This is a genomic window from Janthinobacterium agaricidamnosum, assembly GCF_003667705.1.
Classification (GTDB): Bacteria; Pseudomonadota; Gammaproteobacteria; order Burkholderiales; family Burkholderiaceae_D; genus Janthinobacterium.
The window spans coordinates 5,606,624-5,837,309 of record NZ_CP033019.1; the positions used below are offsets into that span (position 1 = coordinate 5,606,624).

General features: G+C 62.0%; 185 protein-coding genes, 6 tRNA genes, 3 rRNA genes and 1 pseudogene (1 of these 195 only partly in view). 74 read left to right on the plus strand and 121 right to left on the minus strand.

The window, feature by feature from the left end; genetic code table 11:
* The 7 genes from D9M09_RS25350 to D9M09_RS25380 all read left to right on the plus strand — a co-directional run.
* Window positions 1-12, plus strand: partial view of an ABC transporter ATP-binding protein gene (locus tag D9M09_RS25350; protein ID WP_121670654.1) — the final stretch only. 891 nt of this gene lie to the left of the window's left edge; only the last 12 of its 903 coding nucleotides appear in the window; its start codon lies off the left edge, out of view; its stop codon occupies window positions 10-12.
* On the plus strand, window positions 12-971 hold the full coding sequence (locus D9M09_RS25355; protein ID WP_070224751.1) for an MlaD family protein: 960 nt from the start codon (window positions 12-14) through the stop codon (window positions 969-971). The genes D9M09_RS25350 and D9M09_RS25355 overlap by 1 nt, the downstream gene beginning before the upstream one ends.
* A 12-nt stretch (window positions 972-983) precedes the next feature.
* On the plus strand, window positions 984-1,598 hold the full coding sequence (locus D9M09_RS25360; protein WP_070224752.1) for an ABC-type transport auxiliary lipoprotein family protein: 615 nt from the start codon (window positions 984-986) through the stop codon (window positions 1,596-1,598).
* Window positions 1,595-2,782 carry a VanZ family protein gene (locus D9M09_RS25365; protein WP_121670655.1) on the plus strand — a complete coding sequence of 396 codons (1,188 nt, stop codon included), beginning with the start codon at window positions 1,595-1,597 and terminating at the stop codon, window positions 2,780-2,782. The genes D9M09_RS25360 and D9M09_RS25365 overlap by 4 nt, the downstream gene beginning before the upstream one ends.
* 40 nt (window positions 2,783-2,822) lie before the next feature.
* A complete protein-coding gene (locus D9M09_RS25370; RefSeq protein ID WP_034781335.1) occupies window positions 2,823-3,140 on the plus strand; it encodes a (2Fe-2S) ferredoxin domain-containing protein in 318 nt (105 codons plus the stop codon).
* Between the two features lie 35 nt (window positions 3,141-3,175).
* Complete coding sequence (locus D9M09_RS25375; protein WP_121671242.1) at window positions 3,176-3,829, plus strand: alpha/beta hydrolase; 654 nt, start codon at window positions 3,176-3,178, stop codon at window positions 3,827-3,829.
* Between the two features lie 113 nt (window positions 3,830-3,942).
* Entirely contained in the window at window positions 3,943-5,088 is a 1,146-nt protein-coding gene (locus D9M09_RS25380) for a D-alanyl-D-alanine carboxypeptidase family protein (protein WP_121670656.1), read from the plus strand.
* Window positions 5,089-5,152: 64 nt separating this feature from the next.
* Here D9M09_RS25380 and D9M09_RS25385 read toward each other — a convergent pair whose 3' ends face one another.
* The 3 genes from D9M09_RS25385 to D9M09_RS25395 form a co-directional block, all read right to left on the minus strand.
* Window positions 5,153-6,547: a cytochrome c gene (locus tag D9M09_RS25385; RefSeq protein ID WP_121670657.1), complete on the minus strand. Its 1,395-nt coding sequence runs from the start codon at window positions 6,545-6,547 to the stop codon at window positions 5,153-5,155.
* 14 nt (window positions 6,548-6,561) lie between these two features.
* Complete coding sequence (locus D9M09_RS25390) at window positions 6,562-8,349, minus strand: GMC family oxidoreductase (protein WP_240453474.1); 1,788 nt, start codon at window positions 8,347-8,349, stop codon at window positions 6,562-6,564.
* A gap of 117 nt (window positions 8,350-8,466) precedes the next feature.
* Window positions 8,467-9,159, minus strand: coding sequence for a gluconate 2-dehydrogenase subunit 3 family protein (locus tag D9M09_RS25395; RefSeq protein ID WP_070291987.1), 693 nt, complete (start codon window positions 9,157-9,159; stop codon window positions 8,467-8,469).
* Between the two features lie 230 nt (window positions 9,160-9,389).
* Between D9M09_RS25395 and D9M09_RS25400 the strand changes: the two genes are divergently transcribed.
* Together D9M09_RS25400 and D9M09_RS25405 are read left to right on the plus strand one after the other, a co-directional pair.
* Complete coding sequence (locus D9M09_RS25400; RefSeq protein ID WP_205602303.1) at window positions 9,390-9,953, plus strand: TetR/AcrR family transcriptional regulator; 564 nt, start codon at window positions 9,390-9,392, stop codon at window positions 9,951-9,953.
* A 56-nt stretch (window positions 9,954-10,009) separates the two neighbouring features.
* Complete coding sequence (locus tag D9M09_RS25405) at window positions 10,010-10,936, plus strand: aldo/keto reductase (RefSeq protein ID WP_121670659.1); 927 nt, start codon at window positions 10,010-10,012, stop codon at window positions 10,934-10,936.
* 3 nt (window positions 10,937-10,939) lie between these two features.
* Here the strand turns inward: D9M09_RS25405 and pssA are convergent, their stop codons facing one another.
* Entirely contained in the window at window positions 10,940-11,680 is a 741-nt protein-coding gene (pssA, locus tag D9M09_RS25410) for a CDP-diacylglycerol--serine O-phosphatidyltransferase (protein WP_227742191.1), read from the minus strand.
* A 267-nt stretch (window positions 11,681-11,947) separates the two neighbouring features.
* Between pssA and D9M09_RS25415 the strand changes: the two genes are divergently transcribed.
* Together D9M09_RS25415 and D9M09_RS25420 are read left to right on the plus strand one after the other, a co-directional pair.
* On the plus strand, window positions 11,948-12,898 hold the full coding sequence (locus D9M09_RS25415; RefSeq protein WP_346428563.1) for a CAP domain-containing protein: 951 nt from the start codon (window positions 11,948-11,950) through the stop codon (window positions 12,896-12,898).
* Window positions 12,899-13,002: 104 nt separating this feature from the next.
* Window positions 13,003-13,638, plus strand: a complete 636-nt coding sequence (locus tag D9M09_RS25420; protein WP_070224760.1) for an Hpt domain-containing protein — start codon at window positions 13,003-13,005, stop codon at window positions 13,636-13,638.
* An 18-nt stretch (window positions 13,639-13,656) separates the two neighbouring features.
* Here D9M09_RS25420 and D9M09_RS25425 read toward each other — a convergent pair whose 3' ends face one another.
* On the minus strand, window positions 13,657-13,854 hold the full coding sequence (locus D9M09_RS25425) for a hypothetical protein (protein ID WP_070224761.1): 198 nt from the start codon (window positions 13,852-13,854) through the stop codon (window positions 13,657-13,659).
* Between the two features lie 179 nt (window positions 13,855-14,033).
* Between D9M09_RS25425 and D9M09_RS25430 the strand changes: the two genes are divergently transcribed.
* The gene (locus D9M09_RS25430) at window positions 14,034-15,731 is read left to right on the plus strand and encodes a M1 family metallopeptidase (RefSeq protein ID WP_121670660.1); all 1,698 of its coding nucleotides are present in this window, start codon (window positions 14,034-14,036) and stop codon (window positions 15,729-15,731) included.
* 92 nt (window positions 15,732-15,823) lie between these two features.
* On the opposite strand, the gene D9M09_RS25435 is transcribed toward D9M09_RS25430, so the two are convergent.
* From D9M09_RS25435 to rpmH, 6 genes are all read right to left on the minus strand, one after another.
* Complete coding sequence (locus tag D9M09_RS25435) at window positions 15,824-16,123, minus strand: hypothetical protein (RefSeq protein WP_070224763.1); 300 nt, start codon at window positions 16,121-16,123, stop codon at window positions 15,824-15,826.
* A 10-nt stretch (window positions 16,124-16,133) separates the two neighbouring features.
* A complete protein-coding gene (gene mnmE, locus D9M09_RS25440; RefSeq protein WP_070310263.1) occupies window positions 16,134-17,513 on the minus strand; it encodes a tRNA uridine-5-carboxymethylaminomethyl(34) synthesis GTPase MnmE in 1,380 nt (459 codons plus the stop codon).
* Between the two features lie 185 nt (window positions 17,514-17,698).
* Window positions 17,699-19,426 carry a membrane protein insertase YidC gene (gene yidC, locus D9M09_RS25445; protein ID WP_070291974.1) on the minus strand — a complete coding sequence of 576 codons (1,728 nt, stop codon included), beginning with the start codon at window positions 19,424-19,426 and terminating at the stop codon, window positions 17,699-17,701.
* Between the two features lie 11 nt (window positions 19,427-19,437).
* Entirely contained in the window at window positions 19,438-19,698 is a 261-nt protein-coding gene (gene yidD / locus D9M09_RS25450) for a membrane protein insertion efficiency factor YidD (protein ID WP_034754335.1), read from the minus strand.
* Window positions 19,695-20,132, minus strand: coding sequence for a ribonuclease P protein component (gene rnpA / locus D9M09_RS25455; RefSeq protein ID WP_071650299.1), 438 nt, complete (start codon window positions 20,130-20,132; stop codon window positions 19,695-19,697). The genes yidD and rnpA overlap by 4 nt, the downstream gene beginning before the upstream one ends.
* Window positions 20,133-20,155: 23 nt before the next feature.
* Window positions 20,156-20,290, minus strand: a complete 135-nt coding sequence (gene rpmH / locus D9M09_RS25460) for a 50S ribosomal protein L34 (RefSeq protein ID WP_010401996.1) — start codon at window positions 20,288-20,290, stop codon at window positions 20,156-20,158.
* Between the two features lie 624 nt (window positions 20,291-20,914).
* On the opposite strand from rpmH, the gene dnaA reads away from it, so the two are divergent.
* The 4 genes from dnaA (at window position 20,915) to D9M09_RS29265 (ending at window position 28,000) form a co-directional block, all read left to right on the plus strand.
* Window positions 20,915-22,309, plus strand: a complete 1,395-nt coding sequence (gene dnaA / locus D9M09_RS25465; RefSeq protein ID WP_070224767.1) for a chromosomal replication initiator protein DnaA — start codon at window positions 20,915-20,917, stop codon at window positions 22,307-22,309.
* Window positions 22,310-22,583: 274 nt separating this feature from the next.
* The gene (gene dnaN / locus D9M09_RS25470) at window positions 22,584-23,690 is read left to right on the plus strand and encodes a DNA polymerase III subunit beta (RefSeq protein ID WP_034754341.1); all 1,107 of its coding nucleotides are present in this window, start codon (window positions 22,584-22,586) and stop codon (window positions 23,688-23,690) included.
* 152 nt (window positions 23,691-23,842) lie between these two features.
* Window positions 23,843-26,341 carry a DNA topoisomerase (ATP-hydrolyzing) subunit B gene (gene gyrB / locus D9M09_RS25475; RefSeq protein WP_121670661.1) on the plus strand — a complete coding sequence of 833 codons (2,499 nt, stop codon included), beginning with the start codon at window positions 23,843-23,845 and terminating at the stop codon, window positions 26,339-26,341.
* Between the two features lie 153 nt (window positions 26,342-26,494).
* Complete coding sequence (locus D9M09_RS29265) at window positions 26,495-28,000, plus strand: restriction endonuclease PLD domain-containing protein (protein ID WP_162995792.1); 1,506 nt, start codon at window positions 26,495-26,497, stop codon at window positions 27,998-28,000.
* 13 nt (window positions 28,001-28,013) lie between these two features.
* Here D9M09_RS29265 and D9M09_RS25480 read toward each other — a convergent pair whose 3' ends face one another.
* The 4 genes from D9M09_RS25480 to D9M09_RS25495 form a co-directional block, all read right to left on the minus strand.
* A complete protein-coding gene (locus D9M09_RS25480; RefSeq protein ID WP_121670662.1) occupies window positions 28,014-29,495 on the minus strand; it encodes a TRM11 family SAM-dependent methyltransferase in 1,482 nt (493 codons plus the stop codon).
* A 9-nt stretch (window positions 29,496-29,504) separates the two neighbouring features.
* Window positions 29,505-30,680: a DNA methyltransferase gene (locus tag D9M09_RS25485; RefSeq protein WP_205602304.1), complete on the minus strand. Its 1,176-nt coding sequence runs from the start codon at window positions 30,678-30,680 to the stop codon at window positions 29,505-29,507.
* Window positions 30,680-30,904 (minus strand): hypothetical protein, encoded by a 225-nt coding sequence (locus D9M09_RS25490; RefSeq protein ID WP_121670663.1) that lies wholly within the window; start codon window positions 30,902-30,904, stop codon window positions 30,680-30,682. Before D9M09_RS25490 ends, D9M09_RS25485 begins: the two co-directional genes overlap by 1 nt.
* 263 nt (window positions 30,905-31,167) lie before the next feature.
* Window positions 31,168-31,929 carry a Fic family protein gene (locus D9M09_RS25495; protein ID WP_205602305.1) on the minus strand — a complete coding sequence of 254 codons (762 nt, stop codon included), beginning with the start codon at window positions 31,927-31,929 and terminating at the stop codon, window positions 31,168-31,170.
* Between the two features lie 505 nt (window positions 31,930-32,434).
* Between D9M09_RS25495 and D9M09_RS25500 the strand changes: the two genes are divergently transcribed.
* The gene (locus tag D9M09_RS25500; protein WP_162995793.1) at window positions 32,435-33,496 is read left to right on the plus strand and encodes a GGDEF domain-containing protein; all 1,062 of its coding nucleotides are present in this window, start codon (window positions 32,435-32,437) and stop codon (window positions 33,494-33,496) included.
* On the opposite strand, the gene D9M09_RS25505 is transcribed toward D9M09_RS25500, so the two are convergent.
* Window positions 33,475-33,843: a hypothetical protein gene (locus D9M09_RS25505; protein WP_121670665.1), complete on the minus strand. Its 369-nt coding sequence runs from the start codon at window positions 33,841-33,843 to the stop codon at window positions 33,475-33,477. The genes D9M09_RS25500 and D9M09_RS25505 overlap by 22 nt on opposite strands.
* A gap of 153 nt (window positions 33,844-33,996) precedes the next feature.
* On the opposite strand from D9M09_RS25505, the gene D9M09_RS25510 reads away from it, so the two are divergent.
* Complete coding sequence (locus D9M09_RS25510) at window positions 33,997-34,983, plus strand: hypothetical protein (RefSeq protein WP_070291954.1); 987 nt, start codon at window positions 33,997-33,999, stop codon at window positions 34,981-34,983.
* 162 nt (window positions 34,984-35,145) lie between these two features.
* A complete protein-coding gene (locus tag D9M09_RS25515) occupies window positions 35,146-36,288 on the plus strand; it encodes an AI-2E family transporter (protein WP_070224773.1) in 1,143 nt (380 codons plus the stop codon).
* A 10-nt stretch (window positions 36,289-36,298) separates the two neighbouring features.
* Here the strand turns inward: D9M09_RS25515 and D9M09_RS25520 are convergent, their stop codons facing one another.
* From D9M09_RS25520 to D9M09_RS25530, 3 genes are all read right to left on the minus strand, one after another.
* Window positions 36,299-38,029, minus strand: coding sequence for a methyl-accepting chemotaxis protein (locus tag D9M09_RS25520; protein ID WP_070310256.1), 1,731 nt, complete (start codon window positions 38,027-38,029; stop codon window positions 36,299-36,301).
* A gap of 511 nt (window positions 38,030-38,540) precedes the next feature.
* Window positions 38,541-40,160, minus strand: coding sequence for a toxin-antitoxin system YwqK family antitoxin (locus D9M09_RS25525; RefSeq protein ID WP_162995794.1), 1,620 nt, complete (start codon window positions 40,158-40,160; stop codon window positions 38,541-38,543).
* A gap of 39 nt (window positions 40,161-40,199) precedes the next feature.
* Entirely contained in the window at window positions 40,200-41,114 is a 915-nt protein-coding gene (locus D9M09_RS25530) for a DMT family transporter (protein WP_121670667.1), read from the minus strand.
* 102 nt (window positions 41,115-41,216) lie between these two features.
* Between D9M09_RS25530 and D9M09_RS25535 the strand changes: the two genes are divergently transcribed.
* From D9M09_RS25535 to D9M09_RS25545, 3 genes are all read left to right on the plus strand, one after another.
* Window positions 41,217-42,005 carry an AraC family transcriptional regulator gene (locus D9M09_RS25535; RefSeq protein WP_121670668.1) on the plus strand — a complete coding sequence of 263 codons (789 nt, stop codon included), beginning with the start codon at window positions 41,217-41,219 and terminating at the stop codon, window positions 42,003-42,005.
* A 116-nt stretch (window positions 42,006-42,121) separates the two neighbouring features.
* On the plus strand, window positions 42,122-42,721 hold the full coding sequence (locus D9M09_RS25540; protein WP_070224777.1) for a MarC family protein: 600 nt from the start codon (window positions 42,122-42,124) through the stop codon (window positions 42,719-42,721).
* Window positions 42,722-42,752: 31 nt separating this feature from the next.
* Window positions 42,753-43,298, plus strand: coding sequence for a DinB family protein (locus D9M09_RS25545; protein ID WP_121670669.1), 546 nt, complete (start codon window positions 42,753-42,755; stop codon window positions 43,296-43,298).
* On the opposite strand, the gene D9M09_RS25550 is transcribed toward D9M09_RS25545, so the two are convergent.
* Window positions 43,263-44,453 carry an MFS transporter gene (locus D9M09_RS25550; protein WP_121670670.1) on the minus strand — a complete coding sequence of 397 codons (1,191 nt, stop codon included), beginning with the start codon at window positions 44,451-44,453 and terminating at the stop codon, window positions 43,263-43,265. The genes D9M09_RS25545 and D9M09_RS25550 overlap by 36 nt on opposite strands.
* Window positions 44,450-45,631: a serine hydrolase domain-containing protein gene (locus D9M09_RS25555; RefSeq protein ID WP_205602306.1), complete on the minus strand. Its 1,182-nt coding sequence runs from the start codon at window positions 45,629-45,631 to the stop codon at window positions 44,450-44,452. Before D9M09_RS25555 ends, D9M09_RS25550 begins: the two co-directional genes overlap by 4 nt.
* Before the next feature lie 113 nt (window positions 45,632-45,744).
* On the opposite strand from D9M09_RS25555, the gene D9M09_RS25560 reads away from it, so the two are divergent.
* Complete coding sequence (locus D9M09_RS25560) at window positions 45,745-46,635, plus strand: LysR family transcriptional regulator (protein ID WP_121670671.1); 891 nt, start codon at window positions 45,745-45,747, stop codon at window positions 46,633-46,635.
* 207 nt (window positions 46,636-46,842) lie between these two features.
* Window positions 46,843-48,555, plus strand: coding sequence for a methyl-accepting chemotaxis protein (locus D9M09_RS25565; protein WP_121670672.1), 1,713 nt, complete (start codon window positions 46,843-46,845; stop codon window positions 48,553-48,555).
* Here the strand turns inward: D9M09_RS25565 and D9M09_RS29835 are convergent.
* Window positions 48,552-48,902, minus strand: coding sequence for a hypothetical protein (locus tag D9M09_RS29835; RefSeq protein ID WP_240453476.1), 351 nt, complete (start codon window positions 48,900-48,902; stop codon window positions 48,552-48,554). The genes D9M09_RS25565 and D9M09_RS29835 overlap by 4 nt on opposite strands.
* Here D9M09_RS29835 and D9M09_RS25570 point away from each other — a divergent pair.
* On the plus strand, window positions 48,870-52,094 hold the full coding sequence (locus D9M09_RS25570) for a DEAD/DEAH box helicase (RefSeq protein WP_240453477.1): 3,225 nt from the start codon (window positions 48,870-48,872) through the stop codon (window positions 52,092-52,094). The two genes, D9M09_RS29835 and D9M09_RS25570, sit on opposite strands and share 33 nt — an antisense overlap.
* Window positions 52,095-52,417: 323 nt before the next feature.
* On the opposite strand, the gene D9M09_RS25575 is transcribed toward D9M09_RS25570, so the two are convergent.
* The 3 genes from D9M09_RS25575 to D9M09_RS25585 form a co-directional block, all read right to left on the minus strand.
* The gene (locus D9M09_RS25575; protein ID WP_083289991.1) at window positions 52,418-53,377 is read right to left on the minus strand and encodes an IS110 family transposase; all 960 of its coding nucleotides are present in this window, start codon (window positions 53,375-53,377) and stop codon (window positions 52,418-52,420) included.
* Window positions 53,378-53,661: 284 nt separating this feature from the next.
* Window positions 53,662-55,062 (minus strand): heavy metal sensor histidine kinase, encoded by a 1,401-nt coding sequence (locus tag D9M09_RS25580; protein ID WP_121670674.1) that lies wholly within the window; start codon window positions 55,060-55,062, stop codon window positions 53,662-53,664.
* Window positions 55,059-55,769: a heavy metal response regulator transcription factor gene (locus tag D9M09_RS25585; protein WP_070224783.1), complete on the minus strand. Its 711-nt coding sequence runs from the start codon at window positions 55,767-55,769 to the stop codon at window positions 55,059-55,061. Before D9M09_RS25585 ends, D9M09_RS25580 begins: the two co-directional genes overlap by 4 nt.
* 138 nt (window positions 55,770-55,907) lie before the next feature.
* Here D9M09_RS25585 and D9M09_RS25590 point away from each other — a divergent pair, with 138 nt between their 5' ends.
* On the plus strand, window positions 55,908-56,402 hold the full coding sequence (locus D9M09_RS25590) for a GlcG/HbpS family heme-binding protein (RefSeq protein WP_070224784.1): 495 nt from the start codon (window positions 55,908-55,910) through the stop codon (window positions 56,400-56,402).
* An 11-nt stretch (window positions 56,403-56,413) separates the two neighbouring features.
* Window positions 56,414-56,821 (plus strand): hydroxyisourate hydrolase, encoded by a 408-nt coding sequence (gene uraH, locus D9M09_RS25595; protein WP_121670675.1) that lies wholly within the window; start codon window positions 56,414-56,416, stop codon window positions 56,819-56,821.
* Between the two features lie 3 nt (window positions 56,822-56,824).
* Here the strand turns inward: uraH and D9M09_RS25600 are convergent, their stop codons facing one another.
* The gene (locus D9M09_RS25600) at window positions 56,825-57,523 is read right to left on the minus strand and encodes a glutathione binding-like protein (protein WP_121670676.1); all 699 of its coding nucleotides are present in this window, start codon (window positions 57,521-57,523) and stop codon (window positions 56,825-56,827) included.
* A gap of 189 nt (window positions 57,524-57,712) precedes the next feature.
* Here D9M09_RS25600 and D9M09_RS25605 point away from each other — a divergent pair, with 189 nt between their 5' ends.
* Window positions 57,713-58,138, plus strand: a complete 426-nt coding sequence (locus D9M09_RS25605) for a hypothetical protein (protein WP_070224787.1) — start codon at window positions 57,713-57,715, stop codon at window positions 58,136-58,138.
* 4 nt (window positions 58,139-58,142) lie between these two features.
* Here the strand turns inward: D9M09_RS25605 and D9M09_RS25610 are convergent, their stop codons facing one another.
* Window positions 58,143-59,786, minus strand: a complete 1,644-nt coding sequence (locus D9M09_RS25610) for a methyl-accepting chemotaxis protein (RefSeq protein WP_070291931.1) — start codon at window positions 59,784-59,786, stop codon at window positions 58,143-58,145.
* Between the two features lie 325 nt (window positions 59,787-60,111).
* Between D9M09_RS25610 and D9M09_RS25615 the strand changes: the two genes are divergently transcribed.
* The gene (locus D9M09_RS25615) at window positions 60,112-60,477 is read left to right on the plus strand and encodes a hypothetical protein (RefSeq protein WP_070224789.1); all 366 of its coding nucleotides are present in this window, start codon (window positions 60,112-60,114) and stop codon (window positions 60,475-60,477) included.
* Between the two features lie 144 nt (window positions 60,478-60,621).
* Here the strand turns inward: D9M09_RS25615 and D9M09_RS25620 are convergent, their stop codons facing one another.
* A complete protein-coding gene (locus tag D9M09_RS25620; protein WP_070224790.1) occupies window positions 60,622-61,029 on the minus strand; it encodes a hypothetical protein in 408 nt (135 codons plus the stop codon).
* 193 nt (window positions 61,030-61,222) lie between these two features.
* On the opposite strand from D9M09_RS25620, the gene D9M09_RS25625 reads away from it, so the two are divergent.
* The gene (locus tag D9M09_RS25625) at window positions 61,223-62,041 is read left to right on the plus strand and encodes an AraC family transcriptional regulator (RefSeq protein WP_070292012.1); all 819 of its coding nucleotides are present in this window, start codon (window positions 61,223-61,225) and stop codon (window positions 62,039-62,041) included.
* Between the two features lie 45 nt (window positions 62,042-62,086).
* On the opposite strand, the gene folE is transcribed toward D9M09_RS25625, so the two are convergent.
* Window positions 62,087-62,653 carry a GTP cyclohydrolase I FolE gene (gene folE / locus D9M09_RS25630; protein WP_035822985.1) on the minus strand — a complete coding sequence of 189 codons (567 nt, stop codon included), beginning with the start codon at window positions 62,651-62,653 and terminating at the stop codon, window positions 62,087-62,089.
* 81 nt (window positions 62,654-62,734) lie between these two features.
* A complete protein-coding gene (nudC, locus tag D9M09_RS25635; protein WP_121670677.1) occupies window positions 62,735-63,568 on the minus strand; it encodes an NAD(+) diphosphatase in 834 nt (277 codons plus the stop codon).
* Between the two features lie 296 nt (window positions 63,569-63,864).
* Between nudC and D9M09_RS25640 the strand changes: the two genes are divergently transcribed.
* The 6 genes from D9M09_RS25640 (at window position 63,865) to D9M09_RS25665 (ending at window position 73,202) form a co-directional block, all read left to right on the plus strand.
* Window positions 63,865-66,195: a catecholate siderophore receptor Fiu gene (locus tag D9M09_RS25640; protein ID WP_070224792.1), complete on the plus strand. Its 2,331-nt coding sequence runs from the start codon at window positions 63,865-63,867 to the stop codon at window positions 66,193-66,195.
* A gap of 384 nt (window positions 66,196-66,579) precedes the next feature.
* On the plus strand, window positions 66,580-67,893 hold the full coding sequence (locus D9M09_RS25645) for a dicarboxylate/amino acid:cation symporter (RefSeq protein WP_070224793.1): 1,314 nt from the start codon (window positions 66,580-66,582) through the stop codon (window positions 67,891-67,893).
* A gap of 108 nt (window positions 67,894-68,001) precedes the next feature.
* Entirely contained in the window at window positions 68,002-68,994 is a 993-nt protein-coding gene (locus tag D9M09_RS25650) for a porin (protein WP_070291925.1), read from the plus strand.
* A 245-nt stretch (window positions 68,995-69,239) separates the two neighbouring features.
* Entirely contained in the window at window positions 69,240-71,147 is a 1,908-nt protein-coding gene (locus D9M09_RS25655) for a sensor histidine kinase (protein ID WP_121670678.1), read from the plus strand.
* Complete coding sequence (locus D9M09_RS25660) at window positions 71,140-72,483, plus strand: sigma-54-dependent transcriptional regulator (RefSeq protein ID WP_121670679.1); 1,344 nt, start codon at window positions 71,140-71,142, stop codon at window positions 72,481-72,483. The genes D9M09_RS25655 and D9M09_RS25660 overlap by 8 nt, the downstream gene beginning before the upstream one ends.
* A gap of 89 nt (window positions 72,484-72,572) precedes the next feature.
* Complete coding sequence (locus tag D9M09_RS25665; protein ID WP_121670680.1) at window positions 72,573-73,202, plus strand: hypothetical protein; 630 nt, start codon at window positions 72,573-72,575, stop codon at window positions 73,200-73,202.
* Here the strand turns inward: D9M09_RS25665 and D9M09_RS25670 are convergent.
* Entirely contained in the window at window positions 73,199-73,951 is a 753-nt protein-coding gene (locus D9M09_RS25670; RefSeq protein WP_121670681.1) for a metallophosphoesterase family protein, read from the minus strand. The two genes, D9M09_RS25665 and D9M09_RS25670, sit on opposite strands and share 4 nt — an antisense overlap.
* Window positions 73,948-74,514 (minus strand): GNAT family N-acetyltransferase, encoded by a 567-nt coding sequence (locus D9M09_RS25675; RefSeq protein WP_121670682.1) that lies wholly within the window; start codon window positions 74,512-74,514, stop codon window positions 73,948-73,950. The genes D9M09_RS25670 and D9M09_RS25675 overlap by 4 nt, the downstream gene beginning before the upstream one ends.
* Before the next feature lie 165 nt (window positions 74,515-74,679).
* Here D9M09_RS25675 and D9M09_RS25680 point away from each other — a divergent pair, with 165 nt between their 5' ends.
* Entirely contained in the window at window positions 74,680-75,528 is an 849-nt protein-coding gene (locus D9M09_RS25680) for a hypothetical protein (protein ID WP_083287363.1), read from the plus strand.
* Between the two features lie 6 nt (window positions 75,529-75,534).
* Here D9M09_RS25680 and D9M09_RS25685 read toward each other — a convergent pair whose 3' ends face one another.
* Together D9M09_RS25685 and D9M09_RS25690 are read right to left on the minus strand one after the other, a co-directional pair.
* Window positions 75,535-76,041: a GNAT family N-acetyltransferase gene (locus D9M09_RS25685; protein ID WP_162995795.1), complete on the minus strand. Its 507-nt coding sequence runs from the start codon at window positions 76,039-76,041 to the stop codon at window positions 75,535-75,537.
* Between the two features lie 141 nt (window positions 76,042-76,182).
* Window positions 76,183-76,962: an acetoin reductase gene (locus tag D9M09_RS25690; RefSeq protein WP_070291911.1), complete on the minus strand. Its 780-nt coding sequence runs from the start codon at window positions 76,960-76,962 to the stop codon at window positions 76,183-76,185.
* A gap of 288 nt (window positions 76,963-77,250) precedes the next feature.
* Here D9M09_RS25690 and D9M09_RS25695 point away from each other — a divergent pair, with 288 nt between their 5' ends.
* Window positions 77,251-77,667 carry a hypothetical protein gene (locus D9M09_RS25695; RefSeq protein WP_070291905.1) on the plus strand — a complete coding sequence of 139 codons (417 nt, stop codon included), beginning with the start codon at window positions 77,251-77,253 and terminating at the stop codon, window positions 77,665-77,667.
* On the opposite strand, the gene D9M09_RS25700 is transcribed toward D9M09_RS25695, so the two are convergent.
* Together D9M09_RS25700 and ssb are read right to left on the minus strand one after the other, a co-directional pair.
* Window positions 77,664-78,173 carry a DUF1203 domain-containing protein gene (locus tag D9M09_RS25700; protein WP_205602307.1) on the minus strand — a complete coding sequence of 170 codons (510 nt, stop codon included), beginning with the start codon at window positions 78,171-78,173 and terminating at the stop codon, window positions 77,664-77,666. The two genes, D9M09_RS25695 and D9M09_RS25700, sit on opposite strands and share 4 nt — an antisense overlap.
* A gap of 150 nt (window positions 78,174-78,323) precedes the next feature.
* Complete coding sequence (gene ssb, locus D9M09_RS25705) at window positions 78,324-78,839, minus strand: single-stranded DNA-binding protein (protein ID WP_034754418.1); 516 nt, start codon at window positions 78,837-78,839, stop codon at window positions 78,324-78,326.
* Between the two features lie 381 nt (window positions 78,840-79,220).
* Between ssb and uvrA the strand changes: the two genes are divergently transcribed.
* Window positions 79,221-82,070, plus strand: a complete 2,850-nt coding sequence (gene uvrA / locus D9M09_RS25710; RefSeq protein WP_121670684.1) for an excinuclease ABC subunit UvrA — start codon at window positions 79,221-79,223, stop codon at window positions 82,068-82,070.
* A gap of 67 nt (window positions 82,071-82,137) precedes the next feature.
* On the opposite strand, the gene D9M09_RS25715 is transcribed toward uvrA, so the two are convergent.
* Both D9M09_RS25715 and D9M09_RS25720 read right to left on the minus strand, forming a co-directional pair.
* Window positions 82,138-82,932 (minus strand): hypothetical protein, encoded by a 795-nt coding sequence (locus D9M09_RS25715; protein WP_162995796.1) that lies wholly within the window; start codon window positions 82,930-82,932, stop codon window positions 82,138-82,140.
* Entirely contained in the window at window positions 82,856-84,727 is a 1,872-nt protein-coding gene (locus tag D9M09_RS25720) for a phosphoenolpyruvate carboxykinase (GTP) (protein WP_121670686.1), read from the minus strand. Before D9M09_RS25720 ends, D9M09_RS25715 begins: the two co-directional genes overlap by 77 nt.
* A 357-nt stretch (window positions 84,728-85,084) precedes the next feature.
* On the opposite strand from D9M09_RS25720, the gene D9M09_RS25725 reads away from it, so the two are divergent.
* Window positions 85,085-86,098 (plus strand): D-2-hydroxyacid dehydrogenase family protein, encoded by a 1,014-nt coding sequence (locus D9M09_RS25725; RefSeq protein WP_070224807.1) that lies wholly within the window; start codon window positions 85,085-85,087, stop codon window positions 86,096-86,098.
* Here the strand turns inward: D9M09_RS25725 and D9M09_RS25730 are convergent.
* A complete protein-coding gene (locus D9M09_RS25730; RefSeq protein WP_121670687.1) occupies window positions 86,086-86,859 on the minus strand; it encodes an L-asparaginase in 774 nt (257 codons plus the stop codon). The two genes, D9M09_RS25725 and D9M09_RS25730, sit on opposite strands and share 13 nt — an antisense overlap.
* 178 nt (window positions 86,860-87,037) lie before the next feature.
* Here D9M09_RS25730 and D9M09_RS25735 point away from each other — a divergent pair, with 178 nt between their 5' ends.
* The 3 genes from D9M09_RS25735 (at window position 87,038) to D9M09_RS25745 (ending at window position 91,604) form a co-directional block, all read left to right on the plus strand.
* The gene (locus D9M09_RS25735; RefSeq protein WP_034781194.1) at window positions 87,038-87,523 is read left to right on the plus strand and encodes an asparaginase domain-containing protein; all 486 of its coding nucleotides are present in this window, start codon (window positions 87,038-87,040) and stop codon (window positions 87,521-87,523) included.
* 202 nt (window positions 87,524-87,725) lie between these two features.
* The gene (locus D9M09_RS29840) at window positions 87,726-88,403 is read left to right on the plus strand and encodes a PEP-CTERM sorting domain-containing protein (protein ID WP_070291889.1); all 678 of its coding nucleotides are present in this window, start codon (window positions 87,726-87,728) and stop codon (window positions 88,401-88,403) included.
* 477 nt (window positions 88,404-88,880) lie between these two features.
* A complete protein-coding gene (locus D9M09_RS25745) occupies window positions 88,881-91,604 on the plus strand; it encodes a TonB-dependent receptor (protein ID WP_070224810.1) in 2,724 nt (907 codons plus the stop codon).
* Window positions 91,605-91,738: 134 nt separating this feature from the next.
* On the opposite strand, the gene D9M09_RS25750 is transcribed toward D9M09_RS25745, so the two are convergent.
* Both D9M09_RS25750 and dinB read right to left on the minus strand, forming a co-directional pair.
* On the minus strand, window positions 91,739-92,635 hold the full coding sequence (locus D9M09_RS25750; RefSeq protein ID WP_034754435.1) for a recombination-associated protein RdgC: 897 nt from the start codon (window positions 92,633-92,635) through the stop codon (window positions 91,739-91,741).
* A 118-nt stretch (window positions 92,636-92,753) separates the two neighbouring features.
* Complete coding sequence (dinB, locus tag D9M09_RS25755) at window positions 92,754-93,908, minus strand: DNA polymerase IV (RefSeq protein ID WP_121670688.1); 1,155 nt, start codon at window positions 93,906-93,908, stop codon at window positions 92,754-92,756.
* Between the two features lie 162 nt (window positions 93,909-94,070).
* Here dinB and D9M09_RS25760 point away from each other — a divergent pair, with 162 nt between their 5' ends.
* The 8 genes from D9M09_RS25760 (at window position 94,071) to D9M09_RS25795 (ending at window position 99,300) form a co-directional block, all read left to right on the plus strand.
* Window positions 94,071-96,209: a S9 family peptidase gene (locus D9M09_RS25760; RefSeq protein ID WP_121670689.1), complete on the plus strand. Its 2,139-nt coding sequence runs from the start codon at window positions 94,071-94,073 to the stop codon at window positions 96,207-96,209.
* Between the two features lie 99 nt (window positions 96,210-96,308).
* Window positions 96,309-96,384: transfer RNA gene (locus tag D9M09_RS25765), tRNA-Val, on the plus strand.
* Between the two features lie 54 nt (window positions 96,385-96,438).
* A tRNA-Asp gene (locus tag D9M09_RS25770) sits at window positions 96,439-96,515 on the plus strand.
* Between the two features lie 217 nt (window positions 96,516-96,732).
* A tRNA-Val gene (locus D9M09_RS25775) sits at window positions 96,733-96,808 on the plus strand.
* Window positions 96,809-96,865: 57 nt separating this feature from the next.
* A tRNA-Asp gene (locus tag D9M09_RS25780) sits at window positions 96,866-96,942 on the plus strand.
* Between the two features lie 162 nt (window positions 96,943-97,104).
* The gene (locus tag D9M09_RS25785) at window positions 97,105-98,202 is read left to right on the plus strand and encodes a hypothetical protein (RefSeq protein ID WP_240453479.1); all 1,098 of its coding nucleotides are present in this window, start codon (window positions 97,105-97,107) and stop codon (window positions 98,200-98,202) included.
* Complete coding sequence (locus D9M09_RS25790) at window positions 98,193-98,819, plus strand: ABC transporter ATP-binding protein (protein WP_121670690.1); 627 nt, start codon at window positions 98,193-98,195, stop codon at window positions 98,817-98,819. Before D9M09_RS25785 ends, D9M09_RS25790 begins: the two co-directional genes overlap by 10 nt.
* Before the next feature lie 133 nt (window positions 98,820-98,952).
* The gene (locus D9M09_RS25795; protein WP_121670691.1) at window positions 98,953-99,300 is read left to right on the plus strand and encodes a CzcE family metal-binding protein; all 348 of its coding nucleotides are present in this window, start codon (window positions 98,953-98,955) and stop codon (window positions 99,298-99,300) included.
* A 68-nt stretch (window positions 99,301-99,368) separates the two neighbouring features.
* Here D9M09_RS25795 and ahpF read toward each other — a convergent pair whose 3' ends face one another.
* From ahpF to D9M09_RS25900, 22 genes and pseudogenes are all read right to left on the minus strand, one after another.
* Complete coding sequence (gene ahpF / locus D9M09_RS25800; RefSeq protein ID WP_070219446.1) at window positions 99,369-100,964, minus strand: alkyl hydroperoxide reductase subunit F; 1,596 nt, start codon at window positions 100,962-100,964, stop codon at window positions 99,369-99,371.
* A gap of 98 nt (window positions 100,965-101,062) precedes the next feature.
* Entirely contained in the window at window positions 101,063-101,626 is a 564-nt protein-coding gene (gene ahpC / locus D9M09_RS25805; RefSeq protein WP_070219447.1) for an alkyl hydroperoxide reductase subunit C, read from the minus strand.
* Window positions 101,627-101,820: 194 nt separating this feature from the next.
* Window positions 101,821-102,219 (minus strand): DUF3597 domain-containing protein, encoded by a 399-nt coding sequence (locus D9M09_RS25810; RefSeq protein WP_070219448.1) that lies wholly within the window; start codon window positions 102,217-102,219, stop codon window positions 101,821-101,823.
* Between the two features lie 168 nt (window positions 102,220-102,387).
* The gene (locus D9M09_RS25815) at window positions 102,388-105,231 is read right to left on the minus strand and encodes an EAL domain-containing protein (protein ID WP_240453480.1); all 2,844 of its coding nucleotides are present in this window, start codon (window positions 105,229-105,231) and stop codon (window positions 102,388-102,390) included.
* A 134-nt stretch (window positions 105,232-105,365) separates the two neighbouring features.
* On the minus strand, window positions 105,366-105,758 hold the full coding sequence (gene rbsD / locus D9M09_RS25820; protein ID WP_099666108.1) for a D-ribose pyranase: 393 nt from the start codon (window positions 105,756-105,758) through the stop codon (window positions 105,366-105,368).
* A gap of 13 nt (window positions 105,759-105,771) precedes the next feature.
* On the minus strand, window positions 105,772-106,680 hold the full coding sequence (gene rbsK / locus D9M09_RS25825; protein ID WP_070312231.1) for a ribokinase: 909 nt from the start codon (window positions 106,678-106,680) through the stop codon (window positions 105,772-105,774).
* Window positions 106,677-107,735 carry a LacI family DNA-binding transcriptional regulator gene (locus D9M09_RS25830; RefSeq protein WP_121670692.1) on the minus strand — a complete coding sequence of 353 codons (1,059 nt, stop codon included), beginning with the start codon at window positions 107,733-107,735 and terminating at the stop codon, window positions 106,677-106,679. The genes rbsK and D9M09_RS25830 overlap by 4 nt, the downstream gene beginning before the upstream one ends.
* Before the next feature lie 9 nt (window positions 107,736-107,744).
* Window positions 107,745-108,716, minus strand: coding sequence for an ABC transporter permease (locus tag D9M09_RS25835; RefSeq protein WP_070312235.1), 972 nt, complete (start codon window positions 108,714-108,716; stop codon window positions 107,745-107,747).
* Between the two features lie 18 nt (window positions 108,717-108,734).
* Window positions 108,735-110,288, minus strand: coding sequence for a sugar ABC transporter ATP-binding protein (locus tag D9M09_RS25840; protein WP_121670693.1), 1,554 nt, complete (start codon window positions 110,286-110,288; stop codon window positions 108,735-108,737).
* Between the two features lie 86 nt (window positions 110,289-110,374).
* Window positions 110,375-111,334: a sugar ABC transporter substrate-binding protein gene (locus tag D9M09_RS25845; protein ID WP_070219455.1), complete on the minus strand. Its 960-nt coding sequence runs from the start codon at window positions 111,332-111,334 to the stop codon at window positions 110,375-110,377.
* 208 nt (window positions 111,335-111,542) lie between these two features.
* Window positions 111,543-112,424 carry an EamA family transporter gene (locus tag D9M09_RS25850; RefSeq protein WP_070219456.1) on the minus strand — a complete coding sequence of 294 codons (882 nt, stop codon included), beginning with the start codon at window positions 112,422-112,424 and terminating at the stop codon, window positions 111,543-111,545.
* A gap of 160 nt (window positions 112,425-112,584) precedes the next feature.
* On the minus strand, window positions 112,585-113,682 hold the full coding sequence (locus tag D9M09_RS25855) for a zinc ribbon domain-containing protein (RefSeq protein ID WP_121670694.1): 1,098 nt from the start codon (window positions 113,680-113,682) through the stop codon (window positions 112,585-112,587).
* A gap of 8 nt (window positions 113,683-113,690) precedes the next feature.
* Window positions 113,691-114,797, minus strand: coding sequence for a zinc ribbon domain-containing protein (locus D9M09_RS25860; RefSeq protein WP_121670695.1), 1,107 nt, complete (start codon window positions 114,795-114,797; stop codon window positions 113,691-113,693).
* A 67-nt stretch (window positions 114,798-114,864) separates the two neighbouring features.
* Window positions 114,865-115,590: a hypothetical protein gene (locus D9M09_RS25865; protein ID WP_070219459.1), complete on the minus strand. Its 726-nt coding sequence runs from the start codon at window positions 115,588-115,590 to the stop codon at window positions 114,865-114,867.
* A 48-nt stretch (window positions 115,591-115,638) separates the two neighbouring features.
* The gene (locus D9M09_RS25870) at window positions 115,639-116,412 is read right to left on the minus strand and encodes a hypothetical protein (protein ID WP_240453481.1); all 774 of its coding nucleotides are present in this window, start codon (window positions 116,410-116,412) and stop codon (window positions 115,639-115,641) included.
* 168 nt (window positions 116,413-116,580) lie between these two features.
* Window positions 116,581-116,688 (minus strand): annotated as a pseudogene (locus D9M09_RS30120) (zinc-ribbon domain-containing protein); the annotation flags it as partial.
* 278 nt (window positions 116,689-116,966) lie between these two features.
* Window positions 116,967-119,228 carry a YgiQ family radical SAM protein gene (locus tag D9M09_RS25875; RefSeq protein ID WP_240453679.1) on the minus strand — a complete coding sequence of 754 codons (2,262 nt, stop codon included), beginning with the start codon at window positions 119,226-119,228 and terminating at the stop codon, window positions 116,967-116,969.
* 237 nt (window positions 119,229-119,465) lie between these two features.
* On the minus strand, window positions 119,466-119,744 hold the full coding sequence (locus tag D9M09_RS25880) for a DUF4404 family protein (RefSeq protein ID WP_099411273.1): 279 nt from the start codon (window positions 119,742-119,744) through the stop codon (window positions 119,466-119,468).
* An 11-nt stretch (window positions 119,745-119,755) separates the two neighbouring features.
* Window positions 119,756-119,968: a VF530 family DNA-binding protein gene (locus D9M09_RS25885; RefSeq protein WP_070219603.1), complete on the minus strand. Its 213-nt coding sequence runs from the start codon at window positions 119,966-119,968 to the stop codon at window positions 119,756-119,758.
* A gap of 109 nt (window positions 119,969-120,077) precedes the next feature.
* Complete coding sequence (locus tag D9M09_RS25890; RefSeq protein WP_121670698.1) at window positions 120,078-122,222, minus strand: M3 family metallopeptidase; 2,145 nt, start codon at window positions 122,220-122,222, stop codon at window positions 120,078-120,080.
* A gap of 227 nt (window positions 122,223-122,449) precedes the next feature.
* On the minus strand, window positions 122,450-124,606 hold the full coding sequence (locus tag D9M09_RS25895; RefSeq protein ID WP_240453483.1) for a M3 family metallopeptidase: 2,157 nt from the start codon (window positions 124,604-124,606) through the stop codon (window positions 122,450-122,452).
* A 154-nt stretch (window positions 124,607-124,760) separates the two neighbouring features.
* Window positions 124,761-124,979, minus strand: coding sequence for a SlyX family protein (locus tag D9M09_RS25900; protein WP_070290273.1), 219 nt, complete (start codon window positions 124,977-124,979; stop codon window positions 124,761-124,763).
* Window positions 124,980-125,137: 158 nt separating this feature from the next.
* Here D9M09_RS25900 and D9M09_RS25905 point away from each other — a divergent pair, with 158 nt between their 5' ends.
* On the plus strand, window positions 125,138-125,521 hold the full coding sequence (locus D9M09_RS25905) for a type II toxin-antitoxin system RelE/ParE family toxin (protein ID WP_240453484.1): 384 nt from the start codon (window positions 125,138-125,140) through the stop codon (window positions 125,519-125,521).
* Window positions 125,518-125,874 (plus strand): addiction module antidote protein, encoded by a 357-nt coding sequence (locus tag D9M09_RS25910; RefSeq protein WP_070219611.1) that lies wholly within the window; start codon window positions 125,518-125,520, stop codon window positions 125,872-125,874. The genes D9M09_RS25905 and D9M09_RS25910 overlap by 4 nt, the downstream gene beginning before the upstream one ends.
* A 7-nt stretch (window positions 125,875-125,881) precedes the next feature.
* Here the strand turns inward: D9M09_RS25910 and D9M09_RS25915 are convergent, their stop codons facing one another.
* On the minus strand, window positions 125,882-127,942 hold the full coding sequence (locus D9M09_RS25915; RefSeq protein WP_070219613.1) for a UvrD-helicase domain-containing protein: 2,061 nt from the start codon (window positions 127,940-127,942) through the stop codon (window positions 125,882-125,884).
* 209 nt (window positions 127,943-128,151) lie between these two features.
* On the opposite strand from D9M09_RS25915, the gene D9M09_RS25920 reads away from it, so the two are divergent.
* Window positions 128,152-128,637 carry an SRPBCC family protein gene (locus D9M09_RS25920; protein WP_070219615.1) on the plus strand — a complete coding sequence of 162 codons (486 nt, stop codon included), beginning with the start codon at window positions 128,152-128,154 and terminating at the stop codon, window positions 128,635-128,637.
* Window positions 128,638-128,646: 9 nt separating this feature from the next.
* Here D9M09_RS25920 and D9M09_RS25925 read toward each other — a convergent pair whose 3' ends face one another.
* On the minus strand, window positions 128,647-129,768 hold the full coding sequence (locus D9M09_RS25925; RefSeq protein ID WP_227742070.1) for an HD-GYP domain-containing protein: 1,122 nt from the start codon (window positions 129,766-129,768) through the stop codon (window positions 128,647-128,649).
* A 164-nt stretch (window positions 129,769-129,932) separates the two neighbouring features.
* Complete coding sequence (locus D9M09_RS25930) at window positions 129,933-131,381, minus strand: dihydrolipoyl dehydrogenase (RefSeq protein ID WP_121671250.1); 1,449 nt, start codon at window positions 131,379-131,381, stop codon at window positions 129,933-129,935.
* A gap of 129 nt (window positions 131,382-131,510) precedes the next feature.
* Between D9M09_RS25930 and D9M09_RS25935 the strand changes: the two genes are divergently transcribed.
* Window positions 131,511-132,401: an ArgP/LysG family DNA-binding transcriptional regulator gene (locus tag D9M09_RS25935; RefSeq protein ID WP_121670700.1), complete on the plus strand. Its 891-nt coding sequence runs from the start codon at window positions 131,511-131,513 to the stop codon at window positions 132,399-132,401.
* A gap of 1 nt (window position 132,402) precedes the next feature.
* Here the strand turns inward: D9M09_RS25935 and D9M09_RS25940 are convergent, their stop codons facing one another.
* Window positions 132,403-134,454 carry a primosomal protein N' gene (locus D9M09_RS25940; RefSeq protein WP_121670701.1) on the minus strand — a complete coding sequence of 684 codons (2,052 nt, stop codon included), beginning with the start codon at window positions 134,452-134,454 and terminating at the stop codon, window positions 132,403-132,405.
* 841 nt (window positions 134,455-135,295) lie between these two features.
* Window positions 135,296-136,381 carry a uroporphyrinogen decarboxylase gene (gene hemE, locus D9M09_RS25945; RefSeq protein ID WP_121670702.1) on the minus strand — a complete coding sequence of 362 codons (1,086 nt, stop codon included), beginning with the start codon at window positions 136,379-136,381 and terminating at the stop codon, window positions 135,296-135,298.
* Between the two features lie 198 nt (window positions 136,382-136,579).
* Between hemE and D9M09_RS25950 the strand changes: the two genes are divergently transcribed.
* The 5 genes from D9M09_RS25950 to D9M09_RS25970 all read left to right on the plus strand — a co-directional run bounded on the left by D9M09_RS25950 (window position 136,580) and on the right by D9M09_RS25970 (window position 145,858).
* On the plus strand, window positions 136,580-138,523 hold the full coding sequence (locus tag D9M09_RS25950; RefSeq protein WP_121670703.1) for a prolyl oligopeptidase family serine peptidase: 1,944 nt from the start codon (window positions 136,580-136,582) through the stop codon (window positions 138,521-138,523).
* Complete coding sequence (locus D9M09_RS25955; RefSeq protein ID WP_121670704.1) at window positions 138,520-142,701, plus strand: DEAD/DEAH box helicase; 4,182 nt, start codon at window positions 138,520-138,522, stop codon at window positions 142,699-142,701. Before D9M09_RS25950 ends, D9M09_RS25955 begins: the two co-directional genes overlap by 4 nt.
* A 69-nt stretch (window positions 142,702-142,770) precedes the next feature.
* Window positions 142,771-143,259, plus strand: coding sequence for a hypothetical protein (locus D9M09_RS25960; protein ID WP_121670705.1), 489 nt, complete (start codon window positions 142,771-142,773; stop codon window positions 143,257-143,259).
* Window positions 143,260-143,428: 169 nt separating this feature from the next.
* Complete coding sequence (locus tag D9M09_RS25965) at window positions 143,429-145,288, plus strand: DUF885 domain-containing protein (RefSeq protein WP_070312009.1); 1,860 nt, start codon at window positions 143,429-143,431, stop codon at window positions 145,286-145,288.
* Window positions 145,289-145,459: 171 nt separating this feature from the next.
* Window positions 145,460-145,858: a hypothetical protein gene (locus tag D9M09_RS25970; RefSeq protein WP_162995523.1), complete on the plus strand. Its 399-nt coding sequence runs from the start codon at window positions 145,460-145,462 to the stop codon at window positions 145,856-145,858.
* A gap of 84 nt (window positions 145,859-145,942) precedes the next feature.
* Here D9M09_RS25970 and tatC read toward each other — a convergent pair whose 3' ends face one another.
* From tatC to D9M09_RS26175, 41 genes are all read right to left on the minus strand, one after another.
* Window positions 145,943-146,698 (minus strand): twin-arginine translocase subunit TatC, encoded by a 756-nt coding sequence (gene tatC, locus D9M09_RS25975; RefSeq protein ID WP_035823092.1) that lies wholly within the window; start codon window positions 146,696-146,698, stop codon window positions 145,943-145,945.
* On the minus strand, window positions 146,695-147,228 hold the full coding sequence (gene tatB, locus D9M09_RS25980; RefSeq protein ID WP_121670707.1) for a Sec-independent protein translocase protein TatB: 534 nt from the start codon (window positions 147,226-147,228) through the stop codon (window positions 146,695-146,697). The genes tatC and tatB overlap by 4 nt, the downstream gene beginning before the upstream one ends.
* A 47-nt stretch (window positions 147,229-147,275) precedes the next feature.
* Window positions 147,276-147,512, minus strand: coding sequence for a Sec-independent protein translocase subunit TatA (gene tatA / locus D9M09_RS25985; RefSeq protein ID WP_046683197.1), 237 nt, complete (start codon window positions 147,510-147,512; stop codon window positions 147,276-147,278).
* An 80-nt stretch (window positions 147,513-147,592) separates the two neighbouring features.
* Window positions 147,593-147,964, minus strand: coding sequence for a histidine triad nucleotide-binding protein (locus D9M09_RS25990; RefSeq protein ID WP_121670708.1), 372 nt, complete (start codon window positions 147,962-147,964; stop codon window positions 147,593-147,595).
* A 15-nt stretch (window positions 147,965-147,979) separates the two neighbouring features.
* The gene (locus D9M09_RS25995; RefSeq protein ID WP_034753849.1) at window positions 147,980-148,351 is read right to left on the minus strand and encodes a phosphoribosyl-ATP diphosphatase; all 372 of its coding nucleotides are present in this window, start codon (window positions 148,349-148,351) and stop codon (window positions 147,980-147,982) included.
* Window positions 148,348-148,785 carry a phosphoribosyl-AMP cyclohydrolase gene (hisI, locus tag D9M09_RS26000; protein ID WP_070219635.1) on the minus strand — a complete coding sequence of 146 codons (438 nt, stop codon included), beginning with the start codon at window positions 148,783-148,785 and terminating at the stop codon, window positions 148,348-148,350. Before hisI ends, D9M09_RS25995 begins: the two co-directional genes overlap by 4 nt.
* A 26-nt stretch (window positions 148,786-148,811) precedes the next feature.
* Window positions 148,812-149,573 carry an imidazole glycerol phosphate synthase subunit HisF gene (hisF, locus tag D9M09_RS26005; RefSeq protein ID WP_070290307.1) on the minus strand — a complete coding sequence of 254 codons (762 nt, stop codon included), beginning with the start codon at window positions 149,571-149,573 and terminating at the stop codon, window positions 148,812-148,814.
* Between the two features lie 60 nt (window positions 149,574-149,633).
* Complete coding sequence (gene hisA / locus D9M09_RS26010; protein WP_070219639.1) at window positions 149,634-150,407, minus strand: 1-(5-phosphoribosyl)-5-[(5-phosphoribosylamino)methylideneamino]imidazole-4-carboxamide isomerase; 774 nt, start codon at window positions 150,405-150,407, stop codon at window positions 149,634-149,636.
* A 55-nt stretch (window positions 150,408-150,462) separates the two neighbouring features.
* A complete protein-coding gene (gene hisH / locus D9M09_RS26015) occupies window positions 150,463-151,101 on the minus strand; it encodes an imidazole glycerol phosphate synthase subunit HisH (RefSeq protein ID WP_121670709.1) in 639 nt (212 codons plus the stop codon).
* 38 nt (window positions 151,102-151,139) lie between these two features.
* Window positions 151,140-151,730 (minus strand): imidazoleglycerol-phosphate dehydratase HisB, encoded by a 591-nt coding sequence (gene hisB / locus D9M09_RS26020; protein WP_010402123.1) that lies wholly within the window; start codon window positions 151,728-151,730, stop codon window positions 151,140-151,142.
* A 19-nt stretch (window positions 151,731-151,749) separates the two neighbouring features.
* Complete coding sequence (gene hisC, locus D9M09_RS26025) at window positions 151,750-152,844, minus strand: histidinol-phosphate transaminase (RefSeq protein ID WP_121670710.1); 1,095 nt, start codon at window positions 152,842-152,844, stop codon at window positions 151,750-151,752.
* 33 nt (window positions 152,845-152,877) lie between these two features.
* Window positions 152,878-153,807, minus strand: a complete 930-nt coding sequence (locus D9M09_RS26030; RefSeq protein ID WP_121671251.1) for a DNA-methyltransferase — start codon at window positions 153,805-153,807, stop codon at window positions 152,878-152,880.
* A gap of 5 nt (window positions 153,808-153,812) precedes the next feature.
* A complete protein-coding gene (gene hisD, locus D9M09_RS26035; RefSeq protein ID WP_070219644.1) occupies window positions 153,813-155,138 on the minus strand; it encodes a histidinol dehydrogenase in 1,326 nt (441 codons plus the stop codon).
* Between the two features lie 26 nt (window positions 155,139-155,164).
* Window positions 155,165-155,833: an ATP phosphoribosyltransferase gene (gene hisG / locus D9M09_RS26040; protein ID WP_070219646.1), complete on the minus strand. Its 669-nt coding sequence runs from the start codon at window positions 155,831-155,833 to the stop codon at window positions 155,165-155,167.
* 12 nt (window positions 155,834-155,845) lie between these two features.
* Window positions 155,846-157,096 (minus strand): UDP-N-acetylglucosamine 1-carboxyvinyltransferase, encoded by a 1,251-nt coding sequence (gene murA / locus D9M09_RS26045; RefSeq protein ID WP_070290314.1) that lies wholly within the window; start codon window positions 157,094-157,096, stop codon window positions 155,846-155,848.
* 4 nt (window positions 157,097-157,100) lie between these two features.
* A complete protein-coding gene (locus D9M09_RS26050; RefSeq protein WP_034753824.1) occupies window positions 157,101-157,337 on the minus strand; it encodes a BolA family protein in 237 nt (78 codons plus the stop codon).
* A 46-nt stretch (window positions 157,338-157,383) separates the two neighbouring features.
* Complete coding sequence (locus tag D9M09_RS26055) at window positions 157,384-158,145, minus strand: ABC transporter permease (RefSeq protein WP_070290316.1); 762 nt, start codon at window positions 158,143-158,145, stop codon at window positions 157,384-157,386.
* On the minus strand, window positions 158,142-159,059 hold the full coding sequence (locus tag D9M09_RS26060) for an ABC transporter ATP-binding protein (RefSeq protein ID WP_070290317.1): 918 nt from the start codon (window positions 159,057-159,059) through the stop codon (window positions 158,142-158,144). Before D9M09_RS26060 ends, D9M09_RS26055 begins: the two co-directional genes overlap by 4 nt.
* Window positions 159,060-159,270: 211 nt before the next feature.
* Window positions 159,271-159,618, minus strand: a complete 348-nt coding sequence (locus D9M09_RS26065; RefSeq protein WP_034753819.1) for an STAS domain-containing protein — start codon at window positions 159,616-159,618, stop codon at window positions 159,271-159,273.
* Window positions 159,619-159,670: 52 nt separating this feature from the next.
* Window positions 159,671-160,306, minus strand: a complete 636-nt coding sequence (locus tag D9M09_RS26070) for an MlaC/ttg2D family ABC transporter substrate-binding protein (protein WP_070219656.1) — start codon at window positions 160,304-160,306, stop codon at window positions 159,671-159,673.
* Between the two features lie 72 nt (window positions 160,307-160,378).
* A complete protein-coding gene (locus tag D9M09_RS26075) occupies window positions 160,379-161,260 on the minus strand; it encodes an MlaA family lipoprotein (RefSeq protein ID WP_070219658.1) in 882 nt (293 codons plus the stop codon).
* A complete protein-coding gene (gene mlaD, locus D9M09_RS26080; protein WP_070219660.1) occupies window positions 161,257-161,727 on the minus strand; it encodes an outer membrane lipid asymmetry maintenance protein MlaD in 471 nt (156 codons plus the stop codon). The genes D9M09_RS26075 and mlaD overlap by 4 nt, the downstream gene beginning before the upstream one ends.
* 80 nt (window positions 161,728-161,807) lie before the next feature.
* The gene (mlaE, locus tag D9M09_RS26085; protein WP_070219663.1) at window positions 161,808-162,590 is read right to left on the minus strand and encodes a lipid asymmetry maintenance ABC transporter permease subunit MlaE; all 783 of its coding nucleotides are present in this window, start codon (window positions 162,588-162,590) and stop codon (window positions 161,808-161,810) included.
* Entirely contained in the window at window positions 162,587-163,396 is an 810-nt protein-coding gene (locus D9M09_RS26090; protein ID WP_070219703.1) for an ABC transporter ATP-binding protein, read from the minus strand. The genes mlaE and D9M09_RS26090 overlap by 4 nt, the downstream gene beginning before the upstream one ends.
* Before the next feature lie 259 nt (window positions 163,397-163,655).
* Complete coding sequence (locus tag D9M09_RS26095) at window positions 163,656-165,119, minus strand: glutamate synthase subunit beta (protein WP_070219665.1); 1,464 nt, start codon at window positions 165,117-165,119, stop codon at window positions 163,656-163,658.
* Between the two features lie 79 nt (window positions 165,120-165,198).
* Window positions 165,199-169,899, minus strand: coding sequence for a glutamate synthase-related protein (locus tag D9M09_RS26100; RefSeq protein WP_070313401.1), 4,701 nt, complete (start codon window positions 169,897-169,899; stop codon window positions 165,199-165,201).
* A gap of 194 nt (window positions 169,900-170,093) precedes the next feature.
* Entirely contained in the window at window positions 170,094-170,801 is a 708-nt protein-coding gene (locus D9M09_RS26105) for a transposase (protein WP_121670711.1), read from the minus strand.
* Window positions 170,802-171,101: 300 nt separating this feature from the next.
* Entirely contained in the window at window positions 171,102-171,782 is a 681-nt protein-coding gene (locus D9M09_RS26110) for a response regulator transcription factor (RefSeq protein WP_034753797.1), read from the minus strand.
* Between the two features lie 136 nt (window positions 171,783-171,918).
* Window positions 171,919-173,049 (minus strand): PAS domain-containing sensor histidine kinase, encoded by a 1,131-nt coding sequence (locus D9M09_RS26115; protein ID WP_121670712.1) that lies wholly within the window; start codon window positions 173,047-173,049, stop codon window positions 171,919-171,921.
* Window positions 173,050-173,098: 49 nt separating this feature from the next.
* A complete protein-coding gene (locus D9M09_RS26120; protein WP_070290329.1) occupies window positions 173,099-176,203 on the minus strand; it encodes a DEAD/DEAH box helicase in 3,105 nt (1,034 codons plus the stop codon).
* 209 nt (window positions 176,204-176,412) lie between these two features.
* Complete coding sequence (locus tag D9M09_RS26125) at window positions 176,413-176,901, minus strand: YbjN domain-containing protein (protein ID WP_227742071.1); 489 nt, start codon at window positions 176,899-176,901, stop codon at window positions 176,413-176,415.
* Window positions 176,902-176,931: 30 nt separating this feature from the next.
* Window positions 176,932-177,630, minus strand: coding sequence for a hypothetical protein (locus D9M09_RS26130; RefSeq protein WP_070290331.1), 699 nt, complete (start codon window positions 177,628-177,630; stop codon window positions 176,932-176,934).
* Between the two features lie 6 nt (window positions 177,631-177,636).
* Window positions 177,637-179,373 carry a putative porin gene (locus tag D9M09_RS26135; RefSeq protein ID WP_121670714.1) on the minus strand — a complete coding sequence of 579 codons (1,737 nt, stop codon included), beginning with the start codon at window positions 179,371-179,373 and terminating at the stop codon, window positions 177,637-177,639.
* 37 nt (window positions 179,374-179,410) lie between these two features.
* Complete coding sequence (locus D9M09_RS26140) at window positions 179,411-180,127, minus strand: energy transducer TonB family protein (protein ID WP_240453485.1); 717 nt, start codon at window positions 180,125-180,127, stop codon at window positions 179,411-179,413.
* 10 nt (window positions 180,128-180,137) lie between these two features.
* A complete protein-coding gene (locus tag D9M09_RS26145; RefSeq protein ID WP_034753784.1) occupies window positions 180,138-180,548 on the minus strand; it encodes an ExbD/TolR family protein in 411 nt (136 codons plus the stop codon).
* Window positions 180,549-180,561: 13 nt separating this feature from the next.
* The gene (locus tag D9M09_RS26150; RefSeq protein WP_121670715.1) at window positions 180,562-182,340 is read right to left on the minus strand and encodes a DUF2341 domain-containing protein; all 1,779 of its coding nucleotides are present in this window, start codon (window positions 182,338-182,340) and stop codon (window positions 180,562-180,564) included.
* A gap of 56 nt (window positions 182,341-182,396) precedes the next feature.
* On the minus strand, window positions 182,397-184,034 hold the full coding sequence (locus D9M09_RS26155) for a ShlB/FhaC/HecB family hemolysin secretion/activation protein (RefSeq protein WP_205602308.1): 1,638 nt from the start codon (window positions 184,032-184,034) through the stop codon (window positions 182,397-182,399).
* Window positions 184,035-184,175: 141 nt separating this feature from the next.
* On the minus strand, window positions 184,176-197,813 hold the full coding sequence (locus D9M09_RS26160; RefSeq protein WP_121670716.1) for a filamentous haemagglutinin family protein: 13,638 nt from the start codon (window positions 197,811-197,813) through the stop codon (window positions 184,176-184,178).
* Window positions 197,814-197,999: 186 nt separating this feature from the next.
* Window positions 198,000-198,947: a FecR family protein gene (locus tag D9M09_RS26165; RefSeq protein WP_121670717.1), complete on the minus strand. Its 948-nt coding sequence runs from the start codon at window positions 198,945-198,947 to the stop codon at window positions 198,000-198,002.
* Window positions 198,940-199,497: an RNA polymerase sigma factor gene (locus D9M09_RS26170; protein WP_121670718.1), complete on the minus strand. Its 558-nt coding sequence runs from the start codon at window positions 199,495-199,497 to the stop codon at window positions 198,940-198,942. The genes D9M09_RS26165 and D9M09_RS26170 overlap by 8 nt, the downstream gene beginning before the upstream one ends.
* 2 nt (window positions 199,498-199,499) lie before the next feature.
* Entirely contained in the window at window positions 199,500-200,162 is a 663-nt protein-coding gene (locus D9M09_RS26175) for a secretin and TonB N-terminal domain-containing protein (protein WP_162995797.1), read from the minus strand.
* 259 nt (window positions 200,163-200,421) lie between these two features.
* Here D9M09_RS26175 and D9M09_RS26180 point away from each other — a divergent pair, with 259 nt between their 5' ends.
* The 6 genes from D9M09_RS26180 to D9M09_RS29270 all read left to right on the plus strand — a co-directional run bounded on the left by D9M09_RS26180 (window position 200,422) and on the right by D9M09_RS29270 (window position 205,239).
* Window positions 200,422-200,787: a hypothetical protein gene (locus D9M09_RS26180; RefSeq protein WP_070290341.1), complete on the plus strand. Its 366-nt coding sequence runs from the start codon at window positions 200,422-200,424 to the stop codon at window positions 200,785-200,787.
* Window positions 200,788-200,881: 94 nt separating this feature from the next.
* A complete protein-coding gene (locus D9M09_RS26185; protein ID WP_121670720.1) occupies window positions 200,882-203,230 on the plus strand; it encodes a Tex family protein in 2,349 nt (782 codons plus the stop codon).
* 4 nt (window positions 203,231-203,234) lie between these two features.
* Window positions 203,235-203,705 (plus strand): GNAT family N-acetyltransferase, encoded by a 471-nt coding sequence (locus tag D9M09_RS26190; RefSeq protein WP_121670721.1) that lies wholly within the window; start codon window positions 203,235-203,237, stop codon window positions 203,703-203,705.
* A 105-nt stretch (window positions 203,706-203,810) separates the two neighbouring features.
* The gene (gene grxD / locus D9M09_RS26195) at window positions 203,811-204,122 is read left to right on the plus strand and encodes a Grx4 family monothiol glutaredoxin (RefSeq protein ID WP_034753766.1); all 312 of its coding nucleotides are present in this window, start codon (window positions 203,811-203,813) and stop codon (window positions 204,120-204,122) included.
* Window positions 204,115-204,714, plus strand: a complete 600-nt coding sequence (locus D9M09_RS26200) for a UbiX family flavin prenyltransferase (RefSeq protein WP_121670722.1) — start codon at window positions 204,115-204,117, stop codon at window positions 204,712-204,714. The genes grxD and D9M09_RS26200 overlap by 8 nt, the downstream gene beginning before the upstream one ends.
* Window positions 204,715-204,903: 189 nt before the next feature.
* A complete protein-coding gene (locus D9M09_RS29270; RefSeq protein ID WP_162995524.1) occupies window positions 204,904-205,239 on the plus strand; it encodes a hypothetical protein in 336 nt (111 codons plus the stop codon).
* A gap of 62 nt (window positions 205,240-205,301) precedes the next feature.
* Here D9M09_RS29270 and D9M09_RS26210 read toward each other — a convergent pair whose 3' ends face one another.
* Window positions 205,302-205,709 carry a hypothetical protein gene (locus D9M09_RS26210; protein ID WP_034753756.1) on the minus strand — a complete coding sequence of 136 codons (408 nt, stop codon included), beginning with the start codon at window positions 205,707-205,709 and terminating at the stop codon, window positions 205,302-205,304.
* Between the two features lie 714 nt (window positions 205,710-206,423).
* On the opposite strand from D9M09_RS26210, the gene D9M09_RS26215 reads away from it, so the two are divergent.
* The 6 genes from D9M09_RS26215 (at window position 206,424) to D9M09_RS26240 (ending at window position 213,095) form a co-directional block, all read left to right on the plus strand.
* Window positions 206,424-206,828, plus strand: coding sequence for a MerR family transcriptional regulator (locus D9M09_RS26215; protein WP_046683171.1), 405 nt, complete (start codon window positions 206,424-206,426; stop codon window positions 206,826-206,828).
* Between the two features lie 126 nt (window positions 206,829-206,954).
* Window positions 206,955-208,139, plus strand: coding sequence for an isovaleryl-CoA dehydrogenase (locus tag D9M09_RS26220; RefSeq protein ID WP_034753750.1), 1,185 nt, complete (start codon window positions 206,955-206,957; stop codon window positions 208,137-208,139).
* A 53-nt stretch (window positions 208,140-208,192) separates the two neighbouring features.
* On the plus strand, window positions 208,193-209,992 hold the full coding sequence (aceK, locus tag D9M09_RS26225; protein WP_121670723.1) for a bifunctional isocitrate dehydrogenase kinase/phosphatase: 1,800 nt from the start codon (window positions 208,193-208,195) through the stop codon (window positions 209,990-209,992).
* Complete coding sequence (locus tag D9M09_RS26230; RefSeq protein WP_070221734.1) at window positions 209,989-211,185, plus strand: acetyl-CoA C-acyltransferase; 1,197 nt, start codon at window positions 209,989-209,991, stop codon at window positions 211,183-211,185. The genes aceK and D9M09_RS26230 overlap by 4 nt, the downstream gene beginning before the upstream one ends.
* Window positions 211,186-211,258: 73 nt before the next feature.
* Window positions 211,259-211,927 carry an SDR family oxidoreductase gene (locus D9M09_RS26235; protein WP_070221733.1) on the plus strand — a complete coding sequence of 223 codons (669 nt, stop codon included), beginning with the start codon at window positions 211,259-211,261 and terminating at the stop codon, window positions 211,925-211,927.
* Between the two features lie 40 nt (window positions 211,928-211,967).
* Window positions 211,968-213,095, plus strand: coding sequence for an acyl-CoA dehydrogenase family protein (locus D9M09_RS26240; protein ID WP_070313416.1), 1,128 nt, complete (start codon window positions 211,968-211,970; stop codon window positions 213,093-213,095).
* Window positions 213,096-213,517: 422 nt separating this feature from the next.
* On the opposite strand, the gene D9M09_RS26245 is transcribed toward D9M09_RS26240, so the two are convergent.
* From D9M09_RS26245 to D9M09_RS26260, 4 genes are all read right to left on the minus strand, one after another.
* Window positions 213,518-214,411 carry a YihY/virulence factor BrkB family protein gene (locus D9M09_RS26245; protein ID WP_070221731.1) on the minus strand — a complete coding sequence of 298 codons (894 nt, stop codon included), beginning with the start codon at window positions 214,409-214,411 and terminating at the stop codon, window positions 213,518-213,520.
* Window positions 214,412-214,496: 85 nt separating this feature from the next.
* Complete coding sequence (locus D9M09_RS26250) at window positions 214,497-215,576, minus strand: S66 peptidase family protein (protein ID WP_121670724.1); 1,080 nt, start codon at window positions 215,574-215,576, stop codon at window positions 214,497-214,499.
* A gap of 88 nt (window positions 215,577-215,664) precedes the next feature.
* Complete coding sequence (locus D9M09_RS26255) at window positions 215,665-218,418, minus strand: TonB-dependent receptor (protein WP_240453486.1); 2,754 nt, start codon at window positions 218,416-218,418, stop codon at window positions 215,665-215,667.
* A gap of 217 nt (window positions 218,419-218,635) precedes the next feature.
* The gene (locus D9M09_RS26260) at window positions 218,636-220,438 is read right to left on the minus strand and encodes an ABC transporter substrate-binding protein (protein ID WP_121671253.1); all 1,803 of its coding nucleotides are present in this window, start codon (window positions 220,436-220,438) and stop codon (window positions 218,636-218,638) included.
* 219 nt (window positions 220,439-220,657) lie between these two features.
* On the opposite strand from D9M09_RS26260, the gene D9M09_RS26265 reads away from it, so the two are divergent.
* Both D9M09_RS26265 and dacB read left to right on the plus strand, forming a co-directional pair.
* The gene (locus tag D9M09_RS26265) at window positions 220,658-221,896 is read left to right on the plus strand and encodes a nucleoside recognition domain-containing protein (RefSeq protein WP_070221728.1); all 1,239 of its coding nucleotides are present in this window, start codon (window positions 220,658-220,660) and stop codon (window positions 221,894-221,896) included.
* Window positions 221,897-221,904: 8 nt separating this feature from the next.
* Entirely contained in the window at window positions 221,905-223,407 is a 1,503-nt protein-coding gene (gene dacB / locus D9M09_RS26270; RefSeq protein ID WP_121670726.1) for a D-alanyl-D-alanine carboxypeptidase/D-alanyl-D-alanine endopeptidase, read from the plus strand.
* A gap of 13 nt (window positions 223,408-223,420) precedes the next feature.
* On the opposite strand, the gene D9M09_RS26275 is transcribed toward dacB, so the two are convergent.
* From D9M09_RS26275 to D9M09_RS26305, 7 genes are all read right to left on the minus strand, one after another.
* On the minus strand, window positions 223,421-224,269 hold the full coding sequence (locus D9M09_RS26275; RefSeq protein WP_121670727.1) for a CPBP family intramembrane glutamic endopeptidase: 849 nt from the start codon (window positions 224,267-224,269) through the stop codon (window positions 223,421-223,423).
* Between the two features lie 22 nt (window positions 224,270-224,291).
* Window positions 224,292-224,765 carry a MarR family winged helix-turn-helix transcriptional regulator gene (locus D9M09_RS26280; protein ID WP_121670728.1) on the minus strand — a complete coding sequence of 158 codons (474 nt, stop codon included), beginning with the start codon at window positions 224,763-224,765 and terminating at the stop codon, window positions 224,292-224,294.
* Between the two features lie 172 nt (window positions 224,766-224,937).
* Window positions 224,938-225,050 (minus strand): 5S ribosomal RNA (gene rrf / locus D9M09_RS26285).
* 140 nt (window positions 225,051-225,190) lie between these two features.
* Window positions 225,191-228,066 (minus strand): 23S ribosomal RNA (locus D9M09_RS26290).
* A 250-nt stretch (window positions 228,067-228,316) separates the two neighbouring features.
* Window positions 228,317-228,392, minus strand: a tRNA-Ala gene (locus tag D9M09_RS26295).
* A 27-nt stretch (window positions 228,393-228,419) separates the two neighbouring features.
* Window positions 228,420-228,496 (minus strand) — tRNA-Ile (locus D9M09_RS26300).
* Window positions 228,497-228,596: 100 nt separating this feature from the next.
* Window positions 228,597-230,127: ribosomal RNA gene (locus D9M09_RS26305) — 16S ribosomal RNA — on the minus strand.
* The 16S, 23S and 5S rRNA genes sit together here with 2 tRNA genes alongside, the layout of an rRNA operon.
* Window positions 230,128-230,686 lie beyond the last annotated feature (559 nt).

The window sequence follows — 230,686 nt, forward strand, 5'->3', positions numbered from 1 at the left end:
GCGGAGAAGTAATGGAAAACAGATCACATGCCCTGATGACGGGATTTTTTACACTGACCTTGCTGGTGGCCGCCATCCTGTTCGGCGTCTGGTTCAACCGCGACCGCGTGGAAAGAGTCCCGTATTTGCTCGCCACCACCCTGTCCGTGCCGGGCCTGAACCCGCAGGCGACCGTGCGCTACCGGGGCCTGGAAGTGGGCAAGGTCGACGCCATCGACTTCGACACGCAAAAGGCGGGGCAAATCCTCGTGCACATCAGCGTGGCGCCCGATACCCCCGTCACGAATACCACCTTTGCCACCCTGGGCTACCAGGGCGTGACGGGCATCGCCTACATCCAGCTCGACGACGAGCACGTGGGCTCGACACTGCTGGGCACCAGCAAGGACAAGCCGTCGCTGATCCCCCTGCGCGCGGGCTTGCTCGACCAGCTGGAAAAACGGGGCAAGCGCATCCTCGACCAGGCCGAGCAGATCACCAATAAAGTGAATAATTTGCTCAGCCCCGACAACCAGGCGGCCATGCTGGGCGCCTTCACTGAAGTGGGCAAGGCGGCCAAGGCCTTTGGCGCCATCCCGCAGCAGCTGGAACCGACCCTGACGCAATTGCCGCAACTGACGGAACAGACGCGGCAAACCTTGACGGCCGTCAGCACGGCCAGCAAGAACGTGTCGGACCTGACGGCCACGTGGAAAAAGCTCGGCAGCGACATCCAGGCGCCCGGCGGCGTGCTCGACAAGGTCAATGGCACGGTCGACCGGGTCGGCAATTCCGTGGAAACGGTGGCCAATGGCGTGTCCCTGGAAGTCTTGCCGCAGGTAATCGAGCTGAGCGGCGAGGCGCGCTCCTCGATGCGCGCCCTGAAAACCACCATGAGCACGCTCAATGAACAGCCGCAGAGCATCTTGTTCGGCGCCCCAGACATCCCGCCCGGCCCGGGCGAGCCCGGTTTTTCGGCGCCCGGCAAATAAGGAGAACACCGCATGCCTATTCCTCGCCATCTCACCGCACTCATCGTCGCCGGCGCTTTTTTGCTGGGCGGCTGCGCCAGCCGCGGCCCCGTGCCCACGTTCTATGATTTCGGCCCGGCCGCACCGCAGGCAGCGGCACCGGCTGCCGCGCCAGCCGTGCCCGTGCTGGTGATCGCCGACGCCAACGGCCCTTCGTGGCTGGACAGCCAGCGCATGTATTACCGCTTGCTGTACGCCGATGCGCAGCAATCGCGGCCGTACGCCTACAACCGCTGGAACACGCCGCCGCTGCAACTGCTGAGCCAGCGCCTGAAAACGCGCGTGGCGCAAAGCGGCGTGAAAGTGCTGTCGACCACGGACGCGGCCGCCGGTATTCCCCTGCTGCGCATCGACGTCGATGATTTTTCGCAAGCGTTTGACACGCAGACGCAAAGCAGCGGCCATGTGTCGCTGCGCGCCTCGCTGTTCCGCGGCCACCGCCTGATCGACCAGAAAACCTTCAGCCGCAGCGGTCCGGCCGGCAGCGCCGATGCGCAAGGCGGCGCGCAGGCGCTGGCGGCGGCCTCGGACGCCATCGCCGCCGACCTGCTCACCTGGCTGGGCACGCTGAATATCCCGAAAGAATGACCGACCCCGCATCCCCCGCCAGCCCGGCGGCGCCGCTGCCGCCCGTCCGTTCCTCGCCCGTGTCGCGCGCGACCCTGCTCGCCTACGTCTTCCTGATCGTGTACGCCAGCTGGTTCCCGTTCACGGGCTGGCACAGCAATGGCCTGTCGCCGCTGACGTTCCTGGAAAACACCCGCATGCCCCGTTACTGGACGGGCTTTGACGTGGGCATCAACGTCGTCGGCTACATCCCGCTGGGCGCCTTGATCGTGTATTCGCTGTTTCCAAGAATCACGGGTTTCTTTGCCGTTATCGTCGCCAGCCTGTGCGGCATGTTGATTTCCGGCAGCATGGAAGCCGTGCAAACCTATCTGCCCAGCCGCGTATCGTCGAACCTGGATTTTTATACGAATGCGGCCGGCTGCTGCATCGGCTCCATCATCGGCGCCTTGACGGCGCGCAAGCTGCTCGACCATAGCCATTTGTACCGCTTGCGCCAGCGCTGGTTTGCCCAGCATGCCAGCCAGGGCCTGGTGCTGGTGGCCCTGTGGCCGCTGGCGCAGATCTATCCGCAAGGCTATCTGTTCGGCTTGGGCCAGCTGCTGCCCATCCTGTCGGACTGGCTGTCGCAGCTGACGGGCATCGACATCGATCTGGCCGCGTACCTGCGTCCCGACGTGATCTTAACGGTCGAGCAATATTGGCTTTCAGAAACTATCATCACGGCTTGCGGCATGACGGGCGCCGTGCTCACCTTGCTGTGCCTGCTGCGCCGCGCCGCGCCGCGCGCCATCCTGATGCTGACCCTGATCGCCGCCGCCCTGATCGTGCGCTCGATGGCCAGCGCGCTGCTGTTTTCGCCGCAAAACGCCTTCGTCTGGATCACGCCGGGCGCCCAGGGCGGCTTCTTGATCGGCCTGATCATGCTGGGCGGCCTGGCCTTCGCGCCGCACGTGGCGCAGCGCCGCATCGCGGCCGCCACCTTGCTGCTGAGCCTGGTGATGGTGAATACGACGCCGATCAATCCCTATTTCATGTCAACCTTGCAAGGCTGGGTACAAGGCAAGTTCCTGAACTTTAATGGCGCGGCGCAATTTCTCGCCTTGCTGTGGCCCTTCGTGGCCCTGTGGTTCCTGTGCCTGCCCTCGCACCGCCTGAACCGGCAGGACGATGTGCAGCGCCAGCGTCGCGAAGACCACCCATAAGCGCTATCATGGCGCATTGATGAATCAGCAGGAGCATAGTATGAGCGACGCACCGTATTTTGAACGCCACGTTTTTTTCTGCATGAACAAACGTGAAGACGGCCGCAACAGCTGCGGCGACCATGGCGCGGAAGCGGCGCAAAAGCATTGCAAGCGCCGCATCAAGGAACTCGACATGAATGGCGCGGGCAAGATCCGCATCAACCAGGCCGGCTGCATGGACCGCTGCGAGGAAGGCCCGCTGCTGGTCATCTACCCGGAAGCGACCTGGTACACCTATGTCGACACCAGCGATATCGATGAAATCATCGATACCCACCTGGTGGGCGGAAAAATAGTCGAGCGCCTGAAGATTTAATGCCAATTTAAGAGATAGCCACCAGTATGAGCATCATGAACAGAAACTCGGAAAAATTTACCCTCGCCGGCCATGCAGGCAGCATGGAAGGCTTGCTCGATTTCCCGGCAGACACTCCGCGCGGCATCGCCCTCGTTGCCCATCCGCACCCGCTGTACGGCGGCACGATGGATAACAAGGTCACGCAAACCCTGGCGCGCGCGTTTGTCGCCCTCGGTTACGTGGTGGCGCGCATCAACTTCCGCGGCGTGGGCGCTTCCGAAGGCGTACACGACCATGGCGCGGGCGAAACGGACGACATGCAGTTGCTGTATGAACACATGGTTGGCCTGTACCCGGGCTTGCCCGTGGCCTTGTCCGGCTTCTCGTTCGGCACCTACGTGCAATCGAAACTGCAGGAACGCCTGGCCGCCGCCGGCACGCCCGCCGAGCGCCTGGCGCTGATCGGCAGCGCGGCCGGCAAATGGGCCATGGCCGACATTCCGGCCGACACCATCTTGATCCACGGCGAACTGGACGACACGATTCCCCTGTCCGCCGTCTTCGACTGGGCCCGTCCACAAGACATTCCCGTGATCGTGATCCCCGGCGCCGACCACTTTTTCCACCGCAAGCTCAACCACATCAAGAACCTCGTGATTGCGCTGTGGCATGGTGACAAACCCTCAATCGCAGCAGATGATCATTGAAGTGTGGGCTTACTAGCGCCTCCACGGCTATAATTGATCCGTTTTTTCCACGCGGCCACGTACGCAGCAACTGCGTGGCCCTCAGCCTTCATCTTTTTCGCAGACCAGCCTCCATGAAAAAACTTTTAGCGGCACTGGCCTCCAGTGTACTTTTCCTATCCGCCGCCTACGCGCAAACCGTTCCAGCCCCAACCATCGCCGCCAAGTCCTGGCTGCTGCTTGACGCCACCAGTGGCCAGATCATTGCTTCGCAAGATCCGGACGCGCGCATCGAGCCGGCCTCGTTGACCAAGATCATGACGGCCTACCTGACGTTTGCCGCCATCCGCGAAAAGAAACTGGCGCTGGACCAGAAAGTGAACGTGTCCGTGCGCGCATGGAAAGTCGATTCGAGCAGCTCGAAGATGTTCATCGACCCGGCCACGCCCGTGTCGATCGACGACTTGCTGCACGGCCTGATGATTCAATCGGGTAACGACGCTGCCGTGGCACTGGCCGAAGCCGTCGCCGGCGATGAAGGCACCTTCGTCGTGCTGATGAACCGCGAAGCCCAGCGCATGGGTCTGAAAAACACGCGTTTTGCCAATCCGCATGGCTTGCCTAGCCCCGAGAACTATTCCACGGCGCAAGACTTGTCCGTGCTGGCCAAGCGCGTGATCGCCGACTATCCGGAATTCTACAAAATCGATTCCATCAAAAGTTTCACCTACAACAAGATCACCCAGCCTAACCGCAACCGCCTGCTGTGGCTGGACCCGACCGTCGACGGCATGAAGACGGGCCACACGGAAGCGGCCGGCTATTGCATGATCGCCTCGGCCCGCCGTCCGGGCGGCACCGGCGAGCGCCGTTTGATCTCCGTGGTGCTGGGCACCTCGTCCGACCAGGCCCGCACGCAGGAAAGCCAGAAGCTGCTGAACTGGGGCTTCCAGAACTTCGATACGGTCAAGCTGTACTCGAAAGGCCAGGCCGTCGCCACGCCGGAAGTGTGGAAGGGCTCGAAAGGCACCGTGAAAATCGGTTTCGCCCACGATGTGCTCGTCACCGTACCAAAAGGCACGGCGGCCAAGATGAAACCTGTGCTGGAGCGCAAGGACCCGCTGGTCGCGCCTTTGGCGGAAAACGCCCCTGTCGGCAAGCTGAAAATGATGGTCGACGACAAAGTCCTGCTGGAACTGCCGGTCGTGGCGCTGGAGCCGATCAACCAGGCAACGATCTTCGGCCGCGCCTGGGATTCGATGCGCCTGTGGATGAAATAAGCCCTTAGCATTCCCCATAAAAAATGCCCGCATCGCTGCGGGCATTTTTTTTCGTCCGTCGACGTTACTTCGCCGGCGCATCCTTCAGGTGCGGCTGGCGCGCCACGGGCGGGAAAGTGCCGTGGCGCCCTGCCGCAAACGTCGCTTCCGTCTGCGATGGTTCCACCGGCATGGACACCTTGCGCACCTTGGCCACCTGCGCCGCCGTCACGGGCGTGCCGCGGTTGCCCCAGCTGGTCTGAATAAATGTCACCACTTGCGCCGTCTGCTCGTCATTGAAAATGTCGGCATACGGCGCCATCGTCAGCGCCGACGGCGCCGTGCGCGTGGCCGGCACGGCACCGCCCGACAGCACGATATTGATGGCCGAGGTCGGATCGTTCGTCTGCAGCACGGCGTTACCGGCCAGCGCAGGGAAAGCCTTGTCGTAGCCCTTGCCGTCGGAACGGTGGCAACCGGCGCAGCGGTCCAGGTACAGCTGCGCGCCTTTCGAGTTGACGATGCCGCTGAACAATTGCTTGCCCAGCTTGTCGTCGGCCACGAAGGCGGGCGTGCTTGGCTTCGATGGCGGCAAAGACTTCAGGTATTTCGCCATCGCCGCCAGGTCGCCATCCGTCATGTGCTGCATGGAATGGGCCACCACGTCGTTCATGGCGCCAAACGAGGCCGTGTGGCTGTTGCGGCCCGTCTTCAGGAATTCGGCGATCTCGGCTGCGCTCCAGCGCGCCAGGCCGCCGCCATGTTCATTGCGCAGCGAAGGCACGGACCAGCCGTCGATCACGCCGCCACCGGCCAGGAAGGTCGTGTTGCCCTCGTCCGTCAGCGATTTTTCCTGCATGCCCACGCCGCGCGCCGTATGGCAGGCGCCGCAGTGGCCCAGGCCCTGCACCAGGTAGGCGCCGCGCAGCAATTGCGCGTCGCCCGTGGCCGGCGTTTTATACGGCTGCGGCGTGGGGGCAAACGCCCAGCGCCAGATGGTCAGCGGAAAGCGCATCGACAATGGCCACGGAATGTCGGCCGCCTTGTTCGGCGTCGGGTCCGCCTTCACGCCATGCATGAAGTAGGCGTACAGCGCCTGCATGTCCGCCTCGCTCAGGCGCGAATACGACGGATACGGCATGGCCGGATATACGGTATAGCCGTGCTTGGTCACGCCGGTGCGCATCAGCTTGTCGAAATCGGCAAAGCTCCAGTCGCCGATGCCGGCCTTCTTGTCGGGCGTGATGTTGGTGGAATACACCTTGCCGATCGGCGTTTCCATGCCCAGGCCGCCCGCGAACGGTTTGCCTTTCGTGCCGGCCGTGTGGCAGGCGATGCAGTCGCCCGCGCGGGCCAGGTATTCGCCCTGGCGTATCAGCTGGGCGTTCGGGACGGTGGCGGCCGTGGTGGCCGACAGGGCGGTGCCGGAGGCGAGCGCCAGCAGCAGCGCGCCCACGGTATGGGTGAATGTGTTGTTCATCTTCTTGTTCTTTATCAGGCGACCAGGGGACGGGGATCTTGCAGGTATTGCTCGCGGATGGCCTTGGCCGACCAGTAGGTCAGCGCGCAAGCGAGGCCCGTCGGGTTATAGCCGATACCGACCGGGAACACGCTGGAACCGACGGCAAACACGTTGTGCACGTCCCAGCTTTGCAGGTAGCGGTTGACGACGCTGGTCTTGCGGTCCGCGCCCATGGCCGTGCCGCCCGCCCAGTGCGTGGTCTGGTAATTGCGCAAGTCCAGGTGGTCGCCCACGCTCTTGACGGATACCTTGATCGATTCCGGATTCATGGCCTCGGCCACCTTCATCATCTTGTCGGTGACGAAACGGCTCATCTTGATGTCGTTTTCCTTCCAGTCGAAGGTAAAGCGCAGCAATTGCTGGCCATACTTGTCCGTGTAGGTCGGGTCGAGATCGACATAGCAGTCGCGGTAAGTCATGTTGGCGCCGTGGCAATCGAACGATACCGTGTTCAAATAGCTCTTCTTGACGGCCTTTTTCCAGGCAGCACCCCAGGCGGGCGTGCCGTCCGGCGTGGCGATGCCGGAAATGGGCTTGGAGCCGGCCGGGTTGCACCAGGCGGGCGAGCCGCCCACAAAGCCCAGCGGGCCATGGTCGAAATTGTCGCCATTCCAGTCATCGAGCGCGACACCGGTGCCGCCGGCGCCGATGAAGGGATTCGTGTTCGTGTCTTCCTTGAAGAAAGTCTGGATGGTCGACATCATCTGGTAGGCGATATTGCGCCCCACCACGCCTTCATTGCTGACGGGGTCGTACGGCTTTCCGATGCCCGACAGCAGGAACAGGTGCGCATTGTTGTAGGCAAACGCACTGGCGATGACCAGGTCGGCCGGCTGCTCGACGGCCTTGCCATCCGCATTGATGTAGGTCACGCCCGTGGCGCGTTTCTTGCTGCCGTCGAGGTTGATGCGCACGACGTTGCAATTGGCGCGCAATTCAAAGTTGGCCACCATACGCAGAGCCGGCATGATGTTGACGTTGGGCGAGGCCTTGGAATAGTTATAGCAGGCGTAGCCGGAGCAGAAGCCGCAGAAGTTGCACGGGCCCATCTGGCAGCCGTACGGATTCGTGTACGGGCCGGATGCGTTCGACGAGGCGTTGACGAAGGGGTGGTAGCCGACGGCCTTGGCCGCGCGGCGGAACAATTCTGCCGTGTACGGCACTTTTTGCGGCGCCAGCGCGTAATTGTCGGAGCGGTCGCCTTCGAACACATTGCCGTCGCCGACGACGATGCCGTTGACTTTATACGCCTGGCCCGAGGTGCCAAAGACTTTTTCGACGAAATCGAAGTGCGGCTCCAGTTCGGCATAGGTCACGCCAAAATCCTGGATCGTCATGCCTTCGGGAATGAATTTCTTGCCGTAGCGGCGTTCGTAGTGGCTGCGGATCTGCAGCTCTTCCGGCAGGACGCGCCAGTGCATGCCCGACCAGTGCAAACCCGCGCCGCCCACGCCGGTGCCCGGCTTGAAGGCGCCGATCTGGCGGTACGGCACAGCCACGCCCGTGATGCTGTGGCGGAAGGTGAACGTGCTCTTCGACATATCCTGGAACAGCTTGCTGCGCTGGATATAGGTCAGCTCGTCGAGGGTCTTCGGATAGGCGCCGTCGGGATAGGTGTCGCGGTACTCGCCGCGTTCCAGCGCGACCACGTTCAGGCCCGCTTCCGTCAATTCCTTGGCCATGATGGCGCCGGTCCAGCCGAAGCCCACAATCACGGCATCGACAGGCTTCATTTTTACATCGGGTTTGATATCACTCATGATGGTTTTTCTTTTTCTTTGATCGGGTACGAATAACTGAAAAGGTTCAGGGCAAGGCGCATTGCCGCAGGCAGTACGCTAGTACGACCAGGCAGTGCAACGCCGCCATGGACGTTTTCAGGCGATGGATACTGGAGGCAACGGGTATTTCTTGCCGTACTGCTCCACCCAGTCCATGTAGTCGGCGCGCGCGCCAGGAAAGCCCACCATCTTCCAGGCCAGCATGTCCTTGTTGCCGCCGTGTACGGGGTCGCAAAAATAGCCTTCGCGGGTGTTTTGCAGCAGCTGGTTGAAGAAGATTTTCGACGGCACTTCGCCGATGTCCAAGGTGCCCTTTTGCAATTGCGTGATGACGGCGTCGCGCTCGGCCGCGTTCAGCTGGACGAAAGGCTTGCCCGACTGTTTCTGCACGGCCGCATTCACGCCCGCCAGGGCGCTCTTGTACAGCTCGCGCGGCGCCATGTGGAACTGGTAGCCGAACTGTTCGATCGACGGCACGAACGGCCCCTGCATGTACCACAGCGCGCCATACGCGTAAGGCGTGTTCATCTGCGCATCGATGAATTCATGCGCGCCCGATTCCAGCGCGCCCGGCCCTTCGCCGTCGGCCGGGATCAGCCGGTCGACCAGCGCGCTCAATGTGGCCCACTCGGTGGCGTCGAAAAAGCGCGGTTTGTAGGCAGGCTGGTCTTTGGAGACGGCCATGGCCAGGCCGCCGCCGGCGCCGGCCAGCAAGGCCACGGCAGGCGCGGCGCCGACGGCCTTGCGCAAGAAGTGTCGCCGGTGGGGCGAAATCCCGATGATTTTCATAGGTTGTCCTCAGGCGGCATAAGCCGCCACAGTGATGGATGTGGGAGTCGGAAAGAAAATGCGGACACGCGCCGCTGAGATGGCAGATTTCACGTAAAGATGGCTGGAGTATCGCGGCGCGGTGCATCCGCCTGCCGGTTAATTGATCAAGATGATTGACAAGCGCTAGCTTTGCATTTACGGTGCGCATCGTACCATAATTAAAAGAAACATTCAGAGACAGGTGAGACGTGACTACAAAAGAGGCACCGGTGCGTGGCCGCCCGCGCAAGGCGGGCGTGGAAGATGCGGTACTGGAAGCGATCGTCATGCTGGTGCGCCAGCATGGACTGGAGGCGGTGACGATACAGATGGTGGCCGACGTGGCCGGCGTGGGGCGCCAGACAATCTACCGGCGCTGGCCGCGGCGCGAAGACATGCTGCTCGACGCGCTCGTCAAGCGCACGGCGGAAAAGCTGCAGCGCGCGCTCGACATGCCGGACGGCCAGGAAATCGAAGCGATCTGCGCGCGCATCTTCGACAACCTGAACGCCGACGGCCGCTTCACCTGCGACCTGCTGGTGCTGATCCACAATGATGCGGCGGCCCAGCTGCGCTTTCGCGAGCAGATCGTCGCGCCATGGATCACCCTGGTGGTGCAGCGCCTGGTCAACATCGGCGTGCGCGCCGACCTCGACCTGCGCCTGTTCGCCTTCATGCTGCAATCGGCGCTCGTGTACCAGATGCAACTGGGCGGCCAGCTCGACGATGCTCTGCAGGAGCGTTGCTGCCGCTTTATCCGCAGCATGCTGTAGATTAGCTGGCTATAATCGTGGCGAGTCCCATCACGTCACCACCAGAAAGCCAGCCCATGAGCCATGTATTTCCCGCCAGTCTGCAAGCGCCGCGCAGCCGTTTAAGCAGCAACGGTCCCGAACTGTCGCGCATCGTCGCCGGCATGTGGCGCATCGGCGAGTGGAATATGTCGGCGCAGCAGCGCCTGGCTTTCATCGAGCAATGCCTGGCGCTGGGCGTATCGAGTTTCGACCATGCCGATATCTATGGCGATTACAGCGCCGAAGGGCTGTTTGGCGAAGCGCTGGCCCTGCAGCCGGGCTTGCGCGACAAGATGGAGCTGGTCAGCAAGTGCGGCATCAAGCTGCTCTCGCCGCACCGTCCCGGCCACGCCATCCAGCACTACGACACGAGCGCGGCGCACATCACCAGCTCCGTGGAACACAGCTTGCGCCAGCTGCAAACGGACCGCCTGGACCTGCTGCTGATCCACCGTCCCGACCCGCTGATGGATTTCGACGAGATCGCCGGCGCGTTTACCCAATTGCAGAAAGATGGCAAGGTGCTGCACTTTGGCGTGTCGAACTTCAGCCGCCACCAGTTCGAATGCCTGCACCGGCGCTTCCCGCTGGTGACGAACCAAGTGGAATGCTCGCCGCTGCACGTGGCGCCCCTGTTCGACGAAACCTTCGACGGCTTGCAGGACGTGGGGGTGGCGCCGATGATCTGGTCGCCGCTGGCGGGCGGGCGCCTGTTCCAGGGCGGCGATGCGAATGTGGAGAATTTGCGCAATGTCATCAAGCAGATCGCCGACCAGCTGCAGCGGCCGTTTGCCAGCGTGGTGTTCGCGTGGATCATGCAATTGCCATGCCGCCCCCTGCCGCTGACGGGCACGGGCCGCATCGAAGCGGTGGGCGTGGCCGTGGAAGGCACGCAATTTTCGCTCAGCCGCAGCGACTGGTTCGCCATCCTGCGCGCCGCGCGCGGGCACGAGGTGGCTTAACGTTTAATCAATCTCGTCCGGGTCGTTGAATACTTGCGGTAGCGCAATGCCGCGCCAGCCCAGATGCCACGCCAGGTTGAGCAGCAGGGTGGCGGCGATGTAGACGGCGAAGAACAGGGCAAAGAAACTCGTCTTCAGCCACACCAGCAGGGCGATGGCAAGGATCAGCACCAGCAGCGCGGCCAGGCTTTTCTTTTGCTTGGAGCTGGGGAAACGCAAGGTCGACACCATCAGGCTGCCCACGCCGACGAGCAGCAGCATCAGCAGATAGCTGTGCAGCATGGAATCGATGGGCGCCGGCCAGGCTACCACCACCGCCGCCACGCAAGCGGCCCCGGCCGTGATCGGCATGCCGACGAAATACAGGGGATCGGTACGCCCCACGTTCACATTGAAGCGCGCCAGGCGCATGGCCCCGCAGGCGACAAAGAAAAAGCTGGCCATGCCGCCAAAGCGCAGCAGCAGCGGATCGTGCACGCCCATCTGCACGAAGCCGTAGCAATACAACAGGACGGCCGGGGCGCAGCCGAAATTCATCACGTCGGCGATCGAATCGAGCTGCACGCCGAACTGCGAACTGGTTCCCGTCAGCCGGGCCACGTAGCCGTCGAGCGCGTCGAACACGCCGGCGAGCACCAGCAGGGCCGCCGCCAGCCGGTAGGCATCCGCGTCGCCCACGGCGGCGTTGTCGACGGAAATGACGATGCTGGCAAAACCGCAGGCTATCGAAAGCAAAGTCACCATGCTGGGCAAGGCGTATTTGGCGCGCTGCAGGCGCGACTTGGGCAATGTGTTCAAATGTATGGGCAATCAAAAAAATCGGAAGTAAGGCAATGCAGCGGCAAACGCTGCGCTGCGCCCATTCTACCCTGCGCAGCGGCGGCACCGTCCCCGCACGAGCGCGACATATCTTTTCACGGATGCTCTACGCGTGATCAAAATACCTTAGAATCGTTTTACAGGACAGCACGCTGCCCCCACCGCTGCCCGCCTACCTCTACAGGAGTCGACTTGATTGCCTCGTCACTGCGTTGGAAATACTGGATACCTGCCCTGCTGAGCGCAGCCCTGCTGAGCGCCTGCGGCGGCGGCAGCGATAGCGGCAATACGCCGCTGAGCAACTCGACCCCGGCCGGGCAATTGACGCAGGAGCCGGGTGCTCCCGTTCTCAGCAACAATATTGCCACCGATGGCTTCAACTGGTTCAACTACCGGCGCAGCCAGATCGGCCTGTCGCCGCTGGTGCGCAATAGCCTGATCGACAGCGCGGCCCTCGGCCATTCCAGCTATCTCAATCTCAACAATACGGTGGCGCACGAACAGGTGCAGGGCAAGCCCGGCTTTACAGGCGTCACACTGGGCGACCGCCTGGCCAAGGCCGGCTACGTCGTCACCTCGCTGCAGGGTGAAGTGATCGCCGGCGCGAGCAACACGTCCGGCTTTTACCTGGCCGAAGAACTGGTCACGGCCATCTATCACCGCTTCGTCATTTTCGAGCCGCTGTTCAAGGAAGGCGGCGCGGGCGCGGCCGTCAGCAGCGCCGGCTATGCGTATTTCACCACCGACCTGGCCGGCAACCGCAGCTATGGCCCGGGGCTGGCGGCGGGACAGATCGTCACTTACCCCTACAGCGGACAGCAGAAAGTAGCCGTCAGTTTTTCCAGCAATAACGAATCGCCCGATCCCGTGCCGAACCAGGACGTGGTCGGCTACCCGATCAGCGTGCATGCCAATTACGGCACGCCCGTCAGCGTGACGGCGTTCAACGTGCGCCAGCGCGGCGCCGCCGCAGACCTGGCCGTGCGCCTGCTCACCAGCGGCAATGACGTGCATACACCGGTCTCGGCCGCATCCATCATCCCGCTGGCGGCCTTGAACGCGAACACCAGCTATGACGTGAGTTTCATCGGGAAAGTCAATGGTGCGGACGTCACGCAAAGCTGGTCATTCACGACGCGCTAGGCGGCAAGCTGGCGCCAAGCGGACGCAGTGCAGAGTACGACTGGATGTAAAATAGCAGTTCCTGCTTTACTGACATTGACAAGTTTTGGGGCGCTCTGCACAGCATGCTGAAACCACACGCCACTTGCGATGATGATGCCGCCGTTGCGGCATCCGACATGGTCCGCATTCTCGACGTTGAGAACGGACTGGGCCGCATCATGGGCGACCGCATCCTGTACCTGAAAATCCTGCGCCGCTTCCTGCACGACCACGGCACCACGCCGTGCCAGATCCGCGCCGAATTCGACACGGGCAACTACGTTTCCGCGCGCCTGAAAGCGCATACCCTGAAAGGCGCCGCCGGCATGATCGGGGCGCGCCATGTGCACAGCCTGTCGGAAACCCTGGAATCGGCACTGCGTGCGCAGGCGCCCGACCTGGCCCAGCAGATGCTGCAGCTGGAACTGGCGCAGGATCAATTGCTCGGCGCGGTCAGCAGCATGCTGGGCACGCCGGAGGCAAACCACACGGCGGCGCAGGACGTGGCGCCCGACCCGGCCGCGCCCGCCATCCAGCTGCTGCTGGCGCGCCTGGCCAGCCATCTGCGCGAAGGCGACGGCGCGGCCATCGACATCCTGGAAAACTCGGCCAGCCTGCTCGCGGCCAGCCTGGGCGTGAATGTGTACCAGGAAGTGGCCGCCGCCGCGCACGAGTTCGATTTCGAAGGCGCCCTGGCGGCGCTGCTGCGGCGCCGCTAGCGCACAGCGAGCTGCCGCTCAGCTGTTGAACTGCGCCTCTTCCGCATACGCCACGCAACAACTCTTGCAACAGAAGCGGCGCACGGCATCGAGCGGCTTGTCGCAGTACCAGCATGCACCTTTCGGCGGCAGCGCTGCGATCAATTGCGGCAGGGAAGGCAATGGCGGCGCCGCCATGCCCCTGCTTTCCACGACTTCCGGCTGTTCGCTGTCCATGGCGCTTCCTTTCCTAGCGGCACTTCAAGGCCGCTCAGCAAGATTACGTCAGCACAGTTTGAAGCCCATGACATTTCTCAACCGTGGCCACGCTTGCCCCATCGGCACCTTGAAATTTCCAAACGACAACGTTGTCACTTCACACTACAATCAGTGCTCCGTTCACTTGCGCGCACGCCATGAAACACATCCCCCTGCTGCTCTCCTGCCTGCTGCTCAGCGCCTGTGCCACGCGCGCGCCCACCGCCTACACCCTCAATTCGGGTGCCGAACGCACGCCGGAACAATTGGCGGTGGTATTCGAACATGCCGACCTGACCCTGCGCATCGATCCGGCCCGCCGCAGCATTGCCGGCGATGCGCGCCTGACCTTCCTGGCCACGCAGCCGATCTCGCGGTTCGCGCTGGACCTGGACCGCAACCTGCCCGTCGATGCCATCGAAGTCGACGGCAAGGCGCTGCGGCCGCAAGACTATGCCAACCCGGACGGCCGCCTGAGCATGACCTTGCCGGCCACCCTCGCGGCAGGCGCGCGCACCACCATCCGCATCGTCTACCACGGCGTGCCGCACGTCGCCGTGAAAGCGCCGTGGGATGGCGGCATGGTATGGTCGAGCACGGCCGATGGCGCGCCGTGGATCGCCAGCGCCGTGCAAGGCGAAGGCTGCGACCTGTTCTGGCCCTGCATCGACCACCCGATGGGCAAGGCCCGGCTGATCGACCAGCACATCCAGGTACCGGCGCCGCTGGTGGCGGCCGGCAACGGCATTGCGCTCGGCATGGATGAGACCGACGGCTGGCGCACCTGGCACTGGCGCGCCAAACACCCGAGCACCTATGGCATCGCCCTGAACGTGGCGCCCTACCGCAGCCTGCAGGGCGAGTATGCTAGCCGCTACGGCAACCGCATCCCCCTGCAATTCTGGTACTTGCCGGAAAGCGAGGCCAAGGCGGGCGCCCTGTTCGCGGAATTGCCGCCAATGCTGGACTTTTTTGAAAGCGTCATCGGCCCCTACCCGTTTGGCGATGAGAAAGTCGGCATCGCCGAAACCCCGCACAAGGGCATGGAACACCAGACCATCAATGCCTATGGCAACAAATTCGCCAAGACCAGCTATGGCTACGATGAATTGCTGCAGCATGAGTTTGCCCATGAATGGTTCGGCAACCAGCTCACCAACAGCAACTGGGACGATATGTGGCTGCACGAAGGCTTCGGCACGTTTATGCAGCCGCTGTACATGCAATATCTGCGAGGCGAGCAAGAGTATTTTGCTTCGTTGCAGCAAATGCGGGCCGGCATCGTCAACAAGGCGCCCATGGTTTCGGGCAAGCCGAGAAGCGAGGAAGAAGTCTACGACCAGAAAAAGGGCGGACCGGGCGGCGACCTGTATGTGAAAGGGGCGCTGGTGCTGCACACCTTGCGCGGCCTGATCGGCGACGAGGCCTTCTTCCGCGCCGTGCGCCTGCTCGTCTACGGCACGGAACAGCCGCTGCCGGGCCAGTTCCAGCCGCGCTACGGCAGCACGGCGGAATTCATGGCCATCGTCAACAAAGTCACGGGCAGCAATTACGACTGGTTCTTCCAGGTTTATCTGTACCAGGCGGCATTGCCGGAACTGTCCGCCGTGCGCGACGGCGACACCTTGCGCCTGCTATGGAAGACGCCTGCCGACATCGCCTTCCCGATGCCGGTGGAAGTGCGTATCGGCAAAGAAATCCATACCGTTCCCATGTCGCTGGGCTTCGGCGAACTGCCCCTGCCGGCCGGCGCCACATACACGCTCGACCCGCACTCGCGCGTGCTGCGCCAGGCTGAACATATCGAGGCCTTCCAGAAGTTCAAGGAAGAACAGGCGAAGGGGAGGAAGGGGTGACAAAACCTGGGGTCAGACCCCCTCGCACCTGAGCGATGACCTTTGTGTTAGCGGTGTTGAGGGTCTGACCCCGGCCTTTTCGCCGTTCGGACTTATTTCCGAAAGCTCCTGACCGCGTCATTGGCATTCTCGGCAATGACTTGTTGCAGCTTCGGCTGCTTCGCGTATTTCACGCGCAAGCGCTTCCACTGCCGCTGCGCCTGGCCGCACGAGCTGGCCACGGCTTGCGTGATCTCGCGCTGGCGCGCCTTGTCGTTGTCATCCCATTCGCCGGCGAAGTGCTCGCACATCTGCGCATTTTCGACGAATTTCGCCACGTCTTGCGGCAACTTTTCCTGCGCGCCAGCCAGAAGGGGCAGGCAGGCGAACATGACGACAAACAGCAGCTTCATCCGATTCTCCTTACTTGCCGATGCAGAAACGGCTGAAGATCACGCCCAGCAGATCGTCAGGCGAAAACTCGCCCGTGATGCTCGACAGCTGCACCTGCGCCAGGCGCAGCTCTTCGGCGAACAGGTCCAGCGACTGGTCGTCCTGCGCCGCGTGCGCGGCGGCGATATCGAGATGCTTGCCGGCCGATTTCAAGGCGATCAGATGGCGTTCGCGCGCCAGGTACAGCGATTCGCCCGTCTGCTGCCAGCCGGCGATGCGCAACAGTTCCGCGCGCAGCAGGTCGATGCCGATGTGCTCGTGCGCCGACAGATACACGTGGGTGGCGTCCGGCATGTTGTCGACGCCGGGCTTGTGGCCAGAGAGATCGATCTTGTTCCACACGCGCACCACGGGCACGCCTTCCGGGAAGGCGGCGACGATGGTTTCATCGGCCAGTGTCGGGCCATGATCTGCGTCAAGCAGGTGCAAAATCACGTCCGCCTTGCCAATTTCTCCCCAGGTGCGCTCGATGCCGATGCGCTCGACGGCATCAATGGTGTCGCCCGCGCTGCGGATGCCGGCCGTGTCGATGATGTTGAGCGGAATGCCTTCGATCTGGATGGTTTCGCTGACCTTGTCGCGCGTGGTGCCGGCGATCGGCGTGACGATGGCCACGTCGGCGCCCGCCAGCGCGTTCAACAGCGACGACTTGCCCACGTTCGGCTGGCCGGCCAGCACCACGTTCAGGCCTTCGCGCAGCAGCGCACCCTGCGCCGCCTGGGCAAACACTTTATTCAACGCTTCGATGACGGCTTTCAACTGGCCGCGCGCATTCGATTTTTCCAGAAAATCGATTTCCTCTTCCGGGAAGTCCAGGGTTGCCTCGACCAGCATCCTTAAACCCGTCACCTGTTCCACCAGCGCGTGGATGGTGTTCGAGAACGCGCCCGACAGCGATTGCGAGGCGGACTTGGCCGCCGCTTCCGTCGAGGCGTCGATCAGGTCCGCCACGGCTTCGGCTTGCGCCAGGTCCAGCTTGTCATTGAGAAAAGCGCGGCGCGTGAATTCGCCCGGTTCTGCCAGACGCAGGCCGCTGTCCTTGCCCGCTTCGAGCACGCGCGCCAGCAGCAGCTGCAGCACGATGGGGCCGCCGTGGCCCTGCAATTCCAGCACGTCTTCGCCCGTGTAGGAATGCGGGCCCTTGAAGTGGATGGCGATGCCCTGGTCGATGATGCTGCCATCGGCTTCCGTGAACGGCAGATAGGTGGCGTGGCGCGGTTTCAGCGTTTGCGCGCCGAACAGGGCCGTCATCAGCGGGGCGAGATTTTTGCCGGAGGCGCGTACCACGCCGATGCCGCCGCGCCCGGGAGCGGTGGCGATGGCGGCGATAGGGGAAGAGTCGAGTTTCATGGGGATATTGTAATAGGTACGGCAAGGGAAGGTGCAGCAACGTAGGTCGGCTTAGCGCGCAGCGCGTAAGCCGACGCAGCACACGCTGGCGATAGTGTCGGATTACGCGTGGCCTTGCCACGCTAATCCGACCTACAAGAATTAAAAAGCCCGCACTAGGCGGGCTTTTACTTCGCTAACCCTGCTTACACAGTGGACGGCGCGTATTTCTTGGTGATCACCCATTGCTGGCCGATCGACAGGACGTTGTTGACGACCCAGTAGAGTACCAGGCCCGACGGGAAGAAGAAGAACATCACCGAGAATGCCAACGGCATGAACAACATCATCTTCGCTTGCATCGGATCGGCCGGGGCCGGGTTCAGCTTGGTCGTGATGTACATCGAGATCGCGTACAGCACCGGCAGGATGCACCATGGGTCATGCTGGGCCAGGTCGGTGATCCAGCCGATCCATGGCGCGCCGCGGATTTCCACGGACGCGTTCAGCACCCAGTACAGGGCGATAAAGACGGGCATCTGGATCAGGATCGGCAGGCAGCCGCCCAGCGGATTGATCTTTTCCGTCTTGTACAGCTCCATCGTGGCCTGGTTCATCTTTTGCGGATCGCCTTTGTAGCGCTCGCGGATCGCCTGCATCTTCGGCGTGACCAGTTTCATCTTGGCCATGCTGCGGTAGCCAGCGGCCGACAGGGGGAAGAAGGCCAGCTTGATCAGGATCGTGAAGGCGATGATGGTCCAGCCCCAGTTACCGAGCACGCTGTGGATGTGTTCCATGACCCAGAAGATCGGCTTGGCGATGATGGTCAGCCAGCCGTAATCCTTGACCAGTTCCAGGCCAGGCGAAACGTTTTCCAGCAGGTGCGCGATTTGCGGACCCGAGTACAGCTTGCTGTCCATGCTGGCCGTGGCGCCTGGCGCCAGGGTAGGCAATGGCAGCACGTTGCCGATGGCGTACAGGTTGGTGCCGAGCTTTTTCGTGAAGATGTCGCGCTTGGCGTTTTCAGGCGGAACGAAAGCCGAGACGAAGAAGTGTTGCGAAATCGCAAACCAGCCGCCATTCGCCGTGGCCGGATGCAGGCCTTTCATGGCGTTGTCGTTGCCCTTCTTCTCGTCTTCCACGGCCGCTTTTTCGATTTTCTCGAACGTCAGCTTCTGGTACTTGTCTTGCGGCGTGTACAGGGTCGGACCCGTGAAGCTGCTGTTGAAGAACGAGTCGCCGACCGGCTTGTTGCCGTCATGCGTCAGTTGCAGATACAGCTGCGGCGTGACAGGGGCCGCGCCCACGTTGGCCACGTCGTGGCGCACGTCGATGACGTAGTCGCCGCGCTTGAACGTAAACGTCTTGGTCAGCTTGACGCCGCCTTCGACCGCTTCCATCACCAGTTGCACTTGCTTGCCGTCACCGAGGGTGCGCACGCCAGGCTGCACGGTGAAACCGCTCGCGTGGGTAGGGAAAGGACCGCCGACCAGGCCCGATTGCGCCAGGTAGGTGTGGTTCGCGCCTTCGTCGAACAGCACTTCGTTTTGCTTGCCTTCATCAGGCTGGCACCATTTGAACAGGCCGAAGCAGCCGCCGAACCAGCCCGGATTGCCCGCGCCCTTGAACTTCAGCAATTCCAGACGCTTGACCTGGCCGCCCAGGGTGTCGATATCGACCTTGATGACGTCGGTGGTGATGGTAATCACTTCGCGCTTGAACGCGGCGGGATCGGTCGCTTCGCCAGGCACGGCGGTCGCGCCGGCAGCAGGCAGGGCGGCCGTCTTGGCCGGGGTGACAGGCGCCTTGGCGGTTTGTTCCGTGTTCGCGGAGAACATCGACGGCTTGCCGTTCGAGATCATCCATTCGTTCCAGAGAATTACCAGCGAGACGGAAAACACGATCCACAGGATGGTACGTTTATTGATATCCATTAGGGTATTTGTCAGGAGTGGTTGCAACCGCAAGCGGTCGTTGAAGATTGTTTGCCATCGGCCGGCGGCACCGGGTCGACGCCCCCTTCATTCCAGGGGTGGCAACGGCACAGGCGCTTGGCAGCCAGCAGGCTGCCCTTGGCCGTACCGTGCACGCGCAGCGCTTCCATCGCGTAATGCGAACAGCTCGGATAGAAACGGCAATTCTGTCCCAGCATGGGGCTGATCAGCAACTGATAAGCACGCAGCAGGAACAGCAGCAGGGTTTTCATGGCGCGGATGGTGGTGGCGCAGCAACAGAACGGGCCTGGGCGGCGATTTGCGCCGCGAACAGGCGGCTCAATTCTTCACGCAGCTCGGCTTTGAGCTTGCTCGTGGTGGCCGGGCCATCCTTGCTGTTGACGGCGCGCGACAAACGCACCACGCAGTCGACCGGCGGCATCGCGCTGTTGCGAAACAGCTCGCGCGTGACGCGCTTGATCGTGTTGCGGGTCGCCGCGCGCGGCGCGAAACGCTTGGCCACAACGACGCCCAGCCGCGCATGCGGCAATTGATTGTGTCGGGTGTACAGCACAAAATGCGCTGTTTTTTGCGAAGGGCGCAAACGAAAAACGGATGAAAATTCATCCGTTTTAACGATACGCCGAAAGCGCGCGAAGTCGTGTGAACCTTCGCGTTGATTGCCGACTGGAGTACAGCTAGCCACGCGATCAGCTGTCAACGACAAGCCTAGACGGCCAGACGTTTGCGGCCCTTTGCGCGACGTGCGTTGAGCACATCACGGCCACCACGGGTAGCCATACGAGCGCGGAAGCCGTGCGTACGCTTGCGGCGAACGACGGAAGGTTGGTAAGTACGTTTCATGTTGGTCTCGCTAAAAACAAAAAAAATGCAAAATCGGGTCTGACGTCCCGTCAGTTTTTGGTGCCAATGACAATCGCGCACTTATGCCAAGGCACAAGCTGGCCAATCTCATCGCCCGCTTGAACGCGCACCAAATCGACTACGCGGAGCGATTTGCGGCCTCCGGTGCTCACTGTGCCTTCGCACAGTTGCGCGCCTCAGCCACAACTCATCACCGCTCGCTACGATTTGGTACTGCGTCGTTAATCCACGCTTAGTCCATATTGTCGTTCCAAATGAATAAACACGGAATACGGGCGGGGAACCCTGAATTATTCAGCATATGCCCCCCTCTTGTCAAGGATTGCCGTGATCGTCTGGAAATTTGCGCGCGGCTCCCCACCTGCGCCGCAGGCCGCGCCAGCACTGCCTGTGACGGGATAACCGGGGGATAAGTCGCTTCTTATACACATGGCGCCCCACCCCGCCACACAAAAATAAGCGTCGTGCCTGTGGATAACTTTGTCAGTCGGGAGTAGAATAGCGCGTTACGTGTGGCGAGCCCTCGCGCGACGCCGGCCTTGCAACACGGTGACCGCAGGGCAGAATCGATACGCCCTCCCACACCTTTTCACATAGACATACATGGATAATTTCTGGCAGGCCTGTTCCGCGCAGTTGGAACTGGAGCTGACACCGCAACAATTCAGTGCGTGGATCAAACCGCTTATCCCTCTCGATTACGAAGAGGGCAAGCTGCGCATTGCTGCGCCCAATCGCTTCAAGCTCGATTGGGTCAAGACCCAGTTCGCCAGCCGCATCACGGCGCTGGCCATACAGTATTTCGAAGCGCCGACGGAAGTGCAGTTCGTGCTCGATCCGCGCCTGGCCCTGCCGAAAAAGCCAGTCACCGCCAGCACCCCGGCCAGCGATCCGAATGGCGGCGCGCCCAGCGCCCGCCCGGCGGAGCCGCAGCCGAGCGTGCCGGAACTGAGCATCGGCGCCGCGCCGCGCCGCGAGCAGAGCCGCATCAACACCGACCTGACCTTCGACAGCTTCGTGACCGGTAAGGCCAACCAGCTGGCGCGCGCCGCCGCCATCCAGGTGGCGAACAATCCGGGCGTGTCGTATAACCCGCTGTTCTTCTACGGCGGCGTCGGCCTGGGTAAGACCCACTTGATCCATGCCATCGGCAACCAAGTAATGGCCGACAATCCGGGCGCGAAGATCCGCTACATCCACGCGGAACAGTACGTTCGCGACGTAGTGACCGCTTACCAGCGTAAGGGTTTCGACGATTTCAAGCACTACTATCACTCGCTCGACATGCTGCTGATCGATGATATCCAGTTCTTTGGCGGCAAGAGCCGCACGCAGGAAGAGTTTTTCTATGCGTTCGAGGCATTAATTGCTGCGAAGAAACAGATCATCATCACCTCGGATACGTATCCGAAAGAAATCACGGGCATGGACGACCGCCTGATTTCGCGCTTCGACTCGGGCCTGACGGTGGCCATCGAACCGCCGGAACTGGAAATGCGCGTGGCGATTCTGTTGAAAAAAGCCAAGCAGGAAGGCGTGACCTTCTCCGACGACGTGGCCTTCTTTGTCGCCAAGCACCTGCGCTCGAACGTGCGCGAACTCGAAGGCGCGCTGCGCAAAATTCTGGCGTACTCGCGTTTCCATGGCAAAGACATCACCATCGATATCGTCAAGGAAGCCTTGAAGGACTTGCTGTCGGTGCAGAACCGTCAGATTTCCGTGGAAAACATCCAGAAAACGGTGGCCGACTTCTTCAATATCAAGGTGGCCGACATGTATTCGAAGCGCCGCCCCGCGAATATCGCCCGGCCGCGCCAGATCGCCATGTACCTGGCCAAGGAATTGACACAGAAGAGCCTGCCGGAAATCGGCGAGCTGTTCGGCGGCCGCGACCACACCACGGTGCTGCATGCCGTGCGCAAGATCGCGCTGGACCGCACCAAGAATCCGGAATGCAACCATGAACTGCATGTACTGGAGCAAACATTGAAAGGCTAAGAACGCCTGACCAAACCTACTGAGCGTCGCGATTCGCGGCCTCCGATGCTCACTGTGCTAAAGCACAGCTCCGCGTCTCGGCCACGACTCACTGCCGCTCGCTACGGTTTTGTCAGGCGTTGCAAGCACGACTGGGCAAGACTGGCTCAAAACGTGCTTTACCCTTATCATCTGGGAGGGCACCGCAGCCGGTCTGTCGGGGCTCCCCATGGCAAGAATTGTTAAATTAATACGTTAAACGTCGTACTGTTCAACCTATACATTGAGGATAAATATGCAATTGGTCAAAACCACCCGAGATACCCTTCTCCGGCCACTGCAGATCGTGAGCGGTATTGTCGAGCGTCGGCACACTATGCCGATTCTGGCCAATATCCTCATCCGCAAAGACGGTGAAAATGTGTCCTTCCTGTCGACCGACACTGAAGTGCAGATCACCACGCACGCGGAAATCGGTTCCGGCGCGGACGTCACCGGTACCACCGTGGCCGCGCGCAAGCTGCTCGACATTTTGCGCGCCCTGCCCGAATCGGGCGACGTCACGATGACCCTGCTCAACAAGCGCCTGACCGTGCAAACGGGCAAATCGCGCTTCGCCCTGCAAACCCTGGCGGCGGAAGAGTTTCCGACCGTGCAGCAGGCGGAAAGCTACAACGCGTCCGTCACCCTGCCCCAGAAAACACTGAAGCACCTGTTCAACATGGTGCATTTCTCGATGGCGCAGCAAGACATCCGCTATTACCTGAACGGCTTGCTGCTGGTTCTGGATGGCAATAATGTCATCGCCGTGGCCACCGACGGCCACCGCCTGGCGTTTTGCCAGGTCGCCACCGAGCAGACGTTCGCGCGCCAGGAAGTCATTATTCCGCGCAAGACCATCATCGAACTGCAGCGCCTGCTGGAAGAGAACGATGAGCCGGTGCAGCTGGACATCGCCGCCAACCAGGTGAAACTGACCTTTGCCGACATCGAGCTGATCTCGAAGCTGGTGGAAGGCAAATTCCCCGACTACACGCGCGTGATTCCTAAAGGCTACAAGAACGACTTCACCATCGGCCGCGATGAACTGCTGCGCTCGCTGCAACGTGCCGCCATCATGACCAGCGACAAGTTCAAGGGCGTGCGCTGCATCATCACCCCGGGCAGCATGAAGATCAGCTCGACCAATGCGGACCAGGAAGAAGCCGTCGAAGAGCTGGAAATCGACTACGGCGGCGATTCCGTCGACATCGGCTTCAACGTGACGTATCTGCTGGACGTGCTGAACAACCTGAAATGCGAATACGTCAACATCGCGCTGGGCGACTCGAACTCGTCCGCCCTGATCTCCATCCCGGACAATGCCGACTTCAAGTATGTCGTCATGCCGATGCGGATCTAAAGACCACAGCAGTGACGTAGGTCGGATGAGCGCAGCGTCATCCGACATGCTGAGCGCCGTCTGTCGGGTTACGCCGTTCCGGCTAACCCGACCTGCGGTCATCAGCCAGCAGCCCCGAATCAATCAGCAATCGTTATTTGAGAAAGCAGTCCATGTCCGAGAATCCACAAGACACCCCGATCCAGGCCAAAACGGAAGAATACGGCGCCGCCTCCATCCAGATCCTGGAAGGCCTGGAAGCCGTACGCAAACGCCCGGGCATGTACATTGGCGACACCTCGGACGGCACCGGCTTGCACCATCTGGTATTCGAAGTGCTGGACAACTCCATCGATGAATCGCTGGCCGGCCACTGCACGGAAATCCACGTCACCATCCACAGCGACAATTCGATCTCGATCACCGACAATGGCCGCGGCGTGCCGACCGGCCTGAAAATGGACGACAAGCACGACCCGAAGCGTTCGGCGGCGGAAATCGTCATGACGGAACTGCACGCGGGCGGCAAGTTCGACCAGAACTCGTATAAAGTCTCGGGCGGTTTGCACGGCGTGGGCGTGTCCTGCGTAAATGGCCTGTCGAAATTACTGAAATTGACCATCCGCCGCGACGGCAAGGTCCATTACATGGAATTCGTGCGCGGCGTGCCGCAAGACCGCCAGATCGTCATGGTCGGCGACGTCGCCACCTCCCCGATCAAGGTCATCGGCGACACCGACAAACGCGGCACCGACGTGCACTTCTGGGCCGACGAAGAGATTTTCACGCACGTGGAATTCCACTACGAAATCCTGGCCAAGCGCATTCGCGAACTGTCCTTCCTGAACAATGGCGTCAACATCAAGTTGTCCGACCAGCGCACGGGCAAGGAAGAAATCTTCGCCTTCGAAGGCGGCACGCGCGGCTTCGTCGAATACATCAACAAGGCCAAATCGGTCTTGCACCCGACGATTTTCCAGGCTACGGGTGAGCGCCTGTCGGACCAGAATACGAACATCTCGGTCGACGTGTCGATGCAGTGGAACGATGCCTACAATGAACAGGTGCTGTGCTTCACGAATAACATCCCGCAACGCGACGGCGGCACCCACCTGACGGGCTTGCGCGCGGCCATGACGCGCGTGATCAACAAATACATCGATGAACACGAGTTCGCCAAGAAGGCGAAAGTGGAAATCAGCGGCGACGACATGCGCGAAGGCCTGACCTGCGTCCTGTCGGTGAAAGTGCCGGAACCGAAATTCTCGTCGCAGACGAAAGACAAGCTGGTATCGAGCGAAGTGCGCGGCCCGGTGGAAGAGATCGTCGCCAAGACCCTGGCCGATTACCTGCAAGAAAAACCGAACGACGCCAAGATCATTTGCGGCAAGATCGTCGAAGCGGCACGTGCCCGTGAAGCGGCCCGCAAGGCCCGCGACCTGACGCGCCGCAAAGGCATCATGGATGGCCTGGGCCTGTCGGCCAAGCTGGCCGACTGCCAGGAAAAAGACCCCGCCCTGTGCGAACTGTACATCGTCGAGGGTGACTCGGCAGGCGGCTCGGCAAAACAGGGGCGCGACCGCAAGTTCCAGGCGATTCTGCCGCTGCGCGGTAAAGTCTTGAACGTGGAAAAAGCCCGTTTCGAGAAAATGCTGTCGTCGGAGCAGATCACCACCCTGATCGCCACCCTCGGCACCTCGATCGGACCGGACGAATTCAACGTCGAGAAGCTGCGCTACCACCGCATCATCATCATGACCGATGCGGACGTCGACGGCGCCCACATCCGTACCCTGCTGCTGACCCTGTTCTACCGCCAGATGCCGCAACTGGTCGAGCGCGGCCACATCTACATCGCGCAACCGCCGCTGTACAAGGTGAAAGCAGGCCGCGACGAGCGCTATCTGAAAGATGACGCCGAGGAAGCGAGCTACATGATGACGGTGGCGCTGAACACGGCCGTGCTGGTGCCGCGCACAGGCGCGGAAGGCATTTCCGGCGACACCCTGACGGAACTGGTGCGCAAGTTCAACCTGTCGAACACCATCATGACGCGTCTGACGCGCGTCATCGACCGCGCCGCCCTGACGGCCATCATGACGGGCGTGCAACTGGACCTGTCGACCCTGGACCTGGCGGAAACCTCCGCCCTGGCCCTGCAGACGGCCATCAACGACAGCGCCGTGAAAGTGTATGTGCGTTCCGATGACTTGTCGGAAAAACACAAGCTGCACATTGAGCGCATGCACCACGGTAACGTCAAAGTGACGGCCATCGACGCCGACTTCGTGCAAGGCCCGGACTACGCCGTGCTGAGCAGCGGCGCCGCCACCTTCGAAGGCCTGATCGGCGAAGGCGCGTTTGTCCGCCGCGGCGAAGGCGAGCGCATGAAGGAAATCGCCGTGGTCGACTTCCACCAAGCCATGCAATGGCTGCGCGACGAAGCCGAACGCACGGTCTCGAAACAGCGCTACAAAGGTCTGGGCGAAATGAACCCGGATCAACTGTGGGAAACGACGATGGACCCGACCGTGCGCCGCCTGTTGAAAGTGCAGATCGAAGACGCCATTGCGGCGGACCAGATCTTCACGACGCTGATGGGAGATGATGTAGAGCCGCGCAGGGCGTTTATTGAGAACAATGCGCTGCGCGCTGGCAATATCGACGTTTAATCGGTATTGTTGATAGAGGAGGGCGACACAATGTGTCGCCTTTTTTAATTTAGTTGAAGATTGGCCGCAGCTTGCAATATGGATAAGAAAGAGGCAAACTCAACGGGTGTCTGACATATTGATGGCATGCAACTGAACCGTTGGAGAGGCAACTTGAGATATCTGGATACCGGGGGTCGCGACCCAAAGCAAACGCTCGCTTACTGGCTGAGTACTATACTGAATGATGAGATAACTGAACTAAGGCTGCAGTCCGGCTTCTTTTCGCTCAGCAGCATGGGAGTGTTCCTGCCAATTTTGCAACGATTCAAGCAAACGAATAGTCATACAGCTGTCTTGATCGGCTCAAATGACTGTAGCACGCTAAGAAATGATGTAGTAGAGCTTGCTGAGCTAATGGGAGTACCACGCACCGGTGCATCGTTGGGAGTGGTTAACTTCAGCGGTAGCGCATACTTTCACCCTAAAACATTTCACTTAACGCGTAACGATGGTTCCCAAGCTGCGTTTGTTGGATCAGCCAACCTGACTAGAGCGGGACTCATGTTGCATGTTGAGGCTGGGATAAGCCTGGACACACGAGATGGAGACGAGGCACACGAGCTCAATCGGATTGCTAACGCGATCGATAAATGGTTCGCGAATTCAAAACCCGGAATGACAGTAGTAAACTGCGCGAAGACAATAGCTGATCTATTTGATGCGGGAATTCTGGCTGATGTACGTCCGCCTAAACCGTCTATCTCACCAAGTCAAAAAAACAACATGGGTGCCATTGCTCAACCAAAGCTGGAATCCCTTTTCTCGTTACCAGCAGTGCCTGCGGTTGAGAAAGCGCAAGCGGCGGCCGCGCTACCTGTGGCGTTGCACCAAACATCTGCGGCAGTTCCTGCTGTGCCAGCCGTAACATCTGCTGCACAGGTCCCTAGCAGTTACGGCCCTAATGTAGGGGGAGGTAGTCAACCCGCAGCACAGGCAACTCTGGCAACACCGACAGTTCAACCGAATGTTGTACAACCATATGCGGTTTCGGTGCCAGTTAACGGATTTCCGCCATATTTACTATTCAAACCAAATCCAGCTAATAATAGCCCGACTATCGGAGCGGACGCTTTGACTGGAGCGCTTCTCCCTGGTAACGCTAAAGGTCTAATTATCCAGCTAAATAAGGACAGCGCACGGCATTTTCAAGGTGGTGGAGGTACCGCTAATATCAGCATTCCAGTAGTCACAGTTTCGACACTCCGATTCGGTCTGAATGGGAAGAATCATTCACCAGGATCCAAGTTCAATTTGCATATGAGGTATTTGGGCAATCCTTTGACGATCTCTGGTGGGGTGGCGCTAACTAGTGTTAAAGGATACGGATATACAGCCACTGAAACGGGAAACCAAGATATTAGAATGGTTGTGCCAGCCGCGTCCCGTGTACTCGGCCAAAAAGTAAGCACTGCTGGATACTTGATTCCTTCTAGCCAGGATCTTGCATTACTAGAATGGCCTACCCCAATAGACCCGCAATTTCGCTTGTCATTCCTCGATCCCCAATCCCCGTTAGCGAATCAAGTCAATACGGTGTTTGATAACGCGGTAGCCGCAGGTCAACTGGTTGGAAAAGGCGCTTGCTGGTTGCCGAACGGCTTATCACCTATCTGGTGAAATCCGTTCCGGACTATGCACGTAAAATAACAAGTGCTTCGGTAGTCGTTGCGTTATTTACATGTAAACCGTATCTTCGATAAGTCTGCAATGGAACTGTCTCAATATGGTTCCATCCGCAGGACGCTGCAATGCTAGCCAAGTGCCCGGGTGTATTGATATCGAATCGAGTTCCGTTGAGAGTTGTGTGATTTCCGCCAACGATCAGTCCAAATGGAGCATTTGGTTTCATTAATTTTCTAACTGCACTAAATGCTACAGACATTCCCGCAAAATAGCGGTAAAGAAGTCTAGGGACAACTTGGCGCCGAAAGCCATCGCTATCGCTAAGTGCATTTTGCAGGGTTATACAATATTGGAGTTCTTGATCCGGCAAATTGGCGGCGTTTTCCTCCAGTGACTTTAGCAACGAGCTCTTGCTCTCTCCGCGGATTTCTCTACTACCAACTAATCGGGATTCAAGAGGAAGGATTTCTGATGGAGGAATAAGTCCGAGCCATATTAAGCTGAGACGTTGTGTGTCAATGTACGGTAATGCTGTAGCATACGGAGGACTAGTCAAGGCCAAGTCGAAGGTTTGAGGCAACAATATTTCATTCCCGGAAGGAATTTTGCAGTCCACGTTTATTGCAACAGAATCGGAATTTATTAAGCCCAAAGTCTTCTGAGATTCCTTTAAACGAGCATACATAACCTCTACAGCGTTTTCGAACGCATCAAAAAAAGAAAGAATTGGAAGCTCCGAAATGCGGCGACGAATTCTCAGATCACTAGGCTCTTGTTGTGAATAGTCTCGCAATAAATTAGATCCAATTGCGAGCAAGATTGGAGAGCTAAGGCGTGCAGTCGTTTCGATGGATAAGCGAAGCGACTCTATAGCTAAAAGTTGCTCAACTGAAAACCAAGATCTAAGGTATTCAGTACGTTCATTTTCAGGCTCAATATTTGGACATAACTTTTTCGCTCGAAAGAGCGCATCTAGTGCCTCCCGTCGTAATTGTTCTGCGGGCACACCTAGTGCTCGTAGTTTTGCATTCGCTAAAAATACGGCAAGAGGATTAATATCAGTGCCTACTGATTTAATTCCGAGATGGGCACACTCGACCAACGAGGTCCCACTACCGCAGAAGGGGTCAAAGGCAATTTGCCCAGGTTCTGCTCGAAATATATTTAGCAGTGCTTTTGCAACTTGCGGATTAAATTTTCCTTTGTATTCATGCAAGCCATGGGCCGAATAGCGCGTTGCTTGGCGCTTAGTTTCAACTCCAGAGCTGCGCTCTAGTAAACTCTGCTCGGTATGCTTTATTTTCGTCTCAGACTCGATGCTCGAAAAATAAACCAATCTATTAGCCAGCTCAGGCTTGTTTGGATTATCAAGAATTATACCTTTTGCATTTTCATTTAGCGAAGCCGGTGACAGCAGACTTTCAATCTCGCGTTTTGCGAAGTCTCGCTCGTAAGGATAGTATTTGTATGGATGCCAGTTTAATTGCATTAATAATCTCTAATTTTTTTGAAAAACGAGCATTGACTCTGTTTTAATATTTGCATGTGATAAATTGAATGACTTGCGATTGGCTTTAATTTCACGCTCAAATCGGCTTACCAACGCCAGGTTAAATTCCTTGGCGATGCGCTCAATAATATCTCCGTTATCTATAATTTCACCGTGAATTTTCGACCGACCTACAACGAAGCAGATATATCCTTTACTAACGAGAACTGAGTTTATAAGAGAAAATGTAGTTCTCATCTGATCCACAAAAAAATCAGCAGTATGTGGATTTTTTTTAAAAAAATGTGCTCTCGCCCCGATTTCATGTTCCTTAACTGCCAACGGATCGAAACCCAGCCACCACATCCGGTACTTATGATAAAGCCAATACTCGTATGCATTTGGATATGGCGGAGAGGTAATTACCAATCCGATGGGCAGGTTAATTTGCTGCGGTGAAATTTGTAGAGTGTTACCTTCGATAATTTTTGTAGTAGTTAAGTCCCAATCGCGTTCGCTCAACGCTTTGAGAAGTTTAGCCGTCGCAGTCAAAAAATAAGAAAAAACATCCTCTCGGTTAACGTTCTTCTCTACAGCTGCGTACCGAGTATCGCTATCTTGGTTTGAGACACGTACTAAGATACTTGACAGAGCAAGTCGAAGTTGCGGCAACCAGGGGAGAAACTCTTCGCGCGCGATCGTCATAGCGATGCTCGATACGGCAAGTTGAATGTCAGCCTTAAACCAGTGATTAACGTTCGGAATGTCAGAGGACGGCGCAGTCTGGATTGAGCGAGCAATTCTCATGACATCTGTTACTGCTTGCTCAAAATTACATGGCAGAGCAGATGTTTTAACAGTTGCCAACAGGCAGGCTATAGGATTTAGATCAATTCCAACTGAAGCGTAACCTGCCCGTTGCGCTTCAACTAATGTTGTTCCTGACCCGCAGAAAGGGTCGAAGACGGCTGTACCGGACGGAATTTCCAAACTCTCAATAAATGCCCTCGGAATATCGCCAATGAACTTGGCTGGATAAGGATGGATACCCTCAATTGCAGGAGCCTTAGACCGCTGGCTGAAGCTCCAATCGACCTCTGCTAAGCGAGTGCTAGCAAAGGCTTGCGACACCTCAACGTGTGATTCGTCTTTACTATTTACATTATTCGGCCCAAGATCTCTCACTATTTTTCTCCGGATGAGTTGACAATTGGCGCGACAGCTAGTGGACCGTTCGACAGCATGGATGTATCACCGTAAACACCACGCCTGTCCACGAGATATTTCTCTGCGTTTTTCAAAAACCAATCCTTTAAAGTGAGGCCTTCGTAGGCGAGAGCTGCGTACAACCGACGTTTCGCCTCGGGCTCGATCTCAATAACGATACGTCCGCTGTTGCCTATGCTCATACGAAGTCCAGTATGTGATGTGATGTAATGTATGTTATGTTACATTAGGGCAGCATGTCCGCCAAGGAAAACGTCGAGAACTGTGAAGGATTCCACAGGAGACGGGGTCCACAGGAGACGCAGGAGACGGGATCAGGTCCGCCACTACGACACGATCTCAACCATCCCGATATCCAAACCTCTGCGCAATCTCAGCGCCAATGCATCATCGAGCAGCACGTCGCTGGGGTTCCAGAGTTTCTGGACAATATCGTTGTCGTTCATTAGCTTGTTTCCTGATTCAAAATGTTGATGTAAGCACCGTAGGCATACACGCGGTTACGTTTTTGGCCGGTCACTTCCTGCACCATACCCAGCGTACCTGCCATGGCATCGAGTGCCTTGCCCACCGTCGCGGCGGTCAAGCCGGTGGTCTTGCTCAGGGCGGCAATATTCAAGATGGGGTGCGCAAACAGCGCATCAAGAATTTGCCTGGCCGACCCCGCCAAGCGCCCCAGTTCCGCCAACCGTGCCTTGTCTTGCGCCAGCAACTGCGTCAGCGCCTGGGCCGTGCTGACGGCCTGATTGGCGGTGGCGGCGATGGCATCGGCAAAGAACAGCAGCCATGCTTCCCAGTTGCCGCTGATGCGTACTTGTTGCAGCAAGCTGTAGTAGGTTTCACGATGCTGTTTGAAAAACACGGAAAGATACAGCAGCGGCTCCTGCAAAATACGGGCGTCAACCAGTATCAGCAGTATCAGCATGCGGCCGAGGCGGCCATTGCCATCCAGGAAGGGATGGATGGTTTCAAATTGCACATGCGATAGTGCCGCCTTGATGATGGCGGCAGTCAGCTGCGGCACGTCGTTGATGAAGTTTTCCAGTGCAGCCCAGCAGTCAGCGAGCTGGTTGGCAGGCGGCGGCACGAACGTTGCCTCGTCGGCGCGATGGCCGCCTATCCACACCTGATTGCGGCGAAATTCGCCAGGGCTGCGCTGCACGCCCCTGCCCGACGTCATCAGCACTTGATGCACTTCCGTCAGCAATCGAAAACTGCTGGGCTGCCCTTGCCGTATCCGTTCCCCCTGAGTCCACGTTGCATAGATTCGCTGAAGTTAACATAAATGGAGGCCTTATTTTAACTTGGGGTGAAAAATGAAATAACGAAATCGTTATTTTAAGTTGACGCTATCAAGCCGCCTTCGGCCACAGCACTTCCCCAAAGGTTGGCGGCACTGGCTCCAACTTGCCGTCCACCATCGCGTCAAGACGCCGACGATGCTGGCGGCGATATCCTGATTGGTCTTGCTGCGCCAGGCGGTTTGCGGCATGGCCTCGGTATAGCTATGTTGATCGAGCAATAAGCGCACTTCCTTCATACTGTGGCGACACGAAGACACTGGCCGCCGTTTTCCTCGCCCATCTCCCCACTGCCCCCAAGAAACCAGTACACTAGTTCCTGAGCGCAACTAATTTTGTACGCGCGTCATGCCGCCTGCCATTGCCGGGAGGCGGCCCTGCCGCAAGGCGTGTTGTCTCTGGACAAATGCAATGTTCACTTCGCGCAGCCTGTCGCCTGCCTTCTATTACCTGTTCTTTTCAGGAGAACGGGAGCAGCAGCAGCGCTTTTTCAAGGAACTGCATTTCATTTCGATAGCCATCCTGACGTTTGGCCTGGCTTGCTGGCTGGTCACCTTCAGCCTGACCTTGTCGCGCGCGTCGCTCGATCATGCGCAGGCGGCGCTGGGCGTGACGGGCATGCTGGCCGGGCTGCTGCTGACCGTGTATGCGAAGTCCTTGCAGGCGATTATCACCAGCGGCACCATCAGCGTGCTGTTCATCGCTTTCGGCTTTCGCGTGCTGATGCTGGGCACGGAAGACCCCGCTTTCTGGGTATTGCCGCTGGGCGTGATGATCACGCTGACGACGGCGCCCATCTTCAGCGGCATCGCGTATTACCTGGGCGTGTCGCTGTGCGTGTGGGCCATCCTGGGGCTGGGGCAGTTTCCCGTGCATGCGGGGCAGGCCGACCAGCATTGGCCCGTGCTGGCCGTCACCATCAGCGTGATCATCGGCCTGGCGCTGAACATCTATTTTCTCGTCTTGCGCATCCATAACTACCGCGCCCAGCGCGAGCTGGCGACGATGGCCTACAAGGATGGCTTGACCGGACTCAATAACCGGCGCATGTTCACGCAAAGCGCGCGCGCCTTGCAGCGCACGGCGCGCACGCCCGCGTATTTCCTGATGATCGACATCGACGACTTCAAGCAGATCAATGACGTGCATGGCCATGACGTGGGAGACGAAGTGCTGAAAAGGATCGCCGAGGTGATCGCTGGGCTGTCGGGCGATCACCTGTGCGGCCGCCTGGGCGGCGAGGAATTTGCCGTCATCTACGTGGGCGAAAAGAACGCGGCCTGCGCCTTTGCCGCGCAGCTGGTCGATGCGGTCGAGGCGGCTTTCGTGCCGGAACGCAAGGTGTCCGTCAGCATCGGCATGGCGGAACTGATCAAGGAAGCGGACTTGTCGCACAGCTACCGGCGCGCCGATGAATCCTTGTACCAGGCCAAGAAAAACGGCAAGAACCGCTACGTGTTCAACGCCGCCTGAATACCGCCGTCCGGCGTCGCGTCGAGCAGCGCCAGCAAGGCTTGCGGCGCAATCTTCCATGGATCGCGCTGCTCGGGATCCACCTCGCACCAGCTGTCCTGCGCGCCGATCTTGAGGATGGTCAAGGGAATGTCCTTGCTCTCAAAGAAGGCCAGCATGCGGCGGATCAAACGGCTCACCTTGGCGTGGTCTTCCTGGTACAAAGAACAGGTATAGAAGCAGCCCTTCTCTCCCATGCGCAATTTCCTGGCCGCGCCGACACGCGATTGGAGCACGTACTTGTGCAAGAACTCGGTCACGACCTCATCGTCAACGGGAATACTGCAGGAAATGGTGATCTTGGCCATGGCAAGCGGGGCAGTGATTCAATAGACTAGCTTAGCAGAAAGCTTTTCATTCCTGAAATGCTAAGATCGCGGCGCGCGCATGCCGGCAAGCCGACCGGCCTGGCGTCTCGACAAGGATAGCCATTGAACACCCCAGGAAAATTCACTCTGCGCATGCTGTCACTGTGCGCCGCCCTGTGCCTGCCGCTTGTCAGCATGGCTCAAGCCGTTTCCGCCGAAGACGCCGCCTTCGTGGCCGCCACCGTGCCTGTCTCCGTGCCATCGCCGCCGCTCAGCCTGAACGAGCATCCACAAATTCGCGCCGGCGTCTTCAAGCTGCTCGGTTATGCGCGCGGCAACTACACGCAGGGCGATACCCTGATCGCGCTCCAGGTACTCGACAGCATGCGTTCGCTGCAAGACATCCAGCGCACCATGCTGCCCGACGGGCGTTCCGTGCTGGCGTCCATCAACCCCGACACACACGGCGCGCAGCGTGCCGCCATGCTGTTCGATCCGCAACGCAAGCTGTTGGCCCTGGGCCTCGTCAACGGTCATTGCCAGGCCGCCATCGGCGATGCCGTGCCCGCCTGCCTGCCGTCCACCCACGCCGTGCTGACGGTGTTTGTACCGCCGGGCGCGGAGGACGAGATGGCCGCGCCGCTGCTCGTGTGGGCGCGGCAACTGCCGCCCATGCTGGCGCAGGCTGCGCCGGAACAGCGGCAAAGTATTGCTGCGGTGGAATACATCACCACTCTTCCCGGCCAGCCCGGCTGGGAGCCGCGCGACGTGCCGCCCGGCTTTCCCCCCAGCTTGCTGCACCTGTTGCTGCCGGACGCGGAATTGAATAGCAGCGCCAGCGGCGGCAAGCTCATTGCACCGGCGGGCCTGGGCGGTTTGCCCATGCGCACGCCTGCGGAAGCGGCCGAGGCCGGTGACGAGCCCATGCCCGATGCCAGCATCACCCTGCGCAGCTATGCCGATTTCCACTGGGTGCTCAACACCTATGCCAAGCTGGCCAAAGGCGCGCAAGTGCAGGGCCATGACGACAAGGTCGTGTTCACGGGCAGCGATACGAGCGGCCGCTACACGATCACCCTGCGCGAACCGGGCAAGAAAGACAGCGTGCTCATCACCGTGGCCATCTGGCGGAAAAATTAAGGAAGGCGAACAGGGAAAGCATTGCCATTACGCACAAGAGCATGGCATTTTGGCATTTTGCGGTATGATTTCCGGCCGTGCGGCGCGGCCTCATCCCTGCCTTGCCCACCCTGCCCTTCAAGCCAGCCACGCTTGCGTCGCATCCTGCCCTAAGGAATTCATATGTTCGGTTTTAACTTGCGTGTTGCCAAGATGGTGTGGACGGCGTTCCTCATCGCCTTCCTGCTCTTTCTCACCTACAAGGTCTCGTCGACCCTGATCGTGGTGGTCTTTGCCATCTTCTTCAGCTACCTCGTGTATCCGCTGATCGGACTGCTGGAGCGCCATGGCCCGAAGCGCCTGCCGCGCACGGCCGCCATCGGCATCGTCTTCCTCGTGGTGATCTTGCTGGTGGCGGTGCTGGGGTCCATCTTCGGGTCGCGCATCGAGGAAGAAGCGATCAAGCTCAGCGATCAGCTGCCGACCTTGCTCAAGGGGAATAATTTTGCCGAACGCATCCCATTGCCCGAATTCATGGAGCCCTTGCGCGCGCGCCTGCTGTCCTTCATGCAGACGCAGCTGAGCAGCGGTACGGGACAAGCCATGCCGCTGGCGAAGGAACTGGGCTTGACCGTCATGCATGCGGCCAGCAACCTGATCTATCTGGTGCTGGTGCCCGTGCTGAGCTTTTTGCTGATCAAGGAAGGCCCGGACATGCGCGACGGCTTGCTGTCCCTGCTGAACCGCCCGAACAAGAAACTCTGGGGCGCCATCATCGATGACCTCGACATCCTGCTGTCGCGCTATGTACGCGCCCTGCTGCTGTTGTCGATCGCCACGTTTGTGTCTTACAGCATCGCCTTTTCCCTGATGGGCGTGCCGTACAGCCTGCTGCTGGCCGGCGCGGCCGCCTTGCTGGAATTCATCCCGTTTGCCGGTCCGCTGGCGGCGGCCGTCATCGCCGTGGTCGTGGCCGGTTTCAGCGGCTTCGAGCACGTGTTCTGGCTGATCGGCTTTATCGCCGCCTACCGTTTGTTCCAGGATTACGTGGTCAACCCGTATTTGATGAGCGAAGGCGTGGAAGTGAGCCCGCTGATGGTGATCGTCGGCTTGCTGGCCGGCGACCAGTTGGGTGGCGTGGTCGGCATCTTCCTGTCCGTGCCCGTGATGGCGGCCATCAAGATCGTCTTCGTGCGCGCGCGGGCAGCCTTGCAGGCGCGCCACGATGCACTGGAGAAAGCCGAACAGGCGGCAGAGGAAGCGCGCGCCCAGGCCTTGGCCGAGGCGGCGCTATTGCAGGAACAGGGCAGCAAGGTGGCCCTGTAAGCCCGCTAGATTAAAACTCTTCCCATTCGCCGCTGCTGTCTGCAGCGGGCTTGGCAGCACGTGGCTGGGCCGGAGCGGCTGCCGAGGCAGTACGGCTTGGCGTCAGGCGCAACGCCGGGCGTTTCAAGGCCGTGCTGGCGGCGGCCACGACAGGCTTGCGCAAGGCAGGCTTGGCCGCTGCCGGGCCGCTGTGGTTGGCGTCGAGTTTAAAAATGCTGACCATCTCGGCCAGCGCCGCAGCCTGCTCCTGCATGGATTCCGAAGCGGCTGCCGCTTCTTCCACCAGCGCCGCATTCTGTTGCGTCACGGTATCCATTTCCGCCACAGCTTGATTGATCTGGCCGATGCCCAGTTCCTGCTCGCGGCCGGCGGCGCTGATTTCGCCCATGATGTCCGTCACGCGGCGGATGCTGGACACGATCTCGTCCATCGTCGTGCCCGTCTGGCTGACCAGCGCGCTACCGGCGCCCACGTTTTGTACCGACGCTTCGATCAGCATCTTGATGTCCTTGGCGGCGGAAGCCGAGCGGTGCGCCAGGTTGCGCACTTCCGTGGCGACGACGGCAAAGCCACGGCCTTGCTCGCCGGCGCGGGCCGCTTCCACGGCCGCGTTCAGGGCCAGGATGTTGGTCTGGAAGGCAATGCCGTCGATCACGCCGATGATGTCGGCGATCTTTTTCGACGATTCGCTGATGGTGCCCATGGTGTCGACCACTTGCGCCACCAGTGCGCCGCCTTTCACCGCCACGTCCGAAGCGGAAACGGCCAGCTGGTTGGCCTGGCGCGCATTGTCGGAGTTCTGCTTGACGGTCGAGGTCAGCTCTTCCAGCGACGAGGCCGTTTCTTCCAGGCTCGACGCTTGCTGTTCCGTGCGGCTCGATAAGTCCAGATTGCCCGAGGCGATTTCATTGCTGGCCGTGGCGATGGCACCGCTGCCGTCGCGCACGCCGCGCACGGTGGTCGACAGGCGTTCCTGCATTTTCTGCAAGCCCGTCAGCAAGGCGCCCATCTCGTCGTGGCGCGTGATGACGATGTCGTTGGCCAGGTTGCCGTCGGAAATGGCGCCGAAATGGCGCAGGGCCTGGTCCAGCGGGCCAAAGATGGCGCGCAGCAGCAAGAAGCTGGAAATAATCGTCAGCAAGGCGCCCACGATCATGCCGCCGATGGCCATGGTCACCTGGGTACGGTAGCTGGACTGGCTTTCCGCATACATCTTGGCGGCCGAGCTGGCCTGGTATTGCGTCAAGGTTTCAGCGGCCTGGTCCAGGGTGCGGTACAGCGGCGTCAGCCCTTTCATCATCAAGCCGTCCGCTTGCGCGATGTTGCCTTCACGCAAAGCCTTGCTCATGGTCAGCACGCCATTGTTCATGTAATCGCTGCGCTTCTTGTCCATGTCGTCGGACAGGCGCTTTTCTTCCGCGCTCTGCGGCAAGGCCAGGTACACCTTCCACGACTTGTTGGATGCTTCCAGAAATTGTTCCGCGCGCGCCAGGGTATCCTTGGCATCGGGCGCGTCCGGGTGCACCATCACGCGGTCCATCGTGAACCGCGCGCGGCCCAGGGCAATTTGCGATTCGCCGATCGCTTGCGTCGAGGCCAGCTGATTGCTGTAGACCTCGTTGAGGCTGTTGTTGGCCGATTTCAGGCTGATGATGCTCATCACGCCCAGCAAGGCGATCAACACGCCCAGCACACTCATGGTAGCGATCAGACGCATTTTTATTGTTATATTCGACAGCATGCAGTTTTCCTTGGTAAGGGCGCGACCGTGCCACCGCCTGCCGGACGAGATAGCGGCAAACGCCAGATGGGCGGATCACGTGAATTGTTCAGGACAGGTCGATACGGCGTGTGCGGCGGCAGGGGGGAAGGCGGCCCGCGCATATCGTCAGGAGTGCAAGACAGGGCAACGAGGTCGAGGTTTCCTGTACTTTTAATTTCCTGACTGCAAGATACAGGGAAAGATTACCAGTAGCAACATCCGTCTGGAATTTTCACGCTTTGTAACAAGCGGATGATGTTTTTTGCGCAGAACTGGCATTCCGCTGACGTGCGCGGTCGCTTGGGAATGCCATTTATGCTAAGTAACCCCCAATAAATTATTGTGATTTCTGACTGCCATAACCGGCGCTCTGCGGCGTTGCTCACTGCTAGCAGTGCCCGCACTGCGTCGCAGCGAGTGCCTTGCATAGCATCCGGTTCTGTTCGTCATAAATTCACACTAATTTCCCGAGGATTACTTAGCCAACTAGTTAATACATGGTTTCTTCGATGAGCTGGCCATCGTCGCGGAAATACTGAAACCGGCCCGTTTTCCTGCCCATGTTGTAGGCACCGATCTGCTTCGGCTTTCCGTTCTGGAAATTCTCGATATTGACGCCATGCAGCACGCCCTTGTGCCAGTTGCGGTGAAATTGCGGCAGTTCGCCATCGGGATACAACAGGGTTTCCGCACCATCGCGCTTGCCGTCGGCAAACGTGCCTTGGTAGCGCCGCTTGCCGTCCGGATAAAAACTTTCCATCGTGCCATCGAGCACACCGAGGCGGTAATGTTCGACCAGTTCCAGCCGGCCATCGGCCGCATACTGCTCCAGCTTGCCATCGGGTTTGCCATTGAGCATGGTCAACACTTGCCAGCCGCCGTCCGGCGTCGATTTCTTCCATGGCCCCTGTTTGATGTCATCGACATAGTTGCCGCCACCGCCAGGTTCCACCCACTGTCCCTGCTTCTTGCCATTCAAATAACTACCCTGCCATTGCACCACGCCACCGGCACGGCGCTCGCTGGGGCCGTCCAGGCGGTCTTTCACGAAATGGTCGTAACCGGTGTAGCTGTGCATGTCCGCTGCGCGCCATTCCTCCACGCCCAGGCGCACGTCCCAGCGCCCCGTGCGCTGGCCCCGCTGCATCATGCCCGTGGTGGTCTCGTCGCCGCTTGCATACGTCCACGGCCCCTCGGCCTTGTCGTCGACAAAGGCGCCAGACGAGCGGATGGTATTGGGCTCTTCGTAATGCCATACGCCGGTGCGCTTGCCCTGCGCATACAGGCCGCGGGCAAACACGCTGCCCACGCAGCAATTGACGTCGTACTCGATGAATGGCCCGTCCTGGCTGCCGGCAAAGCGTTGCGGCTGCGTTTCCCATGTGATCCATTTGATGTGATAACTGGGCGCGCGGCCCCCTTCCCAGCCCTTTCCCAGCAGATACGTGACGGTCAGATAATGGCCATCCTTTTCCTGGTACGTCTTTTTATAGGCAAACGCGGGGGCGTCGGCTGGCTTGCCGGGCAATAATTCACCGTCGATATTGAAATAGCCGGCCAGCTTGCCATGCGCATGCTCGATGGCGTCAAACCCGGCCACGCCCGTGGGCGCGTAGGCGATGCTGTAGTCGATCAACTGCAAGGAGGCCAGCGCGGCGCGCACCTGCGCCTCGTCCATGGTTGTTGCGCCGCGCACGATGGCGTCCAGCGCGGGCTGCAAGGCCGGCACCTTGAACATCTTGCCGCCGCTGCGCTCGTAGCGGTAGGCATGCAAGCCGTAGGCTGCGCCACTGTTAGCACTGCGGCTGAGCACGAACGTGGTTTCACCCTCGCTGTCGAGATCCAGCTGGAACACGGCCTCGATGCTGGCCTGGCCGTACTTGTCCAGGTTCATGCGTTTTTCACTGATGCCGTTGCACTGGCAATAGTAGCCGTTGACCTCGCCATTTTCCCGCAGGAAGGCCAGCACCACGCCGCCGTCGCGGCGCTCGACCGCGCTGGCGAAGGCCATGGGCATACCCTCATAAAAACGCGGCGCGGCCTGCGCTGGCGCCATGGTGGCCCAGGCCAGCGCCATGGCCATCGTGCTCATCCAAAATGTGTACCGCATGTCAACTCCACTGCCGAAAGCCGCCATTATGCATGGCCATCAGGCAAGACCGGACACCCCAGGACGCCGGCCAAACAGCGGCCGCTGCACCGTCTGCGCCAGCAGCACGCCCAGCAGCGAGATGCCGCCGCCGACCAGGTGATAGAGATGCATGCTTTCATGCAGCCAGACGATGGCCAGCAAGGCCGTCAGCAGGGGCAGCAGATTGACGTAGATGCTGCAGCGGTTCGGTCCCAGCAATTTGACGCCCTCGATCCACAGGTAGGACAGCACGATGGATGAGCCGATGCCCGCATAGCCGATCAGGGGCAAGGTGGTGGCGTCCAGCCGGGCGCTGCCGGGCGGCAGCAACAGAAACAGCGGCAGCATGCACACCAGGGCCGCCAGCGCCTGGCAATAAATAGCTTGCCAGGCGGGAATGGACAGACGCCAGCGGCGCAGCAGCACGCCGTACAGGGCAAAGCTCAGGCAGGCCAGCAGCATCAGCGCATCGCCCGCATGCACGCCCTGCTGCAGCAAGGCCAGCACGTCGCCGCGCCCGACCAGGTACAGCAAGCCGCCAAACGACAGCACGCCGCCGGCCGCCATGCCGACCGTCAGGCGCTCGCCCAGCAGCAGCACGCTGAGCAGTGCCGTCATCAGCGGCGCCAGCGCCGTGACGATGGCCATGTTCGTCGCCGTCGTCGATTCGGCGGCGCGGTAGGACAGGCTCTGGAACAGCGCCATCGACATCAGGCCGCACAGGGCCAGCTGCCACCACTGGCGCCGCAGCGCATGACGGTTGCGCCACAGGGGACGGGCGATAAACGGCGTCATCACCAGCAAGACGAGCACCAGCCGATAAAACGTGATGGCCGTGGGGGCGATGCTGGACGCGGCCAGCTTCGAGACGACGACGTTGCCGGCCCACAGCAGCATGGCCAGAAAAGGATACAGATAGGCGCGCACAGGCATGCGTAGCTCCAGGAATAGTTGCGGGGAACCATCATGCCGCAGGCGCGCCGCGCCTTCTCGCGCTAAGATGTCCATACCTATCGCAAAACTGACGCTCTTTTTATGGATTGCACCTCCCCCGCCTTTCAGGAATTGCTGCCCGTCACGGCGCGCGCCATGGCGCTGGCCGTCGACTATGCGCATGGCCACGTGATTTCCGTACACCGCCACACGCATGCGCAATTGCTGTACGCCATCGAGGGCGTGATGACCATCGAGGCGCAGGGCGGGCGCTGGGTGGTGCCGCCCACGCGCGGCGTGTGGCTGCAACCCGGCATCGCGCACCAGGTGCGCATGAGCGGCGCCGTGAAAATGCGCACGGTGTTCGTCAACTGCGCCAATTCTCCATTGCTGCCTGGCCACAGTTGCGTGCTCGACATCAGCCCCCTGCTGCGGCAACTGATCGTGGCGGCCGTCGACATCGCGCCCGATTTTACGGAAGGCAGCCGCGACTGGCATCTGCTGCAATTGCTGTTGCACGAACTGGGCAGCCTGCCTGTGCTGCCCCTGTATCTGCCCTTGCCTGCGGACGCGCGCCTGCGCGGCTTCTGCGCGCGGCTGATGGAACAGCCGGGCGAACAGCTGACGGTGGCGCACTGGGCGCAGGAACTGGCGATCACCGAGCGCAGCCTGCACCGTTTGTTCCAGAAGCAGACGGGCATGCGCTTCGGCCAGTGGCGCCAGCAGGCGCGGCTGCTGCGGGCGCTGGAGCAATTGGCGCGCGGCGGCAAGGTCATCGACGTGGCCATGGACAATGGCTACACGAGCCAAAGCGCGTTTGCCGCCATGTTCAAAAAGCATTTCGGCACGACGCCGACGGCGTTTTACCAGGCAAAAGTCATCGCCGCGTAAAAAAAATGCTGCTATGCATCAATAATCATGGGCGATAAGCGCCGGGCTTGTTATCATCGCAAGCCTTATCGCACCGCGCCCATCCTGGCAGCGGTGTTGACCTCTATCACACCACCATGACACAGAATTTCTTCCAGACTTTTATCCTGCTTTTGCTCGTCACCGATCCATTCGGCAACGTTTCCCTGTTCGTCAACGCCCTGAAACGGGTACCGATCGAGCGGCGCTGGAAAGTCGTGGTGCGTGAATGCCTGATCGCCTTCGGCATCTTGCTGCTGTTTATGTTCTTCGGCCGCCATTTCCTGAACGCCTTGCAATTGTCGGAAGTGGCGCTGCGCATCGGCGGCGGCGTGATTTTGTTCCTGATCGCCATGCGCATGGTGTTTCCGCAGCCAAACGCGGGCAATAGCGACCACGAGATGGGCGGCGAGCCGTTCATCGTGCCGCTGGCCATCCCCGCGCTGGCCGGCCCGTCGGCCCTGGCCACCGTGCTGCTGTTTTCCTCGCATGAAGTCAATGAAGTGATCGCCCACGTGGCGGGCTTGACGGCCGTGGCCGTCGTCTGGCTGGCCGTCTTCCTGTGCGCCGAACGCTTGCAGCGGGCGCTCGGTCCAAGGGTCATGACGGCGTTCGAGCGCCTGATGGGCTTGATCCTGACGGCGATGGCCATTGAAATGCTGCTGGCCGGCATACGCGCGTTCCTGAAGTCCGTTTAACATAGAGCATTCATCCACTGGAGAAATCACCATGAGCCGTTGCGCCCACATTTGCCTGATGGCCGATTACAACCAGTGGATGAATGCCAAGGTCTACGCAGCGGCGGCCAGCCTGCCGCCCGGCGAGCTGGAGCGCGAGCGGGGCGCCTTTTTCGGCTCCCTGCTGGCCACTCTGAACCACGTGATGGTGGGCGATACCTTGTGGCTGCAGCGCTACGCGAAACATCCGGCCGGTTTCCCCCTGCTCGATCCCATCAGCGCCATCACGCCGCCCGCGTCGCTCACGCAACCGCTGTTCGCGGCCGACGATTTTGCCGCCATGCACGCGCACCGGCAATGGCTGGACCAGGTCATCATAGACTGGGCCGCGTCCATCCGCGAAGAAGACCTCGACCATTTGCTCGATTACCGCAACAGCAAGGGGCCGAACCGGCGCGAGTTTTTCAGCCTGCTCATGCATTTCTTTAACCACCAGACGCATCACCGGGGCCAGGCCAGCACCTTGCTGTCGCAAGCGGGCGTGGACATCGGCGACACGGATTTACTGTTTCGCATCCCCAACCATCTTGCCGACTGACGGCGGGCGGTACAGCCACGCTTTCACGGCAATCGCTGCCAGCGCCAGCCCGCCCAGCAACGCGCCGCAAGCCAGCGCCCCCGGCATGCCATAGGACTCGATGGCCATGCCGCCGGCCAGCGCGCCCAGCGTCACGCCCAGGTTGATGGCGGCGATATACACGCCGATGGCGAACGCGGGCGCCTCGCGCGCTTCGCTGCTGAGCCATACTTGCGTGACGATCAGCCCGCTCGTATGCGCGGCGCCCCAGAACAGCAGCAACACGGCCAGCGCCGCCCAGCCGATGCCCGTGCCGGCATGCCGGTACAACAGCCAGTACGCCAGCCCCAGCAGCACAGGCTGCAGCAAGACCGTGCGCAGCACATGCGTGCCCAGCTGGCGCCCCGCAAACAGATTGCCCGCCACGCCACCGATACCAAACACCACCAGCGCCAGCCCCGTCTGGCGCGCCGACAAGCCCGCTTCCTGCTGCAGATACGCGGCCGCATACGCATACACGGCAAACATGGCGGCAAACACCAGCACGGCGGCGGCGATCGTGAACCACAGCGCAGGTTTGCGCAGCACGGCCAGCTGGCGGCCATACGCCATCGGCGCCTCGCGCGGCGACTCGGGCAAGAACACATATAAGCCCAGCGCGGCCAGCGCATTGACGAGGGCGCACGCGAGAAACGATGCCTCGTAGCCAACTTGCGCAGCGATCCAGGTGGTCAGCGGGATGCCCAGCACCATGCCCATGCTGGTGCCCGTGAACGCATGCGCGCCGGCCCGCGCCGCATCGCGCGGCGGATACAGGGCGGCGGCGGCCACCATGGCCAGCGAGAAATACACGGGGTGGAACAGGGCCGGCACCACGCGCAGCGCCAGCAGCAGCCCGAAGCGCGGTGCATACGCCGAGGCCACGCTGGCCAGGGCAAACACGAGCAGCGAGACGATCAGCACGCTCTTGCGGCGCCACCGCGTGGCCAGCAGCACGAGGAAGGGGCCGCCCACGGCGATCACCAGCGCGAACAGGCTCACCAGCGAACCCGCCTGCGCGGCCGTCACCCCGTAACGCTGCATGATCATCGGCAAGATGCCGACCACGCCAAACTCGATGCAATACACGCCGAACAGACCCAGCGCGAGGAAGACGATGGGGTGCGGGCGCGTCATGGCATTTCCTTGGCGCCATACACTGCCTGGCACAGTTCCGTGACGAACGGTCCCGCCATGCCCTCCAATGCCGTATTCGTAAACGCCACCACGGACAGTTCCTGCGCCGGGTCGACAAACCACGAGTGGCCATACGTGCCGCCCATGCGCCACGTGCCCGCAGACTCCGGCGTGGCGGCGGCAAGCGGGTCCGTCAAGACCGTGAACCCCAGGCCGAAGCCGCGTCCCGGCCAGAACGGCAAGTCGAAACCGCCCGTCTGGTTTGCTCCCATCTGGCGCGCCAGCGCTGGCGGCAGCAGCGGCGCGCCGCCCAGTCGCAGGGTTTCCAGCAGGCGCATGAAATCGGGGGCGGAGCCGACCATGCCGGCGCCGCCGGACGGATACGCGTGCGCGTCGAGCGCCCTTGCTGGCGACAAGGTAAAGCCGGCCATGCCTTCGAGAAACGGCAGATGGTCTTCCCCCTCGTCCAGCAAACGGCGCGGCCGGGCTTCTTCCGCTGCGCGGTCCGCATACGCGACGGCCAGGCGCGCCGCGTCCGTGGCCATAAAACCCGTGTCGTGCATGGCCAGCGGCGCCGTCACCAGCTGTGCCACGGCCTGCGCCAGCGGCAAACCCGTCACCGCTTCGATCACGGCGCCCAGCACGTCGGTGGCGATCGAATACGCCCAGCGCGCACCCGGTGCAGACGCGAGCGGCACGGTAGCGAGGCGGCGCAGGTTGTCCTCCAAGGAAATGCGGGACGCGTCCATGCCGTCCGACACGCCCGCCCGTGCATACGCCCCGCCCGGCGGCTGGAAAAAGCCGTAGTCGAGCCCGGCCGTGTGCGTGAGCAAGTGGCGCACGGTCATCGCCGCCACGGCGCCGTCCGGCTGGCGCGGCGCAAAATACGGCAGCCAGCGCGCCACCGGGTCGTCCAGGCCCAGGCGGTTCTGCCCCACCAGCGCCAGCGCGGCCGTGGAGACGATGGGTTTGCTGACCGAGGCCAGGCGGAAGACGGCGTCTTCCTCCATGGGCGTGCCCGCTTCGCGGTCCAGGTGGCCGGCGGCGCGGCGATAGATTTCCTGGCCACACTGGCGCACCAGCACCACGGCGCCCACCAGGCGCTGCTGATGCAGCACGGCATCAAGCAAGGGGTCAATGCGGGCGGCCAAGGCCGCGGGAGAGAAGTTGTACATCATGGCTCAGCCTTTCAAATGATCAGGCTGCCAAGGTAAGCGAGACGCGATCAAAGAAAAACAGGCTATAGTTTCTGTCTGTGCGGACGTTGACATCCGCAATCAAAAGGAAAACCATGGATAATCTGGCGGGATTCACGGCCTTCGTGCAGGCGGCGGAAACGCGCAGTTTTGTCGCGGCGGGCCGGGTGCTCGGCATTTCCGCCTCGGCCGTGGGCAAGAGCATCGCGCGGCTGGAAGAGCGGCTCGGCGTGCGTCTGTTTCACCGCAGCACGCGCAGCATCGCGCTGACCAGCGAGGGTACCGTGTTTCTCGAGCGCTGCCGGCGCATCCTGGGCGAAATCGAAGCGGCCGAGCTGGAGTTATCGAACAGCAAGCGCGCGCCGCAAGGCCGGCTGCGCGTCAGCCTGCCGCAGGTGGGCAGCCTGCTCAATCCCGTGCTGGCGGCCTTTGCGCGTGCCTATCCGCAGGTGGAACTCGACCTCGATTTCAGCGACCGCCGGGTCGACGTCATCGAAGAGGGATATGACGCCGTCGTGCGCGCGGGAGAAAGCGCCGACAGCCGTTTGATGAGCCGCCAGCTGGGCCAGTTCCAGCTGCAACTGGTGGCCTCGCCAGCCTATCTGGCGCGCAACGGCACGCCCGCGCTGCCGGCCGACCTGGCCCGCCACACTTGTTTGCTGTACAAGTTTCCCAGCAGCGGCAAGGTCGAGGCGTGGCCCTTGCCCGAGTGGCATGCCCTGCACGCGGCCGGCTTGCCGACTGTGCTCAACTGCAACAATGTCGACACCCTGCTGCACTTTGCCGAAAGCGGCCTGGGCATCGCCGCCCTGCCCGACTTTGCCGCGCGCGCGGCGCTGACGGCGGGCCGCTTGCAGCCGGTGCTGGACGCGCACCGCCGGCACGATGGCGCCTTTCGCATCCTGTGGCCCAGCAGCCGCCACCTGACGCCGAAACTGCGCGCCTTCATCGACTTCCTCGCCATGCACGTGTTTCCGGAAAACTAAGCCCGCACCCGGCGCCGCGCTCGTTGTTTCCACACGACAACTTATTTAATTTGCTACCATTTTTTAAACTTTTCGCGGACTTGATACAAGTTTTTGTATTGCAGTGCGGAATTTTGAGGAACAATTACAGGCTGGCTGCCCTTACGTATAAACCCGTAGCCTTGGCCTGTCGACGTTTTCCCTCACTTCCGCAATACGAAAGCAATCATGTCACTTACACAATTCAAAATCGGCACCCGGCTCGGGATCGGATTTGCTGTCGTTCTCGGTCTGCTGGTGGCCGTCTTGCTCGTCGGCCTGTACTCCATGGGGCAACTGAGCGCACGCACGCACGACATCGTGGCCGATAAGAACGTCAAGATGGCGGCCGCCAATACCATGAGCGACAACGTGCGCAACATTACCCTGGCGATCACCAGCATTGTGGTGGCGCCGACGGAAGCGCTGGTGCAGGCGGAACTGGCCAAGATCGGCGAAGCACGCAAGAAATACGGCGCCGCCAAGGAAACCCTGCAAAAGAAAATTTCGACAGACAAGGAAACGGCGCTGATGGCTGAACTGGACGCGGCCCTGAAATCGGGCGCGCCGCTGAACAACAAGGTCATCGAGCTGCGCAATGCGGGCCAGACGGATGAAGCGATCGCCTTTTTGACGCAGCAGGCGGCGCCGAGCCTGAAACGCGTGCTGGGCGCGCTCGACAGCCTGGTCGCGTATGAAGGCGAGCAGGCGGCCCAGGCGGCAACGGACGCCGAAACGCTGAGCAACAGTGCGCGCGCTTCCATGATTACCTTGGGCAGCGTGGCCGTGCTGCTGGGCGCTTTTGTTGCCTGGATCATCACGCGCTCGATCACCCAGCCCATCAATGCGGCCGTGGCCGTGGCCGAAACCGTGGCCTCGGGCGACTTGTCGTCGCACATCGTCGTCAATTCCAGCGATGAAACGGGCCGCCTGCTGGGAGCCCTGAAAGCCATGAACACGAGCTTGCTGAGCGTGGTGGCGCAAGTGCGCAACGGTACGGATGCGATTTCCACGGCGTCGAGCGAAATTGCCGCAGGCAACCTCGACCTGTCGTCACGCACGGAAGAGCAAGCCAGTTCGCTGGAAGAAACGGCGTCGGCCATGGAAGAGCTGACCTCGACCGTGAAACAGAACGCGGACAATGCGCGCCAGGCGAACCAGTTGGCGAAAAGCGCGTCGGAAGTGGCCGTGCGCGGCGGCAGCATCGTCGCGCAAGTGGTCGACACCATGGGCTCGATCAATGACTCGTCGAAGAAAATCGTCGACATCATCGGCGTCATCGACGGCATCGCCTTCCAGACCAACATCCTGGCCTTGAACGCGGCAGTGGAAGCGGCGCGCGCGGGCGAACAAGGCCGTGGCTTCGCCGTCGTCGCCACCGAGGTACGCAATCTGGCGCACCGTTCGGCCTCGGCCGCCAAGGAGATCAAGGAACTGATCGCCGCTTCGGTCGCCAACGTGGACACGGGTTCGCGCCTCGTCAATGAAGCGGGCCAGACCATGGGCGACATCGTCGACAGCATCGTGCGCGTGACCGACATCATGGGCGAAATCACCTCCGCCACGCACGAGCAGACCATCGGCATCGAACAGATCAACATGGCCATTGCCCAGATGGATGAAGTGACGCAGCAAAACGCGGCCCTGGTGGAAGAAGCGGCGGCCGCCTCGCAAAGCATGCAAGAACAGGCGGGCGAACTGGCGCACGTGGTGGGCTTCTTTAAAACCGGCAACCATGTTGCCAGCGTCAGCAAGCTGACGCCTGTGCGCGCCACGCCGGCAGCGGCTGCGCCCGCCATCGCGCGCCCCGCAGCCAAGCCCGCACCCGTACGCCAGGCCGTCGCGGCCGCGCCGGCGCGCCGCAGCAATGCCGCCGCCGAAAGCGAATGGGAAGAGTTTTAAAACACCCGTGTTAATACCAGAGTTTTAACACCCGGCAACATCGCAACGGGGAAAGCCAGGCAGGAAGTTGCTGCCTGGCTTTTTTTCGTCCGCCAATACCACTTTTTTTGCGGCAAAGCCCGCGCAATAGACAAAAGTGCAAAACGTGCAGCACGCATACGCTTTACAATCCTCGCTCGCTTTACAAAATATTGGTCATCATGAATCAGGCAGAACAGCAGCGCCTCCTGGCTATCCTGGAGTATTGGCACAAGATCGAATTCTTTATCCCGTTTGACCTGAATCAAATCACGGACGTTGAAGACCAATCCACCGTGCGTCTCCTCCACCGCGAACAGCTGGCGCAAATGCCGCCGCAGTTCGCCACGCAGTGGCCAGTCCCTTCCGACCGCGAGATCGACGGCTTTTCACTGTTCCTCGGCGTGTTCGACAAGGCCGAAATCAACAAGGCTTGCCCGCCGGCCAACGGCCCGGAAAACATTGCCGAGACAGAAAAAACAGAGCTGCTGGGACGCTCGTGCTTTGCCCGCATTAACCTCAATGCGCTGGGCGAGCCGCAGTTCGATCCCGTCTCCGTGTCGACCTTGCCGTGGGCCCTGGGCCGCGCCCGCACGCCAGACTGGTCGGGCCTGAGCCTGGACGCCTTCAGCGACAGCCAGCTGGTGCTGCAGGACAGCCTGCGCAACTTTGCCGCCGCCCGCGCCCCGCAGCCAGTGACGGACGAGGCAGGCAATGTCTCGGCGCCCCTGTCCGGCATGGAAATCGCGGCCCTGGCCGACCTGCTGCGCGACTGGGCCGGCTTCCACCCGTCCGCCGGCCAGCCGCTGGCCGTGCTGGAATTGCGCACGCGCAAGAAACGCGCGGCCGTGACGGAAGGCGACCTGGTTGAGGCCAGCCAGAACCGCAGCCTGGACTTTGGCGACGCGGTGGAGCCATCGATCGATATCCTCAACAGTTTTTACCTCGATGACCTGGAACAGATCATCCGCGCCTTGCGTGGGGGCAAGTTGCCGGCGACGGTGGCCGCCTACCTGACGCCGCTGGCGCAGGACGAGCGCATCGACCTGTACAGCCCGGCCGGACGCCAGGCACTGGCCGCCATGCTCAATCCCGCGAACATGAGCCGGGGACACTGGCTGGAAGACGCCAGCTACGCCATGAGCCTGATGCAGCAGTTCGCCATCCATGGCGCGCGCACGGGCTTGAGCGAACGCGGCATCTTTTCCGTCAACGGCCCGCCCGGCACGGGCAAGACGACGTTATTGCGCGAATTGTTTGCCGACAACATCGTGCGCCGCGCCAGCGTGCTGTCCTGCCTGGACCGCGCCGGCGACGCCTTCATCGGCAAGGTGGCCGTGGCCTTCGAAGGCGTGCGCGACCCGATCACCATCGCCCGCTTGCGCCCGGAATTGACGGGCTTTGAAATGGTCGTCGCCTCGTCGAACAATGCGGCGGTGGAAAATATTTCCGGCGACCTCCCAAAACCGAAACAGCTGGGCAAGGAATGGGCGCGCACGCGTTACTTTGAAAGCGTGGCGCGCCGCGTGGTGGCCGATGGCAATGGCGCCAACCGTGCCCTGGACGAGACGGAAGCGCCATGGGGCTTGATGTCCTGCGCGCTGGGCAATAGCGCCAACCGCCGCCGCTTCGTCAGCAATTTTTATGACGATGACTGGGACAAGAGCACGGCGCGCAAGACGCCGAATGCACAGAATATCCGCCAGTGGCTGGCCAGCTACCAGGGCGTGAGCTTCGCCCAGGCCGCGCGCGAGTTCCGCGAAACGGAACATGTGGTGGAAAAGGCCCTGGCCGAGCACGCCCAATACGCGGCCCTGTGGCAAGCCGTGGGCACGTGCACGGAAGCCGATTTTATCCAGGCCAGCCAGCAGGCGTTGATTGAAGCCGAGCAAGAGATGGATGCAGCGAATGGCGCCCTGTCCGGCGCGCTGGCGCAGCAGGACACCCTGCTCGCCAGCAAGAAGGAATTGCTGGAAGAAGAGCGCCTGGTGGCGTTGACGCAACCGGGCTTTTTTGCCCGCCTGTTCCGCACGGCCCCGGCGCGCGCCTACAAGGACGCCGTCGTGGCCAACGCCGAAGCGCAGCGCCAGGCCGCGCGCGACGTGTCCGCCATCAAGCTGCTGCTCAAGGGCGAGCTGGAGCCGCGCTGCGAGCGGGCCCGCAACAGCCTGCACATTGCCCTGCGCACGGCGCAATCGCGCCAGCGCGAATGGGATGACAGCACGGAATTGCTGCGCCGCGCACGCCTGCGCTTTCCCACCATCATCGCGCCGGCCACCCTGGACGAACTGGACGGCGACGCCCTGCAGATAGGCGGCCTGTGGCATGAACCGGCGCTGGCGCGCCTGCGCTCGCGCCTGTTCGCCAAGGCCCTGGCCCTGCACGAAGCGTGGCTGGCGGAAGTGGCGAAGAAGGGCGGACCCGGCTTTGGCGGCAACTTGCTGGCCGTGTCGAAATTGCTGAAAAACAAGCGCGCGTATGACCAGTCGCACGTCGCCATGGTCTGGCACAGCCTGTTCATGGTGGTGCCTGTCGTGTCGACCACGTTCGCCTCGTTCGCGCGCCAGTTCCAGGGCATGAGTCCCGAATCGCTGGGCTGGCTGTTCATCGATGAAGCGGGCCAGGCCGTGCCGCAAGCGGCGCTGGGCAGCCTGTGGCGCGCCAAGCGCGCCGTCGTCGTGGGCGACCCGCTGCAGATCGAACCCGTGTTCACGGTGCCGGGCCGCCTCGTGCAGACCCTGTCCGCCCTGTCGCCGCATACGCAGGATGGCAGCTACGCGCCGACTTCCGTTTCCGTGCAGACCCTGGCCGACAAGGCCAACCGCTATGGCGCAACGGTCGGCACCGGCAGCGCGCAGCCCCTGTGGATCGGCAGCCCCCTGCGCGTGCACCGCCGCTGCGTCGAACCGATGTTTTCGCTGGCCAACAGCATCGCCTACGAAGACAAGATGGTGTATGGGCTGGCTGAACGCACGCCGCCGGCCGGCGCGCGGGGCCTGACGCGGGGACCGAGCCGCTGGATCGACGCCGTCGGCGCCGTCAGCTACAAGCAGGTGGTGCCCGTGCAGCTCGATTTCGTGCTGGAAGTGCTGTTGAAACTGTATCGCCGCGACGGCAAGCTGCCGGACATGTATGTGATTACGCCGTTCAAGGCCGTGCGCAACGAACTGCGTTCGCGCATCGTCGACATGGACTGGGACCGCCGCCTCGGCTACGGCAAGGCGCCGACGGCGCGCGAACTGCGCCAGTGGAGCAGTCAGATGGTCGGCACCGTGCATACCTTCCAGGGCAAGGAACAAAGCGTGGTCATGCTGGTCCTGGGCGCCGACGACAGCACGGCCGGCGCCGCGCAATGGGCGGCGGCCACGCCGAATTTGCTCAACGTGGCCCTGACGCGCGCGCAGCATTATGTGTACATCGTCGGCAACCCGCTGCTGTGGGGCCAGTTGCCGCATTTTGCACCGGCGTGCGCGCAATTGCCGCATACGGGCATGCATGAGTTTTTGGTGGAAATGGGCTGATTGGCAGGCGTAGGTCGGATTAGCGCCCCAGCGCGTAATCCGACAACATTGTTGGCCGCTCTTGTCGGATTACGCGCGGCTACGCCCCGCTAATCCGACCTACGTTGCTGCGCCGGGAAGACCAAGGTAAACGTCGTGGCGGCCGCGTCGGACGCCACACTCGCGCTGCCGCCGTATAACTGCACGATGGCCGTGACGCAGGCCATGCCCAGGCCTGCGGAAGCGGCCGAATCGCTATTGTCGGATTACGCGCGGCTACGCCCCGCTAATCCGACCTACTTTCCTGCACCGGGAAAACCAAGATGTAGATACTGTTATCCCCGTCAAGCGGCGTGCAAGGCCGGATCAAATATTTTTCCCGACCTGAGCACGCCGAATGCCACGTGCACCAGCTTGCGCATCATGGCGCCGATGATCAGCTTGGGCGCTTTGCCGGCGTCACGCAGACGCTGACCGAAGCGCTTGCCCCAAGGCGTCTTATGCACTGCCACCATGGCCGGCATGTACAGTGCCTTGCGCAGGAAGCTGTGGCCGACCTTCGACATGCGTGGCTTGCCACGCACGCTGGAACCCGACTCGTGCTGGCGCGGATCGAGGCCCGCAAACGCCACCGCCTGCTTGGCGCTGTCGAAGCGCTCAGGATTGGCGTAGTAGGACAGCAGCACGGGGATCGTGCGCTCGCCCAGGCCAGGGATGCTATCGAGCAATTCGCGCTTGCCGCGTAAATCCGGGTCGTCATCGATATGACGGCGGATCGCCAGGATCAGCGCTTTGATCTCGGCGTCGAGCCAGGCAATATGATCCTCGATACCCTGGCGTACTGCCGCGCGCGCCACTTCAAGCCGGTTGCTTTCCTGCTGGCGCATCGCTTGCAAGGCATCGAGGCGCAGCACCAGCGCGCGCAGCGATTGCTCGGCCGGCGATGGCGCCTGCCAGGGCTCTGGCTGGCGTTCATGGGCGAAGTCGGCGATCAGCTGTGCGTCGACCTTGTCGGTCTTGGTGCGCACCAGGCGTGAAGCGCTGAAGGCCTTGATCTGGGCCGGATTGATGACACTGACCACCATGCCAAGTCCAGCGAGATATTCGGCAACCCCTTCCCAATACGTGCCCGTCGCTTCCATGCACACCCTGGGGCTGCCGGCAGCATGCTTCAGCAGCCATGCGTGGAGCGCGGTGAATCCTTGACGGTTGTTCTCGACAACCTTGTTACGATGCTTGCCGTTGGGCAGGCGCAGCGCGCAGTCGAGCTTGGCCTTGGCAACGTCGATTCCTAAATTAAACATGCTGTGGTCCTCTTGCGATCTACCTTGCAAATGCGGGCTAACCGGCATGCCGGTGCCAAAGATACTGTCCGATCTTGACATGGAGGATGGGTAACTGGTGCGAGATCTACGGAGCTGGCTCGGGGCCTAAGGGCGGATACGGCATCCAGTTACCCGGTCTTGATATGCCTACCAAGATTTTGACAGCGGTCGATACCGTTCGCAATACCACGAACGGCATGAGGGGAATAATACAAGGTCGGATTAGCGCGCAAGCGCGTAATCCGACACCACCACCGTCAATATTACGCCGGGAAAACCAAGGTAAATGTCGTGGCGGCAGCGTCGGATGCGACCGTCGCGCTGCCGCCATGCAACTGCATGATGGCCGTGACGATGGCCAGCCCTAATCCTGTGGAGGCGGCCGAGTCGCTGCGGGCCGGGTCGGCGCGGTAGAAGCGCTCGAACAGGTGCGGCAAATGGCGCGCGGGGATGGCGGGGCCGAGGTTGCTTACGCTCAGTTCCACGCCCTCGTTGGTCGCGTGCGAACGCATTAAAATCGTGCTGCCGGGCGCCGCGTGGCGGATGGCGTTCGACAGCAAATTGCCGAGCGCGCGGCGCAGCAGTTGCGGCTCGGCCGTCACTGCGCCGCTGCCGTGGCAGGCCAGCGCCAGCTCGCGCTCTTCGGCCAGGCCTTCAAAGAAATCGGCCAGGCGCAAGAACTCGTCCTGCACGGGCAAGACTTGCTTGACGAGCACCATTTCATCCTGCTGCGCGCGCGCCAGAAACAGCATGCTGTCGATCATGCGCGACAGCCGTTCCAGCTCTTCCACATTCGACGATACCAGCTGTTCATACTCGTGCGCACTGCGCGGGCGGGCCAGCATGACCTGGCTTTGCCCCAGCAGATTGGTGACGGGCGTGCGAAATTCATGCGCCAGATCGGCGGAAAACTGCGACAGCCGCGCATAGCCTTCCTGCAGGCGCGCCAGCATGGCGTTCAAGGCCTGGATCAGGGGCAGCAGTTCCGTGGGCGCGCCGCGTGCCTCGAGCTGCTGCCCCAGCTTGCCCGGCCGCACGAGGGCCGCATGGGCGGCGATATTGCGCAGCGGCCGCAAGCCCCGCAGCAGCATCACGCTGGCCAGAATCGCCGCCACCAGCGCGCTGATGGCCACGGAGACGACGATCTGCCAGCGGTAGGCGGCGAACATGGCCGTGCGGTCGCCGTAGACCCGGGCGACGGCAATATCGGCCATCTGCGCCGGCTCGCCGATGCGCGCGCTGGCCGCCACGACCCGGGCCGGATAACCGTCGCGGCTGGTCCAGCTGACGATGTCGCTGGCCGTCACGGGCGCATCGACGGCCACGGGAACAGCATGCGCGACGTGCTCGCCGTTCGGATTGACATCGATCAAACGCGTGCCATCGGCGCGCACGATGCGCACCAGGGAATTCTCTTGGCCGCTCATGGTGTCGCGGAAATACTGGGGCCGCTCGCGGATGATATCGAGGGTGCCGGCATTGCCCAGCAATTGCTGAATCTGCCGCAGTTTTCCCAGCAACAAAATGTCGTCGCGGCGCTCGATTTCCGCCACAAAGGAACGGTACAGATGCATGCCCAGCCCGGCCGACACGAGCGCCACGATCAGCACGAAGACGAGCGTCACGCGCAGGGTCAGCGAGCGCCGCAGTTCCGCCAGCTTCATGCGGCGGCGCCATTGTCAGGCACCGTGGGCGCGCGCAATTCACAGACATAGCCCATGCCCCGCAAGGTGTGGATCAGCTTGGGTTCGAACGGATCGTCGAGCTTGCTGCGCAGGCGTCGGATGGCCGCGTCGATGACATTGGTGTCGCTCTCGAAATTGATGTCCCACACTTGCGAGGCGATGATGGAACGCGACAGCACCTCGCCCTGGCGCCGCGCCAATAAATGCAGCAAGCCGAATTCCTTGGCCGTCAGGGCGATGCGCTGGCCTTGCCGGCTGACCTTGCGTTTCATCACGTCGATTTCCATGTCGCCGATGCGAATGACGTCGTCTTCACGGGGCGGCCCGCGCCGCAGCAGGGTGCGGATGCGCGCCACCAGTTCGGCAAAGGCGAACGGTTTCACCAGATAATCGTCGGCGCCCAGCTCCAGCCCTTTCACGCGGTCCTGCACTTCGTCGCGCGCCGTGAGAAAAATCACGGGCACGTCCGCGCCACCCTCTTGCAGGCGCAGCGCGCGCAAGACTTGCCAGCCGTCCATGATGGGCAGCATCACGTCGAGCACGATGAGATCGGGTGACTCCGTACTTGCCATGTGCAAGCCATCGCGGCCATTGCGCGCCAGGCTCACCGTGAAGCCGGACTCGGCCAGCCCGCGCAGCAGATAGTCGCCCGTCTTCGGTTCGTCTTCGATTACCAGGATACGCATGGCCGCTTTCTAAGGAGAATATAAAACCATTCTACGCCGCGCACGGACCGCCGCGGATGATAAAAATGTCATGCGGCGATCATCTTCTCGTAGGGCAACACTGACCATACTGGCGCCACCTTATCAACGGACAGCCACATGAAAACCCTGTTACTCGGCAGTACCCTGCTGTACCTGCTGGCCAGCCCCGCCCACGCCCAGCTGCGCCAGGTCGATGATCTTTCTCTGGCAATGGCCAACAAGCTGGCGAATGCGGCCATCGCCGCGTGCCAGGCGCAAGGCCGGCATATTGTCGTCAGCGTACTCGACCGTGGCGGCAATGTCGTGACCGTGCAGCGCGCCGATGGCGTCGGGCCGCACAACACGGACGCCAGCCGGCGCAAGGCCTACACGGCCCTGTCGACGAAAAACGATACCCAGGCGCTGGCCGTGGCCGCGCGCGGCAATCCCGACATGGCCAATTTGACGACCGTGCCGGAACTGTTGCTGCTGGGCGGCGGCCTGCCCTTGCGCGCCAAGGGCGAAGTCGTCGGCGCCATCGGCGTCGCCGGTGGCGGTGGCGCCCTGCAAGACCGGGCCTGCGCCCATGCCGCCCTGGCCGCCATTCCTGAACTCGATTCCCCCACCCTGTGAAAGCAACAACGATGACCTATCTGAAAAAAATCACCGCCACCCTGGCCTTCGCCAGCCTGTCCAGCATGGCGCTGGCCGCCAATCCCTTGAGCGTGCACATCCTCGACCTGCAGAGCGGCCAGCCGACGGCCGGCGTGACGGTCACGCTGGAGCAGAAAAAAGGGGATGCCTGGCAACAATTGGGCAGCGCCGTGACGAATGCGCAGGGGCGCATCGCGGCCATGTATCCGGAAAATCAACCCATGCAGGCGGGCGACTACCGCATCGTGTTTAAAACCGGCGAGCACTATGCACGGCTGAAACAGGAAACCTTCTTCCCGGAAATCCCCGTGCAATTCCACGTGGAAAAGACCGAGCAGCACTATCACATTCCCTTGCTGCTCAGCCCTTTCGGCTTTTCCACCTACCGCGGAAACTGAAGCTTAGCCCAGCGTCTTCGCCGTCTGCCCGAACAGCACGCTTTTCGCGTCGCCGCTGACGGTGGGCTGCACATTGATTTCGGCTGCCCGCGCATACGCGCGCACGGTGGCGGGACGGGCGGCGATGGCCGCGAACCAGCGCGCCAGGTGCGGGAAGTCTTCCAGCTTCTGGCGCTGGCGTGCGTGCGGCACGATCCACGGGTAGATCGCCATGTCGGCGATGGAATACGTGTCGCCGGCCACGAATGCGCGGTCCGCCAGGCGCTTGTTCAGCACGCCGTATAGCCGGTTCGTTTCATTGACGTAGCGCGTGATGGCATAGTCGATCGGTTCGGGCGCATATTGCACGAAATGGTGGTTTTGCCCGGCCATGGGGCCAAGGCCGCCCATTTGCCAGAACAGCCACTGCATGACCTCGGCACGTCCCCGGACGTCGGCCGGCAGGAATTGCCCGCTTTTCTCGGCCAGGTATTGCAAAATCGCGCCCGACTCGAACAGCGACAGGGGCGCGCCGCCATCCGCCGGCGCCTGGTCGACGATGGCGGGAATGCGGTTGTTCGGTGCGATGGCAAGAAACTCGGGCTTGAACTGCTCGCCCTTGCCGATATGCACGGGAATGATGTTGTAGGGGATGCCCGCTTCTTCCAGGAACATCGTCACCTTGTGCCCGTTGGGCGTGGTCCAGTAATACAGGTCGATCATCGTGGTCTTTCCAGGTAGATGAGTAGGGGCAGGCGCACTTGGCAGAACTATTGTCGCGCCGCAACTGATATGCATGGATATAATGCCACGTAAGCGAAAAACAAGACGGCGCCCCGGCAGGGCAAGCATTCACTAGCGCCGTCACGCAGGCATCCCGACATTCCAGAGTACAAACAAAGAAAGCCGACCATGCGCAAACTCCTGATCGTCACGCTGTCCGTCCTGCTGTCAGGCTGTGTCCAGGACTTCGCCATCTACATGTTCGACGGCCAGGACCATTCCCTGACCGTGCGTCGCCAGCAACGTTATTTTTGGCAAGACACCGTGGAAGTGCAGCTGATGGCCACCAACCTGCCGCAATGCCAGCGCCTGCATACGCTGTCCACCGATGCGCCGGCCGACATCAAGGTCGAGCTGTTTGCGGCCGGCGATGGCCTGTGGAATATCCGCATGGGCAAGCAGCTGTGGCAGGCGGAAACGAATACCTGCAATGAGCTGACGGAAATGGAAAACGACCCGAAAGCCGACCTGGGCCAGCCGGTCGGGCAATTCGTGGTCGTCGATGACAAGCTGGAATTCGAGCCGGCGCCGCAAGCGGCGGCACCGGCTCAATAGGAACTTAGCGCGCCGCCAGGCTGCGCAGCGGCTTTTTCGCCACGGCGCGTGGCGCGGCCGAGCTTGCCGCCAGGCGCGGCGATGTTCCCGGTTCCTGCGCCGACAGTTTGAAGCGCGCCACCAGTTGCGCCAGCACGGCCGCCTGATCCTGCATGCTCGACGCCGCTGCCGCCGCTTCTTCCACCAGTGCCGCATTTTGCTGCGTCACGCTGTCCATCTCCGTGATCGCCTGGTTGACGTGGCCGATGCCCGTGCTTTGCTCATGCGAGGCGGCCGTGATGTCGGCCATGATGTCGGTCACGCGCGACACGCTGGCCACCACCTGATCCATGGTCGTGCCCGCCTGTGCGACGAGCGTGCTGCCGGCCGCGATGCTGTCGACGGAAGCGCCGATCAGTTCCTTGATTTCCTTCGCCGCGCCTGCGGATCGTTGCGCCAGATTGCGCACTTCCGACGCCACGACGGCGAAGCCGCGTCCCTGTTCGCCCGCGCGCGCCGCTTCCACGGCCGCGTTCAAGGCCAGGATATTCGTCTGGAAAGCGATGCCGTCAATGACGCCGATGATGTCGACAATCTTGCGCGACGAAGCGTTGATGGTGTCCATGGTACCGATCACTTGCGCCACCACGGCGCCGCCCTGGCGGGCCACGGCGGAAGCGGACTGCGCCAGTTCATTCGCCTGCACGGCATTGCCCGCGTTTTGCGTCACGGTCGAGGTCAACTCCTCCATCGAGGCCGCCGTTTCTTCCAGCGAACTGGCTTGCATTTCCGTGCGCGCCGACAAGTCCATATTGCCGCTGGCAATCTCGCTCGATGCCGTCGCGATCGTCTCGGCACTGTGGCGGATTTCGCTGATCGCGTCGACCAGGTTGGCCTGCATGGTTTTCATCGCGTACAGCACGCTGTGGCGGTCGCTGGCATGCGTGCGCACGACGCCGCTCAAATCGTTATTCGCGATCTTTTCCGCCACGTCGGCCGCATACTCGGGATCGCCGCCCAGCGCATGGCGCAGGCTGCGGTTGATCACGACGACGACGGCGGCCAGCAGGCCGCACACCAGCACCAGCACGCCCAGCGAGGTGAGCAGCGACTGGCGGAAGGCCGCGTCGATATCATCCATGTACACGCCCACCACCAGGGTCCAGGCCCACGGCTTGTAGGCCACCACGCGGCTCATCTTCGGTTCGGGCGTCTTCTGGCCCGGGCGGGGGAAGTAATAGTGGACGAAGCCCTTGCCCGCATCGCTCTTGCCGACGGCAACGATGTCGCGGTACAGATAGGTGCCGTTGGCATCTTTAAAATCCGACATGTTCTTGCCGTTGGTTTGCGGCGCGGCGGGATTCATCACCACGACGGCATCGAGATTGATGATGGACAAATAACCGGTCTCGCCGAAACGCATGCTCTTGATGACGGCGGTGGCCTGCTTTTGCGCTTCTTCCTGCGTCAAGGCACCGCTGGCGGCCAGGTCGCCGAACATCTTGACGGCGCCCAGGCCCAGGTCGGCGGCATTGCTCAGGTCGGCGCTGCGCTCTTCGATGCGGATCTTGCGAATTTCCAGGGCGTTGTAGACAAAAATAACGGTGATGCACAACAGGCTGCAAATCAGGGGAATCCATAACTTCTGCTGGAACGTCAATTTCTTCATGCTGTGTCTCCGACTCTCTATTGTGCGGCGATGGGGCGTGGCCCGCTTCCAGCTGGGCAAGCCCGGAATGCGGCGGCGACGGTGCTCTGGCGACACCGTTCAGACGTCTCCAGCATACGCTCGAACGACCGATATTTACAATGCCGGGAGGCAATGATTTTTGCCCGGTGTTGTTAATGCGTTGCGACAATTGATGAGAATTGAGGTTGCACTGCGATGTTGCATTGCAGTAAAAAAGGATGCGGATAGGCAGCGGCAAGGCACGCGTGGAGGGCGGGCGTGTGTCAAAATGCACGCCAGATCGATTGAATCACGAAAGCACAGCATGACCAAGAATGAAGCCATGAAACGCATCAACGACCGCCTGGGCAAACCCACGCTGACGGACAAGAACACGCATTTTGCCAGCGTCGCCAGCTATGGCACGGACGAAGGCTGGTGGCTGAAGATCCCCTTCCTGACGTTCAAGCAGGAATTGCACTTCATCCTCAACAACGAAAAGACGAAGAGCTTCCAGCACCTGAAGATCGGCGCCAACCAGATTCTCAGCCCGGGCATGAAGTTCCGCAGCACGGGCGGCGCGGCCGACGCCTTCATGTCGGCCTCGGCGCCGAAACGCCTGATCGACTTGCTCGACGGCGGCAGCAAGTACAACTTTACAAAACACTTCGTCAACGACTACCGCTACTAAAACACCTGACCAAACCTGCTGCGCGGCGCGCTTTGCGGCCTGCGATGCTCACCGGCTCGGCGCCCCCGTACAAAAGTACGGTTGCGCTTCTTGGCCACAAATCACTGCCGCTCGCTACGGTTTTGTCAGGTGCTCTTGGCGTTGTTAGTTTTCCCTTGGAGGCAGCCAGGCCCTGAGCAAATGTTGGGCGATGTCGAGCGCGTCATCGCGGCTGGTGCCAAAGTGTAAAGGGTAGCCCCAGAACTGGCCGAACATGACGGCAAAGGCCTTGCCGGCCAGGCGCTTGGCGGCGCTCGGTTCGACCAGCACCATGCCCTGGATATACGCACGCAGGGCAGCCTTGTGCCGTTTCATCCACAGCACGGCGCGCTTGCGCTCTTCCTGCGGATGGTCATGCCCATCCTCGTCCAGGCCTTCTTCGCTGAGAATCACAAACGCTTGCTGGCGCGCCAGCAAGTCCTCGAACTGGCTGAACAAGGCATCGTCGGGGCCGCTGGCGGCGTTGTCGCGGCGCATCCAGACGAGGGGGAAATCGGTGATATCGAGTTGCATGGGGGACTCCTTCAAGGGGGTTGCCGTTTCTCCTCACCTTCATCAGAACACGGGCGGCGGCGGTTGCCGTTGAAGCGGGGCTGCGGATAGCCATACGATACCGATGACGGCGCCCGACGTCATTGCATACAATAGCCACAATATTATTCAATCCAGCCAAAGTCATCCCATGCCCCATCCCCTCTTGCCCAGCATGCTGACGGCCCATCTGGGTCTGGACGACGATGCCTCCATCCTCGATTTCGACGTCGACGGCGTGCTGCGCCCCTTGCTGGCCGTGGGCCTGGCCAGCGTGCCAGAGGATGCGGAGCAGGCGCCGCACCAGCACCGCAAGGGGCAGCTGCTGTACGCCACGCGGGGCGTGATCCATTGCGAAGTAGAAAGTGGAGTGTGGATCGTGCCGCCCCAGTGCGCCGTGTGGATACCGGGCGGCCTGATGCATTCGGCGCAGGGCGTGGGCGAGGCCGAGTGCTACTGCCTGTTTATCGAGCCGGCCACGGCGCCGGCCTTGCCGGCCATCTGCTGCACCGTGGCTGTCTCGCCCCTGTTGCGCGAACTCATCACCAAGGCGGCCGGTTTTCCCACCCTGATCGCGCTGCAGGGCGCGCAGGAACGCCTGGTGGCCACCCTGCTCGACGAATTGGCGGTCGCGCCCGTGGAAGACTTGCATCTGCCAATGCCGCGCGATGCGCGTTTGCGCCGCCTGGCCGCCCTGCTGCTGGCGCAGCCAGCCGATAAAAGCACCCTGGCCGAGTGGGCCAGCCGCATCGGCATGAGCGAGCGCAGCATGACCCGGCTGTCGCTGGAGGAAATGGGCATGAGCGTGGGCGGCTGGCGCCGACAACTGCACGTGATCCTGGCCTTGCAACGGCTGGCGCAAGGCCACAGCGTGAAAGCGGTGGCGCTGGAACTCGGTTATGAAAATACCAGCGGTTTTGTCACCATGTTCCGCAAGGCCGTGGGCAAGCCGCCGGCCCGCTACCTGGCGGAACGGGAATCCGGGCGCGCATGAAAAAAGGCGGCATATGCCGCCTTCGTCCCGCATCGTCGCCGAAAATCAGACTTCGCGCGCCAGGGCCAGAAATTCCGTGCGCAGCGCCAGGTTCGGCTGCATCTCGCCCAGCATGGCCGAGGTGATGGTTTCTTCGCCCGGCGTGCGGATGCCGCGGCTTTCCATGCACAGGTGGCGGCAGCGTACGACCACGCCCACCGATTTCGGTTCCAGCACTTCCATCAGCGCATTGGCGATCTGCATCGTCATGCGTTCCTGCACTTGCAGGCGCTTGGAGAAGCAATCGACGAGGCGCGTCAGTTTCGACAGGCCGACGATCTTGCCGTTGGGCACGTAGCCGATGGTGGCCTTGCCGAAGAACGGCGCCAGATGGTGTTCGCAGTGGCTGTAGACGGGGATGCCGCGCACGACGATCAGCTCGTTGTACTGTTCCGCGCCATCTTCAAAGGCTTTCAGCAAGTCCACCGGGTCCTGGCCATAACCGGACGTCCAGTGCTTCCACGCCTTGGCCACGCGCGCCGGCGTTTCCAGCAAGCCAGGACGCTGCGGATCTTCACCAAAGCTGCTGATCAGCCGGCGCCAGTCGTTTTCGGAGAATTCTTCTTGAGACATGCTAAACCACCCTAAAATTTTCAATTGCCGCCAGTATATAGAAAATGCGGCAGGCTGCCTGAGCAGCCCCTGCTTTTCCCGCTACGCCGGCGGCCGGTGCGCGCTCACCAGCAGCGCGGAGATCGACACGCTCGAACTCGGTTCCGGCCACGCATCGCCGGGGCCGAACCAGCGCGCCTCGGCGATCTCGTTCTCGTCGAGGCGGACCTCGCCATCGAGATAATCGGCTGTAAACGCGATCATCAGCGAATGGGGAAACGGCCAGGACTGGCTCATGAAGTACTGCAAGTTATGCACGCGCAAGCCCACCTCTTCCATCACTTCGCGGTGCACGGCTTCCTCGATCGATTCGCCCGCTTCCAGGAAACCGGCCAGCGGGCTGAAGCGCTGCGATGGCGAATTTTTATGCATCGCCAGCAACACCTGGTCGCCCTTGCGGATGAGCACCATCATGGCGGGCGAAATGCGCGGGTACGCGAGCATGCCGCAGGCGGCGCACGTAAAGCAGCGTTCACCGCGCGTGCGCTGCATGGGCGTGGCGCACACGCCGCAATGGCGGTGCGTGCGCGCCCATTCGGCCAACTGCACGGCGCGGCTGGCCAGGCCCAGGAAGTCATCGTTGACGGCGTTGAACAGCGAACGCATGCCGTGATACGCCAAGCCGCTATCGGCGGGCAACAACTCCGCATCCGTCCAGACCGTCTGACAATAGCGGCCCTGCCACCAGCCCACGGGCTGGGCGCGGCTCAGGTCGATATCGAGCACTGCCACCTCGGCGGCAGTGGGCAGGGTCAGCCCGGGCATACGCAACAGCAGGCGCCCGCGGTGAAAGACGAATGTCAGCGTCTCGGTGGCGGCCGGGGCCGGTTCGGGCGTGTCGATCAGGGGGACGAAGGCAGGGGGAGTGTGCAGCATGTGCTGGGAAGAAATTTGTAAAGGTTGCTCATCATACTCCCGCTGCCAAACGCTTGCGCGCATAGCAGCGCCCGGACTGCAAAGCAAGCATTCATGAGCCATGCGCGTGTTTTTTTTGCGCTAAGTCCAATCCGTTGCGTAAACGATACTGATAACGATTCTCATTTACGAAATAGCGCCCAGTTATTACAATACCGCCTATTCCGTCTCCATCGCCAGCCACTTGCCCGCGTGCCCAAGCACTGCGGCGCAGAGCCAGCCAGGAACCACCACCCTGAACTTATCGAGAGAGCAAGATGGCAATCAAGAGCCGCAAACACGCCCCAACCCGTTTCAACCAGCACATCGGCGCCGCCCTGGCCGTGATGCTGCTGCCCGTCGCCGCCCAGGCGGCCGACCCGGCCGGCCAAAGTGCCCCGGCATCGCAGCAAACCCTGAACGAAATCAAGGTCGTGGGCTCGAAGGAAAATGATTTCAAGGCCGAAAAAGCCTCGTCGCCGAAATACACGGAAGATCTCGTCAACACGGCGCAAACCATCGTCGTGATCAAGAAGGAATTGATCGAACAGCAAGGCGCGCTGACCCTGACGGACGCGCTGCGCAACACGCCCGGCGTCGGTACCTTCTTCCTCGGCGAAAACGGCAACACGAACACGGGCGACGCCGTCTACATGCGCGGCTTCGATGCCTCGGGCAGCATCTATGTCGATGGCGTGCGCGACGTGGGCTCCATCTCGCGCGACGTCTTCAACATCGAACAGATCGATGTGCTGAAGGGCCCGGCGGGCACGGACAGCGGCCGCGGTTCGCCGACCGGTTCGATCAACCTGGTCAGCAAGACGGCCACCATGGAAAACAAGTTCAATTCGCTGCTGACGGCCGGCAGCGGCAAGCAGAAACGCGCCACGGCCGACTGGAACCGCATCATCGACGCCGATTCCGGCACGGCTTTCCGCCTGAACCTGATGACGCAGGACAGCGGCAATCCGGCGCGCGACGAAGTCAAGAACAAGCGCTGGGCCTTCGCGCCTACCGTCACCTTCGGCATCGGCAAGCCGACGCGCATCACGGCCAGCTACCTGCACGTAGATCAAAATAACGTGCCCGACGGCTTCGTACCCACCATCGGCCTGCCCGGCTACAGCACGCCGGACAGTATCACGCCGACGAACAAGGTCATCCGCACCTTCCTGAATAGCGCCGCCAAGGTCGATCCAAAGAATTTCTACGGTTCCACCGCGGACCACGACAAGGTCAAGGCCGACATGGGCACCTTGCGCATCGATCATGATTTCTTGCCCAACGTGCAGATTCAGAACACCACGCGCTACGGCAAGACCAAGCAGGATTACCTGTTGACGGCCTTCATGGGCAGCACCGCCAACCTGAAGACGCCGGTGGCCACCGATCCGTCGACCTGGACCCTGGCGCGCTCGCTGCGCACCGTCAAGGATCAGGAAAACACGATTCTGACCAACCAGACTGTGGTCAGCGCGCAATTCGATACGGGCGTGCTCAAGCACTCCGTGGTGGCCGGCGCCGAATTCACCAGCGAAAAGCAGACCAACTACAGCTATGTGCCTGCCAGCCTGGGCACCATGCCGGACGCCAATCTGTACCATCCGAACCCGCGCGACCCCGTCACCGGCTACCAGCCCGTGCGCAGCGGCGCCTACAGCCAAGGCGAAGTCAACACGCAAAGCGCCTATGTCTTCGACACCATCAAGTTCGGCGACAAATGGATCTTCAACGGCGGCGTGCGCTTCGACCATTTCAACACCAGCTATGACTCCGTCACCCTGCAGACGGCCGTCGCCGCAGGCCAGGTGCAAAAACTGCCGGTAGGCACGCCTATTCCTGTTCACATCACCCTGAACGACACCTTCGCCAACGGCAAGATCTCGGCCCTGTACAAGCCGACGCCGGACAGCAGCGTGTATGCGCTGTGGGCCACCTCGAAGGCGCCGCCGGGCACCAACTTCACGCTGAGCACGGGCGCCAGCAGCGCGCAAAATCCGATGTATGATCCGCAGGAAACCACCACCAAGGAAATCGGCACCAAATGGGATTTCCTGAAACAAAAACTGTCGCTGTCGGCCGCCGTCTACCAGACGGACGTGAAAAATGAAGTAGAGCAAGATCCCGTCGACCTGATCTACTATCAGAATGGCAAGAAACGCGTGCAGGGCGTCGAAATCGGCATGGTGGGCGAGATCATGCCGAACTGGCTGGTCAGCGCCGGCTACACGCGCATGAATACCAAGGTCGAGTCGGGCAAGGTCGTCACGGCCAGCGGCATCAATAACCTCAGCTACACACCGAAACAGGCGTTCACGGGCTGGACCTCGTACACCCTGCCCTTCGGCCTGAAGATCGGCGGCGGCGCGCGTTACGTGGGTGAAATGCTGCGCGGCACCGATGGCGCCGTCGGTACGCCGGCCCGCGTGGATGCCTACTGGGTCTTCGACGCCATGGCAACCTACACCGTCAACAAGAACCTCGACTTGCAGTTGAACGCCTACAATCTGGCCGACAAGACCTATGTGGCAGCCATCAACAAATCCGGCTTCCGCTACACGCCAGGCCAGCCCCGTTCGTTCAGCCTGACGGCGAATATCAAGTTCTAACATCTAGAGAACACGCATCGCGTCACATCAAGCCCCTCTTCGGAGGGGCTTTTTTATTGTCCTGATAATCTTGTCTTTTTGGCGCACCGCCGCCCTGCCGCGACTAGCGTATGAAAAGTCATACAGCGATGCGCTTGCGCGTCCAATATTTCGCGCAAACGTGCAAAGTTGCAACATCTAAGCAACAAAAAAGCTTCCTCAAATCAACAACTTAAGAAGTTAGGTTCCAAATTCCCATTTCAGGCATATCCTTTGCTATGTACAGGTTTTGCTGCAAATAATCGCTGGCACGCAAGGGCTTGTTTTTGAGAAATATTGACTCCAAGCTTGAGTTGCTCGCAATCAATAATCCGCTCACAGCGGCGTTTCACCGGAGGAGTCATAATGAAAAAGAAACGGCCATTAACCCTGTACATCCTGATTGCCATGATCCTCGGCATTGCCGTCGGTTATGGATGCCATTCCGCTTTCCCCGATGCGGACATGAGCAAGCAAATCGCTGGCAATATTTCCATAGTCACCGACGTCTTCCTGCGCCTGATCAAGATGATCATTGCGCTGCTGGTGTTCTCCACCCTGACGGTCGGCATCGCCCACATGGGCGACGGCAAGACAGCCGGCCGCATCGGCCTGAAAGCCATGTGCTGGTTCGTCGTCGCCTCGCTGGTCTCGCTGGCGCTGGGCATGGTGCTGTCGAACCTGATGCAGCTCGGTACCAACCTGGGCTTGCCATTGCCGGACGTACACGCTTCAACGAATCTGAAAACGGCCGCCTTCACCTTGAAAGATTTCTTCACGCACCTGGTGCCGAAATCGCCGATCGAGGCCATGGCCAACAATGAAATCCTGCAAGTGCTGGTGTTCTCGATCTTCTTCGGCGGCGCACTGGCCGGCCTGGGCGAATCGGGCAAGACCCTGACGGCCGTCGTCGACCAGCTGGCGCAAGTCATGCTGCGCATCACCGGCACCATCATGAACCTGGCCCCACTGGCCGTGTTCGCTGCAATGGCCTCCGTCATCACCACGCACGGCCTGGGCGTGCTGGTCACCTTTGCCAAGTTCATGGGCGGCTTCTACCTGGGCCTGATGTGCCTGTGGGCCCTGCTGATCGGCGCCGGCTTCGTCGTCATCGGCCCGCGCATCTTCAAGCTCGTCGGCCTGATCCGCGAACCGTTCCTGCTGGCATTCTCGACGGCCAGCTCGGAAGCGGCCTATCCAAAACTGCTGACGGCGCTCGACCAGTTCGGCGTGGACCGCAAGATTTCCAGCTTCGTGTTGCCGATGGGCTACTCCTTCAATCTGGACGGCTCGATGATGTACTGCACCTTCGCCGTGCTGTTCATCGCGCAAGCCTACGGTATCGACCTGTCGATCGGCACGCAGATCACCATGCTGCTGCTGCTGATGCTGACCTCGAAAGGCATGGCCGGCGTGCCGCGCGCCTCGCTGGTGGTGATTGCCGCGACCCTGAACCAGTTCAATATTCCGGAAGCGGGCCTGCTGCTGCTGATGGGCGTCGACCAGTTCCTCGACATGGGCCGTTCGGCCACCAACGCGGTCGGCAATGCCGTCGCCACGGCCGTCGTCGCCAAGTGGGAAGGTGGCCTGGCCACCGAGGAAGAAGCAGCCGCGGCCAACGCGGCCAACCAGAACACGGAAAGCCATTGGGGCGAAGCGGATCACGCTAGCAAAGCCTGATAGCGCCATGGCCCGCCACAAGCGGGCTATTTATTTGTTGTCCATGTTGAGTAACAAGCAGTCAGGTAGTGCGATCAGTAGTCATTCCAACTTATTAGAGAGATTTTCATGAAAAAAGTCCTGTTTACCCTGCTGACCCTCGGCGCAGCCTCCACCGGCGCCATGGCCCAATCGAGCGTGACCGTCTATGGCGTGGCTGACGCCGGCCTGGTGTTCGACAAGGATGCGGCCGGAGACCGCCTGAACCGCGTCGCTTCCGGCGTCGCCTCGGGCTCGCGCATCGGCTTCAAAGGCAAGGAAGACCTGGGCGGCGGCCTGGCCGCTACCTTCGTGCTGGAAAGCGGTTTCAATATCGATACCGGCACCTCGGGTCAGGGCGGCCTGCTGTTCGGCCGTCAGGCGTATGTCGGCCTGACCGGCAGCGCCGGCGCCGTCACCCTGGGCCGCCAGTACTCGCCGTACTACCTGGCCCTGCGCGACGTGGCCGATCCGTTTGTCATCGGCCTGGCCGGCACGGCGTCGAACCTGATGGTGACGAATATCCGCGTCGATAACATGGTGCAATACAGCACGCCGACCTGGAGCAAACTGTCGGCCGACCTGGCGTACGGCTTTGGCGAAGTGGCCGGCGACAACGCGAAAAACCGCAGCATGGGCGGCGCCGTGCATTACATCGATGGCCCGCTGAACGTGACCCTGACGCACCACCGCAAGGAAAATGCGCTGGCGACCCAGCAAACGCGCAACACCCTGCTGGCCACGCGCTACGACTTTGGCGTGCTGCAAGGCAACTTCGGCTACGCCGACAACCGTGCCCTCGACAACAGCAAGAGCAACGACATCCTCGTCGGCTTCAGCGCCCCGTTCGGCGCCACCAAGCTGGTCGCCTCGTACATCCGCCACAACGACAAGAGCAACCTGAACCGTGATGCCCAGCAGTGGGCCATCGGCGCGTTCTACTCCCTGTCCAAGCGCACCGACCTGTACACCGGCTATGGCCACATCAGCAACAAGAACGGCGCCACCTTCGTCGTCGGCAACGCCACCGACAATGGCACCGGCAACAGCGGTTTCAACCTCGGTATGCGTCATACGTTCTAAGGACGTCGGCCAAAATCTACTGCGCGGCGCGCTTTGCGGCCGGCGATGCTCACCGTACTAAAGTACGGTTGCGCTTCTCGGCCACAAATCACTGCCGCTCGCTACGATTTTGTCGGACGTCGAAAGGTCCGTGAAATAAATGCGTAAATGCGCAGGCCGCCGGATGCATGTCCGGCGGCTTTTTTTTATGTTGAGACACATCAAGATGCGATACTGTGGGTTCTTGCAAGTTGGCAGCTGATTTTATGAATAGCAGTAACAAACCCACCCTTTCCTGGCGCCAGCGCCTGTCGCAACGGTCGGGCCGCGAAACGCTGGCCTGGGGCGTGGTGCTGGCCGCCTGCCTGGCCACCGTCTGGCTCGTGTATTTCTGGACGGAACGCATCGCCATCGGCAAACTGCAGGCAAGCGGCGCGCAGCGCCTCGAAGTGTATGTGAGCAGCCTGGAAAACGCGCTGGAGAAATACGACTTCCTGCCCAAGACCCTGGAACTGAACCGCGACGTGATCCGCCTGCTGCAACACCCGGAAGACCCGGTGCTGGTCGACACCGTCAACCATTACCTCGAGCAGATGAATGCCCAGGCGAAATCCTCGACCATTTTCATCAGCAACCTCGACGGCAACACGCGGGCGGCCAGCAACTGGCAGGGGCCGGACAGCTTTATTGGCGACAACATCTCGTTCCGCCCCTACGCCCAGGATGCCTTGCGCGGCACGCCGGGCCGCTTTTATGGCGTGGGCACGACGCGGCTGGAGCCCGGTTACTTCTTTGCCCACGGCATCTACCAGAATGGCCACATGCTGGGCCTTGCGACGGTGAAGGTGAACCTGGAAACCCTGGAAAAACGCTGGGTACAGGGCGCCGACAAGGTCATGCTGGCCGACGAGCACGGCGTGATCTTCCTCAGTTCCATGGCGGACTGGAAGTACAAGACCCTGGCGCCGCTGTCGCCCGCCGTCGTCGAAGAACTCAACCGCACGCGCCAGTATTACTCGAAGCAGCTGGAAGCCATTCCCTTCGTTTCCGACCGCCAGCTGGGCAATGGCGCGCGCGTGATCAGCGTACGCGAACAGGAACATGCCGACACGCCACCGAAGACCAGCTCGAGCGTCATGACGCAGATCAAGCTCAAGTCGCCGCAAGGCTGGACCTTCATTTACCTGTCCGACCTGGCGCAGGCGAAAGCCAGTGCGCGCGCGGCGGCCGCCTTCTCGTGCGTGCTGCTGGGCTTTTTCATGCTGCTGTTCTTTTACCTGCGCCAGCGCCGCGCGGCCGTGGCGCAAAAACTGCGCGCCCGCGAAGACTTGCAGCATGCCTACGACAACCTGGAAGCCATGGTCGAGGAACGCACCTCGGAACTCAATGCCATGACGCAAAGCCTGAGCCAGGAAATCGAGGTGCGCAGCAAGGCCGAACAGAAACTCCACATCACGCAGAATGAACTTTTCCAAGCAGGCAAGATGGCCGTACTGGGACAGATGTCGGCCAGCATCACGCATGAACTGAACCAGCCGCTGACGGCGCTGCGCACCATGTCCGACAATGCCGTCATTCTGCTCGAGCGGGGGCGGCTCGACGATGCGCGGCGCAACTTGGCGAAGATCTCGCAAATTGCGGCCCGGATGGGAACCATTACGGGCCAATTGAAGATCTTTGCGCGCAAATCGACGACCAGCCTGACTTCCGTCTCGATCCCTACGGCGATCAGCAACGCCCTGTTCCTCGTCGAGCGCAGGCTGCAGGTGGAAAATGTGCGTTTTACTTTGCAACTGCCGCCCGAGGATATCTTCGCCATGTGCGAAAGCAACCGCCTGGAGCAGGTGCTGGTGAACCTGTACGCCAATGCGCTCGACGCCATGAACGGCAGCGAGGTGCGCAGCCTGCGCGTGGCCGTCGAGTGCACGCCCGAGCACGTGCTGATCCACGTGGCCGACACGGGGCCGGGCCTGTCGACGGAAGTGTATGAACACCTGTTCGAACCGTTCTTCACGACCAAACCGCAAGGCCTGGGACTGGGTCTGGGGCTGGCCATTTCCGAACAGATCACGCGCCAGTTCGGCGGCGTGCTGCGCGCCGAAAACGCCCCGGGCGGCGGCGCCATCTTCACCATCGAACTACAGATTGCAACGCAGGAGGAAAAACATGTTTGACGGCTTGAAGGTCTTGCTGGTCGAAGACGACCCCACCGTACGCGAAGGCAGCGAGCAGGCATTGCAACTGGCCGGCCTGGACGTGCTGGCCTTCCACTCGGCCGAACTGGCCTATAAACTGCTGACGCCCGATTTCCCCGGCATCGTCGTGAGCGACGTGCGCCTGCCCGGCATGAGCGGCCTGGAATTGCTGCAAGCGGTCAAGACGCTCGACGCCAACCTGCCCGTGATCCTCGTCACGGGCCACGGCGACATCACCATGGCCGTGCACGCCATGCGCACGGGCGCCTACGATTTCATCGAAAAACCGTATTCGTCCGACCAGCTGGTCGACGTCATCCTGCGCGCGCTGGAAACCCGGCGCCTGACCCTGGAAGTGCACAGCCTGCGCCGCCAGCTCGAGGACGGCGGCGGCATCGAAGCACGTTTATTGGGCAATTCCGTGGCGATGCGCGACATACGACGCCTGATACTCGACGTTGCAGACGAACCGGCCGACGTGCTGATCTATGGCGATACGGGCACGGGCAAGGAAATGGTGGCACGCTGCCTGCACGACTTCAGCCACCGCCGCAAGCACAACTTCGTCGCCGTCAACTGCGGTGCGATTCCTGAAAGCATATTCGAAAGCGAAGTCTTCGGCCACGAACCGGGCGCATTTACGGGCGCGGCCAAGCGGCAGGTGGGCAAGATCGAGCACGCGGACCAGGGCACGTTCTTCCTCGATGAAATCGAAAGCCTGCCCCTGTCCCTGCAAGTGAAATTGCTGCGCGTGCTGCAGGAACGCTATATCGAACGCCTGGGTTCGAACGTGCCCACACCCGTTGACGTGCGCGTCATCGCGGCGGCCAAGCTGGACCTGGAAGACTTGTCGCAGCAGCAGAAATTCCGCAGCGACCTGTATTACCGTTTGAATTTGATCGTGCTGCATCTGCCGCCGCTGCGCGAGCGGCGCGAGGATATTCCCATCCTGTTCGAGCACTTCGTGCTGGCCGCCGCCGCCCGCTACAACCGCGCCGCGCCCGTCGTCTCGAGCGCCCAGATGCGCAACCTGATGGCCCATTCCTGGCCCGGCAATGTGCGCGAATTGCGCAATATCGCCGACCGCTTCGTGCTGGGCATCGCCGGCGGCGCCTCGAGCCTGCTGGCGAGTGCCCAGCCCAGCCCGTTGTCGCTGGCGGAGCAAGTGAACGGCTTCGAACGCGCCCTGATCGAACAGGAACTGCGCGCATATGCGGGCAACGTCAGCGAAGTGAGCACGGTGCTCGGATTGCCGAAACAAACCTTGTATCACAAGATGCAGAAGTACAACCTGGTGGCGGAAGAATTCCGCTAGGCGTCTGGAGAGAGGCGAAGCGATTCAAAAAAGCAACAAAATATTGCCGAATGGTATATATTGTTTCTTTTTGATAATTTTTAAAGCCAATGAAAAAACCTGCTTTCCTCTTTTCCCTGTTGCTCTGCAGCGCCAGTTTTGCCCAGGATACCGCCACCACCGAAGCACCCGCCGCCGAAGCGGCCAGCGCGCCAGCGGCGCCGGCAACATCGGCCATCAGCCGCCTGCGCCTGTTCGGCCAGAATGGCGCCACGGCCTTCCTGTACCGCGACAGCAGCTGCATCCGCGGCATGTTCAGCGATGGCGTGGAAAAGGCCAGTGGCGGCATGAGTTCCGCCTTCGGTTCCCTGATTGGCAGTGTCAGCAATACCAGCCTGGGCATCCCGGAAACGGAAACGTCGAAAAACCTGTCGCGCAAGGATGGGATTTTCTCGAAAGCCTATTTCCGCGAATACGAAGTTCCAGCCGACAAGCCAAGCAGCCTGCGTATCGGCTTCCAGGACGTTTCGCCATTTTATGTGGTCAACGGCATCAACTATGAAACCGTCTCGCCCAGCTGCAGTGGCGACATCACCTTCACGCCGCGCGCGGGCGAAGATTACGAAGCGGCGTTCTCGTGGGAAGGCAAGCGCTGCAGCATCAGCATCAACCGGGTGATCGCCAAGGACGGCAAGACGGAACTGGTGCCTGTGCCCATCACGCGCGCCCCAAGCTGCTAAGCAACATCAGGCGGCCCGACGAATCCCGTGCGCAAGGGCGTGACCCAGTCGGGCCGGCCGTTGGCCAGCGCCAGCCGGGCCGCCGTTTCCCAGTCGTACGCGACGGCGTGAAAGTGCGCCGTCCAGGCGCCATCGGCGCCCTGTTCCGCGATGGCATAGCGCGCGTGCGGCGTGCCGTTTTCCATCACGTGCGGATAGCCGTGGTCGTCGTCGTAGGCCTGCAAGCCCACGCTGCCCGGATTGACGATCAGCCGTCCATCGGCCAGGCGCACCTGGCGCGGCATGTGCGTGTGGCCGCACAGGATCAAGGCCGCATCGGCCTCGCCGGCCCGTTCGGCCACCTCCTGCGGCGTGGCGGCGCGGCTGCCTTGCGGCGTGACGCTGTCGAGAAAATACACGAGATCGCTTGCCGGCGTGCCATGCACGAGCAGCACGTCTTTGCGCAGGCGCAAGGTGGCGGGCAGCGCCGCGATCCAGTCCAGTTGCTCGGGTAATAGTTGCGCGCGCGCAAAAGCGTCGGACACGCCCATGCGGGCCGGGTCGCCGAACAATTGGCGCTCGTGGTTGCCGCGGATGGTGGGCAAGCCGAGCCCCATCAGGCGCGCCGCCGTGGCGCGCGGCTGCAGATGGCCCGAGACGATATCGCCCAGATTGACGGTCACGTCCACGTCACGCCGGGCGATGTCGTCCAGCACGGCCTCCAGCGCATCGAGGTTGCCGTGGATATCGGAAATGGCGGCGATTCTCATGTTCCCTCCTGTGCGCCCCATTCTGCGCGCGTCAGACGATACAGGCAATGGGTGCGCAATGCGTGTCCTGGCGGCAGGGCCGGATGCTCGAAGGTAGCAGCATCGCGACGCATGCCCAGGCGCGCCATCAGGGTGCTCGAGCGCACGTTGGGCAAGGCCGTGAACGAGACGATCTCCGGCAGTTGCAAACGCTCGAAACCAACCTGCAGGGCGGCGTGCGCCGCTTCCTGCGCGTAACCTTGTCCCCAGTAATCGAACGCCAGACGCCAGCCGATTTCCACGCATGGCGAGCACGGCAATTGCGCGTCGGGGCTATGCAGCCCCGTCATGCCGATGAAGGCATTGTTTTCACGCAAGGTTACCGCCCATAAACCCCAGCCCCGCCCGGCGATCAATCCGCTGCAGCGCCGCGCCATGGCGTCGCTGGCGTTGCGCGACAGGGCCGTCGGGAAATATGCCGTCACGCGGGGATCGGCATTCAGCGCCGCGAACGGCGCCAAGTCGCTGTCGCGCCATTGGCGCAGCAGCAAACGCGGTGTCGCCAGCTCGATGATTGCTTGCATCGTTTTCCTCTCCTCTAACCAGGACTTACATGTGGTAGGACAAATCCGACGGTAATTTGCGCCGTGCGGCTACGTAATTCAAAAGTAACAATTGCTACCATTTCCTCATTGCACTGTTGCCCAAAACGTCGCGACAGTTTTCACTTTATTTTGAGGAGTTACCCCATGTCTGTCATGTCCGTGTCCACCCGCCTGTCCCCACCACGCCCGCACCACCTCGCCTTGCGCGGCGCCATGATGCTGGGCGTGCTGGGCATTGCCACGGCGGCCGCCACTGCACGGGCCGAGCCATCGCCCACGCTGGACCGTGTCAGCATCTCGGTGGGGGCGTTTTCCGCCGATCCGCGCATCAATATCGGCGCCGACACGCAATTTGGCCGCATCGACGCGCCCGAATCGAAGCAAAGCCATACGACCATCCCGCGCATCAAGGCGGACTTGCTGATCGGTGACCGCCATGGCCTGGCATTCGACTACTACCGCTACGACAAATCCTACACGCCAAGCCTGACGGGCGAGACCATCATCAATGGCCAGCCCGTCACGGGAACGGCCACGGCAAATGCCGATCTGAAGCTGGACCTGGCCAAGCTGGCCTATAAATGGTGGCTCGGCAGCGGCAACGACACCTTGGGCATCGGTCTGGGCGCCGCCTATTACCATGCCAACCTGAACGGCACGGCCACCGGCGTCGTCAATGGCGAAACGGCCACGGCGCGCGATTCCATCGGCGAGCACGCGTTTGCGCCGCTGCTGGAAGTGGGCTGGCGCCATGCCTTCACGCCGGATTTGCGCATGTATGCGGAAGCGTCGGGCATCAAGAAAAACGGCGGGCGCATCAACGGCCACATCTACGGCGGCAATATCGGCGTGGAGTGGTTCCCGTTCAAGAATATCGGTTTCGTGGCCGACTACGGCATCTCGAAAATCAAGCTGCACCGCGACAGCGAACGCGATGCCGACCTGAACATCCGCCTGACGGGACCGTCGGCATATGTGAAAGTACGCTTCTAAACCGGCTCAGGCCGCCGGTTTCAGCAAAGTCAGCTGGAACTGCGGCAAGTCCGGATCCTCGTACGCCTCGATCCTGGCAAACGGCAGGCGCGCAAATGCCTGCCGCCAGAACGCGCAGGCAGCGGCATCGGCGCGGAACGTCGCCACCAGCCACGTCTGCTCGCTGCCCAGCAGCACGCGGCGCACCACTTCCAGCGCCACGCCCCGGCGCCGGTACTTCTTCAAAATAAAGAAGTCGCTGAACTCCTGCACCGGCAGCTTGCCCGCCACGCCAGGCTCCGTGATGAAAAAGCCCGCCAGCGCACCATCGACCTCGATCCAGACGGCAGTATGCGCGGGCGCATGCACATACTCGGCCAGCCCGGCATCGCACACATCGTAGCGACCGTCGGCCAGCACGTCTTCACCGCTCCAGGCGGTATTCTCATAGCAGTACAGCTGGAACAGCCGCGCCAGCACCCCTTCTTCGCCGGGCGCAACGGCGCGTAATATCATGTTCTGTGCGACTGGCATGGTCCCGTCTTTCCGACGCCTGGCGTCGCTGAAAATAGCGAGTGTAGCACCACCCCCTGCTGCATTCCAGCGCTGCATTGCCACGCCAACAGGCGCGCTATCGGTGACAGCGCGGCCTGTTTTTTCTGCGCGGTCAATACCTCAACGGTACACGAGACCACCATCGATCAGCGGCGCCTGGCCCGTCATGTAATCGGCGTCAGGCCCTGCCAGGAAGGAAACGAGTCCCGCCACGTCATCGGGCGTCTCGGCGCGTCCCAGCGCGATGCCGTCCACAAATTTTTTATACGTCGCACCCAGCTCGGCGCCTGTCACTTCGGCCATGCGCTTGTCGATCTCGACCCACATGTCCGTGCCGACGACGCCAGGACAATACGCGTTGACGGTGATGCCGTCGGCCGCCAGTTCCTTGGCCGCCGCCTGCGTCAGCGCGCGCACGGCAAACTTGGTGGCGCAATACACGCCCAGCAGAGCAAAGCCGTCATGCCCGGCGATGGAGCAGGCATTGATGATCTTGCCCTTCTGCTTGCGCTTCTTGAAGGTCTTGGCGGCCGCCTGGATGCCCCAGAGCGTCCCTTGCACATTGATGCGCATGATGCGGTCGACCTCTTCCGGCGTGACGTCGAGCAGCGGCTGCACTTGCGCGATGCCGGCATTGTTGACGATGATGTCGAAGCCGCCCAGTTCCTGCTCGGCAAACGCCACCGCCGCGCTCACCTGATCGAGCTGCGACACGTCGGCAATGAAGGTGATGGCGCGGCGCCCCAGCGCGCGCACTTCGGCGGCGGCCGCGTCCAGTTTTTCCTGGTGCAGGTCGACCAGCGCGATATCGGCGCCATCCTTGGCCAGGCGCAAGGCGATGGCCTTGCCGATACCTTGCGCGGCACCCGTGACCAGCGCGACTTTTCCGGAAATACCCATTCTGCGTTCCTTTCAATACAGGGAAGAAGAGCTGCAAAACCGGTCCGGCGCAGCGGCGCCCGCAGCCAGTTCCGCATCGAAGAGACGCTTCAGCCTACCCGAAAATCGTATTTCGCCGCATCTTGAAACGTGCGCGGCCAGAAAAACTACATAGGTCAAGAAAGGTGAAAAAACCGTCCTCGAACTGGCCATACGCGCGCTGCCGTACAGGCGCATGGCAACCGCTGGCGTAACATGGACGGCATCGCCACCGTCTGCTTATTCATCCACGTTCAAAGGAAATGCCATATGCTGCGTCGTCACCTGTCCCTTTGCCCCGGCCTGCTGCTGGCGGCCCTCGTGTTTGCCACGCCCGCCTGGAGCGCCGACCCTGTCCACAAGGAAACAGTGGAATTGACGGCAGGCAAAGCCGCGCGCAGCGTGAAAGGCAAGATCAAGGGCTACGCCACGGCCGAATATACGCTGACAGGCAAGGCCGGCCAGACCCTCAGCGTCAAGCTGAAAACCAATCAGGCGTCGAATTACTTCAACATCCGCCAGGCCGGCCAGGAGGAAGCCCTGTTCATCGGCTCGACCAGCGGCAACAGTTACCAGGCGAAACTGCCAGCCGATGGCGAGTACACGGTGCAGGTGTATTTGATGCGCAACGCGGCGCGCAGGAATGCGGTAGCCAGCTACAGTCTGGAGATGGGCTTGCGCGATTAGGCAAGGGAGTCCGCGCGGTCGATGCGGGCCGCATAACAGCCCCGCTTGGCATTGTGGACGTGGATATAACTGACGTCCGCATTGCCGAATAGTCGTGCAATGACGGCCTCGATGGCGGTGCCTTCCACCACATCGGCATCGAGCATCATGCCGTCGGCGCAATAGGCACGCAGCGACAACAAACGCCGCCGCATCGATTCCGGTACTTGATTGATGGCATCGTACACTTGCGTGGCGCCCTCGCGGACAAAAATGGCGTGGCAAGCCCGGTAAGGCGTCATGGCGGGCTGGCACACATGGTTCAACAACAGCACGGTCTCGCCCAGCGGGGCGTCCTCCAGCGTTATACGGTCAGGAAATCCGGGGTATTGGTCGACCACGTAGCGCCGCATGCCGAGCGCCGCCAGCTCGGCATCGGATAGGAAAAAAAAGGGCAGAAAGGGCTCGGGCGACAGCCCCGTAATGCGAAAATCCATGCTGTTCTCCGGCGTCGTCAAAAACACCATCAGACCAGCATCGGGACAGCGCCGCCATCCGCTTCTTGCGATCGAATGTCAGCATGCGCCCCCGCATCGCCGTCTACAGCCCGTGCCCATAAAAAAAGCCTGCTTCACGGATGAAGCAGGCTCTTTATCGACAGTGTCTGACGCCAGGCGTCAGAACGGAATGTCGTCATCCATATCCGAGAAGTTCGGCGCTGGCTTCGGTGCCGGGCGTGGCGCCGGTGCCGGAGCTGGACGCGGGGCTGGCGCCTGGCGCGGGGCCGGGGCGTCGTAACCGCCGCCACCGCCACCACCGTAGCTGTCATCGCCACCGCCGGCGTCGCCGCCCATGCCGGAACGGCCGCCCAGCATTTGCATCTGTTCCGCGATGATGTCGGTCGCATACTTCTCGACGCCGTCCTTGTCCGTGTATTTACGGGTTTGCAGACGGCCTTCGACGTAGACGGACGAGCCTTTTTTCAGGTATTGGCCGACGATTTCCGCCAGGCGGCCGAAGAACGAGATACGGTGCCACTCTGTCAATTCTTTTTGTTCGCCCGTGTTGCGGTCCTTCGATTTGTACGAAGTGGCCACGGCGATGTTGGCGATCGCGTCGCCGCTAGGCATGTAGCGGATTTCCGGGTCACGGCCCAGATTGCCGACGATGATGACTTTGTTGACTGATGCCATGAATAACTCCTGATGAACTGCAGCGGGAGCCGGTGTCCCGCGCGTTAGTTTAGTGTACTAAACGAGGATTATAAGCGACCACGCGACGCAAAGCACCCGCTTTCTGGCGGACGCCATCTCCCGTGCGGTGGCACGTTTTTTTCACGGCAGAGGAAAACAAGAAACTTGAATACTGGTATTATATACAGTATTCAAACGTCAGTACGCATCTGCATCAAACTTTGTCAGGGCACGTTCGCCCGGCGGCGCAATCCGCCCATGGACGCCTCAGGCATGCAGAGCAAAACCCGGCTATAGTTACAGGTTGACCCGTTGTGGCTCCTCATCTGCACCCAGGCACAATGCGCCGGCCGCACCACTCACTGAAAGCAAGGCAATCACATGGAACAGATCCGCATTCGCGGCGCTCGCACGCATAACCTCAAGAATATCAATCTCGATTTGCCGCGCAATAAGCTGATCGTGATTACCGGCTTGTCCGGCTCCGGCAAGTCGTCGCTGGCCTTCGACACCTTGTATGCGGAAGGCCAGCGCCGCTATGTCGAGTCGCTGTCGGCGTATGCGCGCCAGTTCCTGCAATTGATGGAAAAGCCCGATGTCGACCTGATCGAGGGGCTATCCCCCGCCATCTCCATCGAACAGAAGGCAACGTCGCACAACCCGCGCTCGACGGTGGGTACCGTGACGGAAATCCACGATTATCTGCGCCTGCTGTATGCGCGCGTGGGCACGCCCTACTGCCCCGACCATCCGGAAAACGCACTGGCCGCCCAGTCCGTATCGCAAATGGTCGATGCCGTGCTGGCCATGCCGGAAGACACCAAGCTGATGATACTGGCGCCCGTCGTCGCCAACCGCAAGGGCGAACACGTGGACCTGTTCGAGCAGATGCAGGCGCAGGGCTTCGTGCGCTTTCGCGTGCAGAGCGGCACGCATGCGGCCAAGATCTATGAAGTCGATGACCTCCCGAAATTAAAGAAAACGGAAAAACACACGATCGACGTCGTCATCGACCGCGTCAAGGTGAACCAGGAGATCAAGCAGCGCCTGGCGGAAAGTTTCGAAACAGCCCTGCGCCTGGCCGATGGCCGCGCCATTGCCTACGAAATGGATACCGCCCAGGAACATGTTTACTCGAACAAGTTCGCCTGCAATGTGTGTGGCTATTCCCTGCAGGAACTGGAACCGCGCTTGTTCTCGTTCAACAACCCCATGGGTGCCTGCCCCGAATGCGACGGCCTGGGACACATTGAATTCTTTGACCCGAAACGCATCGTCGCGTTCCCGAACCTGTCGCTCGCGTCGGGCGCCGTCAAGGGCTGGGACCGCCGCAACCAGTTTTACTTCCAGATGCTGTCGAACCTGGCCGCGTATTACGAGTTCGACCTGGACATGCCGTTCGAGCAGCTGGACTTGAATTCCCAGCAAGCCGTGCTGTACGGTTCCGGCAAGCAAGTGATTCCGTTTACCTATGTCAACGAACGGGGCCGCACCGTCATCAAGGAACACACGTTCGAAGGCGTGGTCAATAATTTACAGCGCCGCTACCGCGAGACGGATTCGATGGCCGTCAAGGAAGAATTGGCCAAGTTTATCAATGAAAAATGCTGCCCGTCCTGCGATGGGGCGCGCCTGCGCGTGGAAGCGCGCTTCGTCAAGGTCGGCACCGGCAAGCAGCAGCGCGCCATCTATGAAGTGGCGGGAAAACCGCTGCGCGAGACCCTGGAATTCTTTGAAAAGCTGAAACTGACGGGCGCCAAGAAAGAGATCGCCGACCGCGTGGTCAAGGAAATTATTTCGCGCCTGAAATTCCTCAACAACGTGGGCCTCGATTACCTGTCCCTGGACCGCAGCGCCGATACGCTGTCCGGCGGCGAAGCACAACGCATCCGCCTCGCGTCGCAAATCGGCTCCGGTTTGACGGGTGTCATGTATGTGCTCGATGAGCCGTCGATCGGCTTGCACCAGCGCGATAATGACCGCCTGATCGAAACCTTGAAACACTTGCGCGACATCGGCAACAGCGTGCTGGTGGTCGAGCATGACGAAGACGCTATCCGCACGGCCGACTACATCGTCGACATGGGCATCGGCGCGGGCGTGCACGGCGGCGAGATCATCGCCGAAGGCACCTTGTCCGACATTCTCAAGAACAAGAAGTCGCTGACGGCGCAGTACCTGAACGGCAAGCTGAAGATCGCCGTGCCAGCCAAGCGCCATGCGAGCAACCCGGAAAAGCAGCTGGTGATTACTGGCGCGACGGGCAACAACCTGAAAAAGGTCTCGCTGAGCTTGCCGGTGGGCCTGATGACGTGCGTCACGGGTGTGTCCGGCTCGGGCAAGTCCTCGCTGGTCAACGATACCCTGTATCCGGCCCTGTCGCGCCATCTGTATGGTTCGCAGACGGAACCGGCGCCGCACGAATCGATCAGCGGCCTGGAACACTTCGACAAGGTCATTTCCGTCGACCAGGCACCGATCGGCCGCACGCCGCGCTCGAATCCCGCCACGTATACCGGCTTGTTTACGCCGATCCGCGACTTGTTCTCCACCGTGCCGACGGCCAAGGAACGCGGCTACAGCGCGGGCCGCTTCTCGTTCAACGTGAAGGGCGGACGCTGCGAAGCGTGCCAGGGCGATGGCGTGATCAAGGTCGAGATGCACTTCCTGCCCGACGTCTACGTGCCGTGCGACGTGTGCCACGGCAAGCGCTACAACCGCGAAACGCTGGAAGTGCAATACAAGGGCAAGAACATCACGGAAGTGCTGGGCATGACGGTGGAAGAGGCGCATGCATTCTTCAAACCGGTCCCCTTGATCGCGCGCAAGCTGCAAACCCTGCTCGACGTGGGCCTCGGCTACATCAAGCTGGGCCAGAGCGCTACCACCCTGTCCGGCGGCGAGGCGCAGCGTGTGAAATTGTCGCTGGAACTGTCCAAGCGCGACACGGGCCGCACCCTGTACATCCTCGATGAACCGACGACGGGCTTGCACTTCCACGACATCGACTTGCTGCTGAAAGTCATCCACCGCCTGCGCGACCAGGGCAACACGCTCGTCATCATCGAGCACAACCTGGACGTCATCAAGACGGCCGACTGGATCGTCGACCTGGGTCCCGAAGGCGGCGCCGGCGGCGGGCAGATCATCGCCACGGGCACACCGGAAGACGTGGCCGTCAACCCGGCCAGCGTGACAGGCAAGTACCTGGGACCGCTGCTCAAGCAGTAACAACAGCAGCGCAATAAAAAACGGCGCGGATTGCTCATGCAATCCGCGCCGTTTTTTATTCCCGAGTCTACGGCAATGCCGGCAGGGTCACGTTTTTGTCCTTGGCTACTTCCGCAACTTTCATTTCCATATAGCTCCAGACCTTTTCCAGCGCATCATAAAAGACAATGGCCTCATCAAGTACACGGGGAGCAAGCAAACACATGCCGCGCGTCTTCTGCGCTGGGTGGTCGCTCATGGTGGCATCCCAGGACTGCACCGTCAGCACTTGAATCTTCCATCGCTCGGTCGCCTTCTTCCGGCCAGCCTCCACAGCCTTCCCGCTCTCATCCGCCCAGATATTCGTAAAGAACGTCACGGAGTCGTCGTCCGACCACACGCCGCTTTTTTTCAAGGCAGCCACCATGCCGTCCAGCTTTTTTTGATGTGTGGCCTGCTGCTGCCTGAGGCGCTCGACATTGTTCTTCATGCCTGCAGCAAATGTGTCGTCATATCGCTTGGCATAGTCCGCACTTTCACAATCCTGGCGGTGATCGGCATGAGCGCTGCTGCCGAGCAGGCAGGCGGCCACGGTACTAATGATGATGATCGTTTTTTGTATTTTTTGGGCAGGCATGACAGCGAATAATTTCCATAGGACAATTATTATACCGGCAATAAAAAACGGCGCGGATTGCTCATGCAATCCGCGCCGTTTCTCTTTTGATAGCACCCCAGTCATTGCCGGCGTGTCATTTATCGCACGCCAGTCTTTGCCGGCGTGTTTCTCCCCCACTACTAAACGTTTACTCAGCCAGACGCTTTTCCAGCGCAGCCTTGTGATCTGCCAATTCTTGCGGCAGATGATACGCGAGTTTTTCAAACAATTCCGTATGCAATTTCAATTCTTCCACCCACGCGGCCTTGTCGATCGAGGTGATGGTGTCGAATTGTTGTTGCGTGAATGGCAAGCCATCCCAGTTCAGGTCGCCATACTGCGGTGTCGTGCCGAACAGGTTTTCCACGCCGCCCGCCTTGCCTTCGATGCGCTCCAGCATCCATTTCAGCACGCGCATGTTGTCGCCGAAGCCAGGCCAGACGAACTTGCCTGCCTCGTCCGTGCGGAACCAGTTGACGCAGTAGATCTTCGGCAGGGCCGCCGCGTTGACTTTGCCCACCTTGACGCCCATGTCCAGCCAGTGCTGGAAGTAATCGCTCATGTTATAGCCGATAAACGGCAACATGGCAAACGGATCGCGGCGCACGACGCCCATCTGGCCCACGGCCGCAGCCGTCGTTTCCGAGCCCATGGTGGCAGCCATGTACACGCCTTCGACCCAGTTGCGCGCTTCGGTGACGAGCGGCACGGTGGTCGAGCGGCGGCCGCCGAAGATGAAGGCGGAGATCGGCACGCCGGCCGGATCGTCCCAGGCCGCGTCGATCACGGGGTTTTGCGTTGCCGCAACCGTGAAGCGTGCATTCGGGTGCGCGGCCTTGGTGCCGGACGCCGGCGTCCAGTCCTTGCCCTGCCAGTCGATCAGGTGGCTAGGTGCTTCCTTGGTCAAGCCTTCCCACCAGACATCGCCATCGTCCGTCAGCGCCACGTTGGTGAAAATCGTGTTGTCGCGCATGGAGGCCATGCAGTTGTAATTGGTTTTTTCGTTGGTGCCCGGCGCCACGCCGAAGTAGCCCGCTTCCGGGTTGATGGCATACAAACGGCCATCGGCGCCCGGCTTGATCCAGGCGATATCGTCGCCGATGGTAGTTACTTTCCAGCCGTTAAAACTTGCCGGCGGGATCAGCATGGCGAAGTTGGTCTTGCCGCAAGCCGACGGGAACGCTGCCGCGACGTAATGCTTCTTGCCTTCCGGCGACTCCACGCCAAGGATCAGCATGTGTTCGGCCAGCCAGCCCGGGTTGTTGTCCGATGCTTGCGCTTCCTGGTAGCCCATGTTCGAGGCGATGCGCAGGGCGAAACATTTCTTGCCCAGCAAGGCGTTGCCGCCGTAGCCGGAACCGAAGGACCAGATTTCGCGCGTTTCCGGGAAATGCACGATGTATTTGGTGCTGTTGCACGGCCATTTCACGTCTTGCTGGCCGGCCGCCAGCGGCGCGCCCACGCTGTGCACGCACGGCACGAATTCGCCATCGGTGCCCAGCACGTCGTACACGGCACGGCCCATGCGGGTCATGATCTTCATGTTGACGGCGACATACGGCGAATCGGACAGTTCCACGCCGATGTGGGCGATCGGCGAACCCAGCGGGCCCATCGAGAATGGCACGACGTACATGGTGCGGCCGCGCATGCAGCCGTCGAACAGGCCATTCAGGGTGTGGCGCATTTCGCCAGGCTCGGTCCAGTTATTCGTCGGGCCGGCCGCTTCTTTCGTTGCCGAGCAGATATACGTGCGGTCTTCGACGCGGGCCACGTCGCTCGGATCGGAGCAGGCCAGGTAGGAATTCGGGCGCTTGTCGGCATTCAGTTTTTTCATGGTGCCGCTGGCAACCATCTCGGCGCACAGGCGCTCGTACTCTTCTTGCGAACCATCGCACCAGTAGATGCGGTCTGGCTTGGTCAGCGCGGCAATGTCGGCCACCCAGTTGATCAGTTTCTGTTGTTTAATATAAGCTGGGACGTTGAGTGCGGCGACGCCACCCATGACGGGCTGATTCATATTACCTCCAATACCAATAAAAGAAATTCTGGTCGTTCCGGCAAGACAGGCAGCATCGTTGAGAGGTGGCTGCGGCTCACTGCGGGCGGTGTGTTCACGCGGGCAGGGCTCTGGTGTCGTGTCCGCCGCGGCGTTCGCGCCAGCGGCATTTACCTGGATCATGCTCCCGGGCTGCAGGAACAGTTTGCGCTATCACTATAATCACGAAGCTTCAAAAGTGCCGGCGATTGTACACCCGCGTAACGGCTATTCTCGCAAAAATGTAGGAGAATAGCTTGACTAATGTAGTAGGCTATTCAGCATTTCCCGTATCCTGTTATTTCCCTACCAAATCCTTACTAAAATCGGCCATCCACCATGAAAATTGCCATACTCGATGATTACCAGGATGCCGTGCGCGGCCTCGATTGTTTCAAATTGCTCGACGGCCACGAGGTCAAAGTGTTCAGCAATACGGCGCGGGGCCTGGGCCAGCTGGCGATCCGCCTGGCGCCGTTCGACGCGCTGGTGCTGATCCGCGAACGCAGCAGTTTCAACCGTGCCTTGCTGTCGAAACTGCCGAACCTGAAACTGATTTCGCAAACGGGCAAGGTCAGCGGACACATCGATGTGGCGGCCGCCACCGAGCTGGGCATCGCCATCGCGGAAGGCATCGGCTCGCCCACGGCGCCGGCCGAACTGACGTGGGCGCTGATCATGGCGGCGCAGCGCAAGATCGTGCCGTACGCGCAACATTTGCAGGAGGGGCTGTGGCAGACGTCGTCGCTGGAGCCAAAGCACAACACGCTCGGTACGGTATTGAAAGGGCGCACCCTGGCGATCTGGGGCTACGGCAAGATCGGCCAATTGATCGCCGGCTATGGCCGCGCCTTCGGCATGACCATCCTCGTGTGGGGCAGCGAAGCGAGCCGCGCAGCGGCCGTGGCGGCCGGCGACACGGCGGCGGTCTCGCGCGAGGCGTTCTTCGAGCAGGCCGACGTGCTGAGCTTGCATCTGCGCCTGTCCGACAAGACACGCGGCCTGGTCACAAGCGAGGATCTGGCGCGCATGAAGCCGACGTCCCTGTTCGTCAACACGAGCCGCGCCGAGCTGGTGGCCGATGGCGCGCTGGAAGCGGCACTGCCACAAGGGCATCCGGGCGCCGCCGCGCTCGACGTGTTTACGGACGAGCCGCTGCCGCCAGGCTCGCCGCTACTGCTGCTGCCGAACGTGCTGGCCACGCCACACCTGGGCTACGTCGAGCGTGACAGCTATGAGCTGTATTTCCGCTACGCCTTGCAAAACATCGTCGATTTTACGCAGCATCAATGCACGCGCCTGCTCAATCCCGAAGCATTGCAGCATGCGCGCCAAGCCCCTCAGGAGCGCTGAAAGCCCTTGATCAGGTCGGGCTCGCCCGTGATGCGGATGGCGGGCGCCGACAGCACGTGCCGGCCGCGCCACAGGCCGGTCCAGCCGGGCGGCCAGGCGATGTCAGGCCCACTGTACGGCGCCACGCCGGCGCGCACGGCCACGACCGGCACGGGCGGCATGTCTTGCAAGGGTTCGCCTGGCGCGCGCTGCATGTCCAGGCTGTACATATAATGGGGTAATAAAGCGTCGCAGACACGGCCAAACCACTCGCTATGGTCGTCGTCGCGCCCCAGCGCCTGTGCCAGGCCTTGCGGATCGAAACGGGCCAGGGCATCGATCAGCTCGCCAGTGGAAGCGCCGGGAGAGTCTCCCCAGCCCATCACGGGATTGACGTTGTAATCGGCGCCCGAGCCATACCAGCCTTCGCGCCAAGGACGCTGCATCCAGTCGCGCGGCCCCGTAAACAAATGCCAGCGCCAGTGCAGCCCGGATGGCTTGGGCCAGGAATACAGATACAGTTTTTGATAGCCGGCCTGGTGCAGTGCGCGCACCATCGCCATCAGGCGCGCGTGCGGCATGCGGTCGGGCGGCGCGCGGCGAAACAGGATCGCTTCGCCATCGGCAAACTGCACGTCGTCGGTCGACAGGTTCAGGTCCAGGGTCCGCGCTTCGCTGCCGAAACGGGCGACGATCCAGCCCGTCAGCAAATTGACGGACGTGATCACCCCGTAACCGCGGTGGCGGTGAAAAATGACGGTGCCGGGAGCGAGCGCTTTCATACGGAGTCGGGGGTGGCTGGCAAACAAAGAAACCAGTGTACTCACAGATGGCCAAATTTTCCAGATGCGGCGCAAGCGCAGGCGGCAAGCACGCCGTCCCATCCGCAGCGTCATTCACGCAAGGGCGGCAATCCACGATATCATGCGCGTCATTCTCCACTGACATCGTGACCACATCATGACATTGCGCATACTCGCCACCGGCGGCACTTTCGACAAGCACTACAACGAATTGAACGGTACCCTGGGCTTTTCCGACAGTCATTTGCCGGCAGCGATTGCCCGCGCGCGCATGACGGCGCCCGTGGCGCTGGAGCAATTGCCACTGCTGGACTCGCTCGACATGCAGGATGCGGACCGCCAGCGCGTGCTCGCCTCGTGCCGCGCGGCACAAGAAAAAGCCATCGTCATCATCCACGGCACCGACACCATGCGCGAAACGGCGCAAGTGCTGGGCGCGGCGAACCTGCAGCAAACGGTCATTTTGACGGGCGCCATGATTCCCTACGAAATCGACAACTCCGATGCCCTGTTCAACCTGGGCTTTGCGTGCGGCGTGGCGCAAACCTTGCCAGCCGGCGTCTACGTGGCCATGAATGGCCAGATTTTTGCATGGGACAATGTGCAAAAGAACCGCGCCGCCGGGGTGTTCCAGCCGCTGTGATGCAATTGTACTGCGGCAACGTCGCAGCGCAACAACAAAATGGCATGGCAATATTTCTACGAGGATAAGGAATACCCACATTAATTCCCGCGTGGAAATATTGCAAGCAAAAGAGCAATATATTTGTTCATAATTACAATTATTTCTCATGCTTCAATGCTATATTTGGCTCATCGACTAACCCCTTTTTCGGGAATTCCTCATGACCAAGCGCAAATCGGCTGTACAACTGTTCCAACTGGGCGCCATTGCCGCCGCGTTTGCGCTGAGCGGCACCGCCCACGCGACGACCAGCCTCACCAATGAATATACGGTAACGGCATCGGCCACGGCCGCAGGCGCGAACACGTGGACCTTCGATTACAGCGTCTTGAACAATAACCAGGGCATCGGCGGCCAGACGGGCCTGGACGGTTTCACGATTTTCGTTCCTGTCTCCGCCACGCTGGTCGGTTCCACCGCCCCTGCGCCATTGAACGGCGCCCCCGGCTTCTGGTCGCAAGGTGCCAGCGCCCAGCTCGATCTGGGCGGCGACGGCTCGCAAAACCTGGTGGCGCCATCGGGCTACGCGGCCTACACCTGGTGGGGCCAATATACGCAGTCCGTGTACACGCCAGGCTCGACCGCCAACTTCAGCATTACCCTGAGCAATGTTGCCGTCGGCGCCAACACGGTCGGCATCAGCACCTATTTCGGCTATGGCGCCGCTACTGCACAATCTGCCAGCAACCAGTATGGCAATTACTCTACCTTTACCGGTACTTTCGCTTCACCGGTGGCCGCAGTGCCTGAACCGGAAACATACGCCATGCTGCTGGCCGGTCTCGGCCTGGTCGGCTTCATGGCACGCCGCAGAAAAACAGGCAAGCACAGCGCCTGATTTCCACTCTGCAGCACCTCGACAAGCCCGCTTTCAGCGGGCTTTTTTTTACATTTTTTTACTTTGCATAAATTCTGCAATACAACATTTTTCATCTAATTATTGCTGGCAAAACATCGAATTGCCAATACAATAATTTTATGTTGCAAAAAAACGCCATTGATCATTTTTAAAAACGCAGATATTTATAAATATAAAATCTATATTTAACATTTAAATCAAATATTCTTCAGTATCTCGAATTTATTGCCAAATCCGACACGGTTGAGGTGCATTTTTTCTTGCTGAGACGACATAATGTTTGCCTCGACAAGTCAAAAGTGCATTTATAACAATATTGCGCTAAGTAGTCTTCCACCTCCCACCGACGTGGTTCCGCCTACCGTACACGAACACCGCTGGGCATCTACCCGATGACCAGAACGGTGCTCGTGTACTGCTTGTCGTTATTAAAACTACTACGGAGTAATTGTTACAATGGCATTTAAAGAAAAGATTGGCGTACGCAGCGTACGCCTGGCCCTGACCGTCCTGGCAGGCAGCGTTTTGTTCTCCGGCCAATCCATGGCGGACGAAGCAATTCAAAAAGTTGAAATTACCGGTTCGAGCATCAAGCGTATCGCTGTCGAAGGCGCCTTGCCTGTACAGCGCCTGTCGCAAGAAGCGATCGCCAAATCGGGCGCCACTTCGGTTGCCGACCTGATCCAGGCCTTGCCAGCGATGCAAGGCTTCACCATCGGCGCCGTCGCCGCCGGTTCCGACTCGGGCGGCAATACCAGTGCTTCGCTGCACGGTATCGGCGAAACCTACACCCTGGTGCTGTTGAACGGCCGCCGCATCGCGCCACAAGGTTCCGGCACCACGGTCAACCTGAACGCCATTCCGATGAGCGCCGTTGAACGCGTCGAAATCCTGACCGACGGCGCTTCGGCCCTGTACGGCTCGGACGCCATCGCCGGCGTACTGAACTTCATCCTGAAGAAAAACCAGCAAGGCGCCACCCTGGAAGCCACCTACGGCGGTCCGGAAGACAAGGGCGGCAACGCCTGGAACACCAGCGTCACCTACGGTTTCGGCGACCTGGACGAAGACCGTTTCAACGTGCTGTTGTCGTACCGCCATGACGAGCAATCGAAACTGCGCGCCACCGACCGCACGTTCGCCGCCACCTCGTACGTGCCGTTCAGCCGCAACGGCAATAACTACATCTGGGACCGCACCAGCACATCGGCTTCGCCAGCAGGCGCCACGGTTGCCTACAAGAGCGGTGCGCCATCGACCGCGTTTTCGCCTTACCTGGCTAAAAATGGCAATTGCCCTGAAGGTTTCGACGTCACCACCGCCAATGCACGCGCTTGCGGCTTCGACACGGGTTCCACCGTGGAAATCGTGCCGCAATCGAAACGCGACAGCCTGTTCTCCAAAGCGACGTACAAGCTGAACGACAACCTGAATGCATTCGCCGAACTGGCCTACTCGCGCTACGACCTGACGGCGCGTATCGCCGCCAATCCGATCCCGATCGCAATCGCCAAGGACAGCGCGCTGTACAACACCTATGTGTCGCCCTACCTGACGCCAGCGCAACGTGCCGACGTCAAATCCGTGACGGCCAACTACCGCAGCACCGACTTCGGCCTGCGTGCCAGCAACACCATCACCGAAACCAAACACATGGTCGTCGGTGTGGAAGGCGAACTGGGCGCGTGGAACTTCGAAAGCGGCCTGACCTGGTCGCAAAACTCGATCGACGAGCGCTACACGGGCGGTTACCAGAAGAGCCAGGAATTCAAGAATATCCTGGCCAATCCGGACTTCAATCCTTTTGCTGCGACACAAAAGCCATCCGTGCAAGCACAGGTCGCTGGCGCGCAATTCGTCGGCTCCGTGCGCACCGCATCGACCACGATGCGCGGCATCGACACGCACGGCTCGCGTGAATTGTTCAGCCTGCCAGGCGGCAAGGCCAGCCTCGGTATCGGTGGCGACTACCGCACCTATACGTATGAGCAATCGCCAGGCGCCACCGGCGACGACATCTACAGCTTCAACACCAAGCCAGCCTACGACATGAGCCGCGACACCTACGGCGCCTTCGTCGAGTTGCTGGCACCGCTGACCAAGTCGTTCGAAATGACCGTCGGCGGCCGTTACGATGCTGTCAAGGCGATCGATGACAAGCTGAACAACAAAACTGTCGGTAAAAAAGACAGCGCCAATACCTACAAGGTATCGGCACGCTGGCAGCCGGTACAGACCGTGCTGATCCGCGGTTCCTACGGCACGGGCTTCAAGGCGCCAAGCATGCTGGACATCGCTCAGCCACTGGTCAACGCCGGCTTTACCGCCAAGAAATTTGACTGCCCATACCCAGGTAACGCACTGTGCCGCGCGGAAGCAACGCAATACAACGCGGTATCGCAAGGCAACCCGGATCTGCAATCGGAAAAATCGAAGCAGTTCACCCTGGGCTTCCGTGTCGAGCCTAGCTCGGCATTCTCGTTCGGCGCCGACCTGTGGGATGTGAAATTGCGCAATGCCGTGTCGGAAGTATCCGAAGAGCAAGCATTTGCCGATCCGGTCAAGTATGCATCGAGCTTCGGTGAATACATCGAACCATCGACCGGCATCGCTTACTACGCGTTCAAGAAACTGTCGGTCAACATCGGCAAGAAGGAATACCGTGGTATCGACTGGGATCTGTCCGCCAACCACAAGTTTTCTTTCGGCAAGCTGACCGCCCAATTGAGCGGTACGCACATGTTGCACGCCAACTACACCAAAGCCGGTAGCGACAATGTGTTCACCAGCAACATGAACTTCTTCGGCGACACCAACGAAGTCACGTTCCGCAACCTGATGAAGCTGACGACGACCCTGGACACGGGCCGCCTGAGCAACACGGTCACGGTCAACTACCGTAACGGCTACACCGATGCTCCCGCTACCGTGTACAACCTGGCGACCCAAAAAGAAGAGAAAAACTTCCGCCTGCAAGTACCGTCGTACACCACGTTCGACTGGCAAGCACGTTTCGCCTTTGACAAGCAAACCACGATCCGCGCAGGCATCAAAAACCTGTTCGACCGTGCACCGCCGCTGTCGCTGCGCGCTTCGTCGGGCCACCAGATCGGTTTCGACCCCCGCTACGCCGATCCGATGATGCGTTCGTTCTACGTCACCGGCAACTACAAGTTCTAATTTGACGTGTTGAATTAGCTTGTCTGAAAGGCGCCTTGCACTTCACCGTGCAAGGCGCTTTTTTTATGCGCCGGCAAATTGCACAGGCGAAAAAAAAGGAGCCGCAGCTCCTTTTCGTACCAGCATGACGGCTGTTACGCCGTCGCTTCGCCGCCCAATGCTTCGACCACGTCGGCCATCAGCTTGGAGAGCTCGCCCGTCATCAGCATCACGTCGCCGTCGAAACGCTCTTCGTCGTTCTTCGTGCTCGATTCCGTTTCCTTGATCACGTCGAGCGGCTTGACGCTCTTGATGGCCAAGGACTCCGTCAGCACGAACGAGATCTTGTCGTTCCACGTCATGGCCAGGCGCGTGCACTGCTTGCCGGCCGCGATGTGGCGGCGCACATCGTCCGCTTCCAGGGTGTGGCGCACGTAGCGCACGGTGGCCTTGCTCTCGCCCGTGGCGCGCAATTCCGTATCCATGTCGACCGTGAAGCCGGCCGGCGCGTCGTCCGCCTGCAGCCACTCCGTCATCACCGCCACGGGCGAGCGCTGCACGCGCAGGCTTTCCAGCGGCAGTTTATCGACGGCTTTCAGCAGCAGCTTGATGACTTCATCGGCTTTCGCCGGGCTGGCGGCATCGACCACCAGCCAGCCATTGACGGGGTCGATCCACGTCCAGACGTTGCTGCGGATGCTGAAGGCGCGCGGCAGCAGCTCGTCGGCCACGCGTTCCTTCAATTCCTTCATGGCTTTCTTGCCAGGCGCAAAGCCTTGCGCTTCTTCCATCTCGGCGGCGCGGGCCTTGGCCACCTGGTTGATGACGGTGGCTGGCAGCAGTTTCTTTTCCGTGCCCAGCAAGATCAGCATTTGCTTGTTGACCACGTGGACCAGGCCGCCGTTCGGGCGTGGCGTATCCCAGCCCTGGCGCATCAGATCCATGCTGGTCGCCGGCGTAAATTTGTTCGAGGACAAGGCCTCTTCCAGTTGTTCTGGCGTGTAAGCCCACGGTGCGGGCAGGCGGTAAATCTGAAGATTCTTGAACCACATAATTTTTGTCTTCCGTTTGTTTCAGTAGTGCCAGGGGAACGCCATTCTACACTTTCGACACGGGAATGCCGTCAAAAGCGCGGACTGGCGCGGTGTTGTTGATGCATGGGGAATGCCGCTACAGGGCGGGAAACAGCTCCGCCTGGGCTGGCGCCTGCCGCGTCATGACGGCCGGATCGGACAAGGTCGAGATGCGCACGCCCAGCAGGCGGATTTTCTTGTCAAATGGCACGCGCCGCAAGCAGTCGCGGCTGGCGCGCAGGATGGCGGCGGCGTCCGCCGTGGCACTGGGCAGGGTGATGTCGCGCGTGACCGTGCTGAAATCCTCGAAGCGCAGCTTGATGCCCACCGTGCGCCCCGCCAGCGACTGCTTGTCGAGGTCGCCCGCCACGCGCGTGCACAGGCTTTCCAGCTTTTCCGACAGCGTGGCGCGGTCGCGCACCACCTGCAAGTCGCGCTCGAACGTCGTTTCGCGGCTGACGGACTTGGTTTCCCGGCTCGTCTGCACGGGCCGCTCGTCGATGCCCAGCGCCGCCTGGCGCAGCCAGCCCGTGTACAGGTCGCCGAACTGCGTGCGCAGCATGGCCATGTCGGCCCGCGCCAGCTCGCCGATGGTGATAATGCCCAGCGCTTCCAGCTTGGCCGTGGCTTTCGGGCCGATGCCATTGATCTTTTTCGCCGGCAAGGGCCACACGCGCGTTTCCACATCCTCGGGCGACAAAATGGTGAGCCCGTCGGGTTTTTCCAGGTCGGAACAGATTTTTGCCAGCAATTTGTTCGGCGCCAGGCCGATCGAGCACGACAGGCCCGTCGCCTCGAACACGGCCGCCTTCAGGCGCGCCGCCATGGCCGGTGCCTGCTCGCCGTATTCGGTCAGGTCGACATAGATTTCATCGATGCCCACGTTCTGGATGATGGGGCACAGCTGGGCCACGGCCTGCTTGAAGCGGGCCGAATACTCGCGGTAAGCCTCGAAATCGGCCGGCAGCAGGATGCTGTCGGGCGCCAGTTTCGCCGCCTTCATGATGCCCATGGCGGAAAACACGCCAAACTTGCGCGCCGCATAGGTCGACGTGGTGACGACGCCGCGCCCCACGTAATCGCGCATGCGCGCGAATTTCCGCGTGCCGTCTTCCTGCAACAGGGGTTGCTGCAGCCGGCCGCCGCCGATGACGACGGCTTCGCCGCGCAATTCCGGATATTTCAACAGTTCCACGGAGGCGAAAAAGGCATCCATGTCCAGATGGGCTATCCAGCGGCGCGGTTCAGGCAATGTAGGGGCAGATGTGGTCAAGGACACCTCGCGGCGGGATACTGTAGTTATATACAGTATCGCTGGAAATGCCCATGGATGCAAGTTGAAACGCACGCGCTCCGCAGTTGCTTTTCTCAATAGCAAGATTACAATCCTGACACGACTATAAAAGGAGTTGCCTTGTCTACAGCACATCAAGCTTTGCGCCGCCTGGCCGTCTGCTCATCCATCCTGCTGTCCACGCTGGCGCCATCCGCGCTGGCCGCCGATGCCACCGCACCCATCGCCGCCAAGACGGCCTGGCAGGAAACGCGCCACGGCACCGTGGTTACGGACGACTACCGCTGGCTGCAAAAGAAGACCGATCCTGCCGTGATCGACTACCTGAATGCGGAAAACGCCTACACGGCGGCCGTCACGGCCCCGATCCAGCCGCTGGCCGACAAGCTGACTGCGGAAATCAAGGGACGCATGCAGGAAGTGGACCTGTCCGTGCCTGCGCGCCAGGGCAATTTCTACTATTACACGCGCACGGAAGCGGGCAAGCAATACCCGATTCACTGCCGCCGCCCCGTCGGCAAGAACGGCGCCTACGATGCGCTGGCGTTTGAAGAAATTCTGCTGGACCAGAATCAATTAGCTGAAGGCCACAAATTCTTTGCCGTGCGCGCGTTTGCCATCAGCCCGAATGAACAGTTGCTGGCCTACACCACCGACACGACGGGTTTCCGCCAGTACGAGCTGCATGTCAAGGATTTGAAGACAGGCAAGTTGCTGGGCGACAGCATGCCGCGCGTCACATCCCTGGCCTGGGCGGCCGACAACGCCACCCTGATGCTGACGCAGGAAGACGCCACCACCAAGCGCGCTGACCGCTTGTTCCGCCTGGCCCTGGGCGGCACGCCGCAGCAGGTCTACCACGAGCCGGTGGAACAGTTCGCCATCCACGTGGACCGCACGCATGACAAGCGCTTCTTCGTGCTGACCTCGGGCAGCACGGATACGAGCGAAGTGCTGCTGCTGCCAACGAGCCAGCCGCAAGGCAGTTTCCAGAGCGTGCTGAAACGCGAAAAAGGCCACCGCTACGTCGTCGAACACCGCGACGGCCAGCTGTATATTCTGACCAACAAGGATGCGAAGAATTTCCGCGTCGTCAGCGCGCCATTGAGCACCCCGCAGCCGAAACACTGGAAACCCGTCGTGCTGCACAACAAGGATGCCGTGATCCAGTCCATCGACGTCTTCCAGGGCTATCTGGTGGTGATGGAAAAGGCGCGCGCACTGAACCGCGCGCGCATCCATGATTTTGCGCAAAAGAACTGGAAGACCGTACAGTTCGACGACCCCGTCTACCTGGCCACGTCCGTCGGCACACCCGAGTTTTCGGCCACGCAATTTCGCATGTCGTACCAGTCGCCCGTCACGCCGCCCACCATCATCGATGTCAGCATGAAGGATGGCCAGCGCACGGTACTGAAGCAGCAGGAAATCGCCGGCGGCTTTGACGGCAGCCGCTACACCACGCAGCGCCTGTGGGTGAAAGCGCGCGATGGCGTGCAAGTGCCGCTGTGGGTCGTCTACAAGAAAGGCGTCAAGCTCGACGGTTCCGCGCCGCTGCTGCTGTACTCGTATGGCTCGTATGGCATTTCCACGGAAGCCACTTTCTCCATCAGCCGCATCAGCCTGCTGGAACGGGGTGTCATCTATGCGCAAGCGCATATCCGCGGCGGCACCGACATGGGCGAAGCGTGGCATGAAGACGGCATGCTGATGAAGAAGAAAAACACCTTCCATGACTTCATCGACAGCGCCGACTACCTGGTGCGCGAAAAATGGACGAGCCCGAACCGCCTGATCATCCAGGGCGGCAGCGCAGGCGGCTTGCTGATGGGCGCCGTCGTCAACATGCGCCCCGAGCTGTTCCACGCCGTGCACGCGGCCGTGCCGTTTGTCGACGTGATGAACACCATGATGGACGCCAGCCTGCCCCTGACGACGGGAGAGTACCTGGAATGGGGCGACCCGAACCAGAAGGCGGCCTACGACTACATGCTCAGCTACTCGCCTTACGACAACATTGCACGCAAGAATTATCCCGCCATGCTGGTGACGACGGGCCTGAACGACAGCCAGGTCATGTACTGGGAACCGGCGAAATACGTGGCCAAGCTGCGCGCGTATAAAACGGACAGCAATCCCCTGCTGCTGAAAACGAATATGGGCGCCGGCCACGGCGGCGCTTCGGGCCGCTACAACGCCATCGCCGAAAACGCGTTCAATATGGCGTGGATGCTCTCCCAATGGGATATCACGGAATAATGTGAAAAAAGCGCTTGCAGAAGGATTTTAGCCATCCTATAATAGCGCCTCTTCCAGACGTGGTGACAAACGTCGGGATGGTTTTCTGAGACAAGCAACGGGTGCTTAGCTCAGTTGGTAGAGCGGCGCCCTTACAAGGCGTAGGTCGGGAGTTCGAGCCTCTCAGCACCCACCAAATCAGAAAACTGTCCAGTGCTTCATGGATCAGCAACACAGATCATACGAGCTTGGAGTGGTAGTTCAGTTGGTTAGAATACCGGCCTGTCACGTCGGGGGTCGCGGGTTCGAGTCCCGTCCGCTCCGCCAATAAAAGAAAAGCCCTTTGGTTCCTGGAACCGAAGGGCTTTTCCCATTTCAGCAGCAGAAATCACGCCAATACTCCCTTCCTTGAACATTTTTGCGCTTTTCAGCAAAAAAACTGCCATTCCCCCTCAAGAATAGTTGCACAAGGGCGAAAGCGCCCCCTATAATAGTGCCTCTTCCAGACGTGGTGACAAACGTCGGGATAGTTTTCTGGGTATGCGGGTGCTTAGCTCAGTTGGTAGAGCGGCGCCCTTACAAGGCGTAGGTCGGGAGTTCGAGCCTCTCAGCACCCACCACCAATACAGAAAATTATCCAGTGCTTCATGGATCAGCAACACAGATCATACGAGCTTGGAGTGGTAGTTCAGTTGGTTAGAATACCGGCCTGTCACGTCGGGGGTCGCGGGTTCGAGTCCCGTCCGCTCCGCCAATAAAAGAAAAGCCCTTTGGTTCCTGGAACCGAAGGGCTTTTCCCATTCTGGGGTCAGATCCACAACACCGCCAACGTCAACCCCAACGCTGACTTGTCCGGGGGTCTGACCCCGGCTGTTAGAATCAGCGCTACTCTGACTCCGCCCCTGCCCGCATGCGCTTGCCCCGTAGTACTCCTCCCTATCTCGCCCTGCGGCTGCGCCTGGCCCATCATGCTTTGCTGCAATTTGCCGCCAGCCTGGCCAGTTCCATGGAAATTCTCGTGTTCCTGGCCGGTCCCGTCCTGCTGGGCTTGCTCAGCGTCATCGCCCTGCCCGGCTTTCTCGCCGCGAACCAGCCCTGGCCCGCCGCACTGGGCATCATCGTCACGCAGACCGTGCTCACCTGCCTGCCCGCCTGGCTGCTGCGCAAACGGTTGTTGCCGGCAAATACCGCCGCCTGGCTGCGCCAGCTGCCCTTGCCGCCGCGCCTGCGCTGGCAAGCCGATATCGCCGTGGCCGGTATGCTGATGCTGCCGCTGGGCATCGCCTATGCCGTCTCTGCCGGCATCTGGCTGCTGCAGTCGCCGCCCTGGCTGCGCCCGGTCATCGCGCCCGGCATGGCCGCCACCCTCGCCGCCTGGCTGCTGGCCTGGCTGCTGACGACGCTCATCGTGGCGCAGCGCCTGCGCGCGCCGCGCCCCGCCCAAAAGGCGCGCCCGCCCACGATGACGGCATACGTGCCGCAACGGCCCCGCTGGCCTACCCTGTTCCAGTGGCGCCAGCTGTTCTGGCTGCCGTTCTGGCGCAATGAGAATGTGATCGGCCTGCAGCAAAGCGTCTTGCTGGCCACGGCGGGCGCCAGCATGCTGGCCTGGCTGCTGCGCGCGCCCCTGCTGCCCGCGCCGCTGCTCGGTTTGCTGGCCAGCGCCAGCCTGGTCATTGTGACGGACCGGGGCGACAAGGCCGTGCGCGAGCAGATCGCCGTGCTGCGCCCAGCGCTGAACGCCTGGCCGCTGGCCAGCGCGCCCTTGCTGCGCCTGGCCTGCGCGGCCAGCCTGCTGCCCGCCTTCGCCGTGCTGCTGGCCGGTGCTGTCTTGCTGTACGCCACCGATCCCGCCGCCTTGCAACAGCGCGTCACCAGCGTGTATGCCCTCACCGCCAGTGTCGCCCTGCTGGCCATCGTGGGCCTGCCCCGCCTGACGGCGCGCGGCAGGGTCGCCCTCGTCGTCCTGTCCATCCTTGCCTTGAGCGCCATCGGAAGCGAATTATGGAATTGAACCTGCCTTCTCCCGTGCTGTATATCGAGCACCTCGATTTTCACTTCCCCACGCACAGCGTGTTCCAGGGGTTCAACCGGCAATTCGGCCCCGGCATCACCTGGCTGCGCGGCGCGAACGGCGCCGGCAAGACGACCCTGCTGAAACTGGCGGGCGGCGCCCTGCTGCCCGCGCGCGGCGCCATCCGTTTGAACGAAATCGACAGCGGCTTCATGCCGCTGGCCTACCGCGCCCGGGCCTTCTATTGCGGCGGCGATGCGCCCGCCCTGCCCTGGCTGCAAGTGCACGAGTTTCTCGACCTGCACCTGGCCCTGTACCCGGGCAGCGACCAGGCCCTGCTGAACGACGAACTGAGCGCATTTTCCCTGCTGCAGACCTTACAGCAAAGCATCACCGCCCTGTCCCTGGGCCAGCATAAAAAACTGCAGCTGGCCCTGGCACTGGCCTTGCCCGTGCGCCTGCTGCTGATCGATGAGCCGTTCAATGGCCTCGACGCGGCCGCCATGGCGTACTTGCGCCAGCGACTGGCCGACCCGGCCCGCCTGGCGCGCCAGTGCATCGTGCTGACCAGCCATCTGGCGCCGGACGTGCCGCTGGCGGCGACGGTGGAAATATAGACAGGAAATACAGCTTTGCAGATCAGCAAGAACCGCTTAGGATGCCGTGTTGCAAAAACCGGCGATCCCGGTGCAGCCACGACAACAACACGGCACGGTTATTCACCGCGCCCGGCTTATTCTTGGAGAAATCATGTTGAACATCCACCGCAGCGCCCTGGCCATCCTGTGCGCCGCTATCACCACCTGCACCACTTCGGCCCTCGCCGCCGGCCCCACGGGCACGGCCGCCGACTATGGCAGCAGCGCGCCCCACGCCGCCGCCCAGCGCAGCATCGAACTGCAGCCCGACACGCGCCACATCAACGTCACGCACGGCGAAACCGTCACCATCGCGCGCGCCGGCCAGCGTTTTACGTGGCACGTGCAAACTTTTAACCATCAAGCGACATTCGCCCTGAGCGACATCGCGCCGAAGGACATGGCCGTCGACGGCGTGCAGGTGTACGTAGCCGCCAATCCCCTGTACACGGGCAGCTAAGTTTCTTTAACGCATAAAAAAACCGGAAGGGCCTCGCGGCCGTTCCGGTTTTTTTTCAGCGTGAAGAGTTACGCCGTCAATGCTTCTTTCGCTGCGGACTCGTCGACCACTTCCTCGTCATCCGAGCGGATCAGGTGGTCAAAGGCGGACAAAGCTGCCTTGGCGCCTTCGCCGGTGGCGATGATGATCTGCTTGTACGGCACCGTGGTGACGTCGCCGGCCGCGAACACACCGGGGATCGAGGTCTGGCCGCGGGCATCGACTTCGATTTCGCCGTGGCGCGACAGGGCGACCGTGCCTTTGAGCCACTCCGTGTTCGGCACCAGGCCGATTTGCACGAAGACGCCTTCCAGTTCAACCTTGTTCGACGCGCCGCTGATGCGGTCCGTGTAGCTGAGGCCATTGACGATCTTGCCGTCGCCGTGAATCTCGGTGGTCTGCGCCGACGTAATCACGGTCACATTGGGCAGGCTGTGCAGCTTGCGCTGGAGCACCGCATCGGCGCGCAGTTCCGCGCCGAACTCGATCAGGGTCACGTGTTTCACGAGGCCGGCCAGGTCGATCGCCGCTTCCACGCCCGAGTTGCCGCCGCCGATCACGGCCACGCGCTTGCCCTTGAACAAGGGACCATCGCAGTGCGGGCAGTAGGCGACACCGTGGTTGCGGTATTCCTTCTCGCCCGGCACGTTGATTTCGCGCCAGCGGGCACCGGTGGCCAGGATGACGGTCTTGGCTTTCAGCACGGCGCCATTCGCCGTTTCAATCTCGATCAGCTTGCCTGGAGTCAATTTCGCGGCGCGCTGCGTGTTCATGATGTCGACGTCGTATTCCTTGACGTGCTGTTCCAGCGCCACGGCGAACTTCGGACCATCGGTTTCCTTGACGGAAATAAAGTTTTCGATCGCCAGGGTATCGAGCACCTGGCCGCCGAAACGCTCGGCCAGCACGCCCGTGTTGATGCCCTTGCGGGCAGCGTAGATCGCCGCTGCCGCGCCGGCGGGGCCGCCGCCGACGATCAGCACGTCAAACACGTCTTTCTTGCTCAACGCTGCCGCCTGGCGGGCGCCGGCGTTGGTGTCGAGCTTGGCAAGGATTTCCTCGACATTCGTGCGTCCCTGGCCGAAATGCTGGCCATTGAGGAACATCATCGGCACGGCCATGATCTGGCGTTCTTCCACTTCTTGCGGGAACACGCCGCCATCGATGGTGGTGACCTTGATGCGCGGGTTGATCACGGCCATGGCATTCAAGGCCTGCACCACTTCCGGGCAGTTATGGCAGGAGAGCGAAATAAACGTTTCAAACTCGTAATCGCCGTCGAGGTTGCGGATCTGCTCGATCACGGCATCGTCGAACTTGATGGTGTGGCCGCCCACTTGCAGCAGCGCCAGCACCAGCGAGGTAAATTCGTGGCCCAGCGGCACACCGGCGAAACGCACGCCGATGTCGGAGCCGGTACGGTTGATGCTGAACGACGGAACCCGTACGCCAGCGTCAAGGCGCTCGACCAGCGTGATTTTGTCGCTCAACAGGACTATCTCCTGGAGCAATTCCTTCATCTCGCGGGCTTTTGCGCTGTCATCGAGAGAAGCGACCAGCTCAAGCGGATACACCACTTTTTCCAGGTAGGATTTCAGTTGGGTTTTGAGGGTTGCATCTAACATGATTTTTTCTTCCTTTACAAATATTTAGGCGAATGCCGGGCCGGACGCCCGGTCCGGCATCGCGGTAACTACTTGTTTGCTACGTCGTGCATCGAGACTTAGATCTTGCCGACCAGGTCCAGCGATGGGGTCAGCGTTGCGGCGCCTTCCGTCCATTTTGCCGGGCACACTTCGCCTGGGTGGTTCGCCACGTACTGGGCGGCTTTAACTTTGCGCAACAGTTCCGATGCGTCACGGCCGATGCCGTTGTCATGCACTTCCAGCACTTTGATGAAGCCGTCCGGATTGATGACGAAGGTGCCGCGCAGTGCCAGGCCTTCTTCTTCGATCATGACTTCGAAGTTGCGCGACAGGGCGCCGGTCGGGTCGCCGATCAGTGCGTATTGCACTTTCTTGATGGCGTCCGAAGTGTCGTGCCAGGCTTTGTGCGCGAAGTGGGTATCGGTCGAGATGCCGTAGACATCGACGCCCAGCTTCTGGAACTCGGCGTGGTGATCGGCCAGATCTTCCAGTTCGGTTGGGCAAACGAAGGTGAAGTCGGCTGGGTAGAAGACGAATACCGACCACTTGCCTTTCAGCGACGCTTCCGTCAGGTCGACGAATTTGCCATTGTGGTATGCGGTTGCCTTGAATGGTTTAACTTGGGTATTGATCAGCGACATGTCATTTCCTCTCGTGTGGTGAATCAGTAAGACTCTAGTGTAAGGGGTTTTAACCCATATTCAAAATTGATTGTCACAATAGTTTCAATTGGTTTTAGCTATCATGACGCCATGGGAACTCCATGATAGGCAGTTCCCACGGGATTGGATAGCGGTGACAGTGGATACCCCTGCCGCCGCCAGGTGTTTCATTCCTAGTTCTTTAACTCTTCTGGTACCTTGCCGCCGTTTTCCGCCAGCTTGATCATCACCTGGCGGTGCAGCCAGATATTCATGCTGGCCGAATCGTTGGTGTCGCCTGTGAAATGCAGCTCTTGCGCCAGTTCCTTGCGCGCGGCCAGGCTGCTGTCGAGTTGAAGCAGTTTCATCAGGTCGACGATGGACGTGCGCCAATTGAGTTTTTCCGCGTTCTTGCTGGCCAGGTCGACCAGCACCACTTCCACGTCGACGACCGGCACGGCGGCGGCCGGTGCAGGCGCTGCCGCCGGTGCGGCTGCCGCTGGCGCTTCGGTAGCGGCGGCTGGCGTGGCTGCCGGGGCAGCGTCGGATGAATGGTGGAAGATTTTGTTATAGATATTGCTGAAAATGCCCATGAGGTCACCTCGAGTTGAGTGAATGGAAGAAGGTTTGCCTGCGCACCAGGTCCAGGACCCGTGACAGCAATGCCGGGCGCAGGCGCCAGCCCGTCGAGTATAAGCCCGTTCGGGCCGGGAGCCCCGTCCCGCAGGCTTGCGTGAAATCTGGTGGCGGACGCGCCCGTTTCAAGGATGCAAAGGCCGCCGGGCGTGCAGCAGCGCGTCGAACGCGTCGATGGCCAGCGGCGGCGCAAACAGCTCGCCTTGCGCAAAATCGCAGCCGATGTCCAGCAGCCGTGCGCGCTGCTCTTCGGTCTCCACCCCTTCGGCGATGACTTGCAAACCCAGCTTGTGGGCCATGGTGACGATGGCTTCGCACAGCACCAGTTCGCTGGCGCCGGGCGCCAGCTTGCGCACCAGCACGCCGTCGAGCTTCAGGTAATCGATGCCGCACTGCTGCAATTGCGTCAGCGAGGCATGGCCGCTGCCAAAGTCGTCGAGGGCGATCTGCAAGCCCGCCTCGCGCAAGTGCTGCAGGCGTGGCGCCATGCTATTGCCGCTAGGTAAAAGCACATCTTCGCGCATGTCGAGCACGATGGCCGAAGGCGGCACATCGAGCGCCAGCAGCTGGCGCAGCCAGGTGCCGGGCGCCTCGACTTCGCGCTGCAATTCCAGCGACGACTGGTTCAGGCACAGCTGCAGCCCCGGCAAGCCGATGGCCTGGCCCTGCGCGCGCCAGCGCAGCAGTTGCGCGGCCGCCGTGCGCAGCACCCAGTCGCCGATCTCCACGATCAGGCCGCTGCTCTCGGCCAGCGCCAGGAAATCGGGCGGGCACACGACGCCCCGCTGCGGATGGTGCCAGCGCAGCAAGGCTTCCGCTTTGGCCAGTTTGCCGCTACGCAGCTCGACGATGGGCTGGTAATGCAGCTGCATCTGCTGTTCGTGCAGGGCCGCGCGCAAGTCCGCCCCCATGCGCATGCGGTTGACGGCCGCCACCTGCATGGCCGGCGTGAAATAACTGTAGCGGTTGCGCCCCGCGCCTTTCGACACATACATGGCCTGGTCCGCATGCTTGAGCAAGTCCTCGATCGTGCCCGCGTCGTCCGGATACAGGGTGATGCCGATCGAGGCCGAGACGAAGGCCTGCTCCTGTCCCAGCAGGAATGGTGCCAGCAAGCCGTCGAGGATTTGCCGCGCGATACGGTCGACTTGCTGCAGGTCGTCGAGGTCGGACAGGATCACCGTGAATTCATCGCCGCCCAGGCGCGCCACCGTATCCGTCTCGCGCACGCCCACGCGGATGCGCCGCGCCGCTTCGATCAGCAAGATATCGCCCTGGTGGTGGCCGAGGGTGTCGTTGACTTCCTTGAAATGGTCGAGATCGATAAACAGGATGGCCACGCGGCTTGCGTCGCGCCGCCCCTGGGCCAGCGCCAGGCGCAGGCGCTCGTGGAACATGCGGCGGTTCGGCAATTGCGTCAAGGTATCGAAATTGGCTTGCTGCCAGATCAGCGCTTCCGTTTGCCGCTTGTCCGTCACGTCTTCCAGCATGCACAGGTGGTGCGGGCCGCCATGGCGCGCCGTGGCGATGGCCGTTACCGAAGCGTCGACCCACACCACGCCGCCATCGGGACGCACGATGCGCTTGGCGTGGCGAAAACCCTGCATGCGCCGCGCCAGCAGCTGCGCCACGTGCGCCTGCTCGCCCGCCACGTCGTCGGGATGGCTGATTTCCATCCAGCTCGTCTGCTTCATGTGCTCCAGCGTGCGCCCGGCGATGGCCAGATAGCGCGGATTGATATCCAGAAACTGTCCGCTCACGGTATCGATCAGGGCGATGCCCATGGGCGCCTGCTCGAACATGGTGCGAAAGCGCAATTCCCCTTGCCGGATGGTGTCCTCGGTGCGGCGGCGCTCACGCGCCAGATTGCTGAAATGAAAGGCGGCCGACACGGCCAACAGGCTGCCCGCCACGCCCAGCGACAGGTACAGCCAGCCCAGGTCCGCGCCTGGCACGGGGCGATACAAAAAACCCTGGTAGGCGCGGCTGTCCGTGGCATTGCGCGGCAGCACGCCCATGGCGGCATACGTATCGGCGATATGCTGCCAGCGCTGGGGATTCATGTAGCCCGGCTCCACCAGCGTAGGCTGCAGCAGTAAATCCATCTGCTGCGCCTCGTACAGCAGGTGCGCGTGGTCGTGGCGCTGGCTGTATTTGACATGGATCAATTGCGCCATTTCCTCGCGGTGCGCCATCGCGTATTGCCAGCCGCGCAAACTGGCCGCGCGGAACGCTTTTACGCGCTCGGGATGGCGGCGCAGTTCGCGCTCGCTGGTAAACAAGTTGTCGCCGTAGAAATCGATGCCGGCCGTGCGCGGCGTAAACTGGTAATAGGGAAATCCCGCCCGGTCCAGATAGTCCGGTTCGTTGGTGGAATACGCGGCAATCGCATCGACTTTGCCCTCGATCAAATCCTCGACCCGGTAGCTGGGCGGCAAGTGGCGCATCTGCTGCGGCGCGACGCCCATTTTCCGCAGGAATAGCGACACTTCATCGGATGCAGACGCCACGTCGGTGGGCGCGCCTATCATCACAGGCGCCCCCGCCAGCTTGCGCACGTCGGGCGCGCCGCCTTGCTGGCGCATCAGCAGCACGCTGGGCGAATGCTGGAACACCACGGCCAGCACCACCACGGGCTTGCCGGCCAGGCGGCTGAGCAACAAGGTGCTGTTGCCCACGCCATATTCGGCCTGGCCCGCCAGCACGGCCGCCTCGGCGCGCGGCGCGCCGCTGCCTTCGAGCAGCGTCACGTCGAGGCCCGCCTCGCGGTAATAGCCCTGCTCGATGGCCGCGTAATAGCCGGCGAACTGGAACTGGTGCGTGAAATTGAGCTGCAGGGAGACGGGCTCCAGAGCCCGGGCTTGTGTGGCCAGGCACAGCAGCAGGAAGAACAGGCCGCGCCAGCCGCGCGCCAGCCTGCCGGCGAGCGGCAAGACAAAGCGGAAAGCATCGGGGGCTTTCATCGGCATGGCGGAACACCACAGGAAGCTGCCGAGCTGGCAGGGGTAAGGCTATTGTAGCCGCCCCTTTTGCCATTGGATAATTATTTCAGTGAGAACAATAGCGTTGATGTTTTTGGCAAACAATTGCGCATTTGTTTGCGCTAGAACACGACGCCGGCGACCAAAATGATGTTGGCATACGGACTGCACTCGCCCGTGCGCACGATGGCGCGCGCGCCCTTGCTCAATTGCTTGAACTCCTCGTGCGTCACCTGGCGCGCATCGGGCAGGGACAAGGCCGCCACCTGGGCCGCCATGGCCGGATTATGCTGCGGCAGTTCGCTGGCGAGCAAATGGTATTCCACCTGCATTTCAGTCAATACCGTATTGACGGTATCGATGAAGCCGGGAATGCCGCGCGTCAGGGCCAGGTCGATCAGGGGCACGCCCGGCTGCGACGGCAAGCCCGCGTCGCCGATGACGAGCATGTCGCCATGACCGAGCGACGCGATCAGTTGCGACAGTGCGATATTGAGCAACGGTGATTTTTTCATGGGCGTGGTATCGTTAGAACAGCTCGTGCAAGTGGGGGATCGAGGTTTGCGCGCCGGGCTTGGTGACGCTCCAGGCAGCCGCGCGCTGGCCTTGTTGAATCGCTTCCGCCTCGTCCATGCCGGACGCCAGGCCCGCCACAAAACCGCCGATAAACGTGTCGCCGGCGGCCGTCGTGTCGACCGCTTGCACCGCTTCGGCCGGAAACGTGTAATCGCCGCCATACAGGGCCGCGTGCACGCCCTTGGAACCCAAGGTGATGATGACGTTGTCGCTGCCCAGCTTTTGCAGCGCGGCCGCCAGCGCCTTGGCATCCGCGCCTTCCGGGCTGACGCCGGCCAGCATGGCCGCTTCGATTTCATTCGGAATCAGGTAGTCGACCAGTTCCAGCACGCCTTGCGGCAGGCTGGCCGCCGGGGCCGGGTTCAGCACCACGGTCTTGCCCAGCGAGCGGGCCAGTTTAATGGCGTGCACGACGGTGGCCATCGGCGTTTCCAGCTGCAGCACGACGATGTCCGCCTGCTCGATCAGCTCTTTCGCCGCGTCGATATGCGCGGGGCTGAGCAGATCGTTGGCGCCGCCGGCGATCACGATGCTGTTCTGGCCGTTGTCGTCGACGAGGATCGAGGCGATGCCGGACGCGACGCCCGGCAAGGTGGTGATATGGCTGTCGATGATGCCGTCGCCCACGAGGGCCGCGCGCAAGGTCGCGCCAAACGCGTCGTCGCCCACGCAACCGACCATGGCCACTTGCTGGGCGCCCGCCACCTTGCCGCTCAGGCGCGCGCAGGCCACGGCCTGGTTGGCGCCCTTGCCGCCAGGAATAGTTCTAAACGCGCCGCCCGTCAGGGTTTCGCCGGGCAGGGGCATGCGCGGCACGCGCAAGACCAGGTCCATATTGATGCTGCCGATAACCACGATCATGATGTCATTCCCATCAGTTCAGTTGCAGGTGAAGAAGTAGGTGCGGAAGAAGGTACGGTGGCGGCCACGCTGGAGCCGCGCACGTGCAGCTCGGGGGCGATGCTGCGCTGCTGGCGCGGCAAGGCGGGGTCGGCGATGCGCGCCAGCAGACAGGCCGCCGTGATGTGGCCCAGCTCGCGCGTGTTCTGCGCCACGCTGGTCAAGGCCGGATGCACGAAGCTGGCCAGGTCGATATCGTCGAAGCCGACGACGGCCAGTTCCGCCGGCACGGCAATGCCGCGCTCGGCGGCGGCGCGCAGGGCGCCAAAGGCCATCACATCATTGCAGCAGAACAAGGCGTCGGGGCGCTGGCCTGACGGCAGCGCCAGCAAGTCCAGCGCGGCCGCATAACCGCCTGCGCTCGTAAAATCGCCATGCACGCACAGGGCGTCGGCCAGGACCACGCCCGCGTCCGCCATGGCGCTGCGCGCGCCGGCGATGCGCTCATTGGAAATGCTCACTTCGCGGGGACCGGCGATGCAGGCAAGGCGCCGCCGCCCCAGCTCCAGCAAATGGCGCGCGGCCAGGGATCCCCCGGCGCGGTTGTCGACGGCCACCGCATCGATGGCCAGGTCGCTGGGCGCGCGGTCGAGCAGCACGGCCGGCACCTTCATCTTGCGCAGCAATTCGCCATCGCTGTCGGCCAGCGCGGACAAAATCAGGCCGTCGCAGCGCTTGGTCAGCAGCACGTTCAGGTAGTCGCGCTGCTTGGCGGGATCGTCATCGGAATTGCACAAGATGACGCTGTAGCCGGCCGCGTAGCAGCTGTCCTCGATGCCGCGCGCCACTTCCGAGAAATACGGGTTCGTATTGTTCGGAATGATCAGGCCGATGGTGCCCGTGCTGCGGCTGCGCAAGGAGCGCGCCAGCGCGCTGGGCACGTAATGCAGTGCCTCCGCCGCCGCCAGCACGGCGCGGCGCGCCTCGTCGCTGACGGGGCGGGTATTGTTGAGGACGTGCGAGACGGTGGTAAACGACACCCCCGCCGCCTGCGCCACTTGCTTGATGGTTGCCATGGGCCGGTATTATGAACGCTCGCCGCGGCGGCGGTAAGTGTCGAGCACGACGGCGGCGACGATCACCAGGCCCGTGACGATGCGTTTCACGGGTTCCGACACGCCCACCTGCGCCAGGCCCGCTTCCAGCACGGAAATGATCAACACGCCGATAAACGTGCTGATGACGGAACCGCGTCCGCCCATCAAGCTCGTGCCGCCAATCACGACGGCGGCGATCACCTGCAATTCCATGCCCACGCCGCCGTTCGGGTCGGCCGCTTCCAGGCGCGACACCTGGAACAGCGCGCCCACGCCGGCCAGAAAGCCCATCAAGGCAAACACCAGCACTTTCGACGGTTTTGTGTTGATGCCGGACAAACGCACGGCTTCTTCATTGGTGCCGATGCCGATCCAGTGGCGTCCCAGCACCGTGCGCGTGAGCACCAGGTGGCCAATGACGACGATGGCGATCGAGGCGATGAAGGCGGGCGACAGGCCAAACGCAATCGGCGAGCTGATGCCGTCCACGGCGCTGCCGATGTATTCCGTGCGCGAGTTCGTCACTTGATACGCCATGCCGCGCGCCATTTCCAGCACGCCCAAGGACACAATGAACGAGGGGATGCGCCAGCCGACGGAAATGAGGCCCGTCGTCGCGCCGCACAGGGCGGCGACGAACATGCCCAGCAAAGCCGCGCTCCACACGGGCCAGCCCCAGTGCACGACGGCCAAGGACAGCACGGACGCGGCCAGCGCCATCACGGAACCGACGGACAAATCGATGCCGCCGATGATCAGCACAAAGGTCATGCCGACGGCCATCACGACCAGGGTCGGGATGTTGTTCGACAGGGTACTCAAGGTGGCCAAAGTAAAAAAGTTTTCGCTGGCAAACGAGAACAGCACGCACATGGCCAGCAAAGCGCCGATCAGGCCCGCATAGTTTTTCAGGTCGGCCAGGCTGCGCTGCAGATACGAAGGAGAGGAGTTGGAGGTCATGGGAATCTTTCCGGCGGATCAGGCCGCAGCTGGAGTGGAGTTGGGGGTCAAATAGCCGGAGAAGGCGGCCGACAGCAGCGCGTCCTGGCTCCAGGCACCGCGCTCGAAGGTGTCGACGATGCTGCCGGCGCTCATGACGGCGATGCGGTCGCAGATCAGCATCAGTTCGCGCAAGTCGCTCGAGACGATGACGAGGCCCTTGCCCTGGCGCGCCTGTTCGGCCAGCACCTGATAAATATCAAACTTGGCGCCGATATCGATGCCGCGCGTGGGTTCGTCGAACAGCATCACGGGGCAGTCGCGGTACAGCCAGCGGGCGATCACGACCTTTTGCTGGTTGCCGCCGGACAGCTCGGCCACCGTTTGCGCGCTGTTGCGCGAACGGATGCCCAGGCGCTGAATATAGTCGTCGGCCACCGTCGCTTCGGCCGCGTCGTTGAGCCAGCCAGCGCCACTGACCGTGTCGAGCGAGGCGAGGGTCGTGTTGACGGCGATCGACTGGCGCAGCAACAAACCTTGTCCCTTGCGGTCTTCCGTGATCATGGCGATGCCGGCCTGCACGGCCGCCTGCGGCGAGTGCAAGGCGGCAGGGACTTCGCTGTCGCCGAGGAACACGTCACCCGCGTCCGCGCGGTCGGCGCCGAAGATCAAACGCAGCAATTCCGTGCGGCCCGAGCCGATGAGGCCGGCGATGCCGAGGATTTCGCCGGCGCGCAAGTCGAACGAGGTCGGCTTGACCACCTTGCCGCGCGCCAAGCCCCGCACGCGCAGCAGCGGCGCCCCTAAGGTGCGGCCGCTCAGGTCGACGGCATCGTCGGCCGAGCGGCCCACCATCAGGCTGACCAGGTCGGCGGCGGAGTGGCCGGCGATATCGTCGTCGCACACGAGCTGGCCATCGCGCAGCACGGCGATGCGGTCGGCCACGCGCTTGAGTTCTTCCAGGCGGTGGGAAATGTAGATGATGCACACGCCGTCGGCCTTCAGGCGTTCGATTTGCAGGAACAGCAATTCCACTTCGCGGTGCGTCAGCATGGCCGTCGGCTCATCTAACACCAGCAAACGGCAGGCGCCAATTAAATTGCGCGCGATTTCGATCATCTGCTGGTGGCCGATACCCAGTTCGCCCACGAGGGTCCACGGATCGAGGCCGCCCAGGCCCACTTTCTCCATCTGTTCGCGCGCGTCGCGTTCGAGACGCGTGCGGTCGATGAAGCCGAAGCGCTGCGGCAGGTTTTTCAGGTACAGGTTTTCCGCGATCGACAGGGTGGGAATCAAATTGAGTTCCTGCATCACCATGCGGATGCCCAGCGCCTCGGCCGCGCCGCGCGAGGCGGGCTGGTAGGGCTTGCCGTCGAGCAGCATCGTGCCCGTGGTCGCTTGCTCCAGGCCGCAGATGATCTTCGACAGGGTGCTTTTACCGGCACCGTTCTCTCCCGTCAGCGCCAGTACCTGGCCGGGGGCGAAACGCAGGCCCACGCCGCCCAGCACGGGGCCGACATAGGACTTGCCGATGTTATCCAGGGTCAATAGAGGGATGGCGGCTGATGGCGCCGGGAGGATGTCGGTGGGCATGATAAAACTCCGCGGAAAAAGGCGGCGGGGCCGGCGCCGCAGCCTCAGGCAGAGACGCGGACGCTGGCCCCGGCGGGATCAGACGATCAGGACTTGGCGCCCTTGGCGACCAGTTCGACCTTGGTTTCGATGACGCCACCGAGATCGGCCTGTTTCTTCTTCTGCGCCAGCGCTTTGAGCACGGTGTCGATGCCGAACACGGCTTGCTGCGAACCGAACTGGTCGGCGGTAGCCAGCACGCGGCCATCGGCCAGCATCGGCTTGATGGCGTTGATGTTGTCGTAGCCGACGACGAGGACCTTGCCCGTCTTGCCGGCCGCCTTGATGGCGGACACGGCGCCGATGGCCATGTTGTCGTTACCGCACAGCAAGGCCTTGATATTCGGGTTGGCGTTCAGCATGGCGGCGGCCACCGTATTGGCGGGGGCGATTTCCCACTGGCCCGACTGCACGCTGACGACTTTCGCACCGGCCGCGTTCATGGCGTCCTGGAAGCCCAGGGTGCGCTGCTGCGCGTTGTAGGTGGTGGACACGCCCTCGATGATGCCGACGGGGTCGCCCTTCTTGATCTGCTTGGCCAGGAAGTCGCCGACGACCTTGGCGCCCTTGCGGTTGTCCGGGCCGACGAACGGCACGGTGATGCCCTTCTCTTTCAGCGCGCCCTCGTCGAGCTTGTTGTCGATATTGACGACGATGATGCCCGCGTCGATGGCTTTTTTCAGCACCGGCACCAGCGCTTTCGAATCGGCCGGGGCGATCACCAGCGCGTTGACGCGCGAGACGATCATTTGCTCGACCAGCTTGATCTGGCTCGACGTATCCGTTTCATCCTTGATGCCGTTCGACAGCAGGTCGTACTTGGCGGCATTGGCCTTCTGATGCGCCTTGGCGCCATTTTCCATGGTCAGGAAAAATTCATTGGCGAGCGACTTCATCACCAGCGCCACCTTCGGTTTGGCAGGCGTCTGCGCCATGGCCGGCACGGCGGGCAAAGCACATACCAGGACAGCGGCGGCAATCATTTTCAGGCGAATACGGGATGTCATGAGCGTCTCCAGAGTTGTTGGTCAAGCACGTGTACTGCATGCTTTTTAGGAAATTCGTTGCGCGCAAACGTTTGCGCGAAGCGAATAGTGCCTCAATGCCCCATATCAGTGCAAGCAAAACAGTATGTGCGGTGCAGCAAAAAGAGGGCGCTCAGAGGGAAACGGGCAGGCCGATGCGATCGGCCTGCCGAGGGGGAATGCGCGGAAGTCAGGCGTTTGTTGCGGGACGGGCGCTGGCCCACTGCACCGCCAGCACGCTGGCCAGGACCAGCAGCAAGCCCAGCATCGACCAGCCCGTCATGGCCTGGCCCAGCAAGGCCCAGCCCAGCACGACGGCCATCAGGGGACTGAGCAGTCCCAGCGAGGAGACGGCCACGGGCGACAGGCGGGCGATGCCGCGAAACCACAAGGCATACGCCAGCAGCGCGCCGGCCAGGCACAGGTAGGCGTAGGCCAGCACTTGTTGCAGCGACAAGGCCGGCAACGGTGCGTCGGCCAGCCAGGCGACGGGCGCCAGCATCAGGCCGCCGAGCAGCAATTGCCAGCCCGTCAGCGCCAGCACGGGCAAGTCCGGCTTCCAGCGCCGCGTCAGGTAAGTGCCGGCCGCCATGCAGGCCGTGCCGCCCAGCGCGGCGGCGATGCCGATCGGTTCCCACACCGTGCGCGGCGACAACAACAAAACGGCCATGCCGGCCACGCCCAGCACGCTGGCAAGCAAGGCCAGGCGGGCCGGACGGCGCCCTTCCACGCCCCAGGCCAGGCCCATCACCAGCAGCGGCTGGATGGCGCCCACCACGGCCGCCAAGCCGCCGGGCAGGCGGTAGGCGGCCACGAACAGCAGCGCCTGGAACACGCCGATATTGAGCGCCGACAGGATCAGCACGCGGCCCCAGTCGCGCCGCGCGGGCAGGCGCCGCATGATCAGCAGCAACAGCAGGCCGGCCGGCAGCACGCGGATCAGGGCCGCCGTGAAGGGCCGGTCCGGCGGCAGCAGTTCGGACGTGACGATATACGTGGAACCCCAGATCAGGGGCGCCAGCGCCGTGAGCAGAATATCGCCCCAGGCGGGGCGGACAGAAAAGGCGGACATGTACTATCTCGACATCAAGATAAAAAGCCAGTGTGGGCGCGAACTATCTTGATGTCAAGATAAATTGACGGAGGCACCGGCGCCTGGCGGGCGTAAAAAAGCCCGGCAGGGCCGGGCTTCGGGAATGAGGCAAGGCGGCACGCTGCCGCCTGCCCGACGCTTAATCGCGCACGCGCTGCAGCACCGCGACCGGCATGCCGCCGACGGTGAGCGTGGCCACGTTGTTGCTGTTGCTCAGGCTGATCTGCATGGCCATGCCGCCCCCCTCTTCCGAGACGATCGTCACGACATTGCCTTCGGTGGCAAACGTGGCCGTGCTTGCGTTGCCGTTCTCGATAATGCTGTCCTTTGTAAATTCCAGGATTTTGCCCGTCGAGCCCTTCCATTTGCCCACCAGCGGGTGGCCGCCAAAGCGGAACAGGCTTTTCAGCTTGTCCAGCATGCCCGCTTCTTGCGCACCCGAGGCATTGCGCATGGCGCCCGCCATGGCCATGGCGGCCTGGTGCAGTTGCGCACGATCGGTGACTTGCCATTGCTTGTCGACCAGCGCCAGCGGCAGTTGCACTTCCAGGCCGCCGCCCGGCAAGCGTTGCAGGATCTGCGCGCGGTCCGGCGACTTGACGAGCCATGCCGCCTCATCGCTCAGCGCCAGGGTGGCCGTGGCCATCGCCGTCGGCTGCCCGCCCATCTCGCGCACCTGCTCGTAGCCGCTGACCTTGGCCACTTTCACGCCCTTGGCCACGCACAGCTTGTCGCCGCGCAAGGCGGCCTTGCCCGGCGCGGCCAGCGCATAGACGAATTGCGATTGCGCCAGCCAGCCGCCGCTGCTTTGTTCGACGGGAGCGTTGTACAAGCCGCCACGCACGAGGATATCGAGCCATTGTCGAGTGGAGCTGTCGTACGACGCCACGCGGATTTCTTCCTTCTGGTACGGCAAGTTGGTGAAGCACAGCAGCTTGTCGCGCGCCGCCTCGTCGGCCGCCAGGTGGGCATCGATGGCGCGGCCAAAACTGCTGGCCGACGCCGCTTCCGGCGCCAGCAGCCACGCCAGGGCGCCGCCAGCCACGATGACCGCCGCCAGCACGCCGCCGGCGATGACGACGTGGCGCCGCTTCACGCCGGACAGCGCCGGTGTCGCGGCCGGCGCGGGTGATGGGGCTGGCGCGGCATTGACGGCATTGACGGCCTTGCCGCACTCGTCGCAAAAGCGCGCGTCGGGCGCGTGGGCGGTGCCGCACTGTTTACAGAATTGCGCCATGGTCTGCCTTACTTGAGTTTATGCGCGCATTCGCCGCAGAACACGTCATCGGACGCGACCGGGGCCTTGCAGCTCGGGCAATGCAGGCTGTCAACCGACGCAGCGGCCGGTGCGGCAGGTGTCGCGGCCTGTTCGGCCAGGGCACGCGCGCGTTCACGCGCTTCTTCGGCTTTCTTCTTGACCGTGGCCAGCCCGTCGTTCAGGCTCGCTTCCGAGGCGCTGAAATCGACATTGCGCGTGGCGTTCAGGTAAATGATGCACACACCCTTGGTAAAGATCAGACCGGGCACCACAGCCGCGGCCGCCATCAGCAAGCCGCCGCCCAGACCGGCTGCGATGATGTAGCCGGAACCGCCACTCAGACCCGAAGCGAGGGAATACATATTCATCTGGCCGCCCAGGCCCAGGATGCCAGCCGACATGCCGCTGGTCAGCGACACGCCGGTACCGACCACGCCAAAGATCAGTAGCGCCACAAACGTCGTGATCAGGAACAGCAGCACTTCCAGCAGGATCACCGACACCAGCTTTGTGCGCACGATCAGGTTCAGGCGGGCAATGATCTGGAACACGGTGGCGCCCGACCACGCGGCGGGGCCGGCCAGCGGCAGCATCACGTAAAACAGCGCAAACACCAGCACGCCCAGCACGATGGCCGACAACGGGAAGACCAGCGTGTACAGCACGGGGCCGAGCACGGGGATCTTGCAGACGAACAAAATGATGGCAATGGCGATCATGGCCGCCAGCACGATCAGAAATTCCAGGAACACGACCGCGATCAGGCGGTGGCTCGTGTACAGCGAGACGAGCACGGCATCCACCAGGCTCAAGCCAGGCTGGCCCTGGGCATCGCGCATCAGCAGGATGCCGACGGCGTTGGAGCCGTAAAACATCACGAGGAAGGCCATCAGACCGCCCAGGAAGCCCAGCAGCACGCTGCTCATGCTGCCGGCGAGCATCGTCAGTACACCTCCGACGAGCACGGCGCCGATGAAGGTCAGGGCCAGCAGAGCAATCGCGCGGAAATTCTTGATGGCGTCGGTCGCTTCGATCAGCGAACCGAGCGCGGAGGAAAAGGGAAGAGGTTTAGATGCTTCTGTGGAAATGGTCATGTCTAGCCTGGATGGGGGTAAATCGGGGAACGGAACGGCCGGCATGGCCGCCCCGTGGCAATCAGTGTCAGTAAGCGCGGGCCAGTTGCAGGTCGGACGCAGGCGCCTGGCGCTGGACGATCTGCAGCTTGACGTCCTGGCCGCCGACGCGCTTGCTATTCAGGTACAGGGCCGTGCGTACCGGGTAAATGCCCTGCGGCACGCCTTCAGGCATGGGAATCGAGAAGCCGCCCTTGTAGGCGCCGCTGCCGTTATTGCTGCTGACCACCTTGCGCACGGTTTTGATCAAGTCACCATTGGGCTTGTACAGGCTCAATTCCTCTTCCACCAGCGGGTTCGGATCGCGCGTGCCGGCCGCCACTTCGATATACGAATTGGTCTGCGCCTTCTGGCCCGGACGCACGGACGATGGCGTAAAACCCGTCTCGTACTTCACCAGGGTCGACTGCTCGGGCAGCTTGCCCTTGTTGGCCACCTTGTAGTCGGCCTGTACCTGCTGCGACGTCTTGACTTGCTGGCTTTGATAATTCAGGGCCACGCAGGCGAGCGCGCCCAGGCTGGCGCCCAGTGCCGCGCCGCGCACGGTATTGTTGCCGCCGCCCAGCAAGCCGCCCACGACGGCGCCGATGCCGGCCAGCATGGCCGTATTGCATTCGCCGCTGCCCGCTTCCGTGCCGGCGGTGGTGGTATTGCCCGTGGCGCCAGGACCGCCTGGCGCGGCGCAACCGGCCAGCATCGAAGACACGACCAGCAGCGCCACCATGGGCTTGGCAATTTGTTTCAAGTTTTTCACGTTATTCTCCGGAAAGATCAAAAATAGGGGGAAGGCAAGCCGCGCGGCTTACTCGATCTGGATTTGCGACAGCGCCTTGTCTTGCGCTTCCTTCGCCTTGCGCTTGATGTCGAGCGCATGGCGGTTGCCCGTGTCCATGCGCAACACGGCATTCGCATTGGCAATGGCGCAGTCGTACTTGCGCTGGCTCATGCAGTGGCTCGCTTCCGACAGGCTGTCCGTGATCACGCTTTCCAGGCCGCTAGTCTGTTTGACAGGCGCCGCTGGCGGTATCACCTTGACCGGTTTGGCCGGCTTTTCAGCGACGGGAGCCGGTTTTTCCACAGCCGGGGCCGGGGCGGGTGCGGGCACCGGCTCGGGGGCGGGCGCTGCGACAGCCGGGGCGGGCGCAGCAGGCGCAACGGCAGGCTCGGCCGCCGTCGCGCCGTCGAGCGCCGGGTCGCTGATGGCCAGCGGCTGCTCGGCGGCAGGCGCAGGTTCCGCCTGCGCGGGCAAGACTGGAACAGCTTCCGGCGCCGGTGCAGCCGCCTTGCTTGAGAGAAAATAGTAAGCGCCCGCACCGCCCAGCAGTACTACTGCGGCGACGGCTGCAGCGATCAGTTTCATGCGGCTGCCCGCCGCTGGGCTGTCACTTGGCGTGTCGGCCACGGGAGCTGGCGCTGGTGCGGGTTCCAGTACGGGTGCGGGTGCGGGTGCGGGTGCAGGATCGGCACGGCGCTTTTCCAGCACGGGCGGTGGCGGCGGTGGCGGCGGTGGCGCGACCGGCTCCGGGATGAAGACGGGAACGGGTTCCGGAACAGCTTGCGCGACCATTTCTGCCACTGGAGCGGGCTCAGGAACGACCACACTCACTGGTTCGGGAATCGGCGCCGGCACAGGTGCCGCAACAGGTTCTGGCGGCAGCACTGGCGCCACAGCAAAGCTGAATGCGCATTTGGGGCAGAACTTGGCATCGGGCTTGCAATCATGGCCGCACTGGCCACAGGATTTGCCCGGCACGGCAGCGGCGGCGGTCGTGGCGGCGGCAAACGTGGTGCCGCAGGAAGAACAGAATTTGGCGCCCGGCTTATTCTCGGCTTGGCAGGAAAGGCATTTCAATTGGCATCTCTTTTCATATCAACGCTGGGAGTCGCGTACGCTGGCGCTTGCCAGAAAGGCAGCTTTGTTGCCGTACGGCTAAATATCCAACGAGTATATTTTCAAACACCAAGTTGCCACAAGGGAAAATTGCTTTTTGCTCTATTCAATTTTTAAATATTGGTAAAAATCCCGCCGCCACGGCGGTTTGCCGCCCCATCTTGGTGCGCCCATAGCAAAAAACCCGGCAACGCAGTACGCGTTGCCGGGTTTTTCAAAGCCCGAGGGCCGAAGACTATCTACTTGCGTCCACCCCGTGCCGGCGCGGCATGGCCGCCCTTGGCTGGCGGCTTGCTGCCACGGCCCATCGGCACGGCGGCCGGCTTGGCCTTCGTCTTGATGGTCGACAGAATCGATGGACGCACTTTCGACTCGGCGGCCGACGCTTTGGGCGCCGCTGCCGTGCCGCCCAGGGCGATGCGGTTCTTGCCCGGCGTGACCTTGAACTTGTCCGGCGTGCCGGCGCCATGCGTCTGGCGGCTGCGTTCGCCTGCGGCCAGGCCGCCCGATTCCGACGACGTCCAGGCGGGGATCAGATGCTTGTCGCCATTGCCGATCAAGTCGCCACGGCCCATGTTGACCAGCGCTTCGCGCAAGATCGGCCAGTTGGCCGGGTCCTGGTAGCGCAGGAACGCTTTATGGGTGCGGCGGATCTTGCCGCTGCGCGCCGTTTCCACCACTTCCGAGTCGGCTGTCACCTTGCGCAGCGGATTCTTGCGCGTGTGGTACATGGTGGTCGCCATGGCCATCGGCGTGGGCATGAAGGTCTGTACCTGGTCCAGCTTGAAATTGTTTTTCTTCAGCCACAGGGCCAGGTTCAGCATGTCCAGGTCCGTCGTGCCCGGATGGGCGGCGATGAAATACGGGATCAGGTATTGCTTCTTGCCCGCTTCCAGGGAAAAACGGTCGAACATTTCCTTGAATTCGTCGTAGGCGCCGATGCCGGGCTTCATCATCTTCGACAAGGTGCCCTCTTCCGTGTGCTCAGGGGCGATCTTCAACAGGCCGCCCACATGGTGCGTGACCAGTTCCTTGACGTACTCGGGCGAACGCACGGCCAGGTCGTAGCGCAATCCCGAACTGATCAGCACTTTCTTGATGCCGGGAATGGCGCGCGCCTTGCGGTACAGGGAAATGAGCTTGCTGTGGTCCGTGCCCAGGTTCACGCAGATGGACGGGTACACGCAGGACAGGCGGCGGCACGACACTTCGATCTCTTTTTCCTTGCAGGCCAGGCGGTACATATTCGCCGTCGGGCCGCCCATATCGGAAATGGTACCCGTAAAACCTTTGGTTTTATCGCGGATATGCTCAATCTCGCGCAGGATCGACGGTTCCGAGCGGCTCTGGATGATGCGGCCTTCATGCTCGGTAATCGAGCAGAAGGTGCAGCCGCCGAAGCAGCCGCGCATGATGTTGACGGAAAAGCGGATCATTTCCCAGGCGGGAATGTGCGCCTTGCCATAGCTCGGGTGCGGTGCGCGCGCGTAGTTCATGTCGTACACGCCATCCATCTCGTCCATGGCCAGCGGCAGCGGCGGCGGATTGAGCCACACGTCGCGCTCGCCGTGCGCCTGCACCATGGCGCGCGCATTGCCGGGATTCGATTCCAGGTGGAACACGCGCGACGCGTGCGCATACATGACGGGGTCATCCTTGACGACGTCGTAGGCGGGCAGGCGCACGACGGTCTTGTCGTGCTTTTCCTTGGCCATGGCCAGGCGCTCTTCGCGGCTCATGATGCGGATGGGCTTGATGACTTCGGCCGACTTGGAGGCGTTTTCCGTGGCGCAGGCGGTCTTGTCTTCCTGCACCATCTCGTACGGGCTGTAGTGCGGGTCGATCTTGCCGGGCACGTCGACGCGGGTGGAATTGTGCACGCCCCAGTCGTCGCCGGGCAGCCAGCCGGACGGCACCATGAAGGCCGTACCGCGCAAGTCGCGGATATCCTTGATGTGTTCGCCGGCGGCCAGGCGGTGCGTCAGGTCGACCAGCGCCCGCTCGGCATTGCCGAAGATCAGCAAATCGGCCTTGGAATCGGGCAAGACGGAACGGCGGACCTTGTCCGACCAGTAATCGTAATGGGCGATGCGGCGCAGGGATGCTTCGATGCTGCCGATGACGATGGGCACGTCGGAATACGCTTCGCGCGCGCGCTGGGCGTACACGGTGACGGCGCGGTCCGGGCGTTTATTCGGTTCGGCATTGGCCGTGTAGGCGTCGTCCGAGCGGATCTTGCGGTCGGCCGTGTACTGGTTGACCATGGAATCCATGTTGCCGGCGGTAATGCCGTAGTACAGGCGCGGCTTGCCGAGGATGCGGAAGGCGTCGGCCGACAGCCAGTCGGGCTGGCTGATGATGCCGACGCGATAACCCTGCGCTTCGAGCAGGCGGCCGACCAGGGCCATGCCGAAACTCGGATGGTCGATGTAGGCGTCGCCCGTGACGAGGATGACGTCGCACTGGTCCCAGCCCAGCGCGTCCATCTCGGCACGCGACATCGGCAGGAAAGGCGCCACGGCAGCGCGGGCAGACCGCTTGGGAACGGTCGCAAATAAATTGGTAGGGGAGCTCATAGGGTACGGATTGTACCGGAATTGGCCATTTCCAACCTGACGGCCTGCTTTTTACTGTTGGATTTCAGTACAAAAAACGTTTATTTTTCAATCACTTGGGGAAAGAAGGCCCTTGGGGTCAGACCCTTCGGGGGTCTGACCCCAGCTTTTCCCCGGGTTACATCAGATCCCCATATTGGCAAGAATCTCGCCAAGTTCGCGCAACGCCGGCTCCAGTTTCGGATGCTTGACGGCAAACTTGGCCGACAATTCCTGGCTGCGCTCGGCCAATCCATAGGTGGTGGACTCTTCTTCCTGCTCCTGCGCGGCGCGCTTTTCCATCAGCAACTTGATGTCGACATCGAGTTTTTGCAGCAAACCATGCAGTTCTTCATCGACGGGACCGCTGGTTGCGAGTGTCGAATGCAGCTGTTGCAGCGATTCCTTGAGTTTGCTATCCATGTTTTTTCCTGTCAGTCAGTAAATTGCGTGTCCAGGAACAATTGTTCCACCTTGCTCCTGGCCCACGGGGTCTTGCGCAAAAACTTCAGGCTCGACTTGATGCTGGGATCGCTGATGAAGCAATTGATATCGATGTGCTTGGCCAGGCCGTCCCAGCCGTAGTGGGCGTGCAGGCGCGTCACGATACCTTCCAGGGTAATGCCATTCAAATCTTGCTGACTCATATACTCTTTCAACTGCCTTCTTGTTTACATCTTACTCAATTCTACGCCGCCGGCACGGAAAGCTTGCGTGCGCCATGTCAACGCAACGCAAGCTTCTGATGAGGACGTCTTACTTGGCGTTCAAGCCCCGGCGTTCCAGCAGCGGTTCCACGGTGGCGTCGCGGCCGCGGAAGTCACGGAACAGTTGCAGCGCATCGACGCTGCCGCCGCGCGACAGCAATTTGCTGCGGAACCAGTCGCCGTTCTTGCGCGTCAGGCCGCCGTTTTCCTTGAACCAGTTGACCGATTCCGCGTCCAGCTTTTCCGACCACAGGTAGGCGTAATACGCTGCCGAGTAGCCGCCCGAGAAGCTGTGCGAGAAATAACTGGTGCGATAGCGCGGCGGCACGGGCGCGTAGTCGACACCCGCGTCTTTCAGCGATGCCGCTTCAAAGGCCAGCACGTCCGTCGGGATCTGGCTCGGCGCCAGCTGGTGCCAGCGCTGGTCCAGCAGAGCCGCCGACAGGTATTCCGTCGTCATGAAGCCCTGGTTGAATTTCTTCGCCGCCGTGACCTTGTCGAGCAATTCCTGCGGCATGGCCGCGCCGCTCTGGTAGTGCTTGGCGTAGTTTTGCAGCACTTCCGGCCAGACGGCCCACATTTCATTGACTTGCGACGGGTACTCGACGAAGTCGCTCGGCACGCTGGTGCCGGCAAAGCGCGGGTATTTCACGTTCGAAAACATGCCGTGCAGCGCATGGCCGAATTCGTGGAACATGGTCGTCACTTCATCAAACGTCAATAGCGTCGGCTGGCCGGCGGGCGGCTTCGGAATATTCAACTGGTTGGCGACGACGGGATGCGTGCCCATCAGCGATGATTGCGACACATATTCATTCATCCACGCGCCGCCATGCTTGTTGCCGCGCGCATAGAAGTCGGCGATGAACAGGGCCAGCGGCTTGCCGTTGGCATCCAGAACGTCGTAGACGCGCACGTCCGGGTTGTATACCGGCAAGTCCTTACGCTCCTTGAAGCTGATGCCGTACAACTTGTTCGCGGCAAAGAAGACGCCGTTGTTCAGCACGCTGTTGAGTTCCAGGTACGGTTTCAGCTCGTTTTCATCGAAATTGAAACGCTGCTTGCGCAGCTTGTCCGTGTAGATGGCCCAGTCGGCCGCTGCCACCTGGAAACCACCCTTTTCCGCATCAACCACTTGCTGCAGGTCGGCCGCTTCGCGGCGCGCATTCGCGACGGCCGGTTTCGCCAGTTCCGACAGCAGGGTGTTGACGGCCGTCGTGGTCTTGGCCGTCTGGTCTTCCAGCGCATACGCGGCGTAGTTGGCGTAACCGAGCAAGGTCGCCCGTTCGGCGCGCAGTTTGGCCAGTTTCAGCACGATGGCGCGGTTGTCGAACTCGCCGCCCTGGCTGCCGCGGTTCAGCGACGCGTCCATCAGGCGCTGACGCGTCTTGCGATCCGTCAATACGGCCAGCGGCGGCTGGCCGCTGGTGTTGACGAGGGCGATGACGAACTTGCCCGTCAAGCCCCGTTCCTTGGCGGCCGTGGCGGCCGTATCGATATCGCTGTCCGTCATGCCGGCCAGCTCGGCACGCGTGTCGACGACTATGCTCTTGGCATTCGTTTCCTTCAGCACGTTTTGCGCGAAGGCCGTTTCCAGGCCCGCCTGCTCGGCGTTATAGGCTTTCAGTTTTTCCTTGTCCGCATCGGACAGCTTGGCGCCGGCGCGCACGAAATCCGTGTGATAGCGTTCGAGCAGGCGCAGGGATTCGGCATCGAGGCCCAGCTTGTCGCGCTTGGCGTACAGGGTGTCGATACGGGCGAACAGTTTCGGGTTCAGGGTGATGGCATCGCCATGCGCGGCCAGTTTCGGCGACACGTCCACTTCCACCGCTTCCAGCACGGCATTGGTATTGGTCGACGTCATGTTGCTGAAGATGCTCTGCACGCGGTGCAGCAGCTGTCCCGTGCGCTCGAGGGCCACGATGGTGTTCTCGAACGTGGCCGGCTGGCGGTTGCTGGCAATCGCATTGACTTCGGCCAGCTGGCGTTTCATGCCTTCGGCAAACGCCGGCGCATAGTGACCATCCTTGATCAGGCCGAACTGCGGCATCTGGAACGGCAGCGGGCTCACTTTGAGCAGGGGATTCTGGGCGCTGACGGCGGCGGCAGGTGCAGCGGCGGCGGCCATGGCGGATGGGGCGGCGTGGGCCAGCATGACGCTGGCGGCGATGACGAGCAGTTGTGGACGGATCATGACATCTTTCAGGAAGCGCGGGGAAGAACCGCGATCGCGTCGCGGGCCAGTGGCAGATCATAGCAGCCTGTCACACAGGCGTCATCCAACATGGGCGATCCTGTGGTGCAGCACGCCAAATGCGCGGTTTACCACGGTTTACAGGCAAAATCCCCAAATAAAAATGGCCGCCAATTGCTTGGCAGCCATTTTTCCATTGACCCGGCCTTGACGCCGGAATCACCCGATTACTTGCCGTTCAAGCCACGGCGTTCCAGCAGCGGCTCGATCTTCGCATCGCGGCCGCGGAAGTTGCGGTAGATGTCGAGCGCATCGGCGCTGCCGCCGCGCGACAGCAACTTGGCTCTGAACCAGTCGCCGTTCTTGCGCGTCAGGCCGCCGTTTTCCTTGAACCACTCGACCGTGTCGGCATCGAGCTTTTCCGACCACAGATACGCGTAGTAACCGGCCGAATAGCCGCCCGCGAACGCGTGCGAGAAATACGTGGTGCGGTAGCGCGGCGGCGCCGGGGCGAAATCGACGCCCGCTTCCGTCAAGGCGGTTTTTTCAAACGCCAGCACGTCGGTGGGGATCTGTGCCGGGGTCAGCTGATGCCAGCGCTGGTCCAGCAGGGCCGAGGCCAGGTATTCCGTGGTTTTATAGCCCTGGTTGAAATTGTCGGCCGCCGTCACTTTCGCCAGCAGTTCGGCCGGAATGGCCGCGCCCGTCTGGTAGTGCTTGGCGTAGTTTTGCAGCACTTCCGGCCACAGCGCCCACATTTCATTGACTTGCGACGGGTATTCGACGAAGTCGCGCGGCACGCTGGTGCCGGCGAAGCGCGGGTATTTCACGTTCGAAAACATGCCGTGCAGCGCATGGCCGAATTCGTGGAACATGGTGTTGACTTCGTCAAACGTCATCAGGGTCGGCTGGCCCGCTTCCGGTTTCGGAATGTTGAGATTGTTCGCGATCACCGGCTTACGGTTCAGCAAGGTCGACTGGCCCACATAGGCATTCGCCCAGGCGCCGCCGCGCTTGTTGCTGCGCGCGTAAGGGTCGAGCGTAAAGATGGCCAGTTGCGTACCGTCTTCATTGAAGACGTCGTAGACCAGCATGTCGGACGTGTAGACGGGCAAGTCGGTGCGCTGCTTGAAAGTGAGGCCGTACAACTTGCCGGCGGCAAAGAACACGCCCTTGGTCAGCACGCTGTGCATTTCAAAGTACGGCTTCAACTGATTTTCATCAAAGTTGTAGCGTTCGGCACGCACCTTGTCGCTGTAGAAGGCCCAGTCGGCGGCGCCTACCTTGAAGCCGCCCTTGCCTGCATCGATGACCTTCTGGATATCGTCCGCTTCGCGGCGCGCGTTGACAACGGCCGGCTTCGCCAACTCGCCCAGCAGGGCGTTGACGGCGGTGGTGTCGTGCGCCGTCTGGTCTTCCAGCGAATAGGCCGCGTAGTTCGGGTAGCCCATCAGCGCGGCACGTTCGGCGCGCAGCTTTGCCAGTGCCAGCACTTCCTCGGTGTTGTCGAACTCGCCGCCACGGCTGCCGCGCGCTTGCGATGCCGCCATGATGCGTTCGCGCACAGCGCGGTTGGTCAGCAGCGACAGCGGCGCCTGGCCCGTCGTGTTGACGAGGGCGATCACGTACTTGCCATCGAGGCCGCGCTTCTTGGCCAGGCCGGCGGCCACTTCGATGGCGGCCGGCGACAGGCCGTCGAGTTCTTCGCGCGTATCGACGACGACGGCCGAAGCGTTCAATTCCTTCAGTACATTTTGTGCGAACTTGGTCGACAGGGCAGCCAGCTGGCCGTTGTAGGCGCGCAGCTTTTCCTTGTCCGCCGCCGACAGCTTGGCGCCGGCGCGGACAAAATCGGTGTGGTAGCGTTCCAGCAGGCGTTTCGATTCCGCATCCAGACCCAGCTTGTCGCGCTTGGCGTACAGGGTGTCGATGCGCTGGAAAAGCTTGTCGTTGAGCATGATCGCGTCGCTGTGGGCCGCCATCTTCGGCGCCAGTTCGCGTTCCAGGCCCTGGATCGTGTCATTCGTGTTGGAACCGGACATCACGGAAAACACGGTGCGCACGCGGCCCAGCAGCTGGCCCGAGCGTTCCATGGCCACGATGGTGTTGTCGAACGTGGCCGCTTTCTTGTTATTCGCAATCGCGTTGATTTCCGCCAGGTTGGCGGCCATGCCTGCCGTAAAGGCGGGCGCGTAGTCGGCGTCCTGCACCTTGTCGAACGGCGGATAGTTAAAGGGCAGGCTGCTCGCTTGCGCAAACGGGTTCGAGGCGGGCAAGGCGGCGGTAGCGGCGGGCACGGTGGTAGCGGCGGTGGCGGCAAAAGCGGCGGCGGCTGGCGCCAGCATCAGGCTGGCGGCGATGACGAGCATTGTAGGACGGGTCATGTCTTCTTTCAAGGAACGCAAGAGAGCCGCGATTGTGTCGCGGGCCAGCCTGAAATAATAACAGCCTGACACACTTGCGTCACCAGCAACTACCGGTGGTAGCGCGCCTGCCAGTAATGAACGGTTTTCATGCGCCGCGCACTACGATGCCGATTTAATAATGCGGCGGACGTTCGTTGACCAGCCCGCCATTCGCCTGCTGCGCCCCGTCGCGCACATGCTCGCCCAGCTTGTGCAGCATCGCTTCCAGCTGGTCGATGCGCTTGCCCTGCTGGTACACCATCTGGTTCAGCGACTCGACCAGATCTTCCTGCTGCGCCAGCTTGATTTCAATATCGACGAAACGTGTTTCCATCTGTTCTGCATTGTCCATGGTGCTCTCGGTGATTCCTGACTGAAAGCGGCATTCTACCGCCGCAACGGCGTGAGCCAGGACAAACTCCCTCCATTCGCCGCCGGACGGGCCCCGATTTCTGTTTATTCTTCCTGGATGGGCTCAAGCCGCTTGACGAATGAGAACAAACGATTACAATGAACACACCAGCGCCACCAGAACCAGTGCTGATCGATACGCGCAAGACGGCCGAATACCGGCGCTGGGAAGATTCCCTGCACGATGTGGCGGCGGCCGCCATCGATGCGCGCATCAAGCACTTACAGCACGGTAAGAAGGGCGACTGGCGGCCAGTGGGCGAAGGCGTGTGCGAACTGCGTTTTTTACAGACGGGACCCGGCTGGCGCGTGTACTTTCACGAAACCAACCTGGGCACCCTGATCTTGCTGCTGCTGGGTGGCAACAAATCGAGCCAGCAGCGCGACATCAAACAGGCGCAAGCGATACTCAAGGACTTGAAAGCCCGGCAAGCGGCCCTGAAGAAAGCGGCGGCGGCATCCACAGGAGCACGAAAGAAATGAACCAACATATCGACCATGACACCTTCGACCTCGACGACCTGGAAGCCTTAGGCCTGAGCAAATTTGATCCGACGCAACACCTGACCAGCAAGGCCGCCGTGGCCGCCTACATGAGCGAAATCGTCGCCACCGGCAATGCCGAACTGTTCCAGTCGGCCATGAACGACGTGGTGCGCGCGTACGGCATGGGCAAGGTGGCGGCCCGGGCCGACATCACGCGCGAAGGCGCATATAAAGCCTTGCGCGAAGGCAGCAAGCCGCGCTTTGAAACCATTTTGAAGATGCTCGATGCGCTGGGCATGCAGCTGGCCATCGTGCCCAAAACCACGCCCGACAGCACCGTGGAAGCGTGAACGCTGCTTAAGCCTTCGGCGCGGCCAGCAAGGCCTTCATGCGCGCCAGGCGTTCTTTCGGCGAAATCACTTCCGCCTCCGTCGGCACCGCATCGCCCACGTCGAGTTGCATTTCCTTGATGAAGCGCGACGGGTCGCAATGGACTTGCTCGCCCGCCCGCTTGCGCTTCTTGCACCAGGTGACGTGCAAGGTGCGCTGCGCGCGCGTGATGCCCACATACATCAGCCGCCGCTCTTCCTGGATACGCGCGGCGATGGTTTCGGCCGGCGCGTCAGGATCGCCCTTGTGCGGCAAGATCCCCTCTTCCACGCCAACGAGAAATACGTGCGGAAACTCCAGCCCTTTCGACGCGTGCAGGGTGGACATGCGCACGGCGTCCTGCTCTTCGTCCTTGCCCTCGAGCATGGTCATCAGGGCCACCATCTGCGTCAGTTCCAGCACGTTCTTTTCTTCGCCATCGCGGTCCTTGCCGCCCCTGCCCCGTTCCTTGAGCCAGTTGACGAATTCGAGCACGTTCTGCCACTTGCTTTGCGCTTGCCGTTCCTCGAAGGCGTCATACAGATACGATTCGTAGTGGATTTCCTTCATCATGTCGTCCAGCACTTCGGCCGCGTTGTCGCCGCTGCCGGCAGCGCCGGGACGGCTGGCGCGCGATTCGAGGTCGTTGATGAAGTTGCAGAAGTCGCGCAGCGGTCCCAGCTGGCGATCCGTCAGCTTGGCCTCGATGCCGCCCTTGAACACGGCCTGGAACAGCGAGCACTGCCACTGCCCCGAGAATGCGCCCAGCACCTCCAGCGTCGACTGGCCCACGCCACGGCGCGGCGTCGTCACGGCGCGAATGAAGGCCGGGTCGTCGTCTTCGTTGGCCAGCAAACGCAGGTAGCTGATGATGTCCTTGATCTCGGCCTTATCGAAGAAGCTCTGGCCGCCCGAGATCGTGTACGGGATGCGCTCCTTGCGCAGACACTGCTCGATGATCCGCGCCTGGTGATTGCCCCGGTACAGAATCGCGTAGTCGGAAAATTTGTTCTTGCGCTCGAAATGGTCGGCCGAGATCATGATGGCGACCTGCTCCGCCTCCTGCTCGTCCGTCTGCATGCCCAGCACCTTGATCGGCTCGCCCAGGCCGTGTTCCGACCACAGCGACTTTTCAAACAGTTTCGGGTTGTTGCCGATGACGGCATTGGCCGCATTGAGCACGCGCATGGTGGAGCGGTAATTCTGCTCGAGCTTGATCACCCTCAAATCGGGGAAATCCGTTTCCAGCGTTTTTAAATTTTCCACCGTGGCGCCGCGCCACGCATAGATCGCCTGGTCGTCGTCGCCCACGGCCGTAAACATCGGCTTCTTGCCGATGCCCGTCACCATCAATTTGACCAGTTCGTACTGGCAGGTGTTCGTATCCTGGTATTCGTCGACGAGCAGATAGCGCAAACGGCGCTGCCACTTGTCGCGCACAGGGCCGTTGTTGCGGAACAGTTCCACGGGCAAGCGGATCAGATCGTCAAAATCGACGGCCTGGTAGGCGGAGAGCGTGGCCACATAGCTGCGGTAGATGCGCGCCGCGTTGGCTTCATCTTCATCCTTGGCTTGCGCCAGCGCCATGTCCGGATCGATCAGGCCATTTTTCCACAGCGACATGGCATTCTGGATGCCGCGGATCACCTGTTTATCGGTGGTAATGGCGAGGTCTTGCACGAGGGAAAAACAGTCGTCGCTGTCCATGATGGAAAAGCGATCCTTGAGGCCCACGCCATTGGCTTCCTGGCGCAGGATTTTCACGCCCAGCGAGTGAAAGGTCGACACCGTCAACTGCTTGGCCTGGCGCGGCTGTTTCAATAATTTGGCGATGCGTTCCTGCATTTCCAGCGCCGCCTTGTTGGTGAAGGTCAGCGCGGCAATGGTGCGCGGGTCATACCCCCGGTCTTCGATCAGATGGGCGATCTTTTGCGTGATCACGCGCGTCTTGCCCGAACCGGCGCCCGCCAGCACGAGGCAGGGGCCGTCGAGGTAGGTAACCGCTTCGCTTTGGGGCGCATTCAGACCGAACTGTGGTGCTTTGGACATCAGGGTATTTCCGCAGGGAACAGCAGCCCATTGTAACAGCGTCGCGCAGCCTATTTGCATGCCGGACCATGCCTGAAAAACAGGCAATGGCATTGATATATCGCCATATGCCGCCATCTTGGCCGATGCAATGCGTGCGGCGATGCCACGCCTGGAGTACCATTCCGCCTATATCGCCCGTGCGCGCCCACTTACCGAATGGCAGTCCCATGAAATTTGAACACCTGATTGAAATCAATGATCCGTTGAATCCGCTGATCGACACCTTGACCCTGGAACAAGTGTGGCGCGGCCTCGTCTTGCGCGCCGAGTCGCCGAAGCTGTTCGTGCCGCACCTCGATGAGTGCCGAATCAGCGAGCGCTGCGACGCCGGTTTCGCGCGCAGCCTGCGCTATGGCGAACTGGTCATCAACGACAAGGTGGTGCTGGTGCCGCAACTGCAGGTGCGTTACGAAGTGCCGGCGCAACAGGATATCAGCGCCTCTTCATTGGTCATGACCATCGAGATGCCCGACGAAGCGAGCCTGTGGGTGCGCTTCCAGTACGACGACGGCCACGACGCGGCCACCGATGCGGCCAACGCCCTGTACGACGACTTCCGCCGCTCGGCCTACAAGGAGTCCGACATCGACACGGTGCGCATCATGCGCGAGCTGGCGCTCGAGGGACGGCTCGATGCAGGTCTGCTGAATTAAGCTCCCGCGCTAAATTCGTGCGCTGCGGCCCCATAACTGGTCGGGGCGAAATTGCAGTCCCGCCTGCTCCGCGCTGAGCACTTCGCGGATGGCGTGCAAGTCCACGCGCGTGTCGCGCCGCAGCGGCACGTCCAGGCGCGCGCCGCGGGGGCCGACCAGCGACTGCACGTGGGGCGTGGTGGCATTCAAGCCCTTGCGCGTGACGACGCCGATTTCCCCATTGAGTAATTTGACGAAAGTGCCGACCGGGTAGATGCCCAGCTCGCGCACCAGCAGGGACGCCAGCGGCGCATCCAGGGTGGCCTTGTCGGCCATCAACATTTCACGCAAGGCCACGTTCGGCAGCAAAGGCTGGCGGTAGCTGCGCTTCGAGACGCGCGCGCAATAGCGGTCGGCCAGCATGATCAGCCGGGCGCCGATGCCGATCGCCTCGCCTTGCGTGCCCAGCGGATAGCCGCTGCCATCGATATTTTCATGGTGCTGCAGCACGGCCTGCAGCCAGACGGCATCCGTGACGCCGGCCGCGCGCAGCAAGTCGACACCGGCTTGCGGATGGGCGCGCAAATAGGCGCGTTCCTGCGCGTCCAGCGGGCCCGCCTTGTGCTGGAAATCCGCATGGCGTTCCAGCATGCCCACATTCATGCTCAGCGCGGCCAGCAGCACGCTGCGCACGACGGCGTCGTCGAGTTTCAGCGCGCGCGCCAGCAGGGCCGTGATGACGGCCGTGTCGACGCTGTGGCGCACGGCAAAGTCGCCCGCGCTCTGGTTGTGCAGGATGCAGGCCAGCGCCACGTCGGCATCCAGAACAACGGCCTCTTCCACCAGTTGCGCCAGCGGCGCCAGGGATAGGTGGCTGCCCGCCTGCCCGGCGGCGATGACCGGCAAGACGAGGGCCAGCCCTGCCGTGACGAGGTTCAGCATGCGCAGGGCCGATGGCGCTTCCGTGGCCGTGCGCGGCACGTCGGCGCTGGTATCGGCGATGACGCCGCGCGCCAGCAGCAATGCGATCTGGTTTTCGCTGCTGATGACATGGCCCAGCCTGGCCAGCAAGCCGCCCGTTTCGCCATGCACGTCCCAGGGCAGGGCCACGCCCAGGGCGAGTTCTCCCGCGTAAATGCGCCGAATTTTCACATCGTCTCCATCATCGCCTGCACCCGCTTGTTTTTACCATCCTGGCATCAGCGGCATGTGCCAATTGAAATGTTTTTTGCTTTTAATCAATATTTCAATGTGGCAGCGATGATCGCGCAATCATGTGCGCTTGTCTACAAAATTGTATAAATATCAAAATTGCATCAGACGCCAGGCGAGCAGTCGGCGCAGTCCGGTGCGTGTTCCGGGTCTTTTTCCAGGTGCAGCGCCAGTTCGCGCAAGGCCGTGCGCACGCCTTCCTCGATGACGGGGTGGTAGAACGGCATGTCGAGCATGGCGGGCACCGTCAGCTGCGCCTGGCAGGCCCAGGCCAGCAAGTGGCCCAGGTGTTCCGCCCGTGGGCCGATCAGCTCGGCGCCAAGAAAGCGCTTGCTGCCGAATTCCGCATACACGCGCAACATGCCCTGGTTTTGCAGCATGACGCGGCTGCGGCCCTGGTTGCCGAACGACACGGCACCGACGGCAAAGCGGCCCGCGTGACTGACGCACAATTGCTGGTAGGTGGCGCCCACGGTGGCGATCTGCGGCTCCGTGAAAGCGATCGCCAGCGGCGTGCGGCGCAAGCCCGGTTTGACGTCGGGAAAGCGCGCCGCGTTGTCACCCGCGATGCGGCCCTCGTCGGCCGCTTCGGGCAGCAGCGGCAAGGCGTTGTCGGCATCGCCCGCGATGAAGATGGCGCTGTTGCCGCACTGCATGGTGTGCGGATCATGCAGGGGGATGCCGTGGCGGTCGAGCTCGATTTGCGCCGTGTCCAGGCCGATCTTGTCCACGTTCGGACGGCGGCCGATGGCGGCCAGCACGTACTCGAACTGCTCGGTTTTTTCCACGCCCGCATCATCGCGGCTGGTGAGCGCGATGCCGCCGCCGTCCGGCGTTCTTGCCATGTGCGCGACCTGGGTCATGAAACGGATATCGAGTTCGCGCGCCAGCACGGCATCGGCCTCCCGCAGCACCAGCGGGTCCGTCAGCTGCGCGACCTTATTGCCGCGCGCAAACAAGGTCACGCGCACGCCCAGCCGCGCCAGCGCCTGGCCCAGTTCCAGACCGATGACGCCGCTGCCGACCACGGCGACTGACTTTGGCAAGTCCGTCCATTCGAACACGGCGTCGCTGGTGATGACGCGCTCGCCCGCCGCCTGCCACTCGGGCGGCACGATGGGCGTGGAACCGGTGGCGATCACCACGCTGGCCGCTTCGACAAGCGTATGTTCGTCGACCTGCAGCTTGCCCGGCGCAATGAAGCGCGCGTGGCCGCGCAGTTTTTCTTCCTCGGGGATGGCGTTGACGCCGTCGAGCACGAAGCCGACAAAACGGTCGCGCTCGCTGCGCACCCTGGCCATCACTTGCCGGCCGTCGATGCGCACGGGGCCCGGATGCACGCCAAAAGCGGGCGCGGCGGCCACGGCATGGGCCGCCTCGGCCGCCGCGATCAGGAGCTTGCTGGGCATGCAGCCCACGCGCGCGCACGTCGTGCCGTACGGCCCGCTTTCGATCATCAGCACGCGCTTGCCCTGCATGCGCGCGGCCTTGTGCGCCGTCATGCCGGCCGTGCCGCTGCCGATCACGGCTACATCTACTTGTATCGTCTTCATGCTGCTGTCCATCCCACTGAGGTTGCTCACAGCGTTCGATACTACCCGTTTGCCGAAAATAAGGTTTTACTTTGCTGCAATATGTGTATTAGTATAACTAATCAATTTTAAAATTTATAAGCTGAGCTAATGGGATCACTCGATTATCGCGCGCTGGCCGTGCTGGACGCCGTGGCCAGCCATGGCAGTTTCGACAAGGCCGCCCTGGCCCTGGGCATCACCCAGTCGGCCGTCTCGCAGCGCATCAAGGCGCTGGAAGACGCCAGCGGGCGCTTGCTGATCATCCGTGGCCAGCCAGCCGTGCCGACGGGCCTGGGCCAGCGATTGATCGTGCATCACCGCAACGTCAAGCTGATGGAAGCATCGCTCGACATCGACCTGGGCAACAGCGTCAGCATGCCGGAAATCGCCATCGCCATCGATGCCGACAGCCTGGCCACGTGGTTCCCCGACACCTTGTCCGCCCTGCTGGCGCCACCGCGCTGCCAGCTCGACGTGCGCCTGGCCGACAGCGACAGCGCCCTGCAGATGGTGCGCGACGGCTCCGTGTTTGGCTGCGTGGCGGCCGAGTCCGGCACGGCGCTCGACGCGGCGGCCGCCACCAGCGTCACGCCGCTGGGCACCTTGCGCTATGTCTGCGTGGCCACGCCCGTGTTTGCGGGCCACTGGTTCGGCGACGGTTTTATTGCCGAGGCGGTGCAACTGGCGCCCGCCGTCGTGGGCCAGCACGGCTTGCTGGCGCGTTTCCTCGCTGAACAATTGAGCATGCGCGAACCTTTTCCGCACCATACCTTGCCGGTCGAAGCGGCGCGCCGCGCCTGCGTGCTCGATGGCCTGGCCTACGGCCTGATGCCGCAGCGCCTGGCCGCGCAGGCGCTGGCGACGGACCGGCTCGTCGATCTGCTGCCGGGCGGCACCCTGGACGTGCCGCTGAGCTGGCACGCGTGGACGCTGGACACGCCGTTTACCAAGCTGTTGTCGGAACAGATCGTCAAATCGGCGCGCGATTACCTGCAGTAATTTAAATATCGAGCGGGTCCACTTCCAGCGACCATTTCACGCGCGTCTTCATGGCGCGCAACTCCGCTAACCATTCCTTCAAAAACGCCTGCAAGGCCGGCCGCGAAGGCGATTCCAGCAGCAGCTGGGCGCGGTCCACGTTGTAGACGCGCGTCATGCTCATGGGAATCGGGTCATTGATGGTCACCTGCGGGTGTTCCATGCACTCTTTCGCCGCCTGCAGGAATTCGATGGCCGTGGCCAGCTCGGGCGCCTCGGCACGCAGCAGGGCCTGGAACAGATACGGCGGCAGCGCCGCCTGGGCCCGCTCTTCCAGCAAGGTCGTGGCGAAGTGATCGTAATCGTGGTTGACGACGGCGTCGTACAGCGGATGACGCGCATAGCGCGTCTGGATCAGCACTTCACTGACGCTGCCGCCTTCCGTCTGCGCGGCCCGCCCGGCCCGGCCCGCCACCTGCATCAGCTGGGCGAACAGGCGTTCGCTGGCCCGGTAATCCTGGGAAAACAGGGCCGTGTCCGGGTTCAGGATGCCGACCAGGGTCAGCTTTTTGAAATCGTGGCCCTTGGCCACCATCTGCGTGCCGATCAGGATATCGACTTCGCCCCGGTGCACGGTGTCGAACGCTTCCTGCGCACTGCCCTTCTTGCGCGTGGAATCGGCGTCGATGCGCAAAATGCGCGCCTCGGGAAACAGTTGCTGCAAGCCCTCTTCCACGCGCTGCGTGCCCCGTCCCAGCGGCTGCAAGTCGACGTTGCCGCACGTGGGGCAATGGCGGGGAATGCGCAATTCCAGGCTGCAATGGTGGCAGCGCAAGCGGTGCTCGGGCTTGTGCAGCACCATGAACGAAGTGCAGCGCGTGCAATTGCTGATCCAGCCGCACGATTCGCAGCAGATCACGGGCGAATAGCCGCGCCGGTTCAGGAACAGCAGCGACTGCTCCCCGCGCTCCATGCGCAGTTTTAATGCGGCGACCAGATGCGAGGTCAGGCCGTCTTTCGGCTTGTCGCGCTCCATGTCGAGGATCTTGACGCGCGGCAAGACCGCATTTTTGACGGCCCGCTCGCGCAATTCCAGCTTGCGGTAGCGCCCCGTCTGCGCGTGGTGCCAGCTTTCCAGCGACGGCGTGGCCGAACCGAGCACGATGGGAATCTGCAATTGCCAGGCGCGCCACACGGCCAGGTCGCGCGCGGAATAACGCAAGCCTTCCTGCTGCTTGTAGGAAGGATCGTGCTCTTCGTCGATGACGATCAGTTTGAGTTTCGGCAAGGACGCCAGGATGGCCAAGCGCGTGCCGAGCACGATGCGCGCCTGGCCCTGGTGCGCGGCCAGCCAGTGCAGCATGCGCTCGCCTTCGGACAGGCTGCTATGCAAAGTGGCCAGCATGACGCCGGGAAAGCGCGCGCGGATATTGCCTTCCAGCTGGGGCGTCAGGTTGATTTCCGGCACTAAAATCAGGATTTGTGCATCGTCCTCGCGCGCCAGCACCTGGGCGCACGCCTGCAGATACACTTCCGTCTTGCCGCTGCCCGTCACGCCGTACAGCAGGGTCGGCTTGAAACCCTGCGCGCCGCCGATGGCGTCCGCCGCCTCTTGCTGGGCGGCATTGAGCGCCGGCATGTTCAGCGGCGTGCCGTCATGCGCATCGGCCAGCTTGGCCAGCTTCTTGATGGCGCGGTCGAGCGCCACGGTGGTGAGCACGCGCAAATTCTTCGGTAAACCCGGCAAGGCCACTTCACCGAGCGGGCGCTGGTAGTAATCGGCGGCGAAGGCGGCCAGCGCCAGCCACTGTTCCGACAGCGGCGCCAGCTGGCTGCGCACGGCCAGCACGTCCTTCAATTTCGCGACGGGCACATCGGTGCTGTCGGACACGCCGACGATCAGCCCCATCACTTCGCGCCGGCCGAATGGCACCAGCGCCAGCTGCCCCACTTGCGGCAGCGGCACGGCAGCGCCCGTATCCGCCGCCGCTGTCCAGCGGTAGTCGAACAAGGCGTTCAAGGGCGTGTCGAGCGCGATGTTCAGGATGCACGACGTCAAAATGCACTGCGACATGGGGTAGGGCCTATCTCAATAAAAAAGCGCGCCGCAGGGGCGATGGCGCGGCGGGATGTCCGGCATCAAGCCAGCGGGCCATGATACTTGTTTCATCCGTCAAACGCCTAACGACGGACGGGACGGCGTGCTCTCGTGCCTGAAGAAAATTCTGTGGATAACTTTGTGGACAAAGCAAAATTAACTTTCAGAAAAATGTGGACATAAAATTTCGACTGCCGTCAAGAGCGGCACGCAAGAAAAATTAATCATTTAAAATCAATGGCTTAAAAATTGATGCCCGGGCGGTCACAAATCCACAGGGCATTTCCGCCGCTGTGCATAACTGAGCCATTTGTAATGTATTTATACAGAAATCGGCACCATTTTGAGGCGTCCGATCGGCAAAAACGCGGACGGCATGCAGCAAAATTGACAATTGCCGGGCAAGCGTTCGTTTTTACCTGACGGACGGCGAAACATTGTTCAATTATCATGCACTGCAACATGCACTTCAGGTGAAACCTGAACATCGGCGCTAAGTATCGGTTAACAAAATACTTTTCAATTTTATCCACAGAATCTGTTGATAACTTTGTGGACAATGAAGGAATAAGGCAAGCGGACGAAAGAATAACCTTATCAATAGCAACAAAGTCCGCTAGTCAATGAATTTTTTATTCCTTAATAATCAATCACTTGCAAATCCCCCCCGGGCATGGCTTTGACACTGCCTCTTATTTCCGCAGCAAAAAAAATTGTGCATAAGTCGGTATGTCTTGCTAAGGCGCAGCAAAGAAAAAGGCAGGCTTCCGTTGGAAAGCCTGCCTTTTCTGCCCCTGCACCAGGGGAAAATGACGACTTACTGGCTGCTGCGCATGGCGCGGCTCATGCTGTGCACGGCGTCCACCATCGCTGCCACGGATTCCGGCGGCGTGAACTGGGAAATGCCATGGCCCAAGTTGAACACGTGGCCCGTACCTGCCGATGGCGCGCCAAAGGCGTTGAGCACTTTCGCCACTTCGGCACGGATCTGCTCGGGGCTGGCGAACAGGATGGCCGGGTCGAGGTTGCCCTGCAAGCCCACTTTATGACCGACCAGCTGGCGCGCGCGCGTCAGGTTGACGGTCCAGTCCAGGCCCACGGCATCGGCGCCGATGTCGGCGATCTGCTCGATCCACTGGCCGCCGCCCTTGGTAAACACGATGGCGGGAATCTTGACGCCATCCTTGTCGCGTTTCAGCTGCGCCACCACTTGCTGCATGTAGGCCAGCGAGAATTCCTGGTAGGCGCCGTCAGCCAGCGCACCGCCCCAGGAATCGAAAATCATCACGGCTTGCGCGCCGGCGTCGATCTGCGCATTCAGGTACTGCGCCACGGACGTGGCGTTGATCGCCAGGATGTGGTGCATCAGGTCAGGGCGGTTGTACAGCATCTTCTTGATGGTATGGAACTCTTTCGAGCCGCCGCCTTCCACCATGTAGCACGCCAGGGTCCACGGGCTGCCGGAAAAACCGATCAGCGGCACACGGCCATTGAGTTCCGTGCGGATTTGCGTGACGGCCTTGAAGACATAGTCGAGCGATGCCAGGTCCGGCACTTGCAAGGCCTTCACGTCCTGCTCCGTGCGCAGCGGGCGCTCGAACTTCGGGCCTTCGCCATCGGCGAAATACAGGCCCAGGCCCATGGCGTCAGGCACCGTCAGGATGTCGGAAAACAAAATGGCCGCGTCGAGCGGGAAACGCTCCAGGGGCTGCAAGGTCACTTCCGTTGCGTAATCGGGATTCTTCGCCAGGCCCAGGAAGGAGCCGGCCCGCTCGCGCGTGGCGCGGTATTCGGGCAGGTAGCGGCCTGCCTGGCGCATCAGCCAGACAGGAGTGTGCTCGGTCGGCTGGCGCAGCAGGGCGCGCAGGAAAGTGTCATTCTGGAGCGGAGCAAATTGTGGCATGGCAGGCAATCGAGCTTGGAGAAGCGGTATTATCGCATCCAATCGCCGCCATTTCATTGATTCCGGTGCCGCTTTGCAGCATTTGCCACGCACAGCGATGACTTTCGTTGTGCCTGCCCTTCCATTATGATGATGAACGCCGCCGCGCTGCCTGACGCCGCCTGGAGGCCCCTCTACCCACCACGACACGGAGCCCGCATGACCTCGACCGCATCCAGCACCCCTTATGGCATTTGGCCATCGCCGATCAGCGCGGCCATCGTCGCCGCCGGCGCCTCGCCGCTGACGCAGCTGGCCCTGGGGGGAGCGGATGGCGCCGACGTGTTCTGGCTGGCCGGGCGCGCCAGCGAGGCGGGCCGCAACACCCTGCTGCGCCAGCGCGGCGCGCGTGTCGATGAACTCACGCCAGCGCCCTTCAATGTGCGCACCCGCGTGCATGAATACGGCGGCGGCGCGTATGCGGTGGCCGGCGATACCGTGTATTTCTCGCATTTCGCCGACAATTGCCTGTACCGCGTGGCCGGCGACGCCGCGCCCGAAGCGTTCACCACGGGCGGCAATACGCGCCACGCGGACTTCGTCGTCGATGCGGCCCGTGCCCGCCTGATCGCCGTGCGCGAACAGCATCCGGCAGAGGGCCATGCGCAGCCGGAAAACTGCCTGACCGCCGTCGGCTTCGACGGGCACGAAACGGTGCTGGCGCGCGGCCACGATTTTTATGCGGCGCCGCGTTTGTCGCCGGACGGCAGCCAGCTCGCCTGGATCAGCTGGGACCACCCGCGCCTGCCGTGGCAAGGCACGGAGCTGTGGCTGGCCGACGTGCAGGCGGACGGCACGCTGGGCTCTCCCCGCCTGATCGCCGGCGGCGCGCGCGAGTCGATTTGCCAGCCGGAATGGTCGCCGAACGGCTTGCTGCACTTCGTTTCCGACAGCAGCGGCTGGTGGAATTTGTACCGTCTGCACGGCGCCGACATCGAGGCGCTGTGCCCGATGGAAGCGGAATTTGCCACGCCGCACTGGACCTTCGGCGGCAGCATGTACGGTTTTCTGTCCGACGACGAGATCGTCTGCACGTATATCCAGTCCGGCATCAGCTACCTGGCGCAATTGAGCGTGACGGCGGCCAAGCTGGAACCGATACCGCACCCGTACCAGGAAATCCGCGAACTGCGCGTGGGGCCCGGCTTCGTCGCGCTGCTCGGCGGCAGTCCCACCATCGCGCTGGAACTGGCGCGCATCGACCTGTCGAACCATGAACTGGAAGTGCTGGCGCAGTCGATCACGGCCTTGCCCGCGCTGGCTTACCTGTCCGTGCCGCGCAGCTTGAGTTTTACCAGCAGCAATGGCCGCACGGCGTACGCGTTCTTCTATGCGCCCACGAATGGCGACGTGCAGGCGCCGGCAGGCACCTTGCCGCCTGTCATCGTCATCAGTCATGGCGGCCCCACGAGCATGGCCAGCAATACCTTGAAGCTGGCGACGCAGTACTGGACCAGCCGCGGCATCGGCGTGCTCGACGTCAACTACGGCGGCAGCAGCGGTTTCGGCCGCGAATACCGCGACGCGCTGCGCGGGCAATGGGGCATCGTCGACGTGGAAGACTGCATCGCCGGCGCCCGTTACCTGGCCGCCGAGGGCCTGGCCGACCCCGAGCGCCTGATTATCCGCGGCGGCAGCGCGGGCGGCCTGACGACCCTGTGCGCGCTGACCTTCCACGACGTCTTCAAGGCCGGCGCCAGCTACTATGGCGTGTCCGACCTGAAAGGCCTGGACGACGATTCGCACAAGTTCGAATCGCGCTACACCGATTACCTGATCGCCCCCCAGCCGCAAGCCGAGGCCCTGTACCGCGAGCGCTCGCCCATCCACCACACGGACAAACTGTCGCGCCCGATGATCTTCTTCCAGGGCCTCGATGACAAGGTGGTGCCGCCGCAGCAATCGCAGCTGATGGTCGACGCCCTGCAGGCGCGCGGCGTGCCCGTCGCCTACGTGCCGCTCGAAGGCGAGGGCCACGGCTTCCGCAAGGCGGAGAACATCGTGCGCACCCTCGACGCGGAACTGTATTTCTACCAGCGCGTATTCGGCCTGCCCGTGACGGCCGGCGAGCCGCCCGTGCATATCGCCAACTTGCCCGCATGAGCGAACCGAATGTAGAGCAACATCTGCTGGACGAGTTCGCCGCCCTGGAGCAGCACGAACAGATGATCCTGGCCTTGCTGGCCATCGCGGGCGAACCCGTGGGCAAGCATGCCGTGTATGAACACTTGCAGCGCGCCAACGTCGTCGAGCCGGACGGCACGCCGTTTGCCCTGCTCACCGTCACGGGCATGCTGCAGCATTTGACGCGGCACGCGCTGGCGTCCGAAGTGGTGGGACGGGGCTATGCCTGCGAAGCGAAGCTGCGCTGGCCCGCCATGCGCGCCGCCATCGAGCACCTGGTGTTCCGCGACCTGTGCCAGGCCATCGAGCTGATCAACCCCGTGCGGCGCAACTGGGATGGCTATGTGGAATTGCGCAGCTACCGGCAAGGCGTGGCGCGCCTGCGCATCGCCCTCTTGCGCAATGACGAGGTGCGCCACGTGGCCGCCATCCTGGCCGCCTGCATGGCGTGCTATGAAGCGCAGCAGCTGCATCCGCTGATCGAGATCTTCGGCCGGCCGTTCGAACCGGAAATGCTGTCTTTCGTCATGCCGCAACTGCAGGACGACATCCTCGCCGTGCTGCTGGGCAACGCCCCGCGCGAACCGGCCACGGCGCACGCCATCCGTACCTACGCGCGCGCGCACCACGCGCGCCAGGCGGCCGCCGGCGACCACATCGGCGCCGCCCTGCCGCTGGCCCTGGCCGAAGACGCCCTGCTGTGCGGCGAACTCGACGCGGCCGCGCGCTACCTGGCGGGCCAGCAGGGGCCGCAGGCACTGTTTGTCGACAGCAGCATCGCCCTGTTGCGCGGCGAACATGCGCACGCCGTGGCGGGCTTCGAAACGGCCCTGAAAGGGTTGCGCAAGGAAACGGGCAAGCGCAAGCTGTGCTTTACGGGCATCGGCGGCCACCTGTACGTGCTGGCCCTGCTGCGCGGCAACGATGCCAAGCTGCTGAAAAGCGCGGAGACCTACCTCGATATCGCGCTGCATGCGCAACCGAACCACGACAGCATCGTCTACCAGCAACTCAATACCTTGCGCCTGGTGCGCGCCGGCGTGCTGCAAGCCGATGCGATCCCCACGCGCAGCTGGGAAACGGGACTGCAGGCGCAGCTGTTCCAGGCCTTGCTGTACTACTGGCTGGCCCTGCCGCAATTGAGCGAGCGCAAGGATCAACTGCGCCTGTTGGTGCAGCAAGCGGACGCGGCCGGCTACGACCTGATTGCCGCGCAGGCGGCCGGCTTGCTGGGCTTGCTGGGCGAGCCGCAGCAGGAGCGCTACGCCACGGCCAAGCGCGCGCAACACGGTCTAACGGACATGACGCCGTGGTTCGAGCGCCAGGAAGCGTGGCAGCGCCAGCTGAGCGCCCTGATCAACCTGCAGCAGAACGCGCCCGCCGAAGCGCTGGGCGGCGTCTCGCGCCTCGTGTGGCTGGTGGCGTTCGACCCGCGCTTCGGCTTGACGGCCGTGGAAGTGCGCGAGCAGAAACGCGACGCGCGGGGCGGCTGGAGCAAGGGCCGCGCCATGGGCCTCAAGCGCCTGGCCGAAGAGGCGGGCGACATCGATTTCCTCACGCCGCAAGACGCGCGCGCGGCCGGCAGCATCGCGCCGTTCAAACAATATTATTCGTCGGCGCCGCGCTATGAAATCGAGCTGGACAAGGCTGCCGTGCTGCTGGTGGGCCACCCGCTCGTCTTCTGGCTCGATCACCCCGACACGCGCGTGGAACTGATCGCCGGCGCGCCCGAACTCCTGATCAAGTCGCACGAGGGACAGCTGTGGCTGGGCATGCAGCCGCCGCTGCCCGACAACGGCGGCAACGTCGTGGTGCAGAAGGAAACGCCGACGCGCTTGCGCGTGGTGCACATCCTCGACGAGCACCGGCGCATCGGCGCCATCGTGGGTCTGGGCTTGTCCGTGCCCCTGCATGCGGAAAAACAGGTGATGCAGGCCATCGGCGCCATCTCGTCCATGGTCACCGTGCAGTCCGACATCGGCGGCGGCGCCGGCGACGCGGAAGTCATCACGGCCGACCACCGCCTGCACGTGCATTTGCTGCCCTACCAGCAGGGGTTGAAGATGCAAATTCTCGTGCGCCCGCTGCTCGACAACGGCGCCTATTACGCACCGGGCAGCGGCGCCGAAAGCGTGTTTGCCGATGTGGCGGGCCGGGCCGTGCAAGCGCGGCGCGACCTGAATGCGGAACGCGAAGCGCAGCGCCAGCTGATCGGAAAATGTCTGGTGCTGGAAGAGGCGGAAGAAGAGCATGGCGAGTGGCTGCTGGGCCAGCCAGCGCTGGGCCTGCAATTGCTGGTCGAGCTGCAATCGCTCGATCCCGCCGGCATGGTCTTGGCCTGGCCCGAAGGCGAAACCATGCGCGTGTCGAAGCGCATCGACAGCGGCCAGATGCGCCTGAACATCAAGAGCGAAAAAGACTGGTTTGCCGCCAGCGGCGAAGTGCAGATCGATGAAGACAAGGTGATGGATTTGCGCGCCCTGCTCGATTTGATGCAGAACAATAAAAGCCGCTTCGTGGCCTTGGGCGACAACCAGTTCCTCGCCCTCAGCGATGAATTGCACCGCCGCCTGTCGGAACTGGCCGCGTATGGCGAAGCGCATGCCGATGGCGTGCACATCCACCCGCTGGCCGCGTTTGCGCTGGAAGAGCTGGCCAACGATGCGGGCGGCGTCAAGGCCGACAAGTTGTGGCGCGAGCACCTGCTGCGCCTGCGCGCCCTCGACGACTATCAACCGCAGCTGCCCAGCACCCTGCAGGCCGACTTGCGCGACTACCAGCTGGCCGGCTACGAGTGGCTGGCGCGCCTGGCGCACTGGGGCGTGGGCGCCTGCCTGGCCGACGACATGGGACTCGGCAAGACCTTGCAGGCGCTGGCGCTGATCCTCGCGCGCGCACCGAACGGTCCCACCCTCGTCGTCGCCCCCACGTCCGTCTGCATGAACTGGATCAGCGAAGCGCAGCGTTTTGCCCCGACGTTGAACATCAAACTGTTCGGCAGCGGCGACCGGGCCGACATGCTCGACACCCTGCAGCCGTTCGACGTGGTGGTGGCCAGCTATGGCTTGCTGCAGCAGGAAGCCACCATGTTTGCCGGCGTGCGCTGGCATACGATCGTGCTCGACGAAGCGCAGGCGATCAAGAATGGCGCCACCAAGCGTTCGCAAGCCGTGATGGCCCTGCAAGGCGATTTCCGCATGGTGGCCAGCGGCACGCCGCTGGAAAACCACCTGGGCGAACTGTGGAATCTGTTCCGTTTTATTAACCCGGGCTTGCTGGGCACCCTGGACCAGTTCAATTTGCGCTTTGCGGGACCGATCGAAAAGGATCAGGACAAGCGGGCGGCGGCCGGCGCGCGCCTGCGGCTGCGCCGCCTGATCGCGCCGTTCATCCTGCGCCGGACAAAAACGCAAGTGCTGTCGGAATTGCCGTCGCGCACGGAGATCGTGCTGGAAGTGGAATTGTCGCCGCAGGAAACGGCGCTGTACGAATCCCTGCGCCGCGAAGCGCTGGAAAAGCTGGCCATGGTGGAAGGGCCGGCGTCGAAAAAGGCCATCCAGATCCTGGCCGAGATCATGAAGCTGCGCCGCGCCTGCTGCAATCCGCAACTGGTGGCGCCGGAACTGGGCCTGGCCAGCAGCAAGCTGGCCGCGTTCGCCGAACTGCTGTCGGGCTTGCTGGAAAACCGCCACAAGGTGCTCGTCTTCAGCCAGTTCGTCGACCATTTGACACTCATCCGCAAGCACCTGGAGCAGCATGGCGTCAGCTATCAGTATCTCGACGGCAGCACGCCCATGCAGGAGCGCAAGCGCCGCGTGGATGCCTTCCAGGCGGGAGACGGCGACGTCTTCCTGATCAGCCTGAAGGCGGGCGGCATGGGCATCAATTTGACGGCGGCCGATTACGTGATCCACATGGACCCGTGGTGGAACCCGGCCGTGGAAGACCAGGCCTCGGACCGCGCCCACCGCATGGGACAATTGCGTCCCGTCACCATTTACCGTCTGGTGGCGAAACACACGATCGAGGAAGGCATCGTCGAATTGCACCAGCACAAGCGCGACCTGGCCGACAGTCTGCTGGAAGGCAGCGATGCGGCCGCGCGCATGTCGGCCAGTGACATGCTGGGCATGCTGCAGGAAGGGCTGAAGCGATGAGCTTGAAAAAATGCACGGGCAAGCCGCGTTCCATGCGATGATCGTTTTTCCCTGTTTTGATGCCACGCCATGACCGACTATATCGCCACCAGCGCCGGCCAGCGCGCCACCTTTTTGTGCGGCAAATCCTGGACCGCTTATGTCAGCACCTTCATCATCGCCGTGCTGCTGTTCTTTGCCGCCCTGCCGCTGGCCTTCAAGTACAACGCGCGCGCCGCCTTCGTGGTGCTGATCGGCTCGGCGCTGATCGTCGCCTACCGCCTGCTGACCATCCGCAGCTATCAGCTGTACTACGACGAGACGGGCGTGTGGCTGGCGTCCGGCATCTTGCCGTGGAAAAAGAAACTGACGGGCGTCAAATGGCGCGACATGGATGAAGCCGTCTATGAAACGAACTTCTGGAGCTGGCTGTTCCAATCCTATACGGTAAGAGTCCGCCAGCGCTACACGCAGGAAACGGAAATCCACGCCACCGGCATGGCGCGCGGCAAGGATGCCGTTGCGGCCATCAATGCGCGCCACCAGGACATGCTGCGCGGCAGCGCCATCGTCGTCTAGCGCCGCGCGCTCCCGGCGCAAAAAACTGCGCAGCGGCGGCAATTAATGCTAATCTTTGGGCCGCCCAGGCAAGCAAGGCCAACCTTTCAATAGTTGTTTGTTACTTATATTATCAGTTTATTATTTTCTGATACTGACAGACAGCAAAATATTCAAGAGATAAACTATGCTGATCAAAAATAAAGTTGCGCTCGCCGCATTGATGATGGCTTTTACCCTGACACCAGCCAGCGCCGCCAAGAAACCGCAGAAGCAAGGCAAGGCCGGCACCAGCAGCAGCAAGAAGAAAACCGTCGGCAAGAAAGCGGCCGTCGTCACGGCGGCCACGGCAGCGACGGTCGCCGCCGTCGCCAGCGAGAACAGCAGCGACCGCTCCATGAATAACCTCAGCGGCCAGTTCCTCACGGCCCTGTGGCGCCTGGACCCGGAAAGCGCGATTTCGGTCGGCAAGTACGATGGCGCCGCCAACCTGAGCATTCCCGACGCGGCCAGCCGCCAGAAGCAGCTGGCCTTCATCGAAGAATGGCTGGGCAAGTTCGGCAAGCTGAATGCCGGCAAGATGTCGGACAAGCAACGCACCGACCTGGCCTTGCTGACGAATAAATTGCAGTCGGACCGCTGGTATCTGACCACCTTCCGCGAATTCGAATGGAATCCCGCCCAGTACAACGTGGCTGGCTCCATCGATTTCATCCTGAACACGGAATACGCGGCCCAGCCGCAGCGCCTGCGCACCTTGCTCAAGCGTATCGCCAGCGTGCCGCAATACTATGCGGCCGCCCGCGCCAGCATCGTGAACCCCACGCGCGAGCACACGCAGCTGGCCATCGCCCAGAGCGCCGGCGTGCTCAGCGTGCTTGACGACCTGAACAAGACGGCACAGGGTTCCATCCTGACGCCGGCGGAAAAACAGCTGTACAACGCGCGCATCGCCGCAGCCCGCACGGCCGTGCAAGGCTATGCGGCCTGGCTGACGGAACAGGATGCCGCGCTGGCGCAGAACGGCAATGCGCGCTCCTTCCGCATCGGCAAAGATTTATATGAACAGAAATTCGCCTACGATATCCAGGCCAGCGTGAGCGCCGAGCAGATGTACCAGAAAGCTCTGGCCGCGCGCGAAAAGCTGCTCGAGCACATGGATAGCCTGTCCGACGAGCTGTGGGTGAAAACCATGGGCAGCACGGCCAAGCCGGCGGACCGCACGGCGAAGATCGGCATGGTGATCGACAAGCTGTCCAGCAAGCACGTGGCCCCCGCCGATTTTGTGCCGGAAATCCGCCGCCAGATCCCGGAATTGCAGGAATGGGTGACCAGCCACAACCTGCTGACGATGGACCCGAAAAAGCCTCTGGTCGTGCGTGAAACACCCGCCTACCAGCGCGGCGTGGCCGGCGCCAGCATCGAGGCGCCCGGCCCCTACCGTCCGCAGGACCGCACCTATTACAACGTGACGCCGCTCGACGGCGAAACGCCGGAACAGGCGGAAAGCAGCTTGCGCGAGTACAACCACTGGATCTTGCAGATCCTGAACATCCACGAAGCCATCCCCGGCCACTACACGCAGCTCGTGTACGCGAACAAGTCGCCGTCGCTGGTCAAATCGATCTTCGGCAATGGCGCCATGATCGAAGGCTGGGCCGTGTATGGCGAGCGCATGATGCTCGAATCGGGCTATGGCAACAACGCGCCGGAAATGTGGCTGATGTATTCGAAGTGGAACTTGCGCAGCGTCACCAACACCATCCTCGACTACAGCGTGCACGTGCTGGGCATGACGGAAGCGCAAGCGCTCGACCTGCTGACGCGCCAGGCGTTCCAGACCAAGCGTGAAGCGACGGAAAAATGGCGCCGCGTGCAGTTGAGCTCGGTGCAACTGACCAGCTATTTCAGCGGCTACAGCGAAATCATGGACTTGCGCGAACAGCGCAAGCAGGCGCTGGGCAACAAGTTCGTGCTGAAGGATTTCCACGAGCAATTCCTCAGCTATGGCAGCGCCCCCGTGAAAGTCATCAAGGAATTGATGAATTAAGCGGCGCTCGCCGTCAGCTTGCAAAGGGTGCTGCGGCGCCCTTTTTGCATGCGTTTGCGCCCCCGCAAACCACCGCTACCCTGTCCATTAAGCTGACGGGAAGGCAGGCGCCACCGCACTCCTCACTGGCAATTGCCGATTTTTCTGCTAGGGTGAGAGTCAAGAGCGTCCATGCATATGCCCATCCAGTTCGACACCCTCGATTACGCCAAACGCCTCGCCTCGGCAGGGGTGCCCACGCAGCAGGCGGAAGCCCATGCCACGGCCCTGGGCGAGGTACTGGGCTCGGCCGTCGTCGTGCATGGCGAACTGGCGCTGGAGCGCAATCTGCTGGGGGAAATCAAGCTGGTGTCGCAGAACGTCGATACCAAAGTGGGCGCCCTGGAGATGAAGATCGATGCGCTGGAGCTCAGGCTCGACACCAAAATTGACGCCCTGGAGCAAAAATTCGACGCCCGCCTGGAACGCCTGGACTTGCGCCATGGCGCCGACATGAAACACGTCTACTGGATGATGAGCACCTTGATCCTGCTCAACCTGGGCATCCTCAGCAAACTGATGCTGCAGTAAGCGCGCACTCACTTTCCTGGCAACAAAAAAGCCGCTGCTCCCGGGGGAGGTCAGCGGCTTTTGATTGCGAGTATAGTAAAGCGTCTAGGACGCCTCTTCCGGCGCCTGGGTAGCCTTGACGAAGATGGGCGCCACCAGCAGGCCCAGCTCGAACAACAGGCACATCGGGATGGCCAGCGAGAACTGGCTGACCACGTCCGGCGGCGTGACGATGGCGGCAATGACGAAGGCGCCGACGATGATGTAGGGGCGCACTTCCTTGAGTTTCGCGATGGAAACCAGCCCCATGCGCACGAGGATCACTACCACCACGGGCACTTCGAACGTGGCGCCAAAGGCCAGGCACATCGACATGACGAAATCGAGGTAGTTTTCGATATCCGGCGTCACCGCGATCGACGACGGCGAAAAGTCGCTGATGAAGTGAAACACGCGGCCAAACACAAAGAAATAGCAGAAGGCCACGCCGGCCATGAACAGCAGCGACGAGGAGATGACCAGCGGCGCGATCAAACGCTTTTCATGCGTGTACAGGCCGGGGGCGATAAACGCCCACATCTGGTACAGCACCCAGGGCAAGGCGACGATAAAGGCGATCACCAGCGTCACTTTCATCGGCACGAGGAAGGGCGAGATGACGCCGGTGGCGATCATTTTCGAGCCGGCCGGCAGCGAGGCGATCATCGGCGCGGCAATGAAATCGTAGATATGCGAAGGGCCGGGCCAGTAAAACAGCACGGCGCAGACGACGGCGATGCCGATCGACGCCTTGACCAGGCGGTTACGCAGCTCGACCAGATGCGAGATAAAGGTTTCTTCCACCGGAGATTTGCTACTCATGAGTAAAAGGAGGAGGAACTGGCACGCGGACGGAAACGCGCCACGCGGGCGGCCGCCGACTGCACGTGCAGCTTGCCGCCATGGCGCTGCTTGTACCAGCCAGGGATGGCGGAATTGCGCACCAGTTTCTTGCGGCGAAATTCGCGCGCCTTGCGGGCCAGGTCATCGTTGGTGGCGCGCAGCATGGCTTCATGGGCGTCGTGATGCCCCTCATATGCACTGGAATCGCCGCGCCACGCGTTTTCCACCTCGGCCAGGTTGCCGGAGATCGAGTTTTCCACGCCATGCATGGATTTCTCCACGCTTTGCTTGACGGAATGGGCCGCTTCCCGCACTTCCTTCTGCAGGTTTTTCAGCTCTTCCATTTCAATTTCGCGCGAGACTTCGGATTTCACCTGGTTCAGGTAGCGTTGCGCGCGGCCATACAGGGTGCCGGCCATGCGCGCCACTCTCGGCAACTTTTCAGGGCCGATGACTATCAACGCAACCACGCCGATGATGGCGATTTTAGAGAGACCGAGATCGATCATAAGCGGACAAGGCTGTTACCGGACGAGGCAAGCGCCCCGCCACGCTATCAGGACTTGCTTTTCTCTTTCGTTTCGACGTCGATGGTGCTTTTGTCGGCCACTTGCGATGGCGCAGCAGGAGGGGTATTGGCTGCCGGCGCGTCATCGTCGCCCTTGACGCCATCCTTGAAGCCTTTGACGGCCTTGCCGATATCACCGCCGATATTGCCCAGTTTCTTGGTGCCGAAGACCAGCATCACGATAACCAGAACGATCACCCAGTGCCAAATACTCAATGAACCCATCACATTCTCCTTGCGGGACGGTGCCCGAATAGCGTCAACCAATGCCGGTAGTATACACGCGAACCCGGCGCACGGCGAAATCAGTGCTGGCCGCGCCAGGGACGGGGACCGCCGTACACATGCATGTGCAGGTGATACACCTCTTGCCCACCGTTCGGGCCGCTGTTGATCATGGTCTTGAAGCCGCCGGCAGGCGTGCCATCGGCGTCATAGCTGACGGCGCAGCCAAATTCGGCGGCGAGTTTCGGCGCCAGGCGCAGCAGCTTACCCAGTATTTCCGTATGGCTGTCGTCGCAATCGGACAGGGTCGCCACGTGGCGCTTCGGGATCAACAGCAGATGCACGGGAGCGGCCGGGTTGATGTCCTTGAAGGCCAGCAAGTCGTCATCCTCATACACTATGCTCGAAGGAATTTGTTTTGCAGCAATCTTGCAGAAAATACAGTTATCCACGCACGCTCCAGTAGGTCAGTGTTTGTCTGTTTCGCCAGCGTCGCGCAGCTCGTCCTTGCGCGCCGCCTTTTCCTCGAGGCCGGACAGGCCTTCGCGGCGCGCCAGCTCGTCGAGCACCTGCTGCGGCGTCAGGTCGAACTGCGCCAGCATCACCAGCGAGTGAAACCACAGGTCGGCGCATTCGTACAAGACCTTGGACGGGTCGTTGTCGCGGCGCGCATCCTTGGCGGCCATCACCGTTTCCGTCGCTTCCTCGCCGATTTTTTTCAAAATGGCATCATCGCCCTTGGCAAACAGGCGCGCGACATACGAGGTGGCGGGGTCGCCGCCATTGGCCAGCTTGCGCGATTCGATCACGGCGGCCAGGCGTTTTAACGTTTCACTCATTTGCTCTTGCTTTCCGCATAAATCGTCTCAGGGTCTTTCAGGACGGGGTCGGTGATCTGCCATTCGCCCGTTTTCTCGTCGCCTTCGAACTTCTGGAAGAAGCACGAATGGCGACCCGTATGGCAGGCGATGCCGCCGGCTTGCTCGATTTTCAGCAAGACCACGTCTTCGTCGCAATCGAGGCGGATTTCCAGCACCTTTTGCGTGTGACCCGATTCTTCGCCCTTGTGCCACAGTTTCTTGCGCGAACGGCTCCAGTATACGGCTTCGCCCAGCTCCACCGTGCGCGCCAGCGCGTCGCGGTTCATCCAGGCGAACATCAGCACGTCATTGCTGCCCGCTTCCTGCGCGATCACGGGCACCAGCCCGTGCTCGTCCCATTTGACCTTTTTCAGCCACTTGGCATTGCTTGCTACGATGGTTCCGTTCTGCATGTTCTTCTATCCTGCTTGTATGTACTTTACGCCAGGCGCATGGGAATGCCCTGCTGCGCCATGAACTGCTTGGCTTCCTGCACCGTGTGCTGGCCATAGTGGAAGATGCTGGCGGCCAGCACGGCGTCCGCCCGGCCCACCTTGATGCCGTCGACCAGGTCTTGCAAGCCGCCCACGCCGCCCGAGGCGATCACGGGAATGCTGACGGCGTCGGACACGCCGCGCGTCAGGCCCAGGTCGAAGCCCACCTTGGTGCCGTCGCGGTCCATGCTGGTGAGCAAGATTTCACCGGCGCCCAGGCTTTCCATTTTACGCGCCCATTCGAACGCGTCCAGGCCCGTGGCCGTGCGTCCGCCATGGGTAAACACTTCCCACTTGCCGGGCGACACCTGCTTGGCGTCGATGGCGACGACGATGCATTGCGAACCGTGCTTTTGCGATGCCTCAAACACGAGCTGGGGGTTCGTCACGGCCGAGGTGTTGATGCTGACCTTGTCGGCGCCCGCATTGAGCAGCCGGCGTACGTCTTCCACCACGCGCACGCCGCCGCCCACGGTCAGCGGAATGAACACTTGCGACGCCACCGCTTCGATGATGTCGAAGATCAGGCCGCGGTTGTCGCTCGAAGCGGTAATGTCGAGGAAAGTGATCTCGTCGGCGCCCTGCTCGTCATAGCGGCGGGCGATTTCCACGGGATCGCCCGCGTCGCGCAATTCCGTGAAGTTGACGCCTTTGACGACGCGGCCATTGGTCACGTCGAGGCAGGGGATGATACGTTTTGCAAGCATGATGGTATCCAGATTGTCGCCAGGCCAGGACACGCGCAGGCGTACCCCGGCCGGGCAGGCTTAAACGGCGGCGTCGGTCAGTTCGTCGGCGCGTTCCTGCGCCTGCGCCAGATCGATCGTGCCTTCATAGATGGAACGGCCGCAGATCACGCCTTCGATGCCTTCGGCCTGGACCGCGCACAGCGCTTCCACGTCGCCGATGTTGTGCAGGCCGCCCGAGGCGATGACGGGGATCTTGACGGCTTGCGCCAGCTTGACGGTGGCTTCGATATTGATGCCGCCCATCATGCCGTCGCGGCCGATGTCCGTGTAGATGATCGATTCGACGCCGTAGGCTTCGAATTTTTTCGCCAGGTCGATCACTTCGTGGCCCGACATCTTGCTCCAGCCATCGGTTGCCACTTTGCCATCCTTGGCATCGAGGCCGACGATGATGTGGCCCGGGAAGGCGCCGCAGGCGTCGTGCAGGAAGCCGGGGCTTTTCACGGCCGCCGTGCCGATGATGATGTAGGTGATGCCGGCGTCGAGGTAGCGCTCGATGGTGTCGAGGTCGCGGATGCCGCCGCCCAGCTGCACGGGGATTTCCTCGATGTCGTTTTCCACGGCGAAATCCTGCACGGCTTTCAGGATGGCTTTCACGGCGCCTTCGTTCTTCGGCTTGCCGGCAAAGGCGCCGTTCAGGTCGACCAGGTGCAGCCGGCGCGCGCCCTGCATCAGCCAATGGCGGGCCATTTCGGCCGGGTCTTCGGAAAATACGGTGGCAAGTTCCATATCGCCTTGTTTCAGGCGTACGCAGTGACCGTCTTTCAGGTCGATGGCAGGAATAAGCAGCATGGTCAGTGTGGTTTAAAAGTGAGTGAGAGGCGGAAAAAAAGCCGGAGAGCCAACGTTAAGGTTGCCAGTGAACGAAGTTCTTGTACAGCTGCAAGCCAGCGGCAGCACTTTTTTCAGGGTGGAACTGTGTCGCGAAAATATTATCACGGGCGACGGCGCAGGCGAACGGCGCACCATAGACAGTCTCGCCCACCGTGTGCGCCGCCTCTTGAGGTTGAGCAAAATAGCTGTGCACAAAGTAAAAATACGCGTTGTCGGCGATGCCATCCCACATGACATGGGACGCCGTTTGCCGCACTTGGTTCCAGCCCATTTGCGGCACCTTGAAGCGCGAGCCGTCTTCCTGCACCTGGCCGTCGAGCTGGAAACGCACGACTTTGCCTGGCAGCAAGCCCAAACCGGCCGCGTCGCCCTCTTCGCTGCCGTCGAACAGCATTTGCTCGCCGATGCACACGCCCAGCACGGGCTTGCTGTCGGCGGCGCGCAGCAGCGCCTCCAATACGCCCGATTCGCGCAGGCTGCGCATGCAGTCGGGCATGGCGCCCTGGCCCGGCAGGACGATGCGGTCGGCGCTGTCGATGTCGGCAGCGACACCGGAAATGCGCACGTCGGCTTCTGGCGCCACGGCACGCAAGGCTTGCGCTACCGAGCGCAAATTGCCCATGCCGTAATCCACCACCACAATTTTATTCATGTTTGATCCCGGAATCTACAATATAGCGAGAGCGGCGCTCACAGGCTGCCCTTGGTCGATGGAATGATGCCGGCCGCGCGCTCGTCGAGCTCGGCAGCCATGCGCAGCGCGCGGCCAAAGGCCTTGAACACGGTTTCGCACTGATGGTGGGCATTCGTGCCGCGCAAGTTGTCGATATGCAAGGTCACGCCCGCGTGGTTGACGAAGCCGCGGAAAAATTCCAGCGTCAGGTCGACGTCGAAGCCGGCGATCATGGCGCGCGTAAACGGGATGTGGTATTCGATGCCAGGGCGGCCCGAGAAATCGAGCACCACGCGCGACAGCGCCTCGTCCAGCGGCACGTAGGCGTGGCCATAGCGGCGGATGCCCTTCTTGTCGCCGATGGCCTTGGCCACGGCCATGCCCAGCGTGATGCCCACGTCTTCCACCGTATGGTGGTTGTCGATATGCACGTCGCCCGTCGCTTCGATATCGAGGTCGATCAAGCCATGGCGGGCGATCTGGTCCAGCATGTGGTCGAGGAAGGGCACGCCGGTATTGAGCTTTTGCTGGCCCGTGCCGTCCAGGTTGAGGGCGACGCGAACTTGCGTCTCATTGGTGTTGCGCGTGATTTCTGCGGTGCGGTTCATGGGAGGCTCTGGCGGTAGGCTAAACGAGGGATGCCTTGAAGGCATCGTAAAAAAGGGAATTTTCTTCCGGGGTGCTGACGCTGATGCGCAGGCAATTGGCCAGCGCAGCATGCATTTTACTCATATTTTTAATTAAAACCCTGCGGGCAAGCAGTTTTGCGCAAACATCGTCGGAATCCGCCACACGAATCAGAAGAAAATTTGCCTTCGAGGGAAATACCGTCACGCCGGGCAGCTCCGCCAGGCGCCGTGCCAGGTCGTCGCGCGCGCTGTTGAGCAGGGCCGCCTGCGCGTTGAGCACGTCGAGGTGCTCGAGCGCGAATTCGGCCGCCGCCTGCGTCAGCACATTCACATTGTACGGCGGACGCACTTTCTCGAACTGCGCCAGCAAGGCCGGCGCGGCCGACATGTAGCCGAGGCGGATGCCGGCCAGGCCCAGTTTCGACACGGTGCGCATCACCACCAGGTTTTCATATTCGGGCAGGCGGCCCATGAAGCTGCGCTGCGCGAACGGCTCATAGGCTTCGTCGACGACGGCGATGCCCGTGTCGCCCAGGGCGGCCAGGATGCGTTCGATATCGGCAGCGGCGAACAGGTTGCCCGTCGGGTTGTTCGGATAGGCGAGGAAGACCAGCGCCGGGCGGTGCGCTTCGATGGCCGCCAGCATGGCCGGCATGTCCAGGCTGAAGTCGGCCTGCAGCGGTACGCCGACGAAATCCATGCCGGCAAACTGCGCCGAACGGGCATACATGACGAAGGCCGGCACGGGCGCCAGCAGCACGGCGCGCTGGCCCGGCGCCTGGCGGGCGCAGGCCATGGCCAGGATGGAAATCAGTTCATCGGAGCCGTTGCCCAGCATGACGTCGTAACCGGCGGGCACGCCCAGTTTGGCGCAGATGGCCGCCTGCAGGCTGGCGTACGACGGCGGATAGCGGTTCAGCGCCACGCCGGCCAGGCGCGCGCCCAGTTCCTCGCGCAGATGCTGCGGCAGCGGATACGGGTTTTCCATCGCATCGAGCTTGATGTAACCGCTGGCATCGGCTACCTGGTAGCTCTTGACGGCCCGCACATCGGCGCGCACGGTGTTGCTGATTAACTGATCGAGGAAAGACATGCTGCAAACACTCCTGATGAAATGAAATGGAGACTAAATGACGACGTCTTCCGGCACGCTAGCGCTGCGCGCCTTGCGGGCCGGCGCTTTTTTCACGGCGGGCGGCTTTTTCACGGCAGCCGTTTTTCTGACCGCCGCCGGCTTTTTCGCCGCCTTGGCGGGCTTGGCCGCGGGCGATGTGGCCGGTTCGGCCAGCTCCTGCGCGAGGGCCGCCAATCGCTGTTCGATGATGGCGCAGTAGTCGGGATTGAGTTCAAAACCGACGAAATCGCGCCCGCAGCGTTTCGCCGCCAGCGCCGTGGTGCCGCTGCCCATGAACAGGTCGAGCACCACGCCGCCGGGCGGGCACGACGCCTTGACCATGCGCTCGATGATTTCGAGCGGCTTTTGCGTCGGGTGGTCGGCCCGTTCCGGGTGTTCCTTGTGCAGGCGCGACACGCTCCACAAGTCTTTCGGGTTGTAGCCCACTTCCAGCCATTTGGCGCCGATGAAGATCGAGCGCGAACGGGCTTTCTTGGTGGCCGCGTCGTAGGCGATGCGCACCGCGTCAAGGTCGAAGTAGTAATCCTTGCGCTTGACGAAGAAGCCGATGGTGTCGTGCACCGATGAAAAGCTGCGCACGCTGCCGCCCATGGACGGCACGCGGCGGTCCCAGATGATTTCATTCATCATCGCCATGCGCTGTTTCAGCATGACGAAGATTTCCGGCGAATAGCGCCAGGTGAGAAAGATATACAGGCTGCCGTTGGCTTTGAGCTTGGGCAGCGCCGCATCGATCCACTGTTCCGTCCAGCGCAGGTAGTCGGCCACCGACTGCTGGTCCGAGGTATTGCCGTAATCCTTGCCCAGGTTGTACGGCGGATCCGTCAGGATCAGGTCCACCGAGCCATCGGGAATGCGCGCCAGCCCCGCCAGCGCATCTTCGCAATAGACCCGGTTGACCCAGTCCGGCCGCTCCGCCATATTCGTCATGGCTGCGGCTTCAGACGCAGTTCGGCGCTGCGCGCGTGCGCCTGCAAGCCTTCGCCATACGCCAGGGTGGCGGCGACACGGCCCAGGGTTTGCGCGCCCGCCTCGCTGACGTGAATGATGGACGAACGCTTCTGGAAGTCATACACGCCCAGCGGCGACGAAAAGCGCGCCGTGCGCGACGTCGGCAGCACGTGATTGGGACCGCAGCAATAGTCGCCCAGCGATTCGGACGAAAAGCGCCCCAGGAACATGGCGCCCGCGTGACGGATCTGTTCGGCCCACTGCTGCGGGTTGTCCGCCGAGATTTCCAGGTGCTCGGCGGCGATGGCGTTGGCGATCTCGCACGCCTCTTGCATGCTGCGCACCTTGATCAGCGCGCCGCGGTCGGCCAGCGAAGTGCTGATGGTGGCCTGGCGCGGCATCGTCGGCAGCAGCCTGGCGATGCTCTCTTCCACTTTCGCGATGTAGGCCGCATCGGGGCACAGCAGGATCGCCTGCGCCAGTTCGTCGTGCTCGGCCTGCGAAAACAGGTCCATCGCGACCCAGTCCGGGTCCGTCGTGCCGTCGCACAGCACGAGGATTTCGGAAGGCCCCGCGATCATGTCGATGCCGACGATGCCGAACACGCGGCGCTTGGCGGCCGCCACATAGGCGTTGCCGGGGCCGACGATTTTGTCGACGGCGGCAATCGTCTGCGTGCCGTAGGCCAGCGCGCCGACGGCTTGCGCGCCGCCGATGGTGATCACGCGCGTCACGCCCGCGATCGCGGCGGCGGCCAGCACCATCTGGTTTTTCACGCCATCGGGCGTCGGCACCACCATGATGATTTCGCCCACGCCTGCCACGTGCGCGGGAATGGCGTTCATCAGCACGGACGACGGATACGCGGCCTTGCCGCCCGGGACGTAGATGCCGACCCGGTCCAGCGGCGTGATCTTTTGCCCCAGCACCGTGCCATCGGGCTCGGTGTAAGTAAAACCGCGCAATTCCTCGCGCTGGCGTTCGTGGAAGGCGCGGATGCGCTGCGCGGCGATCTGCAGCGCCTCGCGCTGGGCCGACGGCAGGCCGTTCAGGGCCGCCTGCAGTTCGGCTTGCGAAATATCGAAGGCCGCCATTTCCGCCGCGCCGCCATGCGGGATGCGGTCGAAACGGTTGGTGTATTCCAGGACGGCGGCGTCGCCGCGCGTTTTCACGTCGGCCAGGATTTTTGCGACCGACGTTTCAATCGCTGCATCGGTGCCCGCCTCGAACGCCAGCAAGGTGTCGAGCGATTGTTGGAAACCTTCCTGGCTTGAATCGAGCTTGCGTATCTGTATCGGCATAATCGGCTTTCTGCTACTGAATGTGTCTAGGCTTGCGAGGCGCGTTCAAACGCCTCGATAATCGGCTGCAAGCGCTCGCGCTTGAGCTTTAATGCCGCCTGGTTAACCACCAGGCGCGACGAAATTTCCATGATGTGCTCGACCTCGACGAGGTTGTTCGCCCGCAAAGTGCTGCCCGTGCTGACCAGGTCGACGATCGCGTCGGACAGGCCGACCAACGGCGCCAGCTCCATCGAGCCATACAGCTTGATCAGGTCGACGTGCACGCCCTTGGCGGCGAAATGCTCGCGCGCCGTGTGCACGAATTTGGTGGCCACGCGCAAGCGCGCGCCCTGGTGCACGGCCTTTTCATAGTCGAAACCGGCCTGCACCGCCACCGACATGCGGCAGGAAGCGATATTCAGGTCGATCGGCTGGTACAGGCCTTCGCCGCCGTGTTCGAGCAAGACATCCTTGCCCGCCACGCCGAAATCGGCCGCGCCGTACTGCACGTAGGTCGGCACGTCGCTGGCGCGCACGATGATGACGCGCACGTTCGGATCGTTGGTGGCCAAAATCAGCTTGCGCGAGGTCTCGGGGTTTTCCAGCACCTTGATGCCGGCCGCTTCCAGCAGCGGCATGGTGTCTTCAAAAATGCGGCCCTTCGAGAGCGCCAGGATCAGCTGGGAGCTGTCGCCGTTGTTCGATCCGTTCATGCTCGTTCCTTGTTATTTAATACGTACGATGTTCGCGCCGACGGCCGACAATTTGACTTCCATGCGGTCGTAGCCGCGGTCGAGGTGATAGATGCGGTCGATCAGGGTTTCGCCGTCGGCGGCCAGGGCCGCGATCACCAGCGAGGCCGAGGCGCGCAGGTCGGTCGCCATCACGGGTGCGCCGCGCAGCTGCTTGACGCCGGCGATGATGGCCGTGTTGCCCTCGATGGTGATGTCGGCGCCCAGGCGGTTCATTTCCTGCACGTGCATGTAGCGGTTCTCGAAAATCGTCTCGGTGACGCGGCTGGCGCCGTTGGCGATGGTGTTGACGGCCATGAACTGCGCCTGCATGTCGGTCGGGAAGCCCGGGTATTCCGTCGTGCGGAAGCTGACGGGGTTCGGACGGGCCGACATCTCGGCACGGATCCAGTCGGCGCCGAAGGTCATCGTCAGGCCCATGGCGCGCAGCTTGTCGAGCGCCGCGTCGAGAATGTCGGTGCGCACGTTGCGCAGGGTGATGTCGCCGCCGGTGGCCGCCACGGCGCACAGGAAGGTACCCGTTTCGATACGGTCGGCGATCACCGCGTGCGAGGCGCCGTGCAAGGCGTCCACGCCCTGGATCACCAGGCGGCTGGTGCCGATGCCGTCGATCTTCGCGCCCATGGCCACCAGCAGGTGCGCCAGGTCGGTGACTTCCGGTTCGCAGGCGGCGTTTTCCAGGATGGTCTCGCCTTCGGCCAGGGTCGCGGCCATCAGCAGATTTTCGGTGCCGGTGACGGTGATCATGTCGGTGACGATGCGCGCGCCCTTGAGCTTGGCGCACTTGGCGTAGATGTAGCCCGCTTCGATGCGGATCTCGGCGCCCAGCGCTTCCAGGCCCTTGATGTGCTGGTCGACGGGGCGCGAACCGATGGCGCAGCCGCCCGGCAGCGAGACCTTGGCTTCGCCGAAGCGCGCCAGCATGGGGCCCAGCACGAGGATCGAGGCGCGCATGGTTTTCACCAGCTCATACGGCGCTTCCAGGGTGTCGATGGCGCTGCCGTTGAGAACCACGCGGTCGCCGTCCTGCTGCACTTTCAGGCCCGTCTGGCCCAGCAATTTGAGCATGGTGGCCACGTCGTGCAAATGCGGCACGTTGGTCAGGTCCAGGTCGCCCGCGGTCAAGAGACCCGCGCACAGGATGGGCAGGGCGGCGTTTTTCGCGCCGGAGATGGCGATGTCGCCGTTCAGGCGGTTGCCGCCGTTGATGAGGAGCTTGTCCATGTGCTTATCCTTGGAATTCTTCAGGTGTCAGGGTTTTCATCGACAGCGCGTGGATTTCTTCGCGCATGCGGTCGCCCAGCGCCGCGTAGACGATCTGGTGACGCTGGATCAGGCGCTTGCCGGCAAACGCGGGCGAGACGATCACGGCCTGGAAGTGCTGGCCATCGCCCTCCACTTCGAGGTGCGTGCATTCGAGGCCGGCCGACAGGTAGCCGTGGATCAGTTCTGGAGTGGTGGTCACGATAAGTCCTTGATATTGAATAATGTAGTGATGTGATGTGCCGTAATCAATGGCGCAATCTGTAACCGCTTTTCAGCAGGCGGATCGATGCCAGCGCCAGGATCACGAGGAAGCCGGCGACGATGGAAAGACTGAGCCACGGGCTGACGTCGGACACGCCGAAGAAGCCGTAGCGGAAGCCGTCGATCATGTAGAAGAAGGGGTTCAGGTGCGATACCGTCTGCCAGAATGGCGGCAGCGAGTGGATCGAATAGAACACGCCCGACAAAAAGGTGGCCGGCATGATCAAAAAGTTCTGGAAGGCGGCCAGCTGGTCGAATTTCTCGGCCCAGATGCCGGCGATCAGGCCCATTGTGCCCAGCATGGCGGCGCCGAGAAACGCGAAGATGACGATCCACAGCGGCGCGACAAACGACAGGTCGGCGAACCAGCAGGTGATGGCAAACACGCCAAAGCCCACGGCCAGGCCGCGCGCGACGGAAGCGAGTACATACGCCGAGAAGATTTCCCAGTGCGACAGGGGCGTGAGCAGCACGAACACCAGGTTGCCTGTGATCTTGGACTGGATCAGCGAGGACGAGGAATTGGCAAACGCGTTTTGCAGCACGCTCATCATCACCAGGCCGGGAATCAGAAAGGCCGTGTAGCTGACGCCGGGGCTCGGCTCCACGCGGCCGTCGAGCACATGGCCGAACACCAGCAGGTACAGCATCGACGTGAGCACGGGTGCGGCCACGGTTTGCGTCGCCACTTTCCAGAAGCGCAGCGTCTCTTTGTAGACGAGGGTGCGGAATCCTGTCGAAATCATACGGTACCTTTATCCATGATCTGCAAGAAGATATCTTCCAGGTCGGCTTGTTGCAATTGCATTTCATCGATCTCGACGCCCGCCTCGCGCAGGCGGGCGAGGATTTTCTCGACTTCGCTGTATTCGTTGACGCGCAGGCTGAACTTGTTCGGCGCCTGCTGTTCTTCCGGGTGCAGCACCAGGTGCTGCAGGTCGGCCGGCAGGCTGCCGTGTTTCAGGTGCACCTGCAGCTGCGAGCCGGCGATGCGGCGGATCAGCGCCGACATGGTGTCGAGCGCCACCACCTTCCCGCTTTTCAGCATGGCCACGCGCTGGCACATGGCTTGCGCCTCTTCCAGGTAGTGGGTGGTCAGCACGACCGTGTGGCCGCCTTCGCGGTTCAGGCGCGAGATGAACTTCCACAGGGTCTGGCGCAGTTCCACGTCGACGCCGGCCGTCGGTTCATCGAGCACGATGACGGGCGGCTTGTGCACCAGCGCCTGGGCCACGAGCACGCGGCGCTTCATGCCGCCGGACAGGGCGCGCATGTTGGTGTCGGCCTTGCCGGTCAGGTCGAGGTTTTCCATGACCTCGTCGATCCACTTGTCGTTGTTCGGCAGGCCGAAGTAGCCGGACTGCAGGCGCAGGGTTTCGCGCACGGTGAAAAACGGGTCGAACACGAGTTCCTGCGGCACCACGCCCAGGTTGCGGCGCGCATTGCGGAAGTCCTTGACCACGTCATGGCCGTGGATCTTGACGGTGCCCGCGTCGGGGCGTATCAGGCCGGCGATGATGGAAATGAGGGTGGTCTTGCCGGCGCCGTTGGGGCCGAGCAGGCCAAAAAACTCGCCTTCTTCGATGGCCAGCGACACGCCGCCCAGCGCCTTGAGCGATTTATAGCTCTTTTCTACATTCGTTATTTGAATTGCGGTCATGTGCTTGTTTCAAGTGTAATGCGTCTGGTGTGATGCGCCAGTTGCCGGAGACATCCAGGCCGGCAGGCCGGTGCAGGGCGCCACCTTCAGGCGAGGACGGCGCAACAGTCAATTATAGTTGGAAAATTCGTGGAACACTTGGAGATCAATCCGGCGGCGCTGCTGGCCTGCCGGCTTGAAAGCTACTGCTGATGCGGGGAGTGGGACAGGATCAATGATGATGCAGGTCGGACGGGCTGCGTTCGGCGTGGCCGCCGGCGCTGGCGCAGTCGTCGGCCGTCAACGTGCTCGAGACGAGCGAGCAGACGCCATACAGCTTGGTGAGGTTTTTCAGGTTGTTCGGCAGGTTTTTCAGCTCCAGCACGGCGCCCGCATCCTGCGCCGCGCGCTGCCACGTCAGCATGACGGACACGGCGGCCGAATCGACGGCCTTGACGTTGCGCAAGTCGAACTTGGTCTGACCCGAGCGGATGGCGTCCAGACCCTGCTCCAATGCCGAAGTGGCATTGTGCACGGTCAGGGAAGTCAGGGACTGCAAGGTGTCGAGAGAGTCGGGCATGGCGTCGGGCTGCGCTGGTCTGGAGCTGGGTCTGGAGCTATATGATAGCCGATTATTTGGCTTTGGCAGCGGGACGGCTGGCCAGGGCCTTGTTTTTTGCCTGCAAGGTCTTGATCAGGCCATCGATGCCGCCCTTGCTGATCTCGCTGGCGAAGCTGCTTTTGTACGTTTCCACCAGCCACGCGCCCAGCACGTTGATGTCATAGATCTTCCAGCCGGACGGGGTTTTCGCCACGCGGTAGTTCAGGGGCACGGGTTCGCCGCGCGCCACGTTGACCTGCGAACGCACTTCCACTTCCGTGTCAGCCGGGTCGGCGCGCAGCGGCTTGAATTCCACGGTTTCGTTCTTGATCTGCGACAGGGCGCCCGAATACGTGTAGATCAGCAAGGTGCGGAATTCCGCCGACAGCTGCTTTTGCTGGTCCGGCGTGGCGTCGCGCCAGAAGCGGCCGGCGGCCAGGGCCGTCATGCGCTGGAAATCCACGTAAGGCAGGATTTTGCTTTCCACCAACTCGGTGACGCGCTTGATATCGCCAGCCTGGATGGCCTTGTCGTTCTTGGCCGTGTCGATCACATCCTGGCTTATGCGCTTGACCAAGACGTCCGGCGCTTCGACAGCAGGAGCGGCCTGGGCGGCGGTGGCAAAGGCGATGGTCGCCATCGCCAGCAGTTGTTTCATCAATTTCATGGTTCTACCTTTCATGGTGTTGCTATGCACCGGCTGGCGTTGATCGCAGCCGTGGTGTTTCTGTACCGGAGTTTACTCCTGGGGCCTGGCCTCGGAAGCAACGGTATTGCTACCAGATGTTACGAGGTCCGCTGGCGCCACCTCGGCGGCGGCCGTGGCCGCAGGCGCGTCATTGGCAACTTGCGGTTTTGCCTCGTACTCCGGCTCGTAATCGCTGCTGTCGTTTTTTGGCACTTTGCGGTCGCGGCGGTCCGTATCGCCGTCGAAAACCTTGCTTTCACGCGCTTGCAGGAAGCCGTCGCGGATGAATTCATAACGGTCCAGCGCGGCCGCTTCCATCAGGTTGGTCGCGTCGAGCAGCGCGGCGCGCTTGTCGACCACGCGCGTCACCGTGCCGATATTGCGTACATTGACGGGATCCTTGTAGCGCCATGGGTCGCCCGCGATATCGAGCGGCAAGGCCACCGTGTCGCGCACGGTCGATGGGCCCAGCAGCGGCAGCATCACGTACGGACCCGACTGGACGCCGTACCAGCCCAGGGTCTGGCCAAAGTCTTCGTTATGCTTGGGAATGCCGGCCTGCGACGCGATGTCGATCAGGCCGAGGATGCCGAAGGTCGAGTTCATGCTGACGCGCACGACGTCTTGCAAGCCCGCTTCACCCTTGCCTTGCAGCAAGTTGTTCACGGCACTCCACACATCGGCCAGGTTGCCGAAGAAGTTGCCCACGCCCGTTTGCACGAACGACGGCGTCACCGTCTTGTAGGCCGTGGCGACCGGTTTCAGGGCCACCTGGTCAACGGTATCGTTGAACTTGAACATCGCGCGGTTATACCCTTCCAGCGGGTCGCGCGGATTGGTGCCGGTGGCGCAGGCGCTCACGCTGGCGGCGATGGCCATGGCCAGGCCGATACGCGCCAGGCTGCCTTGGGGTTTCTTGGTCGACTCGCTCATTTGCTGTCCTTTCCTTCCGCTGCCTTGCTGTAGATGAACTGATTGATCAGGTCTTCCAGCACTGTGGCCGATTGAGTACGGGCGATCTTGTCGCCCTCTGCCAGGTTCGCCAAATCGCCGCCTGCTTCCAGGCCGATATATTGCTCACCCAGCAAACCGGCCGTCAAAATCTTGGCCGAGCTGTCTTTCGGAAATTTGTAGCCATCTTCGATATCGAGTTTCACCAGCGCCTGATACGTCTTGTCGTCAAAGCGGATCTCCGCCACGCGCCCCACCACCACGCCAGCGCCCTTGACGGGCGCCTGCGGCTTGAGGCCGCCAATATTGTCGAACTTGGCCGTAATGGTATACGTCTTGCTGAAAGACAGCGAGCTCATATTGCCGGCCTTGAGCGCCAAAAACATCAATGCCGCCACACCCAGCAAGACGAACAAGCCGACCCAGACATCCAAAGATTTACGTTGCATAAACAATCCTAAATAATTTTTACTTGCCGCCACCTGCGCAGAACACTGCCCAGGCCGATAATTTTGTCGCCTATCGGCAATTACTTGCTAAACATCAACGCCGTCATCATGAAATCGAGCCACCACACCATCAACGACGAAATGACCACCGTGCGCGTGGTGGCGCCGGACACGTCTTCCGGCGTCGGCTGTGCCTGGTAACCCTGGAACAGCGCGATGAAGGTCACCGCGATGCCGAACACCAGGCTCTTGATGGTGCCGTTGCCCACTTCTTTCCAGACATCCACGCCGCCTTGCATCTGCGACCAGAACGAGCCTTCATCGACGCCGATCAGCACCACGCCGACCAGGTAGCTGCCGATGATGCCGACGGCCGTGAAGATGGCGCCCAGGATCGGCATGGCGATCACGCCGGCCCAGAAACGGGGCGCCAGCACGCGCTGGATCGGGTTGACGGCCATCATTTCCATGGCCGACAGTTGCTCGCCCGCCTTCATCAGGCCGATTTCCGCCGTCAGCGAGGTGCCGGCGCGGCCGGCGAACAGCAGCGCCGTGACGACAGGGCCCAGTTCGCGCGTCAGCGACAGCGCCACCAGCAAGCCCAGCGACTGCTCGGCGCCATACGTGGTCAAGGTGTAATAGCCTTGCAAACCCAACACCATGCCGACAAACAGGCCGGAGACGGCGGTAATCACCAGCGAGCGGTTACCGATAAAAAACAGTTGCTCGATCACCAGGCGCGGACGGCGCCACAGGCCGCCCGACGAGGCGATGATGATAAAGAACGAACGCACGGCAAAGCCGAGGTCTTGTACCGAATTGCGCAACCATGCTCCGATCGACGCGAGGAAACGCGCGATCATCGGCCCGCTCCCGCATGCAGGCCCAGGTCGTCGGCCAGCGACTTGCCCGGGTAATGGAACGGCACGGGGCCATCGGCCTCGGCATTGACGAATTGCTTGACGTACGGATGCGTCGACACGGCCATCTCGGCCGGCGTGCCGTGCGCCACAATTTTGCCCGATGACAGAAAATAGACGTAATCAGCGATGGCGAAACACTCCTTCACATCGTGCGATACCAGGATAGACGTGGAGCCCAGCGCATCGTTCAAATTGCGGATCAAATTGGCCGTCACGCCCATGGAAATCGGGTCCAGGCCGGCGAACGGCTCGTCGTACATGATCAGTTCAGGGTCGAGCGCGATGGCGCGCGCCAGCGCGACGCGGCGGCCCATGCCGCCAGAAATCTCGGCCGGCTTCAATTGCGCCGCATTGCGCAGTCCCACGGCGTGCAGCTTCATCAGCACCAGGGTGCGGATCAGCTCTTCATTCAAGTCCGTGTGTTCGCGCAGGGGGAAGGCCACGTTTTCGAACGCCGTCAGGTCCGTAAACAGCGCGCCGTGCTGGAACAGCATGCCCATCTTGCGGCGCAGCTGATACAGCTCGTCGGTTCCCAGCGTATGCACGATCTGGCCGTCCACATTCACGGAACCGGAACTGGGGCGCAACTGCCCGCCGATCAGGCGCAGTACGGTCGTCTTGCCACTGCCGGAGCCACCCATGACGGCCACAACTTTTCCACGTGGGAAATCCATTTGAAGGCCCGATAAAATCGAACGTTCTCCATAGGCAAAGTGTAAATCACGGATCTCAACAAGATTTGGCACGACGAAGCTCACTATTTTAATGGCGTATTGTAGTGCAGAAACGCCAACCTCTGCTGAGACACCCCTTGGGACAGCCCCGTAAAGGGGAAGAATACAACACTAATGAATCGAAAGTCAGATATTGTAGTGGAAATTTGACCTGCGCATCGCGCCCCCATCCGCCGGCGTTCATGGCCGTCCACTTGATAACTAAAATAACAAGGGCCACGCCGCAATCCGCGCCGTGGCCCTGTCAAAAAAACGAACAGTTGCTCGTTAATTAGCGTGGCAGCACGGATGCCCCCATCAGGAACTCATCGACGGCGCGCGCGCACTGGCGCCCTTCGCGGATGGCCCACACCACCAGCGACTGGCCACGGCGCATGTCGCCGGCCGCAAACACCTTGGCCACCGAGGTCTGGTAGCAGCCGGCGCCATCCGTTGTCGCCTTGACATTGCCGCGCGCATCCGTATCGACGCCGAACGCTTGCAACACTTGTTGTACTGGCGAAACAAAACCCATGGCCAGGAAGACCAGATCCGCCTTCATCTCGAATTCCGAGTTCGGCACTTCGCTCATCTTGCCGTCTTTCCATTCGACTCTGCAGGCGATCAGCTTTTCCACCTTGCCGCCCTTGCCTTCGAAACGCTTGGTGGCCACGGCCCAGTCGCGCTCGCAGCCTTCCTCGTGCGAGGACGAGGTGCGCAGCTTGGTCGGCCAGTACGGCCAGACCAGCGGCTTGTTTTCCTGTTCCGGCGGCTGCGGCATCAGTTCGAACTGGGCCACCGAGGCGGCGCCATGGCGGTTCGAGGTGCCCACGCAGTCGGAACCCGTGTCGCCGCCGCCGATCACCACCACGTGCTTGCCCGTCGCCTTGATCTGGTCCTTGAGCTTGTCGCCCGCGTTGACCTTGTTTTGCAGCGGCAGGAAATCCATGGCGAAGTGCACGCCTTTCAATTCGCGGCCCGGCACGGGCAAGTCGCGCGGCTGCTCGGCGCCGCCGGCCATGATGACGGCGTCGAATTCTTTTTCCAGGTCTTCCGGGAAAATGGTTTCCTTGGCCCAGTTGTTGACGTTGGCAGGGAAATCCTTGCCGACCAGCACGCTGGTGCGGAACACGACGCCTTCGGCCTCCATCTGTTTCACGCGCAGGTCGATGTGCGACTTTTCCATCTTGAAGTCGGGGATGCCGTAGCGCAACAAACCACCGACCCGGTCGCTTTTCTCGAACACGGTGACGGCATGGCCGGCGCGCGCCAGCTGCTGCGCCGCCGCCAGGCCGGCGGGACCGGAGCCGACGATGGCCACTTTCTTGCCGGTGCTAAAACTCGCCGGCTGCGGCGTGACCCAGCCGTGCTCCCAGCCCATGTCGATGATTTTATGCTCGATCGACTTGATGCCGACCGGATCTTCATGGATACCCAGGGTACAGGCCGATTCGCACGGCGCCGGGCAGATGCGGCCCGTAAATTCCGGGAAGTTATTCGTCGAATGCAAGATATCGAGCGCTTCGCGGTAGGCGCCGCGGTATACCAGGTCATTCCAGTCGGGAATGATGTTATTCACGGGGCAACCCGTGGTGCAGAAGGGAATGCCGCAATCCATGCAGCGCGCACCCTGCACGGTCGCTTGCGCGTCCGACAGGTGCAAGACGAATTCCTTGTAGTTCTTCAGACGCGCGGCAGGCTCCAGATAGTGTTCGTCCTGGCGCTTGAATTCCATGAAGCCGGTAATTTTACCCACGATGTTTCCTTTGTATTTGGCTGGCGGGGAGCGGCATGGCCGCTCCCTGGTCATTCATTTGGCAATGAGCTTGGCTGGCTCAGGCGGCGACGGCTTGCACTTCCATGGCGGCATCCGCTGCCATCTCGATCAGCGCGCGCTTGTATTCGTTCGGGAAGACTTTCACGAACTTGCCGCGCGCCGCAGCCCAGTCGTCGAGCAGGACGCGGGCACGGGTGCTGCCCGTGTGCTTGAAGTGACGCTCGATCAGGCGCTTGAGGATGACTTCGTCCGCTTCCGGCACGCCGTCGCGGTGCTGCGTGTGCCAGGCGTCGCGGTCGACATGCTGTTCCGCTGCCGACACGACCTTGTCCAGGCTGACCATGGCCGTGTTGCACTTGCTGGCAAAGTCGCCGGCCGGGTCATACACGTAGGCGATGCCGCCCGACATGCCGGCCGCGAAGTTGCGTCCCGTGTTGCCCAAGACCACCACCGTGCCGCCCGTCATGTATTCGCAGCCATGGTCGCCCAGGCCCTCGACCACCGTGGTGGCGCCCGAGTTGCGCACGGCAAAGCGTTCACCGGCCACGCCGTTGAAGAAGGCTTCGCCGGCGATGGCGCCGTACAGCACCGTGTTGCCGATGATGATGTTGTCCACGGCCCAGCCGCGGAACTCGGTATTGGGCCGCACGATGATGCGTCCGCCCGACAAGCCTTTACCGACGTAATCGTTGCCCTCGCCCACCAGGTCGATCGTGATGCCGTGCGCCAGGAAGGCACAGGCCGACTGGCCCGCCGTGCCTTGCAACTGGATGTGGATGGTGTCGTCCGGCAAGCCGGCGTGGCCGTATTTCTTCGCCACTTCGCCGGACAACATGGTGCCCACCGTGCGGTTCAAGTTGCGCACAGGCGAGATGAAGGAGACGCGCTCGCCCTTTTCCAGCGCCGCGCGCGCTTGCGCGATCAGCTTGTGGTCGAGCGCCTTTTCCAGCGCATGATCCTGGAATTCCACGTGGCGGCAAGCCTGGCCATCCGGGGTTTCCGGCTTGTAGAATATGGACGAGAAGTCCAGCCCCTGCGCCTTCCAGTGCGAAATCGCCTTCGATTTGTCGAGCAAGTCGACACGGCCGATCAGCTCGTCATACGTGCGGATGCCCAGCTGCGCCATCAATTGACGGGCTTCCTCGGCAACGAAGAAGAAGTAATTGACGACATACTCGGGTTTGCCCGAGAACTTGGCGCGCAGCACGGGATCTTGCGTGGCCACGCCCACCGGGCACGTATTCAAGTGGCATTTGCGCATCATGATGCAGCCTTCGACCACCAGCGGCGCCGTGGCGAAACCGATCTCGTCGGCGCCCAGCAGGGCGGCGATGACCACGTCGCGGCCCGTCTTCATCTGGCCGTCGGCCTGCACGCGGATGCGGCTGCGCAAACCGTTCAAGACCAGCGTTTGTTGCGTTTCAGCCAGACCCAACTCCCACGGCGTGCCTGCATGTTTCACGGACGACAGAGGCGAGGCGCCCGTGCCGCCGTCGTGGCCGGCGACGACCACGTGGTCGGCCTTGGCCTTGGTGACGCCGGCAGCGACCGTGCCGATGCCCACTTCCGACACCAGTTTCACGGAAATCGAGGCGCGCGGATTGGCGTTCTTCAAGTCATGGATCAGCTGCGCCAGATCTTCGATCGAATAGATGTCGTGGTGCGGCGGCGGCGAAATCAGGCCCACGCCCGGCACGGAAAAGCGCAGGCTGGCGATGTATTCGGACACCTTATGGCCCGGCAACTGGCCGCCTTCGCCCGGCTTGGCGCCCTGCGCCATCTTGATCTGGATCTGGTCGGCCGAATTCAGGTAGGCGGCCGTGACGCCGAAACGTCCCGACGCCACCTGCTTGATGCGCGAACGCATGGAATCGCCTTCCTGCAGCGGAATATCGACGACGATCTGCTCGGCGCCCACGACGGACGCCATCGTGTCGCCCTGGCGGATCGGAATGCCCTTCAATTCCTGCGTGTAGCGGTTCGGATCTTCGCCGCCCTCGCCCGTGTTCGACTTGCCGCCGATGCGGTTCATGGCGACCGCCAGCGTTGCGTGCGCTTCCGTGCTGATCGAACCGAGCGACATGGCGCCCGTGGCGAAACGCTTGACGATTTCCTTGGCCGGTTCCACTTCATCGAGCGGGATCGCCTTGGTCGGGTCGAGCTTGAATTCGAACAGGCCGCGCAGGGTCAGGTGACGACGGCTCTGGTCGTTAATGATTTGCGCGTACTCTTTATAGCTGGAGAAATTGTTGCTGCGCGTGGAATGCTGCAGCTTTGCAATCGCGTCCGGCGTCCACATGTGGTCTTCGCCGCGCACGCGGAACGCATACTCGCCGCCCGCGTCGAGCTTATCGACCAGCACGGGATCGTTGCCGAAGGCCAGCGCGTGCAGGCGCAGCGCCTCTTCCGCCACTTCAAACACGCCGATGCCTTCCACGTTCGAGGCCGTGCCCTTGAAGTATTTGTCCACCAGCGACTTGTTCAGGCCGATGGCTTCGAAGATTTGCGCGCCGCAGTACGACATGTAGGTCGAAATGCCCATCTTCGACATGACCTTCATCAAGCCCTTGCCGACCGCCTTGGTGTAGTTATAAATGGCTTTCTCGCCCGACAAGTCGCCGGGCAAGCCGTGCGCCATCTCGGCCAGGGTTTCCATGGCCAGATACGGGTGGACGGCTTCCGCGCCATAGCCGGCCAGCAAGGCGAAGTGGTGCGTTTCGCGGGCCGAGCCCGTTTCCACGACGAGACCGGTGGACGCCCGTAAACCCTTGCTCACCAGGTGCTGGTGTACGGTGGACGTGGCCAGCAGCGCGGGGATCGCCACTTGGTCGGCGCAAATGGCGCGGTCCGAGACGATCAGGATGTTGTGGCCCGACTTGACGGCGTCGACGGCTTCCGCGCACAGCGAGGCCAGGCACGCTTCCACGCCTTCCTTGCCCCAGGCCAGCGGGTAGCAGATGTCCAGTTCGTACGACTTGAACTTGCCGCCCGTGTGGGCGCTGATGTTGCGCAGACGCGCCATGTCGTCAAAGCCCAGCACGGGCTGCGCCACTTCCAGGCGCATCGGCGGGTTGACGTTGTTGGTATCGAGCAAATTCGGTTTCGGGCCGATGAAGGACACCAGCGACATCACCATCGCTTCGCGGATCGGGTCGATCGGCGGATTCGTCACTTGCGCGAACAATTGCTTGAAGTAGTTATACAAAGGCTTCAATTTGTTCGACATGACGGCCAGCGGCGAGTCATTGCCCATCGAGCCCGTCGCCTCTTCGCCGGCCAGTGCCATCGGCGCCATGAGGAATTTCAAGTCTTCCTGCGTGTAGCCGAACGCCTGCTGGCGGTCGAGCAGCGACGGCTGGGCTTTTTCGCCCTGGGCGCGGTCTTGCTTGGCTTGTCCTTCGGCCAGCTTGATCTCGTCGAGCTTGATGCGCACCGAGTTGATCCACGCCTTGTACGGCTTGGCGTTGGCGTAAGTGTTTTTCAGTTCCTGGTCGTCGATGATGCGGCCCGCTTCCAGGTCGATCAGGAACATTTTACCGGGCTGCAAGCGCCATTTCTGGATGATTTTCGATTCCGGGATCGGCAGCACGCCCGATTCCGACGCCATCACCACCAGGTCGTCGTCCGTGACGATGTAGCGTGCCGGACGCAAGCCGTTGCGGTCCAGGGTGCCGCCGATGTGGCGGCCGTCCGTGAATGCCATGGCGGCCGGGCCGTCCCACGGTTCCATCATGGCCGCGTGGTATTCATAGAAGGCGCGGCGGTTGTCATCCATCGTCGTGTGGTTTTCCCACGCTTCCGGAATCATCATCATCATCGCCTGGGCGATCGGGTAGCCGGCCATCAGCAGCAATTCCAGCGCATTGTCGAAGCAGGCCGTGTCGGACTGGCCTTCATAGATCAGCGGGAACAGTTTCTGCAGGTCGTCGCCCAGCACGGCCGACTTCATCACGCCTTCGCGCGCGCGCATCCAGTTGAAGTTGCCTTTCACCGTGTTGATCTCGCCATTGTGCGCGATCAAACGATAGGGGTGGGCCAGCGGCCATTCGGGGAAAGTATTCGTCGAGAAACGCTGGTGCACCAGGGCCAGGGCCGAGATGCAGCGCGCATCCTGCAAGTCCTTGTAGTACACGCCCACCTGGTCGGCCAGCAGCAAGCCTTTATAGACGATGGTACGGGCCGACATCGACGGCACGAAGAATTCCTTGCCGTGCAGCAGTTTCAAGGCCTGGATGGCGTGGCCCGACGATTTGCGGATCACATACAGTTTGCGCTCGAGCGCGTCGGTGACCATGATGTCCGGGCCGCGGCCGATGAAGATCTGGCGGATGACCGGTTCCTTGGCGCGCACGGTGGGCGACATCGGCATATCGGTATCGATGGGCACGTTGCGCCAGCCCAGCACGACCTGGCCCTCGATGCGCACGGCGCGTTCGATTTCCTGTTCGCAGGCGATGCGCGACGCGTGTTCCTTCGGCAGGAAGACCATGCCCACGCCGTATTCGCCAGGCGGCGGCAATTCCACGCCCTGCTTGGCCATTTCTTCGCGGTAGTACTGGTCGGGAATCTGGATCAGGATGCCGGCGCCATCGCCCATCAGCGCATCGGCGCCCACGGCGCCCCGGTGATCGAGGTTTTTCAGAATCAGCAAACCCTGTTCGACGATCGAATGGGTCTTGTTGCCCTTGATATGGGCGACGAAACCGACGCCGCAGGCATCGTGTTCATTGGCTGGGTCGTACAGGCCTTGCGCTTTCATGGGCTTCTCCGCTGCATATGACTATCGAAAAACTAGAGTAGTGCAACGCAACAAAAAACTCAACCAGAACAATTAGGGTCGGAGTCGAATTAAATTCGATTCCGTCGCTCTAAAAATTTAATAGGGACATAGTCGAAGCCATTTCAATAAAACGTCAGAAAGAAACCATTTTTTGTTTTAAATGCGAATGCTTTTCAATTTGCGTCCGTTGCGGCCGCGACTTTGCGGGGACGGCCCCGTTTGGCGGGCAGTACTTGCCGCTGCATTTTCTGCTCCAGCGCCTGCTTGAAAGCATCGGAACCAAGCGGCCAGCCCTTCAAAACAGCCTGTTCCACGGTTTTCACCTCGCTGCTGCCCAGTCCCTGCTCGAACAGGCGCAGATAGGCCGCCTCGCGGTCGAACGGCGTGTTGCCCAGTGCCCAGTACAGCGCATGGTCGGTGATGACGGGATCGGGCCGCACACCGGCATGGTGGGCATAGCTGGACCAGCTGTAATCGAGCGCCTGGCCCGCCAACCCCGTTTGCACGGGCACGCATTCCAGGTAACGGCAGCAAGTAAGGAAGAAATGGTCGTGATCGATGACGGAAGTTTTGTAGCGTCCCTGCCACAGCGCCCCTTCACGGCCGTATTTCTGGTTGAAATACGGCACGTAATAGCGTCCCAGCCACTGCATCAGCTGTCCCAGTCCCGTCGCATCGGCTGGCGTCGCCAATAAATGTAGCTGATCTGGCAATAAAACGTAGGCATGGATGGCCACCTTGAACATTTTCGCGCCCGTTTTCAGCCAGGACAGAAATTGGGCATAGTCCGCCGCGTCCTGGAACACGCTCTGGCGGTTGCTGCCGCGCTGGATCACGTAATGGGGCAGTGCGGGAATGATGAGGCGGGGCAAACGGGCCATGGCAAAATCGAAAAGTGAAGGCTAAGGCCTTGATTTTACACACTTGCGAGCGCAGGACGCGACTCTGACCCTGTTTTATTTGAAATGCTGGAAAAAGCGATTGACTCTGTCCCTGAATTGTCCTGCAGGAGACTATGCACCTTCGCAGGCGGCAAGTTGGTAGTCCCAACGACCACCATGATCGAGGCAACTATCAATTTTCCACTCCTTGCGCAGCCAGAGAGCGGTACTGGCCAGTGCAACGATCAACAACAGGCCAGATAGGAAGCGCCGTTTCATGCTACTGGCCGCCTCTGGCGGTCAGGACAGGTTAAAACTGGCCGACAGGCTGTAGCCCTCGCCATACGCGCTGCGCAGCGGCAAGTCCTGGCCCAGGCCCGTCTTGGCTTTCTTGCGCAGGCGGTACACGAGCATGTCGACGCGGCGGCCCGCATCCGGATCTTCGCCGCCCATGCCGGCCACGATGACGTCGCGCGGCACGGGGCGGGTATTGATGGTCAGCAGGTGCAGGAAGTTGAATTCCTTTTCCGTCAGGGCGATGACGGCGCCCATCAATTCAAGTTGGCGAGCGCTTACTTTCAAGGTCCACTTGCCCGGCTCGGGGACGGGATCTTGCGGGCCGACGCGGCGGTCGAGCGCCTCGATGTGGGCAGCCAGTTCGGGGAATTTGATCGGCTTGGTCAGATAGTGGTCGGCGCCGAGGCGCAAGCCGAGGATGCGGCTGTCGAAGGCGACACGCCCCGTCAGCACCAGCACGCCGATCTGCGGATACAGCTGGCGCATGCGGGGGATGACGTTGAAGCCGTCCTCATCTGGCAAGCCCAGGTCCAGCACGACCACCCCGACATTGCCATGGCTCAACGCCGTCCACATCCCGCCAGCGGAGCTGGTGATATGCACTTCGTGTTCGAGCTCAACGAGAAACTCCGCCATGTCTTCGGCGTAGTCCAGATTGTCTTCGACGATCAGTATTTTCGTCATTGCAACGCCATTCTTCCATTAGTGAGCTACCGTGGGCAAACCATGCCATTCACTTCTGCACCATGATGGACGGCACAATAGGTTTACGTCAAGGAATTATCACGGTTGCCTTCAGCGGAAGCAACTTTTTTCTAGTCTAGCCAGGAAGCGGCAGCCAAATGCGGAAAATAGCCCCACCTTCGGGCAGATTATGCCCCTGCAAACTCCCGCCATGCACGTCCACCACGGCGCGCGCCATGTACAGGCCCAGGCCCGCACCGGCATGCGTCGCATCGGTTCCACGGAAACCTTTTTCGAACAGCTGCGCCAGTTCTTCTTCCCGCAAACCGGGCCCCGCATCGCGCACACACAGCGCCACGCCGCCTTCGGGCACCAGCTTGCCCGACACGGTGATGCTGCTGCCCGGCGGGCTGAACTTGACCGCGTTGTCGAGCAGGATTTTCAGGCACAGGGCCATACCGGGCACGTCGCAGCGCAGCCGGGCCGGCAAGTCTTCATCGAGTTCCAGCTGTACGCGGTGACTGGCCGGCACGGTGGCGGCCGCCTGCTGCAACAAGGCCAGCGGCGCGATGCCATCGGCCGCCCGTTCGCGGCCGATGGCCGCCATGCGTTCGGGCGACAAATAGTCGTCGATCATGGCCAACAAACGGTCGACGGCCGTCTGGATTTTCACGTAGCGCTTGCGCGTGGCCTCGTCGGCGTCTCGGGATGTCGAGACGAGGCGCTGGATGGCGCCGTCGATGGTGGCCAGCGGCGTGCGGAATTCATGCGACAGCATCGAGGCGAAACGCTTCTGTTCCTTTTCCCGCTCGGCTTCCTGCGCCTGGGCGGCGCTGACGTCGCGCACCGTGCCGACGATGGTGATGCCCCGTTCCCTCGCCGACGTGGGCACGATGGTCGAGCTGATTTCCAGCGCCAGCAGGCGGCCGTCGGCGTGCGCCAGCTCCACTTCGCGCAGCAGGGTCAAACGGCTGGTGTCGCCATCGCGCCAGCGCTGCAGCCGGGCCGGCACGTCCGCCGCCAGGCGTGCCGCGTGTTCGCGCAAGGCTGCCTGGTCGTAACCGGTCAGGCGTTGCGCCGCGGGGCTGATGTAGCGTAATTCGAGGGTGGTGGCGTCGAGCAGGAAGGCCGCGTCGCGCCCATGTTCGGCCAGCAGGCGGAACGTCGCTTCGCCGGCGCGCGCGCGCAGCAGGGCGCGGCGCAACTGGACGAAGCGCAGCGCCATGAGGACGGCGCCGGCAAGCAGCAGGAGGAAAATAGGCAGCATGCGTTATACCTGGCAAGAAAGAATTGCCAAGTATAAGCGTGCGCTGCCCTTAATCTTCGAGCGGGGCGAAAATCTGCTGCAAGTCTTCCTGCGTGAGGGCCATCTTCTGCGATTCGCCTTCGGCCAGGATCGATTGCGCCAGCTCCGATTTCTTTTGCTGCAGCAGCTGGATTTTTTCTTCCAGGGTGCCCTTCGCAATCAATTTGTAGACGAACACAGGCTTATCCTGGCCGATGCGCCAGGCGCGGTCCGTGGCCTGGTTTTCCGCCGCCGGATTCCACCACGGATCGTAGTGGATGACCGTGTCGGCGGCCGTCAGGTTCAGGCCCACGCCGCCCGCCTTCAGGCTGATCAGGAAGATCGGCACGGCGCCCTGCTGGAAGGCCGCCACTTGCGCGCCCCGGTCCTTCGTTTCTCCCGTCAGCAGCGCGTATGGGATGTCGCGCGATTCCAGTTCTTCCTCGATCAATTCCAGCATGCTGGTAAATTGCGAGAACACGAGGATCTTGCGCCCTTCGTCGAGCAAGTCTTCCACCATCTGCATCAGGTCGAGCAGCTTGGCCGAACCGGCCGACTGCTTCTTCGCCGGCAAGGATTTCACCAGACGCGGGTCGCAGCAGACCTGGCGCAGTTTCAGCAGCGCTTCGAGAATGACGATCTGGCTGCGCGCCACGCCCTTCTTGTCGATTTCTTCACGGACCTTTTGATCCATCGCAAGACGCACGGTTTCATACAGGTCGCGCTGCGGCCCCGTCAATTCCACCTTGCGCACCATTTCCGTTTTCGGCGGCAGCTCCTTGGCCACATTGTCCTTCGTGCGGCGCAGCAGGAACGGTTTGATGCGGCGGTTCAGCAGCATGCGGCGCAGCGGGTCGTCCTGACGCTCGATCGGATGACGGAACTGCGTATTGAAGGTCTTTTCGTCGCCCAGCAAGCCCGGCAGCAAGAAGTGGAATTGCGACCACAGTTCGCCCAAATGATTTTCCAGCGGCGTGCCGGACAAGCACAGGCGGTGGCGCGCGCGCAGCAGGCCCGCGCTTTGCGCCGCCTTGCTGCGCGTATTCTTGATGTAATGCGATTCGTCGAGAATGACCAGGTGGAAATCGTGCTCGCGCAAGGTTTCCTCGTCGCGCGGCAACAGCGCGTACGTGGTCAGCACCAGGTCGCACTGGTCGATCTGGTCGAATTGCTGGGCGCGGTCCTTGCCTTGCAGCAGCAACACCTTCAGGCTGGGCGCGAACTTGGCCGCCTCGTCCTGCCAGTTGCCCATCAGACTCGTCGGTGCAATCACCAGGGCCGGATGCGTAAGGCGGCCCGCTTCCTTTTCCACGAGGATATGCGCCAGCGTCTGCACGGTCTTACCTAAGCCCATGTCATCGGCCAGGATGCCCGCCAGGTCGTGGTCGCGCAGGAATTGCATCCACGCCAGGCCGTCGGCCTGGTAATCGCGCAAGGTTGCCTGCAGGCCGGCGGGCGCCGCCACTTTTTGCACGGAACCGAACTGGCTCAGCTTGCGGCCCATGGCGCGCAGCTGTTCGCCGCCCGTCCACTGCATGTCCAGGCCCCGCGCCAGCTCTTCCAGGCGCGCCGCATCGAGTGTCGACATGCGCACGGCACGCTTGATCTTGTCGCTGAAATACAGCTCGCCCAGCGTGTTCAAAATCGGACGCACGCGGCCCCACGGCAGGGCGACGCGCGTGCCGTCCGGCAAGGTTGCCAGCATCTGGTCATCGTCCGCATGTGCTTCGATGACTTTCGGATTGAAATCGTTGGGCGCGTTGCGGATCAGCTGCACCAGCACGGGCAGCAGCGGCACGCGCTCGTGGTTGACGACGATGCCCAGTTCCAGCTCGAACCAGGCGTTGCCGCTGTCCGGATCCTGGTCATCGATTTCCGCGTACCAGTCGCCCACGTCGCTCACGTCGTAGCGGTACTTGGCCGTCTTTTCCACGATCCAGCCCTGCGCCAGCAAGGCGTCGATGCCGGACTCGGCAAAACGCAGCCACTCCGCCTGGGAAGGCAGCAGCAAGGCGCCCTTCAAGCCGCTCAAGGGAGCGGAGCCCGGCTTCTTGAATTGCAGCTCGGCCAGGGTGGCCAGTGCGCGCGCTTCATCGACCGTGTTTCTCTGGATAATTTCCGTCACCTCGCCCACTTGCCGCACCACGCGCTGCGACGGGTCGAACGAGACTCTTTCGCCATCGTAGTCGTAGGACAGCACGGCGAAGTCGCTCCAGCGCTGCAGGCTGCCATCGGCCAGCATGGCGCTGTCCAGCAGCAACACCGGTTGCGCCGGCACGTCCTTGCGCAAGCGCTGCGGCAACGGTTGCGGCAGCGGCATCAGATGCTGCAAGCCTTGCGCCAGCAGCAGTTGCGACACGCGCACCTTGTCGTTCGCATTCAACGGCGGCGCCTGCGCCACCAGCGCCTGCAGATCGGCGAGGGAAATGTCGGAGCCGCCCTGGTTCAGTTCCAGCACGCCGCACGACAGGTTGTCGATGTACCACGGCGGATCGGTGGGCAGCATGTAGTCGATCTGGTCGGCGCCATGGTGCTTCGCGCCTTCCGGCGGGTCCACTTGCCAGCCCAGGCGCATGGTCTTGCCTTCGTCGCGCCAGAACAGGCGGGCGGGACGCACGGGACCTTCCTTCAATGGATACACGAGACCATTGCCGACGTCGGCCCAGGAATTGGCCCACAACAATTTATCCTGCTCGGCCAGCATTTTCAGCAGGGCCGCGCCCACCTTGCCCTTCGGCTCCGTGGCGCTGCCCGTCTGCGAATTCTGCCCGCTGCGCATGGCCACGAAGAAACGCACGAGGTCTTCGTCGGCCGGCGTCAAAAACGTGGGCGGCGCCGACAGCAGGGAAAAGATTTCGCTGATGGGGGACGCCGCCGCCACATCGCCGTTCGGCCGCAGCCGCGCCTTGTACAGGCACAGGGCCACGTGGCGGCCGCCGCTGGTGGGCGCCAGCACGTAGATCAGGCGGTGCTGGTTGAGTTTGGGATCGGGCTCGGCAATCGTCAGCACGGCCTTCGGATGGGCGGCAGCCTCCACCCGCTGCAGCCAGGTGGCGACGGCATACGGCAAAGGCGCTCCCGGCGCGCTGGCCGGGGCAACTGGGGTTTCACTGGTTTCGTCGCGGGTAAAATCCATGGGGCGCATTTTTGTGTAAAGGTCGTATCCAAATCGGCAACAGGCAATATTATCCGCCATACAGGCGTTGCTGGCTTGATTCACACACGCTCTTTGAGCAGTTTTAATGCGCGATGCCTAAAAAATAAGTATTTAATACGACACTTGGGGTCCGCTGACGGCAAAAAAGGCCCGTCATAGGCCTTTTTTCGCCGCCTGTGGAGGGCTTATCAGGCCGGCACAGTTTCTTCTTCGGCCACGCTGGCGGCCTCGACTACCGGTGCCGTGCTCGTATCGGCCGGCGTAAAGTTGCGCAAAAACAAGAAGAACTGGCCCATCATCTGCGTCCACAGTTGCAGATTGATATTCAGGTACTCCTTGCTGACACCGCCGGCAACCAGCACATCCATCTCCAGCACGACGAAATCGCCATGCTGGGCCACGCGGGCGAAACGCTTGCTGCGGTGCCATTCGGCCAGCAAGCCGGCCGGCAAGTCGCCGCCCTGCACGCGCAGCGGGCAGCTCAGGGTCAGGTCCGCGTACTGGCCAGGCGCGGCTTCATTACCCCACAGCACCTGGAAACCGATGCCATGGCTGGCGCTGTGCAGGCGCACGACACCGTCGTGTTCGATGCTGGTGACGGCGCAGCCGGCCGCCTTGATGGCCTCGGCCGTTTGTTCCGCATTCAGGGTGGTCAGCAAGCTAGTCGTGTTTTCCATCGTCATTCCATTCATTTCAAAAAGTAAAAATTATTGGGGTGCCGGCGCGGGCGCGGCCGGCGTTGCTGCCGCTTCGGTTTGACGCGCATCAAAGCGGCCCTGGTACAGCTGGTCGCCGTACTGCTGCGCGATTTGCTCGAGTTTCACCCGGCTTTGCGCGGCGAACGGCTGGCGCGCTTTCATGACGTCCAGCACGTCCAGGCTTTCATACGCTTGCAGGATCTCTTTCCCTGCCGCATACAGCTGGGCATTCTTGCTTTCGCAGCGCGCCAGGGCACTGCGCTGCACCGCCACTTCGCCGTCCAGGCGCGCCCGCTCCGCTTCGATCTGCTTGCCCGTGACGGCCAGCCGTTCGCCGGCCTGGCGGTACTGCGCCAAATTCGCGGTTGCCTCCTGTGCGGCGGCGGCGCTGCGCTGCTGCTCGGCGGCCAGTTTTTCCCGCTGCGCGCGTTCCTGCGCCAGCTGCGACTGGCTGCGCGCCAGCTCCTTTTTCACGCCATCGCTGGCAGGCGCCGCGGCGGCGGCGAGCGTCGCCTTGGCGGCCGGCGCGCCCTTGGCTTTCAGCGCTTCCAGTTCGCCGCGCGTCTGCTGCAGCTGCGCCGTGACATTGCGCAACTCGGCACGCAAACGCTCTTCCATGCTTTGCCCTTTTTGCGCTTGGGCGGTGCCGGCGGCCAGCAAGCTCAACAGCAATAAAGGCAGGCGCATTTTGTTGGATATCAACATCATGGCTCCTTAAAAACGCGCGTTCAATTCGATTTGCAGGGTGTCGATCGACAGTGCCGAACCGAACACTTCGCGGCTCGACGTCCAGCGGCCGTTCAGCCAGGTATTCTTGTCGAGCGCATACGCGCCGCCGAGGTAGTAGCCGCGCGCATTCGTGCCGCCCAGATGGAAGGTGGAATCGTTGTAGGCGTCAGGCAAGGCGTCCGGTTCGATGCGCTTGTAACCGAGCAGCACGTTCCAGTCGCCGCGCGCCGCCGGGCTGGCCTTGCCCAGGGTCGCCTGCAGCATGTAGGCATTGCCGCCGCTCTTGAAATCAGCTTGCGAGACGCCGCCCGTGCCACCGAAGTTATTCATGATGCCGCCCTTGGCGCGTGCCCACATTTCATTCTTGTCGTAGGCCATGTTGCGCACATAGTCGCCTTCGATGCGCAAGTCCGTGCCGCCCGCGACCTTGCTATCCCAGCGCGCATTCAGGTTGGCCAGGCGGAATTTCGACGCCAGGCCCACGAATTGCGGCTGCGGCGTGTTGGCCGGATCGAGCGGATTCAGGGCGATATTGCGCAGCAACATCAAGCTATTGCCCTTTTGCATGCTCGATGGACGCGACCAGTCCGTGCTGCAGCCATCGGCGCCTGCGTACAAGGCGCACGGCTGCGAATACTCGCCGCTGATGTTGCGGAAGTTGTAGTAGGCCAAGGCGCCACGCAATTGGTGGTCGCTATTGATCTTCCACGACGCGCCCACTTGCGCGCCGAGCAGCCATTTGTTTTCGCTCGACATTTTTGCCTGGCTGCGGCTAGGCGCATTGTCGGACGAATACTCGAGCGGAATCAGGCCCAGAGTGCCGAACACGGTGACGTCCTTGCTCTCGCCGACCGGCTGCTGCACCTTGGCGGCGATGCCGTCGAAATTGAGTTCGCTGGAAAACAGTTCGTCGCCGGACACGAATGGATTGTCGAAGCGGCCCGCCGTCAGTTTCAGCCACGAAGCGGGCTGGTAGGACAGCCAGGCCTGGTCCAGCCAGATGTTCTTCTTGCCCAGGCCGCCACCGAGAGTTTGCGTGGTCGATACCGGGCTGTCGTCATTGCCGCTGGCCAGGCGGATGCCCGCTTGCGTGGTGTCGGAAATGTCGGCCAGGATGCCGAGGCGGGCACGGGCGCGCAGCAAGTGCTTGCGGTCTTCGCGCGTGTTCAGCAACGCCGGCAGGGCCAGGTTGCTGTTCGAATTGACGTCGTAGCCGCTGCCGCTGTTGAGCGAGCGCCAGTCGATCTCGATATTGCTGTTGGCCATGTCGTAGTAGCGCGATTCGTAGCGTGCGCGCACGTCGCCTTCCAGGCGGATGCGCTTGGTCCAGGCCGGCGTTTCATTCGGCGCCGCCCAGCCGCCCGCTTTTGCTTCGGCCATGACCTGGCCCTTGATCTCGTCGCGGATCTGCTCGCGCACGGTTTGCGAAATATACGGCACGCGCACGTCGCCAGGCTGCACCTGCGCCAGGGCGGCCGGTGCGGCGGCCGGACGGGCTTGCGCCGCGGCCAGCGCTTCGCTCTGCGCCTGCGCCAGCAAGGCTTCGCCGGCATCCTTGTTCAGGGCGCCGCTCTGGATCAGGCCGCGGATCAGCTTGACCATGGTGCTGTCGGCCGGGACGGCCTGCGCCTGTACCGCGCCTGCCGCCACGCTCAGGGCGAAAGCGGCCAGCGCCAGCGGAAGGCGGCGCGCACGCTGTGGGGAAGAAAATATGAGGTTCATCGCTTCTTTCGGTAAAAATTAATATGAATTAAGGACGCTATGGCCTGCGGCCTTTAATGGATACCCGGGCCGGGAAACGCAGGGATGCCGGCGGCCGCTCATCGGCGCGGAAGTCGCGCACCATGGCCAGCACCTGCTCATCCGTCTGCGCATTGCCCGTGCCTTGCACCAGCTGCACTTTCGTCGCCCTGCCTTCCGTATCGAGCCACAGGTCGACGCGGATGTCGGCGAACGCCAGCTGGCGCGTGCGCGGGTCGCGGGCGAACGCCAGCTGCAGCGCGTTGGCGACGTAGCGGCCATACGATCCCGCGCCGAGTCCGCCGCCACCGCCGCTACCGCTCATGCCGCCGCCGCGCCCGGCCTGGATGCCGAACGCGTCGCTGCCGGCCTGCGCCGCGCCGTCGATGGTGACGGGGTCGCCCTTGTCCGGCGACGGGCTTTCCGGCGCGTCATCCATGGGCTTGTCGGCAGGCGTCGGTTCCGGCTCGGACACTTCCGGCACCACCTTGTCCGGTGTCGGTTCCGGCAATTTTTCCGGTTCCGGCGGCGGCGGTGGCGGCGGTGGCAGCATCAGCATCGGCGGCGCCGCCACTTCGCGCTTGGTGGCCGCCGTATCGGACAGCAAATACCAGACCAGCGCGGCCAGCGCAGCGGCCAGCAGCGCACCGCCGGCCACGCCGCCCCAGCGGCGCCACCACTGCGCCGCGCCCGACGATTCCGAGCCGGCCATCTTCATCATGTCGTCACGCTTCACCTTGCGCTCCTCATGCCGGCTTGCCGGTCACCAGGCCCACCTGGTTCAGGTCGATGCGGCGCAGCAGGTCCAGCACTTCGACCACCTTCGCGTATTGCACGGCGGCGTCGCCGCGCACGATCACGGGGAAGTCGGGCGTCAGCGCCTTTTCCGTGCGCAAGCGCTCTTCCAGCTCGGGCAAGGTGACGGGATAGGCGTCGAGGAAGACCTGGCCCGCGTTGTCGATGGTGATGGCCTTGGTCTTCGGTTTTTCCAGCGCCATGGCCGAACTGGCCTTGGGCAGGTCGACCTTGATGCCGGGGATGCTGGCGTTGCTGGTCAAAATGAAGATCACCAGCACCACCAGCAGCACGTCGACGAAGGGCGTGATGTTGATGCCGCCGCTACGCTTGCGGGGGGTAAACTTGGCGGAGGTGGCCATGGTTATGCGCCCCTCACGCCTGATGCAGCGCGGGACGCATCTGGCGTCCGTCGCCCTGCTCTTCCGCCAGACGCGTGGCGAATTCATCGACGAAGACGGCCATATCGGCGACGATGGCATCCGAACGCGAGGACAGCCAGTTGTAGCCGAACAGGGCGGGAATCGCCACGCCCAGGCCAGCAGCCGTACACAGCAGCGCTGCCGCCATGCCCGGCGCCACCGAGTTGATGTCCACGGCGCCCGCCATGGCCGCCACGACGAACACCAGCATGATGCCGATCACGGTGCCGAACAGGCCGACGTACGGCGCGCCTTCGATGGTGGTCGAGAGCCAGATCATGCGCTTGGACATGCGCTCGCTTTCGCGCACCATCACGCCATCCATGGCGGCGCGGATGGCGCCGATCGTCGCGTTTGAGACGGCGTTCAAGTCGTAGCCGCGGTCGTGGCGGCGGCGCATCTCGTCGATGGCCACGTCATACAGACGCCACAGCGAGGAATCCGTTTTCACGGAAGCGCTCAGCTTGCCGTTGCGCGCCAGGTGATCGAGCGGCGCGCCGGCCGCTTCGTGGAACGACTGCATGAACTGGGCATTGGCGCGCGAGATGGCGCCATAGCTGCGGCCCTTGCCGATCATGATGATCCACGACAAGACCATCATCAGGCCCAGCACGCCGACGACGATCCAGGCGTCGAGCGGCATGGCGGCGATGATGAAACCGAAATGGCTTTTGCCCGCCTGCTGTTCATCGGCGCCAAACACGGCCAGGCGCGATTCGGAGCCTTGCGAGACGGCGTCGGCCAGCAGCAGGGCGTCGGGACGGGCCGTGCGCGACAGGCGCAGCTCGTCGATGGCGCCCGTGAAGTTGGCCAGTGCGGCGCCACCGGCGACCGGCGGCGCGTCGGTACCCACCGAGGCGGCCGTGCTGAATGCCGGCAGGGCGGTGGCCAGCGAGACGGCCGGACGGCCGCCCACGTACAGGGCCACATTGTTCTTGTCGGCCTTGACGGCCAGGTGCGACCATTGCGCGGCCTGGATAGGCTGGCCCGGCTTGCTGCGCTGACCATTGACCTGCACGAAAGGCACGCCCTGGTCAACGCCGATCAGCAATTCATTGGCGCCGTCGCGGCGCGCATACAGCACTTGCTGGGCGCCCAGGCTGTCCGGACGCACCCAGGCGGAAAAGGTGAACGGCGCGCCGGCGGCCAGCGCCAGCGATGGCGAGGCGGGCAGCATCAATGGCGTGGTGCCCAGGCGGGCGCCGGCGCCGATGACGGAACCGTCGAGCGCCGGCACGGCTGTCTGGGCATGGTTGCCGTAGGCGGTGCTGTCGCGCGAGGGCACGCCCGGTTCGCTGAAGTGATATACGAGGCTGTAGTCGGGGTCAAACGTACGCTGGCCGTTGCCGGAGGCGGGCGCCTTCGGATTGCCGTAGTACATCCACAGCTGCTGCGGCGTACCGGCCGTCAGGGCCGGCACGTCGACCCAGATCAGGGCGATGCCCAGCAGCGGATTGAATTGCTCGATCTGGTGGTTCAGCACCGTTTTATCGTCGCCCGCCACGAAGCGCAGGTCGGCGCCGTTGTCGCTGACGCCTTCGAAGTTGAAGTTACCCGAATGCAAGCGCAGCAACACGGGGATGCGGCCGGGATCGCCGCCCACCGCGCCCGCCTTCGGGCCGGCGTCGACGGTGACGGGTTTGCGGTAAGCCCAGTCGGGCTGCCACCAGGCATGCGCCAGGCCGGGAACGAGCGTGCCCAGGATCGTGAGCAGAAAAAGAAAACGTTGCATGACAGTGATTCTCCGAAGAAAAGTCTAAAAAAGTGCAGTGCTGTTGAGCTGGCCCGTCAGTAGCTGGCCGACAGGTTGAAATTGATGCGGCGCACGTGTTTGTGCGTGCGCGGGCCATCGCGCAGCGGATACGAAAAGTCGATGCGGCCATTCAGGTAGCGCAGGAACTGGAAGCTGCTGCCCACGCCCACGGAGGCCAGGCCGAACAGGTCTTTCTGCTCGATCATCGGATCGCGCAGGCGCAGGCGCGCGCCATCGGCAAAGGCGAACAGGCGCCAGTTTTCCAGGCGGCTGAAATACGTCAGCTGAGGCGTACGCCATTCGACCGTGCCAGACACGCCGTAGTCGCCCGTCGCTTCGGCCGACAGATAGCCGCGCACGGAATTGGCGCCGCCGGCCGCCATCTGCTCGCCCGACACGAGCGCCGCATCGGCCAGCTGGCCCGCCAGCTTGCCGTACAGCTGCGCGCCGCTGCCCAGGGTAGTGGTGGCATTGGCGTCGCCCTTCAACACGAGGAAGCTGGGCGAGGCCTTGTAGCGCTTGTTGTCGTAGGCGGCGCTGTCGCTGCCGTAGCCAAACGAAGCGCGCGTGCCGGCCACCAGCGACAGGCCGAGGCCATACGTCGCCGCCTCCGTCTGCGCAAAGCCGTTATACGACACGCTGAGCGGCACATATTTCAGGGGAACGCTGGAACCGGCGCCATTGAGCTTGAGCGCTTCCTGGTTATCCTTGAAATCGATGCCGGCAGAAAAACTGTGCCACCAGATGCCGCTGTTGGGCACCGTGTAGTTAACTTTCATGCCCAGCGCATGGCCCTTGCCCAGCACGCTGGTGCCGCCCGTGCTGGCCACATTGCTGTTCGACTGGTAGCCGGTCGCTTCCACGCTCCAGCCCTGCGTGCCGATCGGCGCCACGTACGAGGCGGACCACACCTTGGTCTGGTTCAGGTCGCCCGGCGTGCCGAAAAAGCTGATGGTGGCGCTATGCCCGAGCTGCCACAGATTGTCGTGGCCGACCGACATGCTGGTACGCAATTTCTTCGTATCAGCGCTGTAATCGTTGTTCAAGCCCACGCTGGCGCGCCACGGGCTGCTGTCGTCCACTTTCAGGTCCACGTCCATGGTGCCGGGCAGGCTGCCCTGCTTGACCAGCGGCATCACCTGGCGCTTGGGACCGCGGTTCAGGGCCGTCAGTTCCACTTGCGCCTGCGTAAAGTCGGGCACCGTGCCTTCCGTCAGGGCCGGCACTTGCTGGCGCACGTCGAGCGGCGAGTTGTATTGCGCGCCGACCACGCGCAAGCGCCCCACCTTCGTTTCGCTCACCTGCAGCACCACCACGCCCTGCTCCACCTGCTGCTCCGGCAAGTCCACGTAGACGGACTGGTAGCCCCGGGCTTGATATGCAGCAACGAGGGCGTCACGCGCCCCTTCCACGTCCTTCAAAGTGCGGCCCGGCCCCAGGAAGGGCGTGACCGCCTCTTCGATGGCGCGGGCGTCGAGCACGGTATTGCCTCGCACCAGGTATTCCTCGATCGTCACTTGCCGTTCCGGCGCGGCCACGGGGGCCGCCGCCGGCACCGCATCCTGCGCGCGCGCCATGCCGGGCAGCGCCAGCATGGCCAGGCACAGCATCGTCAAGGCGGTTGCAGGCGCCGCTGGCGGCACGCCCCTGCCCTTGGTTGTCATTTCACGCATCTTCCATTCACCTTAAAATCAAACGGTTGCCCTGTATTGCGGCGCTGGGCCGGCGTTTTTTTGTTGCTGATGTTCATCTACTGATGCCTAGACAGCCGCCGCGCGCGACGACTGCCGAATGTCATCAAATGTTCATAAAACTCACGGTTGCAGTCCGCGCCGCTCGTTCGGCGTGAGCGCCTGCAGCTGCGGCGCCGTCAACGGTCCCGCGCCCAGCACCTGCACCACGCCGGCCGGCTGGTAGCTGGACGCGTGCGGCTCGCCGCCCTGCTGCTTGCCGGTGCCGCCCTCATCCGCCTGCTCGTTGCCAAAACCCAACACTTTCACGGTGAACAACGATGGCTGCGCCTGGCGCGTGGCGGCCCGTTCGCGCTGCAGCACGTCCTGCGCCGCCGTCACGGCCTGCGTCGCGGCCGCGCTGGCATTGCTCAGTGCTCCCACGTTCACCGAGGCGACGGTTGGCACGCCCGTGGACTTGCCCTGCACCTGGATGTTTTCCGCATTCACCACCTGCAGGGCCGCCAGGTTGACGTTGCCCGAGACGCGGATGCCCGCCTCGCCCGCATCGATGGTGCCCAGCGGGGCGATCAGGTCGATGTCGCCGGGCGGCACCTCCGGGATCGGATTGAGCGTGGCGATGCCGGCGCCCGTCGTCGGCGTGCTCGGCGACAGGCTGACGAGGCCGATGCTGTCGTACGCGCGGCGCTGCGGCGTGTAGACGACGGTGGACTTGGTGCCGCGGCCCGCGTTGATGTCGCCCGTGGCCGACCAGGCCAGGATGTTGCCGCCGAAGGTAGTAAAGATGCGGCTCTGGCCCAGCAGGATGCTGTCTTTCGCATACATCTGGATGTCGCCCTGTCCCTGCGTCAGCACGCCCGAGCCTTCGCCCGGCGCATAGCCGCCGTCGACGCCGATCAGCGCGCGGCCGCCCGGCACCGTGATGCCGATGTCGCCGCCGAAATCCGTGTGGATGCCGGCATCATTGACGGTCACGTAAGGCACGTTGTAGTCGGGACGGCCCGCCTCGGCCCATTCCTGCGGGCTCAGGTAGCGCACGCCCGCGACGGGACGCTTGGTGAACACGCCGCCATATCCGCTGACGGTGTACAGCGCGCTGCTGAACATCGTCAGATCGCCCTGGTACTCGATCTTCTTGCCCGCCTTGTCCTGCGCCGGGAAGAGGGTGGCGATGGCTTCGCGGCCGCGCAGATAGCTGCCGCGGCGCGCGCCGTCCGCATCGTTGTACTCGCGTCCGGCCGCCTTCAGCTCGGCAAAGTAGACATTGCTCAGGTACACCTGCTGCTGTTCCTTCGGCAAGGCGGCAAAGAAGCTGCGCGCATCGGTGGCCGGGTCGTAGCGGATGCCCAGGCCGCTGTCGCCGCCAAAACGCGTCGTCAGCCAGTTCACCAGGTGCAGCTGGCTGACCTGCGCGTATTCGCGCGCCAGGTCGCGCCGCACGCCGCCCGTCTGCTGGCCGGCTTTCTCCAGCTCGGCCTGCTTCGTGCCGAGGAAGGCGGCAGCGCCCGCCTCGTCGCCGCTGTAGGCAAACTGGCCGCGCAGCCAGTCGGCCAGGGTCAGCTTGCCGCCGTAGACATACACGGCGCTGCCGGCCTGGTCGGCCAGCGGCTTGCTTGGATCGGCCAGCTTGGCCGGGTCCAGGTAGCGCGCCGCGAAGGCCGCATAGTCGGGACCGTTGCGGCCCACGCCGGCGGCCACGCTGATGCCGGCGCCATCGCCGCGCTTGTCCTGGCCGACATTGACGATGGAGCCGAGGCTGCGCAATTCCGCCTTGTCGGCCATGTACAGGTCGCGCCCGGCGCTCACATTGAGCTGGCCCGGCCCCGCCACATAGAAGGTGCTGTAGCGGATATCGCGCCCGGCGCTGACGACGGAAACGTCATCGGCATGGCGGTGCACGAACAGATTGCCGCGCGCCGACGAGCTGCCGAAGACGACCGGCTTTTCCGGCAGCTCGGGACTGTTGGCAAAGGGCTGGCCGGTCCATCCCGCCGCGCCGTCCGGCACGCTCTCGACCGTTCCCAGCGGCGTGCCGGAGTTGACGATGTCGCGTCCGGCACGCACGGCCACGGCGCCGCCGCCCTCGTACCACAGGCCCAGCGGGCCCGTTTCGCCCTTCAGCTTCGCCCGGTACACGATGCCGCCCGTGCGCAGGCCGACGATGTCGCCGCTGTTGGCATAGAAGTGCGCGGGCAACTGGCCTGCCGGCACATAGTCGGAGACCGTCGGCGGGGTCATGCTGAACAGCGGATACACTTGCTGATTGGCATCGCTGGCGCCATTCGACGTCGTACCAAACCATTTCAATGGCCCCGGCGCCAGCGCATCGGCGCTGACGTTATGCAGCGGCAGCAGGCCAAACCAGACCTTGTCCAATGCGCCGACGAAGCCCGGATTGAACGGATTCGGCAGCAGGCGCGGGTCGGCGCCCGATGGCGTGATCGGATAACCGGCCGCATGGATGGAGTCGGCGGCCAGCATTTCCAGCTGCCCCGTGCCCGTCCTGACAAATTGCGGCGCCACTGGCGACGGCGCCAGGATCACGCCGTTTTGCGGCATGTCCACCTTGCCGCCATCACCCAGCCTGCCCAGGCTGGCATTGCCGTAGTACAAGCTGCCGCTGGCGGCCACGGCGCGCAGCACGGATGGCATGACGAAGCGCCCGTCCGTCGGCGCGTGGTTGTCGCCGGCCATCGCATTGATCCAGGACGAGGTGGGCGTCAGGTTGCCGCCCGCGCTGAACAGGTCGATGGCCGTGGCCGGCGTCCACAGCGAGAACCAGCTCCAGCCTTCGCCCGTGCGCTCCACGCCCTGGTAGCTGAACGGCGAACCATAGCCCAGTTGCTTCACGCGGCCCGCATCGGCCACGCCGCCCAGCACCACGTCGCCGCGCGCATCGATGCGCACGCCGCTGTCGCCCGGCACCAGGATCGGCCCGCCGCTGGCGATCGCCGTGCCCGCCGTGTAGGTTTCGTACGGCCGCGATTCCGTCGGATCGGCGCGGTCGAAGCGCAATTCGATGCCGCCCACGGCGCCCGCCTCCAGGCGCAGCGCGCCGCGCAGGTTGGTGAAGGTGCTGTTGAGCGTGGGGTACTGGCGCTCGAAGCGCGTATCGGCATTCGCGAAGTCGCCGTTGCGGTCGAAGCTGCGCACCTCGGCCACGGGGTTCAGCCCGCCGCCGATGCGGATATCGAGGTCGCCGCCGCCCGTCAGCAGCAGCTTGCCGTCCGGCGTCACCCTGCCCGTGCTGCCCACGGCCACGTTCAGGCCCTGGCTGCGCGGCGCGAACTCGCCGCCCGGATCGGCGCGCGAGGCCAGCATGCCGGCGTCGCCGCCCGCCTGCAACAGCAGATTGCCGCCGCCCAGGGTGCCGATGCCCGTAAAGCCCGACAGCCCCGGCAAGCCCGAGAACAGGTCGACGCCTTCGGGACGCGCGACATAGGTGCCGAAATTGATCCACCATGCCGTCGGCACGCCGCCCCCCGTGCTGCCGCTGCCCTGGCGCCACAGCCAGGTGCCGATGTCGCTGGTGTCCTGCTGCGCGCGCAGCCAGCCGATGGCATCCTCGCGGCGTTGCGTGGAGGTGCCCAGCGTATCGCCCTTGACGTCGCCCTGGGCGCGCAGCAGCAGATTGCCGCCATGCTCGGGATACCAGGCGCGGTACAGGCTCCGGCTGCCGCCATCGACAAACGGCGTAAAGTCCGTGCCCAGCGCACCGAGCAGATGGCCCTTGGCGTTCAGGCCGCGCGGCAGGTTGAACAGATCCTTGCCGCCGACCAGCGGCGAGGCCGACTGCGTGCCCGCCGTGTAGACGCCATACAGCGAACGCATGTCGAAGTCGCCCGCGGCGAGCAAATCGAGGTCGCCCGTGCCCGTGCGCAGCACGCTGAACAGGGGCTGGCGCGCCGGCTCCACGCTGGTCACCTTCTCAGGCGGCGTGCCGTCGGCCACCTTGACCACCAGATAGCCATAGTTTTCCAGCATGTTTGCCTCGTCGCCAAACCAGCTGATGTCAACCTCGCCTTCGGGATATCCTTCGAGGAGAGCCGCTTCGCTGAAGATATATTTGGCCGGCGAACCCGTGCCCGGCACGATGGAAGTCACCGCGTCCAGGCCGTAATGCGTATCGGCCAGCATCAGATGGGCGTCCTTCGCATGCGGTTTCAACGCGCGCGTGTCGGCCGCCGCCGTATCGGCGCCGCCCACCAGGCGCAGCGACCACGCTTGCGAACCCTGGGCCAGCATGGGCGCCAGCGCCAGGTTGCGGCCCTGGCTTCCGCTGCCATCCGCGCTGCGCAGCGACACCATGGTGACGTCGCCCGGCAGCCTGACCACGGTGCCGGCGGGCAGCACGCTGCCCTTGTCCAGCGCCAGCGCCGAGGCCAGCACCACGCCATTGACGGCATTCGTGCCATCGGCCACGTCCCACGGCCGGCCTTCCGGGAAAGGCAGGGCCACGTTCGCCGGCCACACCATGGCCGCCACCCGGGCCGCGCCAGGCAGGCGCAGGCCGGCATCGAGCTGCATGCCGCTCGATAAAGTCAGCGCCTTCGGCAAGACGGTGCCGGCCGCGTACAGCACGCTGCCGTCGGCATTGCGCACGGCGCCGCCCAGCACGCTGCCTGCAGGCAAGTTCAACTCCGCCGTCAAGGTGGCGCGCGCCGCCAGCAAGGTACCGCTGCGCAACTCCATGGCTTTCATCGGCACGGCGAAATTGACGCTCGTGCCCGATTTGAAATAGGTGTTTTCGGCCAGGGTCACCAGGCCAGCTTGTGGCACGACGACCTCGCCGCCCCACGGCAACCGGCCTTTCACCAGCTGCCAGCCCTTGTCATCGATCGTGACGGGCAGGACGCTGGTATCGAAACCATCGGTGATGCTGCCAAAGACGCTGAGCTTGCCGCCGGCGCGCAGCACCAGCGCACCGGCCTCGCCCGAGCCGTACACGCCGCTCAGGCGCGCCAGCGGATTGACGCCGTCATAGCGGTGGCCGGACAGGTCGATGTCGCCATCGATATGCAGGTCGCCGCCCGGCGTGGCGCTGACGATCTCGACGCCAGGGCGCAGGTGGAAAGCATTGGCGTCGCCGCGCAAGCCGCGCAGCTTGTTGTTCATCAAGTTGCCGTTCGCCAGCGCATTGGCCATGAAGGCCTGGCTGTCCGCGTGTTTCTCGTTCAGGTAAGCCTGGTTGATGCCCTGGTAGCTGCGGCCGTCCGCATCCTTGCCCGTGCCCGCTGGCGCATCCTTGTATTGCCAGAAGGCATTGACGTTGATCGTGCGCGCGCCGGCGATGTTCAGCGCGCCGGCCGCGTCGATGTCGATGTCGTCGCCCGTGGCGCCGCCGAGGCGGCGCGCGTTCAGGTCGATGCTGCCGTAGTTGCCGCCCTTGTCACCGCTGCGCAGGTCGAAACGCGCGCCGTTTTCCAGGGTCAGGCGGCCGCCAGGCGCGGCCAGTTCGATCACGGCGCGGTTCGGCGCCTCGATCACCTGGCCATAGCTGTCCGTGCGCAGCACCGTGCCGTGCGCATCGAGCACGGCGCCGGATTGGATGGTGACGCCGTCGCGGCCGGCCAGGCGGATGCTGCCCACCTGTTCGCCGCTGGCGTCGATGCGGCCGTTCACCGTCAGGCTGCCGCCATCGACGGAGACGCTCACTTCGCGCGCCTTGAGCTCGTCGCCGATGGCCAGATTGCCCTGTTTGAGCTGGAAGCCGCGGCTGCCGAATACCTTGCCGGTGTTCAGGCGCTGGTTCAAGCCGGCGAAATCGCCGACATGCTGGGCGCGCAGCTCCAGGCCGCCCGCCGCGTAGGCTACCTGAGTGCCGCCCGCGTCATAGCTGCCGCTGGCGCCGCCCAGCAGGCTGCCGCGCAAGTCGGCCGTGCCGGCCGCCTCGCCCGTGGCGATTACGCTGAGCTTGCCGGCGCGGTTGTTCACGGCCGACACGTCGATCACGGAAGCGGCCGCCTGACGCACGTCGCCCTCGCGGCTGTCGAGGATCACGTCGCCGCCCCAGCTGTACTTGCTGGTGTCGTAGAAATCGATCTTGCGGCCCGCCAGGTCCAGCTTGGCCTTGTCACCCAGCAATACATCGCGCTCGGCCGACAGGGTCAATTTTCCGCTCGGCAAGATCACCGCCGTATCCACGCTGACGCTGTTGCCGCTGAGGGCCACTTCGGCGCCCAGGGCACCGGCCAGCGCCGCATTCGTCGGCGTGGCGGCGGCGGCACCGGCCGGTGTGCTCACCTTGACGGCGCCGCCCGCCGTGATGCGGTTGACGGAGCCGGCCGCGCCCGTCAACAGCGGCGTGTTGATCAGCAAATCGCCGCCGCTGTAGCGGTAGCCATTGGTGGCCGTATCCCACGCGCTTTGCGACTGGTAGACGGACAGGCTGCCCTTGTTGTTGGCCGTCAGCTGTTCGCTGGCATTCAGTGCCACCTGGCCGAAGCCCAGCACCAGACGGTCCAGCTTGTGGATGGTGTCGGGACGGCTGTCCGGCGTGAAGCCGAATTCGATGCGCCTGGCGTCGACCTGCAGGCGGCCGCTGCCCGTGCCGGGGCCATTGGCGACGACGGCGCCGGGCGCATTCGTCGCGCCCTGCCACACGAGGGTGTCCGTGTGGATGCGCGCCAGCGCGTCCGTGCCGCCATAGCCGTAGATGGCGGGCGTGTTGAGCACCAGGCGCGACAGCGACGACTTGCCCGTGGCCGCATCGATGGTCGACAGTTGCGACGAATCATAGAAATTGAAGGAATTGCGCGCCATCAAACCCAGGTTTTCCAGCGCCGGTGCGCCCGTGCTGGTGTCGCCGCGCAGCAGGCGGTCGAGCACGCCCTGGTTCAGCGCCAGGCCGTCCGGCAAGGCGCCTCGGGCGCTGGCGTCGGCCAGCGACGCCTCGCTGCCGACATTGATCGACCCCATCGCCAGCACCAGGTTGCGCGTGCCGTAGCGCACGTTGTCGCGCAGGGTAAACGCGCGCTCTGTCACGGCGGCGATGGTGCCCTCGGAATACAGCGAGGTGCTGCCGCCGCAGGCGCCGCCCGCCTTCGCACACGCGCCGATATCGATGATGCCGGGGCCATACGATTCGGACGACGGCGGCGCGGCCGGCAGCATGTCCAGCCAGCCGTTCGAGACGGCCAGCACGCTGCCCATGGGCTCGTACACATAGCCGTCGCGGGAATCCCAGGCGGCCTTGCCGCGGCCCAGCGTATTGATGCCGGAGCCCTGCTCCAGGATGATGCCGTCGTCTTTTCTCGCCGTCACCAGAAACACTTCGGCCGCCTTCAGCACGGCGCCGTCGCGCAGCACGATGCCGCCCGCCGATTCCTTGATGGCGGCGATATTGGCGCGCTGGTTGCTGCCCGTGCCAAAGTCGCTGTAGGTCACGCGCGGCAAGCCGCCGATGCCCACGCGCTGGGCGCCGAAGGCATTGATCTGCGACGCATGCACGGAGACGCCATTGAAATCGGCCAGCGGCGCCGTGCCGTCGGCCAGCACCTCGTAGCGCGTCGACGCATGGTTGCCCGTGCCCAGCAGCAGGGAGCCGCCGAAGCCGCCCTCGGTCGGCGCGTACAGGGCGCTGCCATCCATCATCAACGGCGTATGGTTGTCCTTGACGCTGTGCACGGACGGGGCGATCAGCTGCACGCGCACGCCCTTGGCATCGCGCTCCAGCGCGGCGCGCGGCACGCCGTCGCGCGTAGCCTGCGCCACGGCGAAGGCGGCATAGCCCGTCTCGTTGTATTGGGAATAGGTGCGCAGCACGTCGGCCGGCGTGAGGATGGCCTGGCGCGCCACCACGTCGCGGATCGCCGTGCCGGCCACGCCCGTCTGCGCCGCCGTCGCATACGAGCCATTGCGCATGGCCACCGTGCCGCCCGCCTCGACGGCGCCGGCCAGGCCATTCAGTTCCACGCGGAAAGCACCGGGCAGCAGGGCGAAATTCGAGGGCAGCAAGGTGTAGGTGCCGGCCGCCAGGCCGGGCACGCCCGCGCCGATAGTGATCTGACGTCCCACGGCGGGCTTGCCCGCGCCTTGCTCGGCCGTCAAAGGCGCCACGTCCGGCTGCACGCCGGGAAGGATGGCGTACACGGGGTTGGTGTTCAGGCCGGGCAGGGTGAAACCGCCGTTCGGCTTCATCTGTACCAGCGGATTGAGGCGCGCGTCGGTGGAACCGCCGCGTCCGGCCAGGAAGGCCGCGCCCGTCAAGGTGCCGCCGCCCGACAGGTCGAGCACGGCGCCTTGTTGCACGTCGATGGCGGCGCCCGTCAAGGCGATCTCCGGGCCGTTGCCCACGCCCTTGAAGACGACATCGTTGCCGTCATACAGGTAGCTCAAGCCATCGAGCGTGCCGCCGTAGGGCATCGTCAAGCCTTTCGCGCTGACGGACGTCAGGCTGCCAGGCAACAGATTGACGCGGCCCGTATTGGCTTCAAAGCCTTCGGCGCCCAGGTTGATCTGGCCCAGCGGCGCGCGCAGCACGCCATGCTGGTTGATGGTGGGCGCAACCAGGCTCAGGGTGCCGAACACGGAGAACGGCTGGTTCGGCATGGCGCCGTCGCCGCTGCGCCCGATATTGAGCGTGCGCAGGGGATCGAGCGTGACGCGGATATTGCCGTATTCGTCGATGCCGCTCTTCTGGCCCACCGTGACCATGCCGCTGTCGCCCGTGGCCGGGTAGATCTGCGCGGCCACCAGGGTGGCATTGCCGGGCTGGTACAGGGCGGCGCTGTTCGACAGGCGCATGTCGCCGCGGCTGCTCAGGGTCAGCTGCTCGAAGGCGTCGCGTTCGACCACCAGGTCGGCGCCGCTGCTCTGCGCGATGGTGCCGCGCGTGCCCATGTTGACCTCGCCCGCGATGTCGAGCATGCCCGCATCGATCTGCAGCAAGGAATCCTCGGCCACCAGCGGCACGCCCAGCATGCCGCGTCCCTTGCCCAGGTTCTTCGAGCCTTTCACGGCATTGGGCACGATGTAGTCATCCTTCTGCGCACGCGCGGCCGTCCCCAGGCGCACATACGGCGCCGCCAGATGCACCTGGCTGGCGAGGCTGCCCGCCTTGTCCTCGCCATCGGGCACAGGCTGCTGCGCCAGCCCCAGCGAGGAGGCGCTCAGGCGCAGGCTCTGGCCCAGCGACAGATTGACGTCGCCGTCAAAGCTGAGCATGCCGTTCACGTGCAGGGCCAGGTTGTCGAAGCCGCCCGCCTGCACGCGGTCGGCGCCCAGGCGCGCGCTGCCGTAGCGCAGCGCCGCATCCTGCTGGCCGGCGCGCAAGTCGTCGGGCAAGGCGCTCTCGCCCTGCACCTGCGCCAGCTGCATTTCGCGCGGCACGCGCACCGCGTTGTCCACGTTGTCGCCTTGCAAGGTGTAGCGGTTGACCTTGCCATAATTGGGCGTGTCCAGCGCCAGCGCCAGGGTGCCGCCGGCCGCCCCGGCGCCGCCGGCCGCCGCGCGCAGGGTGCCGTCGGCGAAGATGCCGTTATACGAACTGAGCGAGATCAAACCGCCGTTGCCGGCCACGTTGACGGTGCCCTGCTGCGGCAAGTCCAGCGTGGCGTGCGCGCCGCTGGCGTCGAGCAGCGCGCCCGGACGCACGACGACAAAGGCATCGGCCGCGTCGACGCTGGCCGCATCGGCCTTGTAGCGGGCGCCGATTTCGATGCTGCCGCCCTGGTCGGCACGGCCATAGCGCCCGCCGCGCATGTCGGTGGCGACCGTGGCGCGGCCGGCCACGTCGAGCACGGCCTTGTCACCGATCCAGATCGAGGTGGCTTGTCCCTTGCCGTTCGGCACATCCACCTCATTGCCCGTGCCAAACGTGCCCGGCAGGACGGCGATCTTGCCGCCCCAGGCGTCGAGGCGGCCGTCGATGGTGATCTGGTCATTGCCCGTCAGGCTGATCTGGCGGCCCGGATCGACCTTGATGGCGGCGCCTTCCTGCACCGCCAGGGCTCCCTTCACGTAGGAGCTGCCGGCCGTCAGCGACAGGTCGGCGCCGGTACGCTGCGTCAAGCGGGCCTTGCGCGCATCCTCCTGGTACAGCGGCGGCGTCCACACTTCCAGCGCGGCGCCCGGGTCGGTGCCGCCTGCCACCGTGTGACCGGTGGCGGGATTAAAGCGCAGCACGGGCATGGTGACGTCGATGTGCGCGTCCTTGACCACCACCACGCCATCGCGGCCCGTGACGGCATAGTCGGCAAAGCCGCTCTGGAACAGGCTGGCGTCCAGCGCCAGCAGCGGCTTGACGGTCACGTCGCGCCCCAGCACCGTGCCGGCCGGCAGCAGCATGCCGCGCGGCGCGCGCAGGTCGTCGGTGGCGATGCTGCCGGCCGCATACTGCGTCGTCACCGGCGGGATCGGCAAGCCGTTCGGAAAGACCGCCGCCGAGACCACGAAACCGACCGGCAGGTTGTTGACGGCTGTCAGCACGCTGCCGGCGCGAACGATGGAACCCTGGTAGACAGACGTGCCGCCGGCGGTGACGACATAGGCGCCTGACGGCACCAGCAGGTCGGCTCCCAGCACCAGCGGTTTCTGCACCGACACGTCCGCCGTCACGGGTTTGCTCAAAACCTGGCCCGGCTTGATCAGGCTGGTGCTGAGCGCAAGATCGAAGGGGATCTTCTCGCCCCGGGCGATCAGGAATTCATCGGCCAGGCGCAGGCCTGGCGCAGCGCCGGTCCCCGCCGCCAGCACGTCGCCGCCCTGCAGCTTGCCGCCGATGCTGACGGCCGCGCCGCTGTCGATGACCAGGCGTCCGCCGCCCTTCACGCCATGGCCGCGCAATTCGCCGTCGAGCTTGAGCATGGCGCCCGTCGGCGCTTTCTCCGTCGGCAGGTCGACGGCCAGGGTGATGTCGCCGCCCCGCCCGCCCTGCAGGCTGCCATTGCCCATCAGGGCGGCGCCGGACGAGACGTCGATGACGCTGCCGCCCGTCAGGTCGATGCCGCCGGAGCTCTTCAGGGTAACCTTGCCGCCATTCACATACGGCAAACCGGCGACCGCGCCCGGGTCGAGTTCCAGGTTGCTCCACAGGCCGCGCGCATCGAGGCGCACGCCGGGCGCCACGCGCACACCGGCCGTTCCCGTGGGACGGTTGTCCGGCACCAGCTTGCCTTCAGCCCATACGTCGCCCGCCCCCGCCAGGTAGCGCGAGACGATGTCGCCGGCGGCGATGCTGCCGCCGCGCGCGCTGACATTCGCCTTGATGGCCACGTCGGTGGCGTGCAGGGCGATGTCGCCGCCATCGGCCACGCGCACGTCGGCATTGACGTCGAGCTTGTCGTAGGCGTAGATATTCAGGGCACCCAATTCCAGCCCGTTGAGCCAGTCCGCATCGAGCTGCAAGGTCTTGCTGCGCGCGGCCGGCAAGGCTTCGCCCAGCAGCTGGCCATCGGCGATGCCCGCCACCTTGCCGATTTGCACCTTTTCCAGCACGGCTTGCGGGCTGTCGCGCAGCTGGCCCGCCTTCGGATCGAAGACGGGCGTCATTTTGCCAACGATCAATTGACCGGCACGCGCCGCCGCCGTCTGCGCCTGCTTGTAGCTGTCCATGCCGTCATCGCGCTTGCGCTGCTGGCGCTCGCCCTGGAAGACGGAGGTGTCGATATCGCCTTCGAGCACGGCGGCGCCCGTGGACACGATCAGGCGGCCCGCGTCGCGGCCCACCGTATAGCCGTTTTCCAGGCGTTCGCGCGGGCCGATCAGGGCATTCGCGTACGTTTCCGTCGTGTTCGCGCCCCAGCGCGCATGCGTGCTTTCATAGCCGCGGTACAGGCCCGTGTACAGGTTGTCGCCGGGCGCCGTGCTCAGCTTGTACATCGCGCCATCGGCGCCCTTCAGCCACGTCTGCTTGACCATGCCCGTCTGCACGTCGAGCGAGCCGCCGGCGATGTTGATGCGCGAACCGGCCTGCGTCACCACTTCGCCGCCGCCAAAGCCGACGGTGCCGCCCTGGGCCGCCCATTCGCCGATGCCGTGGCCGCTGGTGTTCAGGTAGCCGCTCACTTCCAGCAAGCCGCCGGCCGTGTACCAGCGGTCCGTGGCGTAGCCATTCGTGCCGGCCGGCACCAGCACCAGGTCGCGGCGGTCAACCCACACGTCGCTGTTGTTCAGGTATTTCGCGTCGCGGCTGCCCGGTGCGTCACGCTGTTCGTTGCCTTGCACGTTGATCAGCACATTGTTGCTGCTCATGTCGACCTTCACGCCGACGGCGCCCGAGACGTCAATGGCGGCGTCGCGCGCCACGTGGCTGCGGCGGGCCGCGTCGACCAGCACCTGGCCGCCGGTGGCCAGGGTCAGCGAATCGCCTTCAAACTCGACATTGCCAGCGGAGACGATGCGCACCAGCGACTGGTCGCGCCGGTCCTGCGGCGTGTCCGTGCCCTTGCCCGTGTCCTTCAGCAAGGTATCGCGCTGCACGTCGAGCGCCGTGGCGCCGTTGTCGTCGATGACAATGGCGCTGACGCTGCCGCGCGCCAGGGTGACGCCGGCATTCTCGCCCGCCGCCGCCAGGTGGATGCTGCCGCGTCCGTTGACGCTGGTGCTCGACAGCAGCACGCCATCCTGGCGCAGCGTGTTGCCGCTCAGCGTGATGTCGCCGCCGGCCGCCTGGATCAGCCCATTGTTGACGACGCTGCCCGCCTTGCTGTCCGCCACGCGCAGCATCTCGACTTCATTGCCGCGCGTGCTCGAGTACTGGTTCTTGTCCGTGCCCTGGCCCGGGCGCACGATGATGGCGTCGCCGGCGGCCAGGGTGGTCTGGCCATTCGGCGTGGTGATGGCACCCGCGTTGTCGACGCTGCGGCCGGCCAGCAGCACGTAGCCGCCGCCTTCCGTCACCGTTTGCGGCTTGCGCGTGTCGATGCGCGCGCCGGCGGCGACGACGACGTCCGCCTCGGCCTTGCCATGCGTGGAGGTATTCTGGCCCAGCAGCAAGTCATTCGCGAAGGTCGGCACGGCGCCCGTGCCCTGCGCCTTGCCGTACAGGCCGCTCTTGAACTGGCTGTCGCTCATGCCCATGGCGGCCGCCGCCAGGTTGCGCGTATCGACCTGGCTGCTGCCCGTAAACACAATGCCGTTGCGGTTGACGATCATCACCGTGCCGTCGGCCTTGATCTGGCCCTGGATCTGGCTGGGGCGCGCCAGCGGATCATTGACCCGGTTCAATACGGACCAGTTCGATTTCTGCTCGAATTGCAAGCTGGTGTTCTTGCCGACGTTAAAACTTTCCCAGTTCAGTATCGCCTTGTCATCCGTCTGCACGACCTTCACGACGGTCTTGCCGTCGGCCTGGGTCTGCACAGGTCCCTGGGCATTGAGCCAGCCGGCCGTCAGGCTGTTCGTGTCGACCTGCAAGCCGCCCTTGACCAGGCCATCGGGCGCGCCGCCCGCCGCCAGCGCCGCCTGGCGCGCGGCCGCCTGCACCGCCTGCTCGGCGGCGATGCCGCGCGCGGCCAGCAACAGGTTATTCAGCGATTGCTGCAGCTTGCCTTCGGCCTTTTGCTGCTGCAGCAGGGGATTGTTCAGCGAGGTAGCCGGCTGGCCATTCGGCAAGCGCCCCGTGGTGGTGGCCGTGCCCTGCTGCGCACCCTTGCCCGCGAACCAGGCGCCGCTGAATGGCTGCTGCGCCTGCGCGCCGCCCGCCTGCAGCAGCATGGCGATGGCCAGCGCCAGCGGTTTCAGACGCACCGGGAGACCGGTCCGGTTGCCCGCCATGGCGGAGGAGGATGCCTGTTTCGTGACCGACTTGCTTCGCTGCATGGCGACATTCCCTTTTCATGTTCCGTTGCTGACCGATATCGCGAGGCGGCGCGCACCACGCACGGGGCGGGCGGCAGGCACTGATTCGCGGCTTCCAGCAGCATTGACAGGGAACAAGGTCCGGGACTGCAAAAGGTCATCAAAATGTCATAATTGGCGCCCCGCCTTGGCGCGCCAAGACGGGGTTCAGCCGAACAGCACGATGCCGCCCGGCAGCCGCGTCACGCGCGCGCCATACGCATCCTGGATCAGGGCGATCACATCGTCGAGGCGGTCGAGCGAAAAGCTCGCTTGCACGCGCGTCTGTTTCAAGGCGTCGCCATTGAGGATCAGCTTGCCGGGACGGTAGCGGTTCACCTCGTCCACCACCTCGGCCAGGGTGCTTTGTTTAAAAACCAGCAGCCGGTGGCGCCACGCGCTGACGTCGCTCTTGGCCACCGCGCGGGCAATGCCGAAATGCTCGGGCCGGTAGCGCAGCTGCTGGCCCGCCGCCAGTTCCGCATCGTGGCCGGCCTGCGCCACGCGCAAGCGGCCCGCCAGGCACGTCACGCACACTTCCTGGCCGAACAGGCGGATATTGAAGCGCGCGCTGCCGGCCGACACGCTGCCGTCGCCCGCCTGCACGCGCACCCGCGCCGCACCGCGCAGGCCGGCCTGGAATTCCGCCTCGCCCGCCAGCAGCACCAGCGATGCGGCGCCGTCCTGCACGGGCGCCGCGTCGAGGCGCGTCTGCGTATTCATCTGCACCAGCACGCCGCCATCGAGCGCCACTTCGCGCTGCTCGCCCGTACCCGTGGCGTAGTCGGCGGCCAGGCCCGCCACGGCCGGCCACAGGTCCGTCGGCGGGCGCAGCACCAGCAAGCCCAGCGAGGCGGCCACGGCGCCACCCAGCCAGGCGCGCCGCGCCGTATTCACCGGCGCCTGTGCCCGCTTGACGGCGCGCGCGGCCGGCGCCATGGCGCCCCACACGGCGCGCGCCTCGGCAAACGCCGTCGCATGCCTGCGGCTGCGCGCGCACCAGTGGCGAAACACTTGCGCGTCGCGTTCGCTGACCTGGCCCGAGGCCAGGCGCACGACCCATGCCTGCGCTTCCTTCTGGATGACACTCATGTCGTCTTCCGCTTGTTCAATCATGATGTTTAGACGTTTTTCCCGCGCCGGGACCGAAGCGCTGAATGAAATCGCGTCCCATGCGCTCGCAGCAATGTTCGAGGCCGGCGCGCAATTCCTTCTCCACCGTGCGGGCGGAAATGCCGAAGCGCTCGGCGATGTCGCGGTGCGGCAACTGGTCGACGCGGGCGGCGATGACGATGGCGCGCCGGCGTTTCGGCAACTCCTGCAAGGCCCGTTCCAGTTCTTCCAGTTCGGCGCGCGCGCTGAAGGTGCGGGCCGGGTCGGCCAGCTCGTCGGCCATCTCGTACAGATCGTCGATATCGGCAAGGCTGAGCAGGCGCGCATTGTCGCGGCGTTGATCTTCCGCAATGTTGATGGCGATGCGCATCAGATACGCGGACGGGTAGCTGATCGCTTCGGGCGCGGTCATCTTTTCCACTCTTAAATATGTCTCATGCAGCGCGTCGTTGGCCAGGTCTTCCGAGCCCAGGCGGCGCTGCAGGTGGCGGCGAAACTGTCCATAGCGTTCCAGGAACAGCTTGCGCAAGGTGGCTTTCAGCAAGTCCGACATGCTCAAGTCGCTCCGGCCGGCAGGTAGGGCGCACAATCGGCAGCTGGGTCGGGCCGCGGCGTCAACAGGATCGTCAGCGGCTGCGGCAAGCCCGCCGGTGGCGCGCCGTCCATCAGCAGGCTGCGCAGGCGCTGCACTACGGCGTTGTCGCGCTGTTCCACACCGCTCGCTTCCAGCACGTGCACGGCGCGCACCTTGCCCCGCTCGTCGAGCCACAACTGGAAGGCCAGGCGGTAGCGGCCGAAAGCGTCCGGATGCAAGCGGCACAGGGCGCGCGTGAGCGAACGCTGCAGGATGACCGCATAGCCTTGCAGCGGTGGCGCGGCAGGAGCGGCCTGGGCCGGCAAGGGCGCCGGCGCTGCCGGGGCGTCGGCCAGCGCCAGCAAGGTAAACGCATTGCTGCCGCTGAAGCGCGCGCCCAGTTGCGTGCCGGCCAGCAGGCGCTGCAGCGCTTCGGCCGGCGTGTAGTCGCCGCGCACGGGCGCTGCCACTCTGCCGGCCGCCAGCTGGCTGCTGACGAGCACGGAATACCCGGTCACTTCGCCGAATGCCACCAGGGCCGCGTCGAGCGGCTGGGCGGGCAAGTCGAAGCGCAGGGTAGAGTGCGCGCCGGCATCAGCGCCATCCGCACTGGCAGCGGGCCGCGCGAATGTCATCAATGTCATCAATGTCATCAGCAAGCAGGCGGACAGGGCATTGCCCCTTGCGGCGCGGCGGTGGCTTAGTGTCATTTTCCAGGGGACGCAACGAAAAATCCTGCTCATGAAGTGTCTTGACTGCAATGTTGTCTGCAGAATGGCAGGATGGTAGCTTCATAAAATGACAACTGCATGACATGGCGCCAGCCCGCGTCCCGCTCTGTGTCATCGCCGCGACACATGACCTTGCTATGCTGGACGCTTATTTACCGCTCCGGGAGCCGCCATGGCACGCCTGTTATCACTGTTGCTGTTGATCTGCGCCGCCCTGCCCGCGCAGGCGGACGAGCACACCGTCGTCGTGAAGGCCGCCGCGCCGCCAAAGGGCTGCGTGGAAGTGGAAGCGAACGGCCAGCGCGCGCCATCAATGTCTTGCTTGAATGAAAAATTATTGCCGAATAGCAACACCATGAACCGGCCGCCGCCCGCCCTGTCCGGCGCCGAAGCGATCATGCAGCGGCCATCGAACCAGCTGGGGCTGTACAACCGCGCCGCCCTCGAACACCGCATGGGCAATGCCTTCGGCAAGTCCGTCACGCCGCAGCGCCCGCCGGCTCCCGCGCCCGCCAGCCCGCTGCTGCCGCCCCGTTGAAGCGCTTGTCAACGCACAGTCCATTTGCGCTGTCAAGATTGCGCAATCGCGCCGATTGCGTATCATTCCAGGCTTGATCGCTCTGGAAACAACCATGCTGCCCACTATCGAACAACGCCTTGCCCTTGAACTTGCCGCCAAACCGGTGCAGGTTGCCGCCGCCATCGAACTGCTCGACGAAGGCGCCACCGTGCCCTTTATCGCCCGTTACCGCAAGGAAGCGACCGGCGGCCTCGACGATATCCAGCTGCGCCTGCTCGAAGAGCGCCTGCGCTATCTGCGCGAGCTGGAAGAGCGGCGTGCCGCTATCGTGGCGTCGATCACGGAACAGAACAAGATGACGCCCGAGCTGCTCGACGCCGTCATGCACGCGGAAGACAAGACGCGCCTGGAAGACCTGTATCTGCCGTACAAGCAGAAACGCCGCACGAAAGCGCAGATCGCCATCGAAGCGGGCCTGATGCCGCTGGCCGACGGCTTGCTGGAAAACCCGGAATTGACGCCGGAAATGGAAGCGGGCAAGTTCCTGCGCGACGCGTTTACTAGTGCCGACGGCAACAACCCGGGCGTGGCGGACACCAAGGCGGCCCTCGACGGCGCACGCCAGATTCTGATGGAGCGCTTCGCCGAAGACGCGACCCTGCTGCAAACCTTGCGCGAATACGTGCAGGAACACGGCATCGTCGAATCGAAAGTGGTGGAAGGCAAGCAGGACGAAGGCGAAAAATTCGCCGATTATTTCGATTACTCGGAAACCATTTCGACAGTGCCCTCGCACCGCGCGCTGGCGCTGCTGCGCGGCCGCCGCGAAGGCATCCTCGACGTCACCCTGCGCCTGGACACGGAAGCGGAAAAACCAAAATGGGATGCGCCGCACAATCCGTGCGAAGGCCGCATCGCCGCCCGCTTCGGCATCAAGCAGCAAGGCCGTCCGGCCGACAAGTGGCTGGCGGACACGGCGCGCTGGACCTGGCGCGTGAAAAGCTTCATGCACCTGGAAACTGAACTGATGGGCGCGCTGCGCGAACGCTCGGAACTCGACGCGATCAACGTCTTCGCCACCAATCTGAAGGCGCTGCTGCTGGCCGCGCCGGCCGGCCAGCGCGCCACCATGGGCCTCGATCCTGGCCTGCGCACGGGCGTCAAGGTCGCCGTGGTCGATGCCACCGGCAAGGTCGTCGATACGGCCGTGATCTATCCGCACCAGCCGAAGAACGACTGGGACGGTTCGTTGCATACCCTGGGCCGTCTTGCTGCCAAGCACAATGTGTCCTTGATTTCCATTGGCAACGGCACCGCCTCGCGCGAGACCGATAAACTGGCGCAGGATTTGATCAAGCAGCATCCGGAAGCGAAGATGACGAAGATCGTCGTCTCGGAAGCGGGCGCGTCGGTGTATTCGGCGTCCGAATTCGCCTCGAAGGAATTGCCGGACATGGATGTGTCGCTGCGCGGCGCCGTCTCGATCGCGCGCCGCTTGCAAGACCCGCTGGCCGAGCTGGTCAAGATTGACCCGAAATCGATCGGCGTGGGCCAGTACCAGCATGACGTGAGTCAAAGCCAGCTGGCCCGCTCGCTCGATGCCGTGGTGGAAGATTGCGTGAACGCCGTCGGCGTGGACGTCAACACGGCGTCCGCTCCCCTGCTGGCGCGCGTGTCCGGCCTGTCGGCCAGCGTGGCGCAAAGCATCGTCACCTACCGCGACATGAAGGGCGCGTTCACCTCGCGCGCGGCCTTGAAGGCGGTGCCGCGTCTGGGCGACAAGACCTACGAACAGGCGGCCGGCTTCCTGCGCGTGATGGGCGGAGAGAACCCGCTGGACGCCTCGGCCGTCCACCCGGAATCGTATCCGCTGGTGGAAAAGATTCTGGCGGACATCAAGAAGGATATCAAGGCCGTCATCGGTGAGACCGCCTTGCTGAAAACCCTCAGCCCCGCAAAATACGCGGATGAAACCTTCGGCGTGCCGACCATTTCCGACATTCTGAAGGAACTGGAAAAGCCGGGCCGCGACCCGCGTCCGGAATTTACGACCGCCACCTTCAAGGAAGGCGTGGAAGAAATCCGCGACTTGCGCCCGGATATGATTCTCGAGGGCGTGGTCACCAACGTGGCCGCCTTTGGCGCCTTCGTCGACATCGGCGTGCACCAGGATGGCCTCGTGCACATCTCGGCCCTGTCGAACACGTTTGTGAAAGACCCGCACACGGTGGTGAAAGCAGGTCAGGTCGTGCGCGTGAAAGTGCTGGAAGTCGACGAGAAGCGCAAGCGCATCGCGCTGACCATGCGCCTGACGGACAGCGCGCCGCAAGCGGGCAGCAAGCCCGAGCAGCGTGGCGACCGCAACGACCGCCGCAGCATGGCGCAGCACCAGTCGCAGTCGCGCAACACGCCCGAGCCGGCCGGCAGCATGGCCGCCGCCTTCGCCAAGCTGCGCGGCTAAGCCCATGGCCGCCGGGCGTGACCTCGTCATCCTGGCGGTGGACGCCGCCAGCCCGGATGCGCAGTTGCTGCTCGACGCATTGTCGGACGCGCTGCTGCGCATCAATGGCGACAGCGGCCGTTCCTCCTTCGATGTCGAAGCGGCAACGCCGCGCGGCGGCTTTTATCTGGCCCGCGATGCGGCTGGAGCACTGCTCGGTTGCGCCGCCCTGCGGCCGCTGGGCGGGCCGGACAGTTCCATAGGCGAACTCAAGCGCATGTATGCGCGCCCCGACAGCACAGGCGTGGGCGCGGCCCTGCTGGCCCACGTGGAGGCGCAGGCGCGCCGGCATGGCTACCAGGCCCTGCACCTGTCCACCCGCGTGGCGAATGGCCGCGCGGTGGCGTTTTATGCCAGGCACGGCTATGTGCCGGTCCTTGCCTGGGGCAAATACGTGGGCGCGGCACAATCGACCTGCCTGGGCAAGACCTTATAAGCGTCAACGTGGCTGACTTGCCCGATTTATGACTTGAGCGCATACCCGTGCCGTCGTTTTCTTATAAAATGACGGCATCTATTTATTTACCCATCAGAGGCAGCTATGAGCGACGTACAAACCTGGATCAAAGAAACCGTGACGAACACGCCAGTCGTGCTGTTCATGAAGGGCACGGCCCAGTTCCCGCAGTGTGGCTTTTCCGGCCGCGCCATCCAGATCCTGAAAGCGTGCGGCGTGGAAAACATCGCTACCGTCAACGTGCTGGATGACCCGGAAGTTCGCCAAGGCATCAAGGATTACTCGAACTGGCCGACCATTCCGCAGCTGTATGTCAAAGGCGAGTTCATCGGTGGTTCCGATATCATGAATGAAATGTTTGAATCGGGCGAATTGAAGTCCCTGCTGGATGCCTAATCAGCAGCAGCGGCCGCGCCGTGTCGTCGTGGCCATCACGGGCGCCACGGGTGCCGTGTATGGCTTGCGGCTGCTGCAATTGCTCGGCGCCATCCCCGGCGTCGAGACGCATCTGGTCCTGTCCGATGCCGCTGTTTTGACCCTGCACCAGGAAACGGGCGTGGGACGCAAGGACGTCGAAGCGCAGGCGCACGTCGTGCACAAGCTGCGCGACATCGGCGCGTCGATCGCCAGCGGCTCGTTTCAATCGGATGGCATGGTCGTCGCACCGTGCTCGATGAAGACCCTGGCGGCCGTCGCGCACGGCTTGTCGGATAATCTGATCACGCGGGCCGCCGATGTGGTGCTCAAGGAGCGCCGGCGCCTGATCCTGATGGTGCGCGAAACGCCGTTCAACCTGGCGCACCTGCGCAATATGACGGCCGTGACCGAAATGGGCGGCATCATCTTCCCGCCCTTACCGAGCTTTTATCACCACCCGCAGAGCATTGCGGAGATGGTCGACCATACGGTGGCGAGGGTCATCGACCTGCTCGGCATCGAGCACGCCCTGGCACCGCGGTGGAATGGCCTTAAAGCGTCAGAAACCTGACATCACCAACGCAATCAACTTATAGGCGGGGAAACCCCTGCCAAGTCACGATGCCTGACAAAAGCGTAGCGAGCGGCAGTGATTTGTGGCCGAGAAGCGCAACCGTGCTCTAGCACGGTGAGCATCGCCGGCCGCAAAGCGCGACGCGCAGTAGCTTTGGTCAGGCATCCCTCACCTCTTGTCGAACTGATGAGCACTGGCCTGCTTCAAATCCCTGGCTTCTTCAACCATCCTGCGGTGGGCGATCCGTTTGCGCATCACTTCCGCATGTTGCGCGGCAGTCATGGGGGGCACGGTCATCAAGTCCTTCAGCTGCGCGGTATTGCTGTAGTTACTTTTCATAAGACGGCTCAAATGCTCGGCTCCGTAGTGGATGAACTGGCTGCTTCTGATGTGATTATGCGCTGGTATTGGCCGCTGCGCCGCTGCGTACGGGATTATTGTCAAATAATTCCGCTGCAGCGCAACATGCGAGGTCTTATTGTGCGGCAAAATCATGTCTCCAGTATGACCTTGCGCAAATAAAAGGACAGGGGGAGCGCCGCCAGCGTAAGGCGGACGGCGCCGGCCGGGGAGGGCCTGAATGCTTACTTTTGGTAGTTGACTCTCACCAGCATGCGAATAAATTCTCGCGCGATTTGACGATGATGTTCATCCAATCTTTGCAAATCGGCAATTAATTTCACATCGGCGGACTCAAAGCGCGATAAAGCGCTGCCCGCTTCGCCATTCGGCGTGGCGCTTTCCGGACCGCCAAAACGCAACCATTCCGCGGGAACGCCCAACCATTGGGCAATCATGCGCAATTTTTCTTGCGTGGGAATTGCTTCACCTACTAACCATTTCCTAGCTGCATGCACAGTAATCGGGCGTCCATCGAAACGGATGTTGAATTCCCGGGCCAGTCTGGTCGGGCTGTCTGGAGAGTAATGGGCGTTTTTGAGAGCCAACTGAAGTCGCTGGCTGAAGCTTTCGCGTTCGTTAGAAGAATTCATAGGTGTACTATTTCATGTTGTAACATGAAAGTCAGTTTCTTGAATGACCATACAGATTGTTACATTTGAAAAGAGTATCAATTAACAATTAACACTCCGGCCGGGCTTTTCAGGTCAAAAAGTGGGCCGAATTTTCTCTTGCGATTCTGCGTGGCTTCGGGTCAAATTCGCGGCTAGCCTTGATTTTCGCACTGCAGCACGATTCAAAGCCTCGGTTTGGCATTACAACGTACGGTATCGGATAATGCCCTCCTCTGCCGATACACGCAATGCCCATGTCATACAATTTCTTGTAGACAAAGTTTTCAGAAGGGCCATTTTGTTTCCAATATGGAAACGACATGAACAACGTGTTCATAGTGAAACGTTGTTTTTTGATCGTGCCTACTGGAAAGAATCTGCACCTAAAAAATTTTACTGCCATCGCAGCGAAAAGAATGTCGCCGTTATGCCAGGAAAGCTCTTTTTGGTGTCATCTTGGCCACCAACTCTCGATCTTAAGCGCGTTTGTGCAAGAAGAATCAATTTATTTTCAGTAATTGTTGTCTGATTCACCAAACTCTCCTGCCCACGCCGCCTTTTTTCTTTGTTGCAGCACGGGCAGGGCACGCTACAATAGTATTGACGTTGACGTAAACGGCACTTTGCCACCACCTGCCTCGCCGCACCCCATCTGACGACCGACCACCCATGCAACCGACACCGCCCGCACCCATAACGACCTATACCATTACCGAACTGGCGCGGGAATTCGACATCACGGCGCGCGCCATCCGCTTCTATGAAGACCAGGGCTTGCTCAGTCCGAAACGCGAAGGCGCAGGCGGCCGCAGCCGCGTCTACACGCCGCGCGACCGCACCCGCCTGAAGCTGACCCTGCGCGGCAAGCGCCTGGGCCTGGCCTTGTCGGAGATCAAGAGCCTGGTCGACATGTACGAGTCGCCGAAGGACACGCGCGCGCAGATGGACCGCTTCCTGGGCGTGCTGGCGCAGCACCGGCAGACCCTGGAGCAGCAGCGCATCGATATCGAAATGGCGCTGGCGGAAATCAGCGCGCATGAAGACGCGTGCGCGCGCATGCTGGCGGACTTGAACCTTGATAAGGCGCAAACAAGCTAGCAAGGCAAGCGGCGGACACCTGCCGCGCGCGCCACTTTACGTTTACGTAAACGTCACAACTGAGTATCATAGCTTCACTGACCCGGCACCCATGACCGCCACACTTATAACGACGACGAGGACGACATGCTCCATCTCCCAGGCTTGACCTTTGACCACGGCGACGACATCGCCTCCCTGCGCGAAGCGATCCAACAATTTGCCGCCGCGGAAATCGCGCCGCGCGCGGCCGAGATCGACCGCACCGACCAGTTCCCCATGGACCTGTGGCGCAAGATGGGCGACATGGGCTTGCTCGGCATCACCGTCAGCGAAGAATACGGCGGCGCCGGCATGGGCTACCTGGCGCACATCATCGCCATGGAAGAAATCTCGCGCGCCTCGGCTTCCGTCGGCCTGTCCTACGGCGCCCACTCGAACCTGTGCGTGAACCAGATCAAGCGCAACGGCACGGCCGAGCAAAAAGCCAAGTACCTGCCGAAACTGATCACGGGCGAACACATCGGCGCCCTGGCCATGTCGGAACCGAACGCAGGCTCGGACGTCGTCAGCATGAAGCTGCGCGCCGACTTCAAGGGCGACCGCTGGGTCTTGAACGGCACCAAGATGTGGATCACCAACGGCCCCGATGCGGACGTGCTGGTGGTGTACGCAAAGAACGACCTGGAAGCCGGTCCGCGCGGCATGACGGCTTTCCTGATCGAAAAGAATTTCAAGGGCTTTTCCATCGCGCAAAAGCTCGACAAGCTGGGCATGCGCGGCTCGCACACGGGCGAACTGGTATTCCAGGATTGCGAAGTACCGGCCGAAAACGTGCTCGGCGGCCTGGGCAAGGGCGTCAACGTGCTGATGTCGGGCCTCGATTTCGAGCGCACCGTGCTGTCCGGCGGCCCGCTGGGCATCATGCAGGCCTGCATGGACCTGGTCGTGCCCTACGTGCATGACCGCAAGCAATTCGGCCAGGCCATCGGCGAATTCCAGTTGATGCAAGGTAAGCTGGCCGATATGTATTCGACCATGATGGCTTGCAAGGCCTATGTGTACGCCGTGGGCCAGGCTTGCGACCGCGCCACCACGCCGGAAGCCGTACGCCAGCTGCGCAAGGATGCAGCCGGCGCCATTCTGTATAGTGCGGAGAAGGCAACCTGGATGGCGGGCGAAGCGATCCAGGCGCTGGGCGGCAACGGCTACATCAACGAGTATCCGGCCGGCCGCCTGTGGCGCGATGCCAAGCTGTACGAAATCGGCGCCGGGACCAGCGAAATCCGCCGCATGCTGATAGGCCGCGAACTGTTTGCGGAAACCAAGTAAGCACGGGCGCGCGGCGATCGACTGGGTGAGGAGCCATTCATGCGAGCACAGCTATGACGCACATTGCCTTCCCCAAATTGCTCTCTTCCCAGATTGCATTCGATATCGCGCGCACCATCCGCGACGGCTTCGACAAGCATTACCGCCTGTTCCGCGCAACGAGCCAGCAAGCCAAGCGGTATTTCGAGCAAGGCGCCTGGAGCGCGGCACAGACGGCGGCCCGCGAACGCATCGACTTCTATGACAAGCGCGTGCAGGAATGCGTGCAGATGCTTGAAGATGAGTACGAAGAGTCGGAGTTGAGCGACGAAGTGTGGCGAGAACTCAAGCTGCACTACATCGGCATGCTGACGGAACACAAGCAGCCGGAACTGGCGGAAACCTTCTTCAATTCCGTCTGCTGCAACATCCTGCACCGCACGTATTTCAATAACGACTATATTTTCGTGCGCCCCGTCGTTTCCACGGAATACATCGAAACGCAAGACCCCGCACCCACCTACCGCGTGTATTACCCGGGCCAGGATGGCTTGCGCGACACCCTGACGCGCATGGTGAGCAATTTCCAGCTGGACTGCGCATTTGCCAACCTGGAGCGCGACGTGGCCCAGGTGCAAGCGCGCCTGCAGCAGCTGTTCGGCAGCGACCGGCTGGAGCCGAACCACCAGCTCCAGGTCCTGACCAGTTTGTTCTACCGCAACAAGGGCGCCTACCTGGTCGGCAAGGCCATCAACGGCAACCGCGAATACCCGTTCGTCGTACCCATCCTGCACAACCGCCACGGCAAGCTGGTGCTCGACACGGTGCTGTTCGAGCAGCAGCAGATCGCCGTGCTGTTTTCGTTTACGCGCGCGTATTTCCTGGTGGATATGGAAGTACCGTCCGCCTACGTACAATTTCTCCGAAGTTTGCTCCCGCGCAAGCCTCGCAGTGAGATTTATACGATACTGGGCTTGCAAAAGCAGGGCAAGACCTTGTTTTACCGCGACTACCTGCAGCATTTAAAACACTCGTCGGACCACTTCGAGAGCGCGCCCGGCATTCGCGGCCTCGTGATGCTGGTATTTGCCCTGCCTTCGTTTCCGTATGTCTTCAAGGTGATCAAGGATTTCTTTCCTCCTCCCAAGGAAACCACGCGCGCGCAAGTCCAGCAAAAGTATTTGCTGGTGAAACACCACGACCGCGTGGGCCGCATGGCCGACACGCTCGAGTATTCCAACGTGGCCTTTCCCCGCGCCCGTTTTGCCGCGGAACTGCTGGCCGAACTGAAACAGTTCGCCCCCTCGCTGATCGAGGAAGACCACGAGCAGATCATCATCCGCCACCTGTACATCGAGCGGCGCATGGTGCCGCTGAACATGTGGCTGAGCAATGCCGAGAAGGAAGCCCGCGATGACCTGGTGGAACACGCCATCATCGAGTACGGCAACGCCATCAAGGAATTGGTGGCGGCGAATATTTTCCCTGGCGACATGCTGTATAAAAACTTTGGCGTGACCCGTCATCAGCGTGTCGTATTTTACGATTACGATGAAATCGAGTACATCACCGATTGCCAGTTCCGCGTCATCCCGCAAGCCCGCACGGAGGAGGAAGAAATGTCGGCCGAACCGTGGTATCCCATCGGCAAGCACGATGTGTTTCCCGAACAATTCGGCACCTTCCTGCTGGGCAATCCCCGTATCCGCAAGCATTTCATGCAGCACCATGCCGACCTGCTGACGGCGCAATACTGGCAGGCGCGCAAGCAGCGCATCGAAGACGGCCATATCGAGGACGTCTTCCCGTATCCGCAGCACCTGCGTTTTTGTATGCAGTCACCTTCCCACCCCTCAACCGGAGATCCAACATGAATGATCCAGTCGTAATCGTCGGTGCCGCGCGCACCCCCATGGGCGCCTTCCAGGGCGACTTTGCCAACGTCACCGCCAGCGACCTGGGCGCCGTGGCCATCCGCGCCGCCGTCGAACGGGCCGGCGTGGCGCCGGATGCCGTGGAACACGTGTTTTTCGGCAACTGCCTGATGGCTGGCCAGGGCCAGGCACCCGCGCGCCAGGCCTTGCGCAAGGCAGGCTTGCCCGATTCCACGGGCGCCGTGACCCTGTCGAAAATGTGCGGCTCGGCCATGCAGACGACCATGTTCGCGCATGACACCTTACTCGCCGGCAGCGCCGACGTGGTGGTGGCGGGCGGCATGGAATCGATGACCAACGCCCCCTACCTGGTGCCGAAGGCGCGCGGCGGCTACCGCATCGGCCACGGCATGATCTATGACCACATGATGATGGATGGCCTGGAAGACGCCTACAGCCGCGACGAAAAGGGCAATGCCCGCTCGATGGGCACGTTCGCCGAAGAATGCGCCAGCCAGTACCAGTTCACGCGCGAAGCGCAGGATGCGTTTGCCATCGAATCCGTGAAACGCGCGCAAGCGGCCACCAAGGATGGCAGTTTCGAATGGGAAATCGTGCCAGTCACCGTTTCCGGCCGCGGCGGCGACACCGTCGTCAGCATCGATGAAGGCCCGCAAAAAGCCCGCCTGGAAAAAATCCCGACCTTGAAAGCCGCCTTCAAGAAGGATGGCACCATCACGGCCGCTTCGTCTTCGTCGATCAACGATGGCGCGGCAGCCCTGGTGCTGATGCGCGAATCGACGGCGAAAAAACTCGGCTGCACCGTCATCGCGAAAATCCACGGCCACGCCACGCACGCGCAGGCGCCGAACGAGTTCACCACGGCCCCCATCGGCGCCGTGAAAAAGCTGTATGCCAAAACGGGCTGGAGCAGCAGCAATGTGGACTTGTTCGAGATCAACGAAGCGTTCGCCGCCGTGCCGATGGCCGCCATGCACGACCTCGACATTCCGCACAGCAAGATCAACATCCACGGCGGCGCGTGCGCGCTGGGCCACCCGATCGGCGCCTCGGGCGCGCGCATCATCGTCACCCTGCTGGGCGCCCTGAAGAAAACCGGCGGCAAGCGCGGCGTGGCGGCCCTGTGCATCGGCGGCGGCGAAGCGACGGCGATGGCGATCGAACTGGTATAAGCTGTTCCTGAACACGGGCGCGCACTGCGGTTCACGGTGCGCGCCTTTCATTTTATTTTCAGGGAGAAAACATATGCCTACCGCATTGATCATCGGCGCCTCGCGCGGCATCGGCCACGAAATCGTCCGTCAATACCGCCACGATGGCTGGCGAGTGATCGCCACGGCGCGCACGCCGGACGCCTGCGAGGCCCTCAAGCAACTGGGCGCGGAAGCGCACCAGCTCGACGTGACGGATGTGGAAGGCTGTGCCGGCCTGGGCTGGAAGCTCGACGATGAAAAACTCGACGTGGCCATCCTCAACGCGGGCGTGTATGGCCCCCGCCACGACGGGTTTCCTGCGCAAGCCGATTTTGACCTCGTCATGCACACGAACGTGCTGGCGGCCATGCGGCTGCTGCCGATATTGGCGCCGCTGGTGGCTAACGCCAAGGGCAAGCTGGCCGTGCTGTCCTCGCACATGGGCTCCCTGAGCGAGCGCGGCAACCCCAGCGGTTCGCTGTACCGCGCCAGCAAGGCCGCCTTGAATTCCGTGCTGATCGACACGTCCCTCGTGCATGGCCCGCAAGGCGTCAGCTGCGTCGCCTTCCACCCGGGCTGGGTACGCACGGACATGGGCGGCGCCGGCGCCGATATTTCCCCGGAAGAAAGCGCCGCCGGCATCCGCGCCACCCTGGCCAGCCTGCCGGCCACGGACAAGGCCGTGTTCCGCAACTACGACGGCAAACCCATCGCCTGGTAATTCCCTGAATCCACCATAAAAACAAACGAGACGACGTCCCATGATACTCAATGAAGAACAATCGATGATCCAGGAAGCGCTGCGCAGTTTTTCGCGCGAGCGCCTGGCGCCCAATGCGGCTCGCTGGGACAAGGAACATCATTTCCCGAAAGAAGAATTGCAGGAACTGGCCGCGCTGGGCGCCTTTGGCGTGGCCGTGCCGGAAGCGCTCGGTGGCGCCGGCCTCGACTATGTGTCCTTGGCCCTGGTGCTGGAAGAAATCGCCGCCGGCGATGGCGGCACGTCGACCATCATTTCCGTGAATAATTGCCCCGTGTGCAGCATCGCCATGATGTATGCCAATGATGCGCAAAAGGAACAGTGGCTGCGTCCGCTGGCGCAAGGCACGATGCTGGGGGCGTTTTGCCTGACGGAACCACACACGGGCAGCGACGCCTCCGCCCTGCGCACCACGGCCACCCGCGATGGCAATGCATATGTAATCAATGGCACGAAGCAGTTCATTACCAGCGGCAAGTATGCGGACGTGGCCATCGTCATGGCCGTCACCGACAAGGCGGCCGGCAAGCGCGGCATCAGCGCCTTCTGGGTGCCGACGAACACGCCCGGCTACATCGTGGCGGGACTGGAACAGAAGATGGGCCAGCATTCGTCGGACACGGCGCAAATCCTGTTCGAGAACTGCCGCATCCCCGCGGAAAATCTGATAGGCGAAGAGGGCCAAGGCTACAAGATCGCCCTGTCCGGCTTGGAAGGCGGACGCATCGGCATCGCTTCGCAAGCCGTGGGCATGGCGCGCGCCGCGTATGAAGCGGCCCTGAGCTATGCGCGCGAGCGCGAAAGTTTTGGCAAACCCATCTATGAACACCAGGCCGTGCAATTCCGCCTGGCCGACATGGCCACGCAGATCGAAGCGGCGCGCCAGCTGATCCGCCACGCGGCGGCCATGAAGGATGCGGGCCTGCCCTGCCTGAAGGAAGCGGCGATGGCCAAGCTGTTCGCGTCGGAAATGGCGGAAAAAGTGTGCTCGGACGCCATCCAGGTGCACGGCGGCTACGGTTATGTGTCCGATTTCCCCGTCGAGCGCATCTACCGCGACGTGCGCGTGTGCCAGATTTACGAGGGCACCAGCGATATTCAGAAGATTTTGATTGCGCGGGCGTTGTAAACCCCAGGCAAAAGCTGGGGTCAGACCCCCATATGCGTTGGCGCGGAGCTTTGCGTTAGCGTTGTTGTGGGTCTGACCCCATACGCCAACGATGGACGAAAAAAAGCCCGCTAAAACGCGGGCTTGTTCCAATGTATTACCAATGCTTTAATCGTGTCATGGACGCCAGTGCTATCTGCAAAGTGCCTCCTGATTTTCGGACTCCCATGCTATCTGCATGGTGACTCCAAGGTGTAAATCGACCATCGTATCCGGAATTACAAAATCCATTTCTTCGCACTGTCACGCCATCGACATTACACCTGTCGGTCGCCGCGCTGAAACTGGATGGCGAGATAATTTGTTGCCAAATCTCAATCACTGAACGGAGTATAGCACAGCTTTTTGTGCAATGCAACAATGAATTGAAGCCATACGTTAAATCAAGTCCTTAGCGCCAGCGGCTTGTCTTCTTCGCCGCCACGGGCCACTCTTTCGTACTCGGAAATCACTTGCGCGCCCAGCAGCAGCAGGGTGGCGCCGATTTCCAGACTGAACATGACGACGATGGCCGTCGTCATCGAGCCGTACACGACATTGACCTGCGACAAGGTCGAAAAATACCAGACCAGCACATGGCGGGCAATTTCCCACAGCAGGGCCGCCGTCACGCCGCCGATCAGCGCATGCGTGATCGACAATCTTCCCACCGGCATGACCAGGTAAATAGAACTGAGTACGAGAATTTCGCCACCCAGCCCCAGCAGATACAGCAGCACGCCGGACACGCCTTCCAGGCCCCAGTCGTGGCGTAAGAAGCGCACGCTTTCCTCGCCCATCACCTGCAGGCTGCCCGCCACCAGCGTGATGAGCAAGATGCCCACGCCCAAGCACAGGATGTAGCAGTACGGCAGCACGGCGGAAATGAGGAAATGGCGGCGGCGGATGGCGACGCGGTGGACAAAGATCACGCTCATGGCGTTTTCCAGCACGGTAAACGCCAGCGAGCTGAAAAAGAGCATGGTCAGCAGCAAGAGCCAGCCGATCACGCCCCGGTTGTCGAGAAAATGCGCGATCTCGCCCACGATGGCCTTCGATTGCCCCGGCACCAGCCATTCCAGGTAGTGGCCGATTGTCTGCAGCAATTCATCCTGCGCGATTACGTGCGACAGGGCCACCACCACCAGCATCAGCAGGGGCACGATGGACAGCAGCGAGTAATACGCGACGGCGCCCGCCAGCAGCAAGCCCTGGTTGGCGCGGAAACCCTTGAGCACCTGCAGCGCGAAGGCCAGCGGGTGGCTGAGGATATAGGTACTGGCGTGGCGGTTGATCATGTCGGGTGCGGTGAGGAAGACGGCGCGGCCTCGTGCCACGCCTTATCACACTAGCATACTGACAATCGCCCCGCTGCACCGTACGCTAGCAGACGGCCGGCTCCAGCAAGGTCAAGGTTTGCCGGTCCGCATCCAGGGTGGCCAATATGCCCATCGGTAGCGTGAACTGGTGGCGGATGTGGCCAAACGAGTAGCCGCTGACGGCCGGCACGCGCAAGGGCTGCAAATGCTGGTCCAGGGTGGCATCGAGGGTCAGCGCCGTATCGCCCTCGGCCGCCTCGCAATGCTCGAAAATGCCCAGCATCAAGGCCGCCGCGTGCTTGAAACCGATGGACAGGTCCAGCTGGCACAGCATGCGGTCGATGCGGTACGGCACTTCATTGATTTCTTCGAGGAACAAGATATGCTCGCGGAAATCGGCCGCATACGGCGTGCCGGCCAGCGCGCTGACCATACACAGGTTGCCGCCCGTCAAGCGTCCCGTCGCCTGGCCGCCATGCACGGTGCGGATGGCGAAGTTCGGCTGCGTCTGCGCGCGGCGATGGTTGTCCAGCGCCATCGGGATCGTATAACTGTCTTGCGGCGTCATCAGCACATTGCGTAGCTGCGTCACCGTGTAGTCGGAAAACGTGGACGACGCCACGGGTCCGTGGAAAGTCACCAGGCCCGTCTGGCTGGCGATGGCCAGGTGCAGGGCCGTGATGTCGGAATAGCCGATCAGCACTTTCGGATTGCGCTGGATCAAGGCGTAATCGAGCAGCGCCAGCAGCGAAATGCAGCCGGAACCGCCACGGATAGCCCACACCGCCTTGACCTCGGGATCGGCGAACGCCGCGTGCAGATCGTCGAGGCGCTGCTGCACTGTGCCCGCATAGTTGCCGTGCACGGCGCGGATATTGGCGCCCAGACTGGCGCGCAAACCCAGCGATTCGATGTTGCGCTGGGCCCTGGCGATGGACTCCTCATCCGTAAAGCCGCCCGGCGCGATGATGGCCACCAGGTCGCCCGGCTGCAGGCGCGCCGGTTTGATCAATGCGTGGTGCTGTTGCATGCGTTTGCCCTTCCCTTGCGCGGCCGCCGCCCATGCCGGTGTACCTGCCGCCCCGAGAGTGGCGGCCAGCAAGCCGCCGAAGCGGCGCCGGCTGAGATTGGTCTGACTGGACATGCGCCCCTTTCCTGGAATAAAAACGGCGACGCCAGGCGCCGCCGCACGAGGTTAGCATGCCGGCGGGATCGCCGCCGGCATGACCGCCTTACATGAACTTGTACTTCAGCTGGAACGACAGCGAGCGGCCGCGCGGGTCGGCCACGCGCGGATCCCAGCCGGCGCCCACCACTTCATCCACGTTGTGCGCGGTGAATGGGGGATCGCGGTCGAACAAGTTCTGGATGCCCACGGTGATGGTGGTATTTTTGAAGCCCGTGTACGTGCCCGACAGGTTATACGTGGTGTAGCTGGAGACGTCCGGCTTGAAGCCCGGCGGCGGCGACCCCTTGCCGCCATTCGGCAGCTGGTCCTTGTAGCCCGACGAAAAACTCTGCACCAGCAAGCCGCTCCAGTCGCCGCGCGACACGCCAAAGCTGGCGTTATGTTTCCAGCGCAAGTACAGATCGCGCGTATAGAACTTGCCGACCAGCTCCTGGTATTCCTGGCCTTGATATTCCGCAAACTTGAAGCTGTCCATATACGTGCCGTCCAGGGTCGCCGTCCATTTCGCGTCCCGGATCTTGCCTTCGCCGCGCAAGCCCACGTCGAGGCCGCGCACGCGGCTGCCTGCCGCATTGATCCAGCCCGCCTGCACGTATTCGATGGTGCCGTCCGGATTGCGGTGGATGTACTGGTTCAGCGCCTGGTAGTTGGCCAGCACGATTTGCGGCGTGCGGTTCAGGATGCGATCCTTGGTATTGATGGCCCAGTAGTCGAACGAGGCCGAATAGCCCTTGAACGGTTCGATGACAAAACCGACGCTGCCCTGCTTCGACGTTTCCGGCTTCAAATTCGTGTTGCCGCCCGTCTTGTAGTCGAGACGGTCGATGGCGCAATACTCGGGCACGCCCGGATGCTTGGCGCAGCCTTCCTGGTCGACCACGCCGTTCGGCAATTCCTGGCTCAGCGAACCGGAATACAGCTGCTGGAAGCTTGGTGCGAGGAAACCCTTGCTGGCCGAACCGCGGAACAGCAGGAAGTCGGCCGGCTGGTAGCGGAAGGCCACCTTCGGATTCGTCGTCGCGCCCACCAGGCTGTAATCGTCGCGACGGATGGCCAGTTGCATTTCCAGGTCTTTCATGACCGGCACCAGCAGCTCCGCATACACGGCCTTGACGGTACGGCTGGCATCTTTCAATGCGGCATTGCCTGGCGACAGCAAAATCTGCGTGGCGTCGACGTCTTGCGCGAAACTGTAACCTTCGCGGCGCAAGTCAAAGCCGGCCGCCATGGCCAGCGCACCGGCCGGCAGCTGGAACAGTTCGCCCGAAACGGAACCGTCGATCTGCGTCAGGGTCGTCTTGCCGTGCTGGAAGTCGCCACGGAACTTGGTCGATTCGATCAATTGCTTGGCCGCTTCCGTCTGGCTCTGGCCGGCGCCTACCCACGGATTGATGATGCCCGTCGCCAGGGCTGCGTACAGTTTGTCCGTGTAGGAATAGCCATCCGTCAGCTTGGTCTTGGTGCTGCTTTCGGCGCGCGAAATGCCGGCCTTGTAATCCCACTTGCCAAAGTTACCTTCAAAGCCCACCAGCACGCGGGCATTGTCGGTGGTGTTTTCCTGCGTGCGGTTGCCCACGTCATTGGCGCGCCATTTGTAGGAAATCGGCTTGGTCTTGTCGAAGGACGGGATGTAAGCCGACAGATCCTGGTAGTAAGCACCGCCGACCGGATACAGATTCTTGTTGGCGACGGTCGCCTGCACCTGCATCGGCGTCAGGATGGCCGTGGCCTTGGTGCGCGAACCGAGCACTTCGACAAACATGCGGTGGTCGGGCGCCAGCTGGAAGGTGCCGCGCGACAGCAGATTGGCCCGTTCGACGGGGAATTGCAGCACATAGTCGGCGCCATAGTCGTAGGCGCACGAATACCTGGTGCGCAGCGGCGAGGTCACGTCTTTCCACAGTTCCGTCTGGTATTGCGACATGCCGGCGATGGTGTCGCACTTGCCCTGGAAGCTCAGCGGATTGGCTTGCAGGTATTTATTCGGGTCGCCCGGCAGTTGAAACGACGTGCCCAGCGCCGTCCCGGCCCCCCCCATCTGGTTGGCAAACGGCGTGCCCGTGGTATCGGGCGACAGGCCGCGTTCCGGCTGGAAACCGTTGACGAAGGAGCGGTCGCGGCCATTGAGCTGTTGCGCTTTATCAACTGTCAGGCTGGCCATGATGTTGTAGCGGTCCGACTCCAGCGATCCCGTGCCGGCCAGGAGCGAGGCGCGGCGCGTGGCGCCGCCGCCTGCCTGCGTGTCGTTGGTGGAGACGGACGCTTCCACGCCGCTGTAATTGGTTTTCAGAATGAAATTGATCACGCCGCCGATGGCATCCGTGCCGTAGATGGCCGAGGCGCCATCCTTGAGAATTTCCACACGAGAAATTGCGCCCAGCGGGATCGAGTTCAGGTCGACCGACTTGCCGCTGGCGCCGTGCGTGGCGATGCGGCGGCCGTTCAACAGCACCAGGGTGCTCGACGGTCCCAGGCCGCGCAGCGAGGCGAACGAAGCGCCGCCGCTGACCCTGTCCGCATCGGCGCCAAACACGTTATTGCCCGACGTCATGTTATCGGCGCCCGTGCCGTTGGCTGACAGGGTGCGCACCAGTTGCTCGGTCGTCGTGATGCCCTGTTTTTCGATCTGGTCAAAGCTGATGACTTGCACCGGCAGCGCGCCTTCCTTGGCCACGCGCTTGATGCTGCTGCCCGTCACTTCGACCCGTTGCATCGCTGGCGCCGCCGCTTCCTGTGCCATCACCGGCCCCACCACCCCCATCAATGCCACCAACTGCGCTAGTTTCTTCAATTTCACTGGTCTCTCCTTGTTGGGCAATCGAAACTTGAGTTCTCAAGTCCAGGCTGTTTTGTAAGGTCGCGGCGTCTGTCTCGCGGTACATTTTTTTATGACGCCAGCGCTTTACTTTATTTTTTTTCATTTTCAGAGTAGCGCGATGCGTCCGGGCCCAGCCAATGAAAAATGCTTTCCTAACCATAACTTTTTGGAATGAATGCCCTTTTCAGCGACGTGGTCACTTGCCTGCGGGGCTACCCTTGGTTTTGTCCACGTCCAGATAGCGCCAGGACGTGAATTCCACGGGGTGGCGCCTGTAGTTTTTTAGCCACGGTTGCTGCAGGTCGGCAGAGATGGGATGCGTCAGCAGCACCCACGGTGTGTAAGCGTGGATCAGCTGAAACAGGTCGAAGTACAGACTGCGTCGGCGCGGCGTATCGGATAGCAGGCGCGCCTCCTCATAGCGTTTATTGTAATCGGGCAAGTTGAAGCGGGCATAGTTGGCGCGGCCAACGTTGCCGCCATACAACAATTGCATAAAGTTATCGCCATCGGGGAAGTCGGCGATCCAATTGGTCTCGAACATCTGCACCTTGCCCAGGCGCGACGCCTTGATGATTTCCGTCTTCTTGTCGCTTTTAAACTCCACGCGCAGGCCGATGGCGTTCAGGTTGCGCCGCCACAATTCATCGCGCAACCGGCCCACCGTGCTCGGCTCCGTGTGCATGGTCAGGATCAGGGGCGTGCCGTCGGGCTGCGTGCGGAAACCGTCGGCGCCCGCCTTGTAGCCGAAGCGCTCCAGCAGGGCGCGCGCCAGCGCCGGATCGTAGCCGACGGGGCTGCGGTAATCCTTGTCGTAACCGAGCACGTTGGGCGGCAGCGGCGACTGCGCCGGCAAGGCCAGCCCCTTTTTCAGCAGCGCGATGTCTTCGCGGCTGTTGTAGCTGAGGGCGATGGCGCGCCGCAGGGCCAGCTTGTCCTTGCTCATGCCGCCCAGCACGGGATCGTCCATATTCATCCACATGTAATACGTCTGCAGCACGGGAAAGCGCGTCAGCTGCAAGCCCTTGGCGGCCAACGCCGGTTTCAGCGCGCCGTTTTCCAGCACCATGTCCGTCATCGATTCCGGCACTTGTTCCAGGTAATCGAATTCGCCTTTCAGAAAGCCCAGCATGCGCGATTGATATTCCTCGACGATGCGCACCTCGATGCGTTCGACCAGCGGTAATTGCCTGCCTTCCAGCGCCGTGGCGATGGCGCGCGCGTCGGCCGGCAAGGCGGCCAGCGCCTTGGTTTCCGTATGGAACACGGTGGGGCGGAAAGTCGGGTTGGCTTGGAGCACGATCTTGTCGCTGCGCTTCCATTCCTTCACCAGGAACGGTCCCGTGCCCACGGGATGGTTGCCGATCTGCCCTGCCGCCGGGTACGCTTCAGCCACTTCGCGCGCCACCACGGCGGTCGCCGGCATGGCCAGGTAGAACAGGAAATTCGGATCGATGGCGTTGAGGCGGATGCGCAAGGTGTATTTGTCCAGCGCCTGCAAACCGGCGATCGGCGTGTCGTAGCTGAATTTGGCTTTCAGGGCCGCGTCGCCGACTAGCTTGTCTTCCAGCAAGAACAGCCACGGCGACTTCAGGCTGGGGTCATACAGCCGCGTCAGGCTGTACACATAATCCTGCGCCGTCACTTCGCGCGGCTGGCCCTTGAAAGCGGGATCGGGGGTGAAGAAAATACCCGGCTGCAAGTGAAAGGTATACATGCGGCCGCCGTCTTCCACGGTCGGCAAGCCGCGCGCCGTATTGCCCTGCAGCTGTACCGGGCGCGCCAGGTAGTCGTAGCGCAGCAAGGGGTCAAAAATGTTTTCCATCAAATTCAGGCTGGCCAGGTCCGAGGCCACGGCCGGGTCCAGGCCCGTCTCGCTGGTGCTTAAAAATAAGTGCAGGGTCTTGTTCGCGCGGGCATCGGTGGCGGCCTCGGCGGGCGCGGTAAACAGCGTCAACAGGGCCAGGCCGGCGGCGCAGGCGGTTTTGCGTAAAAACATCATCAGTGATCCAGTGCAGACAAGGGTAACGAACAGCGATAAGCGACAGACATCCCCCACACTACGCGGGCAAGCTACGGGGCGCCAATGAAAACAGGCTGCCAGCTTATAACTTTTTGGCATGCGATTGCTGCATTCTTTCATCAACTCGTATCGGGCTGCCTCTATACTTTGCTTGCAGCACCTTTTCACCTCCCCGAAATACAGAACTGATCGCATATGGCACTTAATTACATCTGGTCCGGCTTTTTCCTCGTTGGCTTCCTGGCCGCAGTGCTGCAGTGGCTGTTTCTCGGCGATACCGATATCTTCAAGCGCATCATCGACGGCACGTTCGAAACGGCGCGCATGGGCGTGATGGATATCGCCCTGCCGCTGGCGGGCGTGATGACCTTGTGGCTCGGCATCATGAACATCGGTGAAAAGGCGGGCATCGTCGGCTGGCTGGCAAAAGTCATCGCGCCGTTCTTTTCGCGCATCTTCCCGGAAATTCCGAAAGACCATCCGGCCACGGGCCACATGGTGATGAATTTCTCGGCCAACCTGCTGGGCCTGGACAATGCGGCCACGCCGTTCGGTTTAAAGGCCATGGAAAGCCTGCAAACCTTGAACCCGAACAAGGAAGAGGCGACGAATGCGCAAATCATGTTTTTGGTGCTGCACACCTCGGGCCTGACCCTGATTCCGCTGGCCATCATGGCGCAGCGCTCGATCCTCGGCGCGGCCGATCCGTCCGACATCTTTATCCCGTGCATGATCGCCACCTATGTCGCCACCATGGTCGGTATCATCACGGTATCCATCAAGCAGCGCATCAACTTGCTCAACAGGGTTGTGCTGGGCTGGATGGGCGGCATGACGAGCGCCATCGTCGCCATGATCTGGTATTTCACGCAGTACCTGACGAAGCAGGAAATCGAGCTGGTCTCGAAAGTGGTCAGCAACCTGGTGTTGATCAGCGTCATTGCCATCTTCATCATCGGCGCCCTGCGCAAGAAGGTGAACGTGTATGACGCCTTCATCGAAGGGGCGAAAGGCGGCATCCAGACCTCGATCACCGTGATTCCCTATCTGGTCGGCATGCTGGTGGCCATCAGCGTCATCCGCAACGCGGGCGTGTTCAATTTCCTGATGAGCGGCATGAACTGGTTTTTCGCCAACCTGGGCATCAATACGGACTTCGTGCCCGCCCTGCCGACGGCCATGATGAAGCCGCTCAGCGGTTCCGGCTCGAAAGCCATGATGATCGACGCCATGAATACCTACGGCGTCGACTCGTTTGTCGGCCGCCTGGCCTGCGTCTTCCAGGGCTCGGCCGACACCACCTTCTATATCGTGGCCCTGTACTTCGGCTCGGTGGGCATCCGCAAGACGCGCTATGCCATTACGGCCGGCCTGATCGCCGATCTGGCTGGCGTGGTCACGGCTGTCTTCGTCGCCTACGTCTTTTTCCATTAAGGAGCGCCATGTTTCGTCCCATCCTCATCGCCGCCTTGCTGGCTGGCATCGGCTTGTCGAATGCCCAGGCGCAATTGCCCGAATCCGTCAGCCTGCTATTGCGCAGCGCGAATATCCCCGAAGACGCCATGGGCGCCATCGTCTTGCGCGGCAACACCACCGTGCTGTCGCATGGGGCCGAGCGCAGCATGCAGCCCGCATCCACCATGAAGCTGGTGACGACGGCCGTGGGCCTGGAACAGCTGGGCCCCATCTTCCGCGGCCGCACGGAGCTGCGCACCAGCGCCGACGTCATCAATGGCGTGCTGAAGGGCGACCTGATCCTGCGCGGCGGCGCCGACACGGATTTCAACGCGGACGTGCTGGCGCACATGCTGCAAACCCTGCGCAACCAGGGCATCGTGAAAATCAAGGGCGACCTGATCCTGGACCGCCAGCTGTTCCAGCCGGCCCGGCCCGACATCGGCGCGCCGCCGTTCGACGAGTCGGCCGAGTTCCGCTACAACGTCATCCCCGATGCGTTATTGCTGAACACCAATTTGCTCGATATCAACATGAACTCGACGGACCGGCAATTGAGCATCCTCATGCAGCCACCGCTCGAGAACGTCAGCATTACCAGCGACATGAAACTGATCAAAGGCAGTTGCGCCAGGTGGGAAGATGGCTGGCGTCCGCCAGAATACCGGCGCGATGCGGGCGGCAAGCTGCAAGTAATCTTGCACGGTACTTTCCCGCAAAACTGCAGCAAGGCCACCAGCATCAATGTGCTTGATCGCAACGATTATGCGGACCGGCTGTTCCGCGCCACCTGGAAACGCCTGGGCGGCACGATCACGGGCACGGTGCGCGAAGCGCCGTTGACAGGCTTACCGCCGACGGCCGAACCGGTCGGCACGCGCATGCTGGCCGACCACGTAGCGCGCGCCTTGCCCGAAGTCTTGCGCGATATAAACAAGACCTCCGACAACACCCTGGCCCGCACCCTGTTCCTGAGTCTGGGCAGCCTGCAAAGCGATGGCTGGCTGGGCAGCCGCCCCGTCGCCATGGCGGCGCCGGAAGACACGGCCACGCGCGCGCGGCAAGTGATCCAGGAATGGTTCCAGCGGCACCATATCGACACCCAGGGCATGCTGGTCGACAACGGTTCCGGCTTGTCGCGCACGGGACGCATTGCGCCAGCGCAAATGGCCGGCGTGCTGCAGGCGATGCAGCAAAGCCCGTGGGCGCCCGAGTTCCAATCCAGCCTGCCCATCGTGGCGCTGGACGGCACCATGCGCAAGCGCCTGCTGAACAGCCCGGCCGCCGCGCGGGCCCGCATCAAGACGGGGACATTAAAGAATGTGGTGGCCATCGCCGGCTACGTGCCCGATGCGAATAATCAACAGTGCGTGGTGGTCGCCATGATCAATAGCGACTTGGTGGGCAATGGCAATGGCCGCGCCGCCGTCGATGCGCTGATCGAGTGGGTGGCCAGGAGCGGCGCCGTGCCGGTGGTGGCCGGCCAATAAGGCCGGTAGCGGCCTAGCGTGGTGCGCTGGCAAACGCCAGGCGCAGCACATACGCGGCGACAGCGCCGATTAGCAGGATCGTCACCAGCGACGCTTCCACACCGAAGGCGCCGCCCGTCAGCATGGCATTGCCCGCCAGTTCGCCGCGCAGCAGGCCGTCCGTGGCCGCGTGACCCGATACCGTCGAGGAAAACACTTGGCTGACACAGTAATTCCAGCCGACATGCGTGCCGATGCACACCCACAGGCGGCGCGTCCGCATGTACAGTGCGGCCTGCAGCACACCATAGGCGACAATCGCGGCGATGGCCAGCAGCGAAAAACCGGCATTGGGCAAATGGGCCAGGGCGAACACCAGCGATGAAATCACGATGGCGGCCTTGCTGCCCAGCGCACGTGCCGTCACGCCGAACAGGATGCCGCGAAACATCATCTCCTCGGCCATGCCGACCAGCACGAGTTCCGCCAGCGGCAGCAGCAACATGAAGCTCGGGGCGTTGACGCCGCTAAACTGATATACGCCCAGCGCTGCCAGCACGACAAAGGTGAGAAAGACCAGTCCGGCGCCGAGCAGCAATCCGCGTCCCAGTTCACGCGCCATGCCCGGCATTGCCAATTCGGCCGGCTGGCGCTTCTCGATGCACCGCACATAGAAACGGTAGCCGCACCACACGAGCAGCGCCGCCAGCAACTGCGGCCACAGGATGCGGTAGGGCTTTTCCACCAGTTGGGAAGCGGTGCCCATTACCAGCGGTATCCCGGCAAAGGTAAGGACCATGCCCAGCACAATCTGCACCAGGGGATAGGCCATCAGGCGGGCCAGAGGGGATTTTTTTGTTGCCATGCTCAGGGTATTGTCCATCGTCGCTTTCCTCAGACAGTTTTCAGGGCGTTGTTTTTAGCTGCTTGCTTGTATCGCGGATGCGCTCGCCAAATGAGCGCTGTTCCAGCATCGTGATGGATTGCGCCAGGCATGTGGATAAAGGAAATGCCAATTCCGCATCCAGGCTGTCGGCAGCACACTTGGTCGCCTGCCAGCACCTCTGCAGATGGGGCAGCAGGGCCTCACCCTGGCTACTCAGGCGTACCACGCGCTGACGGCCATCCTCGCCACCGGCTGCCACCAGCAGCAAGCCTTCCTTTTTCATCAATGCCACCGTTTGGGTGACGGCCGGCTGCGTGATGCCCGCCAGCTCGGCCAACTGGCCGATGGTCGCGCTCTGCTGTTGCGCCAGCACCCGCATCACGGGCGTGTAGCGCGGCCGGTAATCGAGACCCGCGTCCGCGTAGGCTTGCTGGACGGCGCCGTCCAGCAGTTCGATCAGGTGGCGTAGTTGTGTTCCGAGTCCTTGTTTCATGTAGCGATAGTAACAGCATTTACATAAGCACTTATATAAATGCTGAAAGCTGTTGCATTTTATGCACAAAGTAGCAGGGGGTAGCTGAAAAGAGGAGGAGTGGCGAGGAATCGCCAGACGAAAAAAAACCCCACCGGAGTCCGGCGGGGTTTTTCTCTACTGCGAATAACAAGCCTGACGATAACCTACTTTCACACTGGTTGCAGCACTATCATCGGCGCAAAGTTGTTTCACGGTCCTGTTCGGGATGGGAAGGGGTGGGACCAACTTGCTATGGTCATCAGGCATAACTTGTACTGACGCTTGTCTCCTGTAGGACGACAAGGCCATGAATCTGGAAGAAGCAAAGATTGGGGGTAATGAATTGGTGTATCAACACACACGCAACGTTGTACCGTCTTATCCTCTGTACCTGCTAAGGTTATAGGGACAAGCCGTACGGGCAATTAGTACTGGTTAGCTTAATGCATTACTGCACTTCCACACCCAGCCTATCAACGTCCTGGTCTCGAACGACCCTTCAAAGAGCTCAAGGCTCTGGGAAATCTCATCTCAAGGCAAGTTTCCCGCTTAGATGCTTTCAGCGGTTATCTCTTCCGAACTTAGCTACCCGGCAATGCCACTGGCGTGACAACCGGTACACCAGAGGTTCGTCCACTCCGGTCCTCTCGTACTAGGAGCAGCCCCCTTCAAATTTCCAACGCCCACGGCAGATAGGGACCAAACTGTCTCACGACGTTTTAAACCCAGCTCACGTACCACTTTAAATGGCGAACAGCCATACCCTTGGGACCGGCTACAGCCCCAGGATGTGATGAGCCGACATCGAGGTGCCAAACTCCCCCGTCGATATGAACTCTTGGGAGGAATCAGCCTGTTATCCCCAGAGTACCTTTTATCCGTTGAGCGATGGCCCTTCCATACAGAACCACCGGATCACTATGTCCTACTTTCGTACCTGCTCGACTTGTCAGTCTCGCAGTTAAGCACGCTTATGCCATTGCACTATCAACACGATGTCCGACCGTATCTAGCGTACCTTCGAACTCCTCCGTTACACTTTAGGAGGAGACCGCCCCAGTCAAACTGCCTACCATGCACTGTCCCCGATCCGGATAACGGACCAAGGTTAGAACCTCAAACAAACCAGGGTGGTATTTCAAGGTTGGCTCCACGAGAACTAGCGTCCCCGCTTCAAAGCCTCCCACCTATCCTACACAGATTGGTTCAAAGTCCAATGCAAAGCTACAGTAAAGGTTCATGGGGTCTTTCCGTCTAGCCGCGGGTAGATTGCATCATCACAAACATTTCAACTTCGCTGAGTCTCGGGAGGAGACAGTGTGGCCATCGTTACGCCATTCGTGCAGGTCGGAACTTACCCGACAAGGAATTTCGCTACCTTAGGACCGTTATAGTTACGGCCGCCGTTTACTGGGACTTCAATCAAGAGCTTGCACCCCATCATTTAATCTTCCAGCACCGGGCAGGCGTCACACCCTATACGTCCACTTTCGTGTTTGCAGAGTGCTGTGTTTTTATTAAACAGTCGCAGCCACCAGTTTATTGCAACCCTTTCACCCTCATGGAGTAAACCAATCAAGCTACCGGGGCGTACCTTTTCCCGAAGTTACGGTACCAATTTGCCGAGTTCCTTCTCCCGAGTTCTCTCAAGCGCCTTAGAATACTCATCTCGCCCACCTGTGTCGGTTTGCGGTACGGTCTCGTATGACTGAAGCTTAGAGGCTTTTCTTGGAACCACTTCCGATTGCTTCATGAACAAGTTCACTCGTCCCATCCCCTTGAATTGCGCGCCCGGATTTGCCTAAGCGCCTTCTATGAGACAGAAACTGACTATTCCAACAGTCAGACAACCTTCCGCGATCCGTCCCCCCATCGCATCATACGACGGTGCAGGAATATTAACCTGCTTCCCATCAGCTACGCATCTCTGCCTCGCCTTAGGGGCCGACTCACCCTGCTCCGATGAACGTTGAACAGGAAACCTTGGGCTTACGGCGTGGAGGCTTTTCACCCCCATTATCGCTACTCATGTCAGCATTCGCACTTCTGATACCTCCAGCATCCTTTACAAGACACCTTCGCAGGCTTACAGAACGCTCTCCTACCATATCCAATAAAGGATATCCGCAGCTTCGGTGACTGGCTTAGCCCCGTTACATCTTCCGCGCAGGACGACTCGATCAGTGAGCTATTACGCTTTCTTTAAATGATGGCTGCTTCTAAGCCAACATCCTGACTGTTTTAGCCTTCCCACTTCGTTTTCCACTTAGCCAATCTTTGGGACCTTAGCTGGCGGTCTGGGTTGTTTCCCTCTTGACGCCGGACGTTAGCACCCGACGTCTGTCTCCCAAGCTCGCACTCATCGGTATTCGGAGTTTGCAATGGTTTGGTAAGTCGCAATGACCCCCTAGCCATAACAGTGCTCTACCCCCGATGGTGATACTTGAGGCACTACCTAAATAGTTTTCGGAGAGAACCAGCTATTTCCAAGTTTGTTTAGCCTTTCACCCCTACCCACAGCTCATCCCCTAATTTTTCAACATTAGTGGGTTCGGACCTCCAGGGCGTGTTACCGCACCTTCATCCTGGCCATGAGTAGATCACTTGGTTTCGGGTCTACACCCAGCGACTGATCGCCCTATTCGGACTCGATTTCTCTACGGCTTCCCTATCTGGTTAACCTTGCCACTGAATGTAAGTCGCTGACCCATTATACAAAAGGTACGCAGTCACGGAACAAGTCCGCTCCTACTGTTTGTATGCACACGGTTTCAGGATCTATTTCACTCCCCTTCCGGGGTTCTTTTCGCCTTTCCCTCACGGTACTGGTTCACTATCGGTCGATTACGAGTATTTAGCCTTGGAGGATGGTCCCCCCATATTCAGACAGGATGTCACGTGTCCCGCCCTACTTGTCGTACGCTTAGTACCACCGGTCCGATTTCACATACGGGGCTATCACCCACTATGGCTCCTATTTCCAGAGGATTCTGTTATCGGTCCGACTATCACGTACAGGCTCTTCCCATTTCGCTCGCCGCTACTTTGGGAATCTCGGTTGATTTCTTTTCCTGCAGCTACTTAGATGTTTCAGTTCGCCGCGTTCGCCTTGCATACCTATGTATTCAGTATGCAATACCCTAAAAGGGTGGGTTGCCCCATTCGGAAATCTGCGGATCAAAGTGTGTTTGCTCACTCCCCGCAGCTTATCGCAAGCTACTACGTCCTTCATCGCCTGTAATCGCCAAGGCATCCACCATGTGCACTTATTCGCTTGTCCCTATAACGTTAGCCTCTTCATTCTTTCAAACGAAAAGAGCGCTACAGGGATAAGAAAGTACAACGTTGTTGCTTGTTTGTTGATACATACAATCATTACCCATCGATCTGCGTTTTACGGCAAACCGATCAATAAATAATCTTTACTTCTTCCAGATTGTTAAAGAACGAAACAGCTTTGATCGCTAAAAGATCAAATCTAAACCTGAGTCTATTTGACTGGCTTACATTTGCACTTTCGGGTAAAACTTTGGTGGAGGATGACGGGATCGAACCGACGACCCCCTGCTTGCAAAGCAGGTGCTCTCCCAGCTGAGCTAATCCCCCAGGATATTTCTACGACTCGGGTCTTACTGGTAGGGCTGGTTGGACTCGAACCAACGACCCCCGCGTTATCAACACGGTGCTCTAACCAGCTGAGCTACAGCCCCAACGCGGAACTTCTACGACTACTGTTTCTTCTTTGACTAACAGCCGATAAGTGTGAACATTTGATGCGTGAACCATTTAACTGGTTCGTGCAAACTCTAGAAAGGAGGTGATCCAGCCGCACCTTCCGATACGGCTACCTTGTTACGACTTCACCCCAGTCACGAATCCTACCGTGGTAAGCGCCCTCCTTACGGTTAAGCTACCTACTTCTGGTAAAACCCGCTCCCATGGTGTGACGGGCGGTGTGTACAAGACCCGGGAACGTATTCACCGCGACATGCTGATCCGCGATTACTAGCGATTCCAACTTCATGCAGTCGAGTTGCAGACTACAATCCGGACTACGATACACTTTCTGCGATTAGCTCCCCCTCGCGGGTTGGCGGCGCTCTGTATGTACCATTGTATGACGTGTGAAGCCCTACCCATAAGGGCCATGAGGACTTGACGTCATCCCCACCTTCCTCCGGTTTGTCACCGGCAGTCTCATTAGAGTGCCCTTTCGTAGCAACTAATGACAAGGGTTGCGCTCGTTGCGGGACTTAACCCAACATCTCACGACACGAGCTGACGACAGCCATGCAGCACCTGTGTACTGGTTCTCTTTCGAGCACTCCCCAATCTCTCGGGGATTCCAGCCATGTCAAGGGTAGGTAAGGTTTTTCGCGTTGCATCGAATTAATCCACATCATCCACCGCTTGTGCGGGTCCCCGTCAATTCCTTTGAGTTTTAATCTTGCGACCGTACTCCCCAGGCGGTCTACTTCACGCGTTAGCTGCGTTACCAAGTCAATTAAGACCCGACAACTAGTAGACATCGTTTAGGGCGTGGACTACCAGGGTATCTAATCCTGTTTGCTCCCCACGCTTTCGTGCATGAGCGTCAATCTTGACCCAGGGGGCTGCCTTCGCCATCGGTGTTCCTCCACATATCTACGCATTTCACTGCTACACGTGGAATTCTACCCCCCTCTGCCAGATTCTAGCCTTGCAGTCTCCAATGCAATTCCCAGGTTGAGCCCGGGGATTTCACATCAGACTTACAAAACCGCCTGCGCACGCTTTACGCCCAGTAATTCCGATTAACGCTTGCACCCTACGTATTACCGCGGCTGCTGGCACGTAGTTAGCCGGTGCTTATTCTTCAGGTACCGTCATTAGCAAGAGATATTAGCTCTCACCGTTTCTTCCCTGACAAAAGAGCTTTACAACCCGAAGGCCTTCTTCACTCACGCGGCATTGCTGGATCAGGCTTTCGCCCATTGTCCAAAATTCCCCACTGCTGCCTCCCGTAGGAGTCTGGACCGTGTCTCAGTTCCAGTGTGGCTGGTCGTCCTCTCAGACCAGCTACTGATCGATGCCTTGGTAGGCTTTTACCCTACCAACTAGCTAATCAGATATCGGCCGCTCCACGAGCATGAGGTCTTGCGATCCCCCACTTTCATCCTTAGATCGTATGCGGTATTAGCGTAACTTTCGCTACGTTATCCCCCACTCCAGGGTACGTTCCGATATATTACTCACCCGTTCGCCACTCGCCACCAGAGCAAGCTCCGTGCTGCCGTTCGACTTGCATGTGTAAGGCATGCCGCCAGCGTTCAATCTGAGCCAGGATCAAACTCTTCAGTTTAATCTCTGTTACTTTGCCGTTTTACCGGCACCGTCATTGCTGACGGGTCGCTCACTCAAAAAACTGACAGGCCACTACTTTCGTAGCGCCTATTTCATTATTTCTTGTGAACATTTGATATTTTAAGTTAGACGCCAATCCGAAGATTGACGCTGCACTTACATCAAATGCCCACACTTATCGACTGTTAATTGTTAAAGAACTGTATTCGGTGCTACTTTCGCGCTATCGACAAAGCGTTGTGTTTGTCAGCTGCGAAGAAGGAAGATTATGAAGCATTTCGCTAAATCCGTCAACCTTCTTTTTACTACCCTCACCGTTTCCAGTGATCCCGTTGTTTCGCAAACTGCAGCGTCTCATTGGGGAGGCGAACTATAGCAAAGCTATGCGAAGGCAGCAAGGTTTATTCTAAGAAAGTGTGAACTATCATTATTCAATGCTATATCAACATCAAATCGACCAGATAATTACATTCGGAATACCCGGCTAGCTGTTTCTACAGGTGCATTAAGCGGCATATTCATTGCATCTGCATTGGGTGGCGCCGGCCAGGCAACTG

Excerpts from the sequence above, each read along its gene's own strand:
- dnaN (WP_034754341.1), top strand. The coding sequence starts at position 22,584 with ATGCAATTGGTCAAAACCACCCGAGATACCCTTCTCCGGCCACTGCAG.
- D9M09_RS25665 (WP_121670680.1), top strand. The coding sequence starts at position 72,573 with ATGAAAAAACCTGCTTTCCTCTTTTCCCTGTTGCTCTGCAGCGCCAGT.
- D9M09_RS25675 (WP_121670682.1), bottom strand. The coding sequence starts at position 74,514 with ATGCAAGCAATCATCGAGCTGGCGACACCGCGTTTGCTGCTGCGCCAA.
- D9M09_RS25890 (WP_121670698.1), bottom strand. The coding sequence starts at position 122,222 with ATGATCCGTCCACAACTGCTCGTCATCGCCGCCAGCGTCATGCTGGCC.
- D9M09_RS26145 (WP_034753784.1), bottom strand. The coding sequence starts at position 180,548 with ATGGCCACCTCCGCCAAGTTTACCCCCCGCAAGCGTAGCGGCGGCATC.
- D9M09_RS26075 (WP_070219658.1), bottom strand. The coding sequence starts at position 161,260 with ATGAGCGAGTCGACCAAGAAACCCCAAGGCAGCCTGGCGCGTATCGGC.
- hisG (WP_070219646.1), bottom strand. The coding sequence starts at position 155,833 with ATGAACGGATCGAACAACGGCGACAGCTCCCAGCTGATCCTGGCGCTC.
- D9M09_RS25520 (WP_070310256.1), bottom strand. The coding sequence starts at position 38,029 with ATGCTGTCGAATATAACAATAAAAATGCGTCTGATCGCTACCATGAGT.
- D9M09_RS25490 (WP_121670663.1), bottom strand. The coding sequence starts at position 30,904 with ATGAGCATAGGCAACAGCGGACGTATCGTTATTGAGATCGAGCCCGAG.
- murA (WP_070290314.1), bottom strand. The coding sequence starts at position 157,096 with ATGGACAAGCTCCTCATCAACGGCGGCAACCGCCTGAACGGCGACATC.
- D9M09_RS29840 (WP_070291889.1), top strand. The coding sequence starts at position 87,726 with ATGACCAAGCGCAAATCGGCTGTACAACTGTTCCAACTGGGCGCCATT.
- D9M09_RS25625 (WP_070292012.1), top strand. The coding sequence starts at position 61,223 with ATGCTGACGGCCCATCTGGGTCTGGACGACGATGCCTCCATCCTCGAT.
- D9M09_RS26235 (WP_070221733.1), top strand. The coding sequence starts at position 211,259 with ATGCCTACCGCATTGATCATCGGCGCCTCGCGCGGCATCGGCCACGAA.
- D9M09_RS26240 (WP_070313416.1), top strand. The coding sequence starts at position 211,968 with ATGATACTCAATGAAGAACAATCGATGATCCAGGAAGCGCTGCGCAGT.
- D9M09_RS25685 (WP_162995795.1), bottom strand. The coding sequence starts at position 76,041 with ATGCCAGTCGCACAGAACATGATATTACGCGCCGTTGCGCCCGGCGAA.
- rpmH (WP_010401996.1), bottom strand. The coding sequence starts at position 20,290 with ATGAAACGTACTTACCAACCTTCCGTCGTTCGCCGCAAGCGTACGCAC.
- D9M09_RS26130 (WP_070290331.1), bottom strand. The coding sequence starts at position 177,630 with ATGATGTTGATATCCAACAAAATGCGCCTGCCTTTATTGCTGTTGAGC.
- D9M09_RS25565 (WP_121670672.1), top strand. The coding sequence starts at position 46,843 with ATGTCACTTACACAATTCAAAATCGGCACCCGGCTCGGGATCGGATTT.
- D9M09_RS26165 (WP_121670717.1), bottom strand. The coding sequence starts at position 198,947 with ATGATTGAACAAGCGGAAGACGACATGAGTGTCATCCAGAAGGAAGCG.
- D9M09_RS25580 (WP_121670674.1), bottom strand. The coding sequence starts at position 55,062 with ATGAAGCTGGCGGAACTGCGGCGCTCGCTGACCCTGCGCGTGACGCTC.
- D9M09_RS25360 (WP_070224752.1), top strand. The coding sequence starts at position 984 with ATGCCTATTCCTCGCCATCTCACCGCACTCATCGTCGCCGGCGCTTTT.
- D9M09_RS25935 (WP_121670700.1), top strand. The coding sequence starts at position 131,511 with ATGGGATCACTCGATTATCGCGCGCTGGCCGTGCTGGACGCCGTGGCC.
- D9M09_RS26070 (WP_070219656.1), bottom strand. The coding sequence starts at position 160,306 with ATGAAATTGATGAAACAACTGCTGGCGATGGCGACCATCGCCTTTGCC.
- D9M09_RS26135 (WP_121670714.1), bottom strand. The coding sequence starts at position 179,373 with ATGAACCTCATATTTTCTTCCCCACAGCGTGCGCGCCGCCTTCCGCTG.
- uvrA (WP_121670684.1), top strand. The coding sequence starts at position 79,221 with ATGGAACAGATCCGCATTCGCGGCGCTCGCACGCATAACCTCAAGAAT.
- D9M09_RS25540 (WP_070224777.1), top strand. The coding sequence starts at position 42,122 with ATGACACAGAATTTCTTCCAGACTTTTATCCTGCTTTTGCTCGTCACC.
- D9M09_RS25605 (WP_070224787.1), top strand. The coding sequence starts at position 57,713 with ATGCGCAAACTCCTGATCGTCACGCTGTCCGTCCTGCTGTCAGGCTGT.
- D9M09_RS25365 (WP_121670655.1), top strand. The coding sequence starts at position 1,595 with ATGACCGACCCCGCATCCCCCGCCAGCCCGGCGGCGCCGCTGCCGCCC.
- D9M09_RS25845 (WP_070219455.1), bottom strand. The coding sequence starts at position 111,334 with ATGACATCCCGTATTCGCCTGAAAATGATTGCCGCCGCTGTCCTGGTA.
- D9M09_RS25930 (WP_121671250.1), bottom strand. The coding sequence starts at position 131,381 with ATGAAGACGATACAAGTAGATGTAGCCGTGATCGGCAGCGGCACGGCC.
- D9M09_RS25745 (WP_070224810.1), top strand. The coding sequence starts at position 88,881 with ATGGCATTTAAAGAAAAGATTGGCGTACGCAGCGTACGCCTGGCCCTG.
- uraH (WP_121670675.1), top strand. The coding sequence starts at position 56,414 with ATGACCTATCTGAAAAAAATCACCGCCACCCTGGCCTTCGCCAGCCTG.
- folE (WP_035822985.1), bottom strand. The coding sequence starts at position 62,653 with ATGTCTCAAGAAGAATTCTCCGAAAACGACTGGCGCCGGCTGATCAGC.
- D9M09_RS26200 (WP_121670722.1), top strand. The coding sequence starts at position 204,115 with ATGCCTAATCAGCAGCAGCGGCCGCGCCGTGTCGTCGTGGCCATCACG.
- hemE (WP_121670702.1), bottom strand. The coding sequence starts at position 136,381 with ATGCCACAATTTGCTCCGCTCCAGAATGACACTTTCCTGCGCGCCCTG.
- hisC (WP_121670710.1), bottom strand. The coding sequence starts at position 152,844 with ATGTCTTTCCTCGATCAGTTAATCAGCAACACCGTGCGCGCCGATGTG.
- D9M09_RS26150 (WP_121670715.1), bottom strand. The coding sequence starts at position 182,340 with ATGCAACGTTTTCTTTTTCTGCTCACGATCCTGGGCACGCTCGTTCCC.
- D9M09_RS25575 (WP_083289991.1), bottom strand. The coding sequence starts at position 53,377 with ATGTTTAATTTAGGAATCGACGTTGCCAAGGCCAAGCTCGACTGCGCG.
- D9M09_RS25905 (WP_240453484.1), top strand. The coding sequence starts at position 125,138 with ATGAACACACCAGCGCCACCAGAACCAGTGCTGATCGATACGCGCAAG.
- D9M09_RS25695 (WP_070291905.1), top strand. The coding sequence starts at position 77,251 with ATGCTGCGTCGTCACCTGTCCCTTTGCCCCGGCCTGCTGCTGGCGGCC.
- D9M09_RS25875 (WP_240453679.1), bottom strand. The coding sequence starts at position 119,228 with ATGTCGCGTGCCGAGATGGACGCGCTGGGCTGGGACCAGTGCGACGTC.
- D9M09_RS25650 (WP_070291925.1), top strand. The coding sequence starts at position 68,002 with ATGAAAAAAGTCCTGTTTACCCTGCTGACCCTCGGCGCAGCCTCCACC.
- hisI (WP_070219635.1), bottom strand. The coding sequence starts at position 148,785 with ATGCAGAACGGAACCATCGTAGCAAGCAATGCCAAGTGGCTGAAAAAG.
- D9M09_RS26265 (WP_070221728.1), top strand. The coding sequence starts at position 220,658 with ATGGCACTTAATTACATCTGGTCCGGCTTTTTCCTCGTTGGCTTCCTG.
- ssb (WP_034754418.1), bottom strand. The coding sequence starts at position 78,839 with ATGGCATCAGTCAACAAAGTCATCATCGTCGGCAATCTGGGCCGTGAC.
- D9M09_RS25720 (WP_121670686.1), bottom strand. The coding sequence starts at position 84,727 with ATGAATCAGCCCGTCATGGGTGGCGTCGCCGCACTCAACGTCCCAGCT.
- D9M09_RS25950 (WP_121670703.1), top strand. The coding sequence starts at position 136,580 with ATGACCTCGACCGCATCCAGCACCCCTTATGGCATTTGGCCATCGCCG.
- D9M09_RS26115 (WP_121670712.1), bottom strand. The coding sequence starts at position 173,049 with ATGCTGCCTATTTTCCTCCTGCTGCTTGCCGGCGCCGTCCTCATGGCG.
- D9M09_RS25910 (WP_070219611.1), top strand. The coding sequence starts at position 125,518 with ATGAACCAACATATCGACCATGACACCTTCGACCTCGACGACCTGGAA.
- D9M09_RS25670 (WP_121670681.1), bottom strand. The coding sequence starts at position 73,951 with ATGAGAATCGCCGCCATTTCCGATATCCACGGCAACCTCGATGCGCTG.
- hisF (WP_070290307.1), bottom strand. The coding sequence starts at position 149,573 with ATGCTTGCAAAACGTATCATCCCCTGCCTCGACGTGACCAATGGCCGC.
- gyrB (WP_121670661.1), top strand. The coding sequence starts at position 23,843 with ATGTCCGAGAATCCACAAGACACCCCGATCCAGGCCAAAACGGAAGAA.
- tatC (WP_035823092.1), bottom strand. The coding sequence starts at position 146,698 with ATGAGTAGCAAATCTCCGGTGGAAGAAACCTTTATCTCGCATCTGGTC.
- D9M09_RS25640 (WP_070224792.1), top strand. The coding sequence starts at position 63,865 with ATGGCAATCAAGAGCCGCAAACACGCCCCAACCCGTTTCAACCAGCAC.
- D9M09_RS25850 (WP_070219456.1), bottom strand. The coding sequence starts at position 112,424 with ATGTCCGCCTTTTCTGTCCGCCCCGCCTGGGGCGATATTCTGCTCACG.
- D9M09_RS25600 (WP_121670676.1), bottom strand. The coding sequence starts at position 57,523 with ATGATCGACCTGTATTACTGGACCACGCCCAACGGGCACAAGGTGACG.
- mnmE (WP_070310263.1), bottom strand. The coding sequence starts at position 17,513 with ATGAAACTCGACTCTTCCCCTATCGCCGCCATCGCCACCGCTCCCGGG.
- yidD (WP_034754335.1), bottom strand. The coding sequence starts at position 19,698 with ATGAAAACCCTGCTGCTGTTCCTGCTGCGTGCTTATCAGTTGCTGATC.
- D9M09_RS25585 (WP_070224783.1), bottom strand. The coding sequence starts at position 55,769 with ATGCGTATCCTGGTAATCGAAGACGAACCGAAGACGGGCGACTATCTG.
- D9M09_RS25730 (WP_121670687.1), bottom strand. The coding sequence starts at position 86,859 with ATGAAAGCGCTCGCTCCCGGCACCGTCATTTTTCACCGCCACCGCGGT.
- D9M09_RS26160 (WP_121670716.1), bottom strand. The coding sequence starts at position 197,813 with ATGCAGCGAAGCAAGTCGGTCACGAAACAGGCATCCTCCTCCGCCATG.
- D9M09_RS25510 (WP_070291954.1), top strand. The coding sequence starts at position 33,997 with ATGCTGTCACTGTGCGCCGCCCTGTGCCTGCCGCTTGTCAGCATGGCT.
- pssA (WP_227742191.1), bottom strand. The coding sequence starts at position 11,680 with ATGGTGACTTTGCTTTCGATAGCCTGCGGTTTTGCCAGCATCGTCATT.
- D9M09_RS25425 (WP_070224761.1), bottom strand. The coding sequence starts at position 13,854 with ATGGACAGCGAACAGCCGGAAGTCGTGGAAAGCAGGGGCATGGCGGCG.
- D9M09_RS26110 (WP_034753797.1), bottom strand. The coding sequence starts at position 171,782 with ATGACGAAAATACTGATCGTCGAAGACAATCTGGACTACGCCGAAGAC.
- D9M09_RS25795 (WP_121670691.1), top strand. The coding sequence starts at position 98,953 with ATGTTGAACATCCACCGCAGCGCCCTGGCCATCCTGTGCGCCGCTATC.
- D9M09_RS26170 (WP_121670718.1), bottom strand. The coding sequence starts at position 199,497 with ATGTCGGACTTGCTGAAAGCCACCTTGCGCAAGCTGTTCCTGGAACGC.
- D9M09_RS25555 (WP_205602306.1), bottom strand. The coding sequence starts at position 45,631 with ATGATGTACAACTTCTCTCCCGCGGCCTTGGCCGCCCGCATTGACCCC.
- D9M09_RS25750 (WP_034754435.1), bottom strand. The coding sequence starts at position 92,635 with ATGTGGTTCAAGAATCTTCAGATTTACCGCCTGCCCGCACCGTGGGCT.
- D9M09_RS25375 (WP_121671242.1), top strand. The coding sequence starts at position 3,176 with ATGAACAGAAACTCGGAAAAATTTACCCTCGCCGGCCATGCAGGCAGC.
- D9M09_RS26065 (WP_034753819.1), bottom strand. The coding sequence starts at position 159,618 with ATGCCCGACTCTCTCGACACCTTGCAGTCCCTGACTTCCCTGACCGTG.
- D9M09_RS25920 (WP_070219615.1), top strand. The coding sequence starts at position 128,152 with ATGAAATTTGAACACCTGATTGAAATCAATGATCCGTTGAATCCGCTG.
- yidC (WP_070291974.1), bottom strand. The coding sequence starts at position 19,426 with ATGGATATCAATAAACGTACCATCCTGTGGATCGTGTTTTCCGTCTCG.
- D9M09_RS25900 (WP_070290273.1), bottom strand. The coding sequence starts at position 124,979 with ATGGACAATGCAGAACAGATGGAAACACGTTTCGTCGATATTGAAATC.
- D9M09_RS25550 (WP_121670670.1), bottom strand. The coding sequence starts at position 44,453 with ATGACGCGCCCGCACCCCATCGTCTTCCTCGCGCTGGGTCTGTTCGGC.
- D9M09_RS25615 (WP_070224789.1), top strand. The coding sequence starts at position 60,112 with ATGACCAAGAATGAAGCCATGAAACGCATCAACGACCGCCTGGGCAAA.
- D9M09_RS26250 (WP_121670724.1), bottom strand. The coding sequence starts at position 215,576 with ATGTCCAGTCAGACCAATCTCAGCCGGCGCCGCTTCGGCGGCTTGCTG.
- D9M09_RS25960 (WP_121670705.1), top strand. The coding sequence starts at position 142,771 with ATGACCGACTATATCGCCACCAGCGCCGGCCAGCGCGCCACCTTTTTG.
- D9M09_RS26055 (WP_070290316.1), bottom strand. The coding sequence starts at position 158,145 with ATGATTTCGACAGGATTCCGCACCCTCGTCTACAAAGAGACGCTGCGC.
- D9M09_RS25840 (WP_121670693.1), bottom strand. The coding sequence starts at position 110,288 with ATGCCCACCGACATCCTCCCGGCGCCATCAGCCGCCATCCCTCTATTG.
- tatA (WP_046683197.1), bottom strand. The coding sequence starts at position 147,512 with ATGGGTTCATTGAGTATTTGGCACTGGGTGATCGTTCTGGTTATCGTG.
- D9M09_RS25700 (WP_205602307.1), bottom strand. The coding sequence starts at position 78,173 with ATGGTGTTTTTGACGACGCCGGAGAACAGCATGGATTTTCGCATTACG.
- D9M09_RS25590 (WP_070224784.1), top strand. The coding sequence starts at position 55,908 with ATGAAAACCCTGTTACTCGGCAGTACCCTGCTGTACCTGCTGGCCAGC.
- D9M09_RS25855 (WP_121670694.1), bottom strand. The coding sequence starts at position 113,682 with ATGGCGCAATTCTGTAAACAGTGCGGCACCGCCCACGCGCCCGACGCG.
- D9M09_RS25355 (WP_070224751.1), top strand. The coding sequence starts at position 12 with ATGGAAAACAGATCACATGCCCTGATGACGGGATTTTTTACACTGACC.
- D9M09_RS25370 (WP_034781335.1), top strand. The coding sequence starts at position 2,823 with ATGAGCGACGCACCGTATTTTGAACGCCACGTTTTTTTCTGCATGAAC.
- D9M09_RS26105 (WP_121670711.1), bottom strand. The coding sequence starts at position 170,801 with ATGGCCCGTTTGCCCCGCCTCATCATTCCCGCACTGCCCCATTACGTG.
- D9M09_RS25545 (WP_121670669.1), top strand. The coding sequence starts at position 42,753 with ATGAGCCGTTGCGCCCACATTTGCCTGATGGCCGATTACAACCAGTGG.
- D9M09_RS26245 (WP_070221731.1), bottom strand. The coding sequence starts at position 214,411 with ATGATCAACCGCCACGCCAGTACCTATATCCTCAGCCACCCGCTGGCC.
- D9M09_RS25915 (WP_070219613.1), bottom strand. The coding sequence starts at position 127,942 with ATGTCCAAAGCACCACAGTTCGGTCTGAATGCGCCCCAAAGCGAAGCG.
- D9M09_RS25860 (WP_121670695.1), bottom strand. The coding sequence starts at position 114,797 with ATGACCATTTCCACAGAAGCATCTAAACCTCTTCCCTTTTCCTCCGCG.
- D9M09_RS25535 (WP_121670668.1), top strand. The coding sequence starts at position 41,217 with ATGGATTGCACCTCCCCCGCCTTTCAGGAATTGCTGCCCGTCACGGCG.
- ahpC (WP_070219447.1), bottom strand. The coding sequence starts at position 101,626 with ATGTCGCTGATCAATACCCAAGTTAAACCATTCAAGGCAACCGCATAC.
- D9M09_RS25435 (WP_070224763.1), bottom strand. The coding sequence starts at position 16,123 with ATGAAGCTGCTGTTTGTCGTCATGTTCGCCTGCCTGCCCCTTCTGGCT.
- D9M09_RS26100 (WP_070313401.1), bottom strand. The coding sequence starts at position 169,899 with ATGAAAGCGCAAGGCCTGTACGACCCAGCCAATGAACACGATGCCTGC.
- D9M09_RS25420 (WP_070224760.1), top strand. The coding sequence starts at position 13,003 with ATGCTGAAACCACACGCCACTTGCGATGATGATGCCGCCGTTGCGGCA.
- mlaD (WP_070219660.1), bottom strand. The coding sequence starts at position 161,727 with ATGCAACGTAAATCTTTGGATGTCTGGGTCGGCTTGTTCGTCTTGCTG.
- D9M09_RS25895 (WP_240453483.1), bottom strand. The coding sequence starts at position 124,606 with ATGACCCGTCCTACAATGCTCGTCATCGCCGCCAGCCTGATGCTGGCG.
- D9M09_RS25500 (WP_162995793.1), top strand. The coding sequence starts at position 32,435 with ATGTTCACTTCGCGCAGCCTGTCGCCTGCCTTCTATTACCTGTTCTTT.
- D9M09_RS25620 (WP_070224790.1), bottom strand. The coding sequence starts at position 61,029 with ATGCAACTCGATATCACCGATTTCCCCCTCGTCTGGATGCGCCGCGAC.
- D9M09_RS26175 (WP_162995797.1), bottom strand. The coding sequence starts at position 200,162 with ATGACATTGATGACATTCGCGCGGCCCGCTGCCAGTGCGGATGGCGCT.
- D9M09_RS26060 (WP_070290317.1), bottom strand. The coding sequence starts at position 159,059 with ATGACCGCAATTCAAATAACGAATGTAGAAAAGAGCTATAAATCGCTC.
- D9M09_RS25390 (WP_240453474.1), bottom strand. The coding sequence starts at position 8,349 with ATGAGTGATATCAAACCCGATGTAAAAATGAAGCCTGTCGATGCCGTG.
- D9M09_RS26030 (WP_121671251.1), bottom strand. The coding sequence starts at position 153,807 with ATGGCGGAGCGGCCGGACTGGGTCAACCGGGTCTATTGCGAAGATGCG.
- D9M09_RS26280 (WP_121670728.1), bottom strand. The coding sequence starts at position 224,765 with ATGAAACAAGGACTCGGAACACAACTACGCCACCTGATCGAACTGCTG.
- D9M09_RS25645 (WP_070224793.1), top strand. The coding sequence starts at position 66,580 with ATGAAAAAGAAACGGCCATTAACCCTGTACATCCTGATTGCCATGATC.
- D9M09_RS25395 (WP_070291987.1), bottom strand. The coding sequence starts at position 9,159 with ATGAAAATCATCGGGATTTCGCCCCACCGGCGACACTTCTTGCGCAAG.
- D9M09_RS26155 (WP_205602308.1), bottom strand. The coding sequence starts at position 184,034 with ATGCGTGAAATGACAACCAAGGGCAGGGGCGTGCCGCCAGCGGCGCCT.
- D9M09_RS25970 (WP_162995523.1), top strand. The coding sequence starts at position 145,460 with ATGCATATGCCCATCCAGTTCGACACCCTCGATTACGCCAAACGCCTC.
- D9M09_RS26180 (WP_070290341.1), top strand. The coding sequence starts at position 200,422 with ATGGCACGCCTGTTATCACTGTTGCTGTTGATCTGCGCCGCCCTGCCC.
- D9M09_RS25405 (WP_121670659.1), top strand. The coding sequence starts at position 10,010 with ATGAGCCATGTATTTCCCGCCAGTCTGCAAGCGCCGCGCAGCCGTTTA.
- D9M09_RS25530 (WP_121670667.1), bottom strand. The coding sequence starts at position 41,114 with ATGCCTGTGCGCGCCTATCTGTATCCTTTTCTGGCCATGCTGCTGTGG.
- D9M09_RS25660 (WP_121670679.1), top strand. The coding sequence starts at position 71,140 with ATGTTTGACGGCTTGAAGGTCTTGCTGGTCGAAGACGACCCCACCGTA.
- D9M09_RS25880 (WP_099411273.1), bottom strand. The coding sequence starts at position 119,744 with ATGGATAGCAAACTCAAGGAATCGCTGCAACAGCTGCATTCGACACTC.
- D9M09_RS25835 (WP_070312235.1), bottom strand. The coding sequence starts at position 108,716 with ATGACCTCCAACTCCTCTCCTTCGTATCTGCAGCGCAGCCTGGCCGAC.
- grxD (WP_034753766.1), top strand. The coding sequence starts at position 203,811 with ATGAGCGACGTACAAACCTGGATCAAAGAAACCGTGACGAACACGCCA.
- D9M09_RS25560 (WP_121670671.1), top strand. The coding sequence starts at position 45,745 with ATGGATAATCTGGCGGGATTCACGGCCTTCGTGCAGGCGGCGGAAACG.
- D9M09_RS25735 (WP_034781194.1), top strand. The coding sequence starts at position 87,038 with ATGACATTGCGCATACTCGCCACCGGCGGCACTTTCGACAAGCACTAC.
- hisH (WP_121670709.1), bottom strand. The coding sequence starts at position 151,101 with ATGAATAAAATTGTGGTGGTGGATTACGGCATGGGCAATTTGCGCTCG.
- D9M09_RS25830 (WP_121670692.1), bottom strand. The coding sequence starts at position 107,735 with ATGGCAACCATCAAGCAAGTGGCGCAGGCGGCGGGGGTGTCGTTTACC.
- D9M09_RS25515 (WP_070224773.1), top strand. The coding sequence starts at position 35,146 with ATGTTCGGTTTTAACTTGCGTGTTGCCAAGATGGTGTGGACGGCGTTC.
- rbsD (WP_099666108.1), bottom strand. The coding sequence starts at position 105,758 with ATGAAAAAATCACCGTTGCTCAATATCGCACTGTCGCAACTGATCGCG.
- D9M09_RS25525 (WP_162995794.1), bottom strand. The coding sequence starts at position 40,160 with ATGCGGTACACATTTTGGATGAGCACGATGGCCATGGCGCTGGCCTGG.
- D9M09_RS25380 (WP_121670656.1), top strand. The coding sequence starts at position 3,943 with ATGAAAAAACTTTTAGCGGCACTGGCCTCCAGTGTACTTTTCCTATCC.
- D9M09_RS25505 (WP_121670665.1), bottom strand. The coding sequence starts at position 33,843 with ATGGCCAAGATCACCATTTCCTGCAGTATTCCCGTTGACGATGAGGTC.
- D9M09_RS26120 (WP_070290329.1), bottom strand. The coding sequence starts at position 176,203 with ATGGATTTTACCCGCGACGAAACCAGTGAAACCCCAGTTGCCCCGGCC.
- D9M09_RS26125 (WP_227742071.1), bottom strand. The coding sequence starts at position 176,901 with ATGGAAAACACGACTAGCTTGCTGACCACCCTGAATGCGGAACAAACG.
- ahpF (WP_070219446.1), bottom strand. The coding sequence starts at position 100,964 with ATGTTAGATGCAACCCTCAAAACCCAACTGAAATCCTACCTGGAAAAA.
- D9M09_RS26220 (WP_034753750.1), top strand. The coding sequence starts at position 206,955 with ATGCTCCATCTCCCAGGCTTGACCTTTGACCACGGCGACGACATCGCC.
- dnaA (WP_070224767.1), top strand. The coding sequence starts at position 20,915 with ATGGATAATTTCTGGCAGGCCTGTTCCGCGCAGTTGGAACTGGAGCTG.
- D9M09_RS26260 (WP_121671253.1), bottom strand. The coding sequence starts at position 220,438 with ATGTTTTTACGCAAAACCGCCTGCGCCGCCGGCCTGGCCCTGTTGACG.
- D9M09_RS26275 (WP_121670727.1), bottom strand. The coding sequence starts at position 224,269 with ATGGACAATACCCTGAGCATGGCAACAAAAAAATCCCCTCTGGCCCGC.
- D9M09_RS26190 (WP_121670721.1), top strand. The coding sequence starts at position 203,235 with ATGGCCGCCGGGCGTGACCTCGTCATCCTGGCGGTGGACGCCGCCAGC.
- D9M09_RS29270 (WP_162995524.1), top strand. The coding sequence starts at position 204,904 with ATGAGCACTGGCCTGCTTCAAATCCCTGGCTTCTTCAACCATCCTGCG.
- hisA (WP_070219639.1), bottom strand. The coding sequence starts at position 150,407 with ATGCTGCTTATTCCTGCCATCGACCTGAAAGACGGTCACTGCGTACGC.
- rbsK (WP_070312231.1), bottom strand. The coding sequence starts at position 106,680 with ATGATCGTGGTTATCGGCAGCATCAATATGGACCTGGTCTTGCGCGTG.
- D9M09_RS25430 (WP_121670660.1), top strand. The coding sequence starts at position 14,034 with ATGAAACACATCCCCCTGCTGCTCTCCTGCCTGCTGCTCAGCGCCTGT.
- D9M09_RS25690 (WP_070291911.1), bottom strand. The coding sequence starts at position 76,962 with ATGGGTATTTCCGGAAAAGTCGCGCTGGTCACGGGTGCCGCGCAAGGT.
- hisD (WP_070219644.1), bottom strand. The coding sequence starts at position 155,138 with ATGCCGATACAGATACGCAAGCTCGATTCAAGCCAGGAAGGTTTCCAA.
- nudC (WP_121670677.1), bottom strand. The coding sequence starts at position 63,568 with ATGCTGCACACTCCCCCTGCCTTCGTCCCCCTGATCGACACGCCCGAA.
- D9M09_RS25610 (WP_070291931.1), bottom strand. The coding sequence starts at position 59,786 with ATGAAGAAATTGACGTTCCAGCAGAAGTTATGGATTCCCCTGATTTGC.
- D9M09_RS25385 (WP_121670657.1), bottom strand. The coding sequence starts at position 6,547 with ATGAACAACACATTCACCCATACCGTGGGCGCGCTGCTGCTGGCGCTC.
- dacB (WP_121670726.1), top strand. The coding sequence starts at position 221,905 with ATGTTTCGTCCCATCCTCATCGCCGCCTTGCTGGCTGGCATCGGCTTG.
- D9M09_RS25680 (WP_083287363.1), top strand. The coding sequence starts at position 74,680 with ATGTCTGTCATGTCCGTGTCCACCCGCCTGTCCCCACCACGCCCGCAC.
- D9M09_RS25655 (WP_121670678.1), top strand. The coding sequence starts at position 69,240 with ATGAATAGCAGTAACAAACCCACCCTTTCCTGGCGCCAGCGCCTGTCG.
- D9M09_RS25955 (WP_121670704.1), top strand. The coding sequence starts at position 138,520 with ATGAGCGAACCGAATGTAGAGCAACATCTGCTGGACGAGTTCGCCGCC.
- D9M09_RS25995 (WP_034753849.1), bottom strand. The coding sequence starts at position 148,351 with ATGAGTGAAACGTTAAAACGCCTGGCCGCCGTGATCGAATCGCGCAAG.
- D9M09_RS26230 (WP_070221734.1), top strand. The coding sequence starts at position 209,989 with ATGAATGATCCAGTCGTAATCGTCGGTGCCGCGCGCACCCCCATGGGC.
- mlaE (WP_070219663.1), bottom strand. The coding sequence starts at position 162,590 with ATGATCGCGCGTTTCCTCGCGTCGATCGGAGCATGGTTGCGCAATTCG.
- D9M09_RS25790 (WP_121670690.1), top strand. The coding sequence starts at position 98,193 with ATGGAATTGAACCTGCCTTCTCCCGTGCTGTATATCGAGCACCTCGAT.
- D9M09_RS25480 (WP_121670662.1), bottom strand. The coding sequence starts at position 29,495 with ATGCAATTAAACTGGCATCCATACAAATACTATCCTTACGAGCGAGAC.
- D9M09_RS25940 (WP_121670701.1), bottom strand. The coding sequence starts at position 134,454 with ATGTCGCAGTGCATTTTGACGTCGTGCATCCTGAACATCGCGCTCGAC.
- D9M09_RS26185 (WP_121670720.1), top strand. The coding sequence starts at position 200,882 with ATGCTGCCCACTATCGAACAACGCCTTGCCCTTGAACTTGCCGCCAAA.
- D9M09_RS25885 (WP_070219603.1), bottom strand. The coding sequence starts at position 119,968 with ATGAGTCAGCAAGATTTGAATGGCATTACCCTGGAAGGTATCGTGACG.
- D9M09_RS26210 (WP_034753756.1), bottom strand. The coding sequence starts at position 205,709 with ATGAATTCTTCTAACGAACGCGAAAGCTTCAGCCAGCGACTTCAGTTG.
- aceK (WP_121670723.1), top strand. The coding sequence starts at position 208,193 with ATGACGCACATTGCCTTCCCCAAATTGCTCTCTTCCCAGATTGCATTC.
- D9M09_RS25810 (WP_070219448.1), bottom strand. The coding sequence starts at position 102,219 with ATGGGCATTTTCAGCAATATCTATAACAAAATCTTCCACCATTCATCC.
- tatB (WP_121670707.1), bottom strand. The coding sequence starts at position 147,228 with ATGATCGATCTCGGTCTCTCTAAAATCGCCATCATCGGCGTGGTTGCG.
- D9M09_RS25725 (WP_070224807.1), top strand. The coding sequence starts at position 85,085 with ATGAAAATTGCCATACTCGATGATTACCAGGATGCCGTGCGCGGCCTC.
- hisB (WP_010402123.1), bottom strand. The coding sequence starts at position 151,730 with ATGAACCGCACCGCAGAAATCACGCGCAACACCAATGAGACGCAAGTT.
- D9M09_RS25815 (WP_240453480.1), bottom strand. The coding sequence starts at position 105,231 with ATGCCGATGAAAGCCCCCGATGCTTTCCGCTTTGTCTTGCCGCTCGCC.